This is a genomic window from Pseudomonas sp. BN606 (genome assembly GCF_029873115.1).
Lineage (GTDB): Bacteria > Pseudomonadota > Gammaproteobacteria > Pseudomonadales > Pseudomonadaceae > Metapseudomonas.
Window position 1 is genome coordinate 1 of sequence record NZ_SSOF01000080.1, and the last position, 228,011, is coordinate 228,011.

Below are 228,011 nucleotides of genomic sequence, written 5' to 3' on the forward strand. Positions count from 1 at the left end.
AGGCGCATTCTACAGCGTTGAAAGTCGCTGTCAACACCTCGGCGATCATCTTCTGGCCGACCTCTCGGAAGACCGAAGCGACAAGCACTACCACCGCCTGCCGATCACCTCTCCCTGCGCCTAACTACAGCTAAGTGCTTGATTTTCAAGCCTTTCCGCTGCTTCGTCGCTGGGAGAGGTGCGCATTATAGGGATGCAAAATCTGCCGTCAACACCTTTCTGAAATTATCTTCAAACCGCCCTTTCTACTTATATAAGGTCGGTTAGATAACTTCCTCCTTGCGTAGGGCCTCCACCTGTTCCGCCGCCAAGCCCAGTACGCGCTGCAGCACTTCCTGAGTGTGCTCGCCGAGAAGGGGGGGAGGCATGCGGTATTCCACAGGCGTTTCGGAAAGGCGCAATGGACTGGCAACTTGGGGGACGACACCTGCCAAGGGATGTTCTAGTTCGACACGAAGACCACGCGCTAGAACTTGGGGATCGGAGAAGACTGCCGCCAGGTCGTTGATTGGCCCACAGGGAACACCGACTTCTTCCAGTGCGCTGACCCACTGAGCCGTCGTCTTGAAGACAGTGGCCTGGCGAATGAGCGGAATCAGCTCGGCGCGATGTGCCACGCGAGCCTTGTTGGTTGAAAAACGCGAGTCGTCCGCCCACTCCCGATGACCGGCGACCTCGCAAAACTTTCGGAACTGGCTGTCGTTACCCACGGTGAGAATGAAGTCCCCATCCGCAGTCGGGAAGTCCTGATAGGGCACGATGTTCGGGTGGGCATTACCCAGACGCTTGGGCGGATTGCCCGTGGTCAGGTAGTTCATCGCCTGGTTGGCGAGGCAGGCCACTTGTACGTCGAGCAAGGCCATGTCGATGTGTTGGCCCTTGCCGCTGATATCCCGGGAGGACAGTGCAGCCAGCATCGCCACCGAGGAATAGAGCCCGGTGAGAATGTCGGTTAGCGCTACACCCACCTTGACCGGACCGGCACCATCTTCCTGATCGGAGCGGCCGGTAATGCTCATCAACCCGCCCAAACCCTGGATCATGAAGTCGTAGCCGGCACGCTTGGCATAGGGGCCAAACTGGCCAAACCCGGTGATCGAGCAATAGATGAGGCGTGGGTTGATGGCTTTCAGCGACTCATAGTCCAGCCCGTAGGCCGCCAAGCCGCCTACCTTGAAGTTCTCAATGAGAATGTCGGACTTTGCCGCCAGTTCACGAACCAGCTTCTGGCCTTCGGGGCGCGTGAAGTCGACAGTAATCGACTGCTTGTTGCGGTTGGCCGAAAGAAAGTAAGCCGCTTCACTGGTGTCCCGGCCATCGGCTCCCTTGAGGAAGGGCGGCCCCCAGGCACGGGTGTCATCACCGGAGCCTGGTCGTTCGACCTTGATTACCTCGGCCCCCAGGTCCGCGAGGATCTGGCCGGACCAGGGTCCGGCCAACACGCGAGAGAGATCGAGCACACGGATATGGGAGAGAGCGCCAGCCATGGTGTCACCTGAGTTCGTGAAGGGACTCGGGCCTCTCTATATGTAGAGAGGCCCGGCCTGAGGTCAGAAGAACGCCTGGATGCCAGTCTGTGCACGGCCAAGGATCAGCGCGTGGACGTCGTGGGTCCCTTCATAGGTGTTCACCACTTCCAGGTTGACCAGGTGACGGGCCACGCCGAACTCGTCGGAGATGCCATTACCGCCAAGCATGTCGCGGGCCATACGAGCGATGTCCAGCGCCTTGCCACAGGAGTTGCGTTTCATGATCGAGGTGATTTCCACCGCGGCGGTGCCTTCATCCTTCATCCGACCAAGGCGCAGGCAGCCTTGCAGTGCCAGGGTAATCTCGGTCTGCATGTCGGCCAGCTTCTTCTGGATCAGCTGGTTGGCTGCCAGCGGGCGGCCGAACTGGTTACGGTCCAGCACATACTGGCGCGCGGTGTGCCAGCAGGCTTCGGCGGCACCCAGGGCGCCCCAGGAGATGCCATAGCGAGCGGAGTTCAGGCAGGTGAACGGACCACGCAGGCCACGCACATCCGGGAAGGCGTTCTCTTCCGGTACGAAGACGTTGTCCATCACGATCTCACCGGTAATGGAAGCGCGCAGACCGACCTTGCCGTGAATCGCCGGAGCGGACAGGCCCTGCCAGCCCTTCTCGAGTACGAAGCCGCGGATCTCGCCGGCATCATCCTTGGCCCAGACGACGAAGACGTCGGCGATCGGGCTGTTGGTGATCCACATCTTGTTGCCGGTCAGGCGGTAGCCGCCATCGACCTTCTTGGCGCGGGTGATCATCGAACCCGGATCGGAACCGTGGTTCGGCTCAGTCAGGCCGAAGCAGCCGATGTATTCGCCGCTGGCCAGTTTCGGCAGGTACTTCTGCTTGGTGGCTTCATTGCCGAACTCGTTGATCGGCACCATCACCAGGGAAGACTGCACGCTCATCATCGAGCGGTAGCCGGAGTCGATGCGCTCGACCTCACGGGCAATCAGGCCGTAGCACACATAGTTCAGGCCACTGCCGCCGTAGGCTTCCGGGATGGTTGCGCCGAGCAGGCCGGTCTCGCCCATCTCGCGGAAGATCGCCGGATCGGTCTGCTCATGGCGGAAGGCTTCCAGCACACGCGGTGCCAGCTTGTCGGCGGCGAACTGCTGGGCACTGTCACGCACCATGCGCTCTTCTTCGGTGAGTTGCTGATCCAGCAGCAGCGGGTCGATCCAGTTGAAGCTTGCTTTGGCGGCCATGGGGAGTGTCCTCGGTAAGCGGAGTTCAGGGGCGGGCCATCGCGGGCCACTGCCTTATTAGTGTTGACGCATCCTAGACAGCCTAGGTCGGATCAGACAAACGAGGATTTCGCATGCTGTTGTGCTAATTTCTCACTCCGAAAAGCCAAAGCACCCTATTTCAAGCCAGCACTTGTGATGCAGAGGTACAGTATGCGTCGGAAGATCCCCAGCACTGCCGCCCTGGTCGCCTTCGAATCCGCTGCCCGCCATCAGAGTTTCACCAAGGCCGCCGATGAGCTGGCACTGACCCAGAGTGCAATCTGTCGTCAGGTCGCAGGACTGGAGGAATTCCTGGGACTGGAGCTGTTCCGGCGCTCCCGGCGTGGCGTGAAGCTCACTGAAGCCGGCCTGGCCTATTCCCGTCGCATCGCCGCCCAGCTCGATGCGGTGGAGCGCGACACCCTCGCGGTAATGGGCCAGCAGGGCGCGATGACGGTGGAGCTGGCCATCGTGCCGACGTTCGGTACCCAGTGGCTGGTTCCCAGGCTGAAGGGCTTCCAGCGCCTGCACCCGGAGGTAACGGTCAACCTGACCAACCGCACCCGCCCCTTCCTCTTCGCCGACACTGATTTCGATGCCGCTCTCTACTTTGGCGATGCCGAATGGTCAGGCACTCGCGCCGATTTCCTGATGCACGAACACTCGGTTCCGGTGTGCAGCCCGGCCTTGCTTGAAGGACACGGCAGCCTGGAACCCGATGCCATCGCCCGCCTGCCCCTGTTGCAGCAGACTACGCGCCCCTATGCATGGCGCCAGTGGTTCAGCTCCCAGGGTATGAATGTCGCCCGCGATCTCAGCGGCCCGCGCTACGAGCTTTTCTCGATGCTTGCCCAGGCCGCCATGCATGAAATGGGGGTGGCGCTGATCCCACCCTTCCTGATCCAGCGCGAACTGGCCGACGGTCGCCTGGTAATTGCCCATCCCCACAGTTTCCGCAGCGACAAGGCCTATTACCTGATCATTCCCGAGCGCAAGCTCGAATCCGCCGCCCTCGGCGCCTTCCGCGACTGGCTGGTTGAAGCCGCCCGTACGTATCGAAGCGGGGCCGGTCTGGAGTGAGCTGTAACCACCAGTAGCACCGACCAACCATCTCCCGCACGTCGAACGACCTAAAGCCCTTCCCTGCCCCTCGCACAGCGTCCGCATCACCCACTCGGGTGATAGATGAAATCGCCCGTTCAGGCAGTTATGGCGGGAGGTAGCGCTGATTAGCATGAGGCCTCCCAAGACCCGCTCTGGAGAGCCGCATGACAACAAGAACAATGCGCGGAATCTTCCGGCCGCACACGCTGGCCGCCGCCATCGCCCTGGGCTGCAGCGCCCAGGCCTCTGCCATCACATTCAACATTGGTGAAATCGAAGCCCAGTTCGACTCCTCCCTCTCGGTCGGCGCCAGTTGGGCAGTGCGCTCACCGGACCCGGAATTCATCTCCACCGCCAGCGGTGGCGAGGCACTTTCGCGTACCTCGGACGACGGCCGCCTGAACTTCAAGAAAGGGGAGACTTTCTCGAAGATCTTCAAGGGCATTCACGACCTGGAGCTGAAATACGGCGATACCGGCGTCTTCCTTCGCGGCAAGTACTGGTATGACTTCGAGCTGAAGGACGAACACCGACTCTTCTACGACATCGACGACCACAACCGCAAAGAGGGCGCCAAGTCCTCCGGTGCGCAGCTGCTCGATGCCTTCCTCTATCACAACTACAACCTGGGCGACCTGCCGGGGAGCTTCCGTGTCGGCAAGCAGGTGGTGAGCTGGGGTGAAAGCACCTTCATCGGCAACAGCATCAACTCGATCAACCCGATCGACGTGGCCGCCTTCCGCCGTCCCGGCGCCGAGATCAAGGAAGGCCTCATCCCGGTCAACATGATCTATGTGTCGCAGAGCCTGACCGACAGCCTCTCCGCCGAGGCCTTCTATCAACTGGAATGGGACCAGACGGTGGCCGACAACTGCGGCACCTTCTTCTCCACCTCGGACGTGGTGGCCGATGGTTGCGTCGACCGCCTGGTAGTCAACGGCCCCGATCTGCCGCCCGGCGTTTCAACCAACACCGGCGCCACGCTCTACATCCCCCGCGCCGGAGACCGTGACGCCCGGGACAGTGGCCAATTCGGCGTCGCCCTGCGCTGGTTCGTGCCGGAGATGAACGATACCGAGTTCGGCGCCTACGCGATGAACTACCACAGCCGCGGCCCGATCTTCAGCACCATACGCACCCGAACGCCAAGCGCGGCGATCATTCCCGGCGCCCCCGGCGCGCGCTACTTCATCGAGTACCCGGAAGACATCCGCCTCTATGGCCTGAGCTTCCAGACCAACGTCGAAGGCACTTCGCTGGCCGGCGAAGTCAGCTTCCGGCCGAACATGCCATTGCAGCTCAACAGTACCGACCTCTCCTTCGCCGCCCTTGGCGTGCCCAACTCACCAATCTTCGAAAGCGGCCATTCCCGCAATCGTGCAGGTGAAGAGCTGCATGGATATGTGCGTAAGCCGGTTACCCAGGCCCAGGTCACTGCCACCCAGTTCATCGACCAGGTCATGGGCGCAAGCCGTCTGACCCTGGTAGGCGAGGTGGGCTACAACCACATCGGCGGCCTGAATGACGACATCGGCGAACTGCGCTACGGCCGCGACCCCATCTACGGCCCCGGCCAGCTGTCCTCCCGGGCCGTGTGCCTGGCGCTCACCGCCGCCAGCCCCCAGCAACGCGAGTGCAACGACAAGGGTTTCTACACCAGCAGCTCCTGGGGCTACCGCGCCCGCGCCAGCCTTGAGTACAGCAACGTCATCGCCGGTATCAACCTGACCCCGAGCGTCGCCTGGTCTCACGACGTCGACGGCTACGGCCCGAACTTCAACGAAGGCTCCAAGGCCATCAGCGTCGGCCTCAATGCCGAGTACGCGAACACCTATACCGCCAGCCTGTCGTACACCGACTTCTTCGGCGGCCACTACAACGTGACCACTGACCGCGACTTCGTCGCCCTCAGCTTCGGCCTCAACTTCTGATCACAAGGATTCCCGCAATGAAGAGAAGCATCCTGCAAAGTGGCGTCCTGGTCCTCAGCCTGCTCGCCGCCAACGTCATGGCCGCCGTCAGCCAGGAAGAGGCAGCGCAGCTCGGCAACAGCCTCACTCCGCTGGGCGCGGAGAAAGTCGGCAATTCCGATGGCAGCATTCCGGCCTGGACCGGTGGCCTGCCCACCAACGCTGCAGTGGTCGACGCCAACGGCTTCGTCGGCAACCCCTATGCCAGCGAGCAGCCGCTGTTCACCATCACTGCCGCCAACGCCGAGCAGTACAAGGACAAGCTGTCCCCCGGGCAGATGGCGATGTTCAAGCGCTACGCCAGCACCTACAAGATTCCGGTCTACCCCAGCCATCGCAGCGCCGCCGCGCCCCAGGCGATCTACGACGCGGCGAAGCAGAGCGCCATCAATACGCAGCCGGTGGATGGCGGCAACGGCTTGTCCAACTTCGCCGACAGCCACTACTACGCGTTCCCGATTCCCAAAGATGGCGTGCAGGTCCTGTGGAACCACATCACCCGCTACCGGGGCGGCAACGCCCGGCGCCTGGTGGTCCAGGCCACGCCGCAAACCAACGGTTCCTTCACGCCGGTGCAGTTCCAGGACGAGGTCGCCTTCCCCGCGGACATGAACGAGCTGGACAAGGCGAAGTCGGCCAACGTGCTGCTCTACTTCAAGCAGCGCGTGTTGGCACCATCGCGCCTCGCCGGTAACGTACTGCTGGTCCACGAGACCATCGACCAGGTCAAGGAACCGCGTCTGGCCTGGCTCTACAACGCCGGCCAGCGCCGCGTGCGTCGTGCCCCGCAGGTCGCCTACGACGGTCCGGGCACCGCCGCCGACGGCATGCGCACTGCCGACAACTTCGACATGTTCTCCGGTGCACCGGATCGCTACGACTGGAAGCTGATCGGCAAGAAGGAGATGTACATCCCCTACAACAGCTACAAGCTGGAATCGCCCAATCTCAAGTACAAGGAGATCATCCAGCCGGGCCACCTGAACCAGGACCTGACGCGCTACGAGCTGCACCGTGTGTGGGAAGTGGTCGCCACCCTGAAACCCAACGAGCGGCACATCTACGCCAAGCGTCACTACTTCATCGACGAAGATAGCTGGCAGATCGCCTATGCCGATCATTACGACGGCCGCGGCCAGCTCTGGCGCGTAGGTGAAGGTCATGCCAGCTACCACTACCAGCGCCAGGTCAGCACCTACGCGGTGGAGGCCCTCTACGACATCATCGCCGGACGCTACATCGCTCTCGGGCTGAAGAACGAAGAGAAGCACGGCATCGAGTTCGGATTCGCCGCCACCGGCGCCGACTACACCCCCGCCGCCCTGCGCAACGCAGGCATCCGCTGAGCACTTCGGACGCCCCGCCAAGCGGGGCGTCCGTTTCCTGCCCATGCCCGTTATGGCGCTGCATAAGCGCTGTCCATGCTGCTTCTAGCCCACCGATTGGCCAACTAGTCTGCGAGGGTCCGGTTCATCCATAACAACAACGCAGTGAGAACCGCCCCATGCCCCGCTCCGGCCAGACATCGCCTGTCCTTCCGTCTCGCCTGCCGCGACTGCCGCCGGCCCACATTCCACGCCCCAGGCTGGTCGACAGCCTAGCCGCCCAAGATGCCCAGCTGCGCCTACTCTGCGCTCCCGCCGGCTTCGGCAAGAGCGTCCTGCTCAACGAATTCCTCCGTGCCCAGACCGAACCCGGCCTGATCATCTGGATCAACCTCGCCGGCCAACCACTTACCCCGGAACAGCTGCTCGCCGAGCTCGCCACCGAACTCGGCGAAGGTGTTCCCGCGCTGCCTGCCGCCCAGGCACTGCAACAACTGCTGGCCCATCGCGGCGAATGCACCTGGCTGGTCCTGGACGACTACCCGGGCCATCCGCCGGCCGGCCTCGATGACTGCATCGACCAACTCCTCGCTCGCGCCCTGCCGGGACTACGCCTCCTGGTCAGCGTGCGCCAGCGTCCAGCCTGGAACCTTCCGCGCCTGCTGCTGGCGGGCGAGCTGCTGGAACTGGACGCACCCCAACTGGCGCTCGATCGCCAGCAACACGAGCAACTGGTGGATCAGCTCGCACCGCAGACCAGCGCCGCCCTGCGCGAGGAGCTCTGGCAAGAAACCGAAGGCTGGTGCGCCGGTGTACGCCTGCACCTGTCCGGCAAGGCACCGTCCAGCGCCAGTGGCAATCACTGCTGGCTCAAGGAATACCTGGACCACGAACTGCTTAACCGCCTGAGCCCGGAAGAAGCGGCCTGTCTGTTCGCCCTGGCACACCTGCCGAAGGTTTCCGCCGAGCTTTGCCAGCACCTCTGGGAGGACAGCGACGGCGCCGAGCTCTTCGAGCGTCTGCTGGCGCGCCAAGCCTTCTGCATGCCCCTGGACGAACACGGCACTTGGTACCGGGTGCTCCCCGCCGTAGCACGCACCCTGCGCAACCGCATCAGCGAAGCGGCAGCTACACGCCTGCATCTCAGCGCCTGTCGCATGTTCATCGCCGCCGGCCAGGTGGAAGACGCAATCGAACAGGCGCTCTGCGCTGGCCAGCCGGAAGCGGCGGCCAACTACCTGGAACGCCTCGGCCAGGAATGGCTGACCGGCGAACAGCACCTGGCCCACCTCCTGGAATGGCGTGCGCGCCTTCCCGCCGCGCTGCTGGAGAGCACCCCGCGCCTGCTCAGCCTGAACGCCTGGGGACTGCTGATCTCCTGGCGCCTGGACGAAGCCGAAGCCTGCATCACCAAGCTCGGCCACTTCCTGCCGCAGCCAACCGCCCTGCGCAACCGCAAGTTGCTGGCCAACAGTCAGGCCCTGCATGGCGTGCTCGCGGCCCTGCGCAGCCAGGACATAACCAGTGCGCGGCAACACTGCCGCGAGGCCCTGGCACACCTGCCCGAGCACGACTGGATGCCCATTCTGTTCTGCTACTCCAGCCTGGCGCGGGTGGCCATGGCCAGTGGTGCTCCCGAGGATGCACCGCACTATCTGCACAAGGCCCTGGAGATTGCCCGCCGCCACGGCAGCCTGCTCTTCGAAGTGCTGATCAACCTCGACCGCATTCGTCTGCTCCTTCTGCGCGGCGAGTTCGGCCGCGCGCAGACTCTGCTGCAGCAGAGTTTCGCGTTGATCGGCCAGCGTAAGCAGGTCGACAGCCTGATGCTCGGGCGCCTGTATCTGATCCAGGCCGAGCTGCACCTGGTCGCCGACCGCCTGGACGACGCCGAGCGCACCTTGCATGCAGGCCTGGAGCAGGCCCAGGGCTGTCTCGACCCTTTCGCCTTGCACGGTTTCCTCGGCCTCGCGGAGCTCCGTGCCCGCCGCGGGCAGTTCGACCAGTCCTATCAGGAACTGCGCGAGGCCGAACGGCAGATGCATTGCCGCCAGGTCTGGCGCTACGCATACAGCGGCGTGTTGAACCTGCAAGGCATGCGTGTGCTTGCGCGCCAAGGCCGCTGGGATCGAATCGAACCTGTCGCCCTGCGCATTCAGCGTTACTTCGTCGGCGACTGCGCCTGGATGGCGCCACTCGACTACCCCACCCTACCCCTGCGTAATCAGTTGCTGCTGGCTCGCGCGCAACTGGAGTCCGGTCGCGCCGAGCAGGCCGAAGCCCTGCTGCAGCCATTGCTGGAGCGCTGTCAGGCGCTCCAGTTCGCGCCATTGGCTTGCGAAGTACGCCTGGCCCTGGCCGCTGCCTGGCGTGCGCTCGACCGTGCCGACTCCGGCCCGCTGCAACGCCAGGCGCTGGAAGAGGCCGAACGCCTGGGTATGCATGGGCTGCTGCGCGACTATCCGCGCTGTGACAACGCAGCGACCATCGACGGCGACCCGGTGAGCCTGCTCAGCCAGCGCGAGCGCGCCGTGCTGCAGCTGCTGGCCGAGGGCTTTTCCAACCAGGAGATCGGCGGCTACCTGTTCATCTCGGTCAATACGGTGAAAACCCATACCAAGAAGATCAACAGCAAACTCGGCGTAAAACGCCGTACCCAGGCAGTGATGCGCGCCAAGACCCTCGGCTTGCTGGTGTGAGCCCCGGTAGCGTGCGCCGCGCGCATCGGAACCCCGCTGGTGCGCATAGTGCACCCTACGGCCAGCCCCAGGGTCTGGACTGACAACCCGCGACAATATGGCGCAGCCCGCGAGGCGACTGGCCTGTGCGCGGACTACGCTTCTCCCGGAAAACAGCAAAAATCCAATTCCTGACCCTGTAGTCAACCATTCTCAAAAACTACAGAACGCCCATTTTCCGCAGCCTTATGGCAACTATTAAAAAGTCTGATTAACGGTGCTCCAGCCATTAACGGCAGGATGTTGCGGACTGCAAGCCTGTACTGGCGCTGCTTTGATGGATAGTCATTCAGGACCGGGATACAACCGGCCCCTGTCTCGACAGGACAAATGCTCTTCTCGCCAAGGGCGGCGAGGCCTGGAATGGAAACCGGGATGAGCGGGTCGGAATATGACTTGTAGTTATTTCAGCGTTTTACTCCAGAACTGCTTGAAGGCCTTGCGGTTCCGATTGCAGAATGCCGCGCCACCAAGGTTTCGGCCGTTGCGGTACCAGGCTGTTGAAAGGCGGATTCGCCTCGCCAGAGCACCACACGCAGTGCACTGGTTCACCAGATCGATCACGCAGGAGATTTGAAGTGCACATCGGTGTTCCTCTCGAAACCCACGCCGGGGAGACGCGGGTTGCCGCGACACCCGAGACCATCAAGAAGCTGGTGAGCCAAGGCCACCAGGTGACGGTGCAAAGCGGTGCCGGCGTCAGCGCCAGCATCCCGGACAGCGCCTTCGAAGCCGCTGGCGCCACCATCGGCAACGACTCTGCTGCCTTCGGCGCCGACCTGGTGTTGAAAGTGGTCGCCCCGACCGAGGGCGAGTTGGCGCACATGCGCGCTGGCGCCGTACTGGTTGGCATGCTCAACCCCTTCAGCAACGAAGTCATCGCGCGCATGAACGCTCGTGGCATCACTGCCTTCGCCCTCGAAGCCGCGCCGCGTACCTCCCGCGCCCAGAGCCTCGACGTGCTGTCGTCCCAGGCCAACATCGCCGGCTACAAGTCCGTGCTGCTGGCGGCCCACCACTATCCGCGCTTCATGCCGATGCTGATGACCGCTGCCGGTACCGTGAAGGCCGCGCGCATCCTCATCCTCGGCGCCGGTGTGGCAGGCCTGCAGGCCATCGCCACCGCCAAGCGCCTGGGTGCTGTGATCGAGGCTTCCGACGTACGTCCGGCGGTGAAGGAACAGATCGAGTCCCTCGGCGCCAAGTTCGTCGATGTTCCCTTCGAGACCGATGAAGAGCGCGAATGCGCCCAGGGTGTCGGCGGTTACGCCCGCCCGATGCCGGCTTCCTGGATGGAACGCCAGGCCAAGGCCGTGCACGAACGCGCCAAGCAATCCGACATCGTCATCACCACCGCGCTGATCCCGGGCCGCAAGGCGCCGACCCTGCTCCACGAGGCCACCGTCGCCGAAATGAAGCCGGGCTCCGTGGTCATCGACCTGGCAGCCGCCCAGGGCGGCAACTGCCCGCTGACCGAAGCTGACCAGGTCGTGATCAAGCACGGCGTGACCATCGTCGGCCACAGCAATCTGGCCGCCATGGTGCCGGCGGACGCCTCCGCCCTCTATGCGCGCAACCTGCTGGACTTCCTCAAGCTGGTCATCGACAAGGACGGCCAGTTCCATCTCAACCTCGAAGACGACATCGTCGCCGCGTGCCTGATGTGCCGCGACGGCCAGGTCGTCCGTAACAACGGCTAAGGGGAAGCGGACATGGATCTGATTTCAGACGGCATCTACAACCTGATCATCTTCGTGCTGGCCATCTATGTCGGCTACCACGTGGTGTGGAACGTCACCCCTGCCCTGCACACCCCGCTGATGGCCGTGACCAACGCCATCTCGGCGATCGTGATCGTCGGCGCCATGCTGGCCGCCGCCCTCACCGTCACCCCGCTGGGCAAGGCCATGGGCACCCTGGCCGTGGCACTGGCCGCGGTCAACGTCTTCGGTGGCTTCCTCGTCACCCGACGCATGCTGGAAATGTTCAAGAAGAAAGCGCCGAAAGCGCAGGCGGAGAAGCACTGACCATGAGCATGAACCTGATCACTGTTCTCTACCTCGTCGCCTCGGTGTGCTTCATCCAGGCGCTCAAGGGCCTGTCGCACCCGACTTCGTCGCGTCGCGGCAACCTGTTCGGCATGGTCGGCATGGCCATCGCCGTGCTCACCACTGTCGGCCTCATCTATAAGCTCGGCGCCGAGCTGGCCACCCAGGGCATCGGCTACGTGATCGTCGGCCTGCTGGTCGGCGGCACCGCCGGTTCGATCATGGCCAAGCGCGTCGAGATGACCAAGATGCCGGAGCTGGTCGCCTTCATGCACAGCATGATCGGTCTGGCCGCGGTGTTCATCGCCATCGCTGCAGTGGTCGAGCCGCAGTCGCTCGGCATCGTGGCTGCCCTGGGCGACGCCATCCCGGCTGGTAACCGCCTGGAACTGTTCCTCGGCGCAGCCATCGGTGCCGTCACCTTCTCCGGTTCGGTAATCGCCTTCGGGAAGCTGTCCGGCAAGTACAAGTTCCGCCTGTTCCAGGGTGCCCCGGTGCAGTTCGCCGGCCAGCACAAGCTGAACCTGGTGGTCGGCCTGGCCATCATCGGTCTGGGCCTGTACTTCACCTTCACTGGCAACATCGCAGCCTTCGCCCTGCTGGTGGCGCTCGCCTTCGTCATCGGCGTGCTGATCATCATCCCGATCGGCGGCGCCGACATGCCGGTGGTGGTGTCGATGCTGAACAGCTACTCGGGCTGGGCCGCAGCTGGTATCGGCTTCTCGCTGAACAACTCGATGCTGATCATCGCCGGCTCCCTCGTGGGCTCCTCGGGCGCGATCCTCTCCTACATCATGTGCAAGGCGATGAACCGCTCCTTCTTCAACGTCATCCTCGGTGGCTTTGGTGCCGAAGCTGACGCTGGTGCCTCGAGCGGCAGCAAGGAACAGCGTCCGGTGAAGTCCGGTTCGTCCGACGACGCCGCCTTCCTGCTGACCAACGCCGACAGCGTGATCATCGTCCCCGGCTACGGCCTGGCGGTGGCCCGTGCCCAGCACGCGCTGATGGAGCTGTCCGAGAAGCTGAGCCACCGTGGCGTGAACGTGAAGTACGCGATCCACCCGGTTGCCGGCCGTATGCCGGGCCACATGAACGTCCTGCTGGCCGAGGCCGAAGTGCCGTACGAGCAGGTGTTCGAGATGGAAGACATCAACTCCGAGTTCGGCCAGGCCGACGTGGTACTGGTGCTCGGTGCCAACGACGTGGTCAACCCGGCCGCGAAGAACGATCCGAAGTCGCCCATCGCCGGCATGCCGATTCTGGAAGCCTTCAAGGCCAAGACCATCATCGTGAACAAGCGTTCCATGGCCAGCGGCTACGCCGGCCTGGACAACGAACTGTTCTACATGGACAAGACCATGATGGTGTTTGGCGATGCCAAGAAGGTGATCGAGGACATGGTCAAGGCTGTCGACTGATCCTGTTCCGCGATATCAGGAACCCCGGCCTTGTGCCGGGGTTTTTGTTTACCTGGCGCATACCTTTTTGTGGGAGCGAATTCATTCGCGAATGAATTCGCTCCCACAAGGATTAACACGGCTCGGCAAGCGAACCGACAAAAGGCCCTGAATAGAGCCATCTCTTCGACCTTGGTATAGAAGTCGGGCGCCCCGCCAGCCCCTAGACTGCGCGGCTCCTACCCCGTTGCCCGAGGTTTTCCCGATGTACTCTGATCGCGTGCGCCTGTCCTCCCTGCTGGGCAAGGTGATGAGTGCGGCCGAGGCCGCTGCCCTGATCGAAGACGGCATGACCGTTGGCATGAGCGGCTTCACCCGTGCCGGTGAAGCCAAGGCCGTGCCGCAGGCGCTGGCCGTGCGCGCCAAGGAGCAGCCCCTGCGGATCAGCCTGATGACCGGCGCGAGCCTCGGCAACGACCTCGACAAGCAGCTCACCGAAGCCGGTGTGCTCGCCCGGCGCATGCCGTTCCAGGTGGACAGCACCCTGCGCAAGGCGATCAACGCCGGCGAGGTGATGTTCATCGACCAGCACCTGTCGGAAACCGTCGAGCAGCTGCGCAACCACCAGCTCAAGCTGCCGGACATCGCAGTCATCGAAGCTGTGGCCATTACCGAAGAAGGCCACATCGTGCCGACCACTTCCGTGGGCAACTCCGCCAGCTTTGCGATCTTCGCCAAGCGCGTGATCGTCGAGATCAACCTGGCGCACAACCCCAACCTGGAGGGCCTGCACGACATCTATATCCCGACCTACCGGCCGACCCGCACACCCATTCCGCTGACCCGCGTGGACGACCGCATCGGTGGCACCGCCATCCCGATCGACCCGGCGAAAATCGCCGCCATCGTTATCACCGAACAGCCGGATTCCCTGTCCACCGTGCTGCCGCCGGATCACGAAACCCAGGCCATCGCCGACCACCTGATCGACTTTTTCAAGCGTGAAGTGGAAGCCGGGCGCATGAGCAACAACCTGGCGCCGCTGCAGGCCGGCATCGGCAGCATCGCCAACGCCGTGATGTGCGGCCTGATCGAGTCGCCCTTCCAGGACCTCACCATGTATTCCGAGGTGCTGCAGGACTCCACCTTCGACCTGATCGACGCCGGTAAGCTGCGCTTTGCCTCCGGCAGCTCCATCACGCTGTCCGCGCGCCGCAACAGCGATGTCTTCGGCAACCTGGAGCGCTACAAGGACAAGCTGGTACTGCGCCCGCAAGAAATCTCCAACCACCCGGAAGTGGTAAGGCGCCTGGGAATAATCGGCATCAACACCGCGCTCGAGTTCGACATCTACGGCAACGTCAATTCGACCCACGTGGGCGGCACGAAAATGATGAACGGTATCGGCGGCTCCGGCGATTTCGCCCGCAACGCCCACCTCGCCATCTTCGTCACCAAGTCCATCGCCAAGGGCGGTGCCATTTCCAGCGTGGTGCCCATGGTCAGCCATGTGGACCACACCGAGCACGATGTGGACATCCTCGTCACCGAGCAGGGGCTGGCCGACTTGCGTGGCCTGGCGCCCCGCGAGCGTGCGCGGGCGATCATCGACAACTGTGTGCACCCGGATTTCCGTCAACCGCTACAGAACTACTTCAGCGCGGCTTGCGCCAAGGGCGGCCATACCCCACATCTGCTGCGCGAAGCCATGTCCTGGCATATCAATCTGGAAGAAACCGGGCGGATGCTGGCCAACTGATCTGGTATGAGCAAAACAGTTATGGGCTTGTAACCTTTGATTCTGACAAAAAGGTCAAAAAACAGTTTCTAAAAAACCGGAACTGTACCGTTCAAAAAACCTGCCTTTCGTTTATTACACAGGAAAAACTACGGTTTCCCGCTGGATCACGAGCGATTCAACGGGATACCCATACAGTTGCGCTCAATTTCAGCAAAACAGTTGATAAGCATGCTAATAAAGACCAACACAATTTAGAGCAACTGTGACTACAGTCGCGGCTGTTCCGGGTAGATCATAGGCACCAGTTGATAACCAAGCCCCGTCACAAGCGGGAAGGACCTGCCGCCATGGAACGTACCCTCAGTTCCGACCTGATTTTCGAAAGCGCCGAACAATCCCCGAAATCCTCGTGGGCCCTGCGCACTATCTCCACCCTGCTGCTGTGGCAGCGCCGCATCGCCAGCCGTCATCAACTGGCCATGCTGGACCACCGCCTGCTGGCTGACGCTGGCATCAGCGAAGCCCAGCGCGAAGCCGAACTGAACAAGCCCTTCTGGCGCTAAGCAGTTCACCGGGCCAAGCGGCCCGACAGCAACACCCCAGACAGAACCCGTCGCCGCCCGCGACGGGTTTCGTCGTTTCTGGACCCTGGAATTTTCAATTTTTGCCGGGTGCGCCATGCGCGGCAGTGCAGGAATGTCAGTCTGTACAGCGCGCCCTACGCTCAGCCCTTCAGTGGTTTCGACACAGCTGACGCGAATCAGACCAATACAGTTCACAACAAGAGCAATCTGATGCAGCACAATTCAATCTCACTGTGACTGCACAGTTTTCCTGCGGGACGTGATCATGTCATTCCATAACCCATCCCCGCCCTGCCGCGGGAAGGACAAGCGCCATGGACCGCACCCTCACTGCCTCCGCCCAGTTCCAGACCATCAGCCCGCGTACGCATTGGTACCTGCGACTGTTCGCTACCATCGCCCTGTGGCGGCGCAACGCCCGCACGCGGCACCAGCTCGCGCAGCTGGATTCCCGAGCGCTGGCAGATGTGGGTATCAGTCCGAGCGACCGCTATCAGGAACTGGAGCGCCCCTTCTGGCGCTAGCACACGCACCTGGCCAGTACTGGCCCGCAAGCTTCACTTTGACTAGGCTTTCCCCCAGCCGGCAGCGCTTCTCGTGCTGCCGCACTGGTCTAAAAGGAGCCCCCCATGACCTCACTTCGCCTGCTCAGTGCCGCAGCCCTGCTGGCGCTCGCCACCAGCGCATCCGCTACCAGCTTCGTGGTGACCACTGACGCCGTGGTTGGCGCCATCAAGGCCACCTCGGATGCCACCTCGGACATCACCTCTTCCTTCAACGACGACAAGATCGTGCTCGCCGCGCGTGAAGACGCTGCCAGCTTCGTCGCCAGCGACGGTGACATCCGCGGGGCCCGGCTGGAGGCCGCGTTCAAGCACATCCGTGGCCTGCAACCCCAACTGGCTGCTAGCGACCTACAACTGGCCCAGGCCATTCTCACCCTCTGACCCCGCCTTCCGGGCCGTGCACTGCGCGGCCCTTTGGGCTGCATGCCCCGCAGCGCTTGGCCCTCACCCGCCCATTCCGCTAACCTTCGCGCCCTGTGCCCGCGGCAGAGAACTGCCGTAGGGTATTTCCGTCCAATACCTTAGAAATTTCCTTCGGAGAGCTTCCATGCGCCGCTCGCTGTCTGTCGCAGCCATCGCCCTTTCCCTCGTAGCCGGTGCCGCCCAGGCCCAGACCCTGGTGGCGACCAGCAACATCATCGTCCGCGCGCTGGAGCGCACTCTCGACTTCACCTCAGACACCACGACTTCGATCCGCGACATGAAAGTGGTCGTGGCCGCCCGCGACGACGCCGCCAGCTTCGTCGCCAGCGCCGGTGAGATTCGTGGCGCCCAGCTCGAGGCCGCTTTCGCCGCCCTGCGCGATCAGTTCCCGCAAGCCCGCGAGGCCAGCGATCTGGCGCTGGCGGAAACCATCGTCGCCCTCTGACCTACGCGAGCATCAGCCCCTGAACACCTGGTTGCGCCTGATCGGCCTGGGCGTCCTGCTATTGGCGGGCACTGCCCAGGCCGAGTTGCGCCTGTTGCTGGATGACGAGGGACTTACCACGGCTCAGCGTCAGGCCAGCCAGCAGCTTCTCGATGAAGCTCTCGCAGCCCTGCCACCGACCTTCGTCCACCGACTGGACCGGGACGTTACCGTGGGTTGGAGCGATGACCTGCCCGAGAACGGTTACGGCCGCGCGACACGTTTCGATGCCCTGGTGCTCAACCGCGACCTGTTGACCGGCCTCACCGACGGCACAGCGGCCACGCAGAAGACCGCTCGCCTTCACGGAACGGTGCGCCGCGAAATGCTCGCCACCGTGCTTCACGAGCTGACGCACATCTACGACCGCGCCCGCCTCTGGTCCCCCGCCGAGAAGACGCAACAGTTCCGCTGTCGCAACCAGGCTTCCAGCAACGGCCGTATAGGCCTGCCTGGCGACTGCCGGGGTCAGACCGAGCGCCGCTTCACCTTGAGCGACGATCCGCGCCTTCTCGACCTTGCCGGCTGGCCGCAGTACGTCGGCAAGCGCGGTCAGCGCGAGCAGGAAAACCACCAAGTGGCGCGAAGCCCGGATATCTACGAGCTGAAGAACGCCCGCGAGTTCGTTGCCGTGAACATGGAGTACTTCCTCCTCGATCCGGCCTACGCCTGCCGCCGCCCGGCGCTATACCGCTATTACCGCGAACATTTCGGCTGGGGCCCTGAACTGCAGGCCCCCTGCAACGACGGCTACGCCTACCTCAATGCCGGCCGCGACTTCGGCAAGCAGCCCCTGGGCAAACTCGACCCGGACCGGGTCTACGAAGTCGACTACCTGTTCGCCGAGGCCAACCAGAACTGGGTCAGCCGCTGGGGCCACAGCATGCTGCGCCTGGTGATCTGCGCCCCCGGCCGACCGCGCGGGCCGGACTGCCGCCTCGACCTCGACCAGCATCTGGTGCTGTCCTACCGCGCCTTCGTCGGGGACGTGCAGCTATCGAGCTGGGACGGCCTCACCGGCGCCTATCCCTCGCGCCTGTTCGTGCTGCCGCTGCATCAGGTGATCGAGGAATACACCAAGGTGGAGCTGCGCAGCCTCGCCTCGGTGCCGCTCAAGCTCAGCCGCGAGGAAGTAGAAGCCCTGGTGGAGCGCGCTGCCGAGATGCACTGGAGCTACGACGGCGACTACTGGTTCCTCTCCAATAACTGCGCGGTAGAAACGCTCAAGCTGCTGCGCAGCGGTACTGACCACCCGGCGCTGCGTGATCTCGACAGCATCATGCCCAACGGCCTGCTCAAGCTGCTGGAGGGGCGTGGAGTGGCCGACCGCACGCCACTGGACGATCCCAAGGAAGCGCTGCGCCTGGGGTATCGCTTCGATTCCTTCCGCGACCGCTACCAGGCCATGTTCAAGATCCTTCGCGAGCGCCTGAAGGTGCCCCAGGAAGAGGTCGAGGACTGGCTTCAACTCACCGCCGAGCAACGCCGGCCCTGGTTCGACAAGGCCGACCTGCGCGCCAGCGCCGCCCTGCTCTTGCTGGAACAGGCCGCCCAGCGCCGCCAACTCTTGCTGGCCCAGGACGAGCTCAAGCGCAATTACCTCAGCTCCCGCGAGCAGGCCGGGCAAACCCGCTTCGCCAAGGCCGGCGGCACCCTGGAGCAAATGCTCGCCAACAGCGGATTCCTCAGCCGCCCGGCTGAGCTGCTGCAGGGTGGTTACGGCCTGCCGCAGAGTGCGGAGTGGCAGCGCCTGGAATCCGAAAGCAGCACCCGCCAGCAGACCATGCGCAAACTCAGCGACGACCTCGACCGCGAAGTTCGCAGCCTGCTGGAGCCCCAGCGCATGGCTGAGCTGAACGCCACCGAGGCCAACCTCAAGGCCATCGGTGCGCACCTGCGCCAATTGCACAAGGACGCCGGAGGGCTCGTGCTTCCCTGAGCCTTTGTAGCTAGCAGAGTGGAGCCCAACGATCCTGCACTCGGGCCGTCGGGTTTCGCGGAGCCCTACCCAACCTACGAATTGATTGAAATCCCTTTACGTAGGGTACGGCCTCGATTCACAACTGTTCCTCATCCTCCTCCGGCAACTGCGGGTCCAGATGCAGCCAGGGCAAGCGGCTGCTCACCCAGATGTGCCGATCCGCCGGAACGGCCTCCGGATGGTCCAGGGTGGCGATGGTGAGGTCCAGGGTGCTGGGACTGAGGCTGGTAAGCAGCGCCAACTGGCTGCTGCAATGCGGACAGAAGTATCGGATGCAGGTCGCAGATGAGGTGTACTCGGCTGGTGTTCCGGTCGTCCAGCGGAAGCTCGCCAGTGGTACGGTCGCCCAAGTTGTGACTATGCCGCCGGTAGTGCGCCGGCAGATCGAGCAATGGCAATGGGCGACATCGCGCAGCGGTGCTTCAACGACGTAGCGCAGCTGCCCGCAATGACAGCCGCCGGTATGGTGTTCGGCCATGGGGTTCTCCGGCTTGAGCTCTGCCTTTCACCCTAGCAGGCGGTTGCATGCCACCGAGCCGGAACTGAAGATAGAGCGTCCCCAGCTGACCCGGATGTCGCCGTGCTGACCCTTCTCGAAGCCCTCTGGCCGCTCTTTGCCCTGATCGTCGGCGGCTACCTGCTACGCCGCTGGGACTTTCCCGGCGAAGTCTTCTGGCCCGCAGCCGAGCGCCTGAACTACTTCATCCTGTTCCCCGCCCTGCTCTTCAGCAGCCTGGCCACAGCGCCGCTCGACAACCCGGCACTGCCACGCCTTGCCCTGGCGGTTTTCCTCGGCCTCGGGGCCGGTTGGGCCGCCCTGCTTCTGGCGCGGCGCCTGCTGGGCTGGCCGACGACGCGCTTCGGCGCGATCACCCAGGGCATCCTGCGCTTCAACACCTATCTCGGCCTCGCGGCCATCGGCAGCCTCTACGGCAAGGACGGCCTGGCGATGGCCGCGCTGATGCTGGCGCTGATGGTTCCCACGGTGAACCTGATGTCGGTCTGGGCCCTGACCGCAGAGCGCGGCGTGAGCCTGCGCGGCCTGTTGCTGCCAATGGGGAAGAACCCGCTGATCCTCGCCTGCCTGGCCGGTGCCCTGGTCAATCTCGCCGGGTTCGGCCTGCCCGGCGGCACCGACCGCCTGCTAAACCTGTTGGCGGTAGCCAGCCTGCCGCTGGGCCTGCTCTGCGTCGGCGCCGCGCTGCGTCCGCAGGAGCTGGCCGGTGAAGTTCCGGCCCTGGCCTGGAACTGCGCCTTGCGCCTGCTGGCCATGCCCGTACTCGCCTTCGCAGTGGCCCGCCTTCTCGACCTGCCCGCCATGGAAAGCAGCATCCTGGTACTGTTCTTCGCCCTGCCCACCGCACCCACGGCCTATGTGCTGACCCGCCAGCTCGGCGGCGACAGCCATCTGATGGCCGGCATCATTACCCTGCAGACCCTGCTCGCCGCGGGCAGCCTGTTGCTGGTGATGCGCACGCTAGCCAGCTGACGCCCCGGCAGTCTGGCCGCCGTTCGTCGACAAATCGCTACGTAATCGGCTCCGATCACCGCCGAAAGCTGGCTGAAAGGTTGCGCGCTTAGCATCCGCCCCATTGCCGGCACGAGACCGGCAACCCGACAACAACAAGATTGGTGATCGCCATGTTCCGTTCCTGCTGCCGTCCCGGCACCCCTCCGCCCGTTCTCCGCACGTCTTCGGCCACGCGCTGACCCGCCCCCCATCCCGCCCGAATCACGCCCGGAGAACTGCCATGCTGACTCTGCTCGGCTTCGCCATGGTCATCTGCTTCATGTACCTGATCATGACCAAGCGCCTGTCCGCCCTGATCGCCCTGATCATCGTCCCCATCACCTTCGCCCTGATCGGCGGCTTCGCCGCGGGCATCGGCCCGATGATGCTGGAAGGCATCAGCAAGCTCGCCCCCACCGGCGTGATGCTGATGTTCGCCATCCTCTACTTCGCGCTGATGATCGACTCCGGCCTGTTCGACCCGGCCGTGCGCAAGATCCTCAAGCTGGTGAAGGGTGACCCGCTGAAAGTGTCGATGGGCACGGCCGCCCTGGCCCTGATCGTCTCCCTCGACGGCGACGGCGCCACCACGTACATGATCTGCGTCGCCGCCCTGCTGCCGCTGTACAGCCGCCTGGGCATGAGCCCGCTGATCATGGCCGGGCTGATCATCCTCGCCGGCGGGATCATGAACATGACCCCCTGGGGCGGCCCCACCGCTCGCGCCGCCAGCGCCCTGCACGTGGATCCGTCGGATATCTTCGTGCCAATGATCCCAGCCATGATCGCTGGCGCCGTCGCCCTGTTCGGCCTGGCCTGGGCCTATGGCAAACGCGAGCGCGCCCGCCTCGGCGTGCTGCACCTGCCGGATGACCAGCTCAACCATGACGAAATCAGCGTTTCGCAGTTCCCGGAAGCCCGCCGGCCCAAGCTGCTGTGGGTGAACGGCGCGCTGACCGCCGCTCTGATGGTGACCCTGATTACCGGTCTGCTGCCGTTGCCGGTGCTGTTCATGATCGCTTTCAGCATCGCCATGATCATCAACTACCCCTGCCTGCAGCAGCAGAAGGAAAGGGTCGCGGCCCATGCCGGCAACGTGTTGGCGGTAGTCGGCCTGATCTTCGCTGCGGGCATCTTCACCGGCATCCTGTCCGGCACCGGCATGGTGGAAGCCATGTCCAAGAGCCTGCTGGCGGTCATCCCGCCGTCCATGGGCCCTTACATGGCGGTGATCACCGCGATCGTGAGCATGCCGTTCACCTTCTTCATGTCCAACGACGCTTTTTATTACGGCGTGTTACCGGTTCTGGCCGAGGCTGCGAGCCATTACGGCATCAGCCCGGTGGAGATGGCGCGAGCGTCTATCGTAGGCCAGCCGGTGCATCTGCTCAGTCCACTGGTACCGTCCACCTACCTGCTGGTGGGGCTGGCCAAAGTGGAGTTCGGTGACCACCAGCGCTTCACGTTGAAGTGGGCGGTGATGATTTGTCTGTGTATCCTCCTCGCCGCCTTGTTGCTGGGTGTGTTCCCGCTCTTCGGATCGCACTGACAGCCGCTGAATGACACCCCGATCAAGCCGGAATCTGCGTAAGCTCTTTCCGGCTTGTTCGTACTCTCCCCAAACCAAGAAACTCACGAGGATCAACGCATCATGGAATGGCTGACCAGCCCGGAAATCTGGGTCGCCTTCTTCACCCTGACCGCCCTGGAGATCGTCCTGGGCATCGACAACATCATCATGATCGCCATCCTCGTTGGCCGTATGCCGCCGCACATGCAGGCACGCACCCGCCTCTTCGGCCTGGCCCTGGCGATGATCACCCGCATCCTGCTGCTGCTCTCCATCACCTGGATCATGCGGCTCACCACTGACCTGTTCCACCTGTTCGGCCAGGGCATCTCCGGCCGTGACCTGATCCTGTTCTTCGGCGGCCTGTTCCTGCTATGGAAAAGCACCACCGAGATGTACCACAGCCTGGAAGGCGAAGATGAGACCGGCGCGGCGCCCTCCGGCGCGGCGCGCAACTTCATCGGCACCATCATCCAGATCGCCATCATCGACATCGTGTTCTCCCTGGACTCGGTGATCACCGCCGTCGGCATGGTGTCCCACGTGCCGGTCATGGTCGCCGCGATCATCGTCGCCGTCCTGGTGATGATGCTGGCCGCCGGTACCATCAGCGACTTCATCGACAAGCACCCGAGCCTGAAGATGCTGGCCCTGGCCTTCCTGGTGGTGGTCGGTACCGTGCTGATCGCCGAATCCTTCGAAGTCCACGTGCCGAAGGGTTACGTCTACTTCGCCATGGCCTTCTCCCTGGCCGTGGAGGCGCTCAACATCCGCATGCGCATCGCGCGTGGTCGCAAGGAAGATCCGGTGAAACTGCGCAAGGACATTCCTGGGCAGTAAGCCGAAGCAATGAAGAACGGGGCCGATTGGCCCCGTTTTTCATTGCTCACGGTTTACTTGTAGGGGCGAATTCATTCGCCAAGGGCTGCGCAGCTGCCCCCCCGCGGTCCAAGGGCAGGCCTTCGGCCTGCCTGGCGAATGAATTCAATATTCAATACCCCTTCAATTCCTCCGCCTTGAAGCCACGGAAGCTGCCACCGCCCAGCAGCAGTCTCAGCAGGCTGTCCATGGTCTGCAGGTCGTTGTCGAAACCGCCATGGCTGGTGCTCCGGCTGGCCGGGCTGCCGGTGTCGGCCACCACCAGGGAACTGCCGGGCGGCTGCTGGGCCGGCTGGAACTTCTGCATACCGAGCAGCGGTACCCGCCGCTGCTTGTCTTCCAGCGCATTGGAAACCAGGTAGAGCAGCGACTTGCGGTAAGCCCCGGCAACGTTGTCCTCCTGCTCAGCCTGATCTGACAGGATGAACAGAGTCTGCTGGCGAATGCCCTTGCCCAGCGCCTTGAGGAAGGTCGACTGGTATAGCTCCAGGGTGCAGGCCGGGGCAAACAGCACGAGATTGTCGATGACAGGACCATTCAGCGCCTGCCAGACCTGCAACAGACGGGCATGCCAGATGGAGCCGGCGCTGTGCCCAACCAGATGCACCTTGGGCGCCTGCGCCCCTTGGGCCGCCAACCAGCCGACCAGGCGTTGCAGCGCCAGCGTGCCCGCCGCACCCTTGCGGAAGGCCCGCTCGACGTCCAGCTTCATTTCCTGCCAGAGTGCGAACCCGGCCGGCTGCACCAGGCTCTCCATCTGGTTATCCCACCACGAGCTCACCGATCCCACGCGTTCCCCCACCAGCGGCAGCTTGCGGAGCAGGATGTCGCCCAACTCGGCCAGCAGCCCGGTTTCCCAGATGAAATGCAGTTCGTGGATCTCGTTATCGCGACACGCCGGTCGCCACTTGAAGGCGCGCATGGCCGAGCCGTTCACGCTGTTCAGGCCACCATGGGCATAGAGCAGCAAGTGCTGCGGCCGGCTGTGCTGCAGCTCTTCGATGATGGCGTCCAACTGGGTCAGGTCCGAGGCGTACTGGCCCAGGCCGTCGAAGTGGCCATCGTCGATGTGCAGGTAATGCAGGTAGATGGCCTCCTGGGGCGGGCCCTGCAAGGCCAGGCGCGCGGTGCCGCCATCGGACACGTATCGGGTCGCGGTATCGGTGACGCCATGGTTCACCGCAACGCCCAGCTGGGCGACCCAGACATCCCAGACATTGGCCTCGAAATCGGCATAGCTCCACAGCGCCACACCGGCGTACGCGGCCTTGCCCTGACGGTAGCCGCCCCAATCAGGCCCCCAGGAGTTCTGCACCAGGAAGCCGTCACGGGTGTAGCCGACGATGGCGAAGGCGTGCCCACCGCCAACGTCCAGCGCATCCGGCTTCCAGTCGATCACCCCGCGCCGTGGCGAGCGCCAGCCCTCGTGGGTACGCGCCGAGGCGAACAGCACGCCGACGTCACGCAAGGCCGCCTGGACGTCGTTGATCCGCGAGAAGACCCGGAAATACGCGCCCAGCGGCATATCCAACGCCTCCTGCTGAATCGCCGGGGTCAGGCCGCCGCCACCAGCCCAGCTGTCTTCCTGGCAGACACCGTGCTTGTGCCAGCCCTTCATCGCGCCCCGGGCGCTGCTGAAGTCGTAGTTCTCACCTGGCCACTGGTCGTAGCGCCTGGCCATGGCGAAGAGCATCGCCGGGCTGGCCCGGCCGGGCAGCGCGCACCGGCTACGCAGGTAATTGACCGCCGCAGCCAGGCCGAAGCCCGTGCAGGCACCTTCCTCGCCCTGGTCGAGGATGTGCAGCAGTTGCCAGTCCGGGAATAGCTCGTCGGGGAGTGGCGCCAGGGATGCGGAATAGGTGAGGTCGCGAAAATCCATGGAGTCGCGGCGGACATCCAGCTGCCTGGGCGCAGCCCTCCTGCGGGACTTTGTCGTGGCGGTACGCTTGGCCATGCTGACCTCCCTGTGCGGGTCCGGGCGACAAAGGAAGGATTGACCGCTTTCAACGCCTGGGAGGGATTGCTGACGAATGGCGACATGGGTCGGTCGCTCGCCACGCGGCCATTGGCGGCTTCAACTGCCTATATGCAACTGATTCAGAACGACTTTTCATACCATCAACAGCGTTGATGTTCTCTATCTAGAGTGATCACTTTTTAATCGCACCCCCGTCCGTAAGATTGGCTCCGTACCCAGTTTCCAGCCCCCTTGAGGAGCCCCCGATCATGAAAACCCAAGCCTTCGCCGCCCTGTTCATCGCCAGCCTGAGCACCAGTGTCTTCGCCCTGCCGTCCGACTCCCAACCGGTACTGGGCGAGTCGAAGGACGGCGCCTACATCCAGGTCATCGAGCCGGTTGCGGCCGAAGGCAGCTTCATGGTGCTGGACCGCGTAGCCGAAGGCGGTTCCGATCGCACGGGCGCCAACCGCATTGCTGAAGGTGGCTCTGACCGCACCGGTGCCAACCGTATTGCTGAAAGTGGTTCCGACCGCACCAATGGCTTCCGCGTAGCTGAAGGCGGTTCCGACCGTACCAACGCTATCCGTGTAGCCGAAGGTGGCTCCGATCGCCTGCCGCAAGCCCAGCACATCAGCTGATCGCAACTCGCTGTAAACCCTCAAAGCCCGGCGGATGCCGGGCTTGTTGTTTATGGGGCGAATTCTTTCGCAACTGGCCGCCCAGCGGCCCGTAGCCCGTACGCTGGTCCGGGCCAGGCTGGTCGAGCGGAGCTCGGCCTAACGAAGAAACACCCCACCCCGCACCGTTTGGCTTCGTTCCTCTGCCCAACCTACAAGGGCGGTTCCAGCCGCGTCTTGATCAGAACAGGCTCAACTGATCCTGTCCCTTGTCCGCTATGGGTGCCGCCGCTGGTGGGCTGTCGGCCTGCGGCATGACGCCCAGGCGCTCTGCCAATCCTGCTGCTCGCTCGGCGCGAGTCGAGACCGCCTCAGCCAGGCGTGCCGGCAGGCCCCAGATCTCTACCTTCTTCTTCGCCCGGGTGATGCCGGTGTAGAACAGCGCGCGGCTGAGCAACGGGCTGGGCTGTTCCGGCAACGCCAACAACACCTCGGTGAACTCCGACCCCTGGCTCTTGTGAACCGTCATGGCGAAGGCACTGTCGTGGCTGGGCAGGCGGGCCGGGGCGAAGGGGCGATAGCCCTCGTCGCCTTCAAAGAACACCCGCAGGCCATGGGGCGTGGCCAGGCACAGGCCGATATCGCCATTGAACAGACCAAGGGCGTAATCGTTCTGCCGCACCATCACCGCCCGACCGGGGTACCAGCGCTCGCGGGAAGGCACGCCCAGCCGTCGCTTGATGCGCGCCTCGAGGGTTTCGTTGATGCCACTGACACCCCAGGGGCCTTCACGCTGGGCGGTCAGGGCGCGGAAACCGTTGAAGGCGGCGAACGCCGACTCGGGGTCGGCAGTGCGTACAGCAGCGAAGTAGGGGGCATAACCCGCCTCCAGCCGCTCCAGCAAGGCAGTCGGGGTAGGGCCAGCGTTCCAGACCAGGTCCGGATGGCCGCCACGTAGCAATTCCTGAGTGCCGCGAGCATCACCGCCGTTGATGCGCCGCGCCAGTTCGCCAATGCCGCTGTCGCCCGCGAAACGATGGCTATGGGTCAGCAGCACCACGGCATCGCCCAGGCGCGAACGGGGTTGCTCCACCGGCACTGGCTGGCCGGTGATACGCGTGAGGTCTGCCGCCGCCACGGAGTCCAGGCCACGGCCTTCGCAAAGCTCAGCGAACACCGCGCCAGCCTCCACCGCCGCCAGTTGGTCCTTGTCACCCAGCAGGATCAGCCGGGCATTGGGAGGCAGGGCGTCAAGCAGCTTGGCCATCAGCGCCAGGTCGACCATGGAGGCTTCGTCCACCACCAGCACATCCAGCGGCAGCGGGTTATCAGCGTGATGGCGAACCTTTGGCGTGTCGCCACGGCTGCCGAGGAGCCGGTGCAGGGTGCGTGCCTCTTCGGGCAGGACTGCCTTGATAGTGTCGCTCACCGGCAGTTCGGCCTTGGCGTTGCGGATGGCCTCGGCCATGCGCGCGGCGGCCTTGCCGGTGGGCGCAGCCAGGCCGATAGCCAGCCGCTCACCGCCCGGCTGTTCCAGCAAGGCCGCGAGCAGGCGCACCACGGTGGTGGTCTTGCCGGTGCCGGGGCCACCGGAGATCACCGCGAGGTTGCGGCGCACGGCCTGAGCCGCTGCCAGGCGCTGCCAATCCGGCTGCTGGGTATTGCGGGCGAACAGCCGCTGCAAGGATTCGCCCAATTGCACTTCGTCCACCACAGGTCGGGCCAGCGCGCGTTGCAGCAGGTTGTCCGCCAGATGCGCCTCATAGGCGTGGTAGCGGCTCAGGTAGAGCCGGGCGCCATCCAGGGTCAGCGGCGCATAGCCGCCGGGCGGCGCCACCAGGGGCGATGCCTGCAGTGCGGTCAGCCAGACGGGCAGGGTGGGGGCCTGTACACCGGAGCCTCCCTCGACAAACAGCGATTGTCCGGCCCAGCGCGCCAGGGGCAGGCAGACATCACCAGCTCCCAGCGCCTGGCAGCACAGGGCAGCGGCGGCCAGCACAGAGTCCGCCGCCTGCGGATCGAGGCGTTGCAGGCTCTCGGTGAAATGGCGCTCCAGCGGTCCCAGGGACCAGTCGGCCAGGCCCATCAGTGGCCCTCCTCGAACAACAGGTCCAGCGCATCCAGCAAGCTGTCGGCAGGACGATGGAAGAACACACCCGCGTCCGGCATGCCGCGCAGGAACAGGTACCAGGCACCGCCCAGTTGGTCGCTGGAGAAACCGTCCAGGCGCTGGCGCAGGAAGCGCCGCAGCGCTACGAGATAGATCAGGTACTGCAGGTGATAGTGCTCGGCGGCGATGGCTTGCGTCAGACGCTCGCCGCCGTAGTAGCTGGCATCCGGGCCAAGCCAGTTGGACTTGTAGTCGGCGATGTACCAGCGCCCGTCATGCTCGAAAGTCAGGTCGATGAAGCCCTTCATGAAGCCCTTGAGGGTGTCGAACTCCAGACGCTCGGCGGCCGCGCGCATGGCATCCGGCAGTGCGTGGACAGGATCGGTGAGGATCGCCCGCAGACGGCCGACATCCAGCCCGGCCACCGGGAAAGTGAAACCCAGCTCCGGCAACCGTCGGTGAGCGGCGAGGGCGGACAGACTCAGCCCCTGGCCATCCAGGTCGGTATCCAGCACCAGTTGCAGGTGGGCGCTGGCGATGTCCGTCCAGCTGTCCGGCAGGCCGTGGCCCTGCAAATGCTTCTGCACCAGCGCCGACAACTCGCCCTCGCCGCGCATCCAGTCTTCCAGCACCGCGTGCAGGCAGGTACCGGCGCGGGCGCCGCGGGGGAAAGCGAAGAAGCCGCTGCCCGGCTCGGTGGCCGGCGGTATCACCAGACCGTCACGGTCAGGCGCTTCCATGTGCAGGCCGGCGGCCAGGCCCGAGAAACTACCCACCCGCCAGGCGCTGGCCAGGGTCCGCTCCAGCGTGGCGAGACCGGCCGGGGGCAGCGCGCGGGATTCGCCTTGCGCACTGGCTTCCTCGGCCTGCAGTTCGACAACCGCAATCTGACCTTCGCTGGCGTTGGCCAGGGTTTCCAGCTCGGCGCGCAGGGCGACGCCATCGCGGCTGGCCAGGTGCCGGGCGAGGGCGGCCAGTACATCGGCCTCGTCCAGTTCGCGGCCATGCAGCAGCCAGGCGAGGGCGCAACTGTGCAGGCCATCCTCCGGAAGCTCGCCATCCTTCTTCGCCTTGGGCAGGGCCACGGGGCCCCAGTGCAGCCAGAGACGGTCGCGGGCACGGGTCAAGGCCACATAGGCCAGGCGCAAGCGTTCGGCAAAGCGTTCGCGGCGGGCAGTTGCGCGATGGTTGTCGTAATCCTCTCCGCCGAGATCGAGCAACGGCGTTCCGTCCTCGGCGTGGCAGGTGATGTCCTCTTCGCGGCGCAACAACGCGCCGTCCCAGAGGTAGGGGCAGAACACCAGCGGGTACTCCAGGCCCTTGCTGGTGTGCACGGTGACGATCTGCACCCGCTCGGCATCGCTTTCCAGGCGCAGCAACGCATCGTCGCCATGGCTCTCGGCGGCACGCTGGGCGTTGAACCAGGTCAGCAGCGGTTCCAGGCCAGGCCGCTGGAGGCTTTCGGTTTGCAGCAGTTCGGCCAGGTGGAGGAGGTTGGTCAGCCGTCGCTCGCCATCGGGCAGGGCAATCAGACGCTCGGCCACGCCTTGCTCATCGAGCCAGGCGCGGAAGGCCCGCATGAAGCCCTGCTGTTGCCAGAGCTGGTGATAACGCTCGGCATTCTCGCGCTCTTCGTCCCAGGCGTGTTCGTCATCCTGGCAGCGCGCCAGTTGCTGCGCGTCCCGGCCCAGCAGGCGGGTGGACAGGGCATAGCGCAGCACGCCTTCACGACCGGGCTCGGCGTAGGCCGCCAATACTGCCGCCAGTTCCGCAGCCTCTTCGCTGTGCCAGACGCTGTCTCGCCCCCGACGCACGCTGGGTACACCACGGTCGGCCAACTCGGCAGCCACATCACCGGCCTGACGGTGGCTGGCCACCAGCACAGCGATGTCCCCGCCCTTGAGTGGCGAACGTACGCCATCTTCTTCGAAATATGCCTCTCCACGCGCACTGGCGGCCAGCAAACCGGCAATGCGGCGCGCGGTATCCGTGGCCACCGCACCGCCCGCTTCGCCCTTGCCAAGCGGTTCATCCCCCAGCCACACCAGTTCCAGCGGCGCAACGGCTTCAGGCAGCACCAGCCGCGCGCGAGCCTTGCTGCTGGCTCCCACGGGCGGGTAGTCGAGGCCGGGTTCGGCGAATGGCAGGGGGCGGTCGAAGACCTGATTGAGGGCTGCGATCAGCTGCGGTGTGGAACGGTGGTTGGTGTCCAGGCTGTACTGTCGCGCGGCCTCGTCGCGGGCCTTGAGGTAGGTGGCGAGGTCGGCGCCACGGAAGGCGTAGATGGCCTGCTTGGGATCGCCGACGAAACACAGGTCGCCCCGTTCTTCGTATACCCGGTGGAAGATCGCGTATTGCACCGGGTCGGTGTCCTGGAACTCGTCGATCAGCGCCACCGGATAGCGCTCGCGCAAGGCCTCGCCCAGCGCATCGCCTGCCGGTCCGCACAAGGCGTCGTCAAGGCGATTGAGCAGATCGTCGAAGGCCAGCAGACGCTGGGCAGCCTTGCGTGCCGGCAGCTCTCGGTTGAGGGTGTCCAGCAGGCGTACCTGCAGGTCGATCAGACGGGCCTCACCCGCGGGAGCGGCTTCCGCCAGGGCGTCGAAGAGCCTTTGCAGCGCGGCACAGAGGGCATGGTCCGGCGCATCGAAGCCCTTCTTGGTGGCCTTGGCAAGCGCCTCGGTGCCGAGCTTCTCCAGGCCCGTTGGCGGCGCGAAGAGGGCGGCCGGGTCAGCGAAGTAGGCATCCAGTTCGGTCTGCCATAACGCAAATTTGGCGGCGTCGTAGCTGCGCTTGTTGAGGCCATCGAGCTGGGCGAGCTGGGCCACGCATTCGGCACCCTGGCGTTGCCAGAAGCCCTGGGCGTGGGTCCAGGCTTCGCTGGCAGCGGACAGATCGCCAGCCTTCAGCTCACGCGGTTCGACACGCAGGTAAGGCTTGCCCAGGTGCGAACGCAGGCGCTGGCGCAGCGAGACCGGGGTGATGCGCTTCTGCGCCAGGAAGCGCGCCCAGGCCGGTTCGGCTTCCGCCAGCTCGCGCCGCCAGAGATCGGCGAGCAGCGCATCCAGCACTTCACGGTCGTCGGTTGCCAGTTCGCTGTCGAAGTCGCCTCCGGCCTCGAACGCGGCATCCTGAAGCGCGCGTTGGCAGAAGCCGTGGATGGTGAAGATGGCCGCCTCGTCGAAGCCGTGCACGGCCAGCAGCAAGCGACGGTGAGCGTCTTCACCGGGGTACTGGGCATACAGCCCGGCCAGCACCGGATCGGGCGCCGGCGCGCCCTCGTACATGGCGAGCAATGCCGCCAACCGCGCGCGAATGCGCTCGCGCAGCTCGGCGGTAGCGGCCGTGGTGTAGGTCACCACCAGGATCTGCCCGACGCCGAGCTGGCGCTCCAGCAACAAGCGCGCATACAGGGCGGTCAGGGTCCAGGTCTTGCCGGTACCGGCGCTGGCCTCGATCAGGCTGCGGCCGGTGAAGGGGTCCTTGAGCAGGTCGAGGCTCATGGCTGCTCCTTGTCGGTCAGGCAGGTGACCGGTTTCGCGAATGAACTCGCTCCGACAGGGAGTTCGGGACGGCACCGGACAAACCCCCTCTCCCTCTGGGAGAGGGTTGGGGTGAGGGAAATCAACGCCGCTGCCTGGTTTCGACAGGCAGACCTGCGGTCTGCTTGGCGAATGAATTCGCCCCTACAGATGAATTCGCCCCCAGAAGTGAATTGGCACCTGCTGGGGTACACGGCGTCATTCCTCATCGTCATCTCCCGCCAGGGCATCCAGTGCCGGGCCGAACAGGGTTTCGGCCAGTTGTTCGAAGCGCTCGTCCAGGGGTTCACGATCGCGGAAGGCGAGGGCGTACCAGGGGTCATGGGATTCGCCGAGCGGGCCGAAGTCGATGCCTTCCCAGGCCACACGCGCCTTGGAACGGGCAGCGTCGATCGGCTCCTTGCGACCGGGTTTGCGCAGGCCGTGGGCGAAGCCATAGCTGGCCTTGGTCAACAGAGGCAGGGGCGCGCATAGAGCTTCGCGATAGGCGTGCAACCAGGGCTCCAGCAGTTCGCGGGCGTTCGCCAGGGGACCGGCCTGCCAGTCGCCAGCCGGCGATAGCAGGCGGCTGTCGCGCGCAATGCCGGGCGTGGCGGCGAGGTTGAGCAACAGATGGCGCAGCCAGAACGGCGCGAGCTCCCATTCGCCGAGTCGGTTCAGGCGCCAGCCAAACAGGCCGTCGGGCGTCACCCCATCGAGCCAGCCGTGAATGCGTACACCGGCCAGTTCGATATCCACCAGCAACGGCTGCGGCACCGCCTCCGGTCGCGCCTCAAACAGGCGCGGGGCGAAGGCACGTACCGGGCCACGCAGCTGGCCCCAGAGGGCGTGGCCCAGCTCGCCGACCGGTAGCCAGCCAGCGGCACGGGCAATGCGTCGTTCGTCAGTCTCAGACCAGTCGCGTTCCACGGCGTCCAGGGCGAGCTGGCGCAGGCCGCGCCAGGCCGGGCCTTCAAGGCTGAAAGGCTCGTCGCTGGCCAGGGCTTCCTCGGTGTCCGCCAGACGCAGGCCAAGGCGCTGTTCGAGGAGAAAGCGCGCCGGATGGCGGAAGCACTGGATCAACTGCGAGGGCTCGAGGGTCAGCCAGTCGGCATCGGGCTCCGGTAGCGGCAAGGCGAAGGGCGCCGCGGCGGCCTGGGGCGTTTCCGCCAGACGTTGAGCCGCGCGGAACCAGGGCGCGGCAAAGCCGGCCTGCTGGCCACCGACGAAGTTGCCCGAGGCGAAGGGTTGCAGCGGATGCATCACCAGCACCCGCTCGCTTGCCTTGTGCGCACCGGCAATAGCGGTGAGGTCGATGGTTTCCAGCAGCTCGCTGACCAGCACGGAAGGCGGCAGGTGCGCGTTATCCCGTGGGTCGCGTCCGACAAAACTGAGATAAAGCCCGTCGCGTGCCGATTGCAGGGTTTCCAGCAACAGGTAACGGTCGTCCAGGCGCCGGGCGCGATCACCGCGCCGGGGTTTGCGGCTTATCAGGTCGAAACCGGCCGCCGGGGTACGACGCGGGAAGGCGCCGTCGTCCAGTCCAAGCAAACAGACCTGGCGGAACGGCAGGCTGCGCATGGGCACCATGGTGCAAAAGGTCACCGCGCCGGTCAGGAAGCCCGAAGCGCCGCTGCCCTGGTCCAGGGCTGCCACCAGATGCTGGCGTACCAGGGCCAGTTCCAGCGGGCGCTCGATGCCGGCGGCCTCGGCCTGTTCGCGCAAGGCACCGCAGGCCTGGGACAGCAGCAACAGGGTGTCGCCGGCCTCGCGCTCGTCGAACAGCAGGTCGATCAGGCCCTGCAGGGTTTCCGCCCACTCCGCCAGTGGACGCGGCCGGGCCATGTCGTCGGCCAGGACACCAAGGCGCTGGACGAAGCCGGCGAGACGGCCGAGCAACTGCGCACGAGCGCCCTCCAGGGCATCCAGCGGCCAGTTGTCGCCGAGCAGGGGCGGGGCGTCACCGGCCAGTTGCGGCGGCGCGGCGAAGCCCAGCAGCAGGCGGTCCAGCCCCTGCCTCCAGCTGAAGGCGCCTTCCTCGGGCAGGCCAAGGCGCGCGCGGTGGGCGCCATCACGCCCCCAGCGCACGCCGGCGTCACGCAGCCAGTCGCGCAGCAGCGGAAGGTCTTCGTTCTCGATACCGGCGCGAGCGGCCAGGGCCGGCTGTTCCAGCCAGGCCAGGAGTTCTTCGGCGGCGAAGCGGCTTTGGGGAAGCTCCAGCAGGGCGAGGAAGGCTTCCACCAACGGCAACTCGGCGCGCAGGCTGCGGTCGGCCAGGCTGAAGGGGATGCGCGGCACGCCTTCGCGGGGGGCGAAGACCGCTTCGATATAGGGGGCATAACGCTCGATGTCCGGCGTCAGCACTACCACCTGGTCGGGGGTGAGTGCGGGGTCGGCCTTGAAGCGCGCCAGCAGCTGGTCGTGCAGCACCTCCACTTCGCGCAGGGGCGAGTGGCAAAGGTGGACTTCCAGGGAGCGATCATCCTCGCGCAGGCTCATGCGCTCTTCGGGACGACGGGTGCGCAGGCGCAGGATGTCGTTCTGCACGGCGCGCAGCAGACTGCTGTCATGCAGGTCGTCGTCCTCGGCATAAACGCCGATGTCCTGGCCGCCCAGAGTGAACAACGCATCGAAAAAATCGCGGCCCTGCTTGCCGAGGCTGGCCAGCAGCGGATGGCCGACGTCCAGGTACCAGTCGTCGATGCCCGGCTCCGGCAACCGCGCCAACTCGCGGATATCGCGGATGTCGCCCCATGCCTCGCGGCACGGGTTGAGCGCGAAGAGGATCACCTCGCAATGCCGCGCCAGGCCTTCCAGTACGCGCATGTGATGCGGCGGCAGGCTGCTGATGCCGAACACCACCAGGCGTTCCGGCAGACCTGCAATGCCTTCGCCTGCGTGCAGTCGCGCCAGCAGGTCACCCAGCAGGCGCGCACGATGCGGATGGCCATCGGCAGTGAGTTCGCGCCAGAGCAGCGCCTGCCACTCCTCGTCCGCGCCCAGTCCCAGCAATTCGCCACGCTCCCAGGTGTCGAGCCAGTCGTCGCGGTAGAGCAGGTACTGGTCGAAGACGTCGGCGATGCGTGAGCCGAGGGTCAGGCGGCGGCGTTCGTCGCCGCCTCCCAGGTACTGCGCCAGACGAGGTGCACGGGCTAGGTTGTCGGGTTCGCAGAGCCAGTCGTAGAGGCGCCAGCCCAGGGTCACGGGGTTGAAGGCCGATTGCGGCGGCAACTCGCCCAGCACAAGGCGTGTGACATCCCAGACGAAGCGCGCGGGCAGCTGGATATCCAGATGCATGGCAATGCCTTGCTTGCGCGCCAGTTGCAAGGTCAGCCAACGCCCCATGCCCTGGCTCGGCACTACGACCCGAGCAGGCGCCAGCGGGTCGCGCTGGGGTTGTGCGAGCAGGGTGCAGGCCAGCTCGCCGAGGCTTTCCAGGTCGTTGGCGTGGTAGAGGTTGAGCATGGGAGCGCCGATGTCTGAAGGTCGGCACAGGTTAGCAGCCGATCCGGCCGCAGGTCGCCCCCGTTACAGGGTTCGCAGCATGAGGAAGACCACGCGGAAACCACCTCAGCTTCATGCGCCAAGCCATTGATCGGTAATGAGCAGAATCGCCGAGAAGCGTCTTTAATTGTCATCAGGTGCCATACCAGTCAGGCGACTCGCTGAAATCAGCCAGGACCATGAAGGTCTAACGACAATCGTGTTACACAACGCCTGACCGCGCCGCTGTCTTCCTGCGCATGGATACGGCGGCCTTTCAAGATCGCCAGGAGGGCCACCATGCTGACGTTGCTCAATCTCCTCTCGGCCGTCGCCTTGCTCATCTGGGGCACGCATATCGTGCGAACGGGCATCCTCCGCGTGTACGGCGCCAACCTGCGCCGCCTGCTCAGTCGCAGCGTCCGCCGTCCGCCCCTGGCCTTCGCCGCTGGCATTGGCGTCACGGCCCTCGTGCAAAGCAGCAACGCCACTGCACTGCTGGTCAGCTCCTTTGTCTCCCAAGGGTTGATGCTACTGGCTCCGGCGCTGGCCATCATGCTCGGCGCCGACGTCGGCACGGCCCTGATGGCGCGGGTGCTGACCCTGGACCTGTCGTGGCTGTCGCCACTGCTGATCTTCTTCGGGGTGATCTTCTTCCTCTCCCGCAAGCAGACCCGCCTGGGGCAGCTCGGGCGGGTAGGCATCGGACTCGGGCTGATCATCCTCGCCCTGCAATTGATCATCGCTGCCGCCGAGCCCATCACCACCGCCAAGGGCGTGAAGGTGCTGTTCTCTTCGCTGACCGGTGATGTGCTGCTGGACGCCCTGACCGGCGCGCTGTTCGCGATGATTTCTTACTCCAGCCTGGCCGCCGTTCTGCTCACCGCCACGCTGGCCGCGTCCAAGGTAATCTCCCTCAAGGTGGCGCTCTGCCTGGTGATCGGCGCCAACCTCGGCAGCGGCATCCTCGCCCTGCTCAGCAGCAGCCTGCAGAACCCCGCCGGACGCCGCGTGGCCCTGGGCAGCCTGGCCTTCAAGCTGGCCGGCTGCATCCTCGTACTGCCGCTGGTGGGCCCCCTGGCCAGCTGGATCGACACCTGGCCCATTTCCAACGCCGAACTGGTGATCGCCTTCCACCTGCTCTACAACAGCGTGCGCTGCACTCTCTGCCTACCCCTGACGGTACCCATGGCGCGACTGTGCAACTGGTTGCTGCCGGACCGACCGCAGCCAGACGATGTCGCCAAGCCGCGCCATCTCGATCCAGCCGCCCTGGATACTCCGAGCCTCGCCCTGGCCAACGCCGTGCGCGAGACCCTGCGCATGGGCGATATCGTCGAGCAGATGCTGAACAACCTGTTGCATCTGCTGCGCGGCGGCGACCCGGTGCTGGGCAAGGACATCCACCGCCTGGATGACGACATCGATGCGCTCTACACCGCCATCAAGCTTTACCTGGCGCGCATGCCGCGCGATGACCTGGGTGAGCGCGACAGCCGGCGCTGGGCCGAGATCATCGAGCTGACCATCAATCTGGAGCAGGCCGGCGACATCATCGAGCGCATGCTCGATGACGTGCAGAGCAAGAACAGGGCCCAGGGCCGCGCCTTCTCCGAAGAAGGGCTGAGAGAGATCGTCAATCTTCACGACCAGTTGGTGGAAAACCTGCGCCTGTCGCTGTCGGTGTTTCTCAACGGCGATCAGGAAAACGCCAAGCGGCTGCGTCGGGCCAAGCAGCGCTTCCGCATCCTCGAACGCCGCTACGCCCACGCCCACGTCTCGCGGCTGCACCAGCAGGTGGTGCAGAGCATCGAGACCAGCGCCCTGCACCTTGGCCTGATCAGCGACATGAAGCGCATCAACTCGCTGTTCTGCGCCATCGCCTATGCGGTGCTGGACAACCCGGATGCCCCGGATTCCCTGGAAATCCCGGAGGAAAAACACCCGCAGGAAGAGCCGCAGCGCTATTTCGAACCGGAGATCGGCTCCCATCGTTGAGAATCGCTCTTCCCAGTGAGCAGGCCGCGTGGGCAGAATCCGGGGATGACGCCACACGACCCCTCCAATGCCTCGGTCAGCGCCAGTCTGACCCAGGCAATCCTGCACGCCGCATCCCAGCTCGGCCTTGGCCGCGAGGAGCTGCTGCGCGCCAGCCAGCTCGACGAAAAGCGCCTGGCCGACCCGGATGCGCGTATCGCTTTCAGCACCCAGGAAGCACTCTGGGCGGCCATCCACGCCCGCCTGCCGCATCCCGAACCGGGAATCGCCATCGGCCGCGCCCTGGCCCCCGGCCAGTTCAGCGTGCTCGGCTACCTGTTGCAGAGCAGCCCCACCCTGGGCGAAGCCCTGGAAGCCGAGCTGCGCTACCAGCGTCTGGTAGGAGAGGGCGGCAGCCTGGCGCTGGAAGTACGGGGCGATGAACTCTGGACCCTGTATCGCCCGCTGCACCCGAAGTTGCCGGCCACTCGTGCAAGGGTGCTGGCGCTGATGGCGTTCTGGCTGGAGCTGATGCGGCCGTTGCTGGCCGATCTACGTCTGATGCGGGCCTGCTTCGTACACCCGGCGCCGGCGGATACCACGCTCTACCAGCAATGCTTCGCCTGCCCGCTGCAGTTCGAGGCGGAGGACTACGCCCTGGTACTGCCCCTGTCACTGCGCTCGGCCGCACTGAAGCAATCCAACCCGCCGCTGCAGGCAGTGCTGCGACAGCACGCCGAGGCCTTGCTCGCACGCCTGCCCAGCGAAGGGCTGCGGGCACGGGTGGTAGCGCTGCTCGGCGCCCAACTGGCGCGCGGCGAACCCGACCGCGGCGCCTTGGCGGCGGCCCTTGGCATCAGCGAACGCACCCTGCAACGGCGCCTGGCAGATGAGGGCAGCAGCTACCAGCAACTGCTCAACGACACCCGTCGTCACCTGGCCGAGCGCCACCTGCAGGAAGGCCGTTTGCCCATCGCCGATATCGCCGTGCTGCTCGGCTACTCGGAGCCCAGCGTGTTCTTCCGTGCCTTCCGCCAGTGGACCGGGCTGACGCCGGGCGAGTACCGGCAGAAGCATCGGGACTGAGCGCTTCTGCTCTTTGTGGGAACGGGTGGGGCGGGATATCCAGCATCCCCGCCTGATCTCCTCAGGGCCGCCCTTCGGGCTGCTTGGCGAACGAATTCGAACCTACAGACGCTATCCCCCGCACCTTGAGAAACGCCAGGAATGCCTCGCGGCTCGAGTACTTCGGCCGATAGCCGAATTCTTCCTTCAGCCGGCGATTGTCCAGCACCGGGCGGTAGCGCAGAAAATCCAGCTGCTCGGGACCGTACTGGGTCAGGCCAAGGGGCTTGAGCAGGGCCAGGGCGGTGCGCAGCAACCCCGCAGGCAAGGGCCGGTAAGGTTTGCCGAGGATGCCGGCGATCTCGGCCATGCTCAGCGCACCATCGCCTGCCAGGTTGTAGATGCCACCGGCGCCGCGCTCCAGGCCTTCGCGGATGATCGCCACCACGTCCTGGTCCCAGATGAACACGAAGCGGCTGTCATGCCCCCTGATGCCCAGCACCGAGCGCTTCTGGAACAGCTCGGTGATCTGGTTGTTCACATGCTCGCCGAGAATGGTGCCGGGGCGCAGGACCAGCTGGCGCAGCTGTGGATGTTGCCTGCGGGCGTCAGCCAGCAGCAGCTCCACCTCGCGTTTGTGGCGGGCATAGGCGAAGAGGTCGTGGCCGCGCAGCGGGTGCTGTTCGTCGATCCACTGCGCGTTTTCCGGGTAGTAGCCGTAGGCGGCGCCGGAGCTGGTGACGATCAGTTGGCCCACGCCGTGGGCCACAGCCGCGTCCAGCACGGCACGGGTGCCGCCGACGTCGATGGCGTGGAGGCGCGCCTCGCTCATGCCGCGCGGCGGCGTCACCACCGAAGCCAGATGCACGATGGCATCGGGCTTCCAGCGCTGCACGCAGGCGGTCACTTCGCGGGGCAGGCTGATGTCCAGCGAAACCGGCTCGATGTTGGACTTGAGTCCTTGATGGCTCAGCGGGCGGATGTCCGCGGCCACCAGGGTCCAGTCCGGGTGGCGCGTGGCCAGGTCGTTCAGTACCTGCTGGCCGATGAAACCGGCCGCACCGGTGATCAGGACGCGCACGGCACTTCCTCCTGGACGCGGGGCGCGCGGCGGCGCCAGACAGCCACCAGCAGGAGGCCGGAAACGATGTGCCAGAGTCCCCAGAAGCCCGCCACCAGAGCCATGTCCAGCTGACCACCGAACTGGGTCAGGATCAGGCCAAGCGCGAGCCCGGAGTTCTGCATGCCGACCTCGATGGTCAGGGCGCGGCGGTCTGCATCGGCAAGTCCGGTCAGGCGCGAGGCGCTCCAGCCCAGCAACAAGGCAGCGGCGTTGTGGCCAACCACCACCAGCAGCACCAGGCCGGCGTTGGCCACCAGCAGTTGCCAGTTGCCCGCTGCCGCCGCAACCAGGAAAACGCCAAAAGCCAGCAGGGAAAAGCGTTTGAACCAGGGCAGCACGCGGGCACTGAAGGCCGGCGCCAGGTTGCCCACCGCCATGCCGGCGAGCAGCGGCAGCACCAGCAGTACGACCAGGCCACCGATGATGCCGCCGGCATCGACGTCCAGGCTGCTCATCTGGCCGTGCAGGAAGGCGTAGGTTTCCGGGTTGAGGCTGGCGGTGGCGGCGAAGTTGAGCGGCAGGCTGATGATTGCCAGCAGGCTCGAGAGACTGGTGACGCTCACCGACAGCGCAGTATTGCCGCGCGCCAGATGGGTGATGACGTTGGACAGGTTGCCGCCGGGGCACGCGGCCACCAGCAACATGCCCAGCTCCAGTCCGGGGCGCAGGTCGAGGAAGAGAGTGACCACGAGGGTCATCCAGGGCAACAACAGGCACTGACAGAGCAACCCCACCAGCGCCGGCAGGGGCCGTTTCAGTACCAGTAGGAAATGGGCCAGGCGCAGCTCCAGGGCCACGCCGAACATCAGCGCGGCGAGCACCAGCCCGAGAATCAGTTGCTGACTGCTGTCGTAGTTCATCGATGGGTTCTCTTGTTGTTCTTCTGCGGCCATTGGCAGGCGCAAGGCCAGAGCAGCTTAGCCGTCCGACCGGACGGCAGCAGTGGCCGACGTCGCCAGCGCGAGTGGCCAATCGCGACAGTCGCCTCCCGGTTGTCAGCCGGTGCCCCATGGGCCAGAGTGCCAGCATTCACCCAGGACAGGATGCCCATGTCGATCAGGAAGCTGCGCATCAGCGATATCGAAGCCTTGCACCGGCTGTTCGCCGAGGTCAGCGCCGAAGGCGAGTACCTGCTGCGCGCGGAGGCACCGCCCCTTGAGCAGATGCGGGCGCTGTTGCTGCGCTCACTGCCGCTGGACCTGCCGCAGTTCGTCGTCGACGCCGAGGGCGATCTGGTGGGCTCCATTGAAATATTCCCGGCCAGCCTGTGCCAGATGGAGGACGCCTCCGGGGAAGACTTCGGCGTGCTCGGCATGCAGGTGAGGAAGACCCATCGCGGTCGGGGCCTGGGCAGGCAGTTGATGGAGGCAGCGCTCGAACATTGCCGTCGGCAGGATATGCGCCGGGTGGAACTTGCCGTGCTGAAATCCAACGAAGCGGCGATCCGCCTTTACCAGCGTTTTGCCTTCCATTGGGTGGAGGACCTGCCGCCCGTCACCCTGCCCAACGGCCGCCCCGACCAGCCACAGAAGATGCGCCTGCTGCTGGACTGAGCGACAGGCCGTCAGCCCAGCTCCGACGCGCCTTCTCAGGGCTTCCGGTGGGCAGTATCCTGCGCGCCTCCCCCACGTCCTGTTGCGACCGATGCTGCTGTCGACCTTCAAACCCCATGTGCTCAAGCTGATCGAGCTGCTGCAGCGCCACCCGAGGCTGATCGCCCTCTACGGCTTCTGCTCCGGCATGGCGAGCTTCTTCCTGGTGGAACGAGGGGCGCGGGTGGCCAAGGTGATCGCCATCCTGCTGCTGGTGAGCTGGGTCTGGCTGATGCTGGAGAACCTGTTCCGGCGCAGTGTCGAGCGCCTCTTCGGCGTCGAGCTGCCGCCACCCCTGATGCGTTTCCTGACCCAGCTGATCCACCAGGAAAGCCTGTTCTTCGTGCTGCCGTTCTTCGCCATCACCACCAGCTGGAACAGCGGCCAGGCCCTGTTCACCGGGCTGCTGGGCGTGGCCGCGATCTGCTCGATCACCGACCCGATCTACAACCGCCATCTGTCGTCGCGCCGCTGGCTGTTCCTCGCCTACCACACACTTACGTTGTTCGCCGTGCTGCTGGCCGCGCTGCCACTGATCCTCCAGCAGACCACCGCGCAGAGCTATCGCTGGGCGTTGGGCATCGCCGTGGCGCTGTCCTTCGTCAGTCTGCTCGGTGTGTTTCGTGGACAGCGCTGGTGGCGCGTCCTGGGCCTGGGGGTGCTGACCCTGGCCCTCGGCGGGCTGGGCTGGGTCTCGCGGGTCTGGGTGCCGCCGGCGACGCTCTGGCTTACCGAAGTGGCGGTAACGCCCGACTTTGACAATCACCAGCGCACGCCAGGCGATGGCGTGGAAGAGGTCAGTGCCGCCGAGCTACGCAGCAAGGGGCTCTACGCCTACACGGCAATCAACGCCCCGCGCGGGCTGAACGAACGCATCTACCACGTGTGGCGCTTCAACGGCCGTGAAGTGGACCGAATTGCCTTGGACATCCACGGCGGCCGCGAAGCCGGCTACCGCGCCTGGACCCACAAGCAGAACTTCCCGGCTGACCCGGCGGGCCGCTGGCAGGTGCAGGTACTGACCGAAGCGGGGCAGATGATCGGTACGCTGCGCTTCCGGGTGACCCCATCCGACCTGCCACCCAAGCCCCACTGAGCACCAAGGTTGTTGGATCAAGGGGAACGCCGAGTTATTGCTCGCGCAACCATCCGAGCGCGATCTTTTGCGAGCAAGCTCGCTCCTACACAAAGCGGTGACTCAACCGAAGAACCAGTAGCAGACGATGATGGACGCGATTACGCCTGCCAGGTCCGCCAACAGGGCGCAGCCCACGGCGTGGCGGGCGCGCTGGATGCCCACCGAACCGAAGTAGACCGCCAGCACGTAGAAGGTGGTTTCGGTGCTGCCCTGCATGGTGGCGGCCACCAGCGCCGGGAAGCTGTCGACGCCCTGGGTCTGGATCGTCTCGATCAGCATGGCGCGGGCGGCACTGCCGGAGAAAGGTTTGACCAGCCCTGTCGGCAGTGCCTCGACGAAACGGCTGTCCAGTCCCAGGCCTTCGACTACCCAGCGGATGACGTCGAGCAGCTGATCCAGCGCACCCGAAGCACGCAGGGCACCCACGGCGCAGAGCATGGCGACCAGGTATGGCAGGAGGTTCTTCGCCACATCGAAGCCTTCCTTGGCACCTTCCACGAATGCCTCGTAGATCGGCACCTTCCGCAGCGCCCCCATCACCAGGAAACCGAGGATCAGCGCGAACAGGGTGAGGTTGCCGAGCAGGGAGGAGAGGGCAGTCAACGCGGTCGCCGAAAGACCGGCCAGCACTGCCATGAAGCCACCAAGCAGCAACGCGGCGCCGCCGAACCAGGCGAGCAGTACCGGGTCCGTCAGCCTGATCCGCTGCATGAACGCCACCGAAAGCAGCGCCGTCATGGTGGAAATCGCGTTGGCCAGGAGGATCGGCAGGAACACCAGGGCGGGATCGCTCGCACCGGCCTGGGCGCGGTACATGAAGATGGTCACCGGCAGCAGCACGAAGGAGGACGCGTTCATCACCATGAACAGCACCTGGGCGTTGCTCGCCGACGTGCTGCTGGGATTGAGCTCTTGCAGTGCCTTCATCGCCTTCAGGCCGATGGGCGTGGCGGCGTTGTCCAGGCCGAGGCCGTTGGCGGTGAAACTCAAGGTGACCAGACCGAGCGCCGGGTGACCACGTGGAACCTCGGGCATCAGGCGGGCGAACAGTGGCCCGAGCAGACGCGCGAGGATATCCACAAGACCGGCCCGTTCGGCGATGCGCAGGAAACCCAGCCACAAGGTCAGGGTCCCGAATAGCAGGATCATCACATCCACCGAGAGCTTGGCCATGGCGAACAGGCTCTCCACCATCGCCGCCCAGACACCCGGGTCCCCCCCGATCCAACGCACCAGCGCGGCCACCGCCGCCACCAGGAAGAAGCTCAGCCACAGGCCGTTGAGCATTTGCAGTCCCCCAGAAAACAGTGAGGCGGATTCTAGCGGGGGTGTAGCCGCAGGGGCGAATTCAATCTGCCCTTGAGCCCGCGTGAAATCCTGCCTCCCTCACCCCCGCAGGTGCTTGAATCAGGGCGCCAACAAAAAAGCCCCGATCTGGTCGGGGCTTTTTCGTTCAGCACGGCGCGGCCTCAGTCGATGACTGCACGGCCCTTGGCCGAGGTGGCGGTGTTGCCGGTGCTCGGCAGGGAGGCCAGGTAACGCTGGCCCTTCTCGGCGTCGTACATGCCTTCCCACTTCGCAATGACCAGTACCGCCAGGGCGTTGCCGATCACGTTCAGCGCGGTACGGGCCATGTCCATGATGCGGTCGACGCCCGCGATGAAGGCCAGGCCTTCCAGCGGGATGCCAACGCTGCCCAGGGTGGCCAGCAGGACCACGAAGGAGACGCCCGGCACACCGGCGATCCCCTTGGAGGTGACCATCAGAGTCAGCACCAGCAGCAGCTGCTGGCTGATGCTGAGATCGATGCCGTAGAGCTGGGCGATGAAGATGGCCGCGATGCTCTGGTACAGGGTCGAGCCATCGAGGTTGAAGGAGTAGCCGGTGGGGACCACGAAGCTGCTGATGGCGCGCGGTGCGCCGTAGGCTTCCATCTTCTCGATGATGCGCGGCAGGACGGTCTCGGAGCTGGCGGTGGAGTACGCGAGGATCAGCTCGTCCTTGAAGATGCGCATCAGCTTGATGATGGAGAAGCCGAACAGACGCGCCACCAGCCCCAGGACCATGAAGGCGAAGAAGGCGATGGCGAAGTACACCAGCACCACCAGCTTGGCCAGCGGCAGCAGCGAGGCGAAGCCGAAGTTGGCCACGGTCACGGCGATCAGCGCGAATACGCCGATGGGGGCGTACGCCATGATCATGTGGGTGACCTTGAACATGGTCTCGGACACGCCCTGGAACACCTTCACCACTGGCTCGCGAGTCTCGCCCGGAAGGCTCGAAAGGCCGAGGCCGAACATCACGGAGAAGAAGATGATCGGCAGCATCTCGCCACGGGCCACGGCGGCGAAGATGTTGGAGGGAATCAGGTTCAGCAGGGTCGAGATCAGCGCGTGGTCGTGCTGCACTTCCTGGGCGGTCTGCTGGTACTTGGAGATGTCCACCGTACCCAGGGTGCTCATGTCGATGCCGGCGCCGGGCTGGAAGAAGTTGGCCAGCAGCAGGCCGACGACGATCGCCACCGTGGTGATGATCTCGAAGTAGAGGATGGTCTTCAGGCCGATGCGGCCAAGCTTCTTGGCGTCGCCCACGCCAGCGATGCCGACGACCAGAGAAGCGATGACGATCGGGATGACGATCATCTTGATCAGGCGAATGAAGATGTCACCGGCCGGTTGCAGGACGTTGGTGATCCACCAGGCCTTTTCGGCACTGAAGTGGTTGAGCAGGGCGCCAATGGCGATACCCAGCACCAGCCCGATGAGAATCTGCCATGCGAGGCTCAATCTGGCCTTGGTCATAGTCGTCACCCTCTGAGTTCTTGTGGAAGTCGGGAGTACGGCACCGCCGGGATGGCCGAGCGGACCGCAAAAAAGGGGCGACATGATTCATAGGGAGCTAATGATCGTCTAATGCCGTAACCGCCTACCCTATGCCAAATCGGCATGACTAAAACCGGATGGGACCATGGTTCCAGCGCTTCCTGGATAGCATTTCCGGCATGGGAATTTTCCCGGAAGCGGCGACAGCAAAGTCTGTGAGCGCCATCTAGGCTGACTGGGTCCGGCCCGGTCGGGCTGCCAGTTTGTAGATGAATGGAGAGCGGCGATGAAGAAGGTCCTGGTGCTCTATTACTCGATGTACGGTCATATCGAACGTATGGCGGAATCCGTCGCCGAAGGCGCGCGCAGCGTTTCCGGCGTGGAAGTGACCCTCAAGCGTGTGCCGGAAACCATGCCTGAGGATGTGGCCCGTAAAGCCGGCGCCAAGCTGGATCAGGCCGCGCCCGTGGCCAGCCCGCAGGAGCTGGAGAACTACGACGCCATCCTGTTCGGCACGCCGACTCGCTTTGGCAACATGAGCGCACAGATGCGCAGCTTCCTCGACCAGACTGGCGGGCTCTGGGTGAAGGGCGCGCTGATCGGCAAGATCGGCAGCGTCTTCACCTCAACCGGCACCGGCGGCGGCTCGGAAACCACCATCACTTCGTTCTGGCACACGCTGGCGCATCACGGAATGCTGCTTGCCGGACTGCCCTATTCGGCACCGGAACTGACCGATATCAGTGAGCTGCGAGGGGGCTCGCCCTACGGCGCGGCTACCGTGGCCGGCAGCGATGGCTCGCGCCAGCCCAGCGCCAAGGAGCTATCCCTGGCGAAGTTCCAGGGCGCGCACGTGGCGACTTTGGTCAGCAGGATGAAATGAGGGGAGACCCTTGTGGGGGCGATTTCAATCGCTATGCAGGCCGAAGGACTGCTCGACAAGGTCCCAGGGGGCAACCCTGTCGCCATTCGCGAATGAATTCGCCCCCACAAAAGAAGCATTCATTACTGACGAGCAAATGTTTCTGCTGCCGGGAGCTGGAACTTTCCAACTCCCGGCAGCAGCTCGCCCGACCCGGCCCACATGGTCGTGGAGGCACCCCTTCTGCCCCTGGGTCACGCCGCTAAAGACAACGCGGAACAACCCGGCCCCTTGGTCCATCGGCCCGTCGCCGGACCTTGATCCCTTGAGTCCTCAATACCAGTTCGGGTCCGCTTTCAATTGCTCGTCGAGGATGTGCCGGACTTCTTCGTCCGGCTCGCCGAGCCAGCGATAACTGGCATGTCGACTGGGCGACTTGTCGGATGGCAAGCCGTCCGGCAACTGCACATAGAGTGCCCAGACGTCGTCCTTGTTCCAGCTGAAGGCAACATAGAGGCGCTGGCTGAAGCAGTTCTTGGCTTCGCAGAGCCCGCCCACCAGATACTTGTCACCCTCGTCTTCAACCGCCTTCATTGGCGGCGCAGTGCCCGAAAGATTCATGACCCACTCGGGTAGTCGGCTTTCGTCTTGCACCAGCTCCTGCCAGGTCTCCTGATACTCAGGGTCGCTGCCGAGCAGTTCGTTGAGGCGGTGCTGGGCGTCCGTGTCGGCGGCCAGCGCTTGAGCGCCGGCCAACCCCAGGAGCAAGGCGGTAACCGCCTTGATCGAGCGATCCATGAAAGCCTCCTCAGGGGGCGCGTCGGCCCATGATGAAGGACACCACGAACAGCACCAGGAAGATGACGAAAAGTATCTTCGCGATGCCCGCAGCGGTTCCGGCGATACCACCGAATCCAAGCACGGCGGCGACGATTGCGATGACCAGGAAAGTAAGTGCCCAACTCAGCATGGCCTTTCTCCTTTTGCTTCTGTTGTCAGCGCGACTGCGCAGGGACCACCGGCACGACGCAGACCGCAGCGTCGGTGGGTGTTGCATACCGTTGGCAGGCGCTGCGCAACATGACGATGCCACACAGCGCGGTAGTCAGGGCGAAGGCAAGGCTCAACATGACGGCACGCCTCTGCTCGATCAGAAGACCCAGCGCGGCTGGGCGCCGGCCTCGGTCCACATGTGCTGACTCACCTCATGCAGCGGGCCATCGGCACGAACCGGGGCCGTCCGGCTGCTCTGTTCCGCAGCGGGAACCTGCAGCGGCGCCGGCTGGATGCGCTCTCGCAGGTGCTGTTCGGCGAGCATGCCGAGCACCACGACCAGCCCGGTCAGAAGGACCATCAGCCATCTGGACGACCACCACTGGAAACCTTTCATCCTCGAATCCTCCCTTGGGGTGGATTTGTGGCCTCGTTACTTCAGATGCATGGCTCACGCCAGCCGCGGCCCTTCAAAAATCCTCACCAGCTCAATGGGTTACTTGAGAACCTCGACCACGCCCGACGGCACTTTGCACGATCAGGCTCAGCTCGCCAGGCAAATTGCATGCTCTTAAAAGGCCCGGAACCTCCCTGTTCCAGGCGGAGCTGTCCTGAAGGTGCACTGGGGTCACAAGAGGTAGAAAGACCGATGCGCCTTCAGGTATCGGGAACATCGCAAGGCCTGTGCCAGTCTTGATAATGAATAAACTTTCTTAGAAATCAGTAAGTTATATTTTGTCTAGGCACTTCACACACTTGCATGCTGCAATGCCTGTAGGAAAAACGCGTGCAACTTGCACGACATTTCTTGGACTAACTTTCTATGACTCGGAAATGGAGTGAGAGCATGGAACAGGTAACCGAGAACCAGGGACGAATCCTGCTGGTGGATGACGAGGCCGCCATCCTGCGTACCTTTCGCTACTGCCTGGAGGACGAAGGCTACAGCGTTGCCACGGCCGCCAGTGCGGCGCAGGCGGAGACGATCCTGCAGAGGCAGGTCTTCGACCTGTGCTTCCTCGATCTGCGTCTGGGCGAGGACAGCGGCCTCGACGTACTGGCGCAGATGCGCGTACAGGCGCCTTGGATGCGCGTGGTGATCGTGACTGCGCACTCAGCGGTCGATACGGCGGTGGATGCGATGCAGGCCGGCGCCGCCGATTACCTGGTCAAGCCCTGCAGCCCTGACCAATTGCGCATGGCCGCGGCCAAGCAGTTGGAAGTGCGCCAACTCACCGCGCGCCTGGAAGCCCTCGAAGGTGAAGTACGCCGCGCGGGTGAGGGACTGTTTTCCCAGAGCCCGGCCATGATGGCCGTGCTGGAGACCGCGAGGCAGGTGGCCGGCACCGACGCCAATATCCTCATTCTTGGTGAATCGGGCACCGGTAAGGGAGAACTGGCCCGCGCCATCCATGGCTGGAGCAAGCGCGCGAAGAAAGCTGTCGTCACCATCAATTGCCCCTCGCTGTCGGCCGACCTGATGGAAAGCGAGCTATTCGGACACAACCGGGGAGCCTTTACCGGTGCCAGCGAAAGCACCCTGGGCCGGGTAAGCCAGGCCGATGGCGGAACGCTGTTCCTCGACGAGATTGGCGACTTCCCCCTGAGCCTCCAGCCCAAACTGCTGCGTTTCATCCAGGACAAGGAGTACGAACGGGTGGGCGACCCGGTGACCCGTCGCGCCGATGTGCGCATTCTCGCCGCCACCAACCTTGATCTGGACGAGATGGTTCGCGACGGCCGCTTCCGAGAGGACCTGCTCTATCGCATCAACGTGATTGCCTTGAGCCTGCCGCCGTTACGCGAACGCCACGAAGACATCCTCGACCTCGCCGAGCGCTTCCTGGCGCGCTTCGTCGGCGAGTATGCACGTCCGGCGCGGGCCTTCAGCGAAGAAGCGACGGCAGCGCTGCTCAACTATCGCTGGCCGGGTAACGTGCGCGAACTGCGCAACGTGATCGAGCGCGCCACGATCATCTGCAACCAGGAGCGAGTCGAGGTCAGCCACCTGGGGCTGGGCGACACACCCACGGCCAATGCGCCAAGGGTAGGAGGACCGCTGAGCCTGGAAGACCTGGAACGCGCACATATCGCCGGAGTACTGGCCACTAGCGAGACGCTCGACCAGGCCGCCCGTACGCTGGGTATCGACGCTTCGACCCTGTATCGCAAACGCAAGCTTTACGGCCTCTGAAGGGGTCGCCGCCATGCGACTGCGCACGCGACTGTTTCTGAGCATCTCGGCACTGATCACCGTCGCCCTCCTGGGATTGCTGCTGGGCCTGGTCAGCGTGATGCAAATGGCAAGCTCCCAGGAACGCCTGATCAACCAGTCCTTCGCCACCATCGATATCAGCCTGCGGATGCGCCAGCAGCTGGGCGACCAGATGGTCAACCTGATGGGCAGGGACCTGGACCTGCCGGCCTTGCAGGCCTCGCAGCAGAAGTTCCTTGCGGCGTTGGATGAGGGCCTGCACTCGACCACGGATGAGCAGACCCTCGCACACTTCCAGCGGATCGCCGCGTCCTACAAGATCTTCCTCGACGTCGTGCGACAGCCCGTCAGCCTGCGCTGGAGCCTGCTGGACGACGACGACTTCAGCCACTCCCTGGATATCCTGCGCACCAGCATGGTGGAGCTGCAGCGCCATTCGCTGTCCGTGGTCGGCGACGCCGAAGGCGCTGCGCGCAATCGGGCGCTGCTGGTTGCAAGCCTGCTCGGCCTGCTCGGTATAGCGGTCCTGGCGGTCGGCCTCATTACCGCCCATGGCATGGCTCGTCGCTTCGCCGAACCCATCGACGCACTGGCCAAGGCCGCCGACCAGGTGGGCCGGGGAGATTTCAAGGTCACGCTACCCCTGTCGCCGGTGAACGAGATGTCCACGCTGATCCGTCGCTTTGGCCTGATGGCCGAGGCCCTGCGCATGTTCAAGGAAACCAATGTCGAGAAACTGCTGGCCGAGCAGCAGCGCCTGAAGGCAGTCCTCGACAGCATCGACGACGGCCTGCTGATCCTTGATCGGCAGGGGCGCATCCAGCACGCGAACCCAGTGGCACAGCGGCAGCTCTCCTGGGAGGAGGTCGTCCCCGGCCAGCTGCTGTCGCAGGCCCTTGGCCGGCCAGAGCTGGACGAGCTGGCCCAGCGGGTGCTGCGCGGTGAAACCCTGGACGAAGCGCCCGAGGACCTGGAAGTAAACGCGGACGGCGAGCAACGCCTGCTGAACTGGCGGCTGGTGCCGGTGGCGCTTGACGCAGAGCGCCTGCAGGGTGGAGTGATGGTGCTGCGAGACGTAACTGAAGAACGTGCCTTCGAGCGGGTACGTAACGAGTTCGTGCTGCGCGCCTCCCACGAGCTGCGGACACCGGTAACCGGCATGCAGATGGCCTTCGGTCTTCTCAACGAGCGCCTGAACTTCGACCCCGAAGGCCGCGAGGCGGACTTGCTGAAGACGGTGGACGAGGAAATGCAGCGGCTGGTACGCCTGATCAACGACTTGCTCGACTTTTCCCGCTACCAGAGTGGCGTGCAGGTACTGGAGCGCGAGCCCTGTGACCTGGAGGAGCTGCTTGTAGCTCTACGTCAGCGCTACGAGCCCCAAGCCAGCGAGCACGGTATCGAGATCGAACTGGAGCTGTACCCACCACTACCGCGGATGAGCCTCGATCGACTGCAAATCGAGCGGGTGCTGGACAACCTGGTGGGCAACGCGATTCGCCATAGCCCGAATGGCGGGCATATCCGCTTGCAGGCCCGGCGACACGGCGAACGGGTGCTGTTGAGTGTGGCGGACGACGGCGAGGGCGTGCCCTACAGCCAGCAGTCGCGGATCTTCGAGCCATTCGTGCAGGTTGGCCACCGCAAAGGTGGTGCCGGCCTTGGCCTGGCCATGTGCAAGGAGATCGTGCAACTGCACGGCGGGCGCATCGGCCTGTATTCACGCCCTGGGCATGGCGCGCAGTTCTATATGACGTTGCCGATGTAAGGGCGCGCTCGGAGCCTGCTTGCTTGTAGGGGCGAGTTCATTCGCCAAGCAGGCCGAAGGCATGCCCGCAAGGTTGAAAGGGTGCAGCTGCGCTGCCCTTGGCGAATGAATTCAACCCTACAGAAGAGAAGTCCGTGCACTGGGTAGATTCGCGGCTCGCCCCTTAACGCGGCATGCCGTTGAGCACCAGCAGCAGGGCGGCGGTCTCGGCATCGGGCTGGCCGTCGTAGAGGCGCTGGCGGTACTTCATCTGGAAGGCGGCGATGACGTTGCGGGTTTCCTTGTCCAGGACCCCGCTCTGCGGCGTGCTGTAGCCCTGGCGAATGAGCTGCTGTTGGAACCAGCCGACCGTGGGTAGAGCCGCAGCGAAACGCGCCTGTTCACGGGCCACCGCTCGCGCGTCCGGCCAGGGCAGCAGCCCGGCGTCGGCCAGGCGTTTCCAGGGGAACAGCGGGCCCGGGTCGACCTTGCGCTGGGGCGCGATATCGCTGTGGCCGATGATGCTGCCCAGTGGCAGGTTGTGGCGCTGGACGATGTCCTTGAGCAGTAGGATCAGGGCCTCGATCTGCTCCTCGCTGAACGGCTGGTAGACGCGCCCGGCTGGAGTATCGCGGTAGCCATTGTTGACCAGTTCGATGCCAAGGGTGCTGGCGTTCAACCAGGTACGCCCCTGCCACTCGCTGACGCCCGCATGCCAGGCGCGGCGATTCTCATCCACCAGGCGATAGACCTTGGCTGGATGGTCGCCAATCAGGTAATGGCTGCTGACGCCGTCACGGGTCAGCAGGCGCAGGGAGCTCTCCATGTCGGTGGAGGTGTAGTGCAACACCACGTACTGCACACGGCTGCTCTGGCTCACCGAACGGTGGCTATCGTCGATGCGCAGTCCGCCGGCGCAGCCACCGAGCAGAAGCAGGGCAAGGCTCAGGACAAGGGCTTTCATGGGGTCAGGTGAAGGATGCTTTGCAGGTTGTCGAGCAGCATGTCGACGCTGAGCATGATCAGCAACATGCCGGTCAGGCGCTCCACGGCCATCAGGCCACGGTCACCGAGGAAGCGTTGCAGGAAGGCAGCCTGCAGCAGGATCAGGGCCGTGCAGGCACAGGCCAGCAGCACCGCGACATAGAGTTCCCAGAGCGCTCCCTGGTGGGTGTTGCGCAGGGTCATCAGTACCGCGAGGGCCGACGGACCAGCTACTGCCGGGGTGGCCAGCGGCACCAGCATCGGTTCGCCGCCGGGCAGGTCGCCGAGCACGCCTTCGGGTCGCGGGAAAATCAGACGCAGAGCGATGATGAACAGGATGATGCCGCCGGCGATGGCGATGGACTCGCGGGAGAGGCCGAGGCCGCTGAGGATCTTGTCGCCAAAGGTGAGGAACAGCATCAGCAGGGCCAGCGCGAACAACAGTTCGCGCAGGGCGACCCTCAGGCGGCGCTCGGGCGCCACGCCCTTGAGTGCGGCGATGAAAATGGCGATGTTGCCGAAGGGGTCGGTGACCAGAAAGATCAGGACGGCAATGCCTAGGATTTCCATGGGGTGTCCCCTCAAACCAATGGGCAGAAGTGTAATGGCCGGTTGCGCTGGCGTCTGCGCGCAGTCTCGGGCGCCGGGTGGCGAACCTGTTGCGAAATCTTCCCGGACTCGTACTCCCGGAAGAAAAAGGGCGCGGATTATAGCCTGTTGCCACTGTGCTAATCGGACATGGGGCCTACAGACTGGGATGAACGGCGACGTGGAAACGGCCGCCACAGGTAATGTTGTAGGTAAGGGAAATCCCCGCCGAGGAAGACCGCCATGCGCCGCGCGCTGCTCTGGTTCAAGCAGGATCTCAGGCTCGATGACCACCCGGCGCTCCAGATCGCGCTCCAGGCTGACCGCTTGCTGCCCCTGTACGTCTTCGACCCCGCGCTGCTCGGTCCTTCTCCGTTGGGGCCGCGTCGTCTGGGTGTGCATCGGGCGCGCTTCCTCCTGGAAAGCCTGGCGGCCCTGGACTCCGGCCTGCGCCAGCACGGCTCACGGCTTCTGGTGGTACAGGGCCACGCGGAGCTGGTGATACCCACCCTGGTTGAGCACCTGGGCCTGGAGGAGGTACTGACCCTGGGTGAAATAGCGCCCTACGAGCTCGATGAGGTACGCCGTGTGCGTCATGCCTTGGGCGTGCCCCTCGTCGAGATGCCGGGTAACAACCTGTTGCGTGAAGAAGAACTGCCCCGCCCGCTGATCGAACTGCCTTCAGTCTTCAACCAGTTCCGCGACCTGATGGATGAGCGCCTCTACGTCTTCCAGCCGCGTCCTGCTCCTCCCACGCTGCCACCATTGCCCAGCGGCGCGCTGAGCCTGATGGTGCCCCTGCCAACGCTGTCCCGCCTGGGCCTGGGCGAGCCCCTGGGCACACCGGCCACCGCGTTCCCTTTCGCCGGCGGCGAGCCTGCCGCCCAGGCTCGGCTGCGCGACTATCTCTGGGAATCCCGGGGCGTGCACCAGTACCAGGAAACCCGCAACGGCATGATCGGCAGCGAGTACTCGTCCAAGCTGTCGCCCTGGCTGGCCAACGGCAGCCTGTCACCACGCCGGGTCGCCGCGGAGCTACATCGTCTGGAGGCACAGCATGGCCGCAGTGAGTCGACCCAGCAGCTGTGGATGGAGTTGCTCTGGCGCGAGTTCTTCCGCTGGACCCTGCTGCGCTTTGGTGGCGCCCTGTTCCGCTCGGATGGCCTGAAAGCCACCGCGCGGGCGCCGAACAATCTCGACGAGCGCTACCTGCGTTGGTGCAACGGCCGTACCGGTATGCCGCTGGTGGACGCCAACATGCGAGAGCTGATGATGACAGGCTGGATGTCCAGTCGTGGCCGCCAGGTGGTGGCAGCTTACCTGGTCAACGACTTGCAGCAGGATTGGCGCTATGGCGCGGCATGGTTCGAGGAGCACCTGCTGGACTACGACCCGGCAAGCAACTGGGGCAACTGGGCCTACCTCGCCGGGGTGGCCAGCGACCCGCGTCGCGCGCGGGCCTTCAATGCGCTGCGCCAGGCCCGGCAATACGACCCGGACGCCTCCTACGTCAGTCTCTGGCTACCGGAACTGCGCGGCCTGCCGATCGAGCAGCGCCACACTCCATTCATGCTCAGCGAACTGCAGTTCGCCGGGCTGGATTACCCGCGCCTGGAGCACATTCCGGACAATTGGAAACCTTATATCTCCAGTGCCGCCTGACAGGTTCAGCCTGGTTGCGAGAGGCCTTGGGGGTCGGGCTCGCTGCGCCCAGCCGAAGGTTTCGGCAGGGCCAGCTCGATGCGGTTGCGCCCCTGGTGCTTGGCCCGGTAGAGCGCCTCGTCCGCTCGCTGAAACGCGATGTCGCTCGGCTCACCGGCAATCAGCGATGTCAGGCCGCCCGAGAGGGTGATGGAAACCCGCTCCCCCTTGAAGTGGAACGGGCAGGCTTCGATGGCCAGTCGCAGGCATTCCATCAATTGCGCGCCGCCTTCCACCGGAGTCGCAGGCAACAGGACGGCGAACTCCTCACCGCCGAAGCGTGCGATGAAGTCGGTCTTGCGCAGTCGCCGGTGGAGTTCGCCGGCAATAATCTTCAGTACCTTGTCGCCGGCCAGGTGGCCAAAGCCATCGTTGATGCGCTTGAAATGGTCGATGTCGATTACCGCCAGCAACAGGTCGCCACCGTAGCGCTGCTGCCGGGCCAGTTCGATTTCCAGTCGCTCGTTCCAGGCCGCACGGTTGGGTAGGCCAGTGAGCGGGTCCCGCAGGGCCTTCTGGCGCTGGACCTCGAGGTTGTTCTGGAAGGTCTTGGCTTCTTCTTCCATGGTCGCCACCCGCGTCATCAGCACCTGCAGTCGCTCACCGACTTCGTGCTCGCGGGCCGAGCGCTGCTGCTGATAGCGGTTCATGGTATCGAGCAGACCGTCCAGGCGCTGTTCCAGGCTCTCCTTGAGGTGGTTGAGGTCGGTAGCGTCCTGCACGCTGGCCTGCAAGCCGCTGACCTGTTCGCGCAGCTGGTCGTCCAGGGCGCGGGCACTGTCCAGCGACTCGGAATAACCCTCATGTGCCGCGCTCAGGTGCTCGAGGAACAGCACCAGGCGCTGGTTCAGCTGTTTGAGGTAACCGGCGAATTCGCGGTGTCCGCTGTCGGTCACTGCCAGCACCAGCACTGCGAAGTCATCCAGCACGGGCACCAGTTCGTACCAGTTCAGCCCCCCTTCCAGGCGTTGGCGCAGGGCCGCTGCCTGCGGCTGGTGGTGCTCGGGAAGGTCCAGCTCGTCCAATAGTGAGCGCAGGCTGTCCGCCACATGGGGGGCGATAGCGCTGTAGCCCGGCTCCGGTAGGCCGGGCAGAGCGTACTCGGGGTTGCCGTCGCCGGTCAGAATGGAAGCGGAAAGCGGCAAGCTGTCCAGAGCGTTGCTGCGCACGGGGGCGGCGTCGACGATTGCGTGCTCAGGTTCAACAAGGGCGTTGGCCGGCAGGGTGGCCACAGGGTCAATCGACTTCGCCGATTCCTGAGAGGCTGGAACAGGCTCGGGCGAGCTCAATTTCTGGGCGGCCTGCGCTGGCTCTGCGCGTCGATACGCTTCGGGTTTCGCGACTTCCGCCCCTGTTGCTGCCGCCGGAGTCGGATCAGCTGACGCCTCCTCTCGGTTGCTGCCGAAAAGCCGTTGCAGCAGACCAGGCTTGGCAACTGACGCGTCGTCACTGGACAGCACTTCAAGCGCCTGCCCCTGTAGCACACCGAGTTCGGCCAGCAGCGCCGGCAGCTCACGGGGTTGGCGCGCACGCTCATCGATGCGTCTGGCGAACTGCTTGATCCCCTTGCGCACTTCGCGCGGCAAATCGAGCGAGAGAAGGCGACTGGCGATCCCCGAGAGGGCGCTGACGTTCTGTTCCACGCGTTGCTGGCGACGCTGCTCGGAGTCCAGCACCGCCTTCTCAAGACGCGGGATCAGCGCCGAAAGACCGGCGTCCATCTGCTCACTGCGGATGATTTCCCGCAACTCCTGCATGCACTGGTCAACCGCCTTGTCTGAACCCTCGGCCGCCAAGGAGCTGCGCACCAGGCCACGACGCAGCAGGTCGAGGCGAGCGTCCCAGCGCTTCTCGAGCTTCTCCTGCTGTTCAAGGCTTTCCAGGTATTTGGCTTTCCAACGCTGGGCGTCGTCGCTCATGCAAGGGTTCCGCGCAAGGGTTAGCTGAGGGCAAGGGGCAGGTCGGCCTGCAGCTCAACCGGCAGGCGAATGTCCACCGCCACGGGCAGATGGTCGGATATGGGTTGGCTGAGCACCGCCACTCGCTCCAGGGTCAGGCTGGAGCTGAGCAGGATATGGTCGAGACAGCGTTGTGGCCGCCAGCTGGGGAAAGTCGCCTCGACCTGCGGCGCCAGCAAGCCGAGATCGCGCAGGGGCGAATGCTCCAGCAGGTCGTTGGCATGGGTGTTCATGTCGCCCATCAACACCAGGTGGCGAAAGCCACTTACCCGCTCGCGGATATAGGCCAGTTGGCGGGTACGGGTACGGGCGCCGAGCGACAGGTGCATCATCACCACGGCGAGTGCATTCTTGCCTGAACCGAAGCGCAGCAGGATCGCACCGCGGCCGGGCGGGCCGGGCAGGGGGTGGTCTTCCAGGAGACTGGGCTGCAGACGGCTGAGCAGGCCGTTGCTGTGCTGGGCGATGCGCCCGAGATTGCGGTTGAGCTGTTGATACCAGTACGGGAAGGCGCCGAGCTGGGCGAGGTGCTCGACCTGATTGATGTAGCCGGAGCGGATGCTGCCGCCGTCGACCTCCTGCAGCGCGACCAGATCGTAGTCGCCAAGCAGGTCGCCAATGCGCTGGAGGTTTCCAGCGCGGCCTGTGTGCGGCAACAGATGCTGCCAGCCGCGGGTCAGGTAATGGCGGTAACGCTCGGTGCTGATGCCGACCTGGATGTTGAAGCTGAGCAGGCGCAAGCGGCCGTCGGCGGGCAACCCGCCCCTGTCGCAGTGGGGGTTGACCCGTGCATCGCACGGGCCTGCCTCCCGCTCACCCACCCAGCGTCGAAGCATCGGGCGAATGCGCCGCTTACTTCGCGGCGCGCTCCTTCTCGATCAGGTGCTCGGCGACCTTGAGGGTCTGCTCCGGGCCACCCGAGGAGCTGATGTCGAAGCGGTACTTGCCGTTGACCACCAAGGTCGGTACGCCGGTGATCTGGTAGGCCATGGCCAGCTTCTTGGCTTTCTCCATCTGGCCCTTCACCGCAAAGGAGTTGTAGGCCTTGAGGAAGGCGTCCTTGTCCACGCCCTGACCAGCGAGGAATTCAGCCATTTCCTCGGGGGTCGCGAGTTTCTTGCCTTCCTTGTGGATGGCATCGAACACGGCTTTGTGGACCTGATGCTCGACTTTCATGCTTTCGAGGGTGATGAACAGCTGGCCGTGGACATTCCAAAGGCCGCCGAACATGGCAGGAATGCGGACGAAGTTGACGTCTTCCGGCAGTTTCTCGGCCCAGGGATTGAGGGTCGGTTCGAACTGGTAGCAGTGCGGGCAGCCATACCAGAACAGCTCCACCACTTCGATCTTGCCGGGAACCGACACCGGAACCGGGCTGCTCAGCTCGACATACTGCTTGCCGGCTTCGATGTCCTCAGCCTGGACGGCGCTCATGCCCAGCAGGCTTGCGCCGGCAAGAACGGCGGAAAGAATCAGGTTACGCATGCTTCACTCCTTGAGGGGTAATAGGGCCGCGAAGGCCATGTTTCGACCTGCGGCGACACAGCGGGTTCCGGCCATTGTAGCGGGCCGAAGAATGAAAAAGGGTGGCCTAAGCCACCCTCTTTCACATTCCAGACAACGGGTCTCAGTGCAGGCCCTGGATGTAGCTGGATACCGCTTCGATGTCCTTGTTGCTCAGCTTGGCGGCGATGCCACGCATGATCATGCTGTCGCCATCGTTGGTGCGGTTGCCTTCGCGGAAATCAGTCAGCTGCTTGGCCACGTACTGGGCATGCTGGCCACCCAGGTGCGGGAAGCCGGCTGCCGCGTTACCGGAACCATCGGGAGCGTGGCAACCCGTGCAAGCGGGCATGCCCTGTTCCAGTTTGCCGCCGCGGAAGAGCGCTTCGCCGCGTGCCACGACTTTCGGATCGGCTGCGCCGACGCTGCCCTTCTGACTAGAGAAGTAGGCGGCGATGTCAGCCAGATCCTGATCGCTGAGGTTGTTCAGCAGGCCGGTCATTTCCAGCACGGTACGGTTACCAGCCTTGATGTCCTTCATCTGCTTGAGCAGGTAGCGTTCGCCCTGACCAGCCAGTTTCGGGAAATTCGGGGCGGCGCTGTTGCCGTCCGGACCATGGCAGGCGCCACAAACTGCGGCCTTGGCCTGACCAGCCTTGGCGTCGCCAGCGGCGTGGGCCATGCCGGTGATGCCCAAGGTCAACAGCAGACTCACGATTACTTTGTTCATCAGCTAATCCAACTACGGCTAAAGGGTAAAGGTGTTATGCACCGGGCTACTTTATTGGCTCATCCACTGGATGACGGCCTTGTAGTCCTCGGCACTGCAATCCATGCACAGACCTTTCGGCGGCATGGCGTTCAAACCGTTGGTGACGCTCTGTACCAGAGTGTCCATGCCCTTGGCCAGGCGCGGTTCCCAGGCAGCCTTGTCGCCCTTCTTCGGCGCCATCGGCAGCTGACCAGTATGACAGGCGCCGCAGGCCCGGTTGAAAACCGCTTCAGGATCCTGGGCCGCTTGCGCGACGAAGGACAGCGCCGCAAGGCTAGCAGCGAGCAGTACTTTCTTCATGATCAACCTCATCGGGGGGCTTCGCCGCGCATTCTGTCGTGCGTCGGTCATGCCGTGGACACCAGACCCTGGGGGATAAAGCGCACACTAAATCTGCGGCATTATATACTGGCGATGCATAAACGGAAACGAAACCGCCCTATGCGACACCGCGTCGCACCCCTGGATTCCTAATGTCATCGAAGAACCCGATCCTCGGCCTGTGCCAACAGGCCCGTTTTCTCATCAGTGCTGCCAAGGTCGACCAGTGCCCATCGGACACCGGACTGGAGGTGGCTTTTGCCGGGCGTTCCAACGCCGGAAAGTCCAGCGCGCTGAACACCCTTACCCATGCCAGTCTGGCGCGCACCTCGAAAACTCCGGGGCGCACCCAGTTGCTGAATTTCTTCTCCCTGGACGAAGAACGTCGCCTGGTGGACCTGCCAGGCTACGGCTACGCCAAGGTGCCGATCCCGCTCAAGCAGCACTGGCAGCATCACCTGGAGGCCTATCTCAGCAGCCGCGAAAGCCTCGCCGGGCTGGTCCTGCTGATGGACATCCGCCACCCGCTGACCGACTTCGACCGCCTGATGCTGGACTGGTCGAGCGCGGGCAACATGCCCATGCACATCCTGCTGACCAAGGCCGACAAGCTGGCTTTCGGTGCCGCGAAAAATGCCCTGCTGAAGGTTCGCCAGGAAATCCGCAAGGGTTGGGGCGAGGGTGTCAGCATCCAGCTGTTCTCCGCGCCCAAGCGCCAGGGCATCGAGGAAGCCCATGCGGTGCTTGCGCACTGGCTGCAGCTGGATCTGCAGGATGACGAGACCGAAGCCTGAATTCCGGGCAAAAAAAACCCCGGACTTCGTATGGGGAGGGGGAAGTTCGGGGTCTAAGTCTGAACCGCTAGGGCGGGGTTCAGATATCTGCCAACACTAAACACAGCAAAAGGAGCATCGAAAGGCTTCACCAGCCATTCATGTGTGTGACTCCCCCGCCTTGCAGAAAGTTCAGACTGGATTTCAAAACAGTTTGCTATCAAAAGAAGCTTTTTATTCGATCATGGAATAAGCATCTGTTTCTCTGCTGATACAGATGCCCGCCCTGAAGGCGCACTCAGTGCGCCTCGTCCCAGTTGTCGCCCACGCCCACTTCCACTACCAGCGGCACATCCAGCTCGGCGGCACCGCTCATGAGCGAACGAATCTGCTCGCTTACCTGCGCGACCAGCTCCTCGCGCACTTCCAGGACCAGTTCGTCGTGAACCTGCAGGATGACGCGAGCGTCCAGACCACTTTCCTGCAGCCAATCGTCCACCGCGACCATCGCACGCTTCATGATGTCAGCTGCGGTGCCCTGCATCGGCGCGTTGATCGCAGTGCGCTCAGCGCCCTTGCGCATGGCCTGGTTCTTGGAGTGGATTTCCGGCAAGTAAAGGCGACGACCGAACAACGTCTCGACGAAGCCCTGCTGCGCGGCCTGCTCGCGGGTGCGCTCCATATAGGCCAGCACGCCGGGATAGCGGGCGAAGTAACGGTCAATGTAAGCCTGGGCCTCCTTGCGCTCGACGCCGATCTGTTTGGCCAGGCCGAAGGCGCTCATGCCGTAGATCAGGCCGAAGTTGATCGCCTTGGCACTGCGTCGCTGGTTGTTGCTGACTTCCTCCAGCGCTACGCCGAACACCTCCGATGCGGTGGCACGGTGCACGTCGCGATCATGGCGGAAGGCGTCCAGCAGGCCTTCGTCCTTGGCCAGGTGGGCCATGATGCGCAGTTCGATCTGCGAATAATCCGCCGCCAGCAGCTTGTAGCCCTTGGGCGCGACGAAGGCCTGACGGATGCGCCGCCCTTCGGCGGTACGAATCGGGATGTTCTGCAGGTTCGGGTCAGTGGATGACAGGCGACCGGTAGCCGCCACCGCCTGGTGGTAGGAAGTGTGGATGCGCCCAGTACGCGGGTTGATCTGCTGCGGCAGCTTGTCGGTGTAGGTGCTCTTGAGCTTGCTCAGCGAACGGTACTGCATGATCACCTTGGGCAGCTCGTAGTCCTGCTCGGCAAGGTCGGCGAGCACGTTCTCGGCAGTGGAAGGCTGACCGGTAGCCGTCTTGGCCAGAACCGGCAGGCCGAGTTTTTCATAGAGGATGGCGCCTAGCTGCTTGGGCGAACCGAGGTTGAACTCCTGTCCGGCAAGCTCATAGGCCTGACGCTCCAGTCCCACCATCTTCTCGCCCAGTTCCAGGCTCTGCTGGCCCAGCAGCTTGCCGTCGACATAGGCACCATTGCGCTCGATTCGCGCCAGCACCGGCACCAGCGGCATCTCGATTTCCTTCAGCACCTTGGCCAGGGACGGGATGGCCTCCAGCTTCTGCCAGAGGGTCTGGTGCAGCCGCAGGGTGACGTCGGCATCCTCGGCCGCATAGGGGCCGGCCTGTTCAAGAGCGATCTGGTCGAAGGTCAGCTGCTTGGCGCCCTTGCCGGCAATGTCCTCGAATCGGATGGTGCTCTGGCCCAGGTACTTGAGGGCGAGACTGTCCATGTCGTGGCGGGTGGCGGTGGAGTCCAGCACGTAAGACTCGAGCATGGTGTCGAAGGCGATCCCCTGCACGGCGATCGGGGTGGAGGCATTGGCCAGGACGTTCATGTCGTATTTGGCGTGTTGGCCGACCTTGGCTTTGTGCGGATCTTCCAGCAGCGGCTTGAGGGCCTTGAGCACGGAATCACGATCGAGCTGCGCCGGCACACCCATATAGCTGTGGGCAAGCGGAACGTAAGCCGCCTCACCGGCTTCGACGGCGAAGGACACGCCCACTACCTGCGCCTGCTGGGCGTCGAGGCTGGTGGTCTCGGTGTCGAAGGCGAACAGCGGGGCGGCCTCGAGTTTCTTCATCCAGGCATCGAGCCGAGGTTGTTCCAGCACAACCTCATAGCGCTTCTCGGCCTCGGCAACCGGGGCTTCTTCCAGCGCCAGTTGTTCTCCGCCGGACTTGGCCGCCTGGCGCTGCAGGTCATCGAGCCAGGTTTTGAATTCCAGGGTGCGATAGAGCTCGGCCAGGGCATCACGGTCTGGTTCGCCAGGATGCAGCGCATCGATTTCGACGTTCAGTTCGACGTCGCACTTGATAGTGGCGAGCTTGTAGGACAGGTAAGCCATGTCCTTATGCTCTTCGAGCTTGGCCGGCAGGCCCTTGGCACCACGGATCGGCAGTTCCGGGACCTTGTCCAGGCTGGCGTACAGCATATCGAGGCCGCCACCCACGCCGGTGAGCAGGCCGAGGGCAGTCTTCTCGCCGACACCGGGTACTCCCGGAATGTTGTCGACCTTGTCGCCCATCAGCGCCAGGTAATCGATGATGAGTTCAGGACCGACACCGAATTTCTCCTTCACGCCATCAATGTCCAGCGTGCTACCGGTCATGGTGTTGACCAGCGTAATGTGCCCGTCGACCAGCTGCGCCATGTCCTTGTCGCCCGTGGAGATCACCACCGGCCGACCACCGGCCGCGCTCTGTCGGGCCAGGGTGCCGATCACATCATCGGCTTCCACGCCTTCCACGCAGAGCAGCGGCAGGCCGAGGGCGCGCACGCTGGCGTGCAGAGGTTCTACCTGCACCCGCAGTTCGTCCGGCATCGAGGGGCGATTGGCCTTGTACTGGGCGAACATCTCATCGCGGAAGGTCCCGCCCTTGGCGTCGAAGACCACCGCAAAGGGGCTGTCCGGATACTGCCGACGCAGGCTCTTGAGCATGTTCAGCACGCCTTTTACCGCACCCGTTGGCAAGCCGGCGGAGGTTGTCAGCGGCGGCAGGGCATGGAAGGCGCGGTACAGGTAGGAGGATCCGTCCACCAGGACGAGGGGGGCTTGGCTCATGCGTGAATTCAACCTTTATTCACCGGACCCGAAGTAGAATGGACCGATCATTGACGAGAAGGGACAAGGTTACCATGCGCGCACTGAACCGCCTTTTACTGGCCAGCCTGCTGGCCATCGCTCCAGTCGCCACGTTCGCCGCCGACGAGCCATCCGCCGAGCCGGACGTCACCATCCGCCAGGAAGGCGACAAGACCATCCAGGAATACCGCGTCAACGGTTTCCTGTACGCCATCAAGGTGACCCCGAAGAACGGCAAGCCCTACTTCCTGGTCCGCGCCGATGGCGAAAGCAACTATGTCCGCTCGGACAACCCAGACATGCTCATCCCCGCGTGGGAAATCTTCAGCTGGTAGCGCACGCAACCCCGTAACAAGGTAGTCCAATGTCCGTATTCACTCCGCTCGAACGTCCGGAACTGGAAGCTTTCCTCGCCCCTTACGGGCTTGGCCGGCTGAAGGATTTCCAAGGCATCGCCGAAGGCTCCGAGAACAGCAACTTCTTCGTCAGTCTGGAGCGGGGTGAATTCGTACTGACCCTGGTGGAGCGCGGCCCCAGCCACGATTTACCGTTCTTCATCGAGCTGCTCGATGTGCTCCACGAAGCGGACCTGCCGGTTCCTTTCGCCCTGCGCACCGCGGATGGAAAAGCCCTGCGCGAACTCGCCGGCAAGCCAGCGCTGCTGCAGCCGCGCCTGCCGGGCAAGCATGTGCACCTACCCAATGCCCACCATTGCGCGGAAGTTGGCGCCCTGCTGGCGCGCCTGCACCTGGCAACGCGCGAGCGCGTGCTGGAACGCAAGAGCGATCGCGGCCTGGACTGGATGCTCAATGAAGGTCCGGCGCTGGCCCTGCAACTGGACGACACGGCCCTGCCGCTGATGCGTGATGCACTGCGGGAAATCGGTGAGGTGAAGGAGCGTTTCCTCGCCCTGCCGCGCGCCAACCTGCATGCCGACCTGTTCAAGGACAACGCGTTGTTCGATGGCACCCACCTGTCCGGGGTGATCGACTTCTACAACGCCTGCTCCGGGCCGATGCTCTACGACCTGGCCATCTGCCTGAACGATTGGTGCTCTGATGCCGATGGCCGCCTCGACAAGTCGCTTGCCCGCGCCTTGCTGGGCGCCTATGCCACATTGCGCCCCTTCACCGCCGCCGAGGCCGAACTCTGGCCAACGGCCCTGCGCATCGCTTGCGTACGCTTCTGGCTTTCGCGTCTGATCGCTGCCAATGCCTTCGCCGGGCAGGACGTGCTGATCCACGATCCCAATGTGTTTCAGATGCGACTGGCGCAGCGCCAGAAGGTCGAGCTTCCGCTGCCGTTTGCGCTCTGAAGTCAGGATGGATCCGCTTTTCGTAGGGGCGAATGAATTCGCCCCCACAAGGTTTCGGCTCACCCGCACTTGGAATGGCCGCAATTGAGGCAGGTTGCACAGCCGTCCATCTGCACCACTGCCTGGGTGTTGCACTTGCCGCAGAGCTGGGCGCCGGGCGGAAAACCCTCTCCGGGTTCGGCCTTGGATGTGCCCAGGCTGGCTTCGTAGGCGGCGCGCTTCTCGGCGAGATAGAGCTTGTGTTCCTCGTCCAGCTTCTGGCCTTCCATCAGGCCGATGGCCACCAGATGGCGCTCCAGCACAGCGCCGATCTCAGCCACCAGTGACGGCATATAGACGCCGCCGCGCTTGAGGTAACCGCCGCGCGGATCAAATACAGCTTTCAGCTCTTCCACCAGGAAGGTGCAGTCGCCCCCCTTGCGAAACACCGCCGACATGATGCGGGTGAGGGCGACGATCCACTGGAAGTGCTCCATGCCTTTGGAGTTGATGAAGATCTCGAAGGGTCGACGCTGCTCGAAAGCGGTGCCCGGGTTGAGCACGATGTCATTGATCGTCACGTAGAGCGCGTGCTCGAACAGCGGCGACTTGATCTTGTAGGTGGCGCCTACCAGGGTCTCCGGCCGCTGCAGCGTCTCGTCCATCTGCACCACGGCGGCCGCTTCCTCGGCAGCCTTGCGCGCCTTTTCCTGGTCCAGATCGACCAGGCTGAAACCCTTGATCTTCTTCTCGATCTTGATGGTCATGACGGCCTCCGAGCATTCAATACCTGCCGTAATAGCCTTCCTTCAAGGCGTCGAAGAGGTTCGCGGCGGTGTGCAGCTCACCGTCGTATTCCACCTCCTCGTTGCCGCGCAGCTCCACCAGCGTGCCGTCTTCCAGTTCGAAGCGGTAGACGGTCCTCTCCAGGTCCGAATCCTTCACCAGCACGCCCTGGAAGGCCGCCGGGTTGAAGCGGAATGTCGTGCAACCCTTGAGTCCCTGGCGCCAAGCCTGGAGGTAGATGTCCTTGAAGTCCTCGAAGGGGAAGTCAGTGGGCACGTTGGCCGTCTTTGAGATGGAGGAGTCGATCCATTTCTGCGCGGCCGCCTGCATGTCCACGTGCTCCGCAGGGCTGATGTCGTCAGCACTGACGAAATAGTCCGGCAAGCGTTGCGCCGGATGTTCGGCGTCCGGACGTGCCTGGGTGTTGACCAGCGCGCGGTACGCCAGCAGCTCGTAACTGCAGACGTCGATCTTCTCCTTGGTCTTGCGCCCGGGGCGGATCAGGTTGCGCGAATACTGGTGAGCGTAGCTCGGCTCGATGCCATTGGATGCGTTGTTCGCCAGGCTCAGGCTGATGGTCCCGGTGGGGGCGATGGAGCTGTGATGGGTGAAGCGAGCCCCTACTTCGGCCAGCTCGGCGACCAGCTCCGGCGCATGTTCGGCGATGCGCTGCATATAGCGGGAGTAGCGGGCATGGAGGATGCGGCCAGGTACCCGGTCGCCGACCTTGTAGCCATCGTCCACCATTTCCGGGCGCTTGCGCAGCATGGCGGCGGTAACCTCGTAGTCCTGCATCAGGATCGGGGCCGGGCCCTTCTCCCGCGCCAGTTCCAGTGCTACCTGCCAGCCGGCCAATGCCATTTCCCGCGCCACCTCTTCGGTGAATACACAGGCCTCTGTACTGCCGTAGCGCAACCCCAGCAGCGCAAGTGCTGAGCCGAGCCCCAGGAATCCCATGCCGTGGCGGCGCTTGCCGAGGATTTCCTCGCGCTGGCGCGGTAGCGGCAGGCCGTTGACTTCCACCACGTTGTCGAGCATCCGGGTGAACACCCGCACGACCGCGCGGAAGCGCTCCCAATCGAAATGCGCCTCGCCGGTGAAGGGCTCCTCGACAAAGGCCGTGAGGTTGATCGAGCCCAGCAGGCACGAGCCGTAGGGAGGAAGCGGCTGCTCGCCGCAGGGGTTGGTCGCGCGAATCGCCTCGCACCACCAGTTGTTGTTCAGCTCGTTGACCCGGTCGATGAGGATGAAGCCCGGCTCGGCGAAATCGTAGGTGGACACCATGATCATGTCCCACAGGTGCCGGGCCTGGACGCGACCGTAGACCTTGCAAGCCACCAGGCCATCCTCGCGGACGATGTAGCCGTCGTGCACCGGCCAGTCACGCCAGATCACCTGGGTAGGATCGCCAAAGTCCAGCTCATCCCGTTCCTTCGGGTGCACCGGATAGAGCAGCGGCCACTCGGTGTCATTCTCCACCGCATGCATGAAGGCATCGCTGACCAGCAGGCTGAGGTTGAACTGGCGCAGGCGGCCGTCCTCGCGCTTGACGCGGATGAATTCGCGCACATCGGGATGGCAGACATCGAAGGTGCCCATCTGCGCTCCCCGGCGGCCGCCAGCGGAGCTCACGGTGAAGCACATCTTGTCGTAGATATCCATGAAGGACAGGGGCCCGCTGGTTTGCGCGCCGGCGCCGGATACGTAGGCGCCTCGCGGGCGCAAGGTGCTGAATTCGTAGCCGATGCCGCAGCCGGCCTTGAGCGTCAGCCCGGCTTCATGGACCTTGCCGAGAATGTCGTCCATGGAGTCGAGGATGGTGCCGGAAACGGTGCAATTGATAGTGGACGTGGCGGGCTTGAAGTCCTGGGCACCGGCATTGGAGATGATCCGTCCGGCGGGGATGGCGCCATTGCGCAGGGCCCAGAGGAAGCGCTCGTACCAGTGCTCGCGCGCTGCAACATCGGCCTCCACCTCGGACAAGGCGCGAGCCACACGCTGCCAGGTGGCGTCCGGTGTGAGATCGATGGGGGTACCGTCCTTGTGCTTGAGGCGGTACTTGCTATCCCAGATTTCTTCCGACGCCGCCTGCAAGGCGATGCCATGATTGCCCTGGACCTGTTTGGGCGTTCCCGTCCTGGCCATCCGCTGCCCTCCTGCAATGAAGAGTCCAGACTAGTCGACCACGAATGCCGGCCGCTGATTCACATCAACGCGGCCCGCGGCCCCTCTCTCACATTAGCAGGCGGCTCCAACCCATCGCAGGTTGGTGCGGGCCACGCTGGGCCGAGCGAGGCGAGGTCCAATGATCGGAGGCGGGCCGGACACGATCGGCCGCCCCCTCTCTTAGAGGGAGAGGGGAGAACGACTCAAAGTGCTTCCAGGCAACCCGCCAGGCCATCGCCCAGATTCTGCAGCAAGGTCTCGTAGCCGTTGGCGGCCACCGGCGCACTCATGCCCAAGGCGTCCAGCTCAGCCAGGCGCACTTGCAGGCCGGCGGTCAGGGTATCGGCGAGACGTGGTCGCACTGGCGGTTCATTGAATACGCAGCTCGGACCAGCCTTCTGCAGCCGCTCGCGCATGGCGGCGACGTGTCGGGCGCCGGGCTGCACTTCACTGGCGACGCTGAACACACCCGCATGGCGCAGGCCGTAGGCGCTCTCGAAGTAGTCGAAAGCTTCATGGAAGACGAAGAACGGCTTTCCGGCGACCTTGGCCATGCGCGTCTTCATGCGGGCGTCGAGCTGGTCCAGACGGTCTTCGAAGGCCTTCAGGTTGGCCTGGTAACGAGCGGCGTTGGCCGGGTCGGCGCTGGCGAGGTCAGCGGCCATGCGTGCGGCGATCACCCTTGCGTTGGCCGGCAGCAGCCACAGGTGCGCGTCGATAGAGCCAGGGCGATGGTCATGATCGTGCTCGTGTTCATCGTGCTCGTCTTCGTGCTCATCGTGCAGCGCTTCGAAATGGCGCAGCGTCAGGCCCGGCTCACCCTGCAGCGCCACGCTGGGCTTGTCACGACCTTGCAGCACGCGGGGCAAGAAACCTTCCAGATCGGGGCCGATCCAGTAGAACAGGTCCGCCTCGCGTACCCGGCGCACGTCGGACGGGCGCAAGGCGTACTGGTGCGGCGAAGCGCCCGGAGGCAGCAGCACGTCAGGCTGGCCAGCGCCATCCTGTACGGCAGCGGCGATCAATTGCAGCGGCTTGATGCTGGTCAGCAGGCGCACATCGGCCTGCGCCGACAGGGCACAGGCACTGAGGAACAGGGGGACGAATAGACGGAACACGGCACAGACTCGGCGGTAAAAGAGTTATAGAATAACGTCTCTTTCACCAGACGTCGCCGCCGCCATGCTCAAGCCGATCAGCGCAAAAGCCCCCCTGGCCTGTCGCCCCCACGACCATTCCCATTGCGTGTCCAACGCCCTGGCCGAGGCCGACGCCATCTGCAGTCGCCATGGCCTGCGCCTGACTGCGCTGCGCAAGCGCGTACTGGAGCTGGTCTGGCAGAGCCACAAGCCGCTGGGCGCTTACGACATCCTTGGCGTGCTGACGGAAGAAGACGGTCGCCGCGCGGCGCCGCCCACCGTTTACCGCGCCCTGGATTTCCTCCTGGACAACGGCCTGGTACACCGCATTGCCTCGCTCAACGCGTTCGTCGGCTGCAACCATCCGGGCGAGTCCCACCAGGGTCAGTTCCTCATTTGCCGCAACTGCCAGACCGCCATCGAGCTGGAGCAGTCGAGCATCAGCCAGGCCATCGTCGACAGCGCCAAGTCCGTCGGCTTCGTCGTCGAAGGCCAGACCGTCGAAGTCGTCGGCCTCTGTGCCAGTTGCCAGGTGGCTGCATGAGCGACGTCCTGATCCGCCTCGACAAGATCGGTGTCGATTTCGCCGGCCTGCCGGTACTGCAGGATGTGCACCTCGCGGTAAAGGCCGGGGAAATCGTGACCCTGATCGGCCCCAACGGCGCCGGCAAGACCACCCTGGTGCGCACCGTGCTCGGCCTGCTCAAGCCGGACAAGGGCGAGGTCTGGCGCAAGCCGCGCCTGCATATCGGCTACATGCCGCAGAAGCTCCAGGTGGACGCGACCCTGCCGCTCACCGTGCTGCGCTTCCTGCGCCTGGTGCCGGGTGTCGACCGCAAGGCCGCCCTCGCAGCGCTGGATGAAGTGGGTGCCGCCCAGGTGATCGACAGCCCGCTGCAGAACATCTCCGGCGGCGAATTGCAGCGCGTACTGCTGGCCCGCGCCCTGCTGCGCGAGCCCGAGCTGCTGGTGCTGGACGAACCGGTGCAGGGCGTCGATGTCGCCGGCCAGGCCGAGCTTTACCGCCTGATCACCCGTCTGCGCGACCGACATGGCTGTGGCGTGCTGATGGTCTCCCACGACCTGCACCTGGTGATGAGCGCCACCGACCAGGTGGTCTGCCTGAACCGCCATGTCTGCTGCTCCGGCCATCCGGAACAGGTCAGCTTCGATCCGGCCTTCGTCGAGCTGTTCGGCCAGGATGCCAAGAGCCTCGCGGTCTATCACCACCACCACGACCATGCCCACGACCTGCATGGCGAAGTGGTGAAGCAACCTTTCCCCAGCGGCACCCGTTTCACTCCTGTCCACCAGCACGGCCCCGACTGCAACCATGGCTGATTTCCTCCTCAACGCGCTGCTCGCCGGCCTCGCCCTCGCCCTGGTCGCCGGCCCGCTCGGTTCCTTCGTGGTCTGGCGGCGCATGGCCTACTTCGGCGACACCCTGTCCCACGCCGCACTGCTCGGCGTGGCCCTCGGCCTGATGCTGGACGTCAACCCGACCCTGGCGGTGACCGTCGGCTGCGTGCTGCTCGCCGTGCTGCTGGTAACCCTGCAACAACGCCAGCCACTGGCCTCGGACACCCTGTTGGGCATCCTCGCCCACAGCACGCTGTCCCTGGGCCTGGTGGTGCTGAGTTTCATGAGCGAAGTACGCATCGACCTGATGGGCTATCTCTTCGGCGACTTGCTGGCGGTAAGCCGTACGGACCTCGCCTGGATTCTCGGCGGCAGTGCGCTGGTGCTGCTGGTGCTGATCCCCATGTGGCGGCCGCTGCTCGCGATCACCGTGCACGAGGAATTGGCGCGGGTAGAAGGCCTGCCCGTTGCGGCCATCCGCCTCGCCCTGATGCTGCTGATCGCCATCGTCATCGCCGTCGCCATGAAGATCGTCGGCGTGCTGCTGATCACTTCGTTGCTGATCATTCCGGCCGCGGCCGCCCAGCGCCATGCCCGCAGTCCCGAGCAGATGGCCCTGGGCGCCAGCCTGCTGGGCCTGGTGGCGGTCTGTGCGGGCCTGGCGCTGTCCTGGTTCAAGGACACACCGGCTGGCCCGTCCATCGTTGTCTCCGCGGCCAGCCTGTTCCTCTTCAGCTTTGCCCTGCCGCGACGCGCCTGAGGTCGGCGAGCACCAGGGACGCGGCCTTCTCCGCGATCATCAGGGTCGGCGAGCAGGTGTTGCCGGAGACGATTTCCGGCATCACCGAGGCGTCGGCAATTCGCAATCCCGGCACGCCGTGCACCTTCAGCTCGGCGTCCACCACAGCCTCCGGGCCACGGCCCATTCGACAGGTGCCCACCGGGTGGAAGATGGTGGTGCCGATCTGCCCCGCCGCCTCATGCAGCTCCTCTTCGCTCTGTAGCGCCGGGCCCGGCAGGTATTCCTCCGGCCGATAGCGCGCCAGCGCGGGCGCGGCGGCGATACGCCGGGTGAGGCGTATGGTATCAGCGGCGACTCGCAAGTCCTCGGCATCACTCAGGTAGTTAGGCCGGATCAACGGCGGCGCCTTGTGATCGACCGAGCGGATATCCACCCGGCCGCGACTCTGCGGGCGCAGGTTGCACACCGAAGCGGTGAACGCCGGGAAGGGATGCAGCGGTTCGCCGAAGCGCTCCAGTGACAGCGGCTGCACGTGATATTCGAGGTTCGCCCGGGTCTGCTCAGGACCGGAACGTACGAAGGCGCCCAGCTGACTCGGTGCCATGGCCAGCGGACCGCTGCGACTGGCGAGATACTGCAGCCCCATGCCCAGCTTGCCCCACCAATTGCCAGCCAACTGGTTGAGGGTCGGCACCCCGGACACCTTAAAGATCAGGCGCAGCTGAAGGTGGTCCTGCAAGTTGCCGCCCACACCTGGCAGTTCGTGGCGCACGCCAATACCGAGCCGCTCCAGCAAGGGCCTGGGACCTATCCCGGAGCGCTGCAGCAACATGGGCGTACTTACGGCACCGGCACAGAGGATCACTTCGCGGCGCGCACGGAACTCCTGCTGCAGGCCTTCCCAGCGCCCAACCACACCCACTGCACGCCCCCGCTCCAGCAGTAGTCGATCCACCTCCACGCCCGTACGTACGGTCAAGTTCGGCCGATGCATTACCGGGCGCAGGAATCCCTTGGAGGCATTCCAGCGCACACCCCTGCGCTGGTTCACCTGGAAGTAGCCGCAGCCCTGGTTGTCGCCGGTGTTGAAGTCCTCGACAGGCGCAATCCCGCACTCGCCGGCAGCCAGCCGGAAGGCGTCGAGGATTTCCCAGGACAGGCGCTGGCGCTCGACCCGCCACTCGCCGGCTTCGCTATGAAACTCACTGGCCCCGCCGAAATGGCTTTCGCTCCTGAGGAACAGGGCCAGCACGTCCTTCCAGCTCCATCCCGGATTGCCCAGCGCCTCCCAGCGATCGTAGTCGGCGGACTGGCCGCGCATGTAGATCATCCCGTTGATCGAGGAACTGCCGCCCAGCACCCGCCCGCGCGGGTAGCCCAGGCTGCGGCCATGCAGGCCGGGCTCGGCCTCGGTGCGATAGCACCAGTCGGTACGTGGGTTGCCGATGCAATAGAGGTAGCCAACCGGAATGTGGATCCAGGGATGGTTATCCCGGCCACCGGCCTCCAGCAGCAGTACGCGCACCTTGGGGTCCGCCGAGAGCCGGTTGGCCAGTAGGCAACCGGCAGGGCCGGCGCCGACGATGAGGTAGTCGAATTCCTCGTGGGCAGGGTACATGGCAATCCTCGCCGTTCTTGTCGTTATGACTGGCCATAGTGCAGCAGCTGCGCATCGAACAGGAGCCTGGATGACATATCCAGGACCGCTGGGATGCCTCCAGAAATGCCATCCTCGCGGCCGATTTGCCCCTACTTTTTGTCCTGAAGAGTGCCGCAGTGTAGAATCGCGCGTTTTTTGAGCAATCAGAGACCCGCCGGAATGAAGCAGTTCGCTACTCGTTGCCTGCCTGTTGTCGCCTTTTCCCTGCTGCTGGCCGCCTGCCAGACCGCCCAGCAAGTGGCCGAATTGCCAACGGACGAACTGGTGAGCAGCTTTCAACACCTCGACCGTGACCTTACCGAAGGCAAGCTCACCGAAGCAGAAGCCCGTCTCGAGGACCTCGAGCGTAGCGCCGCTGGCGATACCCGCCTGGAGCAGTATCAGCGCCAGCTCGCCGATGCCTGGCTGAAGCGTGGCCAGGCCGCCCTGCAACAGGGCGACCTGGACAACGCCGCCAAGGCCCTCAGCCATGCCCGCAGCCTGATGCCTCAGGCGCCGGCCCTGACCACTGGACTGGACGGAGCCATCGACAAGGCCCGTGAGGACGCCGAAGCTCGCGCAGAGCAGGCCCGCCGCGCCAGCGAAGCCGCAGCTGCCAAGGAAAACGCAGCGCGCCTGGAACAGGCCCGCCAGTTGCGCGAAGCCGCCGAGCGCCAAGCCGCCGCCATCCAGGCGAACGCCACACTGCCCAACGCCCCCGAGGGTGAAAAACCCGTCGCCCAGGCCGCCAAACCGCTGCGCGCCTTAACGCCGCTGGTGGAAATGCCCCAGCTCGACCGTGATGACAACGAGAACCTGCGTCGCCTGCTGGATGGTGTGGCCGCCGATATCGTCGCTCACGATTGCGCCGTGCAGATTCAGGTGCGCGAGGCCAAGGACTATCCATGGGTCGCCGCCCTGCTGTCGGCACGGGTGAAGAAACTCGACCCTGGTTTCAAGACGCAGTACAGCCAGGCCCTGAAGCCCGACCAGGTCCCGCGCCTGGTGCTCAGCCCCCGCCACTGAACGCCCCTGCCGGGCGGCGACTAGACTGCACGAAGTCCACCTGTCGCTTATTCCTCGTTGCTATAGCCTTAGGTCCAGAAAGATTTTCTGTGCCTATGTGCCAGCAGGTAAACTTGCCGGTTTTTAGCCGATCCGGCTAACGACGAACCCACAAGGTTTCCGCAGTGATCGAATTCCATAACGTCCACAAGGCGTACCGCGTTGAAGGCCGCGAAATCCCGGCCCTGCAGCCGACCGACCTCGCCATTCAGAGCGGCGAAGTATTCGGCCTGATCGGCCATTCGGGTGCCGGCAAGAGCACCCTGCTGCGCCTGATCAACCGCCTTGAAGAGCCCACCGGCGGTCGCATCGTCATCGACGGCGACGACATTACCGCCCTGGACAGCGAAGGCCTGCGCCGCTTCCGCCAGCGCGTCGGAATGATCTTCCAGCACTTCAACCTGCTGTCGTCCAAGACCGTCGCCGAGAACGTCGCCTTGCCCCTGAAGCTGGCAGGCGAGCTGTCGCGCACCGAGATCGATCGACGCGTCGCCGAACTGCTGGCCCGCGTGGGCCTCAGTGACCACGCCCGCAAGTACCCGGCGCAACTCTCTGGCGGCCAGAAGCAGCGCGTGGGCATTGCCCGAGCCCTGGCTACGCAGCCGAAAATCCTGCTCTGCGACGAGGCCACCAGTGCCCTCGACCCGCAGACCACGGCCTCGGTGCTGCAACTGCTTGCCGAGATCAACCGCGAACTGAAGCTCACCATCGTCCTCATCACCCACGAGATGGATGTGATCCGCCGGGTGTGCGACCGCGTGGCAGTAATGGACGGCGGCGTGATCGTCGAGCAGGGCACGGTAGCCGATGTGTTCCTGCATCCCCAACACACCACCACCCAGCGCTTCGTGCTGGAAGATGAGCAGGTCGACGAAGGCGAGCAGCGTGACGACTTCACCCACGTCAGCGGCCGCATCCTGCGCCTGACCTTCCGTGGCGAAGCTACCTACGCCCCGCTGCTGGGCACCGTCGCGCGCCAGACCGGCGTCGACTACAGCATCCTTGCCGGCCGCATCGACCGTATCAAGGACACCCCCTACGGCCAACTGACCCTGGCCCTGACCGGCGGCGACATCGACGCCGCGCTTGGCTGCTTCCGCGCGGCGGACGTGCACCTGGAGATCCTGCGCTGATGGAAGCCTTGCTCGCCAATATCGACTGGTACGAAATCTGGCTCGCCACCCTCGACACCTTCCTGATGCTGGGTGGCTCGCTGCTGTTCACCGTGCTGCTGGGCCTGCCGCTGGGCGTGCTGCTGTTCCTTACCGGCCCGCGCCAGCTGTTCGAGCAGAAGACCATCTACGGTCTGCTGTCGCTTCTGGTGAACGTGCTGCGCTCACTGCCCTTCATCATCCTGCTGATCGTGATGATCCCGTTCACCGTGTTCATCACTGGCACCTCCCTGGGTGTCGCCGGTGCCATTCCACCGCTGGTGGTGGGTGCCACGCCGTTCTTCGCACGCCTGGTGGAAACTGCCTTGCGCGAGGTGGACCGCGGCATTCTCGAAGCCACCCAGGCCATGGGCGCCACCACGCGCCAGATCATCTGGAACGCCCTGCTGCCGGAAGCGCGGCCGGGCATCTTCGCCGCCATCACGGTCACCGCCATCACGCTGGTGTCCTACACCGCCATGGCGGGTGTGGTGGGCGCGGGTGGCCTCGGCGACCTGGCCATCCGCTTCGGCTACCAGCGCTTCCAGACCGACGTGATGGTGGTCACCGTGGTCCTGCTGCTGGTGCTCGTACAGATCCTGCAAACCGTCGGCGACAAGCTGGTGGTGCATTTTTCCCGTAAATGACCTGGTGCCGGCGCCATCCGCGCCGGCCCGATGACTTCCCAAAAGGAGCCGTTCATGAAGAAATTGCTGGTGGCCTTCGCCGCACTGACCGCCCTCTCCGCCCAGGCCGACACGCTGAAAGTCGCCGCTACCCCGGTGCCTCATGCGGAAATCCTCGAGTTCATCAAGCCGCAGCTGGCGAAGGAAGGCGTGGACCTGCAGGTGAAGGTCTTCACCGACTACGTGCAGCCCAACGTGCAGGTTGCCGAAGGCCGCCTCGACGCCAACTTCTTCCAGCACCAGCCCTACCTGGATGAGTTCAACAAGGCCCGTCAGACCAAGGTGAAGCTGGTATCCGTGGTTGGCGTGCACGTCGAGCCCTTCGGCGCTTATTCCAGCAAGGTGAAGTCCCTGGCCGAACTGCCGGAAGGCGCCCAGGTGGTCATCCCCAACGACGCCACCAACGGCGGCCGCGCCCTGCTGCTGCTGGACAAGGCCGGCGTGATCAAGTTGAAGGACAACACCAGCATCACCGCCACCCCGAAGGACATCGTCGAGAATCCGAAGGGCATCAAGGTGCGTGAACTGGAAGCCGCCACCCTGCCGCGCGTGCTGAACCAGGTGGACCTGGCGCTGATCAACACCAACTACGCGCTGGAAGCCAAGCTGAACCCCACCAAGGACGCCTTGGTGATCGAAGGCAGCGACTCGCCCTACGTGAACATTCTGGTTGCCCGCGAGGACAACAAGGCCAGCGCCGACATGCAGAAACTGGCCAAGGCCCTGAACAGCCCCGAGGTGAAGAAGTTCATCGAGGAGAAGTACAAGGGCGCCGTAGTGCCGGCGTTCTGATCACTTCGCGCTGAATGAAAAAGCCCGCTCGATTGAGCGGGCTTTTTTGTGGGTGTCGAGGTATCGGAGGGCAGCGCCACCTGTAGGGGCGAATTCATTCGCCAAGGGCTGCGAAGCGGCCCTGAGCTCAGCCCTTCGGCGTCACCAGCCCCGGCAGTTGCTCCTTGAGCTTCTGGTTGTTCAGCGGCGAGCGGATGAAGCCGCGCTGGGTACCGTCAGGGCCCAGGACCACCAGGTTGCCGCTGTGGTCCACGGTGTAGTTTTCCTTGCTGGTGTCAGCCGGGATGAAGGGGATGCTTACCGCATTGGAGAGTTTCTGCAGGGTCGGCAGGTCGGCGGTCAGGCCAATGAAGGCCGGGTCAAAGTAGCCCAGGTACTGCTTGAGCTGTTGCGGCGTGTCGCGGCTTGGGTCGACGCTGACGAGGATGATCTGCAGGTTGTTGCGCGCCGCCTCCGGCAGCAGGCCCTTGAGTTCGCGCATCTGCGCCAGCGTGGTGGGGCAGATGTCCGGGCAGAAGGTGTAGCCGAAGAACACCAGGCTCCACTTGTCCTTGAACTGGTCGACGCGCATCTTTTCACCGTCCTGGTTGGTCATTTCCAGCGCCGGCAGGGTGCGGCTCTGCGGCAGCAGGACGATGCCGGCATCGAGCAACTTGGTCGGGTCGGCCTGAGCCTGGCTGGTCAGGACCTTGTGCACGGTGAGGCCGAGCACCACGGCAACCAGGGCGACGAGGACGAAGACGGTTTTCTGGATTCGGGTCATAGGTTCAGCATCAGGTAGTGGTCCACCAGCAGGGCGATGAACAGCAGGAAGAGGTAGGCGATAGAGTACTTGAAGGTCTTGATCGCGGCGTGCGGTCGGCTGTCACGGTACAGCACCCAGGCCCATTGCAGGAAGCGCGCACCCAGGGCCACCGCGCAAACCAGATAGAGCACGCCGCTCATGTGGATGGCATAGGGCAGCAGGCTCACCGCGAACATCACCAGCGTATAGAGCAGGATGTGCACCTTGGTGTAGTGCTCACCGTGGGTCACCGGCAGCATCGGGATATCGGCCTTGGCGTATTCCTCTTTGCGATGAATGGCGAGCGCCCAGAAGTGCGGTGGGGTCCAGGCGAAGATGATCAGTACCAACAGTAGCGGCTCTGCGGTGAGATGGCCGGTCACGGCGACCCAGCCGAGCAGTGGTGGTGCAGCGCCGGCCAGGCCGCCGATGACGATGTTCTGCGGCGTGGCGCGCTTGAGAAATCCGGTATAGAGCACCGCGTAACCCACCAGTGAAGCCAGGGTCAGCCAGGCGGTCAGCTCGTTGGTGAAGGCCAGCAGCAGAGCCTGGCCGAGCACCGCCAGGACGAAGGCGAATCCCAATGCCGCAGTCGGCGAGACGCGACCGTTGACCACGGGCCGCTTCAGCGTGCGCGCCATGATCGAGTCGATGCGTCGGTCCACCACATGGTTGACCGCCGCCGCCGCACCGGCACACAGGCCGATGCCGAGGTTGCCGAACAGCAGCACTGTCCAGGGCACACCGGCGCGGGTGGCGAGGAACATGCCGACCAGGGAAGTGATGAGCATCAGCACCACCACCTTGGGTTTGGTCAGTTCCAGGTAGTCGCGCCAGCTGGCACGGGCCTGGCTGTGTCCTTGGCTGAGCAGAGTGGCCATGGCGTGTTCTCCTTATTTACTGTGCGAAGTGATCGCCGTAGGAGCGAGCTCTGCTCGCGAATCCCCGGCAATCCCGCGATCGCGAGCAGAGCTCGCTCCTACAAGAAGTGCTGAAGCGCGCACCCGGTAGTTGACCGAAACCAGCACCAGCAGCAGCAACGCGCCGCCGCCGTTGTGGGCGACCGCCACCGGGAGCGGGAGGTGGAAGACCACGTTGCTGATGCCCAGCCCCACCTGCAGGCAGAGTGCCGCCAGCAGCAGTCCGGCCAGTCGCGACAGTCCGTTGCGATGAAGTTGCCAGGCAACGCCCAGCAGCACGAGGGTCACGACCAGCGCACCAAGGCGGTGAGTCATGTGGATGGCGGTGCGGGCGTCACTGTCGAGCTGGCCGCCCAGGTAGTTGGGGCCGATGTGCTGGGTCAGGTGGAAGCCGTTGGCGAAGTCCATCGCCGGCCACCACTGCCCATGGCAGGTGGGCAGGTCGACGCAGGCAACCGCCGCATAGTTGGAACTGACCCAGCCGCCCAAAGCGATCTGCCCGATCACCAGTGCCAGCCCCAATGCCGCCCAGCGTCGCAGCCGAGCAGGCAGCGCCAGGGCAGGGAAGGCATTGGACAGGCGCAAGGAAAGCAGCAGCAGCAGGGACAGCGTGGTGAATCCTCCCAACAGGTGCGCAGTGACCACCTGCGGCCAGAGTTGCAGAGTCACCGTCCACATGCCGAACGCGGCCTGGGCGACGACCACAACCACCAGCAGCAGCGGTAGCTTCAGCGGCTGACCGTCACGGCCGCGCAAGCTCACGGCATGGATAGCCAGGCCAAGGATCACCAGGCCGAGGGTTCCGGCGAAGTAGCGGTGGACCATCTCGTTCCAGCCTTTATCCGCTTCCACGGGTGCGTTGGGGAAGTTGGCTTCGGCGTGGGCCAGTTGGGCCTCGGACTGCGGCACGCTGATGAAGCCATAGCAGCCCGGCCAGTCCGGGCAGCCGAGGCCGGCGTGAGTCAGGCGGGTATAGGCGCCCAATAGCACCACCACTACCGCCAGCAGGGTGGCGAACAAGGCGAAGTGAAATCCGGGCCGGTTCTTGTACTTGTCCACAGCAGCCGCTCCTCACCTTTCCGGAGAAAGGGGTCGTTCAACCGATATTGGAAAGCTTCAGCAGGTGACGCAGGTCGTTGAGGATCTTCTTGCCTTTGGTGGTGCCGTCGTAACGCAGGACGAGATTGCCGTGGGGGTCGACGATCCACAACTGGGCACCACCGAGGTTCTCGGTGGCCTTGCTGTAGGTGGCCGGTTCCAGGCCATAGCGCTTGAGGCGTGGATATTCCTGTTTGAGTTTTTCGGCGTAGTCGGCCGGCATCCCGGTAACGGCCACGGCATGACTGGCACGAGAGGCATCACGCCCCAGACCGATGTGGATCTGCCGCGCGACGAACACCATTTGCTGGCAATCCTGCTCGCAACCTACCGGGGCGGTGACCAGCAGTTGCCAGATTTGCTCTGGCATCGCGTCCCGCACACCCAGGTCGGCGATGGTCTGGCCATTGCCAATGAGTGTGCCGTGATAACTGCGCCCCTCAGGCACCCAGAAGCTGAATTTGTACATGGCCGTGGCCAGCAGCATCGGACCGATCACCACCATCAGGATCAGCAGCAGCTGGATGCGACCACGGCGCCGTGGCGGTGCGTTCTCAGGCATGGCGAGTACTGGGTTCATTGTTGTTTTCCCGTCCTTTGCGCAATCCGAAGTAAATGAACAGGCCGAGCAGAGCGGTCGCCAGGGCGAACCATTGCACGGCGTAGCCGAGGTGTTTTTCCGGTCCCATGGCGACCACGGGCCAGTCGGTGCGGTACGCCGCCGGGCCTTCCTCCAGGCGCAGCTCAAGAGGCACGCCATTGCGGCCCAGGCTCTGCCAGAGGGCGACGGCATCCACTTGGCTGACCAGTTGCGGCCAGCCGCTCGCTTCAAGGTGTTTGAGTTCGAACGCTACGCCCGGCGGCACGTAGGCCCAGGCTGTCAGTTGCTGAACGCCATCAGGGGTGCTGAAGATGGGCGCGACGCGGCGATCAGGCCAGGGCAGCCAGCCACGGTTGACCAGCAGCCAACGGCCGCTCGAGTCGTCCTGGAAGGGTTGCAGCAGCTCAACCCCAGCCTTGCCATCCCGGATGCGGCTGTCCAGCAGCAGGCTGTGCGCAGCATCGAAATGCCCGTGTAGGCGCACCCGCAGGTAGGCGGGGTTGGCACTGGTGAGGAAGTCATCTAAGGCGAGCGGGGCGGAGATACGGCGGGCCTCGGCGGCAGCCAGCAGCTGGCGTTTTTCCTCTGCACGGGACAGCTGCCAGAAGCCCAGGCCGATCAGCACCGGCAACAGCGCGAGTACCACCAGGGTAGGCACCAAGCCGGGCCGGAATGCACTCATGGGCGTCGTCCGTGACGCTGAACAGGGCTGGCTATACTGCACAACATCCCCCTTCCCCCGGAGTCACGCATGCTCAAGGCTGCGATCGTCCTCATGTTGCTTGCCACAGTGGTCAGCCTGTTCAGCGGCCTTTTCTTCCTGGTCAAGGACGAAGGCCGCAGCTCCCGCGTGGTCAATGCGCTAACGGTTCGTGTAGTTCTGACCGCCCTGACCCTGGCACTCATTGCCTGGGGTTTCTACAGCGGCCAGTTCGTTTCCCATGTCACCTGGTAAGCCAGAGGTCCCCACCTCTGGCCACCGCCGTCACAACATCTTCAAAGTACGTAGACGAAGGTAAACAGTCCGATCCACACCACGTCCACGAAGTGCCAGTACCAGGCCGCCGCTTCGAAGCCGAAGTGGTGCTCGGCGTCGAAGTGGCCACGCAGGATGCGCACCAGCATCACCGTCAGGATCAACGCGCCCATGGTCACGTGGGCACCGTGGAAGCCGGTGAGCATGAAGAAGGTCGCGCCGTAGATACCCGAGCCGAGAGTCAGCCCCAGTTCCTTGTAGGCGTGGATGTACTCCTCGGCCTGGAAGCCCAGGAAGGTCAGCCCCAGCAGGATGGTCACCGCCAGCCACAGCTTGAGCGGACCGCGCTTGTTCTTGCGCAGCGCGTGGTGGGCAAAGGTCACGGTGAAGCTGGAGGTCACCAGCAGGAGGGTGTTGATCAGCGGCAGGTGCCACGGGTCGATCACCGCCTTGGGTGGAGGGAACAGCTTGGAATCCGGGTTGTTCAGCAGCGGCCAGGTGTACTCGAAGTTTGGCCACAGCATGTTGGCGACGCCCTTGGCACCCTCACCGCCGAGCCAGGGACCGGCGAAGTGGCGGATATAGAAGAGGGCACCGAAGAACGCGGCGAAGAACATCACCTCGGAGAAGATGAACCAGCTCATGCCCCAGCGGAAGGAGCGATCCATCTGCGGGCTATACAAGCCGCCGCGACTTTCGCGGATCACATTGCCGAACCAACCAAACAGCATGTAGGCCAGGATAAGGCCGCCGACGAAGAAGACGATCGGCCCGTTGGAGTCCGGTCGCGCCGCCTTGAGGTCGTTGAACCAGGTGCCCAGGCCGTAGACCGTTGTCAGCAGGCCGATAGTGGCAATGATCGGCCATTTGCTCTGGGCCGGGACGTAATACTGCTCGTGACTAGCCATCGTTGTTGTTCTCCTTATCGGCCCGTCAGCCGTCATTCCTGGCGACTGGTGGCTTGCGGGCGGTGATATCGAACAGCGTGTAAGCGAGTGTCAGGTGATGTACATCGGCCGGCAGGTCACGGTCGACGATGAAGCGCACCGGCATCTCGATGCGCTCGCCGGGCTGCAGGACCTGCTGGGTGAAGCAGAAGCATTCGGTCTTGTGGAAGAAGGCCGCCGCCTTGGACGGCGCCACGCTGGGAATCGCCTGGGCGGTCATTGGCTTGTCGGTCGGGTTGTAGGCGACGAACAGCATCTCGTTGCTCGCGCCCGGATGCACCACCAGGTCATCCGCCCTGGGGCGAAATTCCCAGCTCATCCCTGCCGCGTTGGTGGCGAGGAACTGCACCCGCACCTGACGTTGCTGGTCCTCGGACTGCGCTCCCTCGTAGGCCGAGCCCGTGGTCTTGCCATTGATGCCGAAGGCCTGGCACATCACGTCGTAGATCGGCACCAGGGCAAAACCGAAGCCGAACATCGCCACCACCAGCACCAAAAGGCGCTGGATCAGGCGGCGAGTGCTCAATTCCCCGTTCATTTCACTTCACTTCCGGTGGCGTGGTGAAGGTGTGGTAAGGCGCCGGCGAAGGCACCGTCCACTCCAGCCCCTCGGCGCCATCCCAGGGCTTGGCCGGGGCTTTCTTGCCGCCACGGATGCACTTGATGACGATGAACAGGAAGAGGAACTGGGTCGCGCCGAAGCTGAAGGCGCCGATGGACGAGATCATGTTGAAGTCGGCGAACTGCAGGTTGTAGTCCGGAATCCGCCGCGGCATGCCTGCCAGCCCTACGAAGTGCATCGGGAAGAACGCCATGTTCATGCCGACGAAGCTCAGCCAGAAGTGCAGCTTGCCGAGGGTCTCGTCGTACATATGGCCAGTCCATTTCGGCAGCCAGTAGTAGGCCGAGGCGAAGATGCCGAAGATGGCGCCAGGCACCAGAACGTAGTGGAAGTGGGCCACCACGAAGTAGGTGTCGTGGTACTGGAAGTCTGCCGGGGCAATGGCCAGCATCAACCCGGAGAAGCCACCGATGGTGAACAGGATGACGAATGCCACGGCGAACAGCATGGGCGTCTCGAAGGTCAGCGAGCCTTCCCACATGGTGCTCACCCAGTTGAACACCTTCACCCCGGTGGGCACGGCGATCAGCATGGTGGCGAACATGAAGAACAGCTCACCGGTCAGCGGGATGCCCACGGTGAACATGTGGTGTGCCCAGACGATGAAGGACAGGAAGGCGATGGATGCGGTGGCGTAGACCATCGAGGTGTAGCCGAACAGCGGCTTGCGGCTGAAGGCCGGGATGATCGCGCTGACCGCGCCGAAGGCGGGCAGGATCATGATGTACACCTCGGGGTGGCCGAAGAACCAGAACACATGCTGGAACAGAACCGGATCACCACCGCCAGCGGCACTGAAGAAGCTGGTGCCGAAGTGGATGTCCATCAGCATCATGGTCACGCAACCGGCCAGTACCGGCATCACTGCGATCAGCAGGAAGGCGGTGATCAGCCAGGTCCAGACGAACAGCGGCATCTTCATCAGGGTCATGCCGGGAGCACGGAGGTTGAGGATGGTGGCGATCACGTTGATCGCCCCCATGATCGAACTGATGCCCATCAGGTGGATGGCGAAGATGAAGAAGGTGACGCTTTCCGGCGCGTAGGTCGTGGATAACGGCGCGTAGAAGGTCCAGCCGAAGTTGGGCCCTCCGCCGGCGGAGAACAACGTGCTGACCAGCAGGCCGAAGGCAGCCGGCAGCAGCCAGAAGCTGAAGTTGTTCATCCGCGGCAGCGCCATGTCCGGCGCGCCGATCATCAGCGGGATCATCCAGTTGGCCAGGCCGACGAAGGCCGGCATCACGGCGCCAAACACCATGATTAGGCCGTGCATGGTGGTCATCTGGTTGAAGAACTCCGGCTGCACGATCTGCAGGCCGGGCTGGAACAGCTCGGCGCGAATCACCATCGCCATCGAGCCGCCCAGCAGGAACGCGGCGAAGCTGAACCACAGGTACATCGTGCCGATGTCCTTGTGGTTGGTGGTCAGCACCCAGCGCATCAGGCCCTTGGCCGGACCGTGGTGGTGATCATGCCCGGCATGATCGTGGTCGATCACTGCACTCATGTCAGTCTCCATATAGGCCGGTGTCTTCTTCATTGGCTTTCCGCCTGTTTCAGAGCCAGCACTTCCTTGGGCGTCACCATGTCGCCCTTGTTGTTGCCCCAGGCGTTGCGCTCGTAAGTGATGACGGCGGCGATATCGACTTCGGAGAGCTGCTTGCCGAAGGCGGCCATGGAGGTACCCGGCTTGCCGTGGAAGACGATGTTCAGGTGGTCTTCCTTCGGCCCGGTGGCGATCTTCGAGCCCTTCAGCGCCGGGAACATGGGCGGCATGCCCTGACCTTCAGGCTGGTGACAGGCGGCACAGGTCGTGTGGTAGACCTTGTCGCCTCGCGCAACCAGTTCGTCCAGGGTCCATTCCTTGTCGGTCAGCTCCTTGAGCTTGGCGGTCTCTTCCTTGCGCGCGGCCAGCCACTTGGCGAAGTCCTCCTGGGACTTGGCCTCGACCACGATGGGCATGAAGCCGTGGTCCTTGCCGCACAACTCCGTGCACTGGCCACGGTAGATGCCCGGTTTCTCGATGCGGGTCCAGGATTCGTTGACGAAGCCGGGGATCGCATCTTTCTTCACCGCCAGCGCCGGCACCCACCAGGAGTGGATCACGTCGGCGGCGGTGATCAGGAAGCGCACCTTGGTGCCAACGGGCACCACCAGGGGCTGGTCGACTTCCAGCAGGTAGTGCTCGTCCTTCGGCGCCTTGTTATTGATCTGCTCAGCGGGCGTGGCCAGGTTGCTGAAGAACTCCACGTCCTGGCCCAGGTACTTGTAGTGCCACTTCCACTGGTAACCCGTGACCTGCACATCCAGTCCCGACTCGGAGGTGTCGTAGATGTCGATCAGGGTCTTGGTCGCCGGCACCGCCATCAGCACGAGGATGACGAAGGGCACGACGGTCCAGAGGATTTCCACCGTTGTGCTCTCGTGGAAATGCGCCGGCTGCTGGCCGGTGGAACGGCGGTGGATGATCATCGACCAGAACATGGCACCGAAGACCAATACGCCGATAACGACGCAGATCCAGAAGATGGTCATGTGCAGATCGAAAACGGTGCGGCTGACCTCGGTAGCACCGGGCGCCATGTTGACTGTCCAGGCAGCCTCCGCCTGGCTGAGAACAGACAGCAGCAGGAGTCCCATCCAGACTCGTGGATGTCGCATCATTGCGGGTTCCCCTTCTCGTTCTTGTTATCCCGCCGGCTGGGCCAACGGCTTGGGGACGGCTGTCCGGACTACCGCACTCGGACCGCCGACCTCGGCACGCAGGTGCACAGTCGGGTTCCATCAGGTAATGCCTTTCGAGTCGGAGTATAGACAGGGACTTCGGCTGCGCAACGCGCCGCAGAAAATGGCTGAAGGCGCGTAAGCCTTGTCCTAAACGCCACGGCTGGCGCGGGCCACCAGTGGATGGCAAAGTGCTTTTATAGCGCGCCCGAATAACTGTGAAGCGATTATGACAATCCGGTCTTAGCAGTTCCTCAGGGCGAGCTAAGGTCTCTGCTTCACCTCGCAATCCATCGAACCGCCATGTCCTTTTCAGGAGCAGTCATGAACACCGCCGCACTGCGCGAAGTCATCCAGCGCGCCCTTGAGAACGAAGCTGCCTCAACGCAACTCAGCCAGATCCTCGAAACCCAGATTGCCAGCCTTCACCCCGCCATTCGCCTGCCGGCAGAAGACGCCCAAGGCGTGCTCACCCGCTTCATCGCTGCCTATGTGGAGCAGGTTCCGGACGTGCTGGACGCCGCCGCCACTGTCGCCCGCGAAGCCGGCATCGAGTCCCGCATCAAGCCGGTACTCAAGGTCGCCGAACAGTTCTTCCTGCAACCACCCGCCCTGATGGCCGGCCACGATGGCCTGGAAGGCCTGCTCGACGAGGCCTACCTGGCCCATCGCCTGGTGGAGGAAGTCAACGACCGCTACATCGTCCACTTCGGCCAGCCACTGATCCCGCTGGACACCACGGTGGCCAACCTGATCGCCCACCAATTGATCGGCGAACCCTTTGCCAACCAGTTGGACGAAGCCGTACATCACGCCGTGGACGGCCTGCTGGATGAGGACGTGTTCAGCCAACCCTCGGCCCAGGCCTATCGCCAGCAGCTGCACGACCCCAAGGTGGAAGAAGCGTGGAAACGCTGGCCGTGCATGTCCGAGCAACTGGGCGTCGGCCTGGAACTCAACCCAGGCCAGCGCGCGACAGGTTGAGCCGCAACTAGAGCATTACCCCACCCGGGCCAGACGACCTTCGAGCCGTCTGTTGAGCGCGCGCTGTTCGATCAGCAGGGCACCTCCCTGCTGACGCGCAGCGCGTCCCCAATCTTCCAGCAACTCCATGCACGCGTGATCGATGTAGCTCAGATGCTCCATCGGAACGTGCAGCCGCGTCGTCGGACTGACACTCTCCAGCACATGGGACAGACGTGGCACCTTGAGAAAAGTGGCCGCCCCCACCAGGCGCAGCTCGGCATGGCCGGGCTCGCCCTGGACCAGGCTGATCTTAAGGCGCGAGGCCTTCCACGCCAGCTTCGTCAACGTCAGGGCAAAGCCCAGCAGCACGCCGCTGAGAAGATCGACCGCGACGATGCCGATCGCTGTGGCGCCATGGATGAACATCGGCATGCGGCCATAGTGGCCGAGATTTCGCACCGCCTTCAGATCTACCAGCTTGAAACCAGTGTGCACCAGCACCGCCGCAAGTGCCGCCACCGGGATGCTTTGCAGCACTATTGGCAGCAATGCGACAAAGGCCAGCAACCAGACGCCATGCAGCACCGTGGACAGACGAGTGCGGGCGCCGGCCTGGACGTTGGCTGAGCTGCGCACGATCACACCTGTCATGGGCAGGGCACCCAACGCACCACATATCATGTTGCCGATGCCCTGGGCCGACAGCTCGCGATCGAGGTTGGAGCGTGGGCCGTTGTGCATGCGATCAACCGCGGCAGCGGACAACAGGGTTTCGGCACTGGCGATGAAGGCCAACACGAGTGCAGCCAGCAGCAACGATGGTTCGGCCAGGCGCATCAGGTCGACTGGCTGCACCCAGTCGATGGCGTCCGACAGCGTCGCGGGCACCTCCACACGACGCACTTCCAGTCCCAGCCACAAGCTGGTCAGGGTCGCGAAGGCCACGCCCACCAATGCACCGGGCAGGAAGCGCAGTCCCTGCGGACGCAGCTTCTCCCAAAGCAGGATAGAAACAATGGTGCCGAGACCGAGCAAAGCAGCGGCCAACCCGTCTCCGCTCCCCAGGCCGGGCAGGGCTTCACCCAAGGTCGCGGGGAAGGCCAGCAGATTTTCCAGCCCCGACGCCATGGGTTTGGCATCGAACATCACGTGAAGCTGAGACAACACGATTAGCACGCCGATACCGGCGAGCATGCCGTAGACCACCGCTGGCGCAGTGACACGAAACCAGCAGCCCAGCCGCAGGCTTCCGGCCACCAACTGGAACAGTCCGGCCAGCAGCAGGATTGGCCCAAGCATCGCAATGCCATGGCTGCGCACCAGCTCGAAGACCAGTACGGCCAGCCCGGCTGCCGGGCCACTGACCTGGAGCGGCGAGCCCGCCAGCCAACCCACCAGCAAACCACCGACGATGCCAGTGACCAGCCCCTTGGCCGGATGCATGCCGGAAGCGATGGCGATACCCATGCACAGGGGCAGGGCGACCAGAAAGACCACGAAGGACGCGAGGGCATCCCGTGGCAGAGAGGTTTTTAGTGACGCAAGGTTCATCGCGCGTTTCTCCTGCAGTTTCGGCGCATGAGTGAACTCGACACCGGGCGGAATGCGCGGCATCGGGCAGGCAGAAGGAAGGGTGTGATCGGCTCTCTGGCGGAGCCTGTTTCACCAGGTCTGGTAGCGAGCCTTGGGCGTCGCGATGGGGGGAGTGCTGTCGTCCAGCGGCCGGAACCGACCGAGCACGGCGTCATAGGCGCGAATAGCGCAATGCTCGATGTCGTAGACCCAGCCATGGATGAACAGCTGACCGCTGGCTACGCGTGCCGCTACCGAGGGATGGGTGCGCAGATGATCGAGTTGGGCCACCACGTTTTCTTCGGTCAGTACCGGCAATTGCTCATGGACCTGGCAATTGCAGCTCTCAGCCAGCATCGTGCGAGCCACCTCGGCGTGACGCAGCCACGCCTTGACCGTGGGCATACGCTCCAGTGCCTGCGGGTTCAGTACCGCTTTCATCGCCCCGCAGTCGGAATGGCCGCAGACGATGATGTGCTGTACGCCCAGGGCCATAACCGCATACTCGATGGCCGTGGAAACGCCGCCATTCATTTGGCCATAGGGCGGCACGACGTTACCGACATTGCGGGTGACGAAGAGGTCGCCGGGCGAACTCTGGGTGATCAGCTCAGGAACAATGCGCGAGTCGGCGCAGGTGATGAACATTGCCCTCGGGTTCTGCTGGTGGGCGAGCTTCCGAAACAGCGCTTGCTGTTGGGGAAAGACATCGCTGCGAAAGCGCATGAAGCCGTCGACCAGTGCACCGAGCGCAGCTTCGGCGCCCTCGGCTTCGCTGGATGCGCGGGCGCCTGGCGTGATCGTGCTTGTCGTATGGGTCATGGTTCCTCCTTAGGGTTCAGCTTGTTGCTCCGCACGGGCCACAGGCCCGGATGACCTGCCGAATAACGGCAGAATGCCATGTGACCAGCCGGTCACAGCGCATTCGACCCTAGCGGAAAAAACTTAATCGAAACTGAACGAGAGGCTCTGGAACGGGCATTCCAGACGAACGGGTAGTGGCCGGTTGCCACAGTTTTCGTGACAGTGACTGCTCACCCCCGGCGCGATCCGGCAGGAGCGGATTCATTCACCAGAAGGCTGCGGACGGGCCGGAAAAAAACAAAGGCGCCGCAAAAAAGGGCTGCATCAGCAGCCCCTTTTTCATCACTCCGCCAGGTAGCGCGGCCGCGGCGTGGCCATCGGCAGCGGACCGTCGCCGATGGGGCGGAAGCGGCCCTGCTCGGCGTCGTATGCCTTGATCACCGACGTCTCGATGTCATAGACCCAACCGTGGATGAACAACTGGCCGCTGGCCAGGCGCGCCGCCACCGAGGGGTGGGTGCGCAGGTGGTCGAGTTGGGCCACCACGTTCTCTTCGGTGAGCACTTCCAGGGTCTCGTGGTTGGCGCAGCCGCAGTTTTCCTGCACCACGATCTTCGCCACCTCGGCATGGCGCAGCCAGGCTTTTACGGTAGGCATGCGTTCCAGGGTCTGCGGGTCCAGCACCGCCTTCATGGCGCCGCAGTCGGAGTGGCCGCAGATGATGATGTGATGAACGCCAAGAGCCATCACCGCGAACTCGATCGCGGTGGAGACACCACCGTTCATCTGCCCATATGGCGGAACCACGTTGCCGACGTTACGGGTGACGAAGAGGTCGCCCGGGGAACTCTGGGTAATCAGTTCGGGGACGATGCGCGAGTCGGCGCAGGTGATGAACATGGCGCGCGGTTTCTGTTCATGCGCGAGCTTCTTGAACAGCTCTTCCTGTTGCGGGAAGACTTCATCGCGGAACCGCTGGAAGCCCTCGACTATGTTCCGCAGGGCCTCTTCGGCACTTTCACTGCCCAGCTTGTCGTGCTCGTTGCTCATGCTGCCAACCTCGGTCATCGTAGGAATTGTCTTTTATGCCGCTCATTATCTACTGATTGCCGGCATTTGAATTCCTACAGGACTGTTGTTACCACCCGCCGAGTCACACCTCAAAGTAACGACATTTGTCCACCGGGCGGACAGAAGCGCGAACAATCCAGTTCATAGTCGCGCCGGCGATTGAGTCCAAGCTTGCGAATGGCCACGGCGAAACGCTGGGCCAGCAGTTCCGCGAACGGGCCCTCGCCCTTGAAGCGGTGTCCGAAACGGCTGTCGTAGATTTCTCCGCCGCGGCACTGGCGGATGATGCTCATCACATGAGCCGCACGCTGCGGGTAGTGCGCTTCCAGCCACTCCTCGAAAAGTGGACCCACCTCCCTGGGTAGGCGCAGCAGCATGTAGTTCGCTTGCCTCGCTCCGGCGTCGCGCGCCGCTTCCAGCAGGCTCTCCAGCTCCATGTCGTTGATCATCGGGATCATCGGCGAGCAAAGCACACCCACCGGAATGCGGTTCTCGCCGAGCACACGGATCGCCCTCAGGCGTGCCGACGGAGCTGCAGCGCGGGGCTCCAGGGTGCGTTTCAGTTCGTCATCGAGGGTGGTCAGGCTGATCATCACCGCCACCAGGTTCTGTTCCGCCAACTCGGTTAGCAGGTCGAGGTCGCGCAGCACCAGCGAACCCTTGGTGACGATGGTCACCGGGTGGCGATAGCGCAGCAGCACTTCGAGGGTCTGGCGGGTGAGGCGATGTTCCCGCTCGATGGGCTGATAAGGGTCGGTGTTGGAGCCGAGGTTGATCGGGGCGCACTGGTAACCGGGTTTGGAGAGCTGTTGTTCGAGCAGGGCAATGGCGTTGGTCTTGGCGATCAGCCGGGTCTCGAAATCCAGCCCCGGCGACATGTCCCAATAAGCATGGCTGGGTCGGGCATAGCAGTAGATGCAGCCGTGCTCACAGCCGCGATAGGGATTCACCGAACGGTCGAACGGCAGGTCCGGCGACTGGTTGCGGGTGATGATGCTCTTCGCGGTTTCCAGCCTTACCTCGGTGGCGCGGCTGGGCGGTACTTCCTGGAACCAGCCGTCATCCATTACCACCGAGGTGGTCGGAGCGAAGCGATTGAAAGGGTTGCTGGCGGTACCACGGCCACGGGGAGGAAGGGGCGCTGGCATGGAAAGAACTCCGCAAACTGTATATTCATACAGTATATGCAGCTTTTTCCCACAACTAACCAGAATTCTGCCGGATGGCGAATCAAACGGAGTACTTGTGCAGGTTGGGCCGAGTTACGCGTGACCCAGCGTGCGAGGCCGATACCTGGGCGTTGGCTTCGCCGCGCTCAGTGCCAACCTACCCGAGGCGGACGCTGAGTCCGCCGTAGCCGTGCTGGCCGGCAGTCCCGCCCAGTTCGATGCGGCCCCGGGCGGCCAGCTCGCGGGCGCGCCAGAAGGAGAAGAAGTCGGTGGCGAAAAAGCCGTCATTGCCAGCCATGACTTCGGCCATCACCCGTGGCAACGGTTGCCATTCTGGGGTACAAGCGGCAAGCAGGATGGCATCCACCGCACGGTGGTCATCGCCGTGGAATTCGCCATCACGCCAGCGGCGAATATCGGCGTTGGCCGCCATGGCGGCGCGCCATTGCGCGGCGAGCTGCGCCTTGCGCCCGGCCTCGACCCTTTTCGGCAGGTGATAGGCACCCAGGGCGGCAGGTTCGATCATGCCTACAGCGCGACGCATGCGAACGCTGCTGTCGCCAGTGCCACAAGACACTTCCCAAAGCGGCAACTCGCTTTGCACCAGGGCAGCCGCCACGCGCGCCAGCAGGAGTTGCTCCGAGCAGCTGTCACCATGCCAGACGGTGACTGCCTGATCCTGCCGGGCAAGACCGGCGAGCCAGCTTGCATCGGCGCTGAGGTCCGGACCGAAGTCCGGCCGTGGCGTTACCGCGCTGGGCCAGACGTCCAGCCAGAACCCGGCGCGAGCGGAGCAAGGTGGCTGCTCGACATCGACCAGCGGCCCCACCGCCAGGTCGTCACGCAGGACGCGCACGCCCTTCGCGGCGTCCTCACCCAGCACTTGGGTAACGCCCACCGCCGCCACATCGCCACAAACCAGATGCCACATGCGCCCTCCTTGGCCTTCACATCAGTCGCCGGGTTTCTTCAGCTTCGGATTGGGGAAGAACTGCACCCCCTGCACCTTGGGATCAGCCACCTTGGGCTTGGGCTGATTGACCCGGGTACCGAGCTCCTTGGGCACCGACTGGCCCTGGGCGTTGAGGGTGTCGGCGTAGCCGCAGGCCACGCAATGGCGGTGAGGCACGCCGTCCTCGTCCCACATCTGGATCTTGTCCATTTCGCTGCACGCCGGGCACACGGCACCGGCGATGAAGCGCTTCGGGGTCGTGGTCATGCCGCGTCCTCCGACAGACCGCTGTGGCGCAGCAGGGCGTCGATGGACGGCTCGCGACCGCGGAAGTCGACGAACAGCACCATCGGCTCCTGGGAGCCACCTCGGGCCAGGATGGCATCGCGGAAGGCGCGGCCGGTGGCCGGGTTGAGAACACCTTCTTCCTCGAAGCGCGAGAAGGCATCGGCAGACAGCACTTCCGCCCACTTGTAGCTGTAGTAACCAGCCGCGTATCCGCCGGCGAAGATGTGCGCGAAGCTGTTGGCGAAGCGGTTGAACGCCGGCGGGCGCATGACCGCCACTTCGGAACGGATGGCCTCCAGCACCTCGAGCACACCCCGGCCATCGCCATGGGTCGCATGCAGTTCGAAGTCGAACAGCGAGAACTCCAGCTGACGCACCATCATCAGGCCGGACTGGAAGTTCTTCGCCGCGAGCATCTTATCCAGCAGGTCCTGAGGGAGCGGTTCGCCGGACTGATAGTGGCCGGAGATCAGCGCCAGGCCTTCCGGTTCCCAGCACCAGTTCTCCATGAACTGGCTCGGCAGCTCCACCGCGTCCCAGGCCACACCGTTGATGCCGGACGCGCCGGCATGCTCGACGCGGGTCAGCAGGTGATGCAGGCCGTGACCGAACTCGTGGAACAGGGTGGTGACTTCGTCGTGGGTCAGCAGGGCAGGTTTGTCGCCGACCGCCGGGGTGAAATTGCAGACCAGATTGGCCACCGGTGCGATCAGCTCGCCGCGGGTGTTGCGGCGCTTGTCGCGGGCGCCGTCCATCCAGGCACCACCGCGCTTGTTGGCGCGGGCGTAGAGGTCGAAGAAGAAACGGCCGACGTGCTGGCCGTTCTCACTGATCTCGAACAGGCGCACATCCGGGTGCCAGGTGTCGAAGCCGGACAGTTCCTTGATCTCGATGCCATAGAGCCTCTGTACGATGGCGAACAGACCCGACAGCACCTTGTCGATGGGGAAGTAGGCGCGCAGGGTTTCCTGGGAAATGCTGTAGCGCTGCTCTCGCAGTTTTTCGCTGAAGTAGCCCACGTCCCAGCTCTGCAGGTCGGCCACACCGCGCTCGGCGGCGAAGGCCTTGAGCTCTTCCAGATCCTGGGCGGCGAAAGGTTTGCTGCGCTTGGCCAGGTCACGGAGGAAGCCCAGCACCTGCGGGGTGGATTCGGCCATCTTGGTGGCCAGGCTCAAGTCGCTGAAGTGGGCGAAGCCGAGCAGGTGGGCCAGCTCCTGGCGCAGGTCGAGGATCTCGGCCATCACCGGGCCATTGTCGTTCTGTCCGGCATTCGGTCCCTGGTCGGAGGCTCGGGTGCTGTAGGCGGTGTACACCTCTTCGCGCAGGGCACGATCATCGGCGTAGGTCATCACCGCGTAGTAGCTGGGGAATTCCAGGGTGATCAGCCAGCCTTCCAGGCCCTTGGCCTCGGAGGCCTGCTTCATCTGCGCCTTGGCCGAATCGGTGAGACCGGCCAGGGCCGCTTCGTCGTGAACCTCTTTGGTCCAGGCCTGAGTGGCATCCAGCAGTTGGTTGGAGAAGCGGCTGCCCAGTTCGGACAGCTTCATCTGGATTTCGCCATAGCGCTGTTGCTTGTCCGCCGGCAGGTCGATACCGGACAGGCGGAAGTCGCGCAGGGCATGGTCGAGGATGGTCTTCTGCGCCACGTCGTAGCCGGCAGATTCAGGGCTGGCGGCCAGGGCCTCATAGGCCTGGAACAGTTCACGGTTCTGGCCGATCTCGGTCCAGTACTCGGACAGTTTGGGCAGGCAGGCCTCATAAGCGTTGCGCAATTCGGCGTTGTTGCACACGGCATTCAGGTGGCTCACCGGGCTCCAGGCACGGCCCAGGCGCTCGCCCAGCTCGTCCAGCGCCAGCACCAGGCCTTTCCAGGTGGGCGTGCCGTCCTGGCGCGCCAGCAGGTCGGCGATGGCGGCACGGTTGTCGGCAAGGATCTGGCCGACGGCCGGCTCGACATGTTCCGGACGAATGGTGGAGTAGGGCGGCAGGTCGAAGTCTTGCAGGAGGGGATTGCTCAGGGTCACGGCATTCACCTGTATTCAGGAAGGGGCGCGGGCTGGATGAGTAGACGAGACATAGCCCGGATGGGAGCCATCTTAATTACAATCGCCGGCTGACGCAGCCTCAGGAAAAGCTATGAACCCGATCAGAACCTACCAGGGCACTACCCCGCAGCTTGGCGAGCGGGTCTTCATCGACGCTTCCGCCGTGGTCATCGGCGACGTGCAGCTCGGTGACGACAGTTCAGTCTGGCCCATGGTGACCATTCGTGGCGACATGCACCGTATCCGCATCGGCGCGCGCACCAGCGTGCAGGATGGCAGCGTGCTGCACATCACCCACGCCGGCCCCTTCAATCCGGATGGCTATCCGCTGGAAATCGGCGAAGACGTAACCATCGGCCACAAGGCACTGCTGCACGGTTGCAAGGTCGGCAGCCGGGTACTGATCGGCATGGGCAGCATCGTCATGGACGGCGCGGTGATCGAGGATGACGTGGTGCTTGGCGCCGGCAGCCTGGTGCCGCCCGGCAAACGCCTGGAAAGCGGCTACCTATACGTTGGCAGCCCGGTGAAGCAGGCCCGCCCACTCACCGACAAGGAGAAAGCCTTCTTCACCTACAGTGCGGCGAACTACGTGAAGCTGAAGGACCTGCACATCGCCGAAGGCTACGGGGTCTGACGCGATGCACTATCAGAACATCCTCTTCGATCTCGACGGCACTCTCACCGATCCGCGCGAAGGCATCACCCGCTCGGTGCAATACGCGCTGGCCAAGCTCGATATCCATGAACCGGACCTGGTGAACCTGGAGCACTTCATCGGCCCGCCGCTGCTGCAGTGCTTCATGCAGACCTACAGCCTGACCGAGGAGCGCGCCTGGGATGCAGTCAATCACTACCGCGACCGTTTCAAGGTCACCGGGCTCTATGAGAACCGCGTATTCGACGGCATCGATGCGCTGCTCGGACGCCTGCGCGAACAGGGCCGCACCCTGTTCATCGCCACCAGCAAGCCAACCGTGTTCGCCCGCGAGATCGCCCGGCATTTCGGCTTCGACCGGCACTTCAGGCACATCTATGGCAGCGAACTGGATGGCACCCGCACCAACAAGGTGGAACTGATCGCGCACCTGCTGGAGGCAGAAGGCCTGGATCGTGCCGACACGCTGATGATCGGCGACCGCAAGCACGACCTGATCGGCGCCAGCCGCAATGGCCTGCATGGCGCGGGGGTGGGCTATGGCTTCGGCAGCCGCGAGGAGTTGATGGGAGAGGCTCCGGCTTACTACTTCGCAAGCCTGGACGAGTTGAGCCGGGCGTTTGGCTGAGGGTGGGGCACATCCTGTGGGAGTGATATCAATCGCGATGCAGGTCGAAGACCTGCCCAGCCGGATTTCCACGTAGGGCCGCTGCGCGGCCTTTCGCGAATGAGTTCGCTGCTACAAGGCAAACCGCAACAGATCAATCCCCGTTGCGCTGATAGATGATCTTCTTGGTGCCGTTCTCGCAGGTCCCGACCACCATGTTCTGGTCCTTCACTTCGGCGTTGGGGACGATTTCCAGGGTGTAGGTCGTCACCCCGGCGGCCTGGATCTTCACTTCGATTTCCTGCTTCAGCTCCTCGCAGGGCTTGGGCGCTGCCAGGGCGGTACCCACCAGCATGCCCAGCATCAGGACTACAGCAATTCTCTTCATCGCCTACTCCATTTCCTTGATGTCCTGGCCATTGGACTGAGGGCCATCCAGGCAAGTTCTAGCGGTTTGCCATCAGCCTTTCCAGTGCTTGCGTGCGCGCGTCCAGAGGCAGGTCGCCCAGTTCACGAGCACGTTGGTAAAACGCCGGCCAATTTCCTCCCGTCTCGCGGAACAGGGCCGCAAAGGCCGGTACCCACTGGTCATAGAGACCAAATGGCAACAGTTTGGCGTTGTTCATAGGGCCTTCCATCCACGCGTCGTAACGGTTGTAGCCGTCCCAGTCGCGGTCGCGCATGGCGCGGTAGTCACGACGCATGCGCTCGAATTCCTCGGCCTTGGCCATGCGCATGCGTTCGGCGGACAGAGCGCTGGCGTAGAGCTGCGCCAGTCGCTCGCGGGTATCCAGCACCAGGCGAGTGAGGGCGTCGCGGCGGTCGGAGGCGTCATCTGCCTCAACCGAAAGGCCGCGACTGGCACGCCACTGGTTCAGTCCTTCGCGCTCGACGAAGCTGGCGAAGGACTCGTTGAAGGCCGTGTCCCCCGGTACATAGAGCCGCTGGTGGGCCAATTCGTGGAAGATCAGCGCGGCCAGGCGGTCGTCACCCCAGCGCAACATGGTGTTGAGCAGCGGGTCGTCGAACCAGCCAAGAGTGGAGTACGCCTCTACACCTCCCACCCAGGTATCCAACCCTTGCTGCTTGAGCAGCGCCGCGGCGCCACGGGCGCGCCCCAACTGGTAGTAGCCGCGATAGGCGACACAGCCGGCGACAGGGAAGCAGTGGGTCTCGGGCTGGAGGGAGAACTCCGGCGTGGCGAACAGGTTCCAGACCACATAGGGCCGCTGGATATCGGCGTAGACGCGGTAGCTGCCGTTGTCCGGCAGCCCCAGCGAACTACTGGCAAAGGTCCGCGCTTCCTGGGTCAGGGCCAGGCGCTGGCGCAGCGCCTGCGACTGCGAGGTATCGTCGATCAGCGCCTGCACCGGTTGCCGGGCATACAGCAGCGCCATCTGTCCGCGGGCCAATTGGCTGTAGTAGTCGAGACTGGAACAACCGCTCAGCAGCAATATGCCCAACAGGGGAACCGAGGGGCGGCGGATGCGGTCAAGCAGTTCGATAAGAAGGGTGGTCGGCATGCCGCGACACTAGCGCATCAGAGCCACCCACCACTACTGGCCTGTTGGAGCCTTCCATGCGCCCTCTGCTGCTTTCCCTGCCGCTACTCAGTCTTGGCGGCTGCGCCATGCTCATGCCCAGCCACGACCCGAACCAAGCCTGGATTTCCCTGCAGAAGCAGGAAGGACAGCACATCCAGGCCAGCCGGGTGGACAACCAGACCCTGACTGACCCGCGCTTCTTCCAGGTCACCCCGGGCCGGCACGAACTGGAGGTCCGCCTGGAGTTCGAGGTGGGTGGCAAGGACATCGGCCAGGGCAGTTCCGGCTACCGACGCACCTGTCTGCTCAAGCTGGCCTACAGCGATTTCGCCGCGGGCGAACGTTACCAGCTCGAAGCCGGTGGAATCGGCTTCCGCCCTTGGGCGCGGCTGTATGACGAGCAGAGTCGAGAGGTTGCCAAGGCCCGGGAAAGTCGCTGCGGCGATGTCTGAAAACTCCGACATGGGGGTATGCTGAACGCACTCACCCCACAAGGAGCCTCGCCATGCGCACGCTGTTGGCCCTGACGCTGCTGGCCAGCCTCACCGCCTGCGCCAGCAAGCTGCCCGAGCCCGATCCGCGATTTGCCTGGATCGACATCGTTCCCGACCCCAGCGACACCCTCATGGCCAACCGCCTCGACGACAAGCGCTGGAACGACGGCCGCTATTACGAGGTAATGCCCGGCAGGCATGAGCTGGAGCTGCGCTATCAGTTCGAGGTGGGCGGCGCCGGTGGCGGATTCGGCATGAATGCCGAACCCTCTCGTATCACCTGCTACATGGAGCTGCACTACGACAACTTCGAAGCGGGCAAACGCTACCGCGTGGAAGCCCGTAACGCCGCCAACCAGCCGATGGCCTGGCTCTATGACGAAAACCGCAACGTGCTCGCGCGCCACGAGATATTCCCGCGTTGCGGCCCCTTCTAGGCAGAAAGGCGATCCACCCAGCCGAAGTCGCGTCATCAGCGGCCTCGCCCATCTGCATCAATCCCGCAGGCTAGCCAGGATGTCGAACGCCCGCAGTCGATGCTCGTGCTGGTAGAGGTCGCAGGTGAAGATCAGCTCATCGGCATCGGTCTGATCCAGCAGCACCTGCATTCGCGCACGGATTTTCTCCGGTCCGCCTACCATGGCCAGCGCCAGGAAGCTGCCGACTGCTTCCTTCTCGTGGGGTAGCCAGCGACCGGCCATGGTCTCCACCGGCGGACGCAGAACCAGGCTTTCGCCACGCATCAGGGCAAGAACCCGCTGGTAGACGGTGGTCGCGAGGAACTCCGCCTCTTCGTCGGTAGGTGCCGCCACCAGCGGCACGCCCAGCATCACATAGGGTTTGTCGAGCACGGCCGAGGGGCGGAAATGATTGCGATAGACGCGAATCGCTTCATGCATGTAGCGCGGCGCGAAATGCGAAGCGAAGGCATAGGGCAGTCCTTTCTGGCCCGCGAGCTGGGCGCTGAACAGGCTGGACCCGAGCAGCCAGATGGGCACATTGGTATCCACCCCCGGCATGGCAATCACCTTCTGGTCCGGCTGGCGCGGGCCGAATAGGGCCTCCAGTTCCTCGACATCCTGTGGGAAATCGTCGGCGTCGCCGAGACGGTCGCGGCGCAATGCTCGCGCGGTAAGATGGTCAGCCCCCGGAGCGCGTCCAAGGCCTAGTTCGATGCGGCCCGGATAAAGGCTGGCGAGGGTGCCGAACTGCTCGGCGACTACCAACGGCGCGTGATTGGGCAACATGATGCCGCCGGAGCCCAGGCGAATGTGCGAGGTGCCGCCGGCGAGATAGGCGAGCAGCACGGCGGTGGCCGAACTGGCGATGCCATCCATGTTGTGGTGCTCGGCCACCCAGAAGCGCGAGAAACCAAGACGCTCGACATGGCGCGCCAGCTCCAGGGAATTGTGCAAGGCCTGGGTGGCACCACCGTGATCACGGACAGGTGCCAGGTCGAGAACGGAAAGGGGCAGGTTGGTAAGGGCAGACATGGGCAAGACCTTGGCAGGGGACAGGCGTGAAGCCTAATCCGAGTGAATCAGTAGGTCTTACTCTAGGGATTGGCGTCCAACGCCGCTAGAAGGCACTTTTCGGTAACCAGGGCACCAGAAGGTAAGGATTGGGCCGGCATGCGCTGCCGGCCCGGGCAATGCGGGGCAATCAATTGCGCTGGTAGACGATCTCCTTGCTGCCACCTTCGCAGGTACCCACCACCTGCTTGCCTGCGGCGGCGCCCTTGTCGACGATTTCCAGGCTATAGGAGGCAACGCCCTTGGCCTTCAGCTTGGCGTCGATCTCGGCCTTGAGCTCCTCGCAGGGTTTCACCGCGGCGAAAGCCGAACCGGCCAGGGCGAACAGGCCAAGGCCCAACAGCAGTTTCTTCATGGGTAACGCTCCCTCGTGATGGATGATGGGCTCGCATGAGCCGTCCGCTCCCGCCAGGTTCCAAAGGCCAGGGGCGGACGCTCAGAGCCTAACCGAAATTCCCCACGGGAGGATGTGCGTCCCCTCGCGGCCCCATCCGGGAGCGGGTGCGGGGCTCAGCTGTCGCTGATGCGGAAGCCGATCTTCAGGGTCACCTGGAAGTGCGCGACCTTGCCATTCTCGATATGCCCACGGGTATCCACGACCTCGAACCAGTCCATGTTGCGAATGGTCCTCGAAGCTTCACCAATGGCGTTGGTGATCGCATCGTCGATGCTGGTGCGGGAGGAGCCGACTATCTCGATCTTCTTGTAGGTACGGTGATCAGACATGGTGTATCTCCTGTGCCGGGCACGAGTGGGTTCCCCAGCAAGGCTAGCCAAGAATGCCGCTATCGGCCCGCCAGCTCTTCACGCAGCCACAGGGCCAGTCGCTCCGCACGACGATCCAGTTGCCGTGCCGGCACCCAAAGAGCCAGGCGTGCCGGCGTTTCGACGAAGCCCCAAGGCGCCACCAGCCGGCCCGAGGCGAGTTCATCGGCGACCAGTTGCTGCGGGGCGATAGCCACCCCGAGCCCGGCCACTGCCGCCTCCAGCAGGTAATAGAGGTGTTCGAAGCCCTGGCCATGACGCAGGCGCCCCGCTTCCAGCCCCTGGGCGGCCGCCCATTGTGGCCAGGCCTGGGGCCGCGAGACCGTGTGCAGCAGGGCCTCATTCAGCAGCACCGCCGGCGCAGCCCCGACAAGCGCCTGGTGGCCCGCATAGCGCGGGCTCAGCACAGGACCGATGGATTCTGCCGCCAGTTCGAACACCCGCATGTCCGCTGGCCAGGGGGGCTCGGCGAAGCAGAGCGTGGCGTCGACCCCCGGACGGCGCGGGTCCAGCTCGCCCTCGCTGGCCGAGAGCTGCAGGCGCAGTTCAGGGAGCTCACGGTTGAGCCGATCCAGCCTTGGAATGAACCAGCGAGCCAGCAGGCTGCCCGGGCAGCCGAGAACGAAGGGCGCATCTTCGGCGCGTCGGGCGAGATCGACACAGACGCTGCGCAGGCGTTCGAAGGCCTCACCTGTGGCATCCCGCAGGCGCTGGCCGGAATCCGTGAGTTTTACGCCTCGCCCTTCCTTGCTGAACAGCGCAACGCCGAGTTCCTCCTCAAGCATCCGCACCTGGCGGCTCACCGCACCGTGGGTTACATGCAGCTCTTCGGCTGCGCGACTGATGCTCTGAAGGCGGGCAGCCGCTTCGAAGGCACGCAGAGCATTCAACGGAGGGAGGTCTCGGCTCATGATGATCCGTGAGTTTTACTAACAGGTTAAAGCAATCTAATCGCTTTTCCGCCGGCCAGCCAGCGGTAGAATGGCCGGCATCGGATACCACTCCCAGGAGTTCCACCATGACCTCATTGCGCAACGGCCCGGACGCCAAGGGCCTGTTCGGCGCCTTCGGCGGCCAGTATGTCGCCGAGACCCTGATGCCGCTGATCCACGACCTTGCCCGCGAGTACGAAAAGGCCAAGGTTGATCCGGAATTCCAGAAAGAGCTGGCCTACTTCCAGCGCGACTACGTCGGCCGCCCGAGCCCGTTGTACTTCGCCGAGCGTCTGACCGAGCACTTCGGCGGCGCGAAGATCTACCTCAAGCGCGAGGAGCTCAACCACACCGGCGCGCACAAGATCAACAACTGCATCGGCCAGATACTCCTGGCCCGGCGCATGGGCAAGAAGCGCATCATCGCTGAGACCGGCGCCGGCATGCACGGCGTGGCCACCGCCACCGTGGCCGCCCGCTTCGGCCTGCAATGCGTGATCTACATGGGCACCACCGACATCGATCGCCAGCAGGCCAACGTGTTCCGCATGAAGCTGCTCGGCGCCGAAGTAATCCCGGTCACCGCCGGCACCGGCACCCTGAAGGACGCGATGAACGAAGCCCTGCGTGACTGGGTGACCAACGTCGACAGCACCTTCTACCTGATCGGCACCGTTGCCGGCCCGCACCCTTACCCGGCCATGGTCCGCGACTTCCAGGCCGTGATCGGCAAGGAAACCCGCGAGCAGCTGGCCGAACAGGAAGGCCGCCTGCCCGACTCGCTGGTCGCCTGCATCGGCGGTGGTTCCAACGCCATGGGCCTGTTCCATCCCTTCCTCGATGACAAGAGTGTCGCGATCATCGGCGTCGAAGCCGCCGGCCACGGCATCGAGACCGGCAAGCATGCCGCCAGCCTGAACGGCGGCGTTCCAGGCGTGCTGCACGGCAACCGTACCTTCCTGCTGCAGGACGAGGACGGCCAGATCATCGACGCCCACTCGATCTCCGCCGGCCTGGACTACCCCGGCATCGGGCCGGAACACGCATGGCTGCATGACATCGGCCGCGTCGAGTACACCTCGATCACCGACCATGAAGCCCTGGAAGCCTTCCACCAATGCTGCCGCCTGGAAGGCATCATCCCGGCCCTGGAGAGTTCCCACGCCCTGGCTGAAGTGTTCAAGCGCGCGCCGAAACTGCCGAAGGACCACCTGATGGTGGTGAACCTGTCCGGCCGTGGCGACAAGGACATGCAGACCGTTATGCACCACATGCAACAGGAGCAGAAAGCATGAGCCGCCTGCAGACCCGCTTTGCCGAACTGAAGGAACAGAACCGCGCCGCCCTGGTGACCTTCGTCACCGCCGGCGACCCGAACTACGACGCATCCCTGGCGATCCTCAAGGGCCTGCCGGAGGCTGGCGCCGACGTCATCGAACTGGGCATGCCCTTCACCGACCCGATGGCCGACGGCCCGTCCATCCAGTTGGCCAACATCCGGGCCCTGGGTGCCAAGCAGAACCTCGCCAAGACCCTGCAGATGGTTCGCGAATTCCGCACCGGCGACCAGACCACTCCGCTGGTGCTGATGGGCTACTTCAACCCCATCCACTACTACGGCGTGGACCGTTTCATCGCCGACGCCAAGGAAGCCGGCGTGGACGGCCTGATCGTGGTCGACCTGCCGCCGGAACATAACGAAGACCTCTGCCACCCGGCCCAGGCCGCAGGCGTGGACTTCATCCGCCTGACCACCCCAACCACCGATGACAAGCGCCTGCCCGTCGTGCTCGAGGGCAGCTCCGGCTTCGTCTACTACGTGTCGGTGGCCGGCGTGACCGGCGCCGGCTCCGCGACCCTGGAACACGTACAGGAGGCGGTCACCCGCCTGCGTCGCCACACCGACCTGCCGGTAGCCATCGGCTTCGGTATCCGCACCGCCGAACACGCCGCGAGTATCGCCAGGCTGGCCGATGGCGTAGTGGTGGGCTCGGCCCTGGTGGACCAGATCGCCAATGCCGAATCTCCCGAGCAGGCCGTGAACGGCGTCCTGGGCCTGTGCAAGACCCTCGCCGAAGGTGTACGCGCCGCTCGCGCCTAATTCACACCCGCAACACAAGAAAGCCGCTGTCCCTCTGGGGAACAGCGGCTTTTTCGTGCAGTGGGGGCGAGAGCTGCTTTGCGGCCCTTTTCGAATGAGTTCGAACCCACAGGCAAGGCGTCAAAGCTCGTACTCGATCGCCCCATCCTCGAGGTCCGACAAATCCAGCGGCCGCATCGCGCCCATCCACATTGGGTAGTCGCGGTGATCGCGCAGATCGCTGCCGGTAATGGGATGCACCAGCACGGTTAGGCCGTCCCGGTGCAGCGCCAGCCAGGGGATCACCTCACCGAACAGCTCCGGCTTGAACGCCAGCTGGCAGCTCCAGTCCGGATGCGGTCCGACAGGCTTTTCATGCACGCGCCCCATCTTCAGCGGGAAGCGCCGCGCAGCTTCTTCGCAGAGCGCGCGAGCCTGGTCGAGGGTGCTGGCGTCGAAGTAGACGTGCGCGTGGAAACCCTTGATCCGGGGAGTAGGTGTCTGGGTCATATGGCGATTCCCTCCCGATGTTTGATGAGCTGGGCCTGGCGCGCCTCGTCGCCCAGCTCCTGCTGCAGCCAGTCGACGAAGCACTTCATCAGCTTCGCACGCCGTTTGCGTTCCGGCTGCACCAGGTAATAACCCAGGTCCGAGCGGACGCTGGTGTCCAGCACGGGTACCAACAGGCCCTGAGAGAGCAGGTCATCCACCAGGTAGCGCCAGCCGATGGCCACGCCCTGGCCGGCGATGGCAGCCTGGATCAACAAGGTGTAGTTGTCGAAGCGCAGCATTCCCGACCCCGGCGGCTGGGCGATGCCAAGCTCACGGAACAACGCGTTCCAGTCGAACCAGCGGGTGCGCACTTCAGGCTTGAGGTGCAGTAACGGCAATTCCGCGAGGGCCGACACCGGCAATGACTGGTCGCGTCCGGCCAGCAAGCGCGGGCTGGCGATGGGAAAGACCTCTTCGCGAAACAGCAGCAGCGCCTCGCCGTGCTTGAAGCGACCGTCGCCAAAGGCAATGGCAATGTCCACTTCCGAGCGCAGCATGTTCATGGTGCGGTCGCTGGTGACGATGCTGACATCGATCTCCGGGTTGGCCTCGTGGAAACGGTGCAAGCGCGGCATCAGCCAATAGGCGGCGAAGGCAAAGTCAGTGGCCACCTGCAGCACTTCATGCTGCGGCCGGGAGCCGATGGCTTCCAACCCGGCGCTGATGGCCTGCAAACCCTCCTGCACATGGAGGAACAGCAGCCGACCGGCGTCGGTGAGTTCGATGCCGCGGTAAACGCGGTCGAACAGGCGCGTTGCCAATTGTTTTTCCAGGCGCTGGATCTGCTGGCTCACCGCCGGCTGGGTGGTACCCAGCTCGACCGCAGCCGCGGTGAAGCTGAGGTGGCGAGCGGCGGATTCGAACACCCGCAACAGGTCCAGGGACAGCTCAGCCTGTAGTTCTGCCATAACGTTTGCTTATCCGAGTCATGCTTCGCTGTGCGCTTTACCGGGATGACTGCTGACGCAATCATCGTTCCACGCACTTTCGCATAATTCGACGGTATGGATAAGCGAACGATGAAACGTCCCAACATCCTCTTCATCATGGCCGACCAGATGGCTGCGCCGATGCTGCCTTTCTACGCTGCCTCCCCCATCAAGGTGCCGCACTTGTCGCGGCTCGCTGCCGAGGGTGTGGTGTTCGATTCGGCCTACTGCAACAGCCCGCTCTGCGCGCCCTCGCGCTTCACCCTGGTAAGCGGTCAGCTGCCGTCGAAGATCGGCGCCTACGACAACGCCGCCGACTTCCCAGCGGATGTACCGACCTACGCCCATTACCTGCGCCGCCTGGGTTACCGCACGGCGCTCTCCGGCAAGATGCACTTCTGCGGCCCGGACCAGTTGCACGGCTATGAGGAACGCCTGACCAGCGACATCTACCCGGCGGATTACGGTTGGGCAGTGAACTGGGACGAGCCCGACGTTCGCCCGAGCTGGTACCACAACATGTCCTCCGTGCTGCAGGCCGGGCCCTGCGTGCGCACCAACCAGCTGGATTTCGACGAGGAAGTGGTGTTCAAGGCGCGCCAATATCTGTACGACCATGCGCGCGAAGACACCGGACAGCCCTTCTGCCTGACCGTGTCCCTGACCCACCCCCACGATCCCTACACCATCCCGGTGGAGTATTGGGAACGCTACGAGGAGGCGGACATCCCGCAGCCCCGCGTGCACTTCACCGACGCCGAGCAGGACCCGCATAGCCAGCGCCTGCTCAAGGTCATCGACCTCTGGGACAAACCGCTGCCTGAGCAGAAGATTCGCGATGCGCGGCGTGCCTACTTCGGTGCCTGCAGCTACGTCGACGACCAGATCGGCGCCCTGCTGAAGACCCTGGCCGACTGCCGACTGGAGGAAGACACCATCGTCGTGTTCTCCGGCGACCACGGCGACATGCTTGGCGAGCGTGGCCTCTGGTACAAGATGCACTGGTTCGAAATGGCCGCCCGTGTGCCGCTGCTGGTCCACGCCCCCGGCCGCTTCCAGGCGCACAGGGTCAGCCAGTCAGTGTCCACGGTCGACCTGCTGCCCACCCTGGTCGAGTTGGCCGGAGGTGCGTTGGAGCGCGACCTGCCGCTCGACGGCCGCTCGCTACTACCACACCTGCAAGGCCTGGGTGGCCACGACGAGGTACTGGGCGAGTACATGGCCGAAGGCACCACCAGCCCGCTGATGATGATCCGTCGCGGCCCTTACAAATTCATCTACTCCGACAAGGACCCAATCCTGCTCTTCGATCTGGCGAACGATCCGCAGGAGCTGGAAAACCTGGCGACTTCGACGGACCACCAGACCCTGCTTGCGGCGTTCCTCGACGAGGCGAAGACTCGCTGGGACATCCCGGCCATCGCCGAAGCCACCCTGGCCAGCCAGCGCCGCCGCCGCTTCGTGGCCGACGCGCTGACCCACGGCAAGCTCGCTAGCTGGGACCACCAGCCTTTCGTCGACGCCAGCCAGCAGTACATGCGCAATCACATCGACCTGGACGACCTGGAGCGCCGCGCGCGCTTTCCCCAACCCTGACTCACTCTTGCGAGGAACCAAGGCATGAAGACGATCAATGCGGTACTTGCCGGCAGCGCGCTGCTGACCGGTTTGGCGTTCAACGTCCAGGCTGAGGACGCCAGCTGCGCGACGGTGAAGCTGGGCGATCCGGGCTGGAGCGATATCGCCGTGACCAACGGGGTGGCGCGTTTTCTTCTCGATGGACTGGGCTACCGCACGGAAACCCCGACCCTCGCCGTGCCGATCATCTTCGCTGGCCTGCACAAGGGCCAGATCGATGCCTTCCTTGGCAACTGGATGCCGGCGCAGCAGAGCAACTACGACAAGTTCGTCGCCGCCGGCAGCGTCGACAAGGTGGCGCAGAACCTCTCAGGCACCGAATACACCCTGGCGGTGCCGCGCTATGTCTATGACGCCGGCGTGAAAACGTTCGCCGACCTGGACAAGTTCGCCGACAAGTTCGACCACAAGCTCTATGGCATCGCTTCCGGCTCACCGGCCAACGTCTCGATCCAGCAGATGATCAAATCCGACGAGTTCGGCCTGGGTGACTGGAAGTTGGTGGAATCCAGCGAGCAGGCGATGCTGGTGCAGGTGGGGCGCGCGGTGAAGCGCCAGCAGTTCGTGGTCTTCCTCGGCTGGACTCCGCACCCGATGAACGTGCAGTACGACATGGTCTATCTCAAGGGCGGCGAGAAGTACTTCGGCGAGAGTGGCAGCGTGAACACCCTGGCGCGCAAGGGCTATGCCGAGCAGTGCCCGAACGTGGGCAAGCTGCTGACCAACCTGCAGTTCACCCAGGAAATGGAGAACGCCATCATGGATCAGGTGCTCAACGGCAGCAGCAACAACGATGCAGCGATCAAGGCCTGGCTCAAGTCCAACCCGCAGGTGATCGATGGCTGGCTGCAGGGAGTGACCACCCGCGAAGGCGGCAATGGGCTGGCGGCGGTGAAGGCGAAGCTTTGACGGATCGCCCCACAGGGGCAACTGCCTCCCTGTAGGGGCGAATTCATTCGCCAAGGATCGCGAAGCGGTCCCTCGACATTTTCTGGCAGACCTCCGGTCTGCTTGGCGAATGAATTCGCCCCTACAAGAGCCTGGCCGGACGTGAAACTCACCCACCTCCTCCCCTTCCTCACCTGGCTGCCCGCAATCCGTCCACGCGGCCTGGGTCGCGATGCGCTGGTCGGCCTGACCGGCGCCATCCTCGCTCTGCCGCAGTCCATCGCCTACGCACTCATCGCCGGACTACCCGCGGAGTACGGACTTTATGCCGCGGTGGTCCCGGTAATCGTCGCCTGTCTCTGGGGTTCTTCCCGGCACCTGATCTGCGGACCGACGGCGGCGATCTCGGTGGTGCTCTTCGCCAGCGTCAGCCCGCTGGCCCTGCCGGGAAGCCAGCAATACATCAGCCTGGTCCTGCTGCTGACCTTTCTCGCCGGTGCGTTCCAGTGGCTGGTTGGGTTCCTGCGCTTCGGTTCCCTGGCCAACTTCGTCTCCCAGTCGGTGGTGCTCGGCTTCACCCTGGGCGCAGCTCTGGTGATCGCCCTTGGCCAGATACCCAACCTGCTCGGCCTGGCCAACCTGGAGGGACGCGCCACCGCCTGGCAGAGCGCGCTGGACCTGGCCGGGCATGTACGCGAGGCGCACTGGCCATCGCTTTGGGTGGCCGTTTTTACCCTCGGGCTCTCGATCCTCGTGCGCAAGCTGTGGCCTCGCCTGCCGGCGCTGCTGATCGGCATCAGCGGCGGAAGTCTGCTGGTGCTGGCCATGCCGGTCACCTTCGCCAGCGTCGAGCTGGTGCATCCCTTCAGTGGCAGCCTGCCGCCGCTGGCCTCGATCCGCTTCGATGCCGAGGACGTGCTGCGCCTGCTGCCGTCTGCCGTGGCCTGCGGTCTGCTCGGCCTGGTCACCAGCCTGTCCATCTCCCGCGCACTGGCCAGCCAGTCGCGGCAGGTGCTGGATGCCAACCAGGAAACCCGCGGCCAAGGTCTGTCCAACCTGATCGGTGCCTGGTTTTCCGGCTATCTCTCGGCGGGCTCCTTCACACGCTCGGCGCTGAATCTCCAGGCCGGTGCACAGTCGCCGCTCGCCGGGGTGTTCTCCGCCCTCTGGGTGGCGCTGTTTGCATTGCTGGGTGCACGGCTGATCGCCCATATCCCGCTGCCCGCCATGGCGGCGAGCATCCTGCTGATCTGCTGGGGTCTGCTGGATGGGCGCGGTGTCCGCCAGCTGTGGCGCGTCAGCCGGGCGGAGTTCGCGGTGATGGCACTGACCTGCGCGGCCACGCTGCTGCTGGAACTGCAAACCGCCATCTACGCCGGTGTGCTGGCGTCACTCTTCTTCTACCTCAAGCGCACGTCGCAACCACGGGTGCTGCAAGCGCAGGAGGGGGATGCTGAGATTTTGCGCATCGAGGGATCGATCTTCTTTGGCGCCTGCCCCTATCTGCAGAAGCTGATCCAGCGCAGCCGCGCCGGGCGTCTGGTGCTGGATGCGCACCATGTGAATTTCATCGACTTCGCCGGGGTGAGCATGCTTCACGACGAAGCACGGCGACTGGGCGGGGAAGGGCGAAGCCTGGTGTTGCGCCGTGCCCGGCCGCAAGTGGAACGGGAGCTACGCAAGCTGGAAGGCGAGGGCAGCGGCCTGTTGATCGAGGGGTAGCAGGGCCGCGACCTTTACTGTGGGATCGAATTCATTCGCGAGAAAATTCGCTCCCACAAAGGGAGGGAAAGGCTCAAGCCTGCGCCAGTTGGCGACGCAGTTCGGCGAGTACCGGAGTGCTGTCGGGCAGCACGCCACGCCACAGCAGGAAGGCTTCGGCAGCCTGTTCCACCAGCATGCCCAGGCCGTCGAGCGTACGCGCGGCGCCATGCTCGGCGGCCCAGCGGTTGAAGGCAGTCATTTCCTTCCCGTACATCATGTCGTAGCAGACGGTGTGGCCAGGCTTGATCAGGCTCGGTGAAATTGGCGGCAGGTCGCCGGCGAGGCTGGCCGAGGTGCCGTTGATGATCAGGTCCACAGGCTCTTCCAGCCAGTCGAAGCCGCTGGCGGATACCGGCCCGAGCTCGGCGAACAGTTGGGCCAACGCCTCGGCCTTCTCCACGGTGCGGTTGGCAACTACCAAGGCAGCTGGTTTCTCGGCCAGCAACGGTTCGATCACGCCGCGCGCGGCGCCGCCAGCGCCAAGCAGGAGGATGCGCTTACCGGCCAGATCGAGCCCGGCGTTGCGGGTGAGGTCGCGCACCAGGCCTGCGCCATCGGTGTTGTCGCCGAGGAGGCTGCCGTCATCCAGCCGCTTCAGGGTGTTCACCGCGCCGGCGCGCTGGGCACGGGCGCTGAGGCTGCCGGCCAACTGGTAGGCCAGCTCCTTGAAGGGCACGGTGACGTTGCCGCCCTTGCCGGTTTCGAAGAACCGCCGTGCGCAACCGGTGAAGTCGTCCAGCGGCGCCAGCACGGCCTCGTAGGTGAGCGGCTGGCCGGTCTGCTCGGCGAACAGGCGGTGGATCAGCGGCGACTTGCTGTGGCCGATGGGGTTGCCAAAGACGCAGTAGCGATCAGTCACAGCCCTGCCTCCCCGAGCCAGTCGCGATCCTTGAGGAAATACTCGGTCAGGCGCGCTTCTTCAGTGCCCGGCTCCGGCTTCCAGTCGTAGCCCCAGCGCACATGCGGCGGCAGCGACATGAGGATGGACTCGGTACGACCGCCCGACTGCAGGCCAAACAGGGTGCCACGGTCGAACACCAGGTTGAACTCTACGTAGCGGCCACGACGGAAGGCCTGGAACTCACGCTGCTGTTCGGTGAAGGGGGTGTCCTTGCGCTTCTTCAGAATTGGCAGGTAGGCCTCCAGGTAGGCATCGCCGATGGCGCGCATGAAGGCGAAACTGGTATCGAAGTCCCACTGGTTCAGATCGTCGAAAAACAGACCACCGATACCGCGCGGCTCATTGCGATGCTTGAGGTGGAAGTAGCGATCGCACCATTCCTTGTAGCGCGGGTACACATCGGCACCGAAGGGCGCGCAGGCGTCGCGGGCAATCTGGTGCCAGAGCACGCAGTCTTCCTCGACGGCGTAGTAGGGAGTCAGGTCGAAGCCACCGCCAAACCACCATACCGGCTCTTCACCTTCCTTCTCGGCGCAGAAGAAGCGCACGTTGGCGTGGGAGGTGGGGATGTGGGGGTTTTCCGGGTGGATCACCAGGGACACGCCGAGGGCCTGGAAGCCACGGCCGGCCAGTTCCGGACGATGAGCACTGGCCGATGGCGGCAGGCTGGCTCCGAACACATGGGAGAAGTTCACACCGCCCTTTTCGATCAGTCCGCCGTTCTCGATTACCCGGGTACGGCCGCCGCCGCCAGCGGGACGGGTCCAGGCGTCCTCGATGAATTCAGCCTTGCCGTCCTCGGCCGCCAGCGCGGCGCAGATGCGGTCTTGCAAATCGAGCAGATAGGCCTTCACGGCCTCGATACGGTCAGTCACGTGGTCAACCCTGGCAGCGGTTAGGTGGCGGAAAAATGAGCAGGCAAGCATACCACCGCGCAAGGGCTGTCGTGGCTTGACGGGAATCAAGGCGAGGCGTTGGATGGGAGCTTTTCCGACCAGGAGGTTGCAAGCATGGCCAAACGCATCCAGTTCTCCGCCTACGGCGGCCCGGAGGTCCTCGAATACGCGGACTACCAGCCCGGGGAGCCGGGACCGCAAGAAGTGCGCGTGCGCAACCGCGCCATCGGTTTGAACTTTATCGACACCTACTATCGCAGCGGCCTCTACCCGGCGCCGAACTTTCCCACCAGCCTGGGCACCGAAGGCGCCGGCGAGGTAGACGCCGTGGGCAGTGCGGTCACCCAGTTCAAGGTGGGGGACCGGGTCGCCTACGCTACCGGCCCGCTGGGCGCCTACAGCGAGTTGCACGTACTGCCTGCAGACAAACTGGTACGCCTGCCCAATGGCATCAGCTTCGAGCAGGCGGCAGCGGTGATGCTCAAGGGGCTGACGGTGCAATACCTGCTGCGTCAGACCTACGAGCTGAAGGGTGGCGAGACTATCCTCTTCCACGCGGCAGCCGGCGGCGTCGGGCTGATCGCCTGCCAATGGGCCCGCGCTCTCGGCGTAAAGCTGATCGGTACGGTCAGCTCGGCCGAGAAAGCCGCACTGGCCAAGGCCAACGGAGCCTGGGCGACCATCGACTATAGCCACGAGAACGTGGTGCAAAAGGTGCTGGAACTCACGGACGGCGCCAAGTGCCCGGTGGTCTACGACTCGGTGGGCAAGGACACCTGGGAAATCTCGCTGGACTGCGTGGCACCGCGCGGCCTGATGGTGAGTTTCGGCAACGCCTCGGGACCGGTGACCGGGGTGAACCTGGGCATCCTGGCGCAGAAGGGGTCGCTCTACGTCACCCGGCCAACGCTGTTCGGATACGCCAGCACACCTGAACGCCTGCAGGCCATGGCGGATGAGCTGTTCGCACTGATCGCCGATGGCCGCATCAAGGTGGAGGTGAGCCAGCGTTTCGCCCTGGCTGACGCAGCCAAGGCGCACACCGCCCTGGCCAGCCGCCAGACTACCGGCTCGACCGTGCTTATCCCCTGAGCACGCGTCCGCTGGCCAGGTCGCGGATCACACTGGGGTTACGGCGTCCCCCGAGGGCGCCTCCCAGCACTGCGTCCAGGGTGTCGCCGAAGTACTGCTGGACCCGCAGACGCGAGTAGGCGGAAGGACGGCCGGTGGGATTGGCGGAAGTGGATACCAGCGGCCCGGTGAGGGCGCAAAGGTCACGCACCAGCGGATGGTCGCTGACACGCAGGGCTACGCTGTCGTGCTGCCCGGTGATCCACTCGGGGAGCAGGTTCTGGTGCGGCACCAGCCAGGTGTTAGGGCCTGGCCAGGTGCTGGCGAGCTTGTCGATCCAGGCGTCCGGCAGACCTTCGAGGAGGAAATCGAATTGGCGAATGTTGTCTGCCACCAGGATCAGCCCCTTTTCCACAGGACGTTCCTTGAGCGCCAGCAGGCGATAGACCGCATCCTCGTTCCAGGGATCGCAGCCCAGACCCCAGACCGCCTCGGTGGGATAGGCAATCACTCCACCTTCACGCACGACCCGCGCCACTTGCTGCACTCGCCAACTACTGACCATTCCCCGTACCCCACAAAACTGGATCGGCAAAGTGTACAGGGCTCAACCTTGGCGATGCACCCAGCAACCGGCCTCGCGGGCTACGTGCCCCTGCAGCTCCAGGTCGGTGAGCTCGGCGAGCAGGCGAGGCAGCTCCCAGCCGCTGATCGCGGCAAGCCCTTCGCTGCTGTAAGGCGCTGCGCGCAGCAGGTCGAGCAATGGATGGGCCTCTGTCGCCAGGACTTCGGTCCCGGCAGCGGAAGCCACGGCCTGCCAGCCACGTAGCGCTTCGAGAATGTCTTCCACCTTCTCCACCAGTGCCGCGCCTTCGCGGATCAACTGGTGACAGCCGCGCGCGCCGGGGTGGTGGATGGAGCCGGGGATGGCGTAGACCTCGCGCCCCTGCTCGGCGGCCAGCCGCGCAGTGATCAGCGATCCACTGGAGGGGCTGGCTTCCACCACCAGGACACCAAGTGACAAGCCGCTGATGATGCGATTGCGCCGGGGAAAGTTGGATGGCTGGGGTGGGCAGTCCAGCGGCAGCTCGGATACCAGCGCGCCGCCTTCTTCGACGATGCGCGTTGCCAGGCCACGATGGCGATTGGGATAGATGCGCTCCAGCCCGGTGCCAAGCACCGCGACAGTCTTGCCGGCGACATCCAGCGCGCCCTGGTGGGCGGCGCCGTCGATGCCAAGGGCCAGCCCGCTGGTGATGACGAAGCCTCCTCCCGCCAGGCTGCGGGCGAATGCCCGGGCAGTATCCAGGCCCGCCGCAGAGGCACGACGACTGCCGACCATAGCCAGTTGCGGGCGCTCCAGAAGCGATGCGTCACCGGCGACATACAGCAGTGGTGGAGCGTTGCCGATTTCGGCGAGCAGAGCAGGGTAGCCAGGGTCGTCCCAACAAAGCAGTTGTCGGCCGGGGTGTTCCTGCCAGGCCAGGGCACGGGCCGCGGCATCACGGATTTCCGGACTGCGCCGACACTCCGCGCTAGCCTCCGGCAGGCGCAGGGATCGCCAGGCAGAGGCCGGGGCACTGAGTGCCGCCGAGGCGGAGCCGAAGGCTTCGAGCAGACGACGGAAACGGGAAGGGCCCAGTTCGGGAAGGTGGTGCAGGCGCAGGCGAGCTTCCAGCTCGGCGGGGGAGATTGATGACACGTCGATCGGTCCTTGATCGCGCCGCTGATGCGGCAGAACGGCCATCAATACAACAAGCCCCCGCAGGGCGGGGGCTTGGAGGTGTTACGGGTTGTGTACCTTGTCCAGCACCGCCAGCTGGCGGGTGGCGGCCAGTACCAGGCCGTAGCTGAGCTTGTCGTAGGTGCGGAACACCATCAGCAGTCCTGCACGCTCGTCAGGGATCTTGATGAACTCGTCGGTGACGCGGTCGCGCACCGTCTCGCCGGTCTTGTAGACAGCCAGCACGTTGCCTTCCACCAGGCCGTCACGCTTGCCCTTGTTGATGGTCACCACATCGAACTGGCCGATCTGGGTCACGCCGCGCGGTACATCGAGGATCACGCCGCTGATGTCGCGCTCTGGTGCGCTGGGCATGAAAGTGGAGTTGATAGCGCGTTCCTCGGTGGGGAACAGACGATCGCCCAGACGGACTTCCTGGGTGGAGCGGGTCAGCTCCAGAGTGCCGATGTCGCCTTCGTCCGCCACCATCTCGCCGCCGCCGATGTCGTCGGCATTGATACCGAGGAACTCCTTGGTTTCCGGGTCCACATAGGTCTTGCCCTGGCGGAAGATGCCGTAGACCGGTTGCTCGTGGGAGAAGTTGCCACGGGCATAGACGCGGTCACCGGCGCCACTCACCACGCGCTCGGCATTGCCGGCGACGATGTAGGGTGCGGCCTGGAACTGCTCGGGATCGTCGACGATGCGGTTGGTCAGCAGGAAGGCGTTGATCGCTTCCAGCGGAATCGCCGGAATGGCTTCGGCCATCGGCGTGCTGCGCACCTGCGGCGACAGCTTGATGGTGCCGCGGGACGCGCCACGATTCAGCATGAGGCGCGGCTGACCATCGACGTAGACAAGGCTGAGCACGTCGCCGGGATAGATCAGGTGCGGATTCTCGATCTGCGGGTTGGCATGCCAGATCTCCGGCCACTTCCACGGCTGGCGCAGGAACTTGCCGGAGATATCCCAGAGCGTGTCGCCCTTGACGACGGTATAGCGCTCCGGATGCCCGTCCTTGAGTTCCACCGCAGCCTGGGTCAGGCCACTGGCGGCCAGGAGCAGCAGGGCGAGTAGTGATTTCCTCATGCGGTGAATCCCTTTATTATGTCCGTTCACATGAAACGCCCTGAGAGCCGCCCCAACCGGGCTCTTCAGCCGTTTTTCGATGCTGCTCACCATCTTAGCAGCGGATTTTCAACATATTCCACAAGTGCATCACAAACGCATATGGCGATTCTGAACATTCTCGAATTCCCCGATCCGCGGTTGCGCACCATCGCCAAACCGGTGGATGTGGTCGACGACTCCATCCGCCAGTTGATCGACAACATGTTCGAAACCATGTACGCCGCCCCCGGTATCGGCCTGGCCGCGACCCAGGTGAACGTCCACAAGCGCGTGGTGGTGATGGACCTGTCGGAAGACCAGTCCGAGCCTCGGGTCTTCATCAACCCCGAGTTCGAGTCCCTGACCGACCAGATGGACCATTATCAGGAAGGCTGCCTCTCGGTGCCTGGCTTCTACGAGAACGTCGATCGCCCGCAGAAGGTCAAGATCAAGGCGCTGGACCGCGATGGCCAGCCTTATGAGCTGATCGCCGAAGGCCTGCTCGCCGTGTGCATCCAGCACGAATGCGACCACCTCAACGGCAAGCTCTTCGTCGACTATCTGTCGTCGCTCAAGCGTGATCGCATCAAGAAGAAGCTGGAAAAGCAACATCGCCAGCAGGCTTGATTCCCTCGATTCCAAAGGCTTGCTCCGGCAAGCCTTTTTCGTTAGCGAGTACCCATGACCGAGTCACTGCGCCTCGTCTTCGCCGGCACCCCCGAGTTCGCCGCCGAGCACCTCAAAGCCCTGCTGGGCTCCCGCCACCAGGTCATCGCCGTCTACACCCAACCGGACCGTCCGGCCGGACGCGGCCAGAAGCTGATGCCCAGTCCGGTCAAGCAACTGGCTGTCCAGCACGGCATCCCGGTGCTACAGCCGCCGACCCTGCGCGACCCCGCTGCCCAGGATGAACTCAAGGCCCTCGGCGCTGACCTGATGGTGGTGGTGGCCTACGGTCTGATCCTGCCGCAGGTGGTGCTCGATACGCCGCGACTGGGTTGTATCAATAGCCACGCCTCGCTGCTGCCGCGCTGGCGCGGCGCCGCGCCGATCCAGCGTGCGGTGCAGGCGGGTGACGCAGAAAGTGGCGTTACCGTGATGCAGATGGAAGCCGGCCTCGACACCGGCCCGATGCTGCTCAAGGTCACCACGCCGATCTCGGCCTCCGACACCGGCGGCAGCCTGCACGATCGCCTCGCTCAGCTCGGCCCGAACGCAGTCGTCGAAGCCATCGAAGGCCTGGCTGCCGGAACCCTGAAAGGTGAAGTCCAGGACGATGCGCTGGCCAATTACGCGCACAAACTGAACAAGGACGAGGCGCGCCTCGACTGGAGCCGCCCGGCTGTCGAACTGGAGCGTCTGGTGCGTGCCTTCAATCCCTGGCCCATCTGCCACACAACTCTCGATGGCGAACCGCTGAAGGTGCTGGCTGCCGAGCCGGGCGAAGGCAATAGCCAGCAGCCCGGGCAGATCCTCACCGCCTCCAGGGACGGCCTCACCGTAGCCTGTGGCGACGGCGCCCTGCGCCTGACGCGTCTGCAACTACCTGGCGGCAAGCCGCTGAACTTCACCGACCTCTTCAATAGCCGCCGCGAGCAGTTCGCCGTGGGCAAGGTGCTCGGCGCATGAATCCGCGTCTCGCCGCCGCCCGCGCACTGGCCGCGGTACTTTCCGGCAAGGCTTCCCTGGGCGGCAGCCTGCCGCCGCAGCTGGACAAGGTCGACCCTCGCGATCGCGCCCTGGCCCAGGACCTGGCCTTCGGTGCTGCCCGCTGGCAACCGCGCCTCGCCGCCCTGGCCGAACGCCTGCTGCAGAAGCCTTTCAAGTCCGCCGACAAGGATGTGGAAGCCCTGCTTCTGGTCGGCCTCTACCAGCTCTTCTACACCCGCATCCCCGCCCATGCCGCCATCGGCGAAACCGTCGGCTGCTCGGACAAGCTGAAGAAGCCTTGGGCCAAGGGCCTGCTCAATGCCGTACTGCGTAACGCCCAACGCCAGGGCGAGACGATCCTCGCCGAACTGGAGCGCGACCCGGCGGCACGTACTGCCCACCCACGCTGGCTGCAGAAGGCGCTCAAGGCGGCTTGGCCGGAGCACTGGGAAGCCGTCTGCGCGGCGAACAATGCCCATCCGCCGTTGATCCTGCGGGTCAATCGCCGGCATGGCAGTCGCGACGACTATCTGACCGAGTTGCAGCAAGCCGGCATCGCCGCCGAGCCCTGCACCTTCAGCCGTGACGGCATCCGCCTTGTCGAAGCCTGCGACGTGAAGACCTTGCCGGGCTTCGTCGAAGGTCGCGTCAGCGTGCAGGACGAAGCCGCACAACTGGCCGCCGATCTGCTGGAACTGGCGCCCGGGCAGCGCGTGCTCGACGCCTGCTGCGCGCCCGGCGGCAAGACTTGCCACGTCCTCGAGGCCGAACCCGGCCTCTCCGAAGTGGTGGCAGTCGACCTGGAAGAGAGTCGCCTGGTGCGCGTGCGCGAGAACCTCGCACGACTCGGCCTGGCTGCCAGACTGATCGCCGCCGACGGCCGCAATACCGCCGACTGGTGGGACGGCAAGCCGTTCCAGCGCATCCTGCTGGATGCACCCTGCTCGGCTACCGGCGTGATCCGTCGTCACCCGGACATCAAGCTGACCCGCAAGGAAGAAGACATCGCGGCGCTGGCCCAGCTTCAAGGCGAGCTGCTGGACGCCCTCTGGCCGACCCTGGAAGTCGGCGGCGTGCTGCTGTATGCGACCTGCTCTACGCTCCCACGGGAAAACAGCGACAACATCGCCGCCTTCCTCGCCCGCACTCCTGGCGCCCGCGAGCTGGACATCCCCGGACCGTTCGGATTGAAACAACCCCATGGCCGCCAATTGCTGACGCAGGAAGACGGCCACGACGGTTTCTACTATGCCAAGCTGATCAAAATCGCCGCTTCAGCGCGATAAGGGAACTAGCAGTGAAGATCATCATTCTCGGCGCGGGGCAGGTCGGTGGCACCTTGGCAGAACACTTGTCGGGCGAGGCCAATGACATCACGGTGGTGGACACCGACGGCGACCGCCTGCGCGACCTCGGCGACCGTCTCGACATCCGCACCGTCCAGGGCCGCGGCTCATTCCCAACAGTGCTCCGCCAGGCCGGCGCCGATGATGCCGACATGCTGGTAGCGGTGACCAACAGCGACGAAGTGAACATGGTCGCCTGCCAGGTCGCCTACACGCTGTTCCACACACCTACCAAGATCGCCCGGGTGCGCGAAGCGGCCTACCTCACTCGGGCTGGCCTGTTCGATAACGAAGCCATCCCGGTGGACGTTCTGATCAGCCCGGAACAGGTGGTGACCAACTACATCAAGCGACTGATCGAGTATCCCGGCGCGCTGCAGGTGATCGACTTCGCCGAGGGCAAGGCCCAGTTGGTAGGCGTCAAGGCCTACTACGGCGGCCCGCTGGTGGGCCAGGAGCTGCGCCAGATCCGCGAGCACATGCCCAACGTGGATACTCGCGTTGCCGCCATCTTCCGCCGCAACCGGCCGATCCTGCCCAAGGGCGATACCGTGATCGAGGCCGACGACGAAGTCTTCTTCATCGCCGCCAAGGCCCACATCCGCGCCGTGATGAGTGAGCTGCGCCGCCTTGAAGACAGCTACAAGCGCGTGGTCATCGCCGGCGGCGGCCACATCGGTGAACGCCTTGCCGAGGCCATCGAAAGCCGGTACCAGGTGAAAATCATCGAGATGAACCCGACGCGCTGCCGCCATCTGTCCGAGGTCCTCGACAGCACAATCGTGCTCCAGGGCAGTGCCTCCGACCGCGACCTGCTGGTAGAAGAAAACATCAACGACGCCGACATCTTCCTCGCCCTGACCAACGACGACGAGGCCAACATCATGTCCTCGCTGCTGGCCAAGCGCCTGGGTGCACGCAAGGTGATGACCATCATCAACAATCCGGCGTATGTGGACCTGGTGCAAGGCGGCGACATCGACATCGCCATCAGCCCGCAGCTGGCCACCATCGGTACGCTGCTGACCCACGTGCGCCGTGGCGACATCGTCAGCGTGCACTCCCTGCGCCGCGGCGCGGCGGAGGCCATCGAGGCCATCGCCCACGGCGACGCCAAGTCGAGCAAGGTGGTCGGCAAGATGATCGAGGACATCGCCCTGCCGCCCGGTACCACCATCGGCGCCATCATCCGTGACGAGGAAGTGCTGATCGCCCACGACGACACGATTATCGAGTCCGGCGACCATGTGATCCTGTTCCTCGTGGACAAGAAATACATCCGCGACGCCGAGCGTCTGTTCCAGGTGGGCCTGACCTTCTTCTAATAGCCCGTCTACGATCAGCTGCGCGTCGCGCCCTGCAGCATTGGAAGCAGGTTCGGATTGCTCAGTTACAGCCTCTAAACTCCGCGTCCTCGCCTGCTTCTGCCTTGCATGGCCCTAGCTCGCAGGATCGTAAACAGCCTCAAGGGGAACGCACCATGCTCGAAGGACTGGAAAAGATGCTGGCCAAGGGCGTGGACAACGCCCTGCTGCGCTTCGGCCTGGGCAAGGGTTACCTCGACCAGGGCGACGCGGCCAAGGCCGCCCTGCACCTGCGTCGGTGCGTGGAGCAGGACCCGAAGTACTCGGCTGCCTGGAAGCTGTTGGGCAAGGCGCTGGAGGCCCAGGGCGACTTCAGCGCCGCTCGCGAGGCCTGGACCCAGGGTCTTGAGGCCGCCAACGCCCATGGCGACAAACAGGCAGAGAAGGAAATGACCGTGTTCATCAAACGCCTGGACAAGCGCGGCGGCTCGCCAGCCTGATCGCTTGCACAGAGTCAAAATGACTCGAAGGTATGTCCAAGTGACTCTAGCAGATGGAGTCATTATGACAACAAAACATCCTAAGCTATTGATTAATAAAGCCTGAATATCTGGCCCGCTTCTTGTTTTCCTGGCTTGCGTCGTGGCCCTGCCACGTCGACCTCTTACAGGAACAGGAACGAGCCATGTCACAACACGAATTCGAGAATCGCCTTGCCGTCGTCACCGGTGCCAGCTCCGGTATCGGCCTTGCCGTTGTAGAGCGCCTGCTGGAGCGAGACGCGCGGGTCCTGGCGATGAGCCGTCGGCCGGGTGAGCTCCAGGCGCTGCAAGCGCGCTTCGGCGAGCGGCTGTACTGGCAAGCCGGTGATGTTACCCAGGCCGGTGACCTGACCGCGCTGGCGCAGACGGCACGGGACCTGGGTCCCGTCCACTACCTGGTACCCAATGCCGGGATCGCCCGTCTCGCCGACGGCCTGGATGCCTCCGCATTCGACCAGCAATGGGCAATCAACGGCGCCGGCGCGATCGAAACTCTGGCAGCGCTGAACGATGAGTTAGCGACGCCTTCCTCGGTAGTATTCATCGGCACCTTTCTTTCGCGGGTGAGCTTTCCCGGCCTCGCTGCCTACATCGCCTCGAAAGCCGCACTGAAAGCACATGTGCGTACCCTTGCAGTGGAACTCGCACCCCGTGGCGTGCGCCTGAACATGGTTTCCCCCGGCCCGACCGCCACGCCCATCTGGTCCAGCCTGGGCCTGGGAAACGACGAGCTCGCGGCAGTGGCCGAAAGCGTCAGCCAACGCTTGCTCGGAGGTCGCTTCCTCGAACCGGGCACCGTGGCCGACACCATTCTCTTCCTCCTCTCGCAGGCCGCGCGCGGTCTTCATGGCCAGGACCTGGTAGTGGATAGCGGCTATACCTTGCGCTGAATACAGATGGCCCCGTCCGCGGAGTCGACGAGGCCAACGATTCATTCCCCACGCAAGTAGTCCAGGGTCTGCTCGGTGCTCCACAGCGCATTGGCGATGTAGCGGTAATTGATCAGTGCGGCGAGGTAGCCATCGCCTTCCGGTGTCGTCGGGCCCGCGGTGGCATCTCGCACCACCGCCACCTCGAAGCCCAGCTCCAGCAACTCGCGCAAATGGGACTCAACACAGAGGTTGGCAGCCATGCCGGCGAGGATGATCTGCGACACGCCGTGCTTGCGCAGCTGCAAGGCCAGGTCATTGGTCTCCGGGCCGTAGACCTTGTGGGGCGAAGCAATGATGGTTTTGCCATCGAGGATGTAGGGCTTGTACTCGGGCAGGAAGTCCGCGCCCGAGTTCTCGAAGCCTTCCAGACTCAATGGCCCTTTGCGGTCGAACATGCCGATGCTGTGCATGACCTTCTCCAGCGGCCCACCGAAGTGCCAGTGGTGATCGCAGGGGTAGTAATAGTGCGGCGACACGGCAACGGTGATACCGGCCTCCTTGGCAGCGGCAAACAATTGACCGATATGCCTGACCGTATCGTGCTCGGTGATGCTCTTGCCGAATACGCTCCAGCTCACCCCCTCGGGGCTGAGGAAGTCGATCTGCGGGTCGATTACCACAAGCGCGGCGCGCGTCAGGTCCAGGCGCATACCGGGATCGGGCAGCGCCGGTTCAGCTGGATCGCGGTAGGTCGTGAGGCGGGATGGTTCATGGCTCATGTCGATGGACTCCTGCGAGACGGGATGAAATCACTGAATGCCGTGGCAGCCGCGCCCGGGGCTGTCTACCATCGGCGTGATTGCATCCTATGGCCGCGCCTTCCGCGGCTTTTGCCAGGCCGTACAGGATCTTTGCCAGGTTGTCCCCAATGGATGTCCTTTCAGAATTCTTCGAGCGCACCAGTCTCCAGGGGCGGCTGTTTTTCGCCGGTCGCGTGGACGGTGCGCTGGTCCTCGACAAGCCCCCGGGGATGGCATTCATCCACCTGGTGGAGCACGGCGGCATCGAAATGGTTCAGCCGGGTCTGCCGAAGGTATCGATCCGCGAACCCAGCGTGCTGTTCTGTCCCAGCAGCTGCCGTTATCAGTTGCGCTCCAGCTCTATCGAGGGCGCAAAGCTGATCTGTGCATCCTTCCAGTTCAACCGTGGCCTGGCCCAGCCGTTTCCACTCGGATTGGACGAAACCCTGGTGTTTCCGCTGGATGCGCTCGGCCATGCATTGCCGGTGATCCACTCCCTGGTCGGCGAGTTTGAGGGCGAGGAACCCGGCAGGGCCAAGGCGCTCAACCTGCTGTTCGAGTACCTGTTCGTGCTGCTGGTACGTCGGGCGGTAGAGGACGGCCGGATTTCCGGTGGTCTGCTCTACGCACTGCAGGATGGTCGTCTTGGGACCGTACTCAGCCAGATCCACCGCGAACCGGAAACGGACTGGAGCGTGGAGCGCATGGCGAGCCTGGCGCTGATGTCCCGTTCGAAATTCTCCGCCTGCTTCAATCGGATCATGGGGACACCACCCATGGCCTATCTCACCGCCTGGCGCATGAAGACCGCACAGGACCTGCTTCGCGAAGGGGTTCAGATCAAGGTGGTGGCCGCCTCGGTGGGCTACAGCTCGCAGGCGTCGTTTTCGCGTACCTTTGCGAACCTGGTGGGCTGCCCTCCAGCGGAGTGGATCAGGAAGGCTGCGAGAGGCGAAGTGGAAGTGACCGCACTGGTCTGCCCTACCGCCCCGCCCGAATCCTGATCAAGACTCTACGAAACGCAGCCCGGCGCCTTCGGCGTCTATCCGCATCACTTCCATTTCCAGGATGGGCGCCTCGATCGGTAGATCCTGGACCTGGCCGCGGACGATGCTGCCGACCGGCAGGACTGCCAGATCGGGATGACGAACATAGACGCCGCCATCGGACAGGTCGCGGGTCTGGGCGATCAGGTCGCCGAAGCTGGGGTGACTGATCTTGATCCTGCACTTCATCGGAGTTCGGGGAAATTGCCGCTGGTTCGCCATGGGATCGCATCATCCTGAGCTATTTGCAGCGCTCGTTAATACGGCTTATCGCGACTCGATACAACCCTCTCGCCTCAGAGAAATACCTGCCCATGAAAAAGGCGCCTCTCGGCGCCTTTTTCGTCAGTACCACTTCTTCTCGCCCTCGGGGCGTTTCTTGAAGCGCTTCATGCTCCACATGTACTGGGTCGGGTAGGCCCGCACATACTTCTCGACCACCTGGCTCATGGCGGCAACGCCTTCTTCGACGTTCTCGCTGTACATGCCTTCGGGTGCGGCTTCGAGGATCACCTTGAAACCCGAACCATCCGGCAGGCGCAGGGCATGCAGGAACACGCCGCGTGCCTTGCCACCGGCCAGCATGCCGGGGACGAATTTGCTGGTCAGTGCCTGGGTGCCAAGGAAGGGCACGAAGACCCCGGCCGAGAGGCTCGGCTCCGGGTCGGCGGGAATGCCCACGGAGCCACCCTTGCGCACCTCCTTGATGACGCTGAGGATGCCTTCCTTGGTGGAAGGCGCCACGCGGTTACCCAACTGCACACGCTGCTTCTGCAGCAGCTCGTCCACCGCTTTCAGCTTCGGCGGGCGGTAGAAGATGATCGGTTTGCACTGGGCGCAGTAGAAGTGGTTCAGCACTTCCCAATTGCCCAGGTGGCTGGTGATGCCTACCACGCCCTTGCCACTGGCCAGGGCCTCGTGCAGCACGTCCAGGCCTTCCACTTCGCGGATCAGTCCGATGGATTTCTCCGCCGGCCAGATCCAGGCGCAGGCGCTTTCGGTGAAAGTCCTGCCGATGTCCATCAGGCTCTGGCCAACGCGCTGATCCAGCTCCGTCGGCGACCACTCGGGGAAACACTTGGACAGGTTGATCCGCACCACGTCGCGGGAACGGTTCGGCAGCTTCCACATCAGCCAGCCAATGGTCGCGCCAACCGCTTGCACGGCGCGCCAGGGCAACATCGCAAAGAGGCGCAGGAAGCCGACAATCAGCGCACCTTTCAACTTATCCACAGGCAACTCCAGGACTTTCGAAAGCGCGCATTCTACCCTCGCACCGGATCACAGGGTCAGCTCGCGATAACGGTCGCAGTCGGTGGTGTGATCCATGACCATGCCGGCGGCCTGCATGAAGGCGTAGCAGATGGTCGGGCCAACGAAGGTGAAGCCGGCTTTCTTCAGTGCCTTGCTCATGGCCTCGGCCTCGGGGGTGACGGCTGGAACCTGGCCGCGTCCGCTGAAGTGGTTGACCTTCGGTTTGCCGCCGACGAACGACCAGAGCAGCTTCACCGGGTCTTCCTGGCGCAGCCAGGCCTGGGCGTTTTGCCGCGCGGCCTTGAGCTTTAGGAGGTTGCGGATGATGCCCGGGTCCTGCATCAGCTTCTCGATCTCCTCGTCACTCATCACCGCCAGGCGCCTGGGGTCGAAACCGAACAGGACCTCGCGATAGCGCTCGCGTTTCTTCAGCACGGTGATCCAGGACAGACCGGCCTGGAAGCCTTCCAGCAAGAGCAGTTCGAAGAGCGCCGCGGGGTCCTTGAGCGGAACGCCCCATTCGGTGTCGTGGTAGGCGATGTAGAGGGGGTCGTCATTGCACCAGAAGCAGCGTGGCATAAGGCTTTCCATGCGGTTGCGGCGGGGTCGGATCGGGTATACTCCGGCATTTTCCGTCGAAGACCCAGCACAGGTGAAATTCGTGAGCCAGACTACGCCCGCCGTGCGCACCTTCCAAGACCTGATCCTCGCCCTGCAGCAGTACTGGGCCGAGCAGGGCTGCGTGGTGCTCCAGCCCTACGACATGGAAGTGGGCGCCGGTACTTTCCACACCGCCACCTTCCTCCGCGCCATTGGTCCGGAGACCTGGAACGCCGCCTATGTGCAGCCGTCCCGCCGTCCGACCGACGGCCGCTACGGCGAGAACCCGAACCGCCTGCAGCACTACTACCAATTCCAGGTGGTCCTCAAGCCCAATCCTGAGAACTTCCAGGAGCTGTACCTCGGCTCGCTGAAGGCCATCGGCATCGACCCGCTCGTGCATGACATCCGCTTCGTCGAAGACAACTGGGAATCGCCGACGCTCGGCGCCTGGGGCCTGGGCTGGGAAATCTGGCTGAACGGCATGGAAGTCACCCAGTTCACTTACTTCCAGCAAGTCGGTGGCATCGAGTGCTACCCGGTCACCGGTGAGATCACCTACGGCCTGGAGCGCCTGGCGATGTACATCCAGGGCGTCGATTCGGTGTACGACCTGGTCTGGGCCGACGGCCCGTTCGGCAGGGTCACCTACGGCGATGTGTTCCACCAGAACGAGGTGGAGCAATCGACCTACAACTTCGAGCACGCCAACGTCGAGAAGCTGTTCGAACTCTTCGACTTCTATGAGAGCGAGGCCAACCGCCTGATCGAGCTGCAGCTGCCGCTGCCGACCTACGAGATGGTCCTCAAGGCTTCCCACACCTTCAACCTGCTGGACGCCCGCCGCGCCATCTCGGTGACCGAGCGCCAGCGCTACATTCTGCGCGTGCGCACCCTGGCCCGCGCCGTGGCGCAAAGCTACCTGCAAGCGCGCGCGCGTCTCGGCTTCCCCATGGCCACTCCCGAACTGCGTGACGAAGTACTGGCCAAGCTGGAGGCTCAAGAATGAGTGCACAAGATTTCCTGGTAGAACTGGGCACCGAAGAGCTGCCTCCCAAGGCCCTGAAATCCCTGGGTGACGCCTTCCTCGCCGGCATCGAGCAAGGCCTGAAGACCGCTGGCCTGGGCTATGCCAAGGCTCAGGTATTTGCAGCCCCGCGTCGCCTGGCCGTGCTGGTGGAACAACTGGCCACCCAGCAACCTGATCGCAGCGTCAATCTCGACGGCCCGCCGATCCAGGCTGCCTTCGACGCCGAAGGCAAACCGACCCAGGCCGCGCTGGGCTTTGCCCGCAAATGCGGTGTCGACCTGGAGCAGATCGACAAGAGCGGGCCGAAGCTGAAGTTCAGCCAATCCATTCCCGGTCAGCCTGCAGCGGGCTTGCTGCCCGGCATCGTCGAAACCTCCCTCGCCGCCCTGCCGATTCCGAAACGCATGCGCTGGGCCGCTCGCCGGGAAGAGTTCGTCCGCCCGACCCAGTGGCTGGTCATGCTGTTCGGCGAAGAAGTGGTGGACTGCGTGATCCTCACCCAGAAAGCCGGACGTGAGTCCCGCGGCCATCGTTTCCACAATCCGGACAACATCCGTATCAGCAAGCCTTCCACCTACCTGGAAGACCTGCGCAGTGCCCACGTGCTGGCCGACTTCGCCGAACGTCGTGAGATCATTGCCAGCCGCGTGGCCGAGCTGGCGGCCGAGCAGAAGGGCACTGCCGTGGTTCCCGCCGATCTGCTGGATGAAGTGACCGCGCTGGTCGAGTGGCCGGTGCCGCTGGTGTGTTCCTTCGAAGAACGCTTCCTCGCCGTGCCCCAAGAGGCCCTGATCTCCACCATGCAGGACAACCAGAAGTACTTCTGCCTGCTGGATTCCAACGGCAAGCTGCTGCCGCGCTTCATCACCGTGGCCAACGTAGTCAGCAAGGACCCGGCCCAGATCATCTCCGGTAACGAGAAGGTCGTTCGTCCGCGCCTCACCGACGCCGAGTTCTTCTTCAAGCAGGACAAGAAGCAGAAGCTGGAAGGCTTCAACGAGCGCCTGAAGAACGTGGTGTTCCAGGCCCAGCTCGGTACCGTATTCGAGAAGGCCGAGCGCGTATCCCGCCTGGCTGGTTTCGTGGCCGAGCAGATCGACGCCGATCCGATCCGCGCGGCGCGCGCCGGTATCCTCTCCAAGTGCGACCTTGCCACTGAAATGGTCGGTGAGTTCCCGGAAATGCAGGGTATCGCCGGCTACTACTACGCGATCAACGATGGTGAGCCGGAAGACGTTGCCCAGGCGCTGAACGAGCAGTACATGCCGCGTGGCGCTGGCGCCGAACTGCCGCAGACCCTCACCGGCGCGGCCGTGGCCGTGGCCGACAAGCTGGATACCCTTGTGGGCATCTTCGGCATCGGCATGCTCCCCACCGGCAGCAAGGATCCCTTCGCCCTGCGTCGTCAGGCCCTGGGGGTGCTGCGCATCCTGATCGAGAAGCAACTGAACCTCGATCTCGCTGCAGCCGTTGCCTTCGCCGTCGAGCTTTACGGCTCGAAGGTGAAGGCCGAAGGCCTTGCCGAGCAAGTGCTGGAGTTCATCTTCGACCGTCTGCGTGCCCGCTACGAGGACGAGGGTGTGGACGTCGCCGTCTACCTGTCGGTGCGCGCCCTGCAGCCGTCCTCGGCGCTGGACTTCGACCAGCGCGTGCAGGCCGTACAGGCCTTCCGCAAGCTGCCGGAAGCTGCTGCCCTTGCCGCTGCCAACAAACGCGTGTCCAACCTGCTGAGCAAGGCTGAAGGTAGCGTTCCGGGCAGCGTCGACAGCGCCCTGCTGCAGGAAGCTGCCGAGCAGGCCCTGGCCAAGGCCGTGGCCGACGCCGAACAGGCGCTGGCGAACGCCGGTAGCTATCGCGAGACCCTGGAGCGCCTGGCTAGCCTGCGCGAGCCGGTGGACAGCTTCTTCGAAGCGGTACTGGTCAACGCCGAAGACGCCGCCGTGCGCAGCAACCGCTACGCACTGCTGGCCAAGCTGCGCGGCCTGTTCCTGGGCGTGGCTGACATTTCGGTACTGGGCTAAGCGATAACGCGAGCCTGACCCGAAGCGGTGCGCTTCCCGTCAGGCTCAGCGTTTCAGGCGTTGTTCATGAAACTACTGATTCTCGACCGCGACGGAGTCATCAACCAAGACTCCGACGAGTACATCAAATCGCTCGAGGAATGGATCCCCATTCCAAGCGCGATAACCGCCATCGCTCGACTCAGCAAGGCCGGCTGGACGGTTGCCGTGGCCACCAACCAATCCGGCATCGCCCGGGGCTACTACGACCTCGCCACGCTGGACTCCATGCATGCCCGTCTGCGCGAGCTGGTAGCGGAGCAGGGCGGCGAGCTCGGTGTGATCCAGTATTGCCCGCACGGTCCTGACGAAGGCTGCAATTGCCGCAAACCGCAGCCCGGTATGCTCAAGCGCATCGCCGAGCACTATGGCGTGGACCTTGCTGGCACCTGGTTCGTCGGCGACAGCAGTGGTGACCTGGAAGCCGCGCTGGCCGTCGATTGTCAGCCCGTTCTGGTAAAGACCGGAAAAGGCGAACGGACCCTGGCCAAGCAACTGCCAGCGGGAACCCTGGTATTCGACGATCTGGCGGCAGTCGCCACACATCTACTTCAGTAAGGTCAACAGCTCCCATGACGACAGTGCAGGCCATCAGAACTTTCTTCTTCTACCTGCTGCTGTCGCTGAGCGCCTTCATCTGGGGCACGTTGAGCCTCTTTTTCGCGCCCTTCATGCCGTTTCGGGCACGCTACCGCTTCATTGTCTGGCGTTGGTGCCGATTCGCCGTCTGGCTGGCGAAGGTGATGGTAGGCATCCGCTATGAAGTGAAGGGCCAGGAAAACGTGCCGGCGCAGCCCTGCGTGATCCTCGCCAAGCACCAGAGCACCTGGGAGACCTTCTTCCTTTCTGGCGCTTTCGAGCCCCTCAGCCAGGTCGTCAAACGTGAGCTCCTGCGAGTGCCCTTCTTTGGCTGGGCCATGGCGCTGATGAAACCTATCGCCATCGACCGCAGCAACCCCAAGGCAGCGCTCAAGCAGCTCGCTGCGCAAGGCGACGAGCGTCTCAAGCAGGGTGCCTGGGTACTGATTTTCCCGGAGGGTACTCGCGTTCCGGTCGGGCAAATGGGCAAGTTTTCCCGAGGTGGTACGGCATTAGCGGTCAACGCCGGCCTGCCGGTTCTTCCTGTGGCGCACAACGCCGGGCACTACTGGCCTAAGGCAGGATGGGCCAAGCATCCGGGGACCATCCAGGTCGTCATGGGTCCGGTCATGTATGCAGAAGGTGAGGGACCCAGGGCCATCGCCGAACTGAACGAGCGAGCATTTGCCTGGGTGGAAGCTGCTCAGCGCGAGATCGAAGGTCCGCAGACTATAGCGACGGTCGAGTAATCGGCCTGATCTGTGGATAAGCTGTGAACAAAAATTTGGCGAATTCCCGATTTCATAGCGCAAGGCCCTGATTTACAAGGCCTTGCGTTTTACAATAAAGCTTAGCGAGAAAGTGCATAACGCTTTTTCGTTACTCTCCCACATCATCCCTTCAGGTACCGGGAATCCAGGGCATTGAAGCACTGGATGATCCGTTCGCGCGCAACACACGGGAAGTTCTTTTCGGTCAGGACCACCAGAACCCCTGGCTTCACCCTGCCTGAGCGCAGCTGTCGCATCATGTAGGCGCTGATCTCTTCATCGGTGATGCTCGGTGCTTCGCCTTTACCCTCATCCATCCTACCGCTCCTGTATGTGGCCTCCAGGGGCCTCTGCAAGCGCTTCCAGACTACGCCCTCCCTTCACATGTGCGAACACCTTCCTACAAGGGAGAACGAGCGAGAACGCTTGATACAGGCGGAGGACGAGCTACGGAGAGGAAGAGAAATTGCGGAAGCCGGAAAGCACTGAGGGGAGCCGAAGCTCCCCTCAAATGTTTATTTCATTATTGTTGTTGTTCTTATCAGATATTCGTTGTTGTTCTTCGCTCCTGGCTACTAACGCAGCCAGAAATGGCTGGTCCCAACATGGACCGAGGGCAAACGGATTTTTTTGGACGCTGATCATGTCATCGTCATTGCTGAACCAACCAGAGCGCCGCTACCTCAAGGTAGTTTTATTGTTCTTTTGCTCTAGTCACCGGGTATGGAACGACACACCCTGTCCAAAAAAATCGGTTTGCTTCTTCTCTGTGCTGTTGTTTTTGTTCTGTCAGAGTCGAAAACTTTCTTTTTGAAGCTTTTTATTGTTGTTGTCTCATATAGAAAGCATGCCTCGTGCCAACTTTTTAAAACACCATATAAATCAATGCTTTATAGAAAATAGTCATTGTTTATCAGCCATTCTTTGCGCAAAACTGTTCCCATACGACCCGTCCGGGTACTCGGTAGACGGGACATAGGTAACACTCCTGGCGCAAGTTCCAGCGCATAGTGTTACCCGCTGTTTCTGCACCGTAACCCATTGCTGGGAAAAGAAAAAAGCTCTGCGATGGTCAATGCGAAGCTGCCGCCAGCAAGGTACGGAGCCACTTCATCGGTGCCTCTTTATCCCTCACGTCGACTACAAATTCCTGGCCCCTGTACGCACTGCTTAGTCGGTAGATGTCGCCAGCACTTTCCCATCGATCCGGTCTCCGGTGATAACTGAGCCCAGGACTTTCCTCGCTCGGCGCGAAGAAAGCCGGCAGTTGCCATTGGGTCTGCATCCTCGAACCTGGAGCGGTCAGAACCAGGCGGTCATCCAGGACAGGAAATGTTCCTGCTCCCGAAACTGTCGCACCATCCAGACTAAGAAGATCGGCTGCCAGATAGAGCGTGTTGCCTGGGTCGCGCCCATAAGCAAAGTGCGGGTGATAACGTGCCCAGGGCAATGCTTCTCGCGGCAACTCATCGACCTTGAGGATCTCGCCGACCCGCAACCATCCCCAGATTATCTGGCGTGGTGTCTGACCAGGATCGAAGCGCCACACACCTTTCACCTTGTAGACGGCACGAAAGGAACCGAAGAAAAGGAAAAGGTCACCAGCTGCCACTCCTTCGTTTCGCAAATGCCCCTGTGCACTACCGCTTTGGCCCAGCATGGGCTTCCAGCCATCCACACGCGGCAAGGCGTCCAAGCGTAGGTCAGGATCGAGGTGGGCACCCTTGTGGTCCCAGGAATGCCCGACTCCCAGTTGGCCGATCAGGTCTCCGAGGTTGATACCTTCGTAAGCAATATCGCCATATCGAACAGGCGAAAGTTCATCCGGGATGGGAAGCGAACAGAGCCTCCCATCCGGCAGGATCGGGCTTGGAAAGCCGCCCGCGGAAGAGTCGAAGCCCTTTCGACTCAAGATGATGCGCATCGTCTCATTCCCCAAACGGGTGCCTGGAAGTATCGCGTGCAAATAGAGGATTTCAACGGCTGCGATGACCGGATCGAGGCTCCAAAACAAAAGCCCCGGCATCAGGCCGGGGCTTTTGAGGTGGGCTTCGTTCCGCTCGTCAGACGTCGAGGTTGGACACCGCCAGGGCGTTGCTCTCGATGAAGTCACGACGCGGTTCCACTGCATCGCCCATCAGGGTATTGAAGATCTGATCCGCGGCAATCGCGTCTTCGATGGTGACCTTGAGCATACGACGGACGTTCGGGTCCATAGTGGTTTCCCACAGTTGCTCCGGGTTCATCTCACCCAGTCCCTTATAGCGCTGGATGGTGTGACGCTTTGTGCTTTCGGTCATCAGCCAGGCAAGGGCGTCCTTGAAGGTAGAAACTGGTTTCTTGCGCTCGCCGCGCTGGACGAATGCACCTTCTTCCAGCAAGTTGTTGAGCTGGTTGCCCAGATCGGTCACCTGGCGATAGTCGTTGCTCGCAAAGAAATCACGGTTGAAGGTGATGTAGTGGGAGAGGCCATGGGCGGTCTGTTCCACTTCCGGCAGCCACAGATGACGTTCACGATCTTCGCGCAGGCTAGCGGTGTAGGTCAGACCGGACTTTTCAGCGACCTTCAGGCGCGCCTGGAATGCATCCAACCACGACTGCATCGCCGCTTGATCAGAGAGCTGCTCAACGCTGACGCGTGGCAGATAGATCATGTGCTCGGTCAGCTCCTGCGGGTACAGGCGCGACAGACGCTTCAGGGTGCGCATTATATTGCGGTACTCGTTCACCAGACGTTCGAGTGCTTCACCGGAAAGTCCCGGTGCATTCTCATTGACGTGCAGGCTGGCGTCTTCCAGGGCGGATTGGGTCATGTATTCGTCCATGGCCTCGTCGTCCTTGATGTACTGCTCCTGCTTGCCCTTCTTGACCTTGTAGAGCGGCGGCTGCGCAATGTAGATGTAGCCACGCTCGACCAGCTCCGGCATTTGCCGGAAGAAGAATGTCAGCAGCAGAGTACGGATGTGCGAACCGTCGACGTCGGCGTCGGTCATGATGATGATGTTGTGGTAGCGCAGCTTGTCGATGTTGTATTCCTCGCGGCCGATCCCGCACCCCAATGCGGTGATCAGGGTGCCGACTTCCTGCGAGGACAGCATCTTGTCGAAACGTGCCTTTTCCACGTTGAGGATCTTGCCCTTGAGCGGTAGGATCGCCTGGGTCTTGCGGTTACGGCCCTGCTTGGCCGAGCCACCCGCGGAGTCACCCTCCACGATGTAGAGTTCGGAAAGGGCAGGGTCCTTTTCCTGACAGTCGGCCAGTTTTCCTGGCAGACCCGCGATGTCCAGAGCACCTTTGCGGCGGGTCATCTCACGAGCCTTGCGTGCGGCTTCACGGGCACGCGCGGCGTCGATCATCTTTCCGACCACGGCCTTGGCTTCGTTCGGGTTCTCCAGCAGGAAGTCAGCAAAGTGCTTGCCCATTTCCTGTTCCACCGCAGTCTTCACCTCGGAGGAGACCAGTTTGTCCTTGGTCTGGGAGCTGAACTTGGGATCCGGCACTTTCACCGAGATGATGGCGGTCAGGCCCTCACGAGCGTCGTCGCCGGTGGTGGCGATCTTGAACTTCTTCGCCAGTCCTTCCTGCTCGATGTAGTTGTTCAGGTGACGGGTGAGGGCAGAGCGGAAGCCTGCCAGGTGAGTACCGCCGTCACGCTGGGGAATGTTGTTGGTGAAGCAGAGGATGTTCTCGTTGAAGCTGTCGTTCCACTGCAGGGCGACTTCGACGCCGACGCCGTCTTCCTCGCGCTGGATATTGAAGTGGAATACTTCATTGACAATGGTCTTGTTGGTGTTCAGGTACTCGACGAAGGCCTTCAGACCGCCTTCATATTTGAACATTTCTTCCTTGCCGCTGCGCTCGTCACGCAGCACGATGCCAACGCCGGAGTTCAGGAAGGACAGCTCGCGGATACGCTTGGCCAGGATGTCCCAGCTGAAGTGAATGTTGGTGAAAGTCTCGGCAGAGGCCTTGAAGTGCACCTCGGTACCCGTGCCCTCGGTTTCACCGACGGGGCGCAGCGGGAACTGCGGTACACCGTGATGGTAGATCTGTTCCCAAACCTGGCCAGCGCGGCGAATGGTCAAGCGCAGCTCTTCGGAGAGGGCGTTCACAACAGATACACCCACGCCGTGCAGACCGCCGGAAACCTTGTAGGTGTTGTCGTCGAACTTACCGCCAGCGTGCAGCACGGTCATGATGACCTCTGCAGCAGAAACCCCTTCTTCCTTATGGATATCCACAGGAATACCACGCCCGTTGTCGCGAACGGTAATGGACTCATCGGTGTGGATGGTAATGCTGATTTCCGAGCAGAAGCCGGCAAGGGCTTCGTCGATCGAGTTGTCGACGACTTCGAACACCATGTGGTGCAGACCTGTCCCATCATCGGTGTCGCCGATGTACATACCGGGGCGTTTGCGTACGGCATCCAGCCCCTTCAGCACTTTGATGCTGGAAGAGTCGTACGTGTTGTTCTCGCTCATGCTTCACTCCCGATGATCGTAGGGCTGATACAGCCATGTTCCACGTGGAACATGGCGACCGGCGTATCCGTGCGCCAGCCGTCCCTCAGAAATTCATGGTCAACGCAGGTGATGAACACCTGGCAATCCAAATCTTCCAACAATCGGCAAAGTGATTGCCGATGCTGCTCGTCCAACTCTGACGGTAAGTCGTCAACTAGGTAGATGCACTGTCCGCGCTTTGCCTGATTGACCAGATGGCCCTGCGCTATTCGCAGTGCGCAAACAACCAGCTTCTGCTGACCGCGCGACAGAATGTCTGACGCGCTGTGTGCACCTGAACGCAATCGCAAGTCGGCGCGTTGCGGTCCTGCCTGGGTATGCCCCATCTGCTGATCGCGAAAGAGGGAAGTGCTCAGCACTTCGGACAGTTCCCGATCTTTGTCCCAGCCGCGGTAGTAACTGAGCGTCAGACTGTCGAGTTCCACAAGCTCAGCAAGAATCCGTTCAAAAACGGGCTTCAATGCCTGGATGTAGGCCCTTCGATACTGGTCGATTTCATCACTGGCCAGGCACAATTCACGGTCCCAAGCCGCTTGCGAAGCGGCGTCCAGTGTACCATGCCGGAGCCACGAGTTCCGCTGCCGCAGGGCCTTCTGAAGTCGTTGCCACGCAGACATGAATCGAGGTTCCACGTGGAACACTCCCCAGTCGAGGAACTGTCGACGGATCTTGGGAGCGCCCTCCAACAGCCGAAAACTATCTGGATTGATCAGCTGCAACGGTAGTGCTTCAGCAAGCTGGGCGGCGCTCCTGGCGTTCTGCCCATCGATACGAATCTGAAACTCACCCTGCCGATCACGCGAAATGCCAAGACTGGCCAGCCCACCCTCGCCAAGACTGACCTGACCGAACACGGTGCATGCTGGCTGCTCATACTGGATGACGGGCTGCAGCCGAGTACTACGAAACGAGCGCGCGAGCCCAAGGAGGTGGATGGCTTCCAGCAGACTGGTTTTTCCGCTGCCGTTGGCGCCGTAAAGAATATTGATGCGGGGGGAGGGGGAGAGGGTCACCGGGTGCAGATTACGCACACCGGTGACCGAGATACGGCTAAGGGACATTGAGTCGTTACAGACGCATCGGCATTACGACGTAGGAGGATTCATCGTTGTCGGCTTCCTGTACCAGGGCGCTACTATTGGCATCCGAGAGAATCAGGCGAACCTGCTCGGTAGACATGACACCCAGAACATCCAGGAGGTAACTGACGTTGAAACCAATTTCCAGATTGCTGCCGCCGTACTCCACGGCAACCTCTTCCTCGGCTTCTTCCTGCTCCGGGTTGTTGGCCTGAATCTTCAGCAGCCCAGCAGCCAGGGTCAGACGAATACCACGATACTTCTCGTTGGAAAGGATCGCAGTACGGCTGAAGGCTTCGCGCAGCGCCTGGCGATCGCCAACGACCAGCTTGTCACCACCGCGCGGCAGTACGCGTTCGTAATCCGGGAACTTGCCGTCGACCAACTTGGAGGTGAAGGTGAACTCACCGGTAGTGGCGCGAATATGATGCTGACCAAGGACGATGCGAACCTCGCCATCCTGTTCGGTTAGCAGACGCGCCAGCTCCAGGATGCCCTTGCGCGGCACAATCACCTGATGGCGTTCGACACCCTCGATCCCCGCGTTCATCGCGCACATGGCCAGACGGTGACCGTCGGTAGCGACAGCACGCAGAACACCGGCATTCACTTCCAACAACATGCCGTTCAGGTAGTAGCGTACATCCTGCTGCGCCATGGCAAAGCTGGTGCGCTCGATCAGACGACGCAGCTTGCTCTGCACAAGGCTGAAGTTCAGCGAGCCAGGACCTTCTTCCACGGTAGGGAAATCGTTCGCCGGCAGTGTGGACAGCGTGAAGCGACTGCGACCCGCCTTGATCAACAGCTTCTGCTCATCGACGCGAATATCGATCAGCGCATCGCTCGGCAGGCTTTTGCAGATATCCATCAGCTTGCGTGCCGGTACGGTGATTTCACCTGGCTCAGCCGGTTCCTCCAGGGCAACGCGCCCAACGAGCTCGACCTCGAGGTCTGTGCCGGTCAACGACAGCTGCTGGCCTTCGACTACCAGCAGTACGTTGGAGAGGACCGGCAAGGTCTGGCGGCGCTCGACGACGCCGGCGACCAGTTGCAGGGGTTTCAACAGGGCTTCGCGTTGAATTGTGAAATGCATGGTCTAGTCCCTTGCCTCTTGGGCTGCGGTCAGGTGGTCAATGTACGCAGCAGATTCTTGTAATCCTCGCGGATATCCGCGTCGGATTCCCTTAATTGCGCAATCTTACGACAGGCATGAAGCACCGTGGTGTGGTCTCTTCCGCCGAATGCGTCGCCGATTTCCGGTAGGCTGTGATTAGTCAATTCCTTGGAGAGTGCCATGGCAACCTGACGCGGCCGAGCCACCGAGCGCGAACGGCGCTTGGAGAGCATGTCGGACATCTTGATCTTGTAGTACTCGACTACGGTGCGCTGGATGTTGTCGATGCTGACCAGCTTGTCCTGAAGGGCCAGCAGGTCCTTGAGCGACTCGCGGATCAGTTCGATGGTGATGTCACGTCCCATGAAGTGGGCATGCGCGATCACACGCTTCAACGCCCCCTCCAGCTCACGCACATTGGAACGGATGCGCTGCGCGATGAAGAATGCGGCGTCATGCGGCAGATCGACCTTGGCCTGCTCGGCCTTCTTCATCAGGATCGCCACCCGCGTTTCCAGCTCTGGCGGCTCGACGGCGACAGTCAATCCCCAACCAAAGCGCGACTTGAGACGCTCTTCCAGCCCCTCGATTTCCTTGGGATATCGATCGCTGGTGAGAATCACCTGTTGTCCGCCCTCCAGCAATGCGTTGAAGGTGTGGAAAAACTCCTCCTGCGAACGCTCTTTGCGGGCAAAGAACTGGATGTCGTCGATCAGTAGCGCGTCCACCGAACGGTAGAAGCGTTTGAATTCGTTGATCGCATTCAGCTGCAGCGCCTTCACCATATCCGCCACGAAGCGCTCGGAATGCAGGTAAACCACCTTGGCATTCGGATTCTTCTTCAGCAGGTGGTTACCCACAGCGTGCATCAAGTGCGTCTTACCGAGGCCGACACCGCCATAGAGGAACAGGGGGTTGTAGCCGTGCTTCGGGTTGTCCGCGACCTGCCAGGCAGCGGCACGAGCCAACTGGTTCGACTTACCCTCGACGAAGTTTTCGAAGGTGAAGGTACGGTTCAGGTAGCTGGTGTGCTTGAGCGCACCTTCAACCTGTACGGAACGTTCGGTGCGAATCGCTGGCGCGGGCACAACCGAAGCCAACGGATCGAGATTGTCGCGGGATTCTTCCACAGTCTCGATACGCATCTGCGGTGGCGCCACAGGAGCGGGGGGCGGCGGAGCCATGACCGGCGGCGGAGGCGGAGGGGCCTTCCGGGGAGCCGGGCTGCGTTTGCTGCCTATTAATAAGGAAAGGGCAGGCGCCAGACCGTTGCCTCGTTCGCCGAGCAACTCGAGAAGCCGGCCCATGTACTTTTCATTGACCCAATCGAGCACGAACCGGTTCGGCGCGTAGACGCGCAGTTCGTCTCCATCGGCTTCAACCTGTAACGGGCGGATCCAGGTGTTGAATTGCTGGGCAGGCAGCTCATCGCGCAGGAGTTCCACGCACTGCTGCCAAAGTTCCACTGACACGGATATCCCCCAAGTCGGAAAAGTGCCGGACGCAAAAAACAGCCGTCATTGTAGCGACCGCCCGAGGAGTTATCCACATGAAAGAGGGCGAATGGTTGAATAAAATCAAGATGTTATTCACCAGCCGAAATTGCCATCCGCTTGGCATGAATCTTGTGGATAACCATGGTTTAACCCGGCTTCTGAGTCTGGGGAAAACTCGTTGCACAACCACCCTGTGGGTAAAAGGTCATAAGATCCCCAGCTTCTACACGACAACCACACAGCCAGGACACGTCTTTTCGACAAGGTTGTTAGCCTGCTCATCAACAGGCAGAATGGGCCGTCCGCAAGGTTTTCCACAGGAAAGCCGCTCTACAGTTTCTAAAAACACAACCAAGCTTTCTTAATTCTTCCTTCCTTCTATATTCTTTTGCTCGACGGTACTGGTTGGAAATTGACCTGCACGCAGCGTTTCACTAGAATTGCCGGTCTCTTTAAACGGGGGCCACTTCCGGCCCGTAGTGACCACCAGGTAAAGCATCATGAAACGCACTTTCCAACCCAGCACCATCAAGCGCGCTCGCACCCACGGTTTCCGTGCCCGCATGGCCACCAAGAACGGCCGCCAAGTCCTGTCGCGTCGTCGCGCCAAGGGCCGCAAGCGCCTGACCGTCTGATTATCCGGAACGGGTGGTGAGTCAGGGCTTCGGTCGGGAAAAGCGTCTGCTGGTTCCCCGACAATTCAAGGCAGTCTTCGACTCACCCACCGGGAAGGTTCCCGGCAAGCACGTCCTGCTCCTCGCGCGTGATAACGGTCTTGATCATCCCCGTTTGGGTCTGGTGATCGGTAAGAAGAGCGTAAAGCTCTCCGTTGAGCGCAATCGCCTGAAACGCCAGATACGCGAATCCTTCCGTCACAACCTCGAGTTGTTGGTCGGCTGGGACATCGTGATCGTGGCGCGTAAAGGCATTGGCGAACTGGAGAATCCTGAGCTGAGACATCAGTTCGGCAAACTCTGGAAGCGCCTGGCGCGCAGCCGGACTCGCCCTGAACCATCGACCGGATCAGGGGTGTCCGACAGTCCCCATGCGTAAACTGGCCCTCGCTCCGATCCAGTTCTACCGCTACGCCATCAGCCCGCTGATGGCCAATCACTGTCGTTTCTATCCCAGTTGTTCCTGCTACGCGCAGGAGGCCATCGAACAGCATGGCGTCCTGCGTGGCGGCTGGCTGACCCTGCGTCGGCTGGGCCGCTGTCATCCGTGGAATCCGGGCGGCTATGACCCGGTGCCACCCGCCAACACATCCCAATCCTCTTCGATGGCCGAGTAATCATGGATATTCAACGCTCGATCCTGATCGTCGCCCTGGCAATCGTGTCCTACTTGATGGTTCTGCAGTGGAACCAGGACTACGGCCAAGCTGCCCTACCGACCACAGGCACCAGCGCGATCACCGCGCAAGCGACCCTCCCGGACGACACCGCAAGCGCCAAGACCAGCGACGATGTGCCGACCGCCACTACCGCGGAACGCAATGAGCCGGCAGTCGCCCAGGTTGCCCCCAGCAGCGACCTGATCCGCGTTGAAACCGATGTCCTCAACCTAGCCATCGATCCGAACGGCGGTGACATCGTCCAGCTGACCCTGCCTAAGTACCCACGCCGCCAGGATCGTCCGGACGTTCCCTTCCAGTTGTTCGACAACGGTGGCGAACGCCTGTACCAGGCACAGAGCGGCCTCGTCGGCGCCAACGGCCCGGACGCGCGTGCCAACGGTCGTCCGCTGTACAGCGCGACTCAACGCAGCTACACGCTGGCAGACGGCCAGGAGCAACTGGTAGTCGACCTCACCTTCAGCGAAGCCGGCGTCAGCTACACCAAGCGCTTCACCCTCACCCGCGGCAAGTACGAGCTACAGGTGTCGTACAAGATCGACAACCAGAGCGCCCAGCCCTGGACCGGCAGCATGTACGCCCAGCTGAAACGTGACGCCAGCGCTGATCCGTCGTCCACCACCGCAACCGGCGTGTCCACCTACCTGGGCGCCGCCGTCTGGACCCCGGACGAGCCGTACAAGAAGATCTCCATGAAGGACATGGACAAGCAGGCCTTCAAGGAAAGTGTCCAAGGTGGTTGGGTAGCCTGGCTGCAGCACTACTTCGTGACCGCCTGGGTCGCCGACAAGGACCAGAACAGCACCGTCCAGACCCGCAAGGATTCAAAGGGCAACTACATCGTTGGCTTCGTAGGCTCCGCGTTGAACGTGCCGGCCGGTGCTTCCGCCGAAACTTCCGCAACCCTGTACGCCGGTCCTAAGACCCAGAGCCACCTGAAACAACTTTCCCCGGGCCTGGAACTAACAGTCGACTACGGCTTCCTGTGGTTCATCGCCCAGCCGATCTTCTGGCTGCTGCAACATATCCACAGCCTGCTCGGCAACTGGGGCTGGTCGATCATCGTCCTGACCATCATGATCAAGGGCGCGTTCTTCCCGCTCTCGGCCGCGAGCTACAGATCCATGGCGCGTATGCGTGCTGTATCGCCGAAGCTGCAGGCACTGAAAGAGCAGCACGGTGACGATCGCCAGAAGATGTCCCAGGCGATGATGGAGCTGTACAAGAAGGAGAAGATCAACCCGCTGGGCGGCTGCCTGCCAATCCTGGTACAGATGCCGGTTTTCCTGGCCCTCTACTGGGTACTGCTGGAAAGCGTGGAAATGCGCCAAGCCCCGTGGATGTTCTGGATCACCGACCTGTCGATCAAGGACCCGTTCTTCATCCTGCCGATAATCATGGGCGCGACCATGTTCATCCAGCAGCAGCTGAACCCGACTCCGCCGGATCCCATGCAGGCCAAGGTACTGAAGCTGATGCCGATCATCTTCACCTTCTTCTTCCTGTGGTTCCCGGCAGGCCTGGTGGTTTACTGGGTGGTCAACAACATCCTGTCGATCGCACAGCAGTGGTACATTACCCGGCAGATCGAGGCGGCCAGCAAGAAGGCAGCAGCCTGACAGCGACGCCAGTCAGCTTGAACAAGACGCCCCCTCTGGGGGCGTCTTGCTATCCGCAATCCGCAGACCCTCGGGTATCCACAGATGAATCCTGTCCGTGACACCATTGCTGCCGTCGCAACCGCCCAGGGGCGGGGCGGCGTAGGTATCGTCCGCGTTTCCGGGCCACACGCCGCACGTATAGCCGAGGCTATCAGCGGCCGCGCACCCAAGCCCCGCTTCGCCCATTACGGCCCATTCCTCGACGCCTCTGGTCAAACACTCGACCAGGGAATTGCTCTCTACTTCCCGGGTCCCAACTCCTTTACCGGTGAAGACGTCTTCGAGCTGCAAGGCCACGGTGGTCCAGTTGTGATGGACCTGTTGCTGCGCCGCTGCATGGAGCTCGGTGCGCGTCAGGCTCGCCCTGGCGAGTTCAGCGAGCGCGCCTTCCTGAATGACAAGCTAGACCTGGCCCAGGCTGAAGCGATAGCTGATCTGATCGAAGCCAGTTCAGAACAAGCCGCGCGCAATGCGCTGCGCTCGCTGCAAGGCGAATTTTCCAGGCGCGTGCATACGCTCACCGAGAAACTGATCGAACTGCGTATCTACGTAGAGGCTGCGATCGACTTCCCCGAGGAAGAGATCGACTTCCTCGCCGATGGCCATGTGCTTGGGCTACTGGATGGCGTGCGGGATAACTTATCCACAGTCATTCGCGAAGCTGGACAGGGGGCGTTGCTGCGCGACGGCATGAACGTGGTGATCGCAGGGCGCCCCAACGCCGGAAAATCGAGCCTGCTGAATGCCCTCGCGGGACGTGAAGCGGCCATTGTCACTGACATCGCCGGTACTACTCGCGACGTGTTGCGCGAACATATCCACATCGATGGAATGCCGCTGCACGTGGTGGATACCGCCGGCCTGCGGGACACGGACGACCATGTGGAAAAGATCGGCGTAGAGCGCGCGCTCAAGGCCATTGGAGAAGCGGATCGCGTGCTATTGGTGGTCGACGCCACAGCCCCCGAGGCTGCTGATCCCTTTGCCCTGTGGCCTGAATTCCTGGATCAGAAGCCTGACCCGGCCAGGGTCACCTTGATTCGCAACAAGGCCGACATTAGCGGCGAATCCATCGGCCTGGAAATCAGCGAGGATCGTCATGTCACCATCAGCCTTTCCGCGCGATCCGGCGATGGCCTGGAACTACTGCGCGAACACCTGAAGGCCTGCATGGGTTATCAACAAACCGCAGAGAGCAGCTTCAGCGCGCGCCGTCGTCATCTGGAAGCCCTCCGCCTTGCAGGCTCCTTCCTAGAACACGGTCGCTCTCAGCTCACCCTGGCAGGCGCCGGGGAACTGCTGGCAGAAGACCTGCGCCTGGCTCAGCAAGCCCTGGGCGAAATCACTGGCGCCTTCAGCTCAGATGACCTCCTCGGCCGTATCTTCTCCAGCTTCTGCATCGGCAAGTAAGCCGAACACCTTCCTTTTTATCCACAGACGACGCGACTGCCCGCTTTTTGGGCGGTCCGTCGCTGCCTGTCTGCTGAAAAATAGTGGTCCTGAACCCTGTTGATAAGTTACCGATAACCCAGTCCATAACCCTGGTGAAAACCAGAGGGATAAATCCCCTGTGCATAACCATGCATTAGGTGCACAGCTTTCTGACGGCATACACAACGGCTACTGGCAGGAATGTAACAGGATTATCATTCCCTGGAATACCCGACCTTGATGGCCTAGAGACACTTATCCACAGAAATGTGCTTCCCTAAGGTATAAACATAAGAACAAGCTTTTTAAAAAATTCTCCTCTTTTGTTTTCTTTTACCCACAAGGACATTTCCACAGATGGATAACTTTCCTGAAAAAGCGTCACGAGGGCAGACTGGCTATTTTTTGGCCAGAAGGCTTCAAGCGAATGGGCAAATTCCCCTATACTGTGCGGCTTTCTCTATTTCCCAGCCTTGAACAGGCACGAGGTGCGCGGTGGATTTCCCTTCCCGTTTTGACGTGATCGTGATCGGTGGCGGCCATGCCGGCACTGAGGCCGCCCTGGCAGCCGCACGCATGGGCGTGAAGACCCTTCTGCTTACCCACAATGTCGAAACCCTCGGCCAGATGAGCTGCAACCCGGCCATCGGCGGTATCGGCAAGAGCCACCTGGTCAAGGAAATTGACGCCCTTGGCGGCGCCATGGCGACCGCCACCGATCTGGGCGGCATCCAGTTTCGAGTCCTGAACAGCCGCAAAGGGCCGGCCGTACGTGCTACCCGTGCCCAGGCAGACCGCGTGCTCTACAAGGCCGCCATTCGCGAGATACTCGAGAACCAGTCGAACCTGTGGATATTCCAGCAGGCTTGCGATGACCTGATCGTCGAGAACGACCAGGTGAAGGGCGTAGTGACGCAAATGGGGCTGCGCTTCCTGGCAGAGTCCGTCGTCCTGACCACCGGAACCTTCCTCGGCGGACTTATTCACATCGGCCTGCAAAACTATTCCGGTGGCCGTGCCGGCGATCCGCCGTCCATAGCGCTGGCGCAGCGCCTTCGTGAGCTGCCGCTGCGCGTCGGTCGTCTGAAGACCGGCACCCCGCCGCGGATCGACGGACGCTCTGTGGATTTCTCGGTAATGACCGAGCAGCCCGGCGATACGCCCATTCCTGTGATGTCTTTCGTTGGCTCGAAGGAACAGCATCCACGCCAGGTAAGTTGCTGGATCACCCACACCAACGCGCGTACCCACGAGATCATCGCCAACAACCTCGACCGCTCGCCGATGTACTCCGGCGTGATCGAAGGCATCGGTCCGCGCTACTGCCCGTCCATCGAAGACAAGATCCATCGCTTCGCCGACAAGGACAGCCACCAGGTATTCCTCGAGCCGGAAGGCCTGACGACCCATGAGCTGTATCCCAATGGCATATCCACTTCACTGCCGTTCGACGTGCAGCTGGAGATCGTGCGCTCCATCCGTGGCATGGAGAACGCCCACATCGTCCGTCCCGGCTATGCCATCGAGTACGACTACTTCGACCCGCGCGACCTGAAGTACAGCCTGGAAACCAAGGTCATCTCCGGCCTGTTCTTCGCGGGCCAGATCAACGGCACCACCGGCTACGAAGAAGCCGGCGCCCAGGGCTTGCTCGCTGGCGCCAACGCTGCCCTGCGCGCCCAGGGCAAAGAAGCCTGGTGCCCTCGTCGTGACGAGGCGTATATCGGCGTGCTTGTTGACGACCTGATTACCCTGGGCACCCAGGAGCCCTACCGCATGTTCACTTCGCGCGCCGAGTACCGGCTGATCCTGCGGGAAGACAACGCGGACCTGCGCCTGACTGAGAAAGGGCGGGAACTCGGATTGGTCGATGACAAGCGCTGGGCGGCCTTCGAAGCCAAGCGCGAGGGCATTGCCGTCGAGGAACAGCGCCTGAAGAGCACCTGGGTTCGCCCTGGAACGCCGGAAGGCGAAGCGATTTCCCAGCGCTTCGGCACGCCGCTGGCCCATGAGTACAACCTGCTCAACCTGCTGAGTCGCCCGGAAATCGATTACGCCGGCCTGGTGGAAGTCACAGGCGGTGGTGCCGAAGACCCGCAAGTCGCCGAGCAGGTCGAGATCAAGACCAAGTACGCCGGCTACATCGACCGCCAGCAGGATGAGATCGCCCGCTTGCGTGCAAGCGAAGACATTCGCCTGCCCGAGGACCTGGACTACGCGAGCATTTCTGGCCTGTCCAAGGAGATCCAGCACAAGCTTGGCAACTCCCGTCCGGAAACCCTGGGCCAGGCAGGCCGTATTCCCGGTGTCACCCCGGCGGCAATTTCCCTGTTGCTGATTCACTTGAAGAAACGCGGCGCTGGCCGTCAGCTGGAGCAGAGCGCCTGATGTCCCTGGTTACCCAACGCCATGCTGACGAGCTGTCCCATGGCGCAAAGCAGCTTGCTGTCGAGCTGTCCCCGGAGAAACAGAAAGGGCTCCTTGCCTATCTGGCCTTGCTGATCAAGTGGAACAAGGCCTACAACCTGACTGCCGTGCGTGATCCCGATGAAATGGTCTCGCGTCATCTGCTCGATAGCCTCAGCGTGGTGCCACATGTGGCAACGCTTGGGGATAACTGGCTGGATGTCGGTAGCGGCGGAGGCATGCCCGGCATCCCGCTGGCCATCCTGTTCCCTGAGCGGCAATTCACTCTGCTCGATTCCAACGGCAAGAAGACACGCTTCCTCACCCAGGTGAAGCTGGAGCTGAAACTCACCAATCTCGAAGTTGTCCACAGCCGGGTCGAGGCCTTCACACCGGAGCAGCCATTCGATGGGATCGTTTCGCGTGCATTCAGCTCGCTGGAGGATTTCAGCAACTGGACTCGGCATCTGGGCGACGGCGAAACACGCTGGCTGGCCATGAAGGGACTGCACCCGGATGACGAGCTCCAGGCACTGCCGTCCGACTTCCACGTCGAGACCGCGCATCAGCTGGACGTTCCCGGTTGCCAAGGTCAGCGCCATCTGCTGATACTGCGCCGCACGCTATGAGGGGGAAGGTGGCCATGGCCAAGGTATTCGCAATCGCCAATCAGAAAGGCGGGGTCGGCAAGACCACCACCTGTGTCAACCTCGCAGCCTCGCTGGTTGCCACGAAGCGGCGCGTGCTGCTGATCGACCTCGACCCCCAGGGTAATGCGACCATGGGCAGCGGCATCGACAAGCTCGCCCTGGAGCATTCCGTCTACGACGTGCTGACCGGGGAGTGCGACCTGGCTACCGCCATGCAGTACTCCGAGCACGGCGGCTATCAGCTGCTGCCGGCTAACCGCGACCTAACCGCGGCAGAAGTGGCCCTGCTGGACATGCCGAGCAAGGAGCATCGGCTGCGCGAAGCATTGGCTCCGATTCGCGAGAACTACGACTACATCCTCATCGACTGCCCGCCTTCGCTGTCGATGCTGACGATCAACGCTTTGGTTGCCTCCGACGGCGTGATCATTCCCATGCAGTGCGAGTACTACGCACTCGAAGGCTTGTCGGACCTGGTGAACAGCATCCAGCGCATCGCCCACTTGCTGAATCCGAATCTGAAGATCGAGGGTCTGTTGCGTACCATGTACGACCCGCGCATCAGCCTGACCAACGACGTATCGGCGCAACTCAAGGCGCATTTCGGCGACAAGCTCTACGATGCCGTCATCCCACGTAACGTCCGCCTGGCTGAGGCTCCCAGTTTCGGCATGCCGGCCTTGGTCTACGACAAGCAATCCCGTGGCGCCATCGCCTATCTCGCACTGGCTGGTGAACTGGTCCGCCGCCAGCGCGCCAATGCTAAAACCGCTACCGCATAAGGAATCCGCATGGCCGCGAAAAAACGAGGTCTGGGCCGTGGCTTGGACGCCCTGCTAGGCGGCAGTACCGTCACCAAACTCGAAGAAGAAGCTGTCCAGGTCGATACCCGCGAGCTGCAACACCTGCCTCTGGACCTGATCCAGCGCGGCAAGTACCAGCCCCGCCGCGACATGGACCCTACGGCCCTGGAAGAACTGGCCCAATCGATCAGGGCCCAGGGCGTCATGCAACCTATCGTGGTGCGCCCGATCGGTTCCGGTCGTTACGAGATCATCGCCGGCGAACGTCGCTGGCGCGCTAGCCAGCAGGCTGGTCTGGACAAGATTCCGGCCATGGTCCGCGAAGTTCCGGACGAAGCGGCCATCGCCATGGCACTGATCGAGAACATCCAGCGCGAGGACCTCAATCCCATCGAGGAAGCCATCGCCTTACAGCGCCTGCAGCAGGAGTTCCAGCTTACCCAGCAGCAGGTCGCTGAAGCCGTCGGCAAATCCCGCGTGACCATCACCAACCTGCTGCGCCTGATTGGCCTGCCGGAAGAGATCAAAACCCTGCTTTCCCATGGCGATCTGGAAATGGGGCATGCCCGTGCACTGCTAGGTCTTCCCCTGGAGCGTCAGGTGGAAGGGGCGCGACATGTTGTCGCACGCGGGCTCACCGTGCGCCAAACCGAGGCACTGGTACGGCAGTGGATGAACAGCAAGGAAAAAGCTGTCGAAGTGGTCAAGGCCGACCCCGATATCAGCAGGCTTGAACAGCGCCTGGCTGAGCGGTTGGGCGCTCCGGTGCAGATCAAGCACGGTCAGAAAGGCAAAGGACAACTCGTCATTCGCTACAACTCCCTCGATGAACTACAGGGTGTTCTGGCCCACATCCGCTGAAACATTTGGCGCTGTAGCGGCGGTCGGATTTCACTACCCGCCAGTTGAACGGGGGGGGTTCCCCCCCTATACTCTGCGCGCAATTTTGTCGGCACAAAGTATGCCAAGTCGTTGATTCCAGCGGCCGACTCCAGAGGACCTGCTGCGATGGATATCCGCACGCCAAACCGCCTGCCTTTCCATCGTGTACCGGTCTTTCCGGTGCTGCTGGTGCAACTGGTCGTCCTGCTGCTCGCTGCTGTCGTTCTCTGGCAGTGGCGCGGCACGGTAGCTGGATACTCTGGCTTGTGCGGCGGCTTGGTCGCCTGGGTGCCGAACCTGTATTTCGCCCGCAAGGCGTTCCGTTACAGCGGAGCCCGTGCTGCCCAGGCGATAGTCCGCTCTTTCTATGCGGGCGAAATGGGCAAGCTGATTCTGACGGCAGTGCTGTTTGCACTGACGTTTGCAGGTGTGAAACCTCTGGATGCGCCGGCAGTTTTCGGCGTCTTCCTGCTGACCCAGTCGGTCAGCTGGTTCGCGCCCCTGCTGATGAGAACAAGACTTTCGAAACCTTAGGGCGTTTGAGGCAAACATGGCAGAGCAAACCGCTTCGGGCTATATCCAGCACCACCTGCAGAACCTGACCTTCGGTCGTCTGCCCAATGGCGATTGGGGCTTTGCCCACACCGCCGAGCAAGCCAAGGAAATGGGCTTCTGGGCTTTCCACGTGGACACCCTGGGCTGGTCCATCGGCCTCGGCCTCCTGTTCGTAATCCTCTTCCGCATGGCGGCCAAGAAAGCCACTTCCGGCATTCCCGGCGGCCTGCAGAACCTCGTCGAAGTGATGGTCGACTTCGTCGACACCAACGTCAAAGACACCTTCCACGGTCGCAACCCGCTGATCGCCCCGCTGGCGCTGACCATCTTCGTCTGGATCTTCCTGATGAACGCCATCGACCTGATCCCGGTGGACTGGATCCCGATGCTGGCCGTACTCATCTCCGGTGATTCGCACATTCCGTTCCGTGCCGTTCCGACCACCGACCCGAATGCCACGCTGGGCATGGCCTTCTCGGTGTTCGGCTTGATCATCTTCTACAGCATCAAGGTTAAAGGCATCGGCGGCTTCCTCGGCGAACTGACCCTGCACCCCTTCAGCAGCAAGAACATCTTCGTTCAGATCCTGCTGATTCCGGTCAACTTCCTGCTCGAGTTCGTCACCCTGATCGCCAAGCCGATCTCCCTGGCTCTGCGTCTGTTCGGCAACATGTACGCCGGCGAGTTGGTGTTCATCCTTATTGCCGTGATGTTCGGCGCAGGCATCCTGCTGCTGAGCGGACTGGGTGTCGCACTGCAGTGGGCGTGGGCTGTGTTCCACATCCTGATCATCACCCTGCAGGCCTTCATCTTCATGATGCTGACCATCGTCTATCTGTCGATGGCGCATGAGGACAACCATTAATAACGCGCAGCGCATCAACTGACCTTCTTCCGAAAAGGAAGAAGGTGCCCGAAAGGCGAGAGGATGCGCTGTTTGTTTGAGATGGTTCCGGCTTCGGGCCGGAAAGCCCGCAAGGGCAGTGGGAACAAAACGATTTCGCTTTACCGCTTCACTTAAACCTTAACCAACACGACATAAAGTCGGGAGGAAAAATGGAAACTGTAGTAGGTCTGACCGCGATCGCCGTAGCTCTGCTGATTGGTCTGGGTGCCCTGGGTACCGCCATTGGCTTCGGTCTGCTGGGTGGCAAGTTCCTGGAAGGCGCTGCTCGCCAGCCGGAAATGGTTCCGATGCTGCAAGTTAAGATGTTCATCGTGGCCGGTCTGCTCGACGCCGTAACCATGATCGGCGTTGGTATCGCCCTGTTCTTCACCTTCGCTAACCCGTTCATTGCTCAGGTAGCCCAGTAATCCTCGATTTTCGAGGATTCGACTGACAACGAACGAGCGAGGTGTTGGCGTGAACATTAATGCAACCCTGATCGGCCAGTCCGTTGCGTTCTTCATCTTCGTACTGTTCTGCATGAAGTTCGTGTGGCCCCCGGTCATCACTGCTCTGCGTGAACGTCAGAAGAAGATCGCTGATGGTCTGGACGCTGCCAACCGTGCGGCTCGTGACCTGGAGCTGGCCCATGAAAAAGTGGGTCAGCAACTGCGCGAAGCCAAGGCTCAGGCAGCTGAAATCATCGAGCAAGCCAAAAAGCGCGCTACCCAGATCGTCGACGAATCTCGCGATCAGGCACGTGCTGAAGGCGAGCGCCTGAAGGCGCAAGCTCAGGCTGAGATCGAACAGGAACTGAACAGCGTCAAAGACGCCCTGCGTGCCCAACTGGGCAGCCTGGCCGTCAATGGTGCCGAGAAGATCCTGGGTGCCACTATCGATCAAAACGCGCACGCGGAGCTGGTTAACAAACTAGCAGCCGAAATCTAAGCGAGGGCGATCATGGCAGAACTGACCACGCTGGCCCGACCTTACGCCAAGGCTGCTTTCGAGTACGCCCAGGCCCATCAGCAGCTGGCCGCCTGGTCGGCCATGCTAGGCCTGGCCGCTGCGGTGTCGCAGGACGACACCATGCAGCGCGTGCTCAAAGCCCCGCGTCTGACGAGCGCAGAGAAAGCCAATGCCTTCATTGAGGTAGTTGGCGACAAGTTCGATGCCCAGGCACAGAACTTCATCCATGTCGTTTCCGAGAATGGCCGCCTCGTGCTGCTGTCGGAAATCGCCGAACAGTTCGAGCTGTACAAGGCCGAGCAGGAAAAGTCGGTAGATGTGGAAGTAACCAGTGCCTTCGCATTGAGCGATGAACAGCAAGACAAACTCGCCAAGGTTCTCAGCGCACGGCTCAGCCGGGAAGTGCGTCTGCACGCCGTGGAAGACTCCAGCCTCATTGGTGGTGTAGTCATCCGCGCCGGCGACCTGGTTATCGATGGCTCGGTTCGCGGCAAAATCGCGAAACTGGCCGAAGCGTTGAAATCTTGAGTTTGAAGGGGCAGCAGAGCAATGCAGCAACTCAATCCTTCCGAAATTAGTGAAATCATCAAGGGACGTATCGAGAAACTCGACGTCTCTTCCCAAGCCCGCAACGAAGGCACCATCGTCTCCGTTTCCGACGGCATCGTGCGCATCTACGGCCTGGCCGATGTGATGTACGGTGAAATGATCGAGTTCCCGGGCGGCATCTACGGTATGGCGCTGAACCTGGAGCAAGACTCCGTTGGTGCCGTAATCCTGGGCAAATACCTCGGTCTGGCCGAAGGTATGAGCGCCAAGTGCACCGGCCGCATCCTGGAAGTCCCGGTTGGTCCGGAACTGCTGGGTCGCGTCGTTGACGCCCTGGGCAACCCGATCGACGGCAAAGGTCCGATCAACGCTGCTGCCACCGATGCGGTGGAAAAAGTAGCGCCGGGCGTGATCTGGCGTAAGTCGGTAGACCAGCCGGTACAGACCGGTTACAAGGCCGTTGACGCCATGATCCCGATCGGCCGTGGCCAGCGTGAGCTGATCATCGGTGACCGTCAGATTGGTAAGACTGCCCTGGCCGTCGACGCCATCATCAACCAGAAAGACAGCGGCATCCGCTGCGTCTACGTAGCTATCGGTCAGAAGCAATCGACCATCGCCAACGTAGTTCGCAAGCTGGAAGAAAACGGCGCCCTGGCCAACACCATCATCGTGGCCGCCAGTGCTTCCGAATCCCCTGCTCTGCAGTACATCGCTCCGTACTCCGGCTGCACCATGGGTGAGTACTTCCGCGACCGCGGCGAAGACGCACTGATCATCTATGATGACCTGTCCAAGCAAGCCGTAGCGTACCGCCAGATCTCCCTGCTGCTGCGCCGTCCGCCGGGCCGCGAAGCTTACCCGGGCGACGTGTTCTATCTCCACAGCCGTCTGCTGGAGCGTGCTTCCCGCGTTTCCGAAGAGTACGTCGAGAAGTTCACCAACGGCGCTGTGAAAGGCAAGACTGGTTCCCTGACCGCCCTGCCGATCATCGAAACCCAGGCTGGTGACGTTTCCGCGTTCGTTCCGACCAACGTGATCTCCATCACCGACGGTCAGATCTTCCTGGAATCCGCACTGTTCAACTCGGGTATCCGTCCGGCCGTCAACGCCGGTATCTCGGTATCCCGTGTTGGTGGCGCGGCCCAGACCAAGATCATCAAGAAGCTCTCCGGTGGTATCCGTACCGCCCTGGCCCAGTACCGTGAACTGGCTGCGTTCGCGCAGTTCGCTTCCGACCTGGACGAGGCTACCCGCAAGCAACTTGAGCACGGTCAGCGCGTTACCGAGCTGATGAAGCAGAAGCAGTACGCGCCCATGTCCATCGCCGACATGTCGCTGAGCCTGTACGCCGCCGAGCGTGGCTTCCTGCAGGACATCGAGCTCGCCAAGATCGGCGCCTTCGAACAAGCCTTGATCGCCTACTTCAACCGTGATCACGCCGCCCTGATGGCGAAGATCAACGAGAAGGGTGACTTCAACGACGAAATCGACGCCGGCATCAAGGCTGGTATCGAGAAGTTCAAGGCCACCCAAACCTGGTAAGCCGCAGCGGGGGGTCGAAAGGCCCCCCGCCTGCTAACCCGATAGGTGTTACATGGCAGGCGCAAAAGAGATTCGCAGCAAGATTGCGAGCATCAAAAGCACGCAGAAGATCACCAGCGCCATGGAAAAGGTGGCGGTCAGCAAGATGCGCAGGGCTCAACTGCGTATGGCTGCCAGCCGCCCCTACGCGGAGCGCATCCGCCAGGTGATCGGTCATTTGGCCAACGCGAACCCGGAATACCGTCATCCCTTCATGATCGAGCGTGAAGTCAAGCGCGTCGGTTATGTCGTGGTGAGCAGCGACCGTGGTCTGTGCGGCGGCTTGAACATCAACCTGTTCAAGACTCTGGTCAAAGACATGGCGGGTTACCGTCAGGACGGCGTGGAGATCGACCTCTGCGTGATTGGTGGCAAGGGTGCGGCCTTCTTCCGCAACTACGGCGGCAACGTCGTTGCAGCCATCAGCCACCTCGGCGAGGAACCCTCGATCAACGACCTGATCGGCAGCGTCAAGGTCATGCTCGATGCATACCTGGATGGCCGTATCGATCGCCTGTTCGTGGTCTCCAACAAGTTCGTCAACACCATGACGCAGAAGCCGACCGTGGACCAACTGGTTCCGCTGGTGGCCGACCCGGATCAAGAGTTGAAGCATCACTGGGACTACCTCTACGAACCCGATGCCAAGGAGATCCTCGAAGGTCTTCTGGTGCGCTACGTGGAATCCCAGGTGTATCAGGCCGTGGTAGAGAACAACGCCTGCGAGCAGGCGGCACGGATGATCGCGATGAAGAACGCCACCGACAACGCCGGTGACCTGATCAGCAACCTCCAGCTGATCTACAACAAGGCGCGTCAGGCAGCGATCACTCAAGAGATTTCGGAAATCGTCGGCGGCGCTGCCGCGGTTTAAGACCGGTTCATATATTTAGAGGAACCAGATATGAGTAGCGGACGTATCGTTCAAATCATCGGCGCCGTTATCGACGTGGAATTCCCGCGTGATCAGGTGCCGAACGTATACGACGCGCTGAAAGTCAGCGGCGTCGAAACCACCCTGGAAGTTCAGCAGCAGCTGGGCGACGGCGTGGTTCGTTCCATCGCAATGGGTTCGACCGAAGGCCTCAAGCGTGGCCTGGACGTTTCCAACACTGGCAAGGCCATCTCCGTCCCGGTTGGTAAAGCAACCCTGGGCCGCATCATGGACGTGCTGGGCAACCCCATCGACGAAGCCGGCCCCATCGGCGAAGAAGAGCGCTGGGTTATCCACCGCGACGCTCCGTCCTACGCTGAGCAGGCGGGTGGCAACGAGCTGCTGGAAACCGGCATCAAGGTAATCGACCTGGTCTGCCCCTTCGCCAAAGGCGGTAAGGTCGGCCTGTTCGGTGGCGCCGGTGTAGGCAAGACCGTAAACATGATGGAACTGATCCGTAACATCGCGATCGAGCACAGCGGTTATTCCGTGTTCGCTGGCGTGGGTGAGCGTACTCGTGAGGGTAACGACTTCTACCACGAGATGAAGGATTCCAACGTTCTGGACAAAGTGGCCCTGGTATACGGCCAGATGAACGAGCCGCCGGGCAACCGTCTGCGCGTTGCACTGACCGGTCTGACCATGGCCGAGAAGTTCCGTGACGAAGGTCGCGACGTTCTGCTGTTCGTCGACAACATCTACCGTTACACCCTGGCCGGTACCGAAGTATCCGCGCTGCTGGGTCGTATGCCGTCCGCTGTGGGTTACCAGCCGACCCTGGCCGAGGAAATGGGCGTTCTGCAAGAGCGCATCACCTCCACCAAGACCGGTTCGATCACCTCCATTCAGGCCGTATACGTTCCTGCGGACGACCTGACCGACCCGTCCCCGGCGACCACCTTCGCCCACCTGGACGCCACCGTCGTACTGTCCCGTGACATCGCCTCGCTGGGTATTTACCCGGCAGTTGATCCGCTGGACTCGACCTCCCGCCAGCTGGACCCGCTGGTGATCGGTCAGGACCACTACGAGACCGCTCGTGGCGTCCAGTACGTTCTGCAGCGTTACAAGGAACTGAAGGACATCATCGCGATCCTGGGTATGGACGAACTGTCCGAAGCGGACAAGCAGCTCGTTAACCGTGCTCGTAAGATCCAGCGCTTCCTGTCCCAGCCGTTCTTCGTGGCCGAAGTCTTCACCGGTTCCCCGGGTAAGTACGTGTCGCTGAAAGACACCATCGCTGGCTTCAAAGGCATCCTCAACGGTGACTACGACCACCTGCCCGAGCAGGCGTTCTACATGGTCGGCGGCATCGAAGAAGCCATCGAGAAAGCGAAGAAACTGTAACCCCCTGAGCGCCCGGCAACGGGCGCTTACGTGAGGCAAGCGTATGGCTATTACTGTCCATTGCGATATCGTCAGCGCCGAAGCGGAGATCTTCTCCGGTCTGGTGGAGATGGTGATTGCGCACGGCCACCTGGGCGATCTGGGTATCGCTCCGGGTCACGCCCCGCTGATCACCGACCTCAAGCCGGGTCCGATCCGCCTGGTCAAGCAGGGTGGTGAGGAGGAGGTGTACTACATCTCCGGTGGTTTCCTCGAGGTCCAGCCCAACATGGTGAAGGTCCTGGCCGACACCGTGCTGCGCGCCGGCGACCTGGACGAAGCTGCTGCTCAGGAGTCCCTCAAGGCTGCTGAGAAGGCCCTCCACGAGAAGGGCGCGGAGTTCGATTACTCCGCCGCCTCCGCTCGTCTGGCCGAGGCCGCAGCGCAACTGCGTACCGTCCAGCAGATCCGCAAGAAGTTCGGCGGCTAAGGCCCAAGGCTTCATTGTGGATAAGTAAAAGGGTAGCCTTGGCTACCCTTTTTCTTTTCCGGTTTTCCGGTTTTCGCTTACCAGCCTGATTCGGTGATCCTCTCCATGTCCCTCGATATAGTCATCCTCGCCGCTGGCCAGGGCACGCGCATGCGTTCGACCCTGCCCAAGGTCCTGCATCCCGTGGCCGGCAAGGCCATGCTCGGTCACGTCATCGATACCGCGCGCGAGCTCGAGCCCAAGGGCGTCCATGTGGTGATTGGCCACGGTGCTGAAACGGTACGCGAGCGACTGGCCGCGGACGACCTGAATTTCGTCTTGCAGGCCGAACAACTGGGCACTGGCCATGCCGTCGCCCAGGCCCTGCCGGAGCTTTCTGCCGAGCGAGTGCTGATCCTTTACGGCGACGTACCGCTGATCGAGGTGGAGACGCTGCAGCGCCTGCTGGAGAAGGTGAAGGACGATCAGCTTGCCCTGCTCACAGTGGACCTGCTCGATCCCACCGGCTACGGCCGCATCGTCCGTGATGCTGCGGGCGTGGTGAAGGCCATCGTCGAGCACAAGGATGCAACCCCCGAGCAGCGCGCCATCTGCGAAGGCAACACAGGCATCCTCGCCGTGCCTGGCAAGCGCCTGGCCGATTGGCTTGGACGGCTCTCCAACAACAATGCCCAGGGCGAGTACTACCTCACTGACGTCATTGCAATGGCAGTGGCGGACGGCCTGGTAGTGGCCACGGAGCAGCCCCATGACGCAATGGAAGTGCAGGGCGCCAATGACCGCATCCAGCTGTCTGAACTCGAGCGCCATTTCCAGAAGCGCGCTGCCCGCCGCCTGATGGCGCAGGGCGTGACCCTACTGGACCCCGCCCGCTTCGACGTGCGTGGCGAAGTGAAAGTAGGCCGCGATGTGCTCATCGACGTGAACGTCATCCTCGAAGGCCGTGTGGTGATCGAAGACGGTGTGCAGATCGGCCCTAACTGCGTCATCAAGGACAGCACCCTGCGTCGTGGGGCAGTGGTCAAGGCCAACAGCCACCTGGAAGGCGCCGAACTGGGTGAGGGCGCCGATTGCGGTCCCTTCGCGCGTCTGCGTCCGGGGGCGGTGCTGGGCGCGAAGGCCCATGTGGGTAACTTCGTCGAGCTGAAAAACGCCGTGATGGGCGAGGGCGCCAAGGCCGGTCACCTGGCCTACCTGGGCGACGCCGAGATAGGCGCGCGCACCAACATCGGTGCCGGCACCATCACCTGTAACTACGACGGTGCCAACAAGTTCCGCACTGTCATGGGGGAGGATGTGTTCATCGGCTCCAACAGCTCGCTGGTTGCACCGGTCACTTTGGGCGATGGCGTCACCACCGGTGCAGGCTCTACCATCACTCAGGACGTACCGGCTAACACCCTGGCTGTAGGTCGCGCCAAACAGCGCAATATCGAAGGCTGGAAGCGTCCGGTGAAGATCAAGAAGTAGTCTGTGGAAAACCAGGGTTGTGGATAACTCACGACCCGAACAAAAAGGCGGCCCAGGCCGCCTTTTGTCGTTTTCGGGGTTGACGCGAAAGCTTCGTTAGGTTTTGATTCGCGCCATTATCTTTCGAAACGAAACTTCTTAGATGACGAAACGCAACACGCCTCAGCGCCGCCACGCGATCCTTGCAATGCTCGACGAGCAGGGCGAGGTGAGTGTCGACGAGTTGGCCAAGGCTTTCGCCACTTCCGAAGTGACTATCCGCAAGGACCTCACCGCCCTCGAAAAGAACGGTTTGCTGCTGCGTCGCTATGGTGGTGCCGTGCCGATGCCGCAGGAACTGATCGGCGAAAACAACCAGCCGGTGTCGTCCTACAAGCTAGCCATCGCCCGAGCGGCCGTCGGCTGCATACGCGAGCACGCGCGCATCATCATCGACAGCGGCAGCACCACTGCCGCCATGATCCCGGAGCTTGGGCACAAGCCGGGTCTGGTCGTGATGACCAACTCGCTCAACGTCGCCAACGCCCTGCGCGAACTGGAGCATGAACCTGTGTTGCTGATGACGGGTGGCACGTGGGACCCGCATTCCGAATCGTTCCAGGGCCAGGTAGCCGAGCAGGTCTTGCGCTCCTACGATTTCGATCAGTTGTTCATTGGCGCCGACGGTATCGATCTGCAGCGCGGTACCTCCACCTTCAACGAACTGCTGGGCCTCTCGCGGGTTATGGCCGAGGTGGCGCGCGAGGTGATCGTCATGGCCGAGTCCGACAAGGTCGGCCGACGCATACCCAACCTGGAGCTGCCCTGGAGCAGCATTCATACCCTGATTACCGATGAGCGCCTTTCTACCGAAGCGCGCGAACAGATAGCCGCGCGTGGGGTCAAGCTGATCTGCGCGCGCATAGATTGAGATAGGAGAACAGTCATGTGTGGCATCGTTGGCGCCATCGCCGAGCGTAATATCACCCCAATCCTGGTCGAGGGCCTGAAGCGCCTTGAGTACCGTGGCTATGACAGCGCCGGTGTCGCGGTCTACACCAACGACGGTGCGCTGGATCGCCGCCGCAGAGTAGGCAAGGTGTCTGAACTGGAGCAAGCCCTCGCTGAACAACCCCTGCTTGGCCGTCTGGGCATCGCCCACACCCGCTGGGCCACTCACGGTGCCCCCAGCGAGCGTAATGCTCACCCGCACTTCTCCGGCAACCAGCTGGCGGTTGTCCACAACGGCATCATCGAGAACTACGAAGCCTTGCGTGAGCAGCTCAAGGCGCTGGACTACGTGTTCACCTCGGATACCGACACCGAAGTCATCGTGCATCTGCTGAATCACAAGCTGAAAAACATCCCTGACCTCGCCGATGCGCTCAAGGCCGCCGTGCCGGAGCTGCATGGCGCCTATGGCCTGGCGGTTATCAGCGCCAGTCAGCCGGACCGCCTGCTCGCCGCCCGCAGCGGCAGCCCGTTGGTGATCGGCCTGGGTCTGGGCGAGAACTTTCTAGCTTCCGACCAATTGGCCCTGCGCCAGGTCACCGACCGTTTCATTTACCTGGAAGAGGGCGACATCGCCGAGATCCGCCGTGACAGCGTGCAGATCTGGGACGAGCAGGGTCGTGCCGTGCAGCGTGAGCAGGTGCAGTATCACGAAGGTGCCGAAGCTGCCGATAAGGGCGAGTACCGCCACTTCATGCTCAAGGAAATCCATGAGCAGCCCAAGGTCGTCCAGCGCACCATGGAAGGCCGTCTCGGCGCTGACCATGTGCTGGTGAACGCATTCGGGCCGCGTGCGGCTGAGCTCTTTGCCAAAGTGCGCAATGTGCAGATCGTCGCCTGCGGCACCAGCTACCACGCCGGCATGGTCGCGCGTTACTGGCTAGAAGACCTGGCCGGTATCCCCTGCCAGATCGAAGTGGCCAGCGAGTTCCGTTACCGCAAGGTAGTGGTCCAGCCGGACACCCTGTTCGTCACCATTTCCCAGTCCGGCGAAACCGCCGATACCTTGGCCGCCCTGCGCAATGCCAAGGAACTGGGTTACCTGACCAGCCTGGCCATCTGTAACGTTGGTACCAGTTCCCTGGTGCGCGAATCCGACCTGACCCTGCTGACCCAGGCAGGTCCGGAAATCGGTGTCGCTTCTACCAAGGCCTTCACTACCCAGCTGGTTGGCCTGTTGCTGCTGACGCTGTCGCTCGGCCAGGTGCGCGGTACCCTGGAAACTGGCGTCGAAGCCCATCTGGTGGACGAACTCCGTCGCCTGCCGACTCGCCTGGGCGAAGCCCTGGCAATGGACAAGACCATCGAGAAAGTGGCCGAACTGTTCGCCGAGAAGCACCACACGCTGTTCCTTGGCCGTGGCGCGCAGTATCCGGTGGCGATGGAGGGATCGCTGAAGCTCAAGGAAATCTCCTACATCCACGCTGAAGCCTATCCGGCCGGCGAGCTCAAGCATGGCCCGCTGGCGCTGGTGGACAGCGATATGCCGGTGGTCACCGTTGCCCCAAACAACGAGCTGGTGGAGAAACTCAAGTCCAACCTGCAGGAAGTTCGAGCCCGGGGCGGCCAGCTGATCGTCTTCGCCGACGGCGAAGCCGGCATCGACAATGGAGAGGGGACTCACGTGGTGGCCATGCCGCACATCGACGATGTACTGACGCCGATCCTCTATACCATCCCGCTGCAGCTGCTGTCCTACTATGTCGCCGTGCTCAAGGGCACCGACGTTGACCAGCCGCGCAACCTGGCGAAATCGGTAACCGTGGAGTAACGCGGTTTCTGGTTGAATGACGGTGATCTTAGAGAATAAAGTCCGTCGCTAAAGAATAAAGTCTGTCGCGCTGCCTGCAGGGTCGCGCGACAGTCCCGCCATTTTTATCCACAACCCACCATCGAGCTCTTTGAAGCGGAGCGCTCCGACGTAGCTTTCATTAATCGTGCTGCGCCTGAGGCGAACGATGGTTCCCCCCCTCCCAAGAAGCGCGTCGTTGTTCCTAAGGCGACAAAGGAGGGTCTCGTCGACGCCTTCAACGAACTGCTTGTTCCCACCCGGTCCGGTCCCAAACGACCCAAATAGTCGAGTGTATGGGCGCCAGATGCCCCGCCGTCTGACCGCTAGACGTAACAAGCACACCTGATCACCGGGCGTACCGGAGCACGGCAGGGCCCTTCGGGGAGCACCTAACTGCACAGGACCAGGCCTCTTGGAGGAGTATCGTGTACCTGATAAACGAAGGCGTACATGTACCTTAGTGGGGGGTTTTCGATGAAGATCACTGCTATGGAGGGTTGACTTCACCATTGGCCACCCGCAGGAGTATGAACTCACCGGTCTCTGACTGTTCAGCTACCGGCAGGTGCGTCTGGAGATACTTGAAAAGCTGGACTGAGGCCGCTTCGGACAAGGTACCGCCAGTGTCCAGTGCCTGCGCTGGCTGACCTCCAAGGGCAATCAAAGTCAGGAGCTTGTGCGCGATGTGAAGGCGACTCTAAGATTGAGTTTCAAAAGCTTCTATCCATGCTTCGTCGGCGGCGTCGCACTGATCAGGCGACGAGCCGCCAGCTGAGCTGATCATTATGTCACTCGACCTGTTCTTCACCTCTCGGATCACGCTCCGGCATCTGCGCCTTCTGATTTCGTTGGAGGAAAAGCGCAACCTGACCCGCGTAGCTGAAGTCCTGAACATCACTCCAGCTGCCGTCTCGAAGGCCTTGGGGGAAATTGAAGGACAGTTCGGAAGCCCTCTGTTTTTGCGAGAGCCCAAGGAACTCGTGCCACTGCCTGAGTGCCTGTTGCTCATTGACGCGGCAAAAAGAATCAATGGTGAGCTTTTTAAGACGAGCCAGCGAATCGAGACACTTCGCACGCAAGGAACCGGGGAAATCACTGTAGGCATCCAGGCCCCCTCCCTGGACGATGCGATTGCACGCACGCTGGCATGCTTGAAGCTCCAGTACCCCAAAAGCGTGATACGCATGAGAGAGGCCCGGACAAGCGAGATGCTTCAGCACCTCCGCGAGGGCGCGCTCGACTTGGTCATCGCTCGGTGTCATGTCAGCCAGGATGATCCGGAATTACGCAGCCTCTCCCTATATGACGATCAGGGTGAAATTTTGGCCAGCCATCTGAGCGACATCAGCGACGATTGTCGGGACTGGAACTACTTGCTTGAGCAAGCATGGTGCTTACCCTCTGCGTCCAGCAACGTAAGGCAGGGGTTCTTCAGGGCTTTAGAGCGCCGCCATCTGCCCGTACCCATGAACATCATCGAACTGCCCACTTTGAGCCTGTCTACCAGCGTGATGCGCCGGTGTAGCTGCTTAGCAGTCGCGACCAAACGAGTTGGCACCGAGTGGAAACGTGCCGGAATTGCACGCTCCATGCAGGTCGGCCTCGACTTGGATATCGACCCCGTTATGGTCGTGTGGTCTGGCCGGCGCCCATTGGACACACTCAGCCTCCTCTTGAGGGACACGCTCGCCTACGAGGCAAGCATGACCCCTACCTCGTAGCCTCAACCATTTGGTTAAACCGCTTTGAGCGGAAGTCGTTTTCCCTGCGCATCCTCATCTGCAAGTATTCGGCTCACCGGCGCATTCGTATGAATGGTGTTCCGGAATCTGCCGAAATAAATACTAGAGAACAACAAATGCTCAAGCAGGTTGCTGTAGGTACACTATGTATCTGCGCAGGCGAAGCGTCGGCGCAATTTGAAGTAAAGCCATATGGGGTACTGGATGTCTATGGGAGTTATTCCCATGCTGGAAGTATCAGTCAATCTCGCATTCAGAGCGGTGGTGCTTCGACATCCCGTTTAGGATTGCTCACTACGTATGACTTCAATGACGACTGGCGGCTTTCAGGAATACTTGAATCAGGTATAGATCTGATTGAAGGCGAGTTCCTCAAGCGCACTCCGTTCAACCGTGAGGCACACGTCAAACTTGAGTCAAAGTCCTACGGAACACTTACTTACGGGCGCCAGTATTCCGCGTCGATTGGAATGGAAGACGATCCGTTCCTTGCGGTATCACGGTTCTCCCCATTCGTGTCCGTGGGCTCCAATGTCAGCGGCCTCGGTGCCGGTGGCACTGCGCTCGGAAGCCGCATCAGCCGGGCCATCAGCTACACGACGCCGACCGTCAAAAGCACTCGTGTACAATTCCTGTATTCGCCCAACCAGGCGACAGGCCCAGATGAAGTCGGCGCAGAGAACCTAGGCCTCCTCACCATTTATGACGATTCACAGTGGAGATTGGGCGCCGGCTACAACCGTGTTCGCCGCATCAAGGACGTGGCCTTTGAGGGCAAGGCCTTGGAACACGTGGATACCCATATGCTGACGTCTGTCGTTGGATACCACTTTCCCATGTTTTACGGAAACTTGGGCTTCAACTACTACAAGCCTGATTCGCCAAACGCTCGTGCGGCTCAGATCTACAGCGTAGGGCTCGTTTATCCACAAACTAAGTACGCCTTGCGCGCTGGAATATATAAGAGGGATGTCTCAGGTCTTGGCAATGTCGCTAACGCTATTGCAATTGGTGGCGAATATCACTTGACAAGCCAGTGGGACGTTTATTTCAGGGCGAGCTTTGTCGAAAACCGGAATGATTCAAAGTTCACAACTAATGCCATTGAGCTAGAAGAGCCAGGAGCAGACCCATCTGCGGTGGGTATCGGCGTCCGAATGCGCTTCTAACCGACAATTTATAAAAACTGGGCAGCCTCTATGAACAATTCAATCCAAATGACGCGTCGGCAACGCTCCAAGATCATTGCAGGTATCTCCCTGGGTAACGCCATGGAGTATTTCGACCTGACCCTGTACACCTTCTTCGCGATCTACATTGGCCGGGTCATTTTCCCTGAGCATGACCCGTCTATTCAGCTGATGTTCTCCTTCGCCATCTACGGCGTGGGCTATGTCGCCCGCCCCTTCGGCGGAATCATCTTGGGCCGCTACGCAGACAAGCATGGGCGCAAGAAAGGCATCAACGTCACGCTGATGCTGATGGCCTTGGGCACCTGCATGATCGGTCTGGCCCCTACCTACGCCGCCGCAGGTATCTTGTCGCCCGTTGCTGTAGTCGTCGGTCGACTGCTGCAGGGCTTCTCCGCAGGTGGAGAAACAGGTGCATCCACGACCTTGCTGGCTGAGCTGGCTCCGCCCAAACAACGCGGCTTCTACGTGAGCTGGCAAGGTGCGAGTCAGGGCCTGGCCGTTGCAGCCGCTGCAAGCTTGGCCTGGACACTGTCAATGATCATGGATCCCCAGAACCTGGCGAGCTGGGGATGGCGGATTCCGTTCATCGCTGGCGTCCTCATCGTTCCTGTTGGCTTCTACCTGCGCAAGAGCCTCGAAGAAACAGCCACGCAAATTCACTCGCCGAAATCACCAGAGGCGAAGGCCCAAGCGTCCTTGCTTTCCAAATGGCGAGAAGCCTTGGTCGGACTGCTCCTGCTGCTCGGAGCTAACTCGTCCTACACCATAGTGAACTTGTACATGCCAACCTATGGGGTGAAGGAACTGGGGCTGTCACCTGCGATCTCGTCCGGCGTGGCACTGCTCGGTGGATTGTTGATGTTCTCTATCTCACCGTTCGCAGGAAAGCTGTGCGACCGTTTTGGTCGGAAGACTATGCTGATCATCTCCCGTAGCCTGATGATCGTCTCGATCTATCCTGCGTTTCTCGCTATCAACGCCTCACCTACAGCTCTCACCCTGCTGGGCTGCATCGCCTATCTGAGCATCCTCAATGCCCTGGGTGGAGCGCCTCTGTTCGCTGCTCTGACCGAATTATTTCCTCGGCACATGCGAGTGACCGGTATGGCCACCGTCTACAGCGTCGCGGTGACCATCAGCGGCGGTTTCGGACAGTTCATCGTCACTGGCCTCATTGAACTCACCAAGGATCCGCTTTCCCCTTCCTATTACGTGATCGGTATCGGCCTCGTTTCGTTTATCGCCGTACTGATCTTCAAGGACAGAACCTGCGACGACCTCGACGCAGACCCAAACGAGTCGGGCCTGGAGACTGTTCAGACAGCCCAGCCGGCCAGCTTTGCCAAATAGCTTCTAGGAAGAATTCATGAACAACGTGCTAGCCGAAATCAAAGAGTTTGAGCGCGACCTAATCGTGATCAGGCGCGACATCCACAAGCACCCGGAAACGGCGTTCGAAGAACATCGCACCTCCCTACTGGTTGCTGATCTTCTTACCGAGTGGGGGTTGGAGGTTCACCGAGGACTGGCCCATACAGGGGTGGTTGGTACGCTAGTAGGCACCTCACCAGGCCGGACGATTGGCCTGCGCGCCGATCTCGATGCCCTCGATATCGAGGAACGCTCGCAGTGCGAACACAAGTCCGTTCACGAGGGCAAAATGCACGCGTGTGGCCATGACGGCCATACCGCCATGCTGCTGGGAGCAGTACGCTACTTTTCGTTGAACCGAGACTTCCCCGGCACCATTCACTTCATCTTTCAACCAGCCGAAGAAGGGCTTGGCGGCGGTCGGGTGATGGTCGAGGAAGGCCTATTCAAGCGCTTCCCCTGTGACATGGTGTTCGGCATGCACAACATGCCAGGTATCGCTGCTGGTAACTTCGCCATCTGCCCAGGCCCAATGATGGCAGCTAGCGACACCTGGACGGTGACATTCTTTGGTTCGGGCGGCCACGGTTCGATGCCACATCTGGCAACCGACGCGACTCTTGCCGGCGCAAGCTTCATGACGAGTATCCAATCTATCGTTTCCCGAAATGTCGCGCCCCACGACTCTGCCGTCCTCAGTGTCGGCTACATGCACGGCGGCAATTACAACTCGGCAAACGTCATCCCTTCATCGGTTGTCGTTCGAGGGACTGCCCGCAGCTTCCTGCCGGAGACACGCGACCTGCTTGAAAAGCGCATGGCCGAGGTTGCCGAGGCCTGCGCAATGGCAAACGGCTGCACCGTCGAATTCGACTACCATCGCCGTTATCCATCGGTGATCAATGCTCCCGCAGAGACCGCGTTGGCTGTCCGCGCTGCAACTGAAACCGTGGGCGAAGAACGGGTGAACCCTGAGCTCAAACCCTTAACCGGCAGTGAGGATTTCTCCTTCATGCTGAAGGAAGTGCCTGGTGCATACATTCTCATCGGAAATGGGCGAGAGGATGGCTACTGCGCAAACGTCCACACGCCCAACTACGACTTCAATGACTCGATCCTGGCTACTGGTTCAGCCTACTGGGTCAATTTGGTGAAGGTAGCCAACAGCTAATCCCTCTTCTATGCACGTTCCATCCAACCGGTGTAGGCGCATCGGTTGGAGCCGAGGACAAGCAGCGGGGCCGTATTGGGGAGCACGTAACCACAACGAGCAAAGCTCCTGAAGGAGTATCGTGTGCCAGGCAAGCGAAGGCGTACATGTACCCTGGTGGGAGGTTCTCGATGAAGATCACAGCTATGGAACAGGCCGAATCGGTCAGTGATGTCCTGTGCGACGTTTGTGGTGCTAGCACGCGTGTTGAAGGGTATGGATTGCAATTTGGCACTCTTCGCGCCAGTTGGGGGTATGGCTCGTCCCATGACGGCGAGCGCTATGAAGTCCATCTGTGCGAGCCCTGTTTTTTTGGGACGCTTTCAGGCCTAAGACGTGAGCGCATGGTGAACTTCATGTTCAGTGATGAGGACCAAGACCTCAGCGATTTTGGGCGCGTTGCTCGCGATGATCTGTTCAAAGACGGCGGCAACTCCTGATCTCGATGTTGGTCACAGTTGTAGGTGCCTCTCCAATTCGCAGACCCATAGCGATCCAGATAGTCGAGCGTCTGAATGCGCGACAGACTTTATTCTTTAGCTGTTCCCTGGTTTCTACGGTTTCGAGGGGGCGCGACAGACTTTAGATGCACACTATCGTATAGGCGGGGTCACGGGGCACTGGGCCTTGCGTCGGCAAGGTGCGACAGACTTTATTCTGTAAGATCAACGGCGCCCCTTGGGCGCCGTTTCTATTTTGGGCAATAGGTGAAGGATTCAGCCTCCCGCTTGGGGGTGGGAACATATGTCCAAGCGGTATCACGAATGCAATGCAAAGCCGCTTGAATCGTTGCCGTGTTCAGGAGGTCAAACCTGCTGAGCGGGCCGGAATGCCGGATTGAAGGTGCTTGCGGCCGGCGCTATCGAGAGAAACTATCAACTCGATAGCCTGACAACTTTATAGGTTGGTCTACCTTTCCAGTGTTCTTGGTGAAGGAGGAGTTCCTATGCTTGCGCAACTTCCGCCGGTCATCCGCGATCTGAAATTACCCCTGCGGGTGCTGCTCTGGGACGGCAAGGAGATCGAACTTGGCCCCAACCCCACCGTGACCATGAGGGTGAAGGATCCCAGCGTGGTCTCCTTGCTGGCGCGACCCAGCCTCGACACTCTGGGAGCCGCCTATGTGGAAGGACGTCTGGAGCTGGATGGGCCGATCCTGGAGGTGATTCGCGTCGGCGATGCACTGAGCGAGGCGATGATCGGCAAGGAGGATGAGTCGGTGCCGGCGCGCCAGTCCCACGACAAGGCCACCGATGCCGCTGCCATTTCCTACCACTACGACCTGTCCAACGATTTTTACGCTCTATGGCTCGATCGGGAGATGGTTTACTCCTGCGCCTATTTCCCCACCGGCACCGAGGACCTCGGGACTGCACAGCTGGCCAAGCTACACCACCTCTGCCGCAAGCTTCGCCTCAAGGCTGGCGAGTACCTGCTCGATGTCGGCTGTGGCTGGGGTGGGCTGGCGCGCTTCGCCGCACGCGAGTATGGCGTTCGTGTATTCGGCATCACGCTGAGCCGTGAACAGCTGGCCCTGGCGCGTGAGCGGGTGAAGGCCGAGGGGCTTGCGGGCCAGGTCGAGCTGGAACTGCTGGACTATCGCGACCTGCCGCAGGATGGCCGCTTCGACAAAGTGGTCAGCGTCGGTATGTTCGAGCACGTAGGTCATGCGAATCTGCCGGTGTACTGCCAGCGCCTGTTCGGCGCAGTACGCGACGGCGGGTTGGTGATGAACCATGGCATCACCGCCCGGCATCCCGACGGTCGCCCAGTCGGCCGCGGCGCCGGGGAATTCATCGACCGCTACGTATTCCCCCATGGTGAGCTGCCGCATCTGGCCACCATGGTGACCGAGCTGAGTCTGGCTGGAATGGAAGTGGTGGATGTGGAAAGCCTGCGGCTGCATTACGCGCGGACCCTCGAACTCTGGAGCGCCAATCTGGAAGCCAATCTTGCCAAGGCCTCCAGGCTGGTGCCCGAACAGGCGCTGCGTATCTGGCGGCTGTATCTGGCGGGTTGCTCCCATGCCTTCCAGAAAGGTTGGATCAATCTGCACCAGATCCTCGTGACCAAGCCCCATGCAAATGGCTCCCATGAGTTGCCCTGGAGCCGCGCCGACCTCTACCCCGGATAGCGCCAGGCATATTCGGCGACGGCGTCGTGCGCGTGGAGGCTCTCTGCGTGCACGACCCGTAGTCGGAACCCCTCCTGCCAATCCTGCTGTTGCAATGCGCTGCCCAGGCGCCTGGCGGCATCCTCGCAGAACATCAGATTTTGGCCGTTGGCCAGGGCGAAGGCCTGTTCGTCTGCGCGCCTGACTGCGGTCTGTACAGCTGTGCCGAGTGCGGCTTCCGCCAGGTCGGCCAGGCGCCGAAGCGGCATGGTTCCCTCCGCGCCCAGGCGCAGCCAGATCGTGGCATTGCTGCGCTGGCTATGGGGCGTTGCGACGATTCCTTCACTACTCCCCAGCCAGGCAAGAACCTGTTCCGGGTCCAGTTCGTGGCCGGAAAAATCTTCGGCGAAGCGCTGCTGGATCAATTGTCGGGCCAGGGCTGCTGAGCACGGGCAAGTGGAGGAATAGGCCAACTGCAATTGAAGTTCCACGTGAAACCCCCATGGATCCTGGCGTGCACAGACTTCGAAGGGATAGCTCTTCCAGCCAGCTAGTTGGCTCACCAGGGCCGGACGCTGCAACAGAACCTCCCCATGCAGCCGCAAGCCGGCACTGGAGGACAAGCCCCGATGGCTGTCGAGGAAGCGATCCAGGACCCGGTGCAGCTGCTCAGCGGAGACCTCCTCCTGCTCCAATTCCTCCAGTGCCAGATAGAGACGCGACATATGGATGCCACGGGCGCTGCCGTCATCCAGGCTGACCCCGGCATCGACGCGGGCGGTAATACGCTGCCCTTCCAGCAAAATTGGTTGGGCGATACCGCACATGCCGACCCAGTTCAGGGGGAGGGAGAGGGAGGCACTTTCGGAGGCTACATCCGGCAAGACGATGGCATTCATCGGGAGGCTCTTGAAAAGAATGAACAATGTTATGTTATAACAAATTAAGCATTGAAGATCGCCACCATGCCAGACATTTCCCTCAGCCGCGAAGAACTCCTGGCCCAGCCTGCCGAGGCCTATATGAACCGGGCACAGCGGACGTTCTTCCGCAACTTGCTGGAACGCCAGCGCGAAGAACTGCGTCAGCACATCGACAGTGAATTTGGCGCCCTGCGAGAAGTCGAGCCCGTCAGCGACGCCCTCGACCTCGCCAGCCGGGAGGAACAGCGCCTCTGGCAACTGCGGCTACTGGAGCGGGACAAGCGGCTGCTGGACAAGATCGACGACGCCCTGGAACGCCTGGCCAGGGGCGATTACGGCTGGTGCGAGGAGAGCGGCGAGCCCATCGGCTTGCGCCGGCTGCTGTTGAGGCCAACCGCAACCCTCTGCCTCGAAGCCAAACAACGCCAGGAACTCAAAGAACGCCACCAGCGCCCCGCCTGAAGGACACCACCATGGACACACGCCTCCCCGTCACCCTGCTTTCCGGCTTCCTCGGCGCCGGCAAGAGCACATTGCTCAACCACGTGCTGCGTAATCGAGAGCGATTGCGCGTGGCCGTGATCGTCAACGACATGAGCGAGATAAACATCGACGCCAGCGAGGTTCAGCGCGATGTCAGCCTGAACCGTGCGGAGGAGCGCCTGGTGGAGATGAGCAATGGCTGCATCTGCTGCACCCTGCGCGAAGACTTGCTGGAAGAAGTCAGCCGGCTGGCCCGCGAAGGTCGCTTCGATTACCTGCTGATCGAATCCACTGGCATCTCCGAACCGTTGCCCGTGGCTGAAACCTTCACCTTCCGCGACGAGCAGGGTCGCAGCCTCTCCGACCTGGCGCGCCTCGACACCTTGGTAACGGTCGTGGATGGGGTGAACTTCATGCGCGACTATCAGGCTGCTGAAGACATCGCCAGCCGTGGTGAATCTCTTGGGCCGGATGATGAACGAGCGATCAGCGACCTGCTGATCGAACAGGTGGAATTCGCTGACGTGCTGCTGATCAGCAAGGCCGACCTGATCTCCAGCGCCGAGCGTGACGAGCTGACCGCGATCCTGCGCCACCTCAACCCGGGTGCCGAAGTCTTGCCAATGGTGATGGGGCAGGTGGACCTCAGGCGCTTGATCGATACCGGCCGCTTCGACTTCGATCGCGCCGCCCAAGCGCCGGGCTGGCTGAAGGAGCTGCGAGGAGAGCACAAGCCTGAAACCGAGGAGTACGGCATCGCGTCCACGGCCTACCGCGCGCGACGCCCCTTCCATCCCCAGCGCTTCTTCCGCTTTCTCGACCGCCAGTGGAGCAATGGCCGTCTGCTGCGATCGAAGGGCTACTTCTGGCTGGCCAGCCGTTACCGCGAGGCGGGCAGCTGGTCCCAGGCAGGTGGATTGATGCGCTACGAGCTGGCGGGTTCCTGGTGGCGCTTCGTCCCCCGCGAACGCTGGCCCCAGGACCAGGAAGAACTGCACAGCGTCATGCAGCACTGGACTCCGGATGTGGGTGACTGTCGCCAGGAACTGGTATTCATCGGGCAGGGCATCGACTTCGAACGTATGCGCGCCGAGCTGGGCGCCTGCTTGCTGGATGACGAGGAAATGGCGCAAGGACCGCAAGGCTGGTCGTTGTTGCCTGACCCTTTCGACCCCTGGCATGTCGGGGAGCTCGCCTGATGTTGGTGAACCTGTCGAGCTGCCCGCCCCGGCAGCTACAAGGCGACAGCCCGGATGTTCTGGCGGAGGTGCTGCGGGACGAGGTCAACCTCGCCGTCTGGCAACGCCAGCTTCCACCGCATGTCCAGGGCTTCGCCAATAGCCTGCTGGGCTTGGGCGAACCGCTGGCCGAGTCCCTGTGCATTGAGCTGCAGGAGGGTTACGACAGCCCTGAACTCCCCACCCTGGCTGCCGGATTCGCCGATCTGGAGGGCTATCAGGGCTTCGTCGCCGACGTTGGCTGGCTGGTGCGGGCCTTCGCCTGCCTGGTGGACGCGCGGCGCATTGGGCTGCGCCTGCGCCGCCTGGACAGGGCCATGTGCCCGCGCTTTCACGTCGATCATGTGCCGCTACGGTTGATTACCACCTACGTGGGGGCTGGTAGCCAATGGTTGCGGGACGGTGCAATGTCCCGTTCAGCTCTGGGCGATCCGTCCGCTAAACCGGCTGGGGATGTGGATAACCAGCAGTTGGCTGCGGGTCACGTGGCGCTGTTCAAGGGCGAGAAGTGGCTGGGCAATGAAGGCCGTGGAATTATCCACAGGTCGCCCCAGCTTACGCCCGGAGAAAGCCGCTTGCTGCTCACGCTGGATTGGCTGGGGTAGGTGCGAAGCCCTATTCCCACTTTCCCTGGCTCTGGGTTTCGCAGAAAGGCTTCAGGTAGCGCGCATCGCTGGCGACGCCGTAGTAGTGGATGTCCTGGCGGTACAGCTGGTTGCTGACCTTGGCATTGCGACAGACGCCAAAAGCGCCGCTGGGGCAGTTATCCACAAAGCTCACCTCCACTTTCTGCCCTTTCATTTCCGGCTTGCAGAAGCCGTCACGAAAGAGTTGCGGCGGGATGCTACGGTTCTCCTGACAGAGCTTCACGTCCAGTCCATCGCCCTGGCTGTGGACAACACAGGCTTCGGCATGGGCTTCGACTGAGAGCAACAGCAGCAAAGGCAGCAAACAGGCGCGCATCGGAGGTCTTCCAGAACATGAAGGCAGCGACTCTAGCACGGCGCTTTCTAAGCGGGTTGTGAGCAAGCACCATATCCCAATGCTTACTCACATCCCTACCCATCTCATCGCCGGGCCCTTGGGCGCCGGCAAGACCAGCCTGATCCGTCAGTTGCTGGCACAACGGCCTGTCCACGAACGCTGGGCGGTCTTGATCAACGAATTCGGCCAGATCGGCCTGGACGCGGCACTGCTGGCCAGCAGCGACGACGGCATCGCCATGGCCGAAGTAGCAGGCGGCTGTGTCTGCTGTGTCAACGGCGCGCCCTTCCAGGTTGGGCTGGGCCGGCTACTGCGCAAGGCGCGGCCGGACCGGCTGCTGATCGAACCCTCCGGACTCGGACACCCTGTCGAGCTACTGCGACAGCTACGCGAACCGCCGTGGGAGGGCGTTTTGGCGCTACAGCCGAGCGTCATGGTGCTGGACGCGGCGGCGCTGGCTACGGGCCAGCTACTGCCAGACAGCCAGCGGGAGGCGCTTCTGGATGCTGGCTTAGTGCTACTAAACAAGGCCGAAGACCTGGATTCGGCTATCTGTGAACAACTTGCCGCAACATTGCCAAGTGTTCCCCGGCTGTGGACGACGCACGGCATGCTAGATATCCAGAAGCTTCCAGGAATCCATGCACAATCTGGAAAAGCTGTTGGTATCAACGACTTACCAACAGGTGTGGATAAACAACCGATTCTGTGGAGAAATTCTGCCGAACCGGTCTGCCAGATACAGGCCGGTGATGACGGTTGGAGCATCGGTTGGCGTTGGCATCCGAGCCAGCGATTCGATCCGATCCGCCTGCAGACTTGGCTGGCCAGCCTGCCCTGGCGCCGCGCCAAGCTGGTGGTGCAGACCAGCGCTGGCTGGCTGTCCGGCAACGCCCTGGGAGGCGCACCGATCCATTGGCAGGCCAGCGAATGGCGCAAGGATTCGCGATTGGAACTGATATTCGCCGGTCCCCAGGACGAGGCGGCGTTGAAGGCTGGAATGGCGGCTTGCCGGTTGGGCTGAGAGATGGTCTGTGTATCGCCGGTGTCGATTCGCCTGCCCGGGCTCGCAGGATGAAACCGCTTGGGTAGGGTGCGCTGTGTGTTCAGCCGGGGGATATAGGTGACAGGTGCCGGTCCAGGCCAAACGAACTTAGCTGCCCCGTTCAAAGCAAAAGCGCGAACCTGCGGTTCCCTTGGCGATTGAAATCGCCCCTACAAGGAACGCACCCGGATGCATTCCCCCAGAAACGAAAACGGGCCCCGCAGGGCCCGTCTGATGCTGTCGATCCTTTCCGGGATCAGTCCATACGCGAGTGGGTGCGGGTGTCTTTCATGAAGACGTACACCAGCAGCGAGCAGGCGATGCAGGCGGTGACGTACCAGTAGAAGCCGCTCTCCATGCCGATGCTCTTGAACCACAGGGCGATGTACTCGGCGGTTCCGCCGAAGATGGACACGGTCAGCGCATACGGGAGTCCCACGCCCAGGGCGCGGATCTCGGTAGGGAAGAGCTCGGCCTTCACCACGGCGTTGATCGAGGTGTAGCCGCTGACGATGATCAGCGCCGCCATGATCAGGAAGAACGCGCCCCACCAGGTCTCGATGGTGTGCAGGGTGCTGAGGATCGGGTAGGTGAACAGGGTGCCCATCACGCCGAAGGCGATCAGGATCGGGCGACGGCCGATCTTGTCGGAAAGCCCGCCGACAATTGGCTGCAGCAGCATGAACAGGAACAGAGTGGCGGCCGAGATCATGGTCGAGTCGTCCTTGCTCATGCCCACGGTGTTCACCAGGTACTTCTGCATGTAGGTGGTGTAGGTGTAGAAGGCCAGGGTGCCGCCCATGGTCAGGCCCACCACGGTCAGTACTTCCTTCGGGTGGCGCAACAGGGTGCGCAGCAGGCTTTCCTTCGGCTTGTCCTTCTTCTTGGTGAAGGACTCGGTCTCTTCCATGCCGCGACGCAGGAACATGGCCACCACCGCGCACAGGGCGCCGATGAAGAAGGGTACGCGCCAGCCCCAGCTTTCCAGCTGTTCGGTGGTCAGGGTTTGCTGGAGGATGATCAGCACCGCCAGGGCGATGAGCTGGCCGGAAATCAGGGTCACGTACTGGAAGCTGGAGAAGAAGCCGCGTTGCTCCTTGGTTGCCATTTCCGACAGGTAGGTGGCCGAGGTGCCGTATTCACCGCCCACCGAGAGGCCCTGCAGCAGGCGCGCGACCACCAGCAGGATCGGGGCGGCGACGCCGATGGTTTCGTAGCTCGGGGTCAGGGCGATGATCAGCGAACCGAAACACATCAGCAGCACCGAAGCCAGCAGGGCAGCCTTGCGGCCCTTGCGGTCGGCGTAGATACCCATCAGCCAGCCCCCGATGGGGCGCATCAGGAAGCCCACGGCGAAGATCGCTGCGGTGTTGAGCAATTGGGCGGTCATGTCGCCCTGGGGGAAGAAGGCTTTGGCGAAGTACAGCGAGAACGCGGCGTACACGTACCAGTCGTACCACTCGACCAGGTTGCCGACCGAGCCACTGAAAATCGATTTGATGCGTTGCGATGTCGTGCGGGGTTCTGCAGAGGCAGCCAGGGTGCTGGAGTTATCCATCATCTTTCCTCGACGCGTAGTTGTTGTTGTGGAGGCGCTGCTCTGTGGCGGCGCGCTTGGGCACTGGGCACTTAGCAGGAGCTGTGCCAGGGGAGGAAATGCCCGGAATAGAGGGGTTTCAACGTGATACTGCGGCGCTCATGCGCGGAATCCTGCCGATGCCTGAATAGCGATGAGCAAGATTCCGCCTATCTCGAAGCTCAGGCAGGCCACTGTTTGTGGGGGCGATTTCAATCGCCAAGCGGGCCGCAGGTTCGCCCTTCGATCTGTCAGACGGCCGCGGTGCTGCCCTTGGCGAATGAATGCGCCCCTACAGATCCTCACCGCGGAGGAATTCACTGCGCACCAGGCCGTGGCGGGCCATCTTTTCGTTGAGGGTGCGGCGTGGCAGCTGCAGCAGGGTCATCACGGCCTTGATGTCACCCTGGCTACGCGCCAGGGCCTGGCGCAGGCATTGTGCTTCGTAGGCTTCCATCAGCTCGGCAAGGGAAGGCTCGCCGTCCTTGCGCTCAGCCTGCCCTGTGGATAACCCCAGGACATGGCGTTCGGCGGCGTTGGACAGCTCGCGTACGTTGCCCGGCCAGTCGTGGGCCAGCAGCTGCGCGAGCTCCGCCGGGGTCAGGATGGGTTGCGGCCGTCCCAGGCGCTCGCTGGCCTGACGGGCGAAATGTTCAAAGAGCAGGGGAATGTCCTCGCGCCGCTCGCGTAGGGCCGGCAGCTGCAACTCAGCCACGTTGAGGCGGTACAACAGGTCCTCGCGGAAACGCCCGGCGCGAACTTCATCGCGAAGGTCTGGCTTGGTGGCGGCAACCACGCGGATATCCACAGCGATGCTCTGGTTCGAACCCAGACGCTCCAGGCGTTGCTCCTGCAGCACCCGCAATAGTTTCACCTGCTGCGCCAGGGGCATGCTCTCGATCTCGTCGAGAAACAGGGTGCCGCCATGGGCGTGTTCGATCTTGCCGACGCGCTTGCCCTGGGCGCCGGTGAACGCGCCGCTCTCGTGGCCGAACAGCTCGCTCTCGAACAGGTTCTCCGGGATGGCAGCGCAGTTCAGCGCCACGAAAGGCTTCCCGGCGCGTGGGCCGAAGTCATGCAGGCAGCGTGCGACCATTTCCTTGCCGGCACCGGTATCGCCCCGCAGCAGGATATTCACCGGGGTTGAGGCCAGATCCAGCACCTGGCGGCGCAACTGCGCCATGGCGCGGGAGACGCCGAGCAGGCGCCCGTCGAGTTCGTCCTTGAGCTCCGCCTGGACCCGCAGGCGACGGTTCTCCTGCACCAGCCGGCGTTTTTCCAGGGCACGGCGCAGGCTGTCCAGCAGGCGCTCGGCGGTGAAGGGCTTCTCGATGAAGTCATAGGCACCCAGGCGCATTGCCTCCACGGCCTGCGGTACGTCGCCATGGCCGGTGACCATCAGGAAGGGCAACTCGCGGTCCAGCGCCTGCACGGCCTGGAGCAAGGCCATGCCATCCATGCCGGGCATGCGCAGGTCGCTGATGACCACGCCGGGGAAATCCCCGTCGAGGTGTTTGAGGCAGTCCTCGGCGCTGGACTCCACCTGCACTTCGAATCCGGAGAGCTCCAGCCACTCGCGCACGGCGTCACGGATGGCCGATTCGTCGTCGACGAAGATCACCTGGGCTGTCATGGCACTTCCTCTCTGGCTTTATCCACAGGCAGGCGCAGGCTGAATAGCGCGCCCTCGGCCTGGTTGGCGGCGGTCAGCGTGCCGCCCAGTTCGTGGACGATGGCGTAGGAAACCGCCAGTCCGATGCCCAATCCGGCACCGGCCGGCTTGGTGGTGAAGAAGGGGTCGAACACCCTTGGCAGGTCTTCCTCGCGAATACCTCCACCGTTGTCGGCCACTTCGAGCAGCCAGTGACCGTCGTCCCGCCGAAGGGTTATCCACAGTTTTGGCTCGGGCTTTCCGGCCACGGCGTCGAGGGCGTTGCGCAACAGGTTGACCAGCACCTGTTCGAGGCGGATGGCATCACCCGAAACCCAGGCCGGCACGTTCAGCTCCTGGCTGATCTGAACGCGGGCATCGCGCAGGTTGGGGGTCAGCAATTGCAGGGACTTATCCACAACGCTACCCAGCTCGAGGCATTCGCGCAGGCCTCCGGGCGTCTTGCGTGCATAGGTCTTGAGGTGCCCGGTCAGGGCGGCCATTCGCTGTAGCAGTTCGTCATGACGCCCCAAGGCCTTGCGCGCTTGCTCCAGTTGGCCGTTATCGAGCATGAGACGCAGGCTCGCCAGGTGCATTTGCAAGGCGGTGAGCGGCTGGTTGATCTCGTGGGCAAGGGCTGTGGACATCTGTCCCAGGGCGGCGAGCTTGGCCGCCTGGATCAGCCCGTCCTGGGCCGTGCGCAGGGCCGCGGTGCGTTGTTCCACCAACTGCTCCAGCTCCTCCCGGCTGCGCTGGCGGATACGAGCCAGGCGCCAGCGCTGGTGCAGGAACAGGGCCAGGAAGAATACCGCCAGCCAGGCTCCACCGGCAGCAAGGCTGGCGGCGCGCGCACTGCTGGCGGCTTCCTGCGGAATGCGCAGCAAATGCAGGGTCCAGCCTTCGCTGGCCAGCGGCAGGCTTTCCCAGAGGTAGTCAGCGGGGCCGTTAGGCCCCTCGACCCGGGCCAGCCGGCTACCTTCGCCGAAATCGACCCGAGTGTTGTGGATAAGTGGCGCAAGGGGCTGCTTGTCGTACTGGCGGGTGGCGGTCATTTCAGCGCGGCCCTCGGCGGAGATGGGCTGCAGCTCGCGGTAGCGCCATCCGGCCTGATTGGCGATGAACACCACGCCACGGGCGTCGCTGACCAGGATGATGTCCGAGCGTTGGCCCCATTCCTGCTCCAGTTCGGGAAACTCCAGCTTCACCACGATGGCGCCGATGAAGGCCTCCTCGATACCGCGCACGGCGCTGGCCAGGAAGTAGCCGGGAATCCCGCTGGTCACCCCTACTGCGTAGAAGCGGCCGCTGCCAAGACGCCGGGCTTCGGCGAAGTAGGGGCGGAAGCCGTAGTTGTGGCCGACAAAGCTGGTGGGCAGACGCCAGTTGCTGGCGGCCACGGCCAGGCCGTTGCGATCCAGCAGTTCAAGGGTCGTGGAACCGGCGGCGCGGTTCATCTGTTCCAGCTTGATGTTGAGGCTGTGCTGGGCATCTTTATCCACAGGTCCGGCCAGTGTCGCGCGTAGCTCCGGGTCCAGCGCCAGCACGGCAGGCAGGGCGCGGAAGCGGTCGATCAGCGTACGCAGGCTGCCGGCGTAGAGCGTCAACTGCTCGCGGGCCTGCTCGCCTTCATCGCGCAAGGCCTGGCGTTCGGCCTGACGGCCGGCCAGATGCATCGCCAGGAACAGACCGGCGAGTAGCAGCAGGATCAGCAGGGCGATGCGCAGTTGGCGGGAGATCAAGGCGTGGTGTCCCCAGGGCAGAGGCGGCGACGATAGCACGGCAGGCCCTGACTACTGCTCCTGGCGGGAGTCTGCGGATACACTTCGCGCAGACAACTTCAAGGCACGTTCGATGCAATTGCTCCCCTGGTCCCACTCCACTTCCGCCGGATTCACCCTGCGCGGCTGGCACACTCCGGCTTCCGGCAAACCGCTCCTGCACTTCCTCCACGGCAACGGTTTCTGTGGCCGCACCTACACGCCCCTGCTGCAAGCGTTGGCGGAAGATTTCGACCTCTGGCTCTGTGATATCCAGGGTCACGGTGACAGCGACCATGGCGGCCGATTCGTGGGCTGGAACCGCAACGCCGAGCTGGCGGTGGAGGCTTTCGAGGCTGGACGCCGGGAGTACGGCGATGTGACGCGGGTGGCGGTCGGGCACAGCTTCGGCGGAGTGCTGAGCAGCCTGATCCTGGCTCGTCACCCGGAACTGTTCAGCCGCGCAGTCCTGCTCGATCCGGTGATCTTCACGCCGGCGATGATCGGGGTGATGGCGTTCTCCGAAGTGCTCGGCCTGCACCGCCGCACCACGATGGCCAGCCGTGCCCGGGCGCGGCGCAATCACTGGGCCGATCGCCAGTCCGCGTGGAACGGCCTGTATGGGCGGGGGATCTTCAAGGGCTGGACCGAAGAGGCACTGAACGGCTATGTGGATCACGCTATCAAGGTTGTGGATAACGGCGTCGAGTTGAAGTGCCGCCCGAGTCGCGAGGCGGAAATCTTCAGCTCCTTCCCCAAGCGCCTGTGGCCGTCGCTGGGACGTATCGTCACGCCGACCCTGATTCTCCACGGCCAGCACAGTTACCCCTTCGTGGCCAAGTCGGTGGCGCGCCTGACCGCCCTCAATGGCCACGTTAGTGCACAGGCGGTGGAGGGTGGCCACTGCTTCATGCAGGAATTTCCCCAGGCCAGCGCCGAGCGCACGGCCGAGTTTCTGTTTCGCATGTCATGAGTGACCCGCGCCGGGAAGCGGTGTGGCTGGCGCTCTCCGAGCTCTGGCGCGATATCGAACTGGACGCCGCCAGCCTCGAAACCTGGCGCGGGTATTGCGCGGCAGCGGTTATCCACAGGACGAGCTGGAGGCCATCTACCGCCTGGAAGTGGCTCCTGTGGTCTGGCTGAATACCTGGACCACTGCGGGTGTCTGGGATGGCTTTGATCCCGCATGGCTGTTCGAAGGTTGTCGGCGCAACCAGAGATTGAGGACGTCGCGCCGACATCGGTGGCGCTGCCGCCTTCTGCGACGGCCATGACGTACGCCTGCGAACACCACTGGCAGGAGCTTATCCACAGAATGCTCCGTGTGATTTCGGGCCGCCCATGAAAAACGGGCCCGAGGGCCCGTTTTCAGATTAATCACTGGCGGTCAGTCCACCCGGCGTTTTTCATCCGGCTTGGGATGATTGCGTCGCCATTCGTTCATGTGGATAACCTTGTCGTCCCGCTCGATCTCGAGGTCTGAGCGGAAAGGATGGGCCTCGACATCGATACGGCCCAAGTGATTGCCGAACATCTGGATGCTGCCGGTCAGACGTTGTTCGCCGGTGACGGTGAATTCGAAGTCGTAGATGCGGGCCAGACGGCGGTTGCCCTTGCCATCGCGCACCATTGCCAGGCGGCGGAAGGCAACGTTGCCATCCAGCAGCTCCAGATCGAGGCGCGCGCAATGCTGCTTGGCGAGCGCCAGCGCACGTTCGCGCACACCATGACCGCGCCACAGCCAGGCTGCGCCGGCGGCGAACAACATCAGCAGGAATACGTCAGCCAGGCTCAGCATGTTGGCTCCAGAAACATAGACCCAAGCTTAAACCATCCTCGGTGGTTTCAGAGGGCCACCTCGATACGGATTCTTCCCTGTTGCTTGCCGCGGGAGAGCGTCGCATCGGTGCCGCCAGATTCAGCGGTACTGCTGCCGAACGGTGTGAATTCCGGAACATCCGGCCTGCGGCCATCTGTCCCAGCGACTAGGCTTCATCCCGAGCAGGCGCTTGGCTAGCATATGCGCCCCCCGTTCGACCGGCATGGAACCTACCTGTGACCTACGGCAGAGCACGACATCGCGGCGCCTGGCTTGGCCTTCTGGCCATGCTGCTGGTGCTCGTCGGTCCGCTGGTGTCCCAGGCGCGGGACATGGGGCAGGGTGGGGTACCGGCGTGGATGGATGAGTTGGCTTGTGCCACCGACCACGGCGCTCCCGGTCATGAACCGTCCATGCCCAGCCACGAGATGTCCTGGGCCAAGTGCGGTTATTGCACCCTGCTGTTAAATTCTCCCGCCCTGACGCAGGCCGGCCTGCACGGCCTGGACCTTGCCGGGCTCGCCAACCCGCAGCCGGCGCTGGCCACCTTGAGCGGCCACGGCGGCAGGGCGATCTTCCCTGGCGCACTGACTCGCGCTCCCCCCGTCGCGCTTTCCTGACCCACGCAAACCTTACCTTCTGCAGTGCATGGCCCGGCCCATACCGGCACCTGTGCGCGCAGGCTACTGGTTCATCAGGGAAGCACGACAATGTCGAAAAACGCTGTCTCCTTTTACAACCTGGCGTGGCGCTGGCATTTCTATGCCGGGCTGTTCGTCATCCCCTTCATGATCATGCTGGCGGTCACCGGCAGCATCTACCTGTTCAAACCGCAGCTGGACAACCTGCTCTACAGCGACCTGATGCAGGTTCGTCCCGCCGGCCCGGCGTTGACCGCCGACCAGCAGCTGGACAAGGTGCGGCAGGCTTATCCACAAGCCGCCGTCAGCCAGTACCTGCCGCCGCTGGATGCCGAGCACAGTGCGCAGTTCGTGGTCAGCCTCGACGGGCGCAAGACCAACCTCTTCCTCGACCCCTACAGCGGCCAGGTGCTGGGCACCCAGGACGCGCAGAACAACCTCCAGGCCATTGCCCGCTCACTACACGGCACCCTGCTGGTCGGCACAGTCGGTGATCGGTTGATCGAGCTGGCCGCTGGATGGGCGATCGTACTGGTGGTTTCCGGCCTCTACCTCTGGTGGCCGCGAGGGCAAGGCATGCGCGGCGTGTTCTGGCCAAGGCTGGCCATTCGCGGGCGACTTTTCTGGCGTGACCTGCATGCGGTGACCGGTTTCTGGGGATCGCTGCTGCTGCTGTTCATGCTGCTCACCGGAATGACCTGGACGGGCTTCTGGGGTGCGAAGTTCGCCGACGTCTGGAACACCTTCCCGGCGGCCATGTGGAACGAGGTGCCCAAATCCGACCAGCAGGCTCGTAGCCTGAACACCGCCGAAGACCAGACCGTGGCCTGGGCGGTGGAGAACACGCCGCTGCCGGCCTCCGATCCGCACGCCGCGCACAAGGGGCATGACATGGCGGCGATGACCATTGGTGCCGGCCAGGTGAGCTTGCAGCAGGTGGTCGACACCGCTAGCGACCGTGGCGTGGTACCGGGCTACAGCATCACCCTGCCGGCTGACGCCACTGGCGTTTTCAGCATCGCCGTGTTCGCCGATGACCCGCGCAACGACGCCACCCTGCACCTGGATCAGTACAGCGGCAAGGTGCTCGCCGATATCCGCTGGCAGGACTACGGCGTTGTCGCCAAGAGTGTCGAGATGGGCGTGGTGCTGCATGAAGGCAAGTTCTTCGGTCTCGCCAACCAACTGCTGATGTTCGGCGTCTGCTTGTTGATCCTGCTGAGCGCCGTGAGTGGTCTGGTGATGTGGTGGAAGCGCCGCCCGCAAGGTTCGCTTGGCGTACCGCCGCTGCGCCATGACCTGCCATTGTGGAAAACCGCGGTGGTGATCATGATCGGCCTCGGCATCGCGTTCCCGCTTGTGGGCCTGTCCCTCCTGGCGATCTGGGGGCTGGACTGGCTGGTGCTGTCGCGCATCGGCGGCAGCAAGGTGGTGGCCGGTTAGTCCGGCCAGCAGGCGCGGTGTTGTTGCCGCGTCCGCAATGGAGAGCAATCGGCGCCCGCCGGAGGTGGGCGCCAGTCAATCGAATGAACGGAGTTTCAACATGCGCAAGACCTTGCTGGCCCTGGGGGCCCTGCTGAGTTTCTCTGGCTCCCTGGCCGCCCATGAGTACAACCTTGGCTCGCTGCATATCGAACATCCATGGGCTCTGGCCGTGCCCGCGGTATCACCCAATGGCGCCGCCTACCTGGTTATCCACAACAAGGGCTCGGAGGCCGACAAGCTGCTCGGCGCCGATACCGCCCGTGCCGGCAAGACAGAGATTCACGAGCACCTGCACAAGGACGGCCTGATGAAGATGCAGCAGGTGCCGGACGGTCTCGATATCCCTGGCGGTGGCGAAGCGCGTCTCGAACAGGGCGGCTACCACTTGATGATGTTTGGCCTGAAGCAACCGCTGAATGATGGCGACAAGTTCCCCATGACCCTGCACTTCCAGAAGGCGGGCGACCTGGAAGTGGAAATCCACGTACAGAAGGAAGCACCGGCCGGTAACGCCGAGCACCAGCACTGATGCCTGCCCGCGGGGCCGTTCGGCCCCGCAACCTTTCCTGCCGGGTTATCCACAGATGCCGTTCGGCACCGTGGTTTGCCGGGCTGCGGTCACTCTTCTAGCCTGATTCCATCGCAAGGAGCACCCGCCGGCAGGACGCCAGCCCCCGCGCAAAGCGCGGCCTCGCATCAATCATCTGCCCTCCGCTGTTTCTTGGCGATGCACTGCATCGGGCCTGAGGCGCCGCGCATTTCGCCGCGCCTGGCTGGCCCGTGCCCTGATGAGTTGAACAAAAGGAGATGGATGATGAACACAGCAAGGACATTCCGTGTTGCCTGGTTGCTTTCGCTGGCGTTGCTCTGCGCAGGCCCGTTGCTGGTCGCCGGTTCGGCGCAGGCGGCGAGTCCCGCCTGCAGCGCCAGCCAGGACTGGATCACCAACCCTGCCCCACCCAGCGAGATACCTGAAGGCAGCAACGCAGATTTCTGCGACTTCTATCAGTTCGCCTGGCAATGGTTCTTCCAACTGGTGAGCCCGTCACAGAGCGATCCGAGCCTGCGCAACTTCCAGATAAACGCCAATTACCCGATCCTCCAGGCGACCGGCACCAATTCCTGTGATCCGGCCAATCAGTCCGAAGTGATGTTCGTGCGCCGCGACAAGCCCATCGCTGCCGGCACACCCTTCCAGATTCCGGAGCGCACCGGCCAGGCGGGTGGCGGCGACACCATCTTCGACCAGAACGGCAATGTGGTCTTCTACGAGATCCGCTTCAGCCAGAGCCTCTGCAACGTGGCGCAGATTCAGAGCGCGCCGAACTACCCAGCCGGTACCACCGAGATGAAAAGTGCCTGGCGGATCATCACCGATGCCGACAAACCGAATTACTTCTGGATAGAGGCAAACGTGGATGGGGTGCCCGGCAACGAGTTGCTGGGGCTGGTGGGGTTCCACATGGCGATCGCCACCGCGCTGCACCCGGAATTCATCTGGGCCACTTTCGAGCACCGCAGCAACGTGCCCGAATGCAGCAATCCGGGGACCGCTCCAGCGGGAGGATGGTCTTTCACCAGCCCGACCTGCGCTGTGGATAACCCTCCGTCTACCTGCAACATGAACCTGGCCGCGCCCAGCACCAGCCTTACCGGGACGCCCTCGGAAATCTGCCGGGTCTACCATGACGGGACCAACACCGCCGACCATGAAGCAGACACCAACATCGCCGATATCGACAGCCTGAACACGCAGATCCAGGGCTTCCTCTCGGCATTGGGCAGCGACAATCCCATGAGCGTCTGGCAGAACTACATGAATGTTGGTGCCCTCTGGGAAAACGACGTTACCCAGCCATCCTCCACGTTCTCCAACCAGCGCGGGTCCATGCGCCTGGCCAATTCTGTGATGGAAACAACCTTCCAGAACGTCGACCCGACGCAGCCCTTCATTTCCAACTGCTTCGGTTGCCACAACTTCAATGGCAGCGGAAACAGCAACACCATTCCCTGGGCCAGCTTGAGCCACATTTTCGACGACGTGATGCAGGGCCAATGTGCCACCCCGCAGGACGTTCAAGCCGGGCCCATCTGGAACAACAGCCAGGCCGCACAGACTTGCCCCAAGGTGTGCAACAGCAAGGGTGGCTGGAACGGCAATTGGAAGACAACCGAACCCGGCAACATGTCGGTCTGCGGCTGCTGCGGGGGATAAGTCCGCACCGGGGCGCGTGATCATTTACTGATCAGTTTCGTGCGAACCTCGTCAATCGTGGGATACAGCGGTGCCCGCACAGCTTATCCACAGACGGCTGCACAGATATTGTGTGTAGTCGTCTGTGTAAGTTATTGAAATTGCGCGAAAAACACTCAATCGACGGCAAGCCGCTCTGCGCCTGGGTTACGGCCATCCATGGACACCTTATGCACAGGACCATCCACGTGAATTGGGTACAAGCGTGGAAAACCTCTCACGGGGTTGTGGGTTACTTGGTGGCGCCATGGCGCTGTCCAGCATTGGCGCTGCCATGAAGGCACAGGTGGTCATGGAATGATCAGATGGCTGGAGCGCACACCACTACTGGCCTGCAGCGATGCCTGTACAGCTTATACACAGATGCCTGCACAGATATTGTGCGCAATGCCAAGCACAAGTAATTGAAATAGAACGAAAAATGTACAGAGATGGGAAAGCCGCGGTGCACCGGCTTCCTGGAAGTCGAACTACAGTTTATCCACAGATGAGTCCACGGGTTTTGGGTAAAAGCGCTGGCTCCCTGTGAACAGATCTCCGGCCCTCGCCACTTTCATGAAGGTTTGCCCGTCAGCCAAGGTCTCTTGGCGTGGTTTCGCGAATGAATTGGCTCCTGCAGGAGAGGTGATGCAATGCTTTATGCACAGAGGAGTCTTTCCGGCTGCAGGTTGAACATAAAGTGATCATGTTGATGGAGGCCGCGTTGGCCGTGCCCTGCAGCATTGTCCGCACAAGCTATCCACAGATGGTTACACAGATATTGTGCGCAATGGTCGAGTTATCCCTATGAATTTGCTCGAAAAATGCCCAGGAAGTGGGAAGCTGCGTCAGTCTTGGGCTTCGTGCATCCATTGACATCTTATCCACAGAAGCGTCCACCGGATTTGGGGGAAAAAGGCTCTGCAATGGGCATCTCCGCAAAAGGGAGAAGGCATACGCAGGGTGTTTTTCCGCGGGGCGCTGAACCTGGTCGGAAACTGATCAATCCCCGGAAGTGCCCGGTTGGCGTGGGGTAGCAAAGTGTCCGAACAGCTTATCCACAGTCTGTTGCACAGTATCTGTGTGCAATGCACAGAGCAAGCGATTGAAAATGCTCAGAAAATAGCCTGATCGCGGTGAGGCGCGCGTGGTGTGGGGCCTGGAGGTTGGTCTACACCTTATCCACAGGCCCTTCCACTGATTTTGGGGAACAGAAGGAAAGGCGCGGCTTCAGATGCCTTCGCGCATTTCCCGGTAGCGCGCTTCGAGTTCCTGGCGAATCTGGCGGCGCTGCCTGGCCTGGGCGAAGCGGCGCTTCTCATCGGTGGTTTCCGGTTGCAGGGGAGGTACCTGCGCGGGACGTCGTTCGTCGTCCAGGGCCACCATGGTGAAGAAGCAGCTGTTTGTGTGGCGTACCGAGCGCTCGCGGATGTTCTCGGTGACCACCTTGATGCCTACTTCCATCGAGGTGTTGCCGGTGAAGTTCACCGAGGCGAGGAACGTGACCAGTTCGCCCACGTGGATAGGTTCGCGGAAGATCACCTGGTCCACCGAGAGGGTCACCACGTAACGACCGGCATAACGGCTGGCGCAGGCGTAGGCGACTTCATCGAGGTACTTGAGCAGGGTGCCGCCGTGGACGTTACCGGAGAAGTTGGCCATATCCGGGGTCATGAGGACGGTCATCGACAGTTGTGCGGTTCCGGGTTCCATGCTGGCCTCGTCAGTTTGGGGGCTGTCAGGGATAGACGCGGGCTGGCGCCGGGGCGCCACAGTCGGCGTCACGCATTTCCATGGACGCTTGTGGATAACCCTCGACTCAGGGGGCTGCGCTCGTCTGATGGCAGGCTGGGCGTTCCTCCACCAGGTCGCTGGGGCCGCAGGCCAGGCCGTGCTGACGGCGTAGCTGCGCCAGTTCCTCGCTTTGCTCCATCAGGAACCGGTCGAAGGCTTCGAGGATCTCCGGGTGCTTCAGGCTGCTGGCGTGGAAGGCCGTCCGCTCCAGCGGCAACTGCGGGTCCAGCAGCAAACGGTCACTGCCAAGGTTGGTACTGGTTTCCAGGTAGTGGTGCAGCACTTCCGGATTGGCGTAGATGGCGTCGATGCGCAAGCGCAGCAGCATGCGCACAAGGCCGCCGATGTCGCCGGCCTCCACCAGTTGAACCTGACCATTGCCCAAGCGCTCCTGCCAGGCCTCTGGGGTAAAGCCGCGCACGGTGCCGAGACGGCGTACCGAATCGACGCCCCGCCCGAGGTGCTCGCGCAGCACCAGGGTGCCATCGATTATCCGAATCACCGGGCGGCTGTAGTGCAGGCGTGCATCGCCCTTGAGTTGGCGCGACCACTTGGGGTTGTCGGGGAACACCAGCATCAGCCGGTCTGTGGTCTGCAGGTTGCGGTGCAGGCGATTGATCGGCAGGGGTTCCAGTTCGAGGGCAAGGCCCTGGCTTATGGCGAAGCGTTGGAGAAGGGCGATGGCGTAGCCCTCGGCGGGCTGGCCTGGTATTGCACGGTAATAGGGAAGGTAGTCCTGGCTTTCCAGGCCGATGCGCAACGGCTCTGCCTGGCAGACGCCGATAGCCAGGAACAGCAGCGTGAGGATCGCAGCCTTCATCGAGCGGGCCAGAAAAGGTGGAGATGTTGTGAGCCTAGCAGCCGTACGGGGAGAACGTCAGCGCCCGGCGAGATTGCCGGGCGCTGCGCGCAGTCCGGTCACAATCAGGCGTGGGTCAGGTACCAGCGCCAGTCCTGTTCGCCGACTTCGCTGACGAACTGGCGGAACTCTTCCCACTTGATGGCGAGGAAGATCTTCAGGAAGTCCTCGCCCAGTGCGTCCTTGGCCCAGGCCGATTGTTCCAGGTTGCGCAGGGCGGTGAGCCAGTCCGTCGGCAGGGTTTCGCGTGCCTGCTCATAGCCGTTGCCAAGGATGGGCTCGCCCGGGTCGATCTGTTCGCGAATGCCCTTGTGGATGCCGGCGAGGATTGCCGCGGCCGCCAGGTACGGGTTGGCGTCGGCGCCACAGATGCGGTGCTCGACGTGACGGCTCTTGGCGGGGCCGCCAGGTACGCGGAAAGACACGGTACGGTTGTTCACGCCCCAGCTTTTCGCCAGAGGCGCGTAGCTGTTGGCCTGGAAGCGGCGGTACGAGTTGGCGTTGGGACAGAAGATCGCCAGCGCGTCGTTAAGCGTGGCCATCATCCCGCCGATGGCGTGGCGCAGCAGCGGCGTACCGTGCGGGTCCTCGCTGGCCATCAGGTTGTTGCCCTGCTCATCGGCGAGGCTCACGTGCATGTGCAGACCGCTACCGGCAAGGTCGCCGAACGGCTTGGCCATGAAGCAGGCGACCAGCCCGTGCTTGTTGGCCACGCCTTTTACCAGGCGCTTGTAGCGAACGCCTTCATCGACCGCGCGCAGGGCGTCGAAACGGTGCTCGAGGGTCAGCTCCAGTTGGCCAGGGGCGTACTCTGAGATGGCGGTGCGAACCGGCAGGCCCTGGGCCTCGCAGGCCGCGTAGAGGTCGTCGAGGAAAGGCTGCAGTTGTTCCAGCTCATAAACGCCGTAGACCTGCGGCGCCTGCGGGCGCACGCCGTTCCCCTGCAGGGCTGGCTGTGGACGACCGTTGGCATCGCGCTGCTTGTCCAGCAAGTAGAACTCCAGCTCGACTGCCATCACCGGGTGATAGCCGTCGGCCTTGAGGCGTTCGATGGTGCGTGCCAGCACATGGCGCGGGTCGCCGGGGCTGGCCGGCAGGCCCTGGGTCGGGTGCATGCTTACCTGCACCTGGGCAGTGGGTGTGGCGCGCCAGGGCTGCATTGCCAGCGAACCGGGTATCGGGTAGGTCCAGCAGTCGGCGTCGGCGACTTCCCAGACCAGGCCGCTGGCCTCGACATCCTCGCCCTGGATGGTCAGCGAGAGAATGGAGCTGGGCAACGGGCGGCCGTTCTCGAAGATCGCCAGCAGTTCTTCACGGTGCAGCAGCTTGCCGCGCGGGATGCCGTTGGCGTCGAACAGCATCAGTTCGATGCTGCGTACTTCCGGATGTTGTTCAAGGAAGTCGCGGGCTTCCTGGGGATCGGCGAATTTCATGATCGTTCTCTTGGGTAGGGTGCGCCGTGCGCACCTTTCATTCGGGTTATCGGTGCGCGGGGCGCACCCTGCGGATCATTCGCGGGCGCCGGGGATGGCCAGCAGTTCGCCTATGGCTTCGTCCAGGGTCGCGATGAGCTGGTCCACGTCGGCGGCGGTGGTGGACGGGCAGCACAGCGTCATGTTGTGGAAAGGCGTGATCAGGATGCCGCGGTTGATCAGGTAGAGGTGCAGCGCCATCTGCAGCTCATCGTGGAACGCGGCTTCGGCTTCGGCGCCGGTGCGCGGGGATACCGAGCAGAACTGGAACTCGCTGCGCGCGCCCAGCTCGGTCACCGACCACTTCAGCTCGTGCTTGGCGATCAGGCTGCGGAAGCCATCGGCCAGCCGCTTGGCCAGCGGCAACATGTGGTCATAGGCGGCCTGGGTCATTACCTGTTCGAGGTTGGCGCGCATGCAGTGCATGGCCAGGGCGTTGGCCGAGAGGGTAGTGCCCATGCCGCTATGGCCGTGGCCATGGCTGTCTTCCTGGGCTTTCTTGCGCGAGGCGAGCATCCGCTCTGCCATGTCCGCGCTGCAGCCGAAGATGCCGCAAGGCACACCGCCGGCGATCGGCTTGCCGACCACGAAGAAGTCCGGATCGAGGTTCCACAGCTGGGTGCAGCCGCCGATGTTGGTGGAGATGGTGTGGGTTTCGTCGATGATCAGCAGGCTGCCGTACTTGCGTGTCAGTTCCCGGCACTTCTGCATGAAGCCCGGGTCGGGCAGGACCATGCCGATGTTGGTCATGGCCGGCTCGCAGAGCAGGGCGCAAACGTCGCCCTTCGCCAGCGCGGCTTCCAGTGCCTCGACATCGTTGAAGGGAATGGAGCGGCTGTACTGGGTCAGGTCGTAGGCCTGGCCGACCAGGCCGGAGCGGGGCACGGTTTCGCCATCGCGGTAGCGCACCATCACATCATCCACGGTGCCGTGATAGCAGCCGTCGAACACCAGCAGGGTCTTGCGCTCGGTGATGGCCCGGGCCCAGCGCAGCACGTAGCGGTTGGAGTCGGTGGCGGTGGCGGTCACCTGCCAATAGGGCAGGCCAAAGCGCTGGGCCAGCAGTTCGCCGCAGACCACGGCGTCCTCGCCCGGCAGCATGGTGGTCAGTCCGTTGTTGGCCTGCTCGGCGATGGCCTTGGCGATCGGGTCCGGCGAGTGACCGAACATGGTGCCGGTGTCGCCCAGGCAGAAGTCGATGTATTCGTGGCCGTCGACGTCATAGAAGCGGGCGCCCTTCGCGCGTTCGACGAACAACGGGCAAGGCGTGGACCAGTCGGCCATCCAGTGCATCGGCACGCCGGCATACAGTGACTTGTGCGCGCGTTCGGCGAGGGCGACGGATTTCGGGTTGCGCTCGAGGAAACGGGCGCGCTCGCGGGCGGCGAAGGTTTCCACAGCGGCTTGGCTGATTCCACTAGCAGTCATGTTGAACACCTCGTTCGAATTTCTGCACATCGTGTTTTGTGATCACAATTCTGTCAAGACTTGCTATAAGAAGCCCTGAAATTTAACGTTCAACCATATTTGTGATCACAGGACCGAGCGAAAGACTAGATGGAAAGCGTCCACTGGTCTGGCGACGAACCTTGATCAGCCCCACCAATCCCTCCAAACAGAAGGCGACCAAAACGATGCGTAACTGCAGCCTGACCCTGAACCAACTGCCGGCGCCGCCGGCCATTGCGTGGTGACAAGCCCATGGCCGAGAACCTGCAGGAACTGCTTTACCAACGACTACGCGAGGGCCTGCTGGCAGGCCAGTTCAAACCCGGCGAGCGCCTGAAGATCCGCGATCTCGCCGCTGCCTGGGGCACCAGCCCGATGCCCGTACGCGCCGCCTTGCAGCGCCTGGTGGCTGAAGGCGCCCTCGAGGGCGAGCCACAGCGCTCGGTGCGCGTGCCGCCCATGACCCGGGAACGCTTCAAGCAGATCTTCCAGGTGCGTATGGCACTGGAAGGCATGGCCGTGGAAACGGCCGCCGCGCGATTGACCGCCGAGGAGCTGGAAATCCTGCGGGCCTGCATGGAGCGCATGGATATCGCCATCGAGCAGCGAGATGTGCAGGGCTACCTGACCGATAACAGCCAATTCCATCGGGTTCTTTACGGTGCCTGTGGCAATCCGGTCCTGCTACGTACCATCGAAACCCTCTGGCTGCAGGTCGGACCTTTCTTCAACCGACTGTTCACCGAGGCGGACCTGTCATTACGTCTGAACGACTTCCACGAGGACGCCTTCAAGGCGCTGCTGGAAGGCGACGGCAAGGCCGCGCGTTTTGCCATCGAGCAGGACCTTTCCTACTTCGGCCAATTCCTTCTTAACCTGCTGGAACTGGACTTCGCACAGGCCCGCAGCGGCTGATCCGGTGTTCTGCGGGAGCGGGTCAGCCCTGCTCCCGTAGGATGCTTCAGGCAAGTGTTACGGCATATTGCTCTGACCTGGCGAGACATGTCGCAGTGATAGTCTGCGTGCGTTCCTTGCATCAACTTCCCTAATTCCTACATGGCTCCGCTGGAGCCGAGCGAGTTGCCCGCGCGCGGGATCGCTGTGCCGCGCATTGCAGAAAAGGAGTCGGCCGCCATGCATGCCATTGCTTTCATCCAGGATCTTGCCGTGATCATGCTGGTCGCGGGCATGGTGACCATCCTTTTCCACCGCTTCAAACAGCCAGTGGTGCTGGGCTACATCGTCGCTGGCTTCATCATCGGGCCGCACACGCCGCCCTTCGAGCTGATCCATGACGAGGAAACCATCAAGACCCTCGCCGAGCTCGGGGTGATCTTCCTGATGTTCTGCCTGGGGCTCGAATTCAGCCTCGCCAAGTTGTTCAAGGTCGGTGCCACGGCCTTCATCGCCGCCTTCCTGGAAATCGTGCTGATGATCTGGATCGGCTACGAGATCGGCAGCTATTTCGGCTGGAGCACCATGGACTCGCTGTTCCTCGGCGCGATCCTGGCCATCTCGTCCACCACCATCATCGTCAAGGCGCTCAGCGACCTGAAGTTGAAGAACGAGCGCTTCGCCCAGCTCATCTTCGGGGTGCTGATCGTCGAAGACATCCTGGGTATCGGCATCATCGCGCTGCTTTCAGGTATCGCGGTGAGCGGCTCGGTGGAAACCGGCGACGTGTTCGCCACCGTCGGCAAGCTCAGCCTGTTCATGATCGTCGCGCTGGTCATCGGCATCCTGCTGGTGCCGCGTCTGCTCGCCTACGTGGCGAAGTTCGAGAGCAACGAGATGCTGCTGGTGACCGTGCTCGGCCTGTGCTTCGGCTTCTGCCTGCTGGTGGTGAAGCTCGAATACAGCATGGTGCTGGGCGCCTTCCTGATCGGCGCGATCATGGCCGAGTCGCGCCAGCTGGTGCAGATCGAGCGGCTGATCGAGCCGGTTCGCGACATGTTCAGCGCGATCTTCTTTGTCGCTATCGGCCTGCTGATCGATCCCAAGGTGCTGGTCGAGTACGCCTGGCCCATCGTCGTCATCACCCTGGCGGTGGTGCTGGGCAAGATGATCTCCTGCGGCCTCGGCGCTTTCATCGCCGGCAATGACGGCCGCACCTCGCTACGGGTCGGCATGGGCCTGTCGCAGATCGGTGAGTTCTCTTTCATCATCGCCGCGCTTGGCATCACCTTGCAGGTCACCAGCGACTTCCTCTATCCGGTAGCGGTGGCCGTGTCGGCCATCACCACCCTGCTGACGCCTTACCTCATCCGCGCCGCCGACCCGCTCTCGATCAAGCTGGCCAAGGTGATGCCGCAGCCCCTGGTGCGTGTCTTCGGCCTGTACGGCGAGTGGCTGCGCAGCATTCAGCCTCAAGGTCAGAGTGCGGTGCTGGCGGGGATGATCCGCAAGATCCTGCTGCAGGTAATGGTCAACCTGGCCCTGGTGGTGGCCATCTTCCTTGGCAGCGCCTACTTCGCCGGAGCGCTCGCCGAATACCTGAGCGACTGGGTGACCTCGCCCAATCAGCAGAAGGCGCTGATCTGGGGTGGCGCGCTGCTGCTCTCGCTGCCCTTCCTGATCGCCGCCTACCGCAAGCTCAAGGCGCTTTCCATGCTGCTGGCGGAAATGGGGGTGAGCCCGGACAAGGCCGGGCGCCACACCGAGCGGGTGCGCAAGGTTATCGCCGAAGTGATCCCGCTGCTCTCGCTGCTGGTCATCATGCTGCTGCTGATGGCGCTGTCGGCGAGCATTCTGCCGACGCTGGAGTTGCTGGTGCTTATCGGCCTGCTGGCGGCAGGTGTCAGCGCGCTGCTCTGGCGCTGGTTGATCCGTGTGCACTCACGGATGCAGATTGCCTTGATGGAGACGCTGGAACAGAACCAGAACCACCGCTGACGGGCGGCATCAGCCCGCGCATTCGACGCCGATCGTAGCGTGCGCTGCAGGCGCCGCGTGCGGAGTAGGTGGCTGGTGCGCATGGCGCACCCTACAGACTGAGCCCATCTTCAACGCCGCTGTTCCGACGCGGGAATCAGCTGGCCAGCCAGACGTCCCGTGCCCAGTGCCAGACGGAGTCCCAGCTCTCGTCGGTGAGTTCGCCCTCGTCGCCGTCCCACAGGACGACTTCGCCTTCGCCGTCGACCAGGTAGTAGTTGCGGCCATCCTGGCAGAGGGGCACCAGATCGCGCGGTACGCCCAGGTCCCAGGCGACGGCGGCGACTTCCGGCAGGTAGGTGTGGGATTGCGGGTCGGTGGCGGTCACCGGTTCCAGGCGGCCATAGACCACATCGCTGACCTTGAGCAGGAACTCGCGCAATTCGAAGGGCAGGTTGATCAGCAGCTGCTCCTCGATCTCCACCAGCAACTCCTCGTCAGGAAGCTCCAGGGGAACCGGCACCGGCTCGTTGAGTTCACGCAGCTGTTCGATGACTTCTTCCATGGCAAAAGGCCCTCATGCATTGGGATGCGCTTTATACAGTAGCCGGGTGGACGGGAAAATCGCGGGTTCAATGGACGAAGGTTTTCACCAGACAGCACGGCCAGCCCACCTTATCCTCGAATTTTTTGCCAAGGAGCCTGTCATGGCGATCACCTGGACCTGCAAACATCACAGCGAGCTCGATTCCCACGAGGTCTACGCGTTCCTGGCGCTGCGCTGCCAGGTGTTCGTGGTGGAGCAGAAATGCCCCTACCTGGATGTCGATGGCCAGGACCTGGAAGCCGATACCTGCCATGTGATGGCCTGGGAAGACGACAAACTGCTGGCGTACCTGCGCCTGCTGGACCCATCGACCCAGGGCGGCGATGTGGTGATCGGACGCGTGGTGAGCGCCGCCGAAGCACGTGGTCGCGGCCTCGGGCACGGACTGATGGAGCGTGCCCTGATCGAGGCCGGCAAGCGCTGGCCGGGCATGTCGGTGTATCTCTCGGCCCAGGCGCACCTGCAGGGTTACTACGGCCGCTACGGTTTCTCTGCGGTGACCGAGGTTTACCTGGATGACGGCATTCCTCACGTTGGAATGCGCCGCGCTTAGGCCCAACACTGCTTTGCAGTGCCGGGCTCAGCACCAACCGCTTTATCCCGGCCGGAATGTGCTGGCTAAACTTTGTGCACCATCCGGCTGCCCGGGGCAGCCACCAACACCCTGGCTTTCCACAGGAGGTGCATCATGCGAATGGCCGCAACCCTGCAGCGCAGCCTGGAACGTACCCATACCCAGTTCGATCTGGTGCCGCACCCTCACTCGGCCACCAGCCTGGAGTCGGCGCGCGTCGCCAATATTCCCGCCGAGCGTCTGGCCAAGCCGGTGATCCTGGACGATCGCCAAGGCAATTTCCTCATGGCGGTCGTTCCCTCCAGCCGCCACCTGGACATGGGCAAGGTGCGCAAGGACTCGAGGATCTGGCAACTCACCCACGAAGCCGACCTGGCCCGCCTGTTCAAGGACTGCGAACTCGGTGCCGTGCCGGCACTCGGCGAACCCTATGGCATGAACATGCTGGTGGACCCGCAGCTGACGCGGCAGAAGGACATCTACCTGGAGGCCGGCGACCACGAAAACCTGGTGCATATGCGCATGGATGATTACCTGAAACTGGTGCCACATGCGGAAGTCTGCGAGCTCTGCCACTAGGGCCCGTGATTTGCTCGCGAAATCATGAAGAAGGTCCGGGGCGTCAGACCGCCCATTCCACCGCCTTTCTGGTTCCGCCGCTCCCTCGCGCGGCGGCGTTGGCGCAGAGGTGGCGGTCGCCATCAGTGAAACGAAAAACCCGGGACAAGCCCGGGTTTTTTCATTGCAGAAGCAATCAGTTCTGACGGATGCCCGCCACCAGCCAGGGCTGGTTTTCGCCATTTACGCGCTCCATGCGCCAGCTTTCGCTGAACACTTCGCCCTGGTCGAAACGCGAGGACTTGGAGACACCGTTGAAGGTCAGGGTGGCGACGGTCTTGTCGCTCAGCTCATCGATGCCGTCCAGCTGCACCTGGAGGTTGTCGATATAGGTGGACTGGTAGGCATCGCCCAGGCTGGCGCGCTCTTCCTTCAGGAAGCTCAGCATCTGCGGGGTGACGAACTCGGCGATCTTGTCCATCTCGGCCGCGTCCCAGTGCTGTTGCAGGGCCACGAAGTGCTCGCGGCCGGCTTCGATGAAACGCTGCTCGTTGAACCAGCTCGGCGCGTTGAAGGCAGGCTGAGCCACCGGGGCGGAGCTGCCGAAGATCGACGGCTGCTGTTGCGGCATCTGCGGCATTTCACGCTGGAACGGCGCATGGCCGGCCATGGCGGGGCGGCCCTGCTGCTGGGCGCGCTTGCGGGCGGCCAGGAAGCGGAAGATCAGGAAGGCGATCAGGCCGATGATCAGGAAGTCGAAGATTTGCATGCCGTCGAAGCCGTCACCCATGAACATCGAGGCGAGCAGGCCACCGGCGGCGATGCCGGCCAGCGGGCCAAGCCAGCGGGATGCACCGCTCGCGGCTGCGGCGGGCTTGCCAGCTGCGGCAGGGGCGGCGGCGTTCGGGGCTTGCTGGGCGGGAGCCGCCTGGCGGGTCTGGTGGGTCGGCGCGGAGCCGAAGGACTTGCCGCCACCCATACGCTTGGCGGCGTTGACATCCAGGCTGAGCGTCAGGCCGACGCAAAGGGCCAGGGCAATACTGAGAAATCGGCGCATCAGAGGCTTCTCTTGGTTATGAATCTACGCGCGCCATGCTGCACAGTCAGTCGCGCGATAGCTAGGGGCAGAGTGTTTCGGGATTTTGTCGTACAGCTCTGTCGGCCTTTTCCGGGCATGCCGTTCATCTGCGCAGTAGGAACACCAGTGGGCCGCAGCGCAACTGACGGCGTAGCAGGGCGCGCAAATCTGCTTCGTCTTCCAGCGGATGGCGCAGCCAGTGGACGAAGGTGCGCAGGTAGGCTCCGGTGAGCAGGCTTTCCTCGGCGATGCGGCACAGGTGCAGGGTTTCCCGCTGCGCCGCCTCGCGCCACCACTGCACGGTACGGCTGACGCGTAACAGTCCCAGCACTTGCAGGTGGATATGCCCGGGCTCGAGCTTGTAGAGCAGCATCTGCGCGGTCACCGCGCGGTGCGGCGCCAGCGCGCCAAGCCAGGCCATCAGCAGTTCCTCCAGGCGCCTCTCCGCGCCCAGGGCCGCCAGGTCGCCGCCTTTGCTGCGCTCCAGCAGAGCCAGGTCGGCGCGGTCGAACCAGGCCTCTACCAGGTCATCCTTCTGTCGATAATGCTTGGCGATGGCGTCGAGGCTGACGCCGAGTTCATTGGCTACCTCGAACAGGTGCAACCGTTCCCAACCACTGGTATCGGCCAGGTTCAGGGCGCAATCGAGAATCTGCTGGGCGCTGGGTGAGCGGGGCATGGACGTTCCTCCGCCACTCAGTATGGCCAAGCGCGCGGCGGCGGCAGAGGCATCGGACGGGCGGAGAGTCCGTGGAGCTTCAAAACCGGTTGAAGCGAATTCATTCGCGAATGAATTCGCTCCAACAGAACAGGCGGCGGGAGAGCGTCCCGGTCAGAGCGGCTGCAGCTTGGCGTACGCCAGCATCAGCCACTTGCTGCCTTCGCTCTCGAACTTCACCTGCACCCGGGCCTGGGCGCCGGCGCCTTCGAAGTTGAGGATGGTGCCCTCGCCGAACAACGCATGCTGCACTCGCTGGCCCAGGGAGAAGGGCGTTTCCGGCACGGCGGCACCGTCGAAGATGGAGCCGTGGCGGCTACCGCTCCCCATGGGACGGCTGATGCTGTTGTTCAGGCGCACTTCACGAATCAGCTGCGGCGGCACTTCGCGGACGAAGCGCGAGACCTTGTTGTAGGTCTCGCTGCCGTAGAGCCTGCGGGTTTCGGCGTAGGTCAGGACCAGGCGCTGCATGGCACGGGTGACGCCGACATAGGCCAGACGGCGCTCTTCTTCCAGGCGGGTCGGGTCTTCCATGCTCATCTTGTGCGGGAACAGGCCTTCTTCCATGCCCACCAGGAATACCAGGGGGAACTCCAGACCCTTGGCGCTGTGCAGGGTCATCAGCTGTACGCTGTCCTCGAAAGCGTCGGCCTGGGTTTCCCCGGCCTCCAGCGAGGCGTGGCTGAGGAAGGCCTGCAGCGGCGTGAGGTCGTCCTCGGGCTCTTCGTTCTCGAAGGCGCGGGCGGCGCTGACCAGCTCTTCCAGGTTTTCCACCCGGGCCTGGCCCTTCTCGCCCTTCTCGTCCTTGTGGTACGCCACCAGGCCACTCTGCTCGATGACCGTCTGGGTCATCAGGTGCAGGGGCATCTCCAGGCACTTCGCGGTCAGGTTCTCGATCAGCTCCATGAAGGCCGCCAGGGCGCTGGAGGCGCGACCGGCCAGGGCCTTGTTGGCGATCATCAGGCGCATCGCTTCCCACATCGAGACTTCGTTGACGCGGGAGAACTCGCGGATGCTCTCCACGGTTTTCTCACCGATACCGCGTGGCGGCACGTTGATTACCCGCTCCAGCGCCGCATCATTGCCACGACCGTCGAGCAGGCGCAGGTAAGCCATGGCGTTCTTGATCTCGGCGCGCTCGAAGAAGCGCTGGCCGCCATAGATGCGGTAGGGAATCTTCTCCCGCAGGAGGGCCTCTTCCAGCACCCGCGACTGGGCGTTGGAGCGATAGAGGATGGCGATTTCGCTGCGGGCCATGCCGTCTTTCAAGGCGCTCTCGATGCTCTCCACCACGTAGCGGGCTTCGTCGTGCTCGTTGAACGCGGCATACAGGCCAATGGGTTCGCCGTCTTCGCCCTCGGTCCAGAGCTCCTTGCCCAGGCGCCCTTGATTGTTGGCGATGAGGGCGTTGGCGGCCTTGAGGATGCCTGCGGTGGAGCGGTAATTCTGCTCCAGGCGAATCACCTCGGTATCCGGGAAGTCGCTGGAGAACTGCTGGATGTTCTCGATCCGCGCACCGCGCCAGCCATAGATCGACTGGTCGTCGTCGCCCACCACCATCAGGCTCTGGCCACCCTTGGCAAGCAGGCGAAGCCAGGCGTACTGCACGGCGTTGGTGTCCTGGAATTCGTCCACCAGCACATGGCGGAAGCGTCGCTGGTAGTGCTCCAGCAGGCTCGGACGGTCGCGCCAGAGGTCAAGGGCGCGCAGCAGTAGTTCGGAGAAGTCGATTACCCCGGTGCGCGCACAGGCGGCTTCGTAGGCTTCGTAGATCTTCAGCATGGTGCCGAGGAACAGGTCGCCGCCGGCCTGGATGTGCTGCGGACGGATGCCCTCGTCCTTCTGTCCGTTGATGAACCACTGTGCCTGACGTGCCGGCCAGCGCTGCTCGTCGAGGCCGAGGTCGCGAATCACCCGCTTGACCAACCGCTGCTGGTCGTCGCTATCGAGGATCTGGAAGTTCTCGGTCAGGCCCGCTTCCTGCCAGTGGGCGCGCAACAGGCGGTGCGCCAGACCGTGGAAGGTGCCGACCCACATGCCTGCCGGGTTGATCCCCAGCAGTTGCTCGATGCGCTGGCGCATTTCGGCCGCGGCCTTGTTGGTGAAGGTCACCGACAGGATCGAGTGCGGCGAGGCCTGCTCCACCTGGATCAGCCAGGCGATGCGGTGCACCAGCACGCGAGTCTTGCCGGAACCGGCGCCGGCAAGCACCAGTTGACGCCCCAGCGAGGCCGCTACGGCCTGGCGTTGAGCGTCGTTGAGGGAGTTCAGGAGGAGGGAGAGATCATCATGCATCGCGGCATTCTATTGGCGCGGCTGGGGGAGGGCAAACCGATGACCGGATGGTCAGCCGGATGGTCGCCGATCCGTGCGGCCGAGACCCTCCGAAAGTTGGGGGACGCTCATCCGGAACCTCGCACATAAAGCTATTGCAGCGACTCACCGCTCGGGTAAGCTCCGGGCTCGCTTAGGCAGACCACTACAAAAAAAGCGCCTATGACCGCCAATTCAATGCCCGCCGACCAGGCGTCTTTCCTGGTCGACAGCCGTGAGATCCGCCAGCAGTTCGCGACCGACATTGCGGCCGAGCGAACGCGCCTCCTTTATCAGGGCTCACAGGTCCCGACCCTGTTCATGCTGCTCAACGGCCTCGCCTGCGCCTACCTGCTCTGGGGGACCGGCAACGGCCTGCTGCTTGGCGGCTGGCTGGTCTGGCTCGTCCTGCTGGCCGTCCTGCGCCTGACCCAGGTGGCCGCCTTCAACAAGACACTGCCGTCGAAACAGGCCTGCCCGCGCTGGCGCCACGCCTTTCTGCTGGGGGCCGGCGCTTCCGGGCTGACCCTGGCTTTCGCCGCCGTGGCGCTGGTGCCGCCGGATGCATTCCTGACCCAGGCGCTGGTCTACGGGCTGATCGCCGCCGCGATACTCTCCGCCAGCGTCGCCTATGCGGTGAGTCTCTCGGCTTTCCTTACCTTCGCCCTGCCTTGTCTGCTGCCTTCCATTGCCTGGCTGCTGCTGGGGGATACCCCCCTGCTGCGCGGCTGGGGCGTGCTGGGCGTGATACTTGCCGCGTCGCTCATGGTGGTGGCCTGGCAGATCAACCGGCTGGTGCAGCGCAGCCTCCTGCAGCGGTTCCAGAACCAGGCATTGATCTGCCATCTCGAAGAAGCCAAGGCCCGCGCCGAGGGCCTCAACGGCGAGTTGGCTCGTGAAGTGGAGCAGCGCCGCCGTGCCGAGCGCGAACTGCGCCGTGCCCACGGTGAGCTGGAGATGCGCGTGGCCCAGCGTACGCTGGAACTGGCCGATGCCAGCCATGCTCTGGTCAAGAGCGAGGCACGCCTGGCCCTGGCCCTGGAAGCCAGCGAACTCGGCCTGTGGGACTGGAACCTGGAGACCGACGAAGTTCATCACACGCAGCTAAAGGCCATCTTCGGCATCGATGCGGAGGACGTGACCCGCGTGCTGAGCGACCTGAAGCCGCGCCTGCACCCGGACGACCTGCCGCTGCTACGCCGGACCCTGGTGGAGCATATGAAGGGCCGAACGGATGGTTACGCCATCGACTACCGGGTGCGCCACAACGATGGCCACTGGGTCTGGGTGGAAGACCGCGGCCGCGTGGTGGAGCGCGATGGAACCGGCAAGGTGCTGCGCATGCTGGGCACCCGCCGCGACATCACCGCGCGCAAGCACCAGGACGAGGAACAGCGCCTGGCGGCCACGGTGTTCGAGGCTGCCAGCGAGGGCATCGTCATCCTTGATCCCGACTATCGGGTGATCCAGACCAATGAAGCTTTCAGCCAGGTCACCGGCTATCGCCAGGACGAAGTGATCGGGCGCAGCGTCGCAACCCTCATCGGCAGCCGCGAAGCCCGCCGCCGCTACTACCTGATCCGCGAAGAGCTGGAGCAAAGCGGCAGCTGGCAGGGCGAGCTGATGGACACGCGCAAGAGCGGTGAACTCTATCCGCAATGGCTGCAGCTCAACGTGGTGCGCGACTCGCGGGGCAACGTCAGCCACATCGTCGGCTTCTTCGCCGATCTCACCTCCCGGCGGGAGGCCGAGGAGCGCCTGCGCTACCTGTCCAACTACGACGAACTCACCGGGTTGGCCAACCGCACCCTGTTCAAGGACCGCCTGCACGAGGCCAGCCAGCGCGCGCGGCAGAGTGGTCGCAGCCTGGCCTTGTTGCACATCGACCTGGATCGCTTCAAGGTGCTCAACGACAGCCTCGGCCATGAAGTGGCCGACCAGCTGCTGCGTCAGGTCAGCCGTCGGCTGACCCAGGCGGTGCCGGAAGCCGACACCATCGCGCGCCTGTCTGGTGACGAATTCGCGGTGATCCTCGACGCCTATGGCAGCCTTTCCAGCCTGGCGCGCCAGGCCAGTCGCCTACTCGGCAAGCTGCGCATGCCGATTACCGTGGGGGGCCACGAGCTGGTCATCAGCGGTTCGCTGGGCATCAGCCTGCTACCGGACAACGCCCGCGACATTTCCGCCCTGATCAGCCAGGCCAACATGGCCATGCAACATGCCAAACACCTGGGCGGCAACACCTTCCAGTTCTTCACCGACAACCTCCAGGCCTGCACCCTGGAGCGCCTGCAACTGGAGAACCAGCTGCGCAAGGCCATCGAGGAAGGCCAGCTGGAAGTCTTCTACCAGCCCAAGCTGGGCCTGGCCGACAACAGTCTGAATGCCGCCGAGGCGCTGGTGCGCTGGCGTCATCCGCAGCAGGGGCTGATCCCACCGGGGGACTTCATCGGCCTGGCCGAGGAGACCGGGCTGATCGCGCCCATCGGAGAGTTCGTATTGCGCCAGGCCTGCCAGCAGGCCCGTGAGTGGCAGCGACAGGGGCTGGCCGACATCCGCGTTTCGGTAAACCTGTCGATGCACCAGCTGCGCCAGGGCAACCTCGTCAGCCTGGTGCGCCAGGTGCTGGAGGAAACTGGCCTGCAGGCCCGCCTGCTGGAGTTGGAGCTGACCGAGAGCCACCTGCTGGAAAACGTCGAGAACGTCATCGCCACCTTCCACCAGCTACGGCAGCTCGGCGTAAAACTGGCCATCGACGATTTCGGCACCGGCTATTCATCCCTGAGTTATCTCAAGCGCTTCCCGGTGGACTACGTGAAGATCGACCAGACCTTCATTCGCGACCTCTCCGCCGGCAGCGAGGACGCGGCCATCACCCGCGCAATCATCGCCATGGCCCACAGCCTGGAGCTGAAGGTGGTGGCCGAGGGCGTGGAAACCCAGGAACAGCTGAACTTCCTGCGCAGCCAGCGTTGCGACGAGATCCAGGGCTACCTGATCAGCCCGCCGGTGGAGGTGCCTAAGTTCGTGCGGCTGCTCAGGGAGCAGGCAACGGCGCTCTGGCACTGACGCGGTCCGTAGCGGTGCGCGCGGCGTCCCCCATCCGGCCTCAGGCGCTTGCAGCGGTGCGGCTGTTGCCGGTGCTGAACCAGCGCATCAGCAGCGCATTTTCCAGTGGCAGGTCTTCCGGCAGCGGCAGGTAAAGGGTGTGGCCGTCGCCTGGGGCCACTGTCTTGCGCTCGCCGAAGCGGTTTTCCAGGGCTTCCAGCTTGAAATCCACATTGCCTCGCGGCGTCATGAGTTGCAGGCGGTCGCCTACTGCGAAATGGTTCTTCACGCGCACTTCCGCGAGCCCGTGACGCACCACCCCGGTCAGCTCCCCGACGAACTGCTGGCGCTCGGCAAGGGAGTAGCCGTGCTCATAGTTCTGGTACTCGTCATGCACGTGGCGGCGCAGGAAGCCTTCGGTGTAGCCGCGGTTGGCCAGTGATTCGAGGTCGTCCATCAGGGTGAGGTCGAAGGGGCGCCCGGCACAGGCGTCGTCGATGGCCTTGCGGTAGGCCTGGGCGGTGCGCGCCACATAGAAGTGCGATTTGGTGCGGCCCTCGATTTTCAGCGAATGCACGCCCAGCTGCAGCAACCGCTCCACGTGGTGCACGGCGCGCAGATCCTTGGAGTTCATGATGTAGGTGCCGTGCTCGTCTTCCCAGGCGGACATCAGCTCGCCTGGACGGTTGGCCTCTTCCAGCAGGACTAACTGCTCGCTCGGCGCGCCGCAACCAAGCGTTGGCACCAGTTGGCCCAGCTCATCCTCCTGCGCGGGCTTGGCGCCGTACTGCCATCGGCAGGCGTTAGTGCAGGTGCCCTGGTTGGGATCGCGGTGATTGAGGTAGCCCGACAGCAGGCAGCGGCCGGAATAAGCCATGCACAAGGCGCCGTGGACAAAGACTTCCAGCTCCATGCCCGGCACCTGCTGGCGGATTTCGCCGATTTCCTCCAGGGACAGCTCCCGCGACAGGATCACCCGGCTGAGCCCCTGCTGCTGCCAGAATTTCACACTGGCCCAGTTCACCGCGTTGGCCTGCACCGAGAGGTGGATGGGCATCTGCGGGAAGTGCTCGCGCACCAGCATGATCAGGCCGGGATCGGACATGATCAGCGCATCCGGCCCCATGGCGATGACCGGCTCCAGGTCCTTGAGGAAAGTGCGCAGCTTGGCGTTGTGCGGGGCGATGTTCACCACCACGTAGAAACGCTTGCCGGCGGCATGTGCTTCGGTGATGCCAAGAGCCAGGTTGGCGTGGTCGAACTCGTTGTTGCGTACCCGCAGGCTATAGCGCGGCTGGCCGGCGTAGACGGCGTCGGCGCCGTAGGCGAAGGCGAAGCGCATGGCCTTGAGGGTACCGGCGGGGGAAAGCAGTTCGGGACGGTGCATGGCGCGGCTCGCGGAGGAGGGCAAAAGACGCGCGATTCTAGGGATAGGGCGAGAGGGCTTTATTGCTCTGGAGCAATGGGTAACGCCAGGTGTCGCGCTTGCGAGGGCGGAGGTCGTTTTCGGTAGGGTGCGCTGTGCGCACCGGAGAGCTTGCACGGGAATCTCCGGTGCGCACAGCGCACGCACCTTATGGAAGGTCGCGTTCAGTCGTGCCAGGCGCGCTGGTGCAACTCCAGCAGGCTGTGGGCCTGTTCCGGTCCGGTGGAACCTGCAGGGTAGGGGCGCGGGCTCTGGTAGTACTCGTGCCAGCCTTCGAGGATCGGGTTGATCCAGCGCCAGGCGGCTTCGACTTCGTCGCGGCGCATGAACAGCGTCGAATCACCTTCGATCACGTCCAGCAGCAGGCGCTCGTAGGCGTCCCAGCGGCGCTGGTGGCTGAAGGCCTTGGCCAGGTTCAGGTCCAGCTCCACCGGTTCCAGGTTCATGCCTTTTCCCGGCGTCTTGGCCATCAGTTGCAGACTGATGCGTTCCTCCGGCTGCAGGCGGATCAGCAGGCGATTGGCCTCGCCATCGGCGAACAGGCGGTGAGGCACCGGCTTGAACTGGATGACGATTTCCGAGTATTTGCGCGCCAGGCGCTTGCCGGTGCGCAGGTAGAAGGGCACGCCGGCCCATCGCCAGTTGTCGATCTCCACCTGCACGGCGACGAAGGTCTCGGTGTCACTGTCGTTGTCGACGTTCTTCTCGAAGTAGTAGGCCGGCACTTCCTGGCCACCGATCTTCCCGGCGCTGTACTGGCCGCGCACGGTCTTGTCGCGTACGTCCTGCCCAGAGATGGGTTTCAGTGCTTCGAGGATTTTCACCTTCTCGTTGCGCACAGCCTCGGCGTCGAAGCGTACTGGAGCTTCCATGGCCACCAGGCAGAGCAGCTGCAGCAGGTGGTTCTGCACCATGTCGCGCATGGCCCCGGAGCGGTCGTAGTAGGCACCGCGGTTCTCCACGCCGAGCGTCTCGCAGACGCTGATCTGTACATGGTCGACGTGCCCGGCACGCCAGATCGGCTCGAACAGGCCGTTGGCGAAGCGCAGCGCCATGAGGTTCTGCACGGTTTCCTTGCCCAGGTAGTGGTCGATGCGGAACACCTGGGATTCATCGAACACCTTGCCGATGGCGGCATTGATCGCCTGGGCCGACTCCAGCGAATGGCCGATCGGCTTTTCCAGCACGATGCGTGACTTCGGGGTGGCCAGCCGGGCAATCGACAGGTGCGCGGCGATATCTTCGAACAGGTCGGGCGCGGTGGCCAGGTAGTAGACCCGCCCACAGCCGGGGTCGGGCCCGAGGTAGCGGGCCAGGCGACCGAAATCGGCGCTCTGGGAAACGTCCATGGCGAAGTAGTCCAAGCGCTCGGCAAAGCTGCTCCAGCCCTCGGCGGTAAAGTCCGCGCGAGCCACCTGGGCCCGGCAGCGGCGCTCGGCGAGGGCGCGGTAGCCGTCACGATCGAGGGTGTTGCGGGCCAGGGCGAGGATCCGCATCTGCGGATGCAGGCGCCCTTCGCGATGCAGGTGATAGAGGGCCGGAAGCAGCTTGTGTAGGGCGAGATCGCCGGTGCCGCCGAAGACGAGCATGTCGCAGGAGCTGGTCAAGGATGCGCTCTCCCTTCCTTGCACGCGGAGAAATAGTGGTTCAACTGGGCGGAAAAGCGGTTCATGTAGTATAACTACAAGGCCACTACAGCCTGATTCCGCCGATCATAACCGAGTCGCGCGTCGTTGCATGACTGAAGAAAGCGGCGAAACCCCCATTCCAGACAGAGCCTGCCCTGTGAACCTGCTGCAACATATCGCCCAGTCGCGTCATCTGCTACGCAAGTCGGAACTGAAAGTCGCCGACCACGTCCTGCTCGATCCCGCTGCGGTCATGCACAGCTCCATGGCCGACCTGGCCCAGGGCGTCGGGGTCAGTGAGCCAACCATCGTGCGCTTCTGCCGCGCCATCGGTTGCGGTGGCTTCCAGGACCTCAAGCTGAAACTGGCGCAGAGCCTGGCCGCCGGTGCCAGCTTCGGCCAGTTCGCGATCCACGAGGACGACTCGGTCGCGGACTTCAGCCTGAAGATCTTCGACACCACCCTGCACACCCTGATAGAAGTCCGTGAGAAGCTCGACCCGGAAGCGCTGCAGCGTGCCATTGGCGCCTGTGCCCAGGCCCAGCGCGTGGAGTTCTACGGTTTCGGCGCATCCGGCGCGGTGGCGGCCGACGCCCAACACAAGTTCTTCCGCCTGCTGCTGACCGCGGCGGCCTATTCCGACCCGCACATGCAGGCGATGTCGGCGGTCACCCTGAAGCCTTCGGATGTGGCCATCTGCATTTCCCAGTCGGGCCGTTCCAAGGACCTGCTGATCACCGCCAACCTGGTGCGTGAAGCCGGCGCCACCCTCATCACCCTGTGCCCGAGCCAGACCCCGCTGGCCGACCTGGCCACGGTAAACCTCGCCATCGACGTGCAGGAAGACACCGAGATCTACACCCCGCTGACCTCGCGCATCGCCCACCTGGTGGTGATCGACGTGTTGGCCATGGGCGTCGCCATGGCCCGTGGTCCGACCCTGGTCAACCACCTCAAGAGCGTGAAGCGCAGTCTGCGCAGCCTGCGCCTCTCACCCAAGTCGGTGAAGAGCGCCGAGGACTGAGTCGGCGCCTGATCGAGCGAGACGTCGGCTTCCGGCGCGCAGACGATCAGGCCAGCCCCTGCCTCACCAGCAACCGCTCTATCGCTTCGATGAATGGCCCACTGCCTGGCCAACTGGTAATCCGCCCCAACGGTCGACCGTGGTAGAGGGCTATGAACGTGGGCACCCCGTGCAACCCGAAGCGCAGTGCCAGCGCCGGGTCTTCGTCCACTTCGTCATGCAACCAGCGCACCTGGGGCCACTGGCAGCGCTCCTGGATGCGCAGCAAGTCGTGCTTGGCCACGTCGCAGAGAGGGCAGTCGTCCTGCCACAGGTAGAGCAGCACCAGTCGTTGGCGTTCGCTGGCCAGTACGTCATCGAGAATGCTGGCGCGCACCCGTTGGATCGGAAAGCGTTGGAAGAATTCGACGGCATTGCTCATGGCGTCCTCCAGCGGCGTCGCCCCGTAATTGCTGAGCAAAGTCGCGCGGTGACGGTCTGTCCAGCTATCGCGCCGATAGCCTGAAACCTTCGTTTCACCACAGATTCACCGAGCCTTCGTGAAAGCGTCACAGGCGCGGACGATCCTGCGCCTGTCAGCCTGCTTCCTAACCCACCCAGGGAGAGATGCCATGCAACGCTTTCACGATGATTCAGCCCATGTGGACAGCAAGACCCGGCGCAAACTGGAGGACCAGCGACGTATGCAGTATCGCCGCGCGATTGAAGACCGCGCCGAACAGCGTCGCCTGCAGATGGAGTGTTCGGACTACCCCTACCCCGAACTGATCGCCGCTAATTACCTGTTGTCGTCAAAGGCAGTGCGCCGGAAAAGCGGTGCGAAAGTGCGCTGATCTGTGCGCGTTCTTCGCGGATAAAGGCCAGAAACGCCTGGGCGACCGGCGATAGCCGCTTGCCCTTGGCATGCACTGCGCACCAGCTGCGATACAGTGGCAGTTCCTCCACTGGCAGCTCCCGCAGCAACCCGGTCGCCAGCTCCAGGCTCACCGCATGGCGCGGGATCAGGGCGATGCCAAGATCGGCCACCACGCATTCCTTCTGCGCATCCAGCGAGGCCACTTCCATGGTCTGCGCGAAGTGCGCGCGCTTCTGCTGGAAGTACTCCTCGCAGGCCTTGCGGGTGCCCGAGCCGGCCTCGCGGACCAGCAGCGTGTAGGGCTCCAGGTCCTTCAGGGTCAGTTTCGCGACGTTGGACAGCGGGTGGCTGGGCGGCGCCACCGCGACTATCGGGTTGTTCAGGAAGGGGAGGAACTCCAGGGCCATGTCCTGGGGCACCAGGGACATGATCACCAGGTCGTCACGGTTGTCCGAGAGACGTTTGATCACCTGCGCGCGATTGGTCACCACCAGGTGCAGGCTGACGTCCGGATGCTGCTCGCGGAAGGCCGCGAACAGGTGCGGCGCGAAGTACTTGGCGCTCGATTCCACTGCCAGATTGAGCTGGCCCTGCAGTGAGCCCTGCAGGTCCGACAGCTGCATGTCGAGACTGGCCAGGCGCTGGAAGATATCGCTGCTGGCGCGCATCAACGCCTCTGCAGCATCGGTCACGTAGAGCTTCTTGCCGACGTACTCGAACAGCGGCTGGCCCACCAACTCCTCGAGCTGGCGGATCTGCAGGCTGACGGCCGGCTGGGTCAGCGCCATCTCCTCGGCCGCCCGGCTGTAGGAGCGGCTTTCGAACACCGCACGGAATACCTGGAGCTGGCGCAGCGTCATACGCAGCAGGGTCTTGCGCATCGATTTTGGCCTCGAGGGATGGGCAGGGTTGCTAACTATAAGCTCAACCTAATGGATACCCCAATAATTATTGATTGGGGTTATTCCCATCTGCGGCGTAGGGTAATGACGCGACCGCTACACGACCTGCGGTCATCCAACGACCGGCCCAGCCGTTCGCCTGTTCACTTGGTCGAGGGACAACTCGTGATCAAGAAAATCCTGATCGCCAACCGCGGTGAGATTGCCGTCCGCATCGTGCGCGCTTGCGCCGAGATGGGCATCCGCTCGGTGGCCATCTACTCTGATGCCGACCGGCACGCCCTGCACGTGAAGCGTGCCGACGAAGCCCACAGCATTGGTGACGACCCGCTGGCCGGGTACCTGAACCCGCGCAAACTGGTGAACCTGGCGGTCGAGACCGGCTGCGACGCCCTGCACCCGGGCTACGGTTTCCTCTCTGAAAACGCCGAGCTGGCGGACATCTGCGCCGAGCGCGGGATCAAGTTCATCGGCCCGAGCGCCGAAGTGATCCGTCGCATGGGTGACAAGACCGAAGCCCGCCGCAGCATGATCAAGGCTGGCGTGCCGGTCACCCCCGGCACCGAAGGCAACGTCGCCGACCTCGCCGAAGCGCTGCGTGAAGCCGAGCGCATTGGCTACCCGGTGATGCTGAAGGCCACCTCCGGTGGTGGCGGTCGCGGCATTCGTCGCTGCAACAGCCGCGAGGAACTGGAACAGGCCTACCCGCGGGTGATTTCCGAAGCCACCAAGGCCTTCGGTTCGGCGGAAGTCTTCCTCGAGAAGTGCATCGTCAATCCCAAGCACATCGAAGCGCAGATCCTCGCCGACTCCTTCGGCAACACCGTGCACCTGTTCGAGCGCGACTGCTCGATCCAGCGTCGCAACCAGAAGCTCATCGAAATCGCCCCGAGCCCGCAGCTCACTCCCGAGCAGCGTGCCTACATCGGCGACCTCGCAGTGCGTGCGGCCAAGGCCGTGGGCTACGAGAACGCCGGTACCGTGGAGTTCCTGCTCGCCGAGGGCGAGGTGTACTTCATGGAGATGAACACCCGCGTGCAGGTGGAACACACCATCACCGAGGAAATCACCGGCATCGACATCGTCCGCGAGCAGATCCGCGTCGCCTCCGGGCTGGAACTGTCGGTCAAGCAGGACGACATCATCCATCGTGGCTTCGCCCTGCAGTTCCGTATCAACGCCGAGGACCCGAAGAACAACTTCCTGCCGTCCTTCGGCAAGATCACCCGTTACTACGCTCCCGGCGGTCCCGGTGTGCGTACCGACACCGCGATCTACACCGGCTACACCATTCCGCCGTACTACGACTCCATGTGCCTGAAGCTGATCGTCTGGGCACTGACCTGGGAAGAAGCCCTGGACCGCGGCCTGCGCGCCCTCGATGACATGCGCGTGCAGGGTGTGCGGACCACCGCGCCGTACTACCAGGAAATCCTGCGCAATCCCGAGTTCCGCAGCGCCGAGTTCAACACCAGTTTCGTCGAGAGCCATCCGGAGCTGACCCAGTACTCGATCAAGCGCAACCCGTCGCACCTGGCCATCGCCATCGCCACCGCCATCGCCGCCCACGCCGGCCTGTAGGGGAAGGATTCAGAACATGAGCAAGAAGATTTCGATCACCGATACCATCCTGCGCGATGCGCACCAGTCCCTGCTGGCCACCCGCATGCGCACCGAAGACATGCTTCCGATCTGCGACAAGCTCGACAAGGTCGGCTACTGGTCGCTGGAAGTCTGGGGCGGCGCCACCTTCGACGCCTGCGTGCGCTTCCTCAAGGAAGACCCATGGGAGCGTCTGCGCAAGCTCAAGGCCGCCCTGCCCAACACCCGACTGCAAATGCTCCTGCGCGGCCAGAACCTGCTGGGCTACCGCCACTACAGCGACGACGTGGTACGCGCCTTCGTCGCCAAGGCCGCGGTCAATGGCATCGATGTGTTCCGCATCTTCGACGCGATGAACGATGTGCGTAACCTGCGCGTCTCCATCGAAGCCGTGAAGGCTGCCGGCAAGCACGCCCAGGGCACCATCGCCTACACCACCAGTCCGGTACACACCATCGACGCCTTCGTTGCCCAAGGCAAAGCCATGGCCGACATGGGCGTGGACTCCATCGCCATCAAGGACATGGCGGGCCTGCTGACCCCGTACGCCACCGGCGAGTTGGTGAAGGCGCTGAAAGAGGCGCTACCGCTGGATGTGGTCGTGCACTCCCACGACACCGCCGGCGTGGCCAGCATGTGCCAGCTCAAGGCCGTGGAAAACGGTGCTGACCGCATCGACACCGCGATCTCCAGCATGGCCTGGGGCACCAGCCACCCGGGTACCGAGTCGATGGTCGCCGCTCTGCGCGACACGCCTTTCGACACCGGCCTGGACCTGGAACTGATCCAGGAAATCGGCATGTACTTCCACGCCGTGCGCAAGAAGTACCACCAGTTCGAAAGCGAATTCACCGGCGTGGATACCCGCGTGCAGGTCAACCAGGTTCCGGGCGGCATGATCTCCAACCTGGCCAACCAGTTGAAGGAACAGGGCGCCCTGAACCGCATGCCGGAAGTGCTGGCGGAAATCCCGCGTGTTCGCGAAGACCTCGGCTTCCCGCCCCTGGTCACCCCGACCTCGCAGATCGTCGGTACCCAGGCGTTCTTCAACGTGCTGGCCGGTGAGCGCTACAAGACCATCACCAACGAGGTGAAGCTCTACCTGCAAGGCCGCTACGGCAAGGCGCCTGGCCAGATCAACGAGCAACTGCGTCGCCAGGCCATCGGCAACGAAGAAGTCATCGACGTGCGTCCGGCGGACCTGCTCAAGCCGGAGCTGAACAAGCTGCGCGAAGACATCGGCAGCCTCGCCAAGTGCGAAGAGGACGTGCTGACCTTCGCCATGTTCCCGGACATCGGCCGCAAGTTCCTCGAAGAGCGTGCCGCCGGCACCCTGAAGCCGGAAGAACTGCTGCCCATGCCCAACGGCAAGGGTGCGGCCCCGGTCGGCGGCGAAGGCACTCCGACCGAGTTCGTGGTGGACGTGCATGGCGAGAGCTACCGCATCGACATCACCGGTGTCGGCGTGAAGAGCGACGGCAAGCGCCACTTCTACCTGTCCATCGACGGCATGCCGGAAGAAGTGGTATTCGAGCCGCTCAACGAGTTCGTCGCAGGCTCCGGCAGCAAGCGCAAGAGCGCCAGCGCACCGGGCGATGTCAGCACCACCATGCCGGGCAACATCGTCGATGTGCTGGTGAAGGAAGGCGACCAGGTGAAAGCCGGTCAGGCCGTGCTGATCACCGAGGCCATGAAGATGGAAACCGAAGTCCAGTCGCCCATCGACGGTGCCGTCAAGGCAGTCCATGTGGCCAAGGGCGACCGCGTGAACCCGGGCGAAGTCCTGATCGAAATCGCCTGATTGCTCCGGCGATAGTCCCCGTAGGGAGCCGCAAGGCTCCCTTTTTTTGTGCCTGGGAAACGGGCAGACGATCGTTCCGTAGAGCGATTTCAATCTCCATGGCGCTCCGAGGGACTGCCTTGCTGAGCCTGCAGGGCGACTGAACTCGCTCCCACCGGCACCTGGCAACCCGCTTCTGCCCATCAATGAAATTTTCAATAGCTACCATGCAAATCTCTTCTTGGCGCCGCGGTCACGACCGCGCGCATTCTGGCCTTCCAGCCAACGCTACCGGAGGGATTACAGATGAAGACCGTCGCACAGATGCTCCGCGCCAAGCCGCGGCAGAACGTCCACACCATTGATGTCGCAGCGCCGATGCTCGAGGCGTTGCGAATGATGGCCGAACTGAACATCGGCGCTTTGCCGGTGACCGAGGGCGGACACCTGGTCGGTATCGTCAGCGAGCGCGACTACGCGCGCAAAGGCGTGCTGCAGGGGCGCTCGTCCGTGGCGACCGTGGTGCGTGAGTTCATGACCGAGCCGGTGCTGACGGTGACTTCGAAGCAGAGTATTCGTGAATGCATGTCGCTGATGACCGAGCAGCACATGCGCCACCTCCCGGTAGTGGAAGACGGTGAGTTGGTCGGCCTGCTGTCCATCGGCGACCTGGTGAAAGAAGCCATGGCCGAGCAGGACGACCTGATCCTGCATCTGGAGCAGTACATCCGCGGTGAAGTGGCCTGAGTCCGCAGGAAGCCCGGCCCCTCGGGGCCGGTAGCCCTTATCCGTCCAGGGCGCTGGCCCGAAATGAAGATTTCTGATTTCCATCAACGGGAACCGGGCGCCTAGCCTGCCGGCTCTTTTCGAGCTGCGGGTACCCGCCCCATGTCCCTTCCTTCCAATCGCCAGGGCGGCACCACGTTCCCCGCCCGACCCTTGACCGCAGCCCGCATGGGCGAAGTCAGGCTGCAACCGATCAAGGACCGACAAGACCGGGTCGTCGGTTTTGAAAGCCTCGCCCGTTTTGCGTTCGACTCCTTCATCAAAAGCACCGAAGATGCCATCGCCAGGCTGCCGCAGGACGACCTGCAGCGGCTCACGCGCGAGCTGCTCCAGGGGGTACGCATCCGCTGCATGCTCAATCGCAGCTATACCCGCTATCTGCACGACACCCAGGCCGGCAGCCTACCGGTTCGGCACTTCGTCAATGTCGAGAAGCGAAGTCTGGCGGAATCGGAACTGGTCGAAGATCTCATCGAAAGCGCTGCCGACTTGCGCTGCTCCGGTGCCCTGCTGGTGGTCGAAGTCACGGAGCGCCCAACGGTTTGCTTCGACAGCTTCAGGTCCTACATGAAGGGCCTGATGCGCCTGAAGGAGGAAGGCGTGCTGGTGGCGCTAGACGACTACGACCTCGGCCGCCCGGCCCACTGGGAACTCGACCTGGGCCTGTGCGATGTCGTGAAGCTCGACCTTGCGGAACTGGGTGTTCCGCAGCATGAGGATGGGGATTTTCTGTCCAGCCGCTACGCCGTGCTGGGCGAAAGGCTGTACGACTTCATTCATCGCTATCAGGTGGACCTGGTGGCGGAAAAGATCGAGACCGGCTGGCAGCACGAGGTCGCCAAGGGGCTCCCGTTCAAGCTGTTCCAGGGCTATCGCCTCGGCCATCCGGTGCGGATGTAAGCCGTCGCGGCAGCCTTCTCATGCATGCCCGATCCGGACCGGGTGGCCAGCGCGGTGCCGTTGCTTCGCTGCTGCTCGACATCGGCCTGATTGCGGCGCCACTGCGAGCGCCGGACAAGCGCCATCCACCCTTGTATCTCGACTGTCGTCCTGCCAAGGGGCGAATTCATTCGTCAAGGGCAGCTCCGCTGCCCCCAACGATGCTTATGGTGAGTGTTCAGTCCACCATTTCCCCACAGAGGTCCACCGCGAACCACTGCTCCACCTCGGCCTGGTGCAAGCCGGCACCGAGCAGGGCGAACAATTTGCCCAGGGCCGCCTCGCGGGTCATACCGCCTGCGGGTACCAGGCCGGTGGCCAGCAGTTGGCTGCCGGCAGCATAGACACCCGCTTGCACGTGCCCAGCCGGGCACTGGCTGGAGGCGACGAGCACCACGCCGCGCTGGTGGGCGGCGTGCAACGTATCGAGCAGCGCCTTGTCGTCTGCCGGGCCGGTGCCACTGCCATAGCACTCCAGCACCAATCCCTGCACACCACTGGAAAGCAGCGCTTCCACGTGACTGGCCGCAAGACCGGGGAACAGCGGGAGTACCGCGAGGTTCACCGGCTGGCGCGAGACGCGGAAGCCGAGGCCGGCTGGAATGACGTCGGCACGTTCACCCATGCGGGTTCGCGGAAACACGGTGAACGCGTCGAAAGCTTCCGAGCGCAGCTTGCTGGCGCGGGCGCCATGCAGCAGCTCGCCATTGAAAAAGAGTTGCACACCAGGCGCGACTCCGGCCTGGAGTGCGTGGATGGCCCCCAGCAGGTTGGGCCAGGCATCGCTGCCCTCGCTGCCAGCCGGCAACATGGCGCCGGTCAGCACCACGGGGACGGGCAAGCCAAGAAGCAGGAAGCCGAGGGCCGCCGCGCTGTAGGCCAGGGTGTCGGTGCCGTGCAGAAGGAGCACGCCGTCGTGGCCGCGCTCCACCGCGTCGACGATGGCCTCACGCATGGCCAGCCAGTTGGCCTGGCGCATGTTGGCGCTGTCGATCAGCGGCAGCAGTTCCTGGAAGCTCCAGTCCAGTGCCAATCCCTGGCCGTCCAGCTGCTCGCGCATGCGTGCCTCGAATCCACTGGCCGGAGCGAGGCCTTCGGGAGTCTGCAGCATGCCGATGGTGCCGCCGGTGTAGAGCACGAAGAGGTTCTTCACAGCATTCATGGGTGTGGATAACTCGGAAAAGCAAAGGTGCAGATACGACAGTGCCGCTCCCCGCGTCAGCGGAGGAGCGGCACCAGGTCTTACCGGAACGCGCTATCAGCGGTGGCTTTGCGCCAGGCCGTGAGCGACGTTGACGCCGGAGACGTCGGCTACCGGGTTGGCCGGCCAGGCGTCTCGGTCCAGGTCCAGGTCAGCGAACTTGGTGGAGTCGAACACCGGCTGGTCGACGCCGGCTTTGCGCTGATCGTCGTAGTCGCGCATTACCCGCAGGCCGACCTTGATCAGCAGCGCCAGGGCTACAAGGTTGACGAAGGCCAGGCAGGTCATGGTGATGTCGGCGAAGGCGAATACGGTGCCGAGGTTCTGCATGGAACCCCAGCAGATCAGCGCCAGCACCAGTCCGCGATAGCTCAGCAGGGCGGCACGGCTACGGCCGACCAGGAACTGCAGGGCGTTCTCGCCGAGGTAGTAGTTGTACAGGATGCAGGTGAAGACGAAGAGGCTCAGCGCAACGCTGATGAAAATGCGGCCCCACTCACCGACCACGGCGGCCAGGGAGTTCTGCGTCAGCACGATGCCGTCGCCTTCGAAGCCCGGGGTGTAGAAACCGGACAGCAGGATCAGCAGCGCGGTGCAGGTGCAGATCACGAAGGTGTCGAGGAACACGCTGAACGCCTGGACAACGCCCTGCGCAGCCGGATGCTTCACGGCGGCCACGGCCGCCACGTTCGGGGCACTACCCAGGCCCGCTTCGTTGGCGAACACGCCGCGCTTCACGCCCATCACGATGGCGCTGCCCAGCAGGCCGGCGAAGGCCGGCTCGAGGCCGAAGGCGCTTTTCACGATGGTTACCAGCATGTCCGGCACCAGTTCGATCTGGGACACGATCACGTAGCAGGTGACGGCGATGTAGGCCAGGGTCTTGACCGGTACCAGCAGGTCGGACACCGAGGCGATGCGCTTGATGCCACCGATGAACACCAGGCCGAGGAGCACGGCCAGGCCGATGCCGGTGTACTGCACGGGCAGGCCGAAGGCGTTTTCCAGGGAGTGGGTCACGGTGAAGGACTGCAGGCCGTTGAAGGCGAAGCCGTAGGTCACCAGCAGCAGGACCGCGAAGGTCACGGCCATCCAGCGCAGTTTCAGGCCGTGCTGGATGTAGTAGGACGGGCCGCCACGGTACAGGCCGTCTCCGTCGGCGCGCTTGTAGACCTGGGCCAGGGTGCACTCGAAGAAGCTGCTGGACATGCCGACCAGGGCGGTGACCCACATCCAGAACACGGCGCCAGGGCCGCCAAGGGTCACGGCCAGGCCGACACCGGCGATGTTACCGGCGCCAACGCGGCCGGCGAGGCTCAGCATCAGGGCCTGGAAGGAACTCAACTGACCGGCCTGGCCACTGATGGATTCCTTGAACACGCTGAACATGTGGCCGAAATGGCGGAACTGGACGAAGCGGGAGCGGAGGGTGAAATAGGTGCCGAGTCCAACGATAAGGACGATGAGCACTTTCCCCGAGAGGAAATCGTTGATCACTTCAAGCATGAGTGAGACCTCGATTCTTATTGTTCGCGTGATGGGAAACGGCTTCGAGCGGACAAGCGTCGGCCGTGGCGCGCATGGTTGGGGAATGCGACCCGGATAACAATTTCGCGGGTTGCACCGATGTGGCGCGAGTTGGCGCTATAATCGCGTCACTCGCATCAGTACGGGCCAGTGATATGGCGGAGTATCTCGGCAACAACCTCAAGCTGCTTTGTGGGCACTACCGCTCTATCGCGGAGGTTTGCCGCAAGCTGGGTATCAATCGCGCCCAGTTCAACAAGTACCTGAGTGGCCAGAGCCGGCCGACACCCTACAACCTCAAGCGCATCTGCGATTTCTTCGGTGTCGAGGATTACGAACTGGGGTTGCCGCCCGAGCAGTTCTCCCGTTTGCTGGGTACCCGTCCGGTCGGCCAGGAGGGGGCAGGACGCTCCGATCCGTTGATGGAACTGTTCGCCCCGTTACGCGAGCAGTCGGGCAACCTGTCGCGTTACTGCGGTTTCTACTTCGAGTACTCCAACTGCATGTCGGTGCCTGGCACTGTCCTGCTTTCTCTGGTGCGCCTGTGGGAAGACGACGGCAACTTCCTCTTCGAGCGCCAGGAACGCCAGGAGCGTTCCAGCAGCACCGAAGTCCAGGCGGAAGACTGGGTGCGATGCTGCTACCGGGGAGCGGCTTTCCAGTTGCAGGACCGGCTGTTCCTGATGGATTACGAGTCGCTCACCTTGAACGAGATGAGCCAGACCATCCTCATCCCCAGCTACAAGAGCCGAATCACTCGCCTCAACGGACTTAAAACCGGCGTCTCCAGCGGTGACCGGCGCAATCCCGCCTGCACCCGCGTGGTATGGGAATACCTGGGCCAGGAGATCAATCGCGTCGCCGCCTACCGCCAGGTGAAGCTCTACCGCCCCGACGACCCGCGCATCGACGACGACGTACGACAGCGCCTGGACGTGGCGCCGTTGAAGAACGGGTTATTCGAGATCGAGTGAGATAGAGGTAGGGGTGCGCCCTGCACATTGGAGCCGCGTTTGTAGGGTGGACCCCGTTCCACCGGTCCACCAGCGGGGTTCGGCTGGACTGCGCGGGTAGATGGTAAAGCGCCATCCACCCTTGGAACGGTTCAACTCCTGAGCCCTTCCAGGGATTGGCGCTGCCGTCCCTCTCCGTCGAAGTTATCCACAGACAGCCAGCGCTCGAAGGCCTCGCGGCACGTCGGCCATTCGCCGTCGATGATGGAGAACCAAGCGGTGTCGCGGTTCTGGCCCTTGACGATCATGTGCTGACGGAACAGCCCTTCGTAGCTGAAGCCCAGGCGCTCTGCAGCACGCATGGAGCGGGCGTTGCTGGCGTTGCACTTCCATTCCAGGCGGCGGTAGCCAAGGTCGTCGAAGGCATGCCGGGCCAGCAGCCAGACCGCTTCGGTGGAGCCCGGCGTGCGTTGCATGGCCTTGCCGAAGGCGATGTGGCCGATCTCGATGGCCCCGTCCTTCGGGGCGATGCGCAGGTAGCTGAGGATGCCGAGCGCGCGGCCGCTGGCGAGGTCTATCACCGTGTAGAAGAGCGGGTCGCGGATCTCGGCATTGCCCGCCAGCCAGGCATCGAAGGGCTCGCGGCTGGCGAAGGGGCCGTAGGGCAGGTAATCCCAGAGCGCCGGATCGGGGCCTTGCAGGGCCTGCCAGAGATCATCGCCGTGGCGCGAGACGTCCAGCGCCTCCAGGCGGACGAAACGGCCGGGCAGCGGCGTTTGGGCGGGAACGGGACGGGGTTGCCAGTGGCTCAGGTCCTGGGTGCTCATGGTGCTCTCCGGTCAGAGGATCTTGCGGTACTGGACGAAGCCGGAACGGTCGGCGATGCGGTCGTAGAGCTGCATGGCGTCGGTGTTGGTCTCGTGGGTCAGCCAGTGCACTCGCGAAACGCCAGTGGTGCGTGCCTGTGCATAGACGTGTTCGATCAACTGGCGGCCGATGCCGCCGCCACGCAGGCCTTCGGCTACGTACAGGTCCTGCAGGTAGCAATAGTCACCGACGGTCCAGCAGCTGCGGTGGTAGATGAAATGCACCAGGCCCACGGCTTTGCCGCCCTGCCAGGCCAAGGCGGCGTGCATGGGTTCGGCCGGGTCGAGGAAGCGCTGCCAGGTGACGGCGGTGGTCTCGGCGGGGATTTCGGTCTTGTAGAAACGCTGGTAGCCCTGCCAGAGCGGCAGCCAGGCGGCATGGTCGGCGGCGCTGAGCGGACGGATATCAAGCGGTGCGGGGGACATTGGATTCCTTCCTGTGGGGTCAGTCGATAAGGGTCATGCGCGCTGCCAGTTCGTGGTCGCGCGGGTTGGACGAGACAGTCAGTCCCTCGCGAACACCGGCCTGGTCGGCGGTCGAGCGGTTCTGGCCGAGCTTCCATTTGCCTTCCAGGCGGCGGATTGGCAGAGCGAAGCCGACAATGGCGCGGAGCATGCTGTCGAGGTACTCGCGCGGTGCATCGTTCACCGCCCAGGGTTGCGGACGGCCGGATTCATGGCGGTCGCTGAGGCGGCTGACCAGTTGCAGCAGGCGCTCGGAGTCGTCGAAGACTTCCGCCTGGCCCCAGGCATGCACGGCGATGTAGTTCCAGGTGGGCACGACCTTGCCGTGCTCGGCCTTGGCCGGGTACCAGTTGGGGGTGACGTAGGCGTCCGGGCCGGAAAATACCACCAGTGTCTCGGCGCCTTCGGCGAGGTCGCGCCAGTGCGGGTTGGCGCGGGCGAAGTGGCCGTAGAGGGTGCCGAACTCGCCTTCATCCGGTTCCAATAGCAGCGGCAGGTGGCTGGCCATCAGGCCTTTGCTGCCCGAGCTGGTGAGCAGGGCGAGGCCAGTGGCTTGCATCTGTGCGTGAAGCTGGGCGAGGTCATCCTGGCGAAAGGAAGAGGGGACGTACATGAAGGCTTCTCCTGGCGGAATGTCTTCATGCTAGGCAGGATATTGGTCTGTTGTAAGAGCCATTTACTGCCAGTTCGATAGAGCCAATCGAGGCCGGATATGCCTGCCACACCACCGTTGCCCGTCGACCTCTCCGGCATCCGCCTGGACCCGGCCCAGGGGTTGTCGCGCCAGCTCTACCAGGCCCTGCGCGAGCGGATTCTCGATGGCCGTCTGGGCAGCCGCACGCGTCTGCCGGCGACGCGCGATCTTGCCGCGCTGCTGGGCATTTCGCGTAACACCGTGACCCGTGCCTTCGACCAGCTCTACGCGGAGGGCTATGTGGAAGGGCGCGTGGGCGATGGAACCTACGTAGCGGACTTATCCACAGCGCGGCCGGAACTGCCGCCAGTTCCCAAGGGGCCGGCACCTGGTCCGGCTCTGGAGCTTCTGCACAACCACCATCTGCCGCCGCCGGTAACGGGTGCGCCCCGGGCCTTCCGCATCGGCGTGCCGGCCTTCGACCTGTTTCCCTTCGAGACCTGGGCGCGCTTGCAGGCGCGCTTCTGGCGCAAGCCTTCGCCGGCACGCCTGGGATACGGCGACCCGGCGGGAGACTGGAACCTGCGCGAGCTGATTGCCGCCTACCTGCGCAGCAGTCGCGGGCTGTCCTGCGACCCGGCGCAGGTGGTGATCACCTGTGGCGCCCAGCAGGCCATCAGCCTCTGCGCCCAGTTGCTGGTGCAGCCGGGTGATCGCGTGGCCATCGAGAACCCTGGCTATCGGGCCGCTGGCCACGCCTTCGCCGTGGCGGGCGCCGAGCTGTGCGGTGTGCCTGTGGATAAAGACGGTCTGGACAGTGCCGCACTGGCAGCGGTGGATAACTGCCGGCTGGTCTATGTCACGCCCTCGCACCAGTACCCCACGGGCGTGACGCTGTCGCTGGCGCGGCGCCTGGAACTGCTGGAATGGGCCGAACGCCGTGATGGCTGGATAGTCGAGGACGACTACGACGGCGAATACCGCTACAGCGGAACGCCCCTGGCGCCCCTGGCGGCGCTGGACCGGCAGGGGCGGGTGATCTACGTCGGTACCTTCTGCAAGATCACCTTCCCCGCGCTGCGCCTGGGATACCTGCTGTTACCGCCGGCCCTGGCCGAATCCTTCGCCCGGCGTCGTGCGCTGGACATGCGCCACTCGGAAATCGGCACCCAGGCGGTGATGGCGGAGTTCATCGCTGCGGGCCATTTCCAGCGCCATGTACGGCGCATGAGATTGGCCGCCCGCGCCCGTCGCGATGCCTTGTTGCGTGATTGGCCGGAAACCATTCGCGGGTGCTCGCCGATGCCGCCGGTGGATGCTGGATTGCACCTGTGCGTGCGGGCGGACAGCCTGGCTCGGGAACGAGAGCTGGTGGACAGTGCCCGTGCCGCCGGTGTGGAGCTGAATGGGCTCAGCGAATACTGGCTGGAGAACAGTACCGAGCCTGTGGATAACCGCGCGGGGCTGGTGCTGGGCTTCGCTGCCGTACCCGAAGCGCAGATTGCCGAAGCGATACGCATGCTGCGCAAGGCCTGGCGACTGTAGGAGCGAGCTTGCTCGCGAAGCGTTCCACCAGGCCCATTCGCGAGCAGAGCTCGCTCCTACGGTCTGTAGCCCGGATGCACGCCGGTTCACCATCGTGGCCCGACTCGACGCCGCTGGTGGATTTGAAAAGCGATATCCACCCTACAAGCTGGTTCGGGATAGGGGCCGGTGCGCGCGGCGCACCCTACGGCGCGGCGGCACTTTTCCACAGGCAAAAAAAAGGATGGCTGGCGCCATCCTCGAAGGATGAAGGGGCAGGGCCCCTCCTGGTGAGTTCGTTTGCCTGATCAGGCCTTCAGCGGCACGAGGCGCGGGGCGATCATGTTTTCCGGGCGGAGGATGTCGGCCAGCATGGACTCGTCCAGCAGCTTCTCCTCACGCACCAGTTCCAGCACGCCGCGGCCACTTTCCAGGGCTTCCTTGGCGATGCGGGTGGCGTTCTCGTAACCGATGTACGGGTTCAGTGCGGTGATCAGGCCGATGGAGTTTTCCATCAGGCGGCGGCAGTGCTCGACGTTGGCGGTGATGCCGACGATGCAGTGCTCGCGCAGCATGTCCATGGCACGTTGCAGCAGGCGGATCGAGTCGAAGATCTTGTAGGCGATCAGCGGCTCCATGACGTTCAGCTGCAGCTGGCCGCCTTCGGCTGCCAGGGTCAGGGCCAGGTCGTTGCCGATGACTTCGAAGGCCACCTGGTTGACCGCTTCCGGGATCACCGGGTTGACCTTGCCCGGCATGATCGAGCTGCCCGGCTGGCGCGGCGGCAGGTTGATCTCGTTGATGCCGGTACGCGGGCCACTGGAGAGCAGGCGCAGGTCGTTGCAGATCTTCGACAGCTTGACCGCGGTGCGCTTGAGCATGCCGGAGAACAGCACGAAGGCGCCCATGTCGGAGGTCGCTTCGATCAGGTCGGCGGCCGGTTTCAGCGGCTGGCCGCTGATGGCGGCGAGGCGCTCAACGGCCAGGTGTTGGTAGCCGGGGTCAGCGTTGATGCCGGTGCCGATTGCAGTACCGCCCAGGTTCACTTCGGTCAGCAATTCCGGCGCCAGGCGGCGCAGGCGGTCGAGGTCTTCGCCCAGGGTGGTGGCGAAGGCCTTGAACTCTTGGCCGAGGGTCATGGGTACGGCGTCCTGCAGCTGGGTCCGGCCCATTTTCAGTACGTCGGCGAACTCCACGCCTTTGGCGGCGAATGCCTGGATCAGGCTGTCGAGGCTGGCCAGCAGGGCATCGTGGCCCAGCAGCAGGCCGAGACGGATGGCGGTCGGGTAGGCGTCGTTGGTCGACTGCGCCATGTTCACGTCGTTGTTCGGGTGCAGGTACTTGTACTCACCCTTCTGCTTGCCCATGGCCTCGAGGGCGATGTTGGCGATCACTTCGTTGGCGTTCATGTTGGTGGAGGTGCCGGCGCCACCCTGGATCATGTCCACCACGAACTGGTCGTGGAAGTCACCGCGGATCAGGCGAGCGCAGGCTTCGCTGATCGCAGCGTGCTTGTCGGCGCTGAGGTGACCGAGCTGCTTGTTCGCATCGGCGGCGGCCTGCTTGACCATTGCCAGGGCTACGACCAGCTTCGGGTAGTGCGACAGCGGTACGCCGGACAGCCGGAAGTTGTGAACCGCGCGCAGGGTCTGGATGCCGTAATAGGCCTCGGAGGAAACTTCGAGGGTGCCGAGCAGGTCTTTTTCGATGCGGAAGGATGCAGCGGAGGACATGATGTCATTCATCTCTGGGGGAACACGGCTAGCGCCGCGATGCCCAATAATCTAGGCCTCTGGCCGTTTGTCGGCCAATGCTGTTATTCGCTGGGTCATGCACAATCGGCATAATGTACGAGTGACGCGGGTTCTGCCGCGAGCGTGTGCACCAAAATCGAGCATCTCGGAATCTGACGATGAACCTGGAAACCAAATGGCTGGAAGACTTCGTTGCCCTGGCCAACACCCGCAGCTTTTCCCAGGCCGCGGAGCGGCGTTTCGTCACCCAGCCGGCCTTCAGCCGACGCATCCGTAGCCTGGAGGCGGCGCTGGGGCTGACGCTGGTCAACCGCTCGCGCACGCCCATCGAGCTGACCGAGTCGGGCCAGCTGTTCCTGGTCACCGCGCGCAGCATGGTGGAGCAGCTGGGTGACGTGGTCCGCCACCTGCACCACCTGGAAGGCCAGCAGGGCGAGGTGCTGCAGTTCGCCGCCGCGCACTCGCTGGCGCTGGGCTTCTTCCCGCAGTGGATCGCGCGGTTGCGGGCCGACGGACTGAACATCGCCAGCCGGCTGATCGCCACCAACGTCGGTGAAGCTGTGCATTCGCTGCGCGAGGGGGGCTGCGACTTGATCCTGGCTTTCTACGATCCGGATGCCGCCCTGCAGATGGACCCGGAAATCTTCCCGTCCATGAATCTGGGGCGCACCGAGATGCTCCCGGTGTGTGCGGCAGGGCCCGATGGCAAGCCGCTCTTCGAGCTGGACAGCGGCCAGAGTGTGCCGCTGCTGGCCTATAGCGCCGGTGCCTTCCTCGGACGCTCCGTGAACATTCTCCTGCGTCAACGCGCCTTGCGCGCGACCACGGTGTACGAAACGGCCATGGCCGACAGCTTGAAGAGCATGGCGCTACAGGGGTTGGGCGTGGCCTGGGTGCCTCGCTTCAGCGCCCAGGCCGAGCTGGCCCGTGGTGACCTGGTGATCTGTGGTGGCAGCCAGTGGCATGTGCCGCTGGAAATCCGCTTGTACCGCTGCGCCCTGGTGCGCAAGGCAGCGATCCGCTTGCTCTGGCGCAAGCTGGAAGGCGGCGTTGGGGGCGAGGGGTAGGAGCGAGCTTGCTCGCGAGCCCTGCCGGCGCATTCGCCAGCAAGCTGGCTCCTTCAGTCTCGATCGCCTAGACCTCGACGACGATCCGCCCTTCGATCTTGCCAGCGCGCATCTGCTCGAAGATGCCGTTGATGTTGTCCAGCTTGTCCTTGTGGATGGTGGCTTTGACCAGGCCTTCGCCAGCGAAGTCCAGGGCTTCCTGCAGGTCGGCGCGGGTGCCGACGATGGAGCCGGTGATGCTGATGGCCTTCAGCACTACATCGAAGATTGGAGTGGGGAAGTCACCCGGCGGCAGGCCCACCAGAGCCACGGTACCGTGGCGTCGCGCCATGCCGATGGCCTGGCCGAAGGCGCTATTGGAGACGGCGGTGACCAGAACGCCGTGGGCGCCACCAATATCCCGCTGGATCACCTCGGCAGGATTCTCGTGGCAAGCGTTGATGGTCAGGCTGGCGCCGAGCTTGCGCGCGAGTTCCAGCTTGGTGTCATCCACATCCACGGCGGCGACGTGCAGCCCCATGGCGCGGGCGTACTGCACGGCGACATGGCCAAGGCCGCCGATGCCGGAAATCGCTACCCACTGGCCGGGCCGCGCACCAGTCACCTTAAGCCCCTTGTAGACGGTGACGCCGGCGCAAAGAATCGGCGCTATCTCCGCGAATTCGACGTTTTTCGGCAGTATTCCGACGAAGTTGGGGTCAGCCAGCACATATTCGGCGTAGCCGCCATTTACCGAATAGCCGGTGTTCTGCTGGCTCTCGCAGAGGGTTTCCCAACCGGTCAGGCAGTGCTCGCAGCAGCCGCAGGCGGTATAGAGCCAGGGCACGCCAACGCGGTCACCTTCTTTGATGCGGGTGACTCCGGCCCCCACCGCCGCAACAAAACCGACGCCTTCGTGGCCAGGGATGAACGGCAGGCTGGGTTTCACGGGCCAGTCGCCCTCGGCGGCATGCAGGTCGGTGTGGCACACGCCCGAGGCTTCGATCTTCACCAGAATCTGCCCGGGGCCGGGCAGGGGAACCTTTACTTGCTCGATCCGTAGCGGCTCGCCAAAGGCATGGACAACCGCAGCTTTCATGGTCTGGTTCATGGCATGCACCTCCTTGGAAAAGAGTTGCGATTCTGCGCCGCCATCTCTCGCGAGCATTGCGCTGGAGCAAGGTTTAGCTGCGCCCACGCCGCCTGGCGACGGCTCTGGACGAGCGGTAAGGGCAAGTGCACGCCAGGCGTGGCTTTGCGTTATACTGCGCGGCCTTCGGCCGGCAGCGCACCCCGCAGCACGGCCCACATTGCAGACAAGCCACGCCATTGCGTGGCTTGTTGTTTTTGGTCGCGCCAACCGGCGCACTTTGATGAGGCACGACGATGAGCGCACTGGTAGGCGTGATCATGGGCTCCAAGTCCGATTGGAGCACCCTCAGCCACACCACCGACATGCTGGAAAAGCTGGGCATTCCCTATGAGGTGAAGGTGGTGTCCGCCCACCGCACCCCGGACCTGCTGTTCCAGTACGCCGAGGAAGCCGAAGGCCGTGGCATCGAGGTGATCATCGCCGGTGCCGGCGGTGCTGCCCACCTGCCGGGCATGTGTGCCGCCAAGACCCACCTGCCGGTGCTGGGCGTACCGGTGCAGTCATCCATGCTCTCGGGCGTCGATTCCCTGCTGTCCATCGTGCAGATGCCCGCCGGCATTCCGGTCGCCACCCTGGCCATCGGCAAGGCCGGTGCGATCAACGCGGCGCTGCTGGCAGCAAGCATCCTTGGCGGCAAGTATCCGAAGTACCACGTTGCGCTGAAGGACTTCCGCCGCGAGCAGACCGACATGGTCCTGGACAATCCAGACCCGCGCGAGGCCTGACCCATGAAGATCGGCGTAATCGGTGGCGGCCAGTTGGGTCGCATGATGGCCCTGGCGGGCACTCCGCTGGGCATGAACTTCGCCTTCCTCGACCCGGCCCCGGATGCCTGCGCCCAGGCGCTTGGCGAGCACATCCGCGCCGACTACGGCGACCAGGACCACCTGCGCCAACTGGCCGATGAAGTGGATCTGGTGACCTTCGAGTTCGAGAGCGTACCGGCCGAGACCGTGGCTTTCCTCTCGCAGTTCGTGCCGGTCTACCCAAGCGCGGATGCCCTGCGTATCGCCCGCGACCGCTGGTTCGAGAAGTCGATGTTCAAGGACCTCGGCATCCCCACCCCGGAATTCGCCGATATCCAGTCCCAGGCCGACCTCGACTCCGCAGCTGCCAGCATCGGCCTGCCGGCGGTGCTCAAGACCCGCACCCTGGGTTACGACGGCAAGGGCCAGAAGGTCCTGCGCAAGCCGGAAGACGTGGTTGGTGCGTTCGCTGAACTGGGTAGCGTGCCCTGCATCCTGGAAGGCTTCGTGCCCTTCACCGGCGAAGTGTCCCTGGTGGCAGTGCGTGCTCGCGATGGCGAAACCCGCTTCTACCCGCTGGTGCACAACACCCATGAGAACGGCATCCTGCGCCTCTCAATCGCCAGCACCGACCACCCGCTGCAAGCCCTGGCCGAGGATTATGTCGGCCGCGTGCTGACCAAGCTGGACTACGTCGGCGTGCTGGCCTTCGAGTTCTTCGAGGTGGATGGCGGCCTGAAGGCCAACGAGATCGCCCCGCGCGTTCACAACTCCGGCCACTGGACCATCGAAGGCGCCGAGTGCAGCCAGTTCGAGAACCACCTGCGTGCCGTCGCCGGCCTGCCGCTGGGTTCGACTGCCAAGCTGGGCGAGAGCGCAATGCTCAACTTCATCGGTGAAGTGCCGGCTGTGGATAAGGTGATTTCCATCGCTGACTGCCACCTGCACCACTACGGCAAGGCCTTCAAGGCTGGCCGCAAAGTGGGTCATGCCACCCTGCGCTGCGCTGATCGCGCCACGCTCGACCGCCAGATCGTGGCGGTCGAAGCGCTGATCGACCCGGCCTGATGCACCCACGGCCGCCCCGCAATGGGGCGGTCGATGGCGTGATAGCCGCCGCCCATCTAGGCTCAGGCATGCCTCAACTACCTTCGGAGGGCATGTTATGGGGATCATTGGCACCATCTTCATCGGGCTGATCGTTGGCCTGATCGCACGCTTCATCAAACCCGGCGACGACAGCATGGGCTGGATCATGACGATCCTGATCGGTGTTGGCGGTTCGCTGCTCGCCACCTATGGCGGTCAGGCCGCGGGCATTTACCAGGCCGGACAGGTCGCGGGCTTCATCGGCGCGGTGGTTGGCGCTGTGGTGCTGCTGGTGATCTATGGCCTGGTGCGAAAGAGCTAGTGCTGCATTCGGTGGGGCTGGGAACCGCCTTCCCGCGCAGTTAGTCTTAGCGCCTGATTGTTCCCGCCCCATGCGTTAAAGAGTCCTCTCATGCGCCGTCTTGCCTGCCTCCTGCTGCTGTTCTGCTGCACCTTTGCCCGTGCCGAGCTTCCCGAAACCGACTGGCTGGAACTGATGCCGCCGGAGGACCGCAAGGCACTGGAGGAAATGCCTGACATCAGCCACGACAGCCCCGAGGCCGATGGGACTTTTGGGCAGAGAGGCGGCCTCAAGCAGCAGGACAAGAACCTGCCAGCGGTGATGTATTCCGCCAAGACGGTTGCCGCGCTGAATGGCAAGACAATCCATATCGGCGGTTATCCGGTGCCCCTGGAAAGCGATGCCAAGGGCCGCAGCACCCTATTCTTCCTGGTGCCTTACCCCGGCGCCTGTATTCATGTCCCGCCGCCACCGCCGAACCAGATCGTGCTGGTGCGTTACCCCAAGGGCATCCAGCTGGACGACATCTACGCGCCCATCTGGGTCGACGGCACGTTGAAGGTCGAGAACGTCAGCAATGACCTGGCCGATGCCGCCTATGCCTTGGACGCCGGGCAGGTGCGATTGGTGGAAGAGGGGGATTTGTAGTTCGGCGAGGGTATGTTCGCAGGATGGGTTTCGCGGGCTCCACCCATCCTGCAAATTCGCCAAGGTGGCGGATCAGAGCGGCTTGCTGCTGACGTTGAGCACCATCTGGTGTGTTTCGCCGGGCCTGATGACCAGTAGATCATCCATCACCCGCGCGGTCTCGATGCAGAGCATTCCTTGCCAGGCGTCTTCGGCGAACTGCGACAGGCGCTTGGACTTGTCGATCCATGGGTTCCACACCACTGCCGAGGTGGAGCCTTCCACGTCGAGCTGGATACGACGATTCCAGGCACGGTCGATGATGCTCATGCTACTGGGCGTATCCAGGTAGATGCGGTCGGTTTCGCCGGAGAAGGCGATATTTCCCTGCTGCTTGCGGCGCTGCCATTCTTCCAGGGTCTCGATGTAGGGGCAGCCATCCAGGCCTTCCACTTGCACCTCGCGGATGTCGCTGACGGCAAAGTAGCTGTGCAGCGCCTGGCTGATGGCCAGTGGGGTGTCGCCGCTGTTACGGGTGGAGAGCGTCATCTGCAGGCCTTGGTCCAGCAGGATCGACAGCTTCAACTCGGCGGGGTGGGGCCAACTGGGCAGGGGTTCGCCAGCGGTATCCACGGTGAATTCCAGGCGCACTGCCGGGCCTTCGCTGTCGATGCCGAGCAACGTCCAGTCGCGCTCGCGCACCAGGCCGTGGGCCGGGCTGATGGGGCCACCCTCGTGCATGCGCTGGATGTCGGCCGGGTTGCGTCGCAGGTCGCCGAACCAGGGCCAGCACACCGGTACGCCGCCGCGCACCGCCTTGCCCTTCTGATAGCCCGCCTGGCCGCTCAGCCAGATCACCGGTTCCTCGCCATGTGGCTGGTAGCTGAGGATCTGTGCGCCTTGCTGGGTCATAAGCATTTCCGCGTGACGGGTATGTACTCGCCAGCAGACCAGTTCATCCACCTCCAGCTGTTCCACGGTGGGCAGGGTTTCGTCGTACATCGCAATCTCCACTTGCTGTGCTGTCGGGCCGCCGAGGCGCCATTTGCTATTTCCAATCAGCTTGGCAGAGGCGGCAAGGGCTTTCTCGGGATTCGACCAGAAGCAGCGCGTCCAGGTTGCGAATGACCTTATTTTGACGCGTTCTCATTCTCTATCTGCAAGTGTCTATCCATTTGTCGGCATTTTGACATTGGTGGTCAGAGGCCCCGGACTGCAATGGCTTGGGCATTCTGCTGCTAAGGCCTTCATTTATGAGCGGTCCTGTCCCCAGGGCCGGGGAATGTCGGCACGCTGGTGCTGAAAAGGGCTGTCGGCGGCGCACCTAGACTCTGCTTACCCGCTCGCAAGTGGAGCCGATACCATGCGCAAGCTACTGATAATTATTCCCATTTTTGCCTCTCTGGCGATGCTGCTGGGGTTTTGGGCGCGGCCCGAACCTGTGCCGGTGCAGCTGGTGGAGGTGGCCAAGGGAGACGTGGAAACCCTGGTGGCCAATACCCGGGCGGGGACAGTGAAGGCGTGTCGGCGTGCGCACCTGTCATTCAAGACCGGCGGCCAGGTCAGCGAATTGCTGATCCACGCCGGGCAACGTGTGCAGGCCGGCGATGTGCTGATGCGGCTGCGCCAGGATGACCTTTTGGCAAGGGTGGAAGAGGCCCGTGCGCGGCTCGATGCCCAGCGCAACCTGCGCGAGCAGAGCTGCCGACAGGCCAGCCAGGACCAGCGCGACCAGAACCGGCTCGAACGTCTGGCCGAGCGCAAGCTGGCCTCTGAAGACCTGCTGGACCAGAGCGTCACCCGCGCCCGGCTGTCCCAGCTCCTGTGCAGTGGTGGCGAGGCGAAAATCCGCGAAGCCGCCGCCAGCCTCGACCTGCAAATGGCGCAGCTCGACCAGGCCACCCTGCGCGCGCCCTTCTCCGGCATCGTGGCGGAGATCAACGGCGAACTGGGTGAGGTGGTGACGCCCTCGCCGCCGGGTATCCCGACACCGCCGGCGGTTGACCTGATAGATGACCAGTGCCTTTACGTCGAAGCGCCCATAGACGAAGTGGACGCAGCCCTGGTGCGCCCAGGCATGCCAGTGCGCATCACCCTCGATGCCTTCCGCGGGCAGAGCTTCGAAGGACGTGTGAGCCGAATCGCGCCCTTCGTCCGTGAGCTGGAAAAGCAGGCGCGAACGGTGGATGTGGAAGTCACATTCGAGCGAGTGCCGGCAGACCTGCTTCTGCTCAGCGGCTACAGCGCCGATGTGGAAATCCTCCTGGCACAGCGCGAGCAAACCCTGCGAGTGCCAACGGAAAGCCTGCTGGAGGGCGGCAAGGTGCTGCGTTACGACCCGAACAATGGGCACCTGCGCGAACAGAAGGTGGAAATTGGCCTGGCCAACTGGCGCTGGAGCGAAGTGAAGGGCGGCCTGGCTCCGGGTGACCGCATCCTGCCCAGCCTGCAGCAGGAGGGTCTTGCCGACGGTAGCGTGGTCAGCCCAAGCGGCGAAGTCGGGGGGGCGGCGCGGTGATCCTCATGCACCAGGTCAGTCGCTGCTTCCAGCTCGGAGAGCAGCGCGTACGCGGCCTTGATCAACTGAGCCTGGAAGTGGCCGACGGCGAGTACCTGGCGATCACCGGTGCCTCCGGCTCGGGCAAATCGACCCTGTTGAATATCCTCGGCTTGCTGGATGCCCCCGACAGCGGTGAGTTCTGGCTGGATGAAGAGGCCACCGCCTGCCTGCGTGAGGATCGCCGCGCGGCGTTGCGCAGCCGGCTGATTGGCTTCGTCTTCCAGTCTTTCCACCTCATCCCGCGCCTGACCGCGCTGGAGAACATCGAGTTGCCCATGCTGCTGGCCGGTATCGAGCCTTGCGAGCGTCGTCGCCGCAGCCTGCAATTGGCCGAGCGTCTGGGGCTCGCCGAACGCTTGCGCCATCATCCCGCCGAATTGTCCGGCGGCCAGCGCCAGCGGGTGGCCATCGCTCGCGCCATGGTGATGCGGCCGCGCCTGTTGCTGGCGGACGAACCCACCGGGAATCTCGACAGCCAATCCGGCGCCGAGGTGGTGGCCCTGCTTGAAGAGCTGAATGCCGACGGCCTGACGCTGATCCTGGTGACCCACGACGCGCAGCACGCTGCACGCGCCCATCGCCAGATCCAGATGCGTGACGGCTGCATCCTCAGTGACCGGCACCAGGGAGCGTTTGCCTGATGGAGCCGCTGGACGCCTGCCGATTCTGGCTGGGCGCCATGCGCGGGCACGGCTCGCGCAGTGTCATGTTGCTGCTGGCGATGGCCGTGGGCGTTTTCTTCGTGACCCTGCTGGGTGGGTTGGGGGAGGGCGCGCGGACCTACGTGCTGGGTGAATTCTCGCTGCTCGGGCGGGACATCCTCATCGTTCTTCCGGGGCGCAATGAAACCACGGGCGGCATGCCGCCCATCACCGGCATGGCACCCCGGCCGCTGACCCAGGCGGACGCGGTTTCCCTCCAGCGGCTTCCGTCGGTGCGCCAGGTGGCGCCGCTGCATGCCGGGCAAGTGGAAGTCAGCCGCGACAACCGCAATCGCGAGGCGCTCACCCTTGGAACTACCCGCGCGTTCTTCGCCATTCGCCAATTGCGCCTTGCACAGGGCGTGGCACTGCCGGACCTGGAGCCGGGGCAGGCTGATGAGGTCTGTGTGATTGGCAGTCGCCTGCGGACCGAGCTGTTCGGCAATGCCCCGGCACTGGGGCAGTGGCTGCGGGCGGGCGACCGACGTTTCCGGGTGATCGGCGTGCTGGACGAGCGCGGCGAATCCCTTGGGATGGACTTTTCCGAGGCACTGATCGTGCCTGTGACCAGCGCAGAGGCGCTGTTCGACCGTGAAGGGTTGTTCCGTGTCTTCGTCGAGGCTCGTGGCCCCAGCTACCTCGACAGCGCCAGGCGCCAGGTGCTGGCGACCCTGAAGGAACGTCACCAGGGTGAGGAAGACGTCACCCTGCTCAGCCAGGACTCCATGCTTGCCGCCTTCGATAGCATCCTCGGCGGCCTGACATTGGCGCTGGCCGGCATCGCCGCCATCAGCTTGCTCGTCGCCGGCATCCTGATCATGAACGTCACCTGGATCGCCGTCCTGCAACGAACCGCCGAGATTGGCCTGCTCAAGGCTGTGGGCGCCAGCTCCGATCAGGTGCGTCTGTTGTTCCTCGGCGAAGCTGCCCTGCTGGCGCTGCTGGGCGCCACGATGGGTCTGGCACTTGGCGAGCTATTGCTCTGGATCGGACGCCTGGCTAGTGGCTTGCCACTGTATGCGCCCTGGTGGGCGCGGCTGGGCGCGCCGTCGCTGGCGCTGGCGGCTGCCGTGCTGTTCGCCTGGCTGCCGGCCAGCCACGCCGCTGCGCAGGTGCCGGTGCAGGCCTTGCGCCCGCAAGGCAGCCACTGATGCGCTGGCGCGACAGCCTCGACCTGTGCAGCTCGTCCCTGTTCAGCCAACCGCTGCGCAGCCTGCTGACCCTGCTCGGCGTGGCCATCGGCATCGCCGCCGTGGCGCTGCTCACGGCCATGGGAGAGGGTTTGCGCAATCGCGTGCTGGACAGTTTCGCGCAGTTCGGCACGCGGGTTGTCACGGTCCGCCCCGGCACATTGCCCACTGGCGGTATCGGCGGGATTCTCGCCAGCGCCCGTCCCCTGACCATCGCCGATGCGGATGCCCTGGGACGGCTGCCCCATGCCGAAGCCGTGGTGCCGATCATCCAGGGTAACGGCGACATCCAGGCGGGCGGCCGGCAGCGACGTGTGGATATCCTCGGTACGGGTTCGCAGTTGGCGGACGCCTGGCGGGTACAGATGGCCGCAGGGAGTTTCCTGCCACCCTCGCGGGATGGCCGTACGCCGCCGTATCTCGTGCTGGGGGCGAAGTTGTCGACGGAGTTGTTCGGGAGCGCCAGCCCGGTGGGCCAGCGGGTGCGGGTGGGCGGTATGAGTTTCCGGGTCATCGGTGTCATGGCGAGCAAGGGCAACCTGCTGGGCTTCGATCTCGATGACATCGCCTACATCCCGGTGGACTGGGCGGAGTTCCTGTTCAATCGCGAGGGGCTGGTGAAGGTTCACGTGTTGTTCGAGGACAGCGCTCCCGCTGAAGCCTTTGCCGAGGATGTGCGCCGATTGCTGGTGGAGCGACACGGCCGCGAGGATTTCCGCATGACTTCACAGGGCGATCTGCTGGGTAGCCTGAATCGCATCCTCGCCACCCTGACCCTGGGCATCGCGGCCCTTGGCGGCGTATCCCTTCTGGTGGGTGCGGTGGGCATCCTCACCATCATGACCACCACGGTCGAGGAACGAACGGCTGAAATCGGCCTGCTGCGGGCCATTGGCGCGGCGCCGCGCCAGGTGCTGGCGCTGTTCCTCACCGAGGCGACGCTGCTTTCGCTGCTGGGTGGACTGTTGGGGCTGGTGATGGTCTTTCTGCTGGTGGGCATGCTGCACTGGACGGTGCCGGGTCTGCCGCTGAGTCTGGACCTGTCGCTGGTGCTGCTGGCGCTGTTGTTGTCGGCGCTCGTCGGCATTGGTGCTGGAATCGCGCCCGCCCGACGCGCGGCGCGGCTGCATCCGGTGGATGCCTTGCGGCTGGAATGAAGGCTGGTTTGCAGGGTGGGCCACGCATCATCGGTCCACCATTGGTGTCGGGTCGACTCCGCTGGCTTGCTTTGGGGGCGATTTCAATCGCGAATGAATTCGCTCCCACAGGGTCGTCATGAGCAAACCATGGGGCCGCCCATGAAAAAGGGCCGCTGTTGCGGCCCTTCCTGTGTTTGCAGTCAGCCCCGGCGCGGCGGGACTGGACGGGTGCGGCCGCTACCATCGATGGCGACGAAGACGAACACCGCTTCGGTGACCTTGCGCCATTCGCTGGAAAGCGGGTCGTCGCTCCAGACTTCCACCAGCATCTGGATCGAGCTGCGGCCGATCTCCAGCGTCTGGGTATAGAAGGAGAGCTGGGCGCCCACGGCTACCGGGACCAGGAAGGCCATGCGGTCGATGGCCACGGTGGCCACGCGGCCTGCGGCCACCTTGCTGGCCATGGCAGTACCCGCCAGGTCCATCTGGGAAACCAGCCAGCCGCCGTAGATGTCGCCGAAACCGTTGGTTTCACGCGGGAGCGCGGTGATCTGCAGGGCGAGGTCGCCTTGCGGGGTAAGGTTCTCTTCTTCTTCGATATCGATCATGCCGGAATAGCCTGTTTCGTGTGTGTGGCGCCAATGCCTGGAAGGGACGTTACCCCCTACCTTCCCTGTGCGCCGCCGACCCACTGCATGCCGACCTGCGCTGAACTGCGCGCAGTATATAGCCACGGAATGGCGCCAGACGACCGCTGTCGCGGGTTAGAGGCGGTTTTGTGGCTGAGACTGTGTACATTTGACGCTTTTTGATATGTTGCCAGGCGATTTTCCGCCCAAGTAGCGGAGAGCGCCCGCACCCCCAGACGAGAATTCCACCCCATGTCTTCCGTGCTTGCCCCCGAGGCGCCCGCCTCGCGCCCGCTGACCCGCAGCGATTACAAGACCCTGTCGCTCTCCGCCCTCGGCGGCGCCCTCGAGTTCTACGATTTCATCATTTTCGTGTTCTTCGCTGCGGTGGTGGGCAAGCTGTTCTTCCCCGCTGAAATGCCGGAATGGCTGCGCCAGATGCAGACTTTCGGCATTTTCGCCGCCGGCTACCTGGCGCGCCCACTGGGCGGCATCGTCATGGCGCACTTCGGCGACCTTCTGGGCCGCAAGCGCATGTTCACCCTGAGCATCTTCCTGATGGCGATCCCGACCCTGGTGATGGGTCTGTTGCCCACCTATGAGCAGATCGGCATCTGGGCGCCCCTGGCGCTGCTGCTGATGCGCGTGGTGCAGGGGGCGGCCATCGGTGGCGAGGTGCCGGGCGCCTGGGTGTTCGTCGCTGAGCACGTGCCCGTGCGCCATGTGGGTTACGCCTGCGGCACCCTGACTTCGGGCCTGACCGCTGGCATCCTGCTGGGTTCGCTGATGGCTACCCTGATCAACAGCATCTACACCCCGGCCGAGGTACTGGACTGGGCGTGGCGCCTGCCTTTCCTGGTGGGTGGGGTATTCGGCCTGTTCGCCATGTACCTGCGCCGCTGGCTGCATGAAACCCCGGTCTTCGCAGAGATGCAGCAACGCAAGGCG

General features: G+C 63.3%; 211 protein-coding genes (1 of these 211 running past the window's edge). 118 read left to right on the top strand and 93 right to left on the bottom strand.

The window, feature by feature from the left end; translation table 11 throughout:
* Positions 1–263: 263 nt before the first annotated feature.
* Both E8E75_RS22690 and E8E75_RS22695 read right to left on the bottom strand, forming a co-directional pair.
* The gene (locus E8E75_RS22690) at positions 264–1,487 is read right to left on the bottom strand and encodes a CaiB/BaiF CoA-transferase family protein (RefSeq protein WP_120653725.1); all 1,224 of its coding nucleotides are present in this window, start codon (positions 1,485–1,487) and stop codon (positions 264–266) included.
* 63 nt (positions 1,488–1,550) lie between these two features.
* Complete coding sequence (locus E8E75_RS22695; protein ID WP_120653726.1) at positions 1,551–2,732, bottom strand: acyl-CoA dehydrogenase; 1,182 nt, start codon at positions 2,730–2,732, stop codon at positions 1,551–1,553.
* Positions 2,733–2,924: 192 nt separating this feature from the next.
* Here E8E75_RS22695 and E8E75_RS22700 point away from each other — a divergent pair, with 192 nt between their 5' ends.
* From E8E75_RS22700 to E8E75_RS22760, 13 genes are all read left to right on the top strand, one after another.
* Positions 2,925–3,833, top strand: coding sequence for a LysR family transcriptional regulator (locus E8E75_RS22700; protein ID WP_120653727.1), 909 nt, complete (start codon positions 2,925–2,927; stop codon positions 3,831–3,833).
* 188 nt (positions 3,834–4,021) lie between these two features.
* Positions 4,022–5,788 carry a DUF1302 domain-containing protein gene (locus E8E75_RS22705; protein WP_120653728.1) on the top strand — a complete coding sequence of 589 codons (1,767 nt, stop codon included), beginning with the start codon at positions 4,022–4,024 and terminating at the stop codon, positions 5,786–5,788.
* 17 nt (positions 5,789–5,805) lie between these two features.
* A complete protein-coding gene (locus E8E75_RS22710) occupies positions 5,806–7,173 on the top strand; it encodes a DUF1329 domain-containing protein (RefSeq protein ID WP_280359810.1) in 1,368 nt (455 codons plus the stop codon).
* Between the two features lie 158 nt (positions 7,174–7,331).
* Positions 7,332–9,851: a LuxR C-terminal-related transcriptional regulator gene (locus E8E75_RS22715; RefSeq protein WP_280359811.1), complete on the top strand. Its 2,520-nt coding sequence runs from the start codon at positions 7,332–7,334 to the stop codon at positions 9,849–9,851.
* Between the two features lie 617 nt (positions 9,852–10,468).
* On the top strand, positions 10,469–11,590 hold the full coding sequence (locus E8E75_RS22720; RefSeq protein ID WP_120653730.1) for a Re/Si-specific NAD(P)(+) transhydrogenase subunit alpha: 1,122 nt from the start codon (positions 10,469–10,471) through the stop codon (positions 11,588–11,590).
* A 12-nt stretch (positions 11,591–11,602) separates the two neighbouring features.
* Positions 11,603–11,917: an NAD(P) transhydrogenase subunit alpha gene (locus tag E8E75_RS22725; RefSeq protein ID WP_016490057.1), complete on the top strand. Its 315-nt coding sequence runs from the start codon at positions 11,603–11,605 to the stop codon at positions 11,915–11,917.
* Positions 11,918–11,919: 2 nt separating this feature from the next.
* Positions 11,920–13,356, top strand: coding sequence for an NAD(P)(+) transhydrogenase (Re/Si-specific) subunit beta (locus E8E75_RS22730; protein WP_120653731.1), 1,437 nt, complete (start codon positions 11,920–11,922; stop codon positions 13,354–13,356).
* Between the two features lie 244 nt (positions 13,357–13,600).
* Positions 13,601–15,094: an acetyl-CoA hydrolase/transferase family protein gene (locus E8E75_RS22735; RefSeq protein WP_153919422.1), complete on the top strand. Its 1,494-nt coding sequence runs from the start codon at positions 13,601–13,603 to the stop codon at positions 15,092–15,094.
* A gap of 329 nt (positions 15,095–15,423) precedes the next feature.
* The gene (locus E8E75_RS22740) at positions 15,424–15,639 is read left to right on the top strand and encodes a DUF1127 domain-containing protein (protein WP_028627123.1); all 216 of its coding nucleotides are present in this window, start codon (positions 15,424–15,426) and stop codon (positions 15,637–15,639) included.
* Between the two features lie 335 nt (positions 15,640–15,974).
* Positions 15,975–16,184, top strand: a complete 210-nt coding sequence (locus E8E75_RS22745) for a DUF1127 domain-containing protein (protein WP_120653733.1) — start codon at positions 15,975–15,977, stop codon at positions 16,182–16,184.
* A 105-nt stretch (positions 16,185–16,289) separates the two neighbouring features.
* Entirely contained in the window at positions 16,290–16,607 is a 318-nt protein-coding gene (locus tag E8E75_RS22750) for a DUF2388 domain-containing protein (RefSeq protein WP_120653734.1), read from the top strand.
* 166 nt (positions 16,608–16,773) lie between these two features.
* Positions 16,774–17,094, top strand: coding sequence for a DUF2388 domain-containing protein (locus E8E75_RS22755; RefSeq protein ID WP_120653735.1), 321 nt, complete (start codon positions 16,774–16,776; stop codon positions 17,092–17,094).
* Between the two features lie 37 nt (positions 17,095–17,131).
* The gene (locus E8E75_RS22760; protein ID WP_256672998.1) at positions 17,132–19,072 is read left to right on the top strand and encodes a DUF4105 domain-containing protein; all 1,941 of its coding nucleotides are present in this window, start codon (positions 17,132–17,134) and stop codon (positions 19,070–19,072) included.
* 118 nt (positions 19,073–19,190) lie between these two features.
* On the opposite strand, the gene E8E75_RS22765 is transcribed toward E8E75_RS22760, so the two are convergent.
* Positions 19,191–19,592 (bottom strand): GFA family protein, encoded by a 402-nt coding sequence (locus tag E8E75_RS22765; protein WP_120653736.1) that lies wholly within the window; start codon positions 19,590–19,592, stop codon positions 19,191–19,193.
* A gap of 102 nt (positions 19,593–19,694) precedes the next feature.
* Between E8E75_RS22765 and E8E75_RS22770 the strand changes: the two genes are divergently transcribed.
* From E8E75_RS22770 to E8E75_RS22780, 3 genes are all read left to right on the top strand, one after another.
* Entirely contained in the window at positions 19,695–20,603 is a 909-nt protein-coding gene (locus E8E75_RS22770; RefSeq protein WP_280359812.1) for an AEC family transporter, read from the top strand.
* A 262-nt stretch (positions 20,604–20,865) separates the two neighbouring features.
* A complete protein-coding gene (locus E8E75_RS22775; protein WP_120653738.1) occupies positions 20,866–22,173 on the top strand; it encodes a CitMHS family transporter in 1,308 nt (435 codons plus the stop codon).
* 102 nt (positions 22,174–22,275) lie between these two features.
* Positions 22,276–23,034, top strand: a complete 759-nt coding sequence (locus E8E75_RS22780; RefSeq protein ID WP_153919420.1) for a TerC family protein — start codon at positions 22,276–22,278, stop codon at positions 23,032–23,034.
* Between the two features lie 151 nt (positions 23,035–23,185).
* On the opposite strand, the gene E8E75_RS22785 is transcribed toward E8E75_RS22780, so the two are convergent.
* Complete coding sequence (locus tag E8E75_RS22785) at positions 23,186–25,027, bottom strand: C1 family peptidase (protein ID WP_153919418.1); 1,842 nt, start codon at positions 25,025–25,027, stop codon at positions 23,186–23,188.
* A 272-nt stretch (positions 25,028–25,299) separates the two neighbouring features.
* Here E8E75_RS22785 and E8E75_RS22790 point away from each other — a divergent pair, with 272 nt between their 5' ends.
* Positions 25,300–25,671 (top strand): phage infection protein, encoded by a 372-nt coding sequence (locus E8E75_RS22790; protein ID WP_120653741.1) that lies wholly within the window; start codon positions 25,300–25,302, stop codon positions 25,669–25,671.
* 220 nt (positions 25,672–25,891) lie between these two features.
* Here E8E75_RS22790 and recD read toward each other — a convergent pair whose 3' ends face one another.
* From recD to recC, 3 genes are all read right to left on the bottom strand, one after another.
* A complete protein-coding gene (gene recD, locus E8E75_RS22795) occupies positions 25,892–27,736 on the bottom strand; it encodes an exodeoxyribonuclease V subunit alpha (RefSeq protein WP_153919416.1) in 1,845 nt (614 codons plus the stop codon).
* Positions 27,736–31,263: an exodeoxyribonuclease V subunit beta gene (gene recB, locus E8E75_RS22800; RefSeq protein ID WP_153919413.1), complete on the bottom strand. Its 3,528-nt coding sequence runs from the start codon at positions 31,261–31,263 to the stop codon at positions 27,736–27,738. Before recB ends, recD begins: the two co-directional genes overlap by 1 nt.
* 237 nt (positions 31,264–31,500) lie before the next feature.
* Positions 31,501–34,746: an exodeoxyribonuclease V subunit gamma gene (recC, locus tag E8E75_RS22805; protein ID WP_153919410.1), complete on the bottom strand. Its 3,246-nt coding sequence runs from the start codon at positions 34,744–34,746 to the stop codon at positions 31,501–31,503.
* A 318-nt stretch (positions 34,747–35,064) separates the two neighbouring features.
* Between recC and E8E75_RS22810 the strand changes: the two genes are divergently transcribed.
* Positions 35,065–36,762, top strand: a complete 1,698-nt coding sequence (locus E8E75_RS22810) for a Na/Pi cotransporter family protein (protein ID WP_153919407.1) — start codon at positions 35,065–35,067, stop codon at positions 36,760–36,762.
* Between the two features lie 45 nt (positions 36,763–36,807).
* Entirely contained in the window at positions 36,808–37,827 is a 1,020-nt protein-coding gene (locus E8E75_RS22815) for an AraC family transcriptional regulator (protein WP_153919404.1), read from the top strand.
* Between the two features lie 61 nt (positions 37,828–37,888).
* Here E8E75_RS22815 and E8E75_RS22820 read toward each other — a convergent pair whose 3' ends face one another.
* Together E8E75_RS22820 and E8E75_RS22825 are read right to left on the bottom strand one after the other, a co-directional pair.
* Positions 37,889–38,887, bottom strand: coding sequence for an SDR family oxidoreductase (locus E8E75_RS22820; protein ID WP_280359813.1), 999 nt, complete (start codon positions 38,885–38,887; stop codon positions 37,889–37,891).
* Entirely contained in the window at positions 38,875–39,789 is a 915-nt protein-coding gene (locus tag E8E75_RS22825; RefSeq protein ID WP_120653747.1) for a bile acid:sodium symporter family protein, read from the bottom strand. Before E8E75_RS22825 ends, E8E75_RS22820 begins: the two co-directional genes overlap by 13 nt.
* 189 nt (positions 39,790–39,978) lie before the next feature.
* On the opposite strand from E8E75_RS22825, the gene E8E75_RS22830 reads away from it, so the two are divergent.
* Complete coding sequence (locus E8E75_RS22830) at positions 39,979–40,482, top strand: GNAT family N-acetyltransferase (protein ID WP_178123489.1); 504 nt, start codon at positions 39,979–39,981, stop codon at positions 40,480–40,482.
* A 91-nt stretch (positions 40,483–40,573) separates the two neighbouring features.
* Entirely contained in the window at positions 40,574–41,617 is a 1,044-nt protein-coding gene (locus E8E75_RS22835) for a DUF5924 family protein (protein ID WP_120653749.1), read from the top strand.
* A 102-nt stretch (positions 41,618–41,719) separates the two neighbouring features.
* Here the strand turns inward: E8E75_RS22835 and E8E75_RS22840 are convergent, their stop codons facing one another.
* A complete protein-coding gene (locus tag E8E75_RS22840; protein ID WP_120653750.1) occupies positions 41,720–42,946 on the bottom strand; it encodes a spore maturation protein in 1,227 nt (408 codons plus the stop codon).
* 182 nt (positions 42,947–43,128) lie between these two features.
* Positions 43,129–44,460: a glutamate/aspartate:proton symporter GltP gene (gltP, locus tag E8E75_RS22845; protein ID WP_153919398.1), complete on the bottom strand. Its 1,332-nt coding sequence runs from the start codon at positions 44,458–44,460 to the stop codon at positions 43,129–43,131.
* Between the two features lie 307 nt (positions 44,461–44,767).
* Between gltP and wrbA the strand changes: the two genes are divergently transcribed.
* On the top strand, positions 44,768–45,364 hold the full coding sequence (gene wrbA, locus E8E75_RS22850; RefSeq protein ID WP_153919395.1) for an NAD(P)H:quinone oxidoreductase: 597 nt from the start codon (positions 44,768–44,770) through the stop codon (positions 45,362–45,364).
* Positions 45,365–45,676: 312 nt separating this feature from the next.
* On the opposite strand, the gene E8E75_RS22855 is transcribed toward wrbA, so the two are convergent.
* Genes E8E75_RS22855 through E8E75_RS22870 form a run of 4 tightly spaced genes read right to left on the bottom strand, consistent with a single transcriptional unit; the run spans position 45,677 to position 46,733 of the window.
* Positions 45,677–46,141 (bottom strand): inhibitor of vertebrate lysozyme family protein, encoded by a 465-nt coding sequence (locus tag E8E75_RS22855; RefSeq protein ID WP_120653753.1) that lies wholly within the window; start codon positions 46,139–46,141, stop codon positions 45,677–45,679.
* A gap of 10 nt (positions 46,142–46,151) precedes the next feature.
* Entirely contained in the window at positions 46,152–46,313 is a 162-nt protein-coding gene (locus tag E8E75_RS22860) for a DUF1328 domain-containing protein (protein ID WP_069081432.1), read from the bottom strand.
* Positions 46,314–46,338: 25 nt separating this feature from the next.
* Positions 46,339–46,473, bottom strand: coding sequence for a hypothetical protein (locus E8E75_RS22865; RefSeq protein WP_256660888.1), 135 nt, complete (start codon positions 46,471–46,473; stop codon positions 46,339–46,341).
* 20 nt (positions 46,474–46,493) lie between these two features.
* Positions 46,494–46,733 carry a hypothetical protein gene (locus tag E8E75_RS22870; protein ID WP_153919392.1) on the bottom strand — a complete coding sequence of 80 codons (240 nt, stop codon included), beginning with the start codon at positions 46,731–46,733 and terminating at the stop codon, positions 46,494–46,496.
* Between the two features lie 450 nt (positions 46,734–47,183).
* Here E8E75_RS22870 and algB point away from each other — a divergent pair, with 450 nt between their 5' ends.
* Positions 47,184–48,530 (top strand): sigma-54-dependent response regulator transcription factor AlgB, encoded by a 1,347-nt coding sequence (algB, locus tag E8E75_RS22875; protein WP_153919389.1) that lies wholly within the window; start codon positions 47,184–47,186, stop codon positions 48,528–48,530.
* A gap of 13 nt (positions 48,531–48,543) precedes the next feature.
* Positions 48,544–50,319, top strand: coding sequence for a KinB sensor domain-containing domain (locus E8E75_RS22880; RefSeq protein WP_153919386.1), 1,776 nt, complete (start codon positions 48,544–48,546; stop codon positions 50,317–50,319).
* A 163-nt stretch (positions 50,320–50,482) separates the two neighbouring features.
* Here E8E75_RS22880 and E8E75_RS22885 read toward each other — a convergent pair whose 3' ends face one another.
* Both E8E75_RS22885 and E8E75_RS22890 read right to left on the bottom strand, forming a co-directional pair.
* Positions 50,483–51,262: an N-acetylmuramoyl-L-alanine amidase gene (locus E8E75_RS22885; RefSeq protein WP_120653757.1), complete on the bottom strand. Its 780-nt coding sequence runs from the start codon at positions 51,260–51,262 to the stop codon at positions 50,483–50,485.
* Positions 51,259–51,852: a MarC family protein gene (locus E8E75_RS22890; protein ID WP_280359814.1), complete on the bottom strand. Its 594-nt coding sequence runs from the start codon at positions 51,850–51,852 to the stop codon at positions 51,259–51,261. The genes E8E75_RS22885 and E8E75_RS22890 overlap by 4 nt, the downstream gene beginning before the upstream one ends.
* A gap of 261 nt (positions 51,853–52,113) precedes the next feature.
* On the opposite strand from E8E75_RS22890, the gene E8E75_RS22895 reads away from it, so the two are divergent.
* Positions 52,114–53,532, top strand: a complete 1,419-nt coding sequence (locus E8E75_RS22895) for a DASH family cryptochrome (protein ID WP_153919383.1) — start codon at positions 52,114–52,116, stop codon at positions 53,530–53,532.
* 5 nt (positions 53,533–53,537) lie between these two features.
* On the opposite strand, the gene E8E75_RS22900 is transcribed toward E8E75_RS22895, so the two are convergent.
* The 5 genes from E8E75_RS22900 to E8E75_RS22920 all read right to left on the bottom strand — a co-directional run bounded on the left by E8E75_RS22900 (position 53,538) and on the right by E8E75_RS22920 (position 58,104).
* Positions 53,538–55,490 (bottom strand): GGDEF domain-containing protein, encoded by a 1,953-nt coding sequence (locus E8E75_RS22900; RefSeq protein WP_153919379.1) that lies wholly within the window; start codon positions 55,488–55,490, stop codon positions 53,538–53,540.
* A gap of 20 nt (positions 55,491–55,510) precedes the next feature.
* Complete coding sequence (locus E8E75_RS22905) at positions 55,511–56,365, bottom strand: endonuclease/exonuclease/phosphatase family protein (RefSeq protein WP_120653761.1); 855 nt, start codon at positions 56,363–56,365, stop codon at positions 55,511–55,513.
* Between the two features lie 16 nt (positions 56,366–56,381).
* Positions 56,382–57,014, bottom strand: a complete 633-nt coding sequence (locus tag E8E75_RS22910; RefSeq protein ID WP_120653762.1) for a thiol:disulfide interchange protein DsbA/DsbL — start codon at positions 57,012–57,014, stop codon at positions 56,382–56,384.
* Between the two features lie 142 nt (positions 57,015–57,156).
* Positions 57,157–57,762, bottom strand: a complete 606-nt coding sequence (locus E8E75_RS22915; RefSeq protein WP_120653763.1) for a c-type cytochrome — start codon at positions 57,760–57,762, stop codon at positions 57,157–57,159.
* A gap of 51 nt (positions 57,763–57,813) precedes the next feature.
* Positions 57,814–58,104 (bottom strand): c-type cytochrome, encoded by a 291-nt coding sequence (locus tag E8E75_RS22920; RefSeq protein ID WP_077527577.1) that lies wholly within the window; start codon positions 58,102–58,104, stop codon positions 57,814–57,816.
* A 173-nt stretch (positions 58,105–58,277) separates the two neighbouring features.
* On the opposite strand from E8E75_RS22920, the gene yihA reads away from it, so the two are divergent.
* Positions 58,278–58,919 carry a ribosome biogenesis GTP-binding protein YihA/YsxC gene (gene yihA, locus E8E75_RS22925; protein ID WP_120653764.1) on the top strand — a complete coding sequence of 214 codons (642 nt, stop codon included), beginning with the start codon at positions 58,278–58,280 and terminating at the stop codon, positions 58,917–58,919.
* 277 nt (positions 58,920–59,196) lie between these two features.
* Here yihA and polA read toward each other — a convergent pair whose 3' ends face one another.
* Entirely contained in the window at positions 59,197–61,947 is a 2,751-nt protein-coding gene (polA, locus tag E8E75_RS22930) for a DNA polymerase I (protein WP_153919376.1), read from the bottom strand.
* A 74-nt stretch (positions 61,948–62,021) separates the two neighbouring features.
* Here polA and E8E75_RS22935 point away from each other — a divergent pair, with 74 nt between their 5' ends.
* Both E8E75_RS22935 and E8E75_RS22940 read left to right on the top strand, forming a co-directional pair.
* Positions 62,022–62,303, top strand: coding sequence for a DUF2782 domain-containing protein (locus tag E8E75_RS22935; protein WP_069081419.1), 282 nt, complete (start codon positions 62,022–62,024; stop codon positions 62,301–62,303).
* 29 nt (positions 62,304–62,332) lie between these two features.
* Entirely contained in the window at positions 62,333–63,283 is a 951-nt protein-coding gene (locus tag E8E75_RS22940) for a homoserine kinase (RefSeq protein WP_120653766.1), read from the top strand.
* A 59-nt stretch (positions 63,284–63,342) separates the two neighbouring features.
* Here E8E75_RS22940 and E8E75_RS22945 read toward each other — a convergent pair whose 3' ends face one another.
* From E8E75_RS22945 to E8E75_RS22955, 3 genes are all read right to left on the bottom strand, one after another.
* Positions 63,343–64,029, bottom strand: a complete 687-nt coding sequence (locus tag E8E75_RS22945; RefSeq protein WP_077527573.1) for an NrdJb — start codon at positions 64,027–64,029, stop codon at positions 63,343–63,345.
* Positions 64,030–64,045: 16 nt separating this feature from the next.
* Entirely contained in the window at positions 64,046–66,193 is a 2,148-nt protein-coding gene (locus E8E75_RS22950) for an adenosylcobalamin-dependent ribonucleoside-diphosphate reductase (RefSeq protein ID WP_153919373.1), read from the bottom strand.
* Positions 66,194–66,417: 224 nt separating this feature from the next.
* Entirely contained in the window at positions 66,418–67,332 is a 915-nt protein-coding gene (locus E8E75_RS22955; protein WP_120653768.1) for a zinc ABC transporter substrate-binding protein, read from the bottom strand.
* 64 nt (positions 67,333–67,396) lie between these two features.
* Here E8E75_RS22955 and E8E75_RS22960 point away from each other — a divergent pair, with 64 nt between their 5' ends.
* The 3 genes from E8E75_RS22960 to znuB are packed head-to-tail and all read left to right on the top strand — an operon-like array spanning position 67,397 to position 69,472.
* Positions 67,397–67,897 carry a Fur family transcriptional regulator gene (locus E8E75_RS22960; protein WP_120653769.1) on the top strand — a complete coding sequence of 167 codons (501 nt, stop codon included), beginning with the start codon at positions 67,397–67,399 and terminating at the stop codon, positions 67,895–67,897.
* Complete coding sequence (znuC, locus tag E8E75_RS22965; RefSeq protein ID WP_120653770.1) at positions 67,894–68,694, top strand: zinc ABC transporter ATP-binding protein ZnuC; 801 nt, start codon at positions 67,894–67,896, stop codon at positions 68,692–68,694. The genes E8E75_RS22960 and znuC overlap by 4 nt, the downstream gene beginning before the upstream one ends.
* Entirely contained in the window at positions 68,687–69,472 is a 786-nt protein-coding gene (znuB, locus tag E8E75_RS22970) for a zinc ABC transporter permease subunit ZnuB (RefSeq protein ID WP_153919370.1), read from the top strand. The genes znuC and znuB overlap by 8 nt, the downstream gene beginning before the upstream one ends.
* Here znuB and E8E75_RS22975 read toward each other — a convergent pair.
* Positions 69,444–71,072: a GMC family oxidoreductase N-terminal domain-containing protein gene (locus E8E75_RS22975; protein ID WP_153919368.1), complete on the bottom strand. Its 1,629-nt coding sequence runs from the start codon at positions 71,070–71,072 to the stop codon at positions 69,444–69,446. The two genes, znuB and E8E75_RS22975, sit on opposite strands and share 29 nt — an antisense overlap.
* Positions 71,073–71,273: 201 nt before the next feature.
* Between E8E75_RS22975 and E8E75_RS22980 the strand changes: the two genes are divergently transcribed.
* The 4 genes from E8E75_RS22980 to E8E75_RS22995 all read left to right on the top strand — a co-directional run bounded on the left by E8E75_RS22980 (position 71,274) and on the right by E8E75_RS22995 (position 74,787).
* Complete coding sequence (locus tag E8E75_RS22980) at positions 71,274–72,119, top strand: PA5502 family lipoprotein (RefSeq protein ID WP_153919366.1); 846 nt, start codon at positions 71,274–71,276, stop codon at positions 72,117–72,119.
* Positions 72,120–72,283: 164 nt separating this feature from the next.
* Positions 72,284–73,291 carry a methionine ABC transporter ATP-binding protein gene (locus E8E75_RS22985; protein WP_280359817.1) on the top strand — a complete coding sequence of 336 codons (1,008 nt, stop codon included), beginning with the start codon at positions 72,284–72,286 and terminating at the stop codon, positions 73,289–73,291.
* A complete protein-coding gene (locus tag E8E75_RS22990; protein ID WP_120653775.1) occupies positions 73,291–73,956 on the top strand; it encodes a methionine ABC transporter permease in 666 nt (221 codons plus the stop codon). The genes E8E75_RS22985 and E8E75_RS22990 overlap by 1 nt, the downstream gene beginning before the upstream one ends.
* 54 nt (positions 73,957–74,010) lie before the next feature.
* Complete coding sequence (locus E8E75_RS22995) at positions 74,011–74,787, top strand: MetQ/NlpA family ABC transporter substrate-binding protein (RefSeq protein ID WP_120653776.1); 777 nt, start codon at positions 74,011–74,013, stop codon at positions 74,785–74,787.
* 127 nt (positions 74,788–74,914) lie between these two features.
* Here the strand turns inward: E8E75_RS22995 and E8E75_RS23000 are convergent, their stop codons facing one another.
* Genes E8E75_RS23000 through E8E75_RS23020 form a run of 5 tightly spaced genes read right to left on the bottom strand, consistent with a single transcriptional unit; the run spans position 74,915 to position 78,872 of the window.
* Entirely contained in the window at positions 74,915–75,550 is a 636-nt protein-coding gene (locus E8E75_RS23000; RefSeq protein WP_120653777.1) for an SCO family protein, read from the bottom strand.
* Positions 75,547–76,452 (bottom strand): heme o synthase, encoded by a 906-nt coding sequence (gene cyoE, locus E8E75_RS23005; RefSeq protein ID WP_120653778.1) that lies wholly within the window; start codon positions 76,450–76,452, stop codon positions 75,547–75,549. Before cyoE ends, E8E75_RS23000 begins: the two co-directional genes overlap by 4 nt.
* 12 nt (positions 76,453–76,464) lie before the next feature.
* A complete protein-coding gene (locus E8E75_RS23010) occupies positions 76,465–77,550 on the bottom strand; it encodes a COX15/CtaA family protein (protein ID WP_280359821.1) in 1,086 nt (361 codons plus the stop codon).
* A gap of 37 nt (positions 77,551–77,587) precedes the next feature.
* Positions 77,588–78,169 carry a hypothetical protein gene (locus tag E8E75_RS23015; RefSeq protein ID WP_153919364.1) on the bottom strand — a complete coding sequence of 194 codons (582 nt, stop codon included), beginning with the start codon at positions 78,167–78,169 and terminating at the stop codon, positions 77,588–77,590.
* Complete coding sequence (locus E8E75_RS23020) at positions 78,144–78,872, bottom strand: SURF1 family protein (protein ID WP_120653781.1); 729 nt, start codon at positions 78,870–78,872, stop codon at positions 78,144–78,146. Before E8E75_RS23020 ends, E8E75_RS23015 begins: the two co-directional genes overlap by 26 nt.
* Before the next feature lie 69 nt (positions 78,873–78,941).
* Between E8E75_RS23020 and E8E75_RS23025 the strand changes: the two genes are divergently transcribed.
* Complete coding sequence (locus E8E75_RS23025) at positions 78,942–79,145, top strand: twin transmembrane helix small protein (protein WP_120653782.1); 204 nt, start codon at positions 78,942–78,944, stop codon at positions 79,143–79,145.
* 41 nt (positions 79,146–79,186) lie between these two features.
* Here E8E75_RS23025 and E8E75_RS23030 read toward each other — a convergent pair whose 3' ends face one another.
* The 4 genes from E8E75_RS23030 to coxB are packed head-to-tail and all read right to left on the bottom strand — an operon-like array spanning position 79,187 to position 83,399.
* Positions 79,187–80,074 carry a cytochrome c oxidase subunit 3 gene (locus tag E8E75_RS23030; RefSeq protein ID WP_120653783.1) on the bottom strand — a complete coding sequence of 296 codons (888 nt, stop codon included), beginning with the start codon at positions 80,072–80,074 and terminating at the stop codon, positions 79,187–79,189.
* Between the two features lie 25 nt (positions 80,075–80,099).
* Complete coding sequence (locus tag E8E75_RS23035; protein ID WP_120653784.1) at positions 80,100–80,651, bottom strand: cytochrome c oxidase assembly protein; 552 nt, start codon at positions 80,649–80,651, stop codon at positions 80,100–80,102.
* Position 80,652: 1 nt separating this feature from the next.
* Positions 80,653–82,242 carry a cytochrome c oxidase subunit I gene (ctaD, locus tag E8E75_RS23040; protein WP_120655313.1) on the bottom strand — a complete coding sequence of 530 codons (1,590 nt, stop codon included), beginning with the start codon at positions 82,240–82,242 and terminating at the stop codon, positions 80,653–80,655.
* A gap of 29 nt (positions 82,243–82,271) precedes the next feature.
* Positions 82,272–83,399 (bottom strand): cytochrome c oxidase subunit II, encoded by a 1,128-nt coding sequence (gene coxB, locus E8E75_RS23045; RefSeq protein ID WP_178123487.1) that lies wholly within the window; start codon positions 83,397–83,399, stop codon positions 82,272–82,274.
* Positions 83,400–83,783: 384 nt separating this feature from the next.
* Between coxB and E8E75_RS23050 the strand changes: the two genes are divergently transcribed.
* Entirely contained in the window at positions 83,784–84,443 is a 660-nt protein-coding gene (locus E8E75_RS23050) for a hypothetical protein (RefSeq protein ID WP_120653786.1), read from the top strand.
* A 15-nt stretch (positions 84,444–84,458) separates the two neighbouring features.
* Here E8E75_RS23050 and E8E75_RS23055 read toward each other — a convergent pair whose 3' ends face one another.
* The 7 genes from E8E75_RS23055 to prlC all read right to left on the bottom strand — a co-directional run bounded on the left by E8E75_RS23055 (position 84,459) and on the right by prlC (position 92,305).
* Positions 84,459–85,976, bottom strand: a complete 1,518-nt coding sequence (locus E8E75_RS23055; RefSeq protein WP_153919357.1) for a SulP family inorganic anion transporter — start codon at positions 85,974–85,976, stop codon at positions 84,459–84,461.
* Positions 85,977–86,087: 111 nt separating this feature from the next.
* Entirely contained in the window at positions 86,088–86,819 is a 732-nt protein-coding gene (locus tag E8E75_RS23060) for a carbonic anhydrase (RefSeq protein ID WP_153919355.1), read from the bottom strand.
* Positions 86,820–87,143: 324 nt separating this feature from the next.
* Positions 87,144–87,851, bottom strand: coding sequence for a carbonic anhydrase (locus E8E75_RS23065; protein ID WP_120655314.1), 708 nt, complete (start codon positions 87,849–87,851; stop codon positions 87,144–87,146).
* Between the two features lie 110 nt (positions 87,852–87,961).
* Positions 87,962–89,020, bottom strand: a complete 1,059-nt coding sequence (locus E8E75_RS23070) for a PA0069 family radical SAM protein (protein WP_153919352.1) — start codon at positions 89,018–89,020, stop codon at positions 87,962–87,964.
* A gap of 178 nt (positions 89,021–89,198) precedes the next feature.
* The gene (locus E8E75_RS23075; RefSeq protein WP_120653790.1) at positions 89,199–89,972 is read right to left on the bottom strand and encodes a DUF1835 domain-containing protein; all 774 of its coding nucleotides are present in this window, start codon (positions 89,970–89,972) and stop codon (positions 89,199–89,201) included.
* Between the two features lie 21 nt (positions 89,973–89,993).
* Positions 89,994–90,260 (bottom strand): YheV family putative zinc ribbon protein, encoded by a 267-nt coding sequence (locus E8E75_RS23080; RefSeq protein ID WP_120653791.1) that lies wholly within the window; start codon positions 90,258–90,260, stop codon positions 89,994–89,996.
* Entirely contained in the window at positions 90,257–92,305 is a 2,049-nt protein-coding gene (gene prlC, locus E8E75_RS23085) for an oligopeptidase A (RefSeq protein ID WP_280359822.1), read from the bottom strand. The genes E8E75_RS23080 and prlC overlap by 4 nt, the downstream gene beginning before the upstream one ends.
* Before the next feature lie 112 nt (positions 92,306–92,417).
* On the opposite strand from prlC, the gene E8E75_RS23090 reads away from it, so the two are divergent.
* Both E8E75_RS23090 and E8E75_RS23095 read left to right on the top strand, forming a co-directional pair.
* Entirely contained in the window at positions 92,418–92,963 is a 546-nt protein-coding gene (locus E8E75_RS23090) for a gamma carbonic anhydrase family protein (protein ID WP_153919349.1), read from the top strand.
* A 4-nt stretch (positions 92,964–92,967) separates the two neighbouring features.
* Positions 92,968–93,612, top strand: coding sequence for an HAD family hydrolase (locus E8E75_RS23095; RefSeq protein WP_120653793.1), 645 nt, complete (start codon positions 92,968–92,970; stop codon positions 93,610–93,612).
* 133 nt (positions 93,613–93,745) lie between these two features.
* Here the strand turns inward: E8E75_RS23095 and E8E75_RS23100 are convergent, their stop codons facing one another.
* Positions 93,746–93,979 carry a DUF1161 domain-containing protein gene (locus E8E75_RS23100; RefSeq protein ID WP_120653794.1) on the bottom strand — a complete coding sequence of 78 codons (234 nt, stop codon included), beginning with the start codon at positions 93,977–93,979 and terminating at the stop codon, positions 93,746–93,748.
* Between the two features lie 58 nt (positions 93,980–94,037).
* A complete protein-coding gene (locus E8E75_RS23105) occupies positions 94,038–95,114 on the bottom strand; it encodes an aminopeptidase (protein WP_153919346.1) in 1,077 nt (358 codons plus the stop codon).
* Between the two features lie 56 nt (positions 95,115–95,170).
* Between E8E75_RS23105 and E8E75_RS23110 the strand changes: the two genes are divergently transcribed.
* Together E8E75_RS23110 and E8E75_RS23115 are read left to right on the top strand one after the other, a co-directional pair.
* Complete coding sequence (locus E8E75_RS23110) at positions 95,171–95,587, top strand: hypothetical protein (protein WP_120653796.1); 417 nt, start codon at positions 95,171–95,173, stop codon at positions 95,585–95,587.
* A 53-nt stretch (positions 95,588–95,640) separates the two neighbouring features.
* Complete coding sequence (locus E8E75_RS23115) at positions 95,641–96,066, top strand: hypothetical protein (RefSeq protein WP_153919343.1); 426 nt, start codon at positions 95,641–95,643, stop codon at positions 96,064–96,066.
* 57 nt (positions 96,067–96,123) lie between these two features.
* Here E8E75_RS23115 and E8E75_RS23120 read toward each other — a convergent pair whose 3' ends face one another.
* The 4 genes from E8E75_RS23120 to E8E75_RS23135 form a co-directional block, all read right to left on the bottom strand.
* Positions 96,124–97,122, bottom strand: coding sequence for an LLM class flavin-dependent oxidoreductase (locus E8E75_RS23120; RefSeq protein ID WP_120653798.1), 999 nt, complete (start codon positions 97,120–97,122; stop codon positions 96,124–96,126).
* Positions 97,123–97,291: 169 nt separating this feature from the next.
* Positions 97,292–97,516 carry a DUF1161 domain-containing protein gene (locus E8E75_RS23125; RefSeq protein ID WP_120653799.1) on the bottom strand — a complete coding sequence of 75 codons (225 nt, stop codon included), beginning with the start codon at positions 97,514–97,516 and terminating at the stop codon, positions 97,292–97,294.
* Between the two features lie 155 nt (positions 97,517–97,671).
* Positions 97,672–97,887 (bottom strand): dodecin, encoded by a 216-nt coding sequence (locus E8E75_RS23130; protein WP_120653800.1) that lies wholly within the window; start codon positions 97,885–97,887, stop codon positions 97,672–97,674.
* Between the two features lie 59 nt (positions 97,888–97,946).
* Positions 97,947–98,837, bottom strand: a complete 891-nt coding sequence (locus tag E8E75_RS23135; protein ID WP_120653801.1) for a LysR family transcriptional regulator — start codon at positions 98,835–98,837, stop codon at positions 97,947–97,949.
* Positions 98,838–98,944: 107 nt separating this feature from the next.
* On the opposite strand from E8E75_RS23135, the gene trpB reads away from it, so the two are divergent.
* Positions 98,945–100,153, top strand: a complete 1,209-nt coding sequence (gene trpB, locus E8E75_RS23140) for a tryptophan synthase subunit beta (protein ID WP_153919341.1) — start codon at positions 98,945–98,947, stop codon at positions 100,151–100,153.
* Positions 100,150–100,959: a tryptophan synthase subunit alpha gene (gene trpA, locus E8E75_RS23145; protein ID WP_153919338.1), complete on the top strand. Its 810-nt coding sequence runs from the start codon at positions 100,150–100,152 to the stop codon at positions 100,957–100,959. The genes trpB and trpA overlap by 4 nt, the downstream gene beginning before the upstream one ends.
* A 120-nt stretch (positions 100,960–101,079) precedes the next feature.
* Here the strand turns inward: trpA and E8E75_RS23150 are convergent, their stop codons facing one another.
* Both E8E75_RS23150 and E8E75_RS23155 read right to left on the bottom strand, forming a co-directional pair.
* Complete coding sequence (locus E8E75_RS23150) at positions 101,080–101,448, bottom strand: DOPA 4,5-dioxygenase family protein (RefSeq protein ID WP_120653804.1); 369 nt, start codon at positions 101,446–101,448, stop codon at positions 101,080–101,082.
* Positions 101,445–102,398, bottom strand: a complete 954-nt coding sequence (locus E8E75_RS23155) for a LysR family transcriptional regulator (RefSeq protein WP_280359823.1) — start codon at positions 102,396–102,398, stop codon at positions 101,445–101,447. The genes E8E75_RS23150 and E8E75_RS23155 overlap by 4 nt, the downstream gene beginning before the upstream one ends.
* A 111-nt stretch (positions 102,399–102,509) precedes the next feature.
* Between E8E75_RS23155 and betC the strand changes: the two genes are divergently transcribed.
* The 3 genes from betC to E8E75_RS23170 all read left to right on the top strand — a co-directional run bounded on the left by betC (position 102,510) and on the right by E8E75_RS23170 (position 106,667).
* Positions 102,510–104,015 carry a choline-sulfatase gene (betC, locus tag E8E75_RS23160; protein ID WP_120653806.1) on the top strand — a complete coding sequence of 502 codons (1,506 nt, stop codon included), beginning with the start codon at positions 102,510–102,512 and terminating at the stop codon, positions 104,013–104,015.
* Between the two features lie 24 nt (positions 104,016–104,039).
* Entirely contained in the window at positions 104,040–104,966 is a 927-nt protein-coding gene (choX, locus tag E8E75_RS23165) for a choline ABC transporter substrate-binding protein (protein WP_120653807.1), read from the top strand.
* Between the two features lie 141 nt (positions 104,967–105,107).
* Positions 105,108–106,667, top strand: a complete 1,560-nt coding sequence (locus E8E75_RS23170; protein ID WP_280359824.1) for a SulP family inorganic anion transporter — start codon at positions 105,108–105,110, stop codon at positions 106,665–106,667.
* Between the two features lie 73 nt (positions 106,668–106,740).
* Here the strand turns inward: E8E75_RS23170 and aroE are convergent, their stop codons facing one another.
* Complete coding sequence (gene aroE, locus E8E75_RS23175; RefSeq protein WP_280359826.1) at positions 106,741–107,568, bottom strand: shikimate dehydrogenase; 828 nt, start codon at positions 107,566–107,568, stop codon at positions 106,741–106,743.
* Entirely contained in the window at positions 107,565–108,485 is a 921-nt protein-coding gene (gene hemF / locus E8E75_RS23180) for an oxygen-dependent coproporphyrinogen oxidase (protein WP_120653810.1), read from the bottom strand. Before hemF ends, aroE begins: the two co-directional genes overlap by 4 nt.
* Positions 108,486–108,620: 135 nt before the next feature.
* On the opposite strand from hemF, the gene E8E75_RS23185 reads away from it, so the two are divergent.
* Positions 108,621–109,598 (top strand): NADPH:quinone reductase, encoded by a 978-nt coding sequence (locus tag E8E75_RS23185; RefSeq protein WP_153919326.1) that lies wholly within the window; start codon positions 108,621–108,623, stop codon positions 109,596–109,598.
* Here E8E75_RS23185 and E8E75_RS23190 read toward each other — a convergent pair.
* The 3 genes from E8E75_RS23190 to E8E75_RS23200 all read right to left on the bottom strand — a co-directional run bounded on the left by E8E75_RS23190 (position 109,588) and on the right by E8E75_RS23200 (position 112,389).
* Entirely contained in the window at positions 109,588–110,142 is a 555-nt protein-coding gene (locus E8E75_RS23190; protein WP_120653812.1) for a Sua5/YciO/YrdC/YwlC family protein, read from the bottom strand. The genes E8E75_RS23185 and E8E75_RS23190 overlap by 11 nt on opposite strands.
* A gap of 42 nt (positions 110,143–110,184) precedes the next feature.
* Positions 110,185–111,279 (bottom strand): DNA-processing protein DprA, encoded by a 1,095-nt coding sequence (gene dprA, locus E8E75_RS23195; protein WP_280359827.1) that lies wholly within the window; start codon positions 111,277–111,279, stop codon positions 110,185–110,187.
* Positions 111,280–111,363: 84 nt separating this feature from the next.
* A complete protein-coding gene (locus E8E75_RS23200) occupies positions 111,364–112,389 on the bottom strand; it encodes a LysM peptidoglycan-binding domain-containing protein (RefSeq protein ID WP_120653813.1) in 1,026 nt (341 codons plus the stop codon).
* 141 nt (positions 112,390–112,530) lie between these two features.
* Here E8E75_RS23200 and def point away from each other — a divergent pair, with 141 nt between their 5' ends.
* From def to E8E75_RS23230, 6 genes are all read left to right on the top strand, one after another.
* Positions 112,531–113,037, top strand: a complete 507-nt coding sequence (def, locus tag E8E75_RS23205) for a peptide deformylase (protein ID WP_153919320.1) — start codon at positions 112,531–112,533, stop codon at positions 113,035–113,037.
* Positions 113,038–113,091: 54 nt separating this feature from the next.
* Complete coding sequence (gene fmt, locus E8E75_RS23210; protein ID WP_153919317.1) at positions 113,092–114,039, top strand: methionyl-tRNA formyltransferase; 948 nt, start codon at positions 113,092–113,094, stop codon at positions 114,037–114,039.
* On the top strand, positions 114,036–115,346 hold the full coding sequence (gene rsmB, locus E8E75_RS23215; RefSeq protein ID WP_153919313.1) for a 16S rRNA (cytosine(967)-C(5))-methyltransferase RsmB: 1,311 nt from the start codon (positions 114,036–114,038) through the stop codon (positions 115,344–115,346). Before fmt ends, rsmB begins: the two co-directional genes overlap by 4 nt.
* Positions 115,347–115,357: 11 nt before the next feature.
* Positions 115,358–116,731 (top strand): Trk system potassium transporter TrkA, encoded by a 1,374-nt coding sequence (gene trkA, locus E8E75_RS23220; RefSeq protein ID WP_120653817.1) that lies wholly within the window; start codon positions 115,358–115,360, stop codon positions 116,729–116,731.
* 155 nt (positions 116,732–116,886) lie between these two features.
* A complete protein-coding gene (locus E8E75_RS23225; RefSeq protein WP_120653818.1) occupies positions 116,887–117,210 on the top strand; it encodes a tetratricopeptide repeat protein in 324 nt (107 codons plus the stop codon).
* Between the two features lie 185 nt (positions 117,211–117,395).
* Entirely contained in the window at positions 117,396–118,142 is a 747-nt protein-coding gene (locus tag E8E75_RS23230) for an SDR family oxidoreductase (protein ID WP_120653819.1), read from the top strand.
* 41 nt (positions 118,143–118,183) lie between these two features.
* Here the strand turns inward: E8E75_RS23230 and E8E75_RS23235 are convergent, their stop codons facing one another.
* The gene (locus E8E75_RS23235; protein ID WP_153919310.1) at positions 118,184–118,903 is read right to left on the bottom strand and encodes a cysteine hydrolase; all 720 of its coding nucleotides are present in this window, start codon (positions 118,901–118,903) and stop codon (positions 118,184–118,186) included.
* A 149-nt stretch (positions 118,904–119,052) separates the two neighbouring features.
* Here E8E75_RS23235 and E8E75_RS23240 point away from each other — a divergent pair, with 149 nt between their 5' ends.
* Entirely contained in the window at positions 119,053–119,928 is an 876-nt protein-coding gene (locus E8E75_RS23240; protein WP_153919307.1) for an AraC family transcriptional regulator, read from the top strand.
* Here the strand turns inward: E8E75_RS23240 and E8E75_RS23245 are convergent, their stop codons facing one another.
* From E8E75_RS23245 to E8E75_RS23255, 3 genes are all read right to left on the bottom strand, one after another.
* The gene (locus tag E8E75_RS23245; protein WP_120653822.1) at positions 119,929–120,192 is read right to left on the bottom strand and encodes a PilZ domain-containing protein; all 264 of its coding nucleotides are present in this window, start codon (positions 120,190–120,192) and stop codon (positions 119,929–119,931) included. It abuts the gene before it with no gap.
* A 123-nt stretch (positions 120,193–120,315) separates the two neighbouring features.
* Complete coding sequence (locus E8E75_RS23250) at positions 120,316–121,203, bottom strand: lysophospholipid acyltransferase (RefSeq protein ID WP_120653823.1); 888 nt, start codon at positions 121,201–121,203, stop codon at positions 120,316–120,318.
* A gap of 48 nt (positions 121,204–121,251) precedes the next feature.
* Complete coding sequence (locus tag E8E75_RS23255) at positions 121,252–121,803, bottom strand: DNA-3-methyladenine glycosylase I (protein WP_153919301.1); 552 nt, start codon at positions 121,801–121,803, stop codon at positions 121,252–121,254.
* Between the two features lie 82 nt (positions 121,804–121,885).
* On the opposite strand from E8E75_RS23255, the gene glyQ reads away from it, so the two are divergent.
* The 4 genes from glyQ to E8E75_RS23275 are packed head-to-tail and all read left to right on the top strand — an operon-like array spanning position 121,886 to position 126,242.
* Complete coding sequence (gene glyQ, locus E8E75_RS23260; RefSeq protein WP_120653825.1) at positions 121,886–122,833, top strand: glycine--tRNA ligase subunit alpha; 948 nt, start codon at positions 121,886–121,888, stop codon at positions 122,831–122,833.
* Positions 122,830–124,875, top strand: coding sequence for a glycine--tRNA ligase subunit beta (gene glyS, locus E8E75_RS23265; protein WP_120653826.1), 2,046 nt, complete (start codon positions 122,830–122,832; stop codon positions 124,873–124,875). Before glyQ ends, glyS begins: the two co-directional genes overlap by 4 nt.
* A 60-nt stretch (positions 124,876–124,935) precedes the next feature.
* Complete coding sequence (gene gmhB / locus E8E75_RS23270) at positions 124,936–125,472, top strand: D-glycero-beta-D-manno-heptose 1,7-bisphosphate 7-phosphatase (RefSeq protein ID WP_174235589.1); 537 nt, start codon at positions 124,936–124,938, stop codon at positions 125,470–125,472.
* Positions 125,473–125,486: 14 nt separating this feature from the next.
* Positions 125,487–126,242 carry a lysophospholipid acyltransferase family protein gene (locus tag E8E75_RS23275; RefSeq protein ID WP_120653828.1) on the top strand — a complete coding sequence of 252 codons (756 nt, stop codon included), beginning with the start codon at positions 125,487–125,489 and terminating at the stop codon, positions 126,240–126,242.
* A gap of 143 nt (positions 126,243–126,385) precedes the next feature.
* Here E8E75_RS23275 and E8E75_RS23280 read toward each other — a convergent pair whose 3' ends face one another.
* The 6 genes from E8E75_RS23280 to dnaA form a co-directional block, all read right to left on the bottom strand.
* Positions 126,386–126,580, bottom strand: a complete 195-nt coding sequence (locus E8E75_RS23280; protein WP_153919298.1) for a hypothetical protein — start codon at positions 126,578–126,580, stop codon at positions 126,386–126,388.
* A 755-nt stretch (positions 126,581–127,335) separates the two neighbouring features.
* Positions 127,336–128,187 (bottom strand): hypothetical protein, encoded by an 852-nt coding sequence (locus tag E8E75_RS23285; RefSeq protein WP_153919295.1) that lies wholly within the window; start codon positions 128,185–128,187, stop codon positions 127,336–127,338.
* Positions 128,188–128,326: 139 nt separating this feature from the next.
* Positions 128,327–130,747, bottom strand: coding sequence for a DNA topoisomerase (ATP-hydrolyzing) subunit B (gene gyrB / locus E8E75_RS23290; protein WP_120653830.1), 2,421 nt, complete (start codon positions 130,745–130,747; stop codon positions 128,327–128,329).
* A complete protein-coding gene (gene recF, locus E8E75_RS23295) occupies positions 130,744–131,850 on the bottom strand; it encodes a DNA replication/repair protein RecF (RefSeq protein ID WP_120653831.1) in 1,107 nt (368 codons plus the stop codon). Before recF ends, gyrB begins: the two co-directional genes overlap by 4 nt.
* A gap of 7 nt (positions 131,851–131,857) precedes the next feature.
* On the bottom strand, positions 131,858–132,961 hold the full coding sequence (dnaN, locus tag E8E75_RS23300) for a DNA polymerase III subunit beta (RefSeq protein ID WP_120653832.1): 1,104 nt from the start codon (positions 132,959–132,961) through the stop codon (positions 131,858–131,860).
* Between the two features lie 29 nt (positions 132,962–132,990).
* Positions 132,991–134,454, bottom strand: a complete 1,464-nt coding sequence (gene dnaA, locus E8E75_RS23305) for a chromosomal replication initiator protein DnaA (RefSeq protein WP_120653833.1) — start codon at positions 134,452–134,454, stop codon at positions 132,991–132,993.
* A 77-nt stretch (positions 134,455–134,531) separates the two neighbouring features.
* Between dnaA and E8E75_RS23310 the strand changes: the two genes are divergently transcribed.
* The 28 genes from E8E75_RS23310 (at position 134,532) to cfaB (ending at position 162,860) form a co-directional block, all read left to right on the top strand.
* Positions 134,532–134,843, top strand: a complete 312-nt coding sequence (locus tag E8E75_RS23310) for a hypothetical protein (protein ID WP_153919240.1) — start codon at positions 134,532–134,534, stop codon at positions 134,841–134,843.
* A 135-nt stretch (positions 134,844–134,978) separates the two neighbouring features.
* Positions 134,979–135,113: a 50S ribosomal protein L34 gene (rpmH, locus tag E8E75_RS23315; RefSeq protein ID WP_003290924.1), complete on the top strand. Its 135-nt coding sequence runs from the start codon at positions 134,979–134,981 to the stop codon at positions 135,111–135,113.
* A gap of 13 nt (positions 135,114–135,126) precedes the next feature.
* The gene (gene rnpA, locus E8E75_RS23320) at positions 135,127–135,531 is read left to right on the top strand and encodes a ribonuclease P protein component (protein ID WP_120653834.1); all 405 of its coding nucleotides are present in this window, start codon (positions 135,127–135,129) and stop codon (positions 135,529–135,531) included.
* Positions 135,524–135,769 (top strand): membrane protein insertion efficiency factor YidD, encoded by a 246-nt coding sequence (yidD, locus tag E8E75_RS23325; RefSeq protein ID WP_120653835.1) that lies wholly within the window; start codon positions 135,524–135,526, stop codon positions 135,767–135,769. Before rnpA ends, yidD begins: the two co-directional genes overlap by 8 nt.
* A 2-nt stretch (positions 135,770–135,771) precedes the next feature.
* Entirely contained in the window at positions 135,772–137,451 is a 1,680-nt protein-coding gene (yidC, locus tag E8E75_RS23330; protein ID WP_153919237.1) for a membrane protein insertase YidC, read from the top strand.
* Positions 137,452–137,535: 84 nt separating this feature from the next.
* Positions 137,536–138,903, top strand: a complete 1,368-nt coding sequence (gene mnmE / locus E8E75_RS23335) for a tRNA uridine-5-carboxymethylaminomethyl(34) synthesis GTPase MnmE (protein WP_153919235.1) — start codon at positions 137,536–137,538, stop codon at positions 138,901–138,903.
* A 516-nt stretch (positions 138,904–139,419) separates the two neighbouring features.
* Positions 139,420–141,312, top strand: a complete 1,893-nt coding sequence (gene mnmG, locus E8E75_RS23340) for a tRNA uridine-5-carboxymethylaminomethyl(34) synthesis enzyme MnmG (RefSeq protein WP_280359830.1) — start codon at positions 139,420–139,422, stop codon at positions 141,310–141,312.
* The gene (gene rsmG, locus E8E75_RS23345; RefSeq protein ID WP_120653839.1) at positions 141,312–141,959 is read left to right on the top strand and encodes a 16S rRNA (guanine(527)-N(7))-methyltransferase RsmG; all 648 of its coding nucleotides are present in this window, start codon (positions 141,312–141,314) and stop codon (positions 141,957–141,959) included. Before mnmG ends, rsmG begins: the two co-directional genes overlap by 1 nt.
* 14 nt (positions 141,960–141,973) lie before the next feature.
* Positions 141,974–142,762: a ParA family protein gene (locus E8E75_RS23350; RefSeq protein ID WP_120653840.1), complete on the top strand. Its 789-nt coding sequence runs from the start codon at positions 141,974–141,976 to the stop codon at positions 142,760–142,762.
* Between the two features lie 9 nt (positions 142,763–142,771).
* Positions 142,772–143,644 (top strand): ParB/RepB/Spo0J family partition protein, encoded by an 873-nt coding sequence (locus tag E8E75_RS23355; protein ID WP_120653841.1) that lies wholly within the window; start codon positions 142,772–142,774, stop codon positions 143,642–143,644.
* 147 nt (positions 143,645–143,791) lie between these two features.
* Entirely contained in the window at positions 143,792–144,199 is a 408-nt protein-coding gene (locus E8E75_RS23360) for a F0F1 ATP synthase subunit I (protein WP_120653842.1), read from the top strand.
* Positions 144,200–144,215: 16 nt separating this feature from the next.
* Positions 144,216–145,085, top strand: a complete 870-nt coding sequence (gene atpB, locus E8E75_RS23365; protein WP_120653843.1) for a F0F1 ATP synthase subunit A — start codon at positions 144,216–144,218, stop codon at positions 145,083–145,085.
* Between the two features lie 191 nt (positions 145,086–145,276).
* Positions 145,277–145,534, top strand: coding sequence for a F0F1 ATP synthase subunit C (atpE, locus tag E8E75_RS23370; protein WP_003457994.1), 258 nt, complete (start codon positions 145,277–145,279; stop codon positions 145,532–145,534).
* Positions 145,535–145,583: 49 nt separating this feature from the next.
* Positions 145,584–146,054, top strand: a complete 471-nt coding sequence (locus tag E8E75_RS23375) for a F0F1 ATP synthase subunit B (protein WP_077527493.1) — start codon at positions 145,584–145,586, stop codon at positions 146,052–146,054.
* A 12-nt stretch (positions 146,055–146,066) separates the two neighbouring features.
* A complete protein-coding gene (locus E8E75_RS23380; RefSeq protein ID WP_120653844.1) occupies positions 146,067–146,603 on the top strand; it encodes a F0F1 ATP synthase subunit delta in 537 nt (178 codons plus the stop codon).
* A 21-nt stretch (positions 146,604–146,624) separates the two neighbouring features.
* Positions 146,625–148,169: a F0F1 ATP synthase subunit alpha gene (atpA, locus tag E8E75_RS23385; RefSeq protein WP_120653845.1), complete on the top strand. Its 1,545-nt coding sequence runs from the start codon at positions 146,625–146,627 to the stop codon at positions 148,167–148,169.
* Positions 148,170–148,221: 52 nt separating this feature from the next.
* Positions 148,222–149,082 carry a F0F1 ATP synthase subunit gamma gene (atpG, locus tag E8E75_RS23390; protein WP_120653846.1) on the top strand — a complete coding sequence of 287 codons (861 nt, stop codon included), beginning with the start codon at positions 148,222–148,224 and terminating at the stop codon, positions 149,080–149,082.
* A gap of 30 nt (positions 149,083–149,112) precedes the next feature.
* Positions 149,113–150,489 (top strand): F0F1 ATP synthase subunit beta, encoded by a 1,377-nt coding sequence (atpD, locus tag E8E75_RS23395; RefSeq protein WP_028626997.1) that lies wholly within the window; start codon positions 149,113–149,115, stop codon positions 150,487–150,489.
* Positions 150,490–150,532: 43 nt separating this feature from the next.
* A complete protein-coding gene (locus E8E75_RS23400) occupies positions 150,533–150,958 on the top strand; it encodes a F0F1 ATP synthase subunit epsilon (RefSeq protein ID WP_120653847.1) in 426 nt (141 codons plus the stop codon).
* A 105-nt stretch (positions 150,959–151,063) separates the two neighbouring features.
* A complete protein-coding gene (gene glmU, locus E8E75_RS23405) occupies positions 151,064–152,428 on the top strand; it encodes a bifunctional UDP-N-acetylglucosamine diphosphorylase/glucosamine-1-phosphate N-acetyltransferase GlmU (RefSeq protein ID WP_120653848.1) in 1,365 nt (454 codons plus the stop codon).
* A gap of 142 nt (positions 152,429–152,570) precedes the next feature.
* Complete coding sequence (locus tag E8E75_RS23410; RefSeq protein WP_120653849.1) at positions 152,571–153,338, top strand: DeoR family transcriptional regulator; 768 nt, start codon at positions 152,571–152,573, stop codon at positions 153,336–153,338.
* Positions 153,339–153,353: 15 nt separating this feature from the next.
* Positions 153,354–155,189: a glutamine--fructose-6-phosphate transaminase (isomerizing) gene (gene glmS / locus E8E75_RS23415; protein ID WP_153919229.1), complete on the top strand. Its 1,836-nt coding sequence runs from the start codon at positions 153,354–153,356 to the stop codon at positions 155,187–155,189.
* An 806-nt stretch (positions 155,190–155,995) separates the two neighbouring features.
* Positions 155,996–156,931: a LysR family transcriptional regulator gene (locus E8E75_RS23420; RefSeq protein WP_153919226.1), complete on the top strand. Its 936-nt coding sequence runs from the start codon at positions 155,996–155,998 to the stop codon at positions 156,929–156,931.
* Between the two features lie 137 nt (positions 156,932–157,068).
* Positions 157,069–158,121 (top strand): porin, encoded by a 1,053-nt coding sequence (locus E8E75_RS23425; RefSeq protein WP_178123485.1) that lies wholly within the window; start codon positions 157,069–157,071, stop codon positions 158,119–158,121.
* 30 nt (positions 158,122–158,151) lie between these two features.
* Positions 158,152–159,495, top strand: coding sequence for an MFS transporter (locus E8E75_RS23430; protein ID WP_153919221.1), 1,344 nt, complete (start codon positions 158,152–158,154; stop codon positions 159,493–159,495).
* Between the two features lie 16 nt (positions 159,496–159,511).
* Positions 159,512–160,687, top strand: a complete 1,176-nt coding sequence (locus E8E75_RS23435; protein WP_153919218.1) for a M20 aminoacylase family protein — start codon at positions 159,512–159,514, stop codon at positions 160,685–160,687.
* A gap of 170 nt (positions 160,688–160,857) precedes the next feature.
* Positions 160,858–161,166, top strand: coding sequence for a hypothetical protein (locus tag E8E75_RS23440; RefSeq protein WP_280359831.1), 309 nt, complete (start codon positions 160,858–160,860; stop codon positions 161,164–161,166).
* A gap of 506 nt (positions 161,167–161,672) precedes the next feature.
* Positions 161,673–162,860: a C17 cyclopropane fatty acid synthase CfaB gene (gene cfaB / locus E8E75_RS23445; RefSeq protein WP_153919216.1), complete on the top strand. Its 1,188-nt coding sequence runs from the start codon at positions 161,673–161,675 to the stop codon at positions 162,858–162,860.
* Here cfaB and folE2 read toward each other — a convergent pair.
* Positions 162,848–163,738 (bottom strand): GTP cyclohydrolase FolE2, encoded by an 891-nt coding sequence (gene folE2 / locus E8E75_RS23450; protein WP_153919213.1) that lies wholly within the window; start codon positions 163,736–163,738, stop codon positions 162,848–162,850. The genes cfaB and folE2 overlap by 13 nt on opposite strands.
* Before the next feature lie 66 nt (positions 163,739–163,804).
* Between folE2 and dksA the strand changes: the two genes are divergently transcribed.
* Genes dksA through E8E75_RS23465 form a run of 3 tightly spaced genes read left to right on the top strand, consistent with a single transcriptional unit; the run spans position 163,805 to position 166,088 of the window.
* On the top strand, positions 163,805–164,224 hold the full coding sequence (gene dksA, locus E8E75_RS23455) for an RNA polymerase-binding protein DksA (protein ID WP_120655318.1): 420 nt from the start codon (positions 163,805–163,807) through the stop codon (positions 164,222–164,224).
* A gap of 11 nt (positions 164,225–164,235) precedes the next feature.
* Complete coding sequence (gene zigA / locus E8E75_RS23460; protein WP_153919210.1) at positions 164,236–165,444, top strand: zinc metallochaperone GTPase ZigA; 1,209 nt, start codon at positions 164,236–164,238, stop codon at positions 165,442–165,444.
* Positions 165,444–166,088, top strand: a complete 645-nt coding sequence (locus E8E75_RS23465; protein ID WP_153919207.1) for a DUF1826 domain-containing protein — start codon at positions 165,444–165,446, stop codon at positions 166,086–166,088. Before zigA ends, E8E75_RS23465 begins: the two co-directional genes overlap by 1 nt.
* Before the next feature lie 10 nt (positions 166,089–166,098).
* On the opposite strand, the gene E8E75_RS23470 is transcribed toward E8E75_RS23465, so the two are convergent.
* A complete protein-coding gene (locus E8E75_RS23470; RefSeq protein ID WP_153919204.1) occupies positions 166,099–166,446 on the bottom strand; it encodes an NADH:ubiquinone oxidoreductase in 348 nt (115 codons plus the stop codon).
* A gap of 79 nt (positions 166,447–166,525) precedes the next feature.
* Between E8E75_RS23470 and E8E75_RS23475 the strand changes: the two genes are divergently transcribed.
* Positions 166,526–167,491, top strand: coding sequence for a CobW family GTP-binding protein (locus E8E75_RS23475; protein WP_153919200.1), 966 nt, complete (start codon positions 166,526–166,528; stop codon positions 167,489–167,491).
* Between the two features lie 277 nt (positions 167,492–167,768).
* On the opposite strand, the gene E8E75_RS23480 is transcribed toward E8E75_RS23475, so the two are convergent.
* The 3 genes from E8E75_RS23480 to E8E75_RS23490 form a co-directional block, all read right to left on the bottom strand.
* Positions 167,769–169,070 carry an MFS transporter gene (locus E8E75_RS23480; RefSeq protein ID WP_120653857.1) on the bottom strand — a complete coding sequence of 434 codons (1,302 nt, stop codon included), beginning with the start codon at positions 169,068–169,070 and terminating at the stop codon, positions 167,769–167,771.
* A gap of 310 nt (positions 169,071–169,380) precedes the next feature.
* Positions 169,381–170,721 carry a sigma-54 dependent transcriptional regulator gene (locus E8E75_RS23485; protein ID WP_153919197.1) on the bottom strand — a complete coding sequence of 447 codons (1,341 nt, stop codon included), beginning with the start codon at positions 170,719–170,721 and terminating at the stop codon, positions 169,381–169,383.
* Complete coding sequence (locus tag E8E75_RS23490; RefSeq protein WP_256660890.1) at positions 170,718–172,478, bottom strand: ATP-binding protein; 1,761 nt, start codon at positions 172,476–172,478, stop codon at positions 170,718–170,720. Before E8E75_RS23490 ends, E8E75_RS23485 begins: the two co-directional genes overlap by 4 nt.
* Before the next feature lie 112 nt (positions 172,479–172,590).
* Here E8E75_RS23490 and E8E75_RS23495 point away from each other — a divergent pair, with 112 nt between their 5' ends.
* Entirely contained in the window at positions 172,591–173,469 is an 879-nt protein-coding gene (locus tag E8E75_RS23495; protein WP_153919194.1) for an alpha/beta hydrolase, read from the top strand.
* 414 nt (positions 173,470–173,883) lie between these two features.
* Here E8E75_RS23495 and E8E75_RS23500 read toward each other — a convergent pair whose 3' ends face one another.
* Positions 173,884–174,294 carry a DUF3301 domain-containing protein gene (locus E8E75_RS23500; protein WP_153919190.1) on the bottom strand — a complete coding sequence of 137 codons (411 nt, stop codon included), beginning with the start codon at positions 174,292–174,294 and terminating at the stop codon, positions 173,884–173,886.
* Between the two features lie 257 nt (positions 174,295–174,551).
* Between E8E75_RS23500 and E8E75_RS23505 the strand changes: the two genes are divergently transcribed.
* The 4 genes from E8E75_RS23505 to E8E75_RS23520 all read left to right on the top strand — a co-directional run bounded on the left by E8E75_RS23505 (position 174,552) and on the right by E8E75_RS23520 (position 178,656).
* Positions 174,552–174,935: a DUF2946 domain-containing protein gene (locus E8E75_RS23505; RefSeq protein ID WP_280359835.1), complete on the top strand. Its 384-nt coding sequence runs from the start codon at positions 174,552–174,554 to the stop codon at positions 174,933–174,935.
* Between the two features lie 90 nt (positions 174,936–175,025).
* The gene (locus E8E75_RS23510) at positions 175,026–176,399 is read left to right on the top strand and encodes a PepSY domain-containing protein (RefSeq protein ID WP_153919187.1); all 1,374 of its coding nucleotides are present in this window, start codon (positions 175,026–175,028) and stop codon (positions 176,397–176,399) included.
* A 100-nt stretch (positions 176,400–176,499) separates the two neighbouring features.
* Positions 176,500–176,970 (top strand): copper chaperone PCu(A)C, encoded by a 471-nt coding sequence (locus E8E75_RS23515; RefSeq protein ID WP_120653863.1) that lies wholly within the window; start codon positions 176,500–176,502, stop codon positions 176,968–176,970.
* A 285-nt stretch (positions 176,971–177,255) separates the two neighbouring features.
* Positions 177,256–178,656: a mannan-binding lectin gene (locus E8E75_RS23520; protein WP_218584164.1), complete on the top strand. Its 1,401-nt coding sequence runs from the start codon at positions 177,256–177,258 to the stop codon at positions 178,654–178,656.
* 1,248 nt (positions 178,657–179,904) lie between these two features.
* Here E8E75_RS23520 and E8E75_RS23525 read toward each other — a convergent pair.
* The 4 genes from E8E75_RS23525 to E8E75_RS23540 all read right to left on the bottom strand — a co-directional run bounded on the left by E8E75_RS23525 (position 179,905) and on the right by E8E75_RS23540 (position 184,227).
* Positions 179,905–180,387, bottom strand: a complete 483-nt coding sequence (locus E8E75_RS23525; RefSeq protein ID WP_120653864.1) for an acyl-CoA thioesterase — start codon at positions 180,385–180,387, stop codon at positions 179,905–179,907.
* A gap of 106 nt (positions 180,388–180,493) precedes the next feature.
* Positions 180,494–181,288, bottom strand: coding sequence for a transporter substrate-binding domain-containing protein (locus tag E8E75_RS23530; RefSeq protein WP_153919184.1), 795 nt, complete (start codon positions 181,286–181,288; stop codon positions 180,494–180,496).
* Between the two features lie 104 nt (positions 181,289–181,392).
* Positions 181,393–182,760: a glutamine synthetase family protein gene (locus tag E8E75_RS23535; RefSeq protein WP_120653866.1), complete on the bottom strand. Its 1,368-nt coding sequence runs from the start codon at positions 182,758–182,760 to the stop codon at positions 181,393–181,395.
* Positions 182,761–182,835: 75 nt separating this feature from the next.
* Positions 182,836–184,227 (bottom strand): aspartate aminotransferase family protein, encoded by a 1,392-nt coding sequence (locus tag E8E75_RS23540; RefSeq protein WP_153919181.1) that lies wholly within the window; start codon positions 184,225–184,227, stop codon positions 182,836–182,838.
* A gap of 273 nt (positions 184,228–184,500) precedes the next feature.
* Between E8E75_RS23540 and E8E75_RS23545 the strand changes: the two genes are divergently transcribed.
* Positions 184,501–185,163: a GntR family transcriptional regulator gene (locus E8E75_RS23545; protein ID WP_120653868.1), complete on the top strand. Its 663-nt coding sequence runs from the start codon at positions 184,501–184,503 to the stop codon at positions 185,161–185,163.
* Positions 185,164–185,382: 219 nt separating this feature from the next.
* The gene (locus tag E8E75_RS23550) at positions 185,383–187,140 is read left to right on the top strand and encodes a cation:proton antiporter (RefSeq protein WP_153919179.1); all 1,758 of its coding nucleotides are present in this window, start codon (positions 185,383–185,385) and stop codon (positions 187,138–187,140) included.
* 136 nt (positions 187,141–187,276) lie between these two features.
* Here the strand turns inward: E8E75_RS23550 and E8E75_RS23555 are convergent, their stop codons facing one another.
* On the bottom strand, positions 187,277–187,684 hold the full coding sequence (locus E8E75_RS23555; protein ID WP_120653870.1) for an SMI1/KNR4 family protein: 408 nt from the start codon (positions 187,682–187,684) through the stop codon (positions 187,277–187,279).
* Between the two features lie 142 nt (positions 187,685–187,826).
* On the opposite strand from E8E75_RS23555, the gene E8E75_RS23560 reads away from it, so the two are divergent.
* Both E8E75_RS23560 and E8E75_RS23565 read left to right on the top strand, forming a co-directional pair.
* The gene (locus tag E8E75_RS23560) at positions 187,827–188,279 is read left to right on the top strand and encodes a GNAT family N-acetyltransferase (protein ID WP_153919176.1); all 453 of its coding nucleotides are present in this window, start codon (positions 187,827–187,829) and stop codon (positions 188,277–188,279) included.
* Between the two features lie 135 nt (positions 188,280–188,414).
* On the top strand, positions 188,415–188,879 hold the full coding sequence (locus tag E8E75_RS23565; RefSeq protein WP_120653872.1) for a YbaK/EbsC family protein: 465 nt from the start codon (positions 188,415–188,417) through the stop codon (positions 188,877–188,879).
* A 175-nt stretch (positions 188,880–189,054) separates the two neighbouring features.
* On the opposite strand, the gene E8E75_RS23570 is transcribed toward E8E75_RS23565, so the two are convergent.
* The 3 genes from E8E75_RS23570 to uvrD form a co-directional block, all read right to left on the bottom strand.
* Positions 189,055–189,915 carry a Tim44 domain-containing protein gene (locus tag E8E75_RS23570; protein ID WP_153919175.1) on the bottom strand — a complete coding sequence of 287 codons (861 nt, stop codon included), beginning with the start codon at positions 189,913–189,915 and terminating at the stop codon, positions 189,055–189,057.
* Between the two features lie 124 nt (positions 189,916–190,039).
* Positions 190,040–190,615 (bottom strand): TetR family transcriptional regulator, encoded by a 576-nt coding sequence (locus E8E75_RS23575; protein WP_120653874.1) that lies wholly within the window; start codon positions 190,613–190,615, stop codon positions 190,040–190,042.
* A gap of 153 nt (positions 190,616–190,768) precedes the next feature.
* A complete protein-coding gene (uvrD, locus tag E8E75_RS23580; protein WP_120653875.1) occupies positions 190,769–192,949 on the bottom strand; it encodes a DNA helicase II in 2,181 nt (726 codons plus the stop codon).
* 216 nt (positions 192,950–193,165) lie between these two features.
* Between uvrD and E8E75_RS23585 the strand changes: the two genes are divergently transcribed.
* Positions 193,166–196,036, top strand: coding sequence for an EAL domain-containing protein (locus tag E8E75_RS23585; RefSeq protein ID WP_153919437.1), 2,871 nt, complete (start codon positions 193,166–193,168; stop codon positions 196,034–196,036).
* A 40-nt stretch (positions 196,037–196,076) separates the two neighbouring features.
* On the opposite strand, the gene yegQ is transcribed toward E8E75_RS23585, so the two are convergent.
* The gene (gene yegQ, locus E8E75_RS23590; RefSeq protein WP_153919172.1) at positions 196,077–197,402 is read right to left on the bottom strand and encodes a tRNA 5-hydroxyuridine modification protein YegQ; all 1,326 of its coding nucleotides are present in this window, start codon (positions 197,400–197,402) and stop codon (positions 196,077–196,079) included.
* A 203-nt stretch (positions 197,403–197,605) separates the two neighbouring features.
* Positions 197,606–199,030, bottom strand: coding sequence for a glucose-6-phosphate dehydrogenase (zwf, locus tag E8E75_RS23595; RefSeq protein WP_218569251.1), 1,425 nt, complete (start codon positions 199,028–199,030; stop codon positions 197,606–197,608).
* Between the two features lie 196 nt (positions 199,031–199,226).
* Here zwf and hexR point away from each other — a divergent pair, with 196 nt between their 5' ends.
* Complete coding sequence (gene hexR / locus E8E75_RS23600) at positions 199,227–200,093, top strand: transcriptional regulator HexR (protein ID WP_120653878.1); 867 nt, start codon at positions 199,227–199,229, stop codon at positions 200,091–200,093.
* 46 nt (positions 200,094–200,139) lie between these two features.
* On the opposite strand, the gene E8E75_RS23605 is transcribed toward hexR, so the two are convergent.
* Positions 200,140–200,514, bottom strand: a complete 375-nt coding sequence (locus E8E75_RS23605; protein WP_120653879.1) for a thioredoxin family protein — start codon at positions 200,512–200,514, stop codon at positions 200,140–200,142.
* Positions 200,515–200,704: 190 nt separating this feature from the next.
* On the opposite strand from E8E75_RS23605, the gene E8E75_RS23610 reads away from it, so the two are divergent.
* On the top strand, positions 200,705–200,926 hold the full coding sequence (locus tag E8E75_RS23610) for a transcriptional regulator (protein WP_153919166.1): 222 nt from the start codon (positions 200,705–200,707) through the stop codon (positions 200,924–200,926).
* Here the strand turns inward: E8E75_RS23610 and E8E75_RS23615 are convergent.
* Complete coding sequence (locus E8E75_RS23615; protein WP_162945907.1) at positions 200,868–201,815, bottom strand: LysR family transcriptional regulator; 948 nt, start codon at positions 201,813–201,815, stop codon at positions 200,868–200,870. The genes E8E75_RS23610 and E8E75_RS23615 overlap by 59 nt on opposite strands.
* A 201-nt stretch (positions 201,816–202,016) precedes the next feature.
* Between E8E75_RS23615 and E8E75_RS23620 the strand changes: the two genes are divergently transcribed.
* The 4 genes from E8E75_RS23620 (at position 202,017) to E8E75_RS23635 (ending at position 206,919) form a co-directional block, all read left to right on the top strand.
* On the top strand, positions 202,017–203,432 hold the full coding sequence (locus tag E8E75_RS23620; protein ID WP_120653882.1) for an acetyl-CoA carboxylase biotin carboxylase subunit: 1,416 nt from the start codon (positions 202,017–202,019) through the stop codon (positions 203,430–203,432).
* Between the two features lie 16 nt (positions 203,433–203,448).
* Positions 203,449–205,254 (top strand): sodium-extruding oxaloacetate decarboxylase subunit alpha, encoded by a 1,806-nt coding sequence (gene oadA, locus E8E75_RS23625; protein WP_120653883.1) that lies wholly within the window; start codon positions 203,449–203,451, stop codon positions 205,252–205,254.
* A gap of 285 nt (positions 205,255–205,539) precedes the next feature.
* Positions 205,540–205,980 carry a CBS domain-containing protein gene (locus E8E75_RS23630; protein WP_120653884.1) on the top strand — a complete coding sequence of 147 codons (441 nt, stop codon included), beginning with the start codon at positions 205,540–205,542 and terminating at the stop codon, positions 205,978–205,980.
* A gap of 141 nt (positions 205,981–206,121) precedes the next feature.
* Positions 206,122–206,919: an EAL domain-containing protein gene (locus E8E75_RS23635; RefSeq protein WP_120653885.1), complete on the top strand. Its 798-nt coding sequence runs from the start codon at positions 206,122–206,124 to the stop codon at positions 206,917–206,919.
* 217 nt (positions 206,920–207,136) lie between these two features.
* Here the strand turns inward: E8E75_RS23635 and E8E75_RS23640 are convergent, their stop codons facing one another.
* Entirely contained in the window at positions 207,137–208,120 is a 984-nt protein-coding gene (locus tag E8E75_RS23640) for an asparaginase (protein WP_153919163.1), read from the bottom strand.
* Between the two features lie 96 nt (positions 208,121–208,216).
* Complete coding sequence (locus tag E8E75_RS23645) at positions 208,217–209,665, bottom strand: alanine/glycine:cation symporter family protein (RefSeq protein ID WP_153919160.1); 1,449 nt, start codon at positions 209,663–209,665, stop codon at positions 208,217–208,219.
* Between the two features lie 176 nt (positions 209,666–209,841).
* Here E8E75_RS23645 and E8E75_RS23650 point away from each other — a divergent pair, with 176 nt between their 5' ends.
* Positions 209,842–210,660 (top strand): helix-turn-helix transcriptional regulator, encoded by an 819-nt coding sequence (locus tag E8E75_RS23650; RefSeq protein ID WP_153919157.1) that lies wholly within the window; start codon positions 209,842–209,844, stop codon positions 210,658–210,660.
* A gap of 131 nt (positions 210,661–210,791) precedes the next feature.
* Here the strand turns inward: E8E75_RS23650 and E8E75_RS23655 are convergent, their stop codons facing one another.
* From E8E75_RS23655 to E8E75_RS23665, 3 genes are read right to left on the bottom strand one after another with little or no spacing between them, the layout of a single operon-like run.
* Positions 210,792–211,466, bottom strand: coding sequence for a GNAT family protein (locus E8E75_RS23655; RefSeq protein ID WP_153919154.1), 675 nt, complete (start codon positions 211,464–211,466; stop codon positions 210,792–210,794).
* Positions 211,467–211,478: 12 nt separating this feature from the next.
* Positions 211,479–211,931, bottom strand: coding sequence for a GNAT family N-acetyltransferase (locus E8E75_RS23660; protein WP_153919151.1), 453 nt, complete (start codon positions 211,929–211,931; stop codon positions 211,479–211,481).
* A gap of 19 nt (positions 211,932–211,950) precedes the next feature.
* Entirely contained in the window at positions 211,951–212,583 is a 633-nt protein-coding gene (locus E8E75_RS23665) for an FMN-binding negative transcriptional regulator (protein ID WP_153919148.1), read from the bottom strand.
* 99 nt (positions 212,584–212,682) lie between these two features.
* On the opposite strand from E8E75_RS23665, the gene E8E75_RS23670 reads away from it, so the two are divergent.
* A complete protein-coding gene (locus E8E75_RS23670; protein ID WP_153919145.1) occupies positions 212,683–214,149 on the top strand; it encodes a PLP-dependent aminotransferase family protein in 1,467 nt (488 codons plus the stop codon).
* Between the two features lie 287 nt (positions 214,150–214,436).
* Here E8E75_RS23670 and E8E75_RS23675 read toward each other — a convergent pair whose 3' ends face one another.
* Positions 214,437–215,861, bottom strand: a complete 1,425-nt coding sequence (locus E8E75_RS23675) for an aspartate ammonia-lyase (RefSeq protein WP_120653893.1) — start codon at positions 215,859–215,861, stop codon at positions 214,437–214,439.
* 179 nt (positions 215,862–216,040) lie between these two features.
* On the opposite strand from E8E75_RS23675, the gene E8E75_RS23680 reads away from it, so the two are divergent.
* Positions 216,041–216,949, top strand: coding sequence for a LysR substrate-binding domain-containing protein (locus E8E75_RS23680; RefSeq protein ID WP_120653894.1), 909 nt, complete (start codon positions 216,041–216,043; stop codon positions 216,947–216,949).
* A 67-nt stretch (positions 216,950–217,016) separates the two neighbouring features.
* Here the strand turns inward: E8E75_RS23680 and adhP are convergent, their stop codons facing one another.
* On the bottom strand, positions 217,017–218,039 hold the full coding sequence (adhP, locus tag E8E75_RS23685; protein WP_153919143.1) for an alcohol dehydrogenase AdhP: 1,023 nt from the start codon (positions 218,037–218,039) through the stop codon (positions 217,017–217,019).
* Positions 218,040–218,314: 275 nt separating this feature from the next.
* On the opposite strand from adhP, the gene purE reads away from it, so the two are divergent.
* The 4 genes from purE (at position 218,315) to E8E75_RS23705 (ending at position 220,865) form a co-directional block, all read left to right on the top strand.
* A complete protein-coding gene (purE, locus tag E8E75_RS23690) occupies positions 218,315–218,806 on the top strand; it encodes a 5-(carboxyamino)imidazole ribonucleotide mutase (RefSeq protein ID WP_077524410.1) in 492 nt (163 codons plus the stop codon).
* A gap of 3 nt (positions 218,807–218,809) precedes the next feature.
* Complete coding sequence (locus E8E75_RS23695) at positions 218,810–219,895, top strand: 5-(carboxyamino)imidazole ribonucleotide synthase (RefSeq protein WP_153919141.1); 1,086 nt, start codon at positions 218,810–218,812, stop codon at positions 219,893–219,895.
* A gap of 97 nt (positions 219,896–219,992) precedes the next feature.
* On the top strand, positions 219,993–220,238 hold the full coding sequence (locus E8E75_RS23700; protein ID WP_120653897.1) for a GlsB/YeaQ/YmgE family stress response membrane protein: 246 nt from the start codon (positions 219,993–219,995) through the stop codon (positions 220,236–220,238).
* A 90-nt stretch (positions 220,239–220,328) separates the two neighbouring features.
* Positions 220,329–220,865: a DUF3299 domain-containing protein gene (locus E8E75_RS23705; RefSeq protein ID WP_120653898.1), complete on the top strand. Its 537-nt coding sequence runs from the start codon at positions 220,329–220,331 to the stop codon at positions 220,863–220,865.
* A 72-nt stretch (positions 220,866–220,937) separates the two neighbouring features.
* Here the strand turns inward: E8E75_RS23705 and E8E75_RS23710 are convergent, their stop codons facing one another.
* On the bottom strand, positions 220,938–221,846 hold the full coding sequence (locus E8E75_RS23710; RefSeq protein WP_153919139.1) for a D-hexose-6-phosphate mutarotase: 909 nt from the start codon (positions 221,844–221,846) through the stop codon (positions 220,938–220,940).
* Between the two features lie 361 nt (positions 221,847–222,207).
* Here E8E75_RS23710 and E8E75_RS23715 point away from each other — a divergent pair, with 361 nt between their 5' ends.
* The 4 genes from E8E75_RS23715 to E8E75_RS23730 are packed head-to-tail and all read left to right on the top strand — an operon-like array spanning position 222,208 to position 226,452.
* Positions 222,208–223,362 carry an efflux RND transporter periplasmic adaptor subunit gene (locus E8E75_RS23715; RefSeq protein ID WP_153919137.1) on the top strand — a complete coding sequence of 385 codons (1,155 nt, stop codon included), beginning with the start codon at positions 222,208–222,210 and terminating at the stop codon, positions 223,360–223,362.
* A 5-nt stretch (positions 223,363–223,367) separates the two neighbouring features.
* On the top strand, positions 223,368–224,045 hold the full coding sequence (locus tag E8E75_RS23720; protein ID WP_153919135.1) for an ABC transporter ATP-binding protein: 678 nt from the start codon (positions 223,368–223,370) through the stop codon (positions 224,043–224,045).
* On the top strand, positions 224,045–225,256 hold the full coding sequence (locus tag E8E75_RS23725; protein WP_153919133.1) for an ABC transporter permease: 1,212 nt from the start codon (positions 224,045–224,047) through the stop codon (positions 225,254–225,256). The genes E8E75_RS23720 and E8E75_RS23725 overlap by 1 nt, the downstream gene beginning before the upstream one ends.
* Positions 225,256–226,452, top strand: a complete 1,197-nt coding sequence (locus tag E8E75_RS23730; RefSeq protein WP_120653903.1) for an ABC transporter permease — start codon at positions 225,256–225,258, stop codon at positions 226,450–226,452. Before E8E75_RS23725 ends, E8E75_RS23730 begins: the two co-directional genes overlap by 1 nt.
* A gap of 182 nt (positions 226,453–226,634) precedes the next feature.
* Here E8E75_RS23730 and E8E75_RS23735 read toward each other — a convergent pair whose 3' ends face one another.
* Entirely contained in the window at positions 226,635–227,042 is a 408-nt protein-coding gene (locus tag E8E75_RS23735) for an acyl-CoA thioesterase (protein WP_120653904.1), read from the bottom strand.
* A gap of 273 nt (positions 227,043–227,315) precedes the next feature.
* Between E8E75_RS23735 and E8E75_RS23740 the strand changes: the two genes are divergently transcribed.
* Positions 227,316–228,011, top strand: partial view of an MFS transporter gene (locus E8E75_RS23740; RefSeq protein ID WP_153919131.1) — the 5' portion only. 594 nt of this gene lie beyond the right edge of the window; only the first 696 of its 1,290 coding nucleotides appear in the window; it begins with the start codon at positions 227,316–227,318; its stop codon lies off the right edge, out of view.

Bases quoted from the DNA above. Each gene is read 5' to 3' on its own strand.
- E8E75_RS22950 (WP_153919373.1), bottom strand. From the start codon at position 66,193: ATGGCCAGGACGGGAACGCCCAAACAGGTCCAGGGCAATCATGGCATC.
- E8E75_RS23360 (WP_120653842.1), top strand. From the start codon at position 143,792: ATGGATATCCGCACGCCAAACCGCCTGCCTTTCCATCGTGTACCGGTC.
- E8E75_RS22865 (WP_256660888.1), bottom strand. From the start codon at position 46,473: ATGTTGAGCCTTGCCTTCGCCCTGACTACCGCGCTGTGTGGCATCGTC.
- E8E75_RS23500 (WP_153919190.1), bottom strand. From the start codon at position 174,294: ATGCTGAGCCTGGCTGACGTATTCCTGCTGATGTTGTTCGCCGCCGGC.
- E8E75_RS23240 (WP_153919307.1), top strand. From the start codon at position 119,053: ATGGATGTCCTTTCAGAATTCTTCGAGCGCACCAGTCTCCAGGGGCGG.
- betC (WP_120653806.1), top strand. From the start codon at position 102,510: ATGAAACGTCCCAACATCCTCTTCATCATGGCCGACCAGATGGCTGCG.
- E8E75_RS23065 (WP_120655314.1), bottom strand. From the start codon at position 87,851: ATGAGCAACGAGCACGACAAGCTGGGCAGTGAAAGTGCCGAAGAGGCC.
- E8E75_RS23435 (WP_153919218.1), top strand. From the start codon at position 159,512: ATGAACAACGTGCTAGCCGAAATCAAAGAGTTTGAGCGCGACCTAATC.
- choX (WP_120653807.1), top strand. From the start codon at position 104,040: ATGAAGACGATCAATGCGGTACTTGCCGGCAGCGCGCTGCTGACCGGT.
- E8E75_RS23115 (WP_153919343.1), top strand. From the start codon at position 95,641: ATGCGCACGCTGTTGGCCCTGACGCTGCTGGCCAGCCTCACCGCCTGC.
- E8E75_RS23235 (WP_153919310.1), bottom strand. From the start codon at position 118,903: ATGAGCCATGAACCATCCCGCCTCACGACCTACCGCGATCCAGCTGAA.
- E8E75_RS23465 (WP_153919207.1), top strand. From the start codon at position 165,444: ATGTTGGTGAACCTGTCGAGCTGCCCGCCCCGGCAGCTACAAGGCGAC.
- E8E75_RS23480 (WP_120653857.1), bottom strand. From the start codon at position 169,070: ATGGATAACTCCAGCACCCTGGCTGCCTCTGCAGAACCCCGCACGACA.
- E8E75_RS23530 (WP_153919184.1), bottom strand. From the start codon at position 181,288: ATGAAGGCTGCGATCCTCACGCTGCTGTTCCTGGCTATCGGCGTCTGC.
- E8E75_RS23425 (WP_178123485.1), top strand. From the start codon at position 157,069: ATGCTCAAGCAGGTTGCTGTAGGTACACTATGTATCTGCGCAGGCGAA.
- E8E75_RS23630 (WP_120653884.1), top strand. From the start codon at position 205,540: ATGAAGACCGTCGCACAGATGCTCCGCGCCAAGCCGCGGCAGAACGTC.
- E8E75_RS22920 (WP_077527577.1), bottom strand. From the start codon at position 58,104: ATGAAGAAAGTACTGCTCGCTGCTAGCCTTGCGGCGCTGTCCTTCGTC.
- yihA (WP_120653764.1), top strand. From the start codon at position 58,278: ATGTCATCGAAGAACCCGATCCTCGGCCTGTGCCAACAGGCCCGTTTT.
- E8E75_RS23125 (WP_120653799.1), bottom strand. From the start codon at position 97,516: ATGAAGAAACTGCTGTTGGGCCTTGGCCTGTTCGCCCTGGCCGGTTCG.
- dksA (WP_120655318.1), top strand. From the start codon at position 163,805: ATGCCAGACATTTCCCTCAGCCGCGAAGAACTCCTGGCCCAGCCTGCC.
- rpmH (WP_003290924.1), top strand. From the start codon at position 134,979: ATGAAACGCACTTTCCAACCCAGCACCATCAAGCGCGCTCGCACCCAC.
- E8E75_RS23035 (WP_120653784.1), bottom strand. From the start codon at position 80,651: ATGAACGGGGAATTGAGCACTCGCCGCCTGATCCAGCGCCTTTTGGTG.
- E8E75_RS22980 (WP_153919366.1), top strand. From the start codon at position 71,274: ATGAAGCAGTTCGCTACTCGTTGCCTGCCTGTTGTCGCCTTTTCCCTG.
- E8E75_RS23675 (WP_120653893.1), bottom strand. From the start codon at position 215,861: ATGTCCTCCGCTGCATCCTTCCGCATCGAAAAAGACCTGCTCGGCACC.
- E8E75_RS23070 (WP_153919352.1), bottom strand. From the start codon at position 89,020: ATGCCAGCGCCCCTTCCTCCCCGTGGCCGTGGTACCGCCAGCAACCCT.
- E8E75_RS22710 (WP_280359810.1), top strand. From the start codon at position 5,806: ATGAAGAGAAGCATCCTGCAAAGTGGCGTCCTGGTCCTCAGCCTGCTC.
- E8E75_RS23090 (WP_153919349.1), top strand. From the start codon at position 92,418: ATGAACCCGATCAGAACCTACCAGGGCACTACCCCGCAGCTTGGCGAG.
- E8E75_RS23110 (WP_120653796.1), top strand. From the start codon at position 95,171: ATGCGCCCTCTGCTGCTTTCCCTGCCGCTACTCAGTCTTGGCGGCTGC.
- def (WP_153919320.1), top strand. From the start codon at position 112,531: ATGGCGATTCTGAACATTCTCGAATTCCCCGATCCGCGGTTGCGCACC.
- atpG (WP_120653846.1), top strand. From the start codon at position 148,222: ATGGCAGGCGCAAAAGAGATTCGCAGCAAGATTGCGAGCATCAAAAGC.
- E8E75_RS22895 (WP_153919383.1), top strand. From the start codon at position 52,114: ATGCGCCGCGCGCTGCTCTGGTTCAAGCAGGATCTCAGGCTCGATGAC.
- E8E75_RS23485 (WP_153919197.1), bottom strand. From the start codon at position 170,721: ATGACAGCCCAGGTGATCTTCGTCGACGACGAATCGGCCATCCGTGAC.
- E8E75_RS22725 (WP_016490057.1), top strand. From the start codon at position 11,603: ATGGATCTGATTTCAGACGGCATCTACAACCTGATCATCTTCGTGCTG.
- E8E75_RS22915 (WP_120653763.1), bottom strand. From the start codon at position 57,762: ATGAACAAAGTAATCGTGAGTCTGCTGTTGACCTTGGGCATCACCGGC.
- atpA (WP_120653845.1), top strand. From the start codon at position 146,625: ATGCAGCAACTCAATCCTTCCGAAATTAGTGAAATCATCAAGGGACGT.
- E8E75_RS22815 (WP_153919404.1), top strand. From the start codon at position 36,808: ATGACGCCACACGACCCCTCCAATGCCTCGGTCAGCGCCAGTCTGACC.
- glmU (WP_120653848.1), top strand. From the start codon at position 151,064: ATGTCCCTCGATATAGTCATCCTCGCCGCTGGCCAGGGCACGCGCATG.
- E8E75_RS23695 (WP_153919141.1), top strand. From the start codon at position 218,810: ATGAAGATCGGCGTAATCGGTGGCGGCCAGTTGGGTCGCATGATGGCC.
- E8E75_RS23095 (WP_120653793.1), top strand. From the start codon at position 92,968: ATGCACTATCAGAACATCCTCTTCGATCTCGACGGCACTCTCACCGAT.
- E8E75_RS23055 (WP_153919357.1), bottom strand. From the start codon at position 85,976: ATGAACCTTGCGTCACTAAAAACCTCTCTGCCACGGGATGCCCTCGCG.
- recF (WP_120653831.1), bottom strand. From the start codon at position 131,850: ATGTCCCTTAGCCGTATCTCGGTCACCGGTGTGCGTAATCTGCACCCG.
- E8E75_RS22765 (WP_120653736.1), bottom strand. From the start codon at position 19,592: ATGGCCGAACACCATACCGGCGGCTGTCATTGCGGGCAGCTGCGCTAC.
- E8E75_RS23285 (WP_153919295.1), bottom strand. From the start codon at position 128,187: ATGCGCATCATCTTGAGTCGAAAGGGCTTCGACTCTTCCGCGGGCGGC.
- E8E75_RS22960 (WP_120653769.1), top strand. From the start codon at position 67,397: ATGCTCAAGCCGATCAGCGCAAAAGCCCCCCTGGCCTGTCGCCCCCAC.
- E8E75_RS23525 (WP_120653864.1), bottom strand. From the start codon at position 180,387: ATGGAACCCGGAACCGCACAACTGTCGATGACCGTCCTCATGACCCCG.
- E8E75_RS22945 (WP_077527573.1), bottom strand. From the start codon at position 64,029: ATGACCATCAAGATCGAGAAGAAGATCAAGGGTTTCAGCCTGGTCGAT.
- E8E75_RS23655 (WP_153919154.1), bottom strand. From the start codon at position 211,466: ATGAGCACCCAGGACCTGAGCCACTGGCAACCCCGTCCCGTTCCCGCC.
- E8E75_RS23100 (WP_120653794.1), bottom strand. From the start codon at position 93,979: ATGAAGAGAATTGCTGTAGTCCTGATGCTGGGCATGCTGGTGGGTACC.
- E8E75_RS22840 (WP_120653750.1), bottom strand. From the start codon at position 42,946: ATGCTCAACGGCCTGTGGCTGAGCTTCTTCCTGGTGGCGGCGGTGGCC.
- E8E75_RS22870 (WP_153919392.1), bottom strand. From the start codon at position 46,733: ATGAAAGGTTTCCAGTGGTGGTCGTCCAGATGGCTGATGGTCCTTCTG.
- E8E75_RS22745 (WP_120653733.1), top strand. From the start codon at position 15,975: ATGGACCGCACCCTCACTGCCTCCGCCCAGTTCCAGACCATCAGCCCG.
- E8E75_RS23135 (WP_120653801.1), bottom strand. From the start codon at position 98,837: ATGAGCCGAGACCTCCCTCCGTTGAATGCTCTGCGTGCCTTCGAAGCG.
- E8E75_RS23585 (WP_153919437.1), top strand. From the start codon at position 193,166: ATGCCCGCCGACCAGGCGTCTTTCCTGGTCGACAGCCGTGAGATCCGC.
- E8E75_RS23650 (WP_153919157.1), top strand. From the start codon at position 209,842: ATGGCGGAGTATCTCGGCAACAACCTCAAGCTGCTTTGTGGGCACTAC.
- E8E75_RS23280 (WP_153919298.1), bottom strand. From the start codon at position 126,580: ATGGATGAGGGTAAAGGCGAAGCACCGAGCATCACCGATGAAGAGATC.
- E8E75_RS23275 (WP_120653828.1), top strand. From the start codon at position 125,487: ATGACGACAGTGCAGGCCATCAGAACTTTCTTCTTCTACCTGCTGCTG.
- E8E75_RS23025 (WP_120653782.1), top strand. From the start codon at position 78,942: ATGCTCAAGGCTGCGATCGTCCTCATGTTGCTTGCCACAGTGGTCAGC.
- ctaD (WP_120655313.1), bottom strand. From the start codon at position 82,242: ATGAGTGCAGTGATCGACCACGATCATGCCGGGCATGATCACCACCAC.
- E8E75_RS23105 (WP_153919346.1), bottom strand. From the start codon at position 95,114: ATGCCGACCACCCTTCTTATCGAACTGCTTGACCGCATCCGCCGCCCC.
- E8E75_RS22780 (WP_153919420.1), top strand. From the start codon at position 22,276: ATGGAATGGCTGACCAGCCCGGAAATCTGGGTCGCCTTCTTCACCCTG.
- E8E75_RS22775 (WP_120653738.1), top strand. From the start codon at position 20,866: ATGCTGACTCTGCTCGGCTTCGCCATGGTCATCTGCTTCATGTACCTG.
- recC (WP_153919410.1), bottom strand. From the start codon at position 34,746: ATGCTCAACCTCTACCACGCCAACGACCTGGAAAGCCTCGGCGAGCTG.
- E8E75_RS23380 (WP_120653844.1), top strand. From the start codon at position 146,067: ATGGCAGAACTGACCACGCTGGCCCGACCTTACGCCAAGGCTGCTTTC.
- E8E75_RS22860 (WP_069081432.1), bottom strand. From the start codon at position 46,313: ATGCTGAGTTGGGCACTTACTTTCCTGGTCATCGCAATCGTCGCCGCC.
- E8E75_RS23000 (WP_120653777.1), bottom strand. From the start codon at position 75,550: ATGACCCGAATCCAGAAAACCGTCTTCGTCCTCGTCGCCCTGGTTGCC.
- znuB (WP_153919370.1), top strand. From the start codon at position 68,687: ATGGCTGATTTCCTCCTCAACGCGCTGCTCGCCGGCCTCGCCCTCGCC.
- E8E75_RS22990 (WP_120653775.1), top strand. From the start codon at position 73,291: ATGGAAGCCTTGCTCGCCAATATCGACTGGTACGAAATCTGGCTCGCC.
- E8E75_RS23635 (WP_120653885.1), top strand. From the start codon at position 206,122: ATGTCCCTTCCTTCCAATCGCCAGGGCGGCACCACGTTCCCCGCCCGA.
- E8E75_RS22880 (WP_153919386.1), top strand. From the start codon at position 48,544: ATGCGACTGCGCACGCGACTGTTTCTGAGCATCTCGGCACTGATCACC.
- E8E75_RS22735 (WP_153919422.1), top strand. From the start codon at position 13,601: ATGTACTCTGATCGCGTGCGCCTGTCCTCCCTGCTGGGCAAGGTGATG.
- oadA (WP_120653883.1), top strand. From the start codon at position 203,449: ATGAGCAAGAAGATTTCGATCACCGATACCATCCTGCGCGATGCGCAC.
- E8E75_RS23350 (WP_120653840.1), top strand. From the start codon at position 141,974: ATGGCCAAGGTATTCGCAATCGCCAATCAGAAAGGCGGGGTCGGCAAG.
- recD (WP_153919416.1), bottom strand. From the start codon at position 27,736: ATGGGCCTGGCCGACTGGTCCCTGGGACCGCTGGAGCGCCATTTCACC.
- E8E75_RS22975 (WP_153919368.1), bottom strand. From the start codon at position 71,072: ATGTACCCTGCCCACGAGGAATTCGACTACCTCATCGTCGGCGCCGGC.
- algB (WP_153919389.1), top strand. From the start codon at position 47,184: ATGGAACAGGTAACCGAGAACCAGGGACGAATCCTGCTGGTGGATGAC.
- E8E75_RS23610 (WP_153919166.1), top strand. From the start codon at position 200,705: ATGCAACGCTTTCACGATGATTCAGCCCATGTGGACAGCAAGACCCGG.
- E8E75_RS22835 (WP_120653749.1), top strand. From the start codon at position 40,574: ATGCTGCTGTCGACCTTCAAACCCCATGTGCTCAAGCTGATCGAGCTG.
- E8E75_RS23730 (WP_120653903.1), top strand. From the start codon at position 225,256: ATGCGCTGGCGCGACAGCCTCGACCTGTGCAGCTCGTCCCTGTTCAGC.
- rsmG (WP_120653839.1), top strand. From the start codon at position 141,312: ATGTCCCTGGTTACCCAACGCCATGCTGACGAGCTGTCCCATGGCGCA.
- E8E75_RS23245 (WP_120653822.1), bottom strand. From the start codon at position 120,192: ATGGCGAACCAGCGGCAATTTCCCCGAACTCCGATGAAGTGCAGGATC.
- yidC (WP_153919237.1), top strand. From the start codon at position 135,772: ATGGATATTCAACGCTCGATCCTGATCGTCGCCCTGGCAATCGTGTCC.
- E8E75_RS23725 (WP_153919133.1), top strand. From the start codon at position 224,045: ATGGAGCCGCTGGACGCCTGCCGATTCTGGCTGGGCGCCATGCGCGGG.
- trpA (WP_153919338.1), top strand. From the start codon at position 100,150: ATGAGCCGCCTGCAGACCCGCTTTGCCGAACTGAAGGAACAGAACCGC.
- E8E75_RS23190 (WP_120653812.1), bottom strand. From the start codon at position 110,142: ATGGTCAGTAGTTGGCGAGTGCAGCAAGTGGCGCGGGTCGTGCGTGAA.
- E8E75_RS23185 (WP_153919326.1), top strand. From the start codon at position 108,621: ATGGCCAAACGCATCCAGTTCTCCGCCTACGGCGGCCCGGAGGTCCTC.
- mnmE (WP_153919235.1), top strand. From the start codon at position 137,536: ATGAATCCTGTCCGTGACACCATTGCTGCCGTCGCAACCGCCCAGGGG.
- E8E75_RS22790 (WP_120653741.1), top strand. From the start codon at position 25,300: ATGAAAACCCAAGCCTTCGCCGCCCTGTTCATCGCCAGCCTGAGCACC.
- E8E75_RS23660 (WP_153919151.1), bottom strand. From the start codon at position 211,931: ATGTCCCCCGCACCGCTTGATATCCGTCCGCTCAGCGCCGCCGACCAT.
- E8E75_RS22905 (WP_120653761.1), bottom strand. From the start codon at position 56,365: ATGCTTCGACGCTGGGTGGGTGAGCGGGAGGCAGGCCCGTGCGATGCA.
- atpE (WP_003457994.1), top strand. From the start codon at position 145,277: ATGGAAACTGTAGTAGGTCTGACCGCGATCGCCGTAGCTCTGCTGATT.
- atpB (WP_120653843.1), top strand. From the start codon at position 144,216: ATGGCAGAGCAAACCGCTTCGGGCTATATCCAGCACCACCTGCAGAAC.
- E8E75_RS23495 (WP_153919194.1), top strand. From the start codon at position 172,591: ATGCAATTGCTCCCCTGGTCCCACTCCACTTCCGCCGGATTCACCCTG.
- E8E75_RS23060 (WP_153919355.1), bottom strand. From the start codon at position 86,819: ATGACCCATACGACAAGCACGATCACGCCAGGCGCCCGCGCATCCAGC.
- E8E75_RS23475 (WP_153919200.1), top strand. From the start codon at position 166,526: ATGCTTACTCACATCCCTACCCATCTCATCGCCGGGCCCTTGGGCGCC.
- E8E75_RS22940 (WP_120653766.1), top strand. From the start codon at position 62,333: ATGTCCGTATTCACTCCGCTCGAACGTCCGGAACTGGAAGCTTTCCTC.
- E8E75_RS23645 (WP_153919160.1), bottom strand. From the start codon at position 209,665: ATGCTTGAAGTGATCAACGATTTCCTCTCGGGGAAAGTGCTCATCGTC.
- E8E75_RS22995 (WP_120653776.1), top strand. From the start codon at position 74,011: ATGAAGAAATTGCTGGTGGCCTTCGCCGCACTGACCGCCCTCTCCGCC.
- E8E75_RS23225 (WP_120653818.1), top strand. From the start codon at position 116,887: ATGCTCGAAGGACTGGAAAAGATGCTGGCCAAGGGCGTGGACAACGCC.
- E8E75_RS22855 (WP_120653753.1), bottom strand. From the start codon at position 46,141: ATGGATCGCTCGATCAAGGCGGTTACCGCCTTGCTCCTGGGGTTGGCC.
- E8E75_RS23155 (WP_280359823.1), bottom strand. From the start codon at position 102,398: ATGGCAGAACTACAGGCTGAGCTGTCCCTGGACCTGTTGCGGGTGTTC.
- E8E75_RS23230 (WP_120653819.1), top strand. From the start codon at position 117,396: ATGTCACAACACGAATTCGAGAATCGCCTTGCCGTCGTCACCGGTGCC.
- E8E75_RS23520 (WP_218584164.1), top strand. From the start codon at position 177,256: ATGAACACAGCAAGGACATTCCGTGTTGCCTGGTTGCTTTCGCTGGCG.
- zwf (WP_218569251.1), bottom strand. From the start codon at position 199,030: ATGCTCGTCTTCGGCGGCACCGGCGATCTCGCCCTACACAAGCTGCTT.
- E8E75_RS22785 (WP_153919418.1), bottom strand. From the start codon at position 25,027: ATGGCCAAGCGTACCGCCACGACAAAGTCCCGCAGGAGGGCTGCGCCC.
- adhP (WP_153919143.1), bottom strand. From the start codon at position 218,039: ATGAACCAGACCATGAAAGCTGCGGTTGTCCATGCCTTTGGCGAGCCG.
- yegQ (WP_153919172.1), bottom strand. From the start codon at position 197,402: ATGCACCGTCCCGAACTGCTTTCCCCCGCCGGTACCCTCAAGGCCATG.
- E8E75_RS22910 (WP_120653762.1), bottom strand. From the start codon at position 57,014: ATGCGTAACCTGATTCTTTCCGCCGTTCTTGCCGGCGCAAGCCTGCTG.
- E8E75_RS22695 (WP_120653726.1), bottom strand. From the start codon at position 2,732: ATGGCCGCCAAAGCAAGCTTCAACTGGATCGACCCGCTGCTGCTGGAT.
- E8E75_RS22900 (WP_153919379.1), bottom strand. From the start codon at position 55,490: ATGAGCGACGACGCCCAGCGTTGGAAAGCCAAATACCTGGAAAGCCTT.
- E8E75_RS23560 (WP_153919176.1), top strand. From the start codon at position 187,827: ATGGCGATCACCTGGACCTGCAAACATCACAGCGAGCTCGATTCCCAC.
- E8E75_RS22705 (WP_120653728.1), top strand. From the start codon at position 4,022: ATGACAACAAGAACAATGCGCGGAATCTTCCGGCCGCACACGCTGGCC.
- recB (WP_153919413.1), bottom strand. From the start codon at position 31,263: ATGAGCCTCGACCTGCTCAAGGACCCCTTCACCGGCCGCAGCCTGATC.
- yidD (WP_120653835.1), top strand. From the start codon at position 135,524: ATGCGTAAACTGGCCCTCGCTCCGATCCAGTTCTACCGCTACGCCATC.
- E8E75_RS23515 (WP_120653863.1), top strand. From the start codon at position 176,500: ATGCGCAAGACCTTGCTGGCCCTGGGGGCCCTGCTGAGTTTCTCTGGC.
- E8E75_RS23550 (WP_153919179.1), top strand. From the start codon at position 185,383: ATGCATGCCATTGCTTTCATCCAGGATCTTGCCGTGATCATGCTGGTC.
- E8E75_RS23075 (WP_120653790.1), bottom strand. From the start codon at position 89,972: ATGTGGCATCTGGTTTGTGGCGATGTGGCGGCGGTGGGCGTTACCCAA.
- E8E75_RS23710 (WP_153919139.1), bottom strand. From the start codon at position 221,846: ATGTACGACGAAACCCTGCCCACCGTGGAACAGCTGGAGGTGGATGAA.
- E8E75_RS23510 (WP_153919187.1), top strand. From the start codon at position 175,026: ATGTCGAAAAACGCTGTCTCCTTTTACAACCTGGCGTGGCGCTGGCAT.
- atpD (WP_028626997.1), top strand. From the start codon at position 149,113: ATGAGTAGCGGACGTATCGTTCAAATCATCGGCGCCGTTATCGACGTG.
- E8E75_RS23150 (WP_120653804.1), bottom strand. From the start codon at position 101,448: ATGACCCAGACACCTACTCCCCGGATCAAGGGTTTCCACGCGCACGTC.
- E8E75_RS23355 (WP_120653841.1), top strand. From the start codon at position 142,772: ATGGCCGCGAAAAAACGAGGTCTGGGCCGTGGCTTGGACGCCCTGCTA.
- E8E75_RS23605 (WP_120653879.1), bottom strand. From the start codon at position 200,514: ATGAGCAATGCCGTCGAATTCTTCCAACGCTTTCCGATCCAACGGGTG.
- E8E75_RS22715 (WP_280359811.1), top strand. From the start codon at position 7,332: ATGCCCCGCTCCGGCCAGACATCGCCTGTCCTTCCGTCTCGCCTGCCG.
- E8E75_RS23410 (WP_120653849.1), top strand. From the start codon at position 152,571: ATGACGAAACGCAACACGCCTCAGCGCCGCCACGCGATCCTTGCAATG.
- E8E75_RS23015 (WP_153919364.1), bottom strand. From the start codon at position 78,169: ATGAACCCAGTACTCGCCATGCCTGAGAACGCACCGCCACGGCGCCGT.
- purE (WP_077524410.1), top strand. From the start codon at position 218,315: ATGAGCGCACTGGTAGGCGTGATCATGGGCTCCAAGTCCGATTGGAGC.
- gyrB (WP_120653830.1), bottom strand. From the start codon at position 130,747: ATGAGCGAGAACAACACGTACGACTCTTCCAGCATCAAAGTGCTGAAG.
- E8E75_RS22700 (WP_120653727.1), top strand. From the start codon at position 2,925: ATGCGTCGGAAGATCCCCAGCACTGCCGCCCTGGTCGCCTTCGAATCC.
- E8E75_RS23080 (WP_120653791.1), bottom strand. From the start codon at position 90,260: ATGACCACGACCCCGAAGCGCTTCATCGCCGGTGCCGTGTGCCCGGCG.
- E8E75_RS23670 (WP_153919145.1), top strand. From the start codon at position 212,683: ATGCCTGCCACACCACCGTTGCCCGTCGACCTCTCCGGCATCCGCCTG.
- E8E75_RS22885 (WP_120653757.1), bottom strand. From the start codon at position 51,262: ATGAAAGCCCTTGTCCTGAGCCTTGCCCTGCTTCTGCTCGGTGGCTGC.
- glyS (WP_120653826.1), top strand. From the start codon at position 122,830: ATGAGTGCACAAGATTTCCTGGTAGAACTGGGCACCGAAGAGCTGCCT.
- E8E75_RS23735 (WP_120653904.1), bottom strand. From the start codon at position 227,042: ATGATCGATATCGAAGAAGAAGAGAACCTTACCCCGCAAGGCGACCTC.
- E8E75_RS23640 (WP_153919163.1), bottom strand. From the start codon at position 208,120: ATGAATGCTGTGAAGAACCTCTTCGTGCTCTACACCGGCGGCACCATC.
- znuC (WP_120653770.1), top strand. From the start codon at position 67,894: ATGAGCGACGTCCTGATCCGCCTCGACAAGATCGGTGTCGATTTCGCC.
- E8E75_RS23120 (WP_120653798.1), bottom strand. From the start codon at position 97,122: ATGTCTGCCCTTACCAACCTGCCCCTTTCCGTTCTCGACCTGGCACCT.
- zigA (WP_153919210.1), top strand. From the start codon at position 164,236: ATGGACACACGCCTCCCCGTCACCCTGCTTTCCGGCTTCCTCGGCGCC.
- E8E75_RS23665 (WP_153919148.1), bottom strand. From the start codon at position 212,583: ATGTACGTCCCCTCTTCCTTTCGCCAGGATGACCTCGCCCAGCTTCAC.
- E8E75_RS22755 (WP_120653735.1), top strand. From the start codon at position 16,774: ATGCGCCGCTCGCTGTCTGTCGCAGCCATCGCCCTTTCCCTCGTAGCC.
- E8E75_RS23565 (WP_120653872.1), top strand. From the start codon at position 188,415: ATGCGAATGGCCGCAACCCTGCAGCGCAGCCTGGAACGTACCCATACC.
- folE2 (WP_153919213.1), bottom strand. From the start codon at position 163,738: ATGAATGCCATCGTCTTGCCGGATGTAGCCTCCGAAAGTGCCTCCCTC.
- E8E75_RS23570 (WP_153919175.1), bottom strand. From the start codon at position 189,915: ATGCGCCGATTTCTCAGTATTGCCCTGGCCCTTTGCGTCGGCCTGACG.
- E8E75_RS22935 (WP_069081419.1), top strand. From the start codon at position 62,022: ATGCGCGCACTGAACCGCCTTTTACTGGCCAGCCTGCTGGCCATCGCT.
- coxB (WP_178123487.1), bottom strand. From the start codon at position 83,399: ATGATGCGACATCCACGAGTCTGGATGGGACTCCTGCTGCTGTCTGTT.
- rsmB (WP_153919313.1), top strand. From the start codon at position 114,036: ATGAATCCGCGTCTCGCCGCCGCCCGCGCACTGGCCGCGGTACTTTCC.
- E8E75_RS23715 (WP_153919137.1), top strand. From the start codon at position 222,208: ATGCGCAAGCTACTGATAATTATTCCCATTTTTGCCTCTCTGGCGATG.
- E8E75_RS22810 (WP_153919407.1), top strand. From the start codon at position 35,065: ATGCTGACGTTGCTCAATCTCCTCTCGGCCGTCGCCTTGCTCATCTGG.
- E8E75_RS22690 (WP_120653725.1), bottom strand. From the start codon at position 1,487: ATGGCTGGCGCTCTCTCCCATATCCGTGTGCTCGATCTCTCTCGCGTG.
- E8E75_RS23400 (WP_120653847.1), top strand. From the start codon at position 150,533: ATGGCTATTACTGTCCATTGCGATATCGTCAGCGCCGAAGCGGAGATC.
- E8E75_RS23555 (WP_120653870.1), bottom strand. From the start codon at position 187,684: ATGGAAGAAGTCATCGAACAGCTGCGTGAACTCAACGAGCCGGTGCCG.
- polA (WP_153919376.1), bottom strand. From the start codon at position 61,947: ATGAGCCAAGCCCCCCTCGTCCTGGTGGACGGATCCTCCTACCTGTAC.
- E8E75_RS23535 (WP_120653866.1), bottom strand. From the start codon at position 182,760: ATGAAATTCGCCGATCCCCAGGAAGCCCGCGACTTCCTTGAACAACAT.
- E8E75_RS22740 (WP_028627123.1), top strand. From the start codon at position 15,424: ATGGAACGTACCCTCAGTTCCGACCTGATTTTCGAAAGCGCCGAACAA.
- E8E75_RS23700 (WP_120653897.1), top strand. From the start codon at position 219,993: ATGGGGATCATTGGCACCATCTTCATCGGGCTGATCGTTGGCCTGATC.
- trpB (WP_153919341.1), top strand. From the start codon at position 98,945: ATGACCTCATTGCGCAACGGCCCGGACGCCAAGGGCCTGTTCGGCGCC.
- glmS (WP_153919229.1), top strand. From the start codon at position 153,354: ATGTGTGGCATCGTTGGCGCCATCGCCGAGCGTAATATCACCCCAATC.
- E8E75_RS23680 (WP_120653894.1), top strand. From the start codon at position 216,041: ATGAACCTGGAAACCAAATGGCTGGAAGACTTCGTTGCCCTGGCCAAC.
- E8E75_RS23310 (WP_153919240.1), top strand. From the start codon at position 134,532: ATGAAAGAGGGCGAATGGTTGAATAAAATCAAGATGTTATTCACCAGC.
- cfaB (WP_153919216.1), top strand. From the start codon at position 161,673: ATGCTTGCGCAACTTCCGCCGGTCATCCGCGATCTGAAATTACCCCTG.
- E8E75_RS23545 (WP_120653868.1), top strand. From the start codon at position 184,501: ATGGCCGAGAACCTGCAGGAACTGCTTTACCAACGACTACGCGAGGGC.
- uvrD (WP_120653875.1), bottom strand. From the start codon at position 192,949: ATGCATGATGATCTCTCCCTCCTCCTGAACTCCCTCAACGACGCTCAA.
- E8E75_RS23440 (WP_280359831.1), top strand. From the start codon at position 160,858: ATGAAGATCACAGCTATGGAACAGGCCGAATCGGTCAGTGATGTCCTG.
- wrbA (WP_153919395.1), top strand. From the start codon at position 44,768: ATGAAGAAGGTCCTGGTGCTCTATTACTCGATGTACGGTCATATCGAA.
- E8E75_RS23430 (WP_153919221.1), top strand. From the start codon at position 158,152: ATGAACAATTCAATCCAAATGACGCGTCGGCAACGCTCCAAGATCATT.
- E8E75_RS23420 (WP_153919226.1), top strand. From the start codon at position 155,996: ATGTCACTCGACCTGTTCTTCACCTCTCGGATCACGCTCCGGCATCTG.
- E8E75_RS22750 (WP_120653734.1), top strand. From the start codon at position 16,290: ATGACCTCACTTCGCCTGCTCAGTGCCGCAGCCCTGCTGGCGCTCGCC.
- E8E75_RS22730 (WP_120653731.1), top strand. From the start codon at position 11,920: ATGAGCATGAACCTGATCACTGTTCTCTACCTCGTCGCCTCGGTGTGC.
- E8E75_RS22890 (WP_280359814.1), bottom strand. From the start codon at position 51,852: ATGGAAATCCTAGGCATTGCCGTCCTGATCTTTCTGGTCACCGACCCC.
- E8E75_RS23540 (WP_153919181.1), bottom strand. From the start codon at position 184,227: ATGACTGCTAGTGGAATCAGCCAAGCCGCTGTGGAAACCTTCGCCGCC.
- E8E75_RS22825 (WP_120653747.1), bottom strand. From the start codon at position 39,789: ATGAACTACGACAGCAGTCAGCAACTGATTCTCGGGCTGGTGCTCGCC.
- E8E75_RS23470 (WP_153919204.1), bottom strand. From the start codon at position 166,446: ATGCGCGCCTGTTTGCTGCCTTTGCTGCTGTTGCTCTCAGTCGAAGCC.
- E8E75_RS23130 (WP_120653800.1), bottom strand. From the start codon at position 97,887: ATGTCTGATCACCGTACCTACAAGAAGATCGAGATAGTCGGCTCCTCC.
- E8E75_RS23200 (WP_120653813.1), bottom strand. From the start codon at position 112,389: ATGAGGAAATCACTACTCGCCCTGCTGCTCCTGGCCGCCAGTGGCCTG.
- E8E75_RS22830 (WP_178123489.1), top strand. From the start codon at position 39,979: ATGTCGATCAGGAAGCTGCGCATCAGCGATATCGAAGCCTTGCACCGG.
- E8E75_RS23030 (WP_120653783.1), bottom strand. From the start codon at position 80,074: ATGGCTAGTCACGAGCAGTATTACGTCCCGGCCCAGAGCAAATGGCCG.
- E8E75_RS23720 (WP_153919135.1), top strand. From the start codon at position 223,368: ATGCACCAGGTCAGTCGCTGCTTCCAGCTCGGAGAGCAGCGCGTACGC.
- E8E75_RS23575 (WP_120653874.1), bottom strand. From the start codon at position 190,615: ATGCCCCGCTCACCCAGCGCCCAGCAGATTCTCGATTGCGCCCTGAAC.
- dnaN (WP_120653832.1), bottom strand. From the start codon at position 132,961: ATGCATTTCACAATTCAACGCGAAGCCCTGTTGAAACCCCTGCAACTG.
- fmt (WP_153919317.1), top strand. From the start codon at position 113,092: ATGACCGAGTCACTGCGCCTCGTCTTCGCCGGCACCCCCGAGTTCGCC.
- E8E75_RS23255 (WP_153919301.1), bottom strand. From the start codon at position 121,803: ATGCCACGCTGCTTCTGGTGCAATGACGACCCCCTCTACATCGCCTAC.
- gltP (WP_153919398.1), bottom strand. From the start codon at position 44,460: ATGACCAAGGCCAGATTGAGCCTCGCATGGCAGATTCTCATCGGGCTG.
- cyoE (WP_120653778.1), bottom strand. From the start codon at position 76,452: ATGGCCACTCTGCTCAGCCAAGGACACAGCCAGGCCCGTGCCAGCTGG.
- E8E75_RS23020 (WP_120653781.1), bottom strand. From the start codon at position 78,872: ATGAGTGCATTCCGGCCCGGCTTGGTGCCTACCCTGGTGGTACTCGCG.
- E8E75_RS23050 (WP_120653786.1), top strand. From the start codon at position 83,784: ATGAACACCGCCGCACTGCGCGAAGTCATCCAGCGCGCCCTTGAGAAC.
- E8E75_RS23705 (WP_120653898.1), top strand. From the start codon at position 220,329: ATGCGCCGTCTTGCCTGCCTCCTGCTGCTGTTCTGCTGCACCTTTGCC.